This is a genomic window from Microbulbifer sp. A4B17, assembly GCF_003076275.1.
In the GTDB taxonomy this organism is placed as follows: Bacteria; Pseudomonadota; Gammaproteobacteria; order Pseudomonadales; family Cellvibrionaceae; genus Microbulbifer.
In genome coordinates, this window is the sequence record NZ_CP029064.1 from 2,305,757 (window position 1) to 2,536,442 (window position 230,686).

Annotated in this window: 169 protein-coding genes and 4 pseudogenes (1 of these 173 only partly in view); 99 read left to right on the forward strand and 74 right to left on the reverse strand. The window is 47.1% G+C overall.

Features of this window, described 5'->3' with window-relative positions:
- The 4 genes from BTJ40_RS10390 to BTJ40_RS10405 all read left to right on the forward strand — a co-directional run.
- Nucleotides 1-1,886, forward strand: the 3' portion of a protein-coding gene (locus BTJ40_RS10390) for an efflux RND transporter permease subunit (RefSeq protein WP_108733025.1). Its footprint begins 1,270 nt before the window's first position; 1,886 of the gene's 3,156 nt are visible here — the last part of the coding sequence; the start codon falls outside the window, past its left edge; it ends in the stop codon at nucleotides 1,884-1,886.
- Between the two features lie 125 nt (nucleotides 1,887-2,011).
- A complete protein-coding gene (locus tag BTJ40_RS10395) occupies nucleotides 2,012-2,644 on the forward strand; it encodes a HupE/UreJ family protein (RefSeq protein ID WP_020415320.1) in 633 nt (210 codons plus the stop codon).
- A gap of 64 nt (nucleotides 2,645-2,708) precedes the next feature.
- Entirely contained in the window at nucleotides 2,709-3,257 is a 549-nt protein-coding gene (locus tag BTJ40_RS10400) for a hypothetical protein (RefSeq protein ID WP_108733026.1), read from the forward strand.
- A gap of 46 nt (nucleotides 3,258-3,303) precedes the next feature.
- Entirely contained in the window at nucleotides 3,304-3,639 is a 336-nt protein-coding gene (locus BTJ40_RS10405; protein ID WP_108733027.1) for a DUF6488 family protein, read from the forward strand.
- 156 nt (nucleotides 3,640-3,795) lie between these two features.
- On the opposite strand, the gene BTJ40_RS10410 is transcribed toward BTJ40_RS10405, so the two are convergent.
- The 4 genes from BTJ40_RS10410 to BTJ40_RS10425 form a co-directional block, all read right to left on the reverse strand.
- Complete coding sequence (locus BTJ40_RS10410; protein WP_108733028.1) at nucleotides 3,796-4,794, reverse strand: zinc-dependent alcohol dehydrogenase family protein; 999 nt, start codon at nucleotides 4,792-4,794, stop codon at nucleotides 3,796-3,798.
- Between the two features lie 101 nt (nucleotides 4,795-4,895).
- The gene (locus BTJ40_RS10415; protein WP_108733029.1) at nucleotides 4,896-5,741 is read right to left on the reverse strand and encodes an enoyl-CoA hydratase/isomerase family protein; all 846 of its coding nucleotides are present in this window, start codon (nucleotides 5,739-5,741) and stop codon (nucleotides 4,896-4,898) included.
- A gap of 33 nt (nucleotides 5,742-5,774) precedes the next feature.
- A complete protein-coding gene (locus BTJ40_RS10420) occupies nucleotides 5,775-6,593 on the reverse strand; it encodes an SDR family NAD(P)-dependent oxidoreductase (protein WP_108733030.1) in 819 nt (272 codons plus the stop codon).
- A gap of 3 nt (nucleotides 6,594-6,596) precedes the next feature.
- Complete coding sequence (locus BTJ40_RS10425) at nucleotides 6,597-7,565, reverse strand: LLM class oxidoreductase (protein WP_108733031.1); 969 nt, start codon at nucleotides 7,563-7,565, stop codon at nucleotides 6,597-6,599.
- Between the two features lie 258 nt (nucleotides 7,566-7,823).
- Here BTJ40_RS10425 and BTJ40_RS10430 point away from each other — a divergent pair, with 258 nt between their 5' ends.
- On the forward strand, nucleotides 7,824-8,732 hold the full coding sequence (locus tag BTJ40_RS10430) for a LysR family transcriptional regulator (protein ID WP_108733032.1): 909 nt from the start codon (nucleotides 7,824-7,826) through the stop codon (nucleotides 8,730-8,732).
- 110 nt (nucleotides 8,733-8,842) lie between these two features.
- Here BTJ40_RS10430 and BTJ40_RS10435 read toward each other — a convergent pair whose 3' ends face one another.
- Complete coding sequence (locus tag BTJ40_RS10435) at nucleotides 8,843-9,586, reverse strand: glutathione S-transferase family protein (protein WP_192879401.1); 744 nt, start codon at nucleotides 9,584-9,586, stop codon at nucleotides 8,843-8,845.
- A gap of 668 nt (nucleotides 9,587-10,254) precedes the next feature.
- Between BTJ40_RS10435 and BTJ40_RS23170 the strand changes: the two genes are divergently transcribed.
- Together BTJ40_RS23170 and BTJ40_RS10445 are read left to right on the forward strand one after the other, a co-directional pair.
- Nucleotides 10,255-10,473, forward strand: coding sequence for an anthrax toxin-like adenylyl cyclase domain-containing protein (locus BTJ40_RS23170; protein WP_108733034.1), 219 nt, complete (start codon nucleotides 10,255-10,257; stop codon nucleotides 10,471-10,473).
- 51 nt (nucleotides 10,474-10,524) lie between these two features.
- Nucleotides 10,525-11,109 (forward strand): hypothetical protein, encoded by a 585-nt coding sequence (locus tag BTJ40_RS10445; RefSeq protein ID WP_108733035.1) that lies wholly within the window; start codon nucleotides 10,525-10,527, stop codon nucleotides 11,107-11,109.
- 528 nt (nucleotides 11,110-11,637) lie between these two features.
- Here BTJ40_RS10445 and BTJ40_RS10450 read toward each other — a convergent pair.
- Complete coding sequence (locus BTJ40_RS10450; RefSeq protein ID WP_108733036.1) at nucleotides 11,638-12,057, reverse strand: TraR/DksA C4-type zinc finger protein; 420 nt, start codon at nucleotides 12,055-12,057, stop codon at nucleotides 11,638-11,640.
- Nucleotides 12,058-12,180: 123 nt separating this feature from the next.
- Between BTJ40_RS10450 and BTJ40_RS10455 the strand changes: the two genes are divergently transcribed.
- From BTJ40_RS10455 to BTJ40_RS10480, 6 genes are all read left to right on the forward strand, one after another.
- Nucleotides 12,181-12,543 (forward strand): MerC family mercury resistance protein, encoded by a 363-nt coding sequence (locus BTJ40_RS10455; RefSeq protein WP_157953997.1) that lies wholly within the window; start codon nucleotides 12,181-12,183, stop codon nucleotides 12,541-12,543.
- Nucleotides 12,544-12,549: 6 nt separating this feature from the next.
- Nucleotides 12,550-13,062 (forward strand): DUF2796 domain-containing protein, encoded by a 513-nt coding sequence (locus tag BTJ40_RS10460; protein ID WP_108733038.1) that lies wholly within the window; start codon nucleotides 12,550-12,552, stop codon nucleotides 13,060-13,062.
- Between the two features lie 3 nt (nucleotides 13,063-13,065).
- Nucleotides 13,066-13,533 (forward strand): Fur family transcriptional regulator, encoded by a 468-nt coding sequence (locus BTJ40_RS10465; RefSeq protein WP_108733039.1) that lies wholly within the window; start codon nucleotides 13,066-13,068, stop codon nucleotides 13,531-13,533.
- The gene (locus tag BTJ40_RS10470; protein WP_108733040.1) at nucleotides 13,533-14,573 is read left to right on the forward strand and encodes a GTP-binding protein; all 1,041 of its coding nucleotides are present in this window, start codon (nucleotides 13,533-13,535) and stop codon (nucleotides 14,571-14,573) included. Before BTJ40_RS10465 ends, BTJ40_RS10470 begins: the two co-directional genes overlap by 1 nt.
- A 121-nt stretch (nucleotides 14,574-14,694) precedes the next feature.
- Nucleotides 14,695-17,058 carry a M1 family metallopeptidase gene (locus BTJ40_RS10475; protein ID WP_202862880.1) on the forward strand — a complete coding sequence of 788 codons (2,364 nt, stop codon included), beginning with the start codon at nucleotides 14,695-14,697 and terminating at the stop codon, nucleotides 17,056-17,058.
- 108 nt (nucleotides 17,059-17,166) lie between these two features.
- Nucleotides 17,167-17,652, forward strand: coding sequence for a DUF6702 family protein (locus tag BTJ40_RS10480; protein ID WP_108733041.1), 486 nt, complete (start codon nucleotides 17,167-17,169; stop codon nucleotides 17,650-17,652).
- A gap of 159 nt (nucleotides 17,653-17,811) precedes the next feature.
- Here the strand turns inward: BTJ40_RS10480 and BTJ40_RS10485 are convergent, their stop codons facing one another.
- The 4 genes from BTJ40_RS10485 to BTJ40_RS10500 form a co-directional block, all read right to left on the reverse strand.
- A complete protein-coding gene (locus BTJ40_RS10485) occupies nucleotides 17,812-18,369 on the reverse strand; it encodes a hypothetical protein (RefSeq protein WP_157953999.1) in 558 nt (185 codons plus the stop codon).
- A 553-nt stretch (nucleotides 18,370-18,922) separates the two neighbouring features.
- On the reverse strand, nucleotides 18,923-19,138 hold the full coding sequence (locus tag BTJ40_RS10490; RefSeq protein ID WP_108733043.1) for a hypothetical protein: 216 nt from the start codon (nucleotides 19,136-19,138) through the stop codon (nucleotides 18,923-18,925).
- 148 nt (nucleotides 19,139-19,286) lie between these two features.
- Nucleotides 19,287-21,602 carry a TonB-dependent receptor gene (locus BTJ40_RS10495; protein WP_108733044.1) on the reverse strand — a complete coding sequence of 772 codons (2,316 nt, stop codon included), beginning with the start codon at nucleotides 21,600-21,602 and terminating at the stop codon, nucleotides 19,287-19,289.
- Between the two features lie 42 nt (nucleotides 21,603-21,644).
- Nucleotides 21,645-22,367, reverse strand: a complete 723-nt coding sequence (locus tag BTJ40_RS10500) for a DUF1826 domain-containing protein (protein ID WP_108733045.1) — start codon at nucleotides 22,365-22,367, stop codon at nucleotides 21,645-21,647.
- Nucleotides 22,368-22,992: 625 nt separating this feature from the next.
- On the opposite strand from BTJ40_RS10500, the gene BTJ40_RS10510 reads away from it, so the two are divergent.
- The gene (locus BTJ40_RS10510; protein WP_108733047.1) at nucleotides 22,993-25,218 is read left to right on the forward strand and encodes a S46 family peptidase; all 2,226 of its coding nucleotides are present in this window, start codon (nucleotides 22,993-22,995) and stop codon (nucleotides 25,216-25,218) included.
- A gap of 84 nt (nucleotides 25,219-25,302) precedes the next feature.
- Here the strand turns inward: BTJ40_RS10510 and BTJ40_RS10515 are convergent, their stop codons facing one another.
- Nucleotides 25,303-25,842, reverse strand: coding sequence for a DUF3299 domain-containing protein (locus BTJ40_RS10515; protein WP_238152190.1), 540 nt, complete (start codon nucleotides 25,840-25,842; stop codon nucleotides 25,303-25,305).
- Nucleotides 25,843-26,012: 170 nt separating this feature from the next.
- On the opposite strand from BTJ40_RS10515, the gene BTJ40_RS10520 reads away from it, so the two are divergent.
- The 4 genes from BTJ40_RS10520 (at nucleotide 26,013) to BTJ40_RS10535 (ending at nucleotide 30,160) form a co-directional block, all read left to right on the forward strand.
- On the forward strand, nucleotides 26,013-26,750 hold the full coding sequence (locus BTJ40_RS10520; RefSeq protein WP_108733049.1) for an ABC transporter ATP-binding protein: 738 nt from the start codon (nucleotides 26,013-26,015) through the stop codon (nucleotides 26,748-26,750).
- The gene (locus tag BTJ40_RS10525; RefSeq protein WP_108733050.1) at nucleotides 26,740-27,948 is read left to right on the forward strand and encodes an ABC transporter permease; all 1,209 of its coding nucleotides are present in this window, start codon (nucleotides 26,740-26,742) and stop codon (nucleotides 27,946-27,948) included. Before BTJ40_RS10520 ends, BTJ40_RS10525 begins: the two co-directional genes overlap by 11 nt.
- A gap of 265 nt (nucleotides 27,949-28,213) precedes the next feature.
- Nucleotides 28,214-29,518 carry a hypothetical protein gene (locus tag BTJ40_RS10530; RefSeq protein WP_157954000.1) on the forward strand — a complete coding sequence of 435 codons (1,305 nt, stop codon included), beginning with the start codon at nucleotides 28,214-28,216 and terminating at the stop codon, nucleotides 29,516-29,518.
- A 120-nt stretch (nucleotides 29,519-29,638) separates the two neighbouring features.
- The gene (locus tag BTJ40_RS10535) at nucleotides 29,639-30,160 is read left to right on the forward strand and encodes a DUF4166 domain-containing protein (RefSeq protein ID WP_157954001.1); all 522 of its coding nucleotides are present in this window, start codon (nucleotides 29,639-29,641) and stop codon (nucleotides 30,158-30,160) included.
- A gap of 68 nt (nucleotides 30,161-30,228) precedes the next feature.
- Here the strand turns inward: BTJ40_RS10535 and BTJ40_RS10540 are convergent, their stop codons facing one another.
- Entirely contained in the window at nucleotides 30,229-30,951 is a 723-nt protein-coding gene (locus tag BTJ40_RS10540; RefSeq protein WP_202862881.1) for a cysteine hydrolase family protein, read from the reverse strand.
- 603 nt (nucleotides 30,952-31,554) lie between these two features.
- On the opposite strand from BTJ40_RS10540, the gene BTJ40_RS10545 reads away from it, so the two are divergent.
- The 3 genes from BTJ40_RS10545 (at nucleotide 31,555) to BTJ40_RS10555 (ending at nucleotide 34,506) form a co-directional block, all read left to right on the forward strand.
- Nucleotides 31,555-32,457, forward strand: a complete 903-nt coding sequence (locus tag BTJ40_RS10545; protein ID WP_238152191.1) for a prohibitin family protein — start codon at nucleotides 31,555-31,557, stop codon at nucleotides 32,455-32,457.
- A gap of 290 nt (nucleotides 32,458-32,747) precedes the next feature.
- The gene (locus tag BTJ40_RS10550; protein WP_157954002.1) at nucleotides 32,748-33,539 is read left to right on the forward strand and encodes a penicillin-binding transpeptidase domain-containing protein; all 792 of its coding nucleotides are present in this window, start codon (nucleotides 32,748-32,750) and stop codon (nucleotides 33,537-33,539) included.
- Between the two features lie 136 nt (nucleotides 33,540-33,675).
- Nucleotides 33,676-34,506 (forward strand): DUF2059 domain-containing protein, encoded by an 831-nt coding sequence (locus BTJ40_RS10555; RefSeq protein WP_157954003.1) that lies wholly within the window; start codon nucleotides 33,676-33,678, stop codon nucleotides 34,504-34,506.
- A gap of 100 nt (nucleotides 34,507-34,606) precedes the next feature.
- On the opposite strand, the gene BTJ40_RS10560 is transcribed toward BTJ40_RS10555, so the two are convergent.
- Complete coding sequence (locus tag BTJ40_RS10560; protein WP_108733056.1) at nucleotides 34,607-36,496, reverse strand: potassium transporter Kup; 1,890 nt, start codon at nucleotides 36,494-36,496, stop codon at nucleotides 34,607-34,609.
- Nucleotides 36,497-36,802: 306 nt separating this feature from the next.
- On the opposite strand from BTJ40_RS10560, the gene BTJ40_RS10565 reads away from it, so the two are divergent.
- The gene (locus tag BTJ40_RS10565; protein ID WP_108733057.1) at nucleotides 36,803-38,443 is read left to right on the forward strand and encodes an acetolactate synthase large subunit; all 1,641 of its coding nucleotides are present in this window, start codon (nucleotides 36,803-36,805) and stop codon (nucleotides 38,441-38,443) included.
- A 13-nt stretch (nucleotides 38,444-38,456) separates the two neighbouring features.
- Here BTJ40_RS10565 and BTJ40_RS10570 read toward each other — a convergent pair whose 3' ends face one another.
- From BTJ40_RS10570 to BTJ40_RS10585, 4 genes are all read right to left on the reverse strand, one after another.
- The gene (locus BTJ40_RS10570) at nucleotides 38,457-39,788 is read right to left on the reverse strand and encodes a hypothetical protein (protein WP_108733058.1); all 1,332 of its coding nucleotides are present in this window, start codon (nucleotides 39,786-39,788) and stop codon (nucleotides 38,457-38,459) included.
- Nucleotides 39,789-40,174: 386 nt separating this feature from the next.
- A complete protein-coding gene (locus BTJ40_RS10575) occupies nucleotides 40,175-41,200 on the reverse strand; it encodes an HlyD family secretion protein (protein WP_108733059.1) in 1,026 nt (341 codons plus the stop codon).
- 5 nt (nucleotides 41,201-41,205) lie between these two features.
- The gene (locus BTJ40_RS10580) at nucleotides 41,206-42,471 is read right to left on the reverse strand and encodes a glycosyltransferase (protein WP_108733060.1); all 1,266 of its coding nucleotides are present in this window, start codon (nucleotides 42,469-42,471) and stop codon (nucleotides 41,206-41,208) included.
- Between the two features lie 482 nt (nucleotides 42,472-42,953).
- A complete protein-coding gene (locus tag BTJ40_RS10585; protein WP_108733061.1) occupies nucleotides 42,954-43,205 on the reverse strand; it encodes a hypothetical protein in 252 nt (83 codons plus the stop codon).
- Between the two features lie 157 nt (nucleotides 43,206-43,362).
- Here BTJ40_RS10585 and norR point away from each other — a divergent pair, with 157 nt between their 5' ends.
- The 3 genes from norR to BTJ40_RS10600 all read left to right on the forward strand — a co-directional run bounded on the left by norR (nucleotide 43,363) and on the right by BTJ40_RS10600 (nucleotide 46,496).
- A complete protein-coding gene (gene norR / locus BTJ40_RS10590) occupies nucleotides 43,363-44,949 on the forward strand; it encodes a nitric oxide reductase transcriptional regulator NorR (RefSeq protein ID WP_238152192.1) in 1,587 nt (528 codons plus the stop codon).
- A gap of 205 nt (nucleotides 44,950-45,154) precedes the next feature.
- Nucleotides 45,155-45,427 (forward strand): hypothetical protein, encoded by a 273-nt coding sequence (locus BTJ40_RS10595; RefSeq protein ID WP_108733063.1) that lies wholly within the window; start codon nucleotides 45,155-45,157, stop codon nucleotides 45,425-45,427.
- 46 nt (nucleotides 45,428-45,473) lie between these two features.
- Nucleotides 45,474-46,496, forward strand: a complete 1,023-nt coding sequence (locus tag BTJ40_RS10600; RefSeq protein ID WP_108733064.1) for a hypothetical protein — start codon at nucleotides 45,474-45,476, stop codon at nucleotides 46,494-46,496.
- An 8-nt stretch (nucleotides 46,497-46,504) separates the two neighbouring features.
- Here BTJ40_RS10600 and BTJ40_RS10605 read toward each other — a convergent pair whose 3' ends face one another.
- Nucleotides 46,505-48,691: a heavy metal translocating P-type ATPase gene (locus tag BTJ40_RS10605; protein ID WP_108733065.1), complete on the reverse strand. Its 2,187-nt coding sequence runs from the start codon at nucleotides 48,689-48,691 to the stop codon at nucleotides 46,505-46,507.
- A 77-nt stretch (nucleotides 48,692-48,768) separates the two neighbouring features.
- On the opposite strand from BTJ40_RS10605, the gene cadR reads away from it, so the two are divergent.
- The 3 genes from cadR to BTJ40_RS10620 all read left to right on the forward strand — a co-directional run bounded on the left by cadR (nucleotide 48,769) and on the right by BTJ40_RS10620 (nucleotide 50,570).
- A complete protein-coding gene (gene cadR / locus BTJ40_RS10610; RefSeq protein WP_108733066.1) occupies nucleotides 48,769-49,203 on the forward strand; it encodes a Cd(II)/Pb(II)-responsive transcriptional regulator in 435 nt (144 codons plus the stop codon).
- Nucleotides 49,204-49,224: 21 nt separating this feature from the next.
- The gene (locus BTJ40_RS10615) at nucleotides 49,225-50,061 is read left to right on the forward strand and encodes a metallophosphoesterase (protein ID WP_108735242.1); all 837 of its coding nucleotides are present in this window, start codon (nucleotides 49,225-49,227) and stop codon (nucleotides 50,059-50,061) included.
- Nucleotides 50,062-50,165: 104 nt separating this feature from the next.
- A complete protein-coding gene (locus BTJ40_RS10620) occupies nucleotides 50,166-50,570 on the forward strand; it encodes a thioesterase family protein (RefSeq protein ID WP_108733067.1) in 405 nt (134 codons plus the stop codon).
- Between the two features lie 39 nt (nucleotides 50,571-50,609).
- Here the strand turns inward: BTJ40_RS10620 and BTJ40_RS10625 are convergent, their stop codons facing one another.
- Together BTJ40_RS10625 and BTJ40_RS10630 are read right to left on the reverse strand one after the other, a co-directional pair.
- Nucleotides 50,610-51,047, reverse strand: a complete 438-nt coding sequence (locus tag BTJ40_RS10625; RefSeq protein WP_108733068.1) for a cupin domain-containing protein — start codon at nucleotides 51,045-51,047, stop codon at nucleotides 50,610-50,612.
- Nucleotides 51,048-51,058: 11 nt separating this feature from the next.
- Complete coding sequence (locus BTJ40_RS10630) at nucleotides 51,059-52,234, reverse strand: thiolase family protein (protein WP_108733069.1); 1,176 nt, start codon at nucleotides 52,232-52,234, stop codon at nucleotides 51,059-51,061.
- Between the two features lie 924 nt (nucleotides 52,235-53,158).
- On the opposite strand from BTJ40_RS10630, the gene BTJ40_RS10635 reads away from it, so the two are divergent.
- The 6 genes from BTJ40_RS10635 (at nucleotide 53,159) to BTJ40_RS10660 (ending at nucleotide 62,267) form a co-directional block, all read left to right on the forward strand.
- Entirely contained in the window at nucleotides 53,159-59,614 is a 6,456-nt protein-coding gene (locus tag BTJ40_RS10635; RefSeq protein WP_157954004.1) for an RHS repeat-associated core domain-containing protein, read from the forward strand.
- Complete coding sequence (locus tag BTJ40_RS10640) at nucleotides 59,604-59,876, forward strand: hypothetical protein (RefSeq protein ID WP_108733071.1); 273 nt, start codon at nucleotides 59,604-59,606, stop codon at nucleotides 59,874-59,876. The genes BTJ40_RS10635 and BTJ40_RS10640 overlap by 11 nt, the downstream gene beginning before the upstream one ends.
- 605 nt (nucleotides 59,877-60,481) lie before the next feature.
- The gene (locus tag BTJ40_RS10645; RefSeq protein WP_157954005.1) at nucleotides 60,482-60,946 is read left to right on the forward strand and encodes a hypothetical protein; all 465 of its coding nucleotides are present in this window, start codon (nucleotides 60,482-60,484) and stop codon (nucleotides 60,944-60,946) included.
- A gap of 2 nt (nucleotides 60,947-60,948) precedes the next feature.
- Nucleotides 60,949-61,344, forward strand: a complete 396-nt coding sequence (locus BTJ40_RS10650) for a hypothetical protein (RefSeq protein WP_108733073.1) — start codon at nucleotides 60,949-60,951, stop codon at nucleotides 61,342-61,344.
- Between the two features lie 81 nt (nucleotides 61,345-61,425).
- Nucleotides 61,426-61,842, forward strand: coding sequence for a hypothetical protein (locus BTJ40_RS10655; RefSeq protein ID WP_108733074.1), 417 nt, complete (start codon nucleotides 61,426-61,428; stop codon nucleotides 61,840-61,842).
- A gap of 8 nt (nucleotides 61,843-61,850) precedes the next feature.
- Nucleotides 61,851-62,267, forward strand: coding sequence for a hypothetical protein (locus BTJ40_RS10660; RefSeq protein WP_108733075.1), 417 nt, complete (start codon nucleotides 61,851-61,853; stop codon nucleotides 62,265-62,267).
- 69 nt (nucleotides 62,268-62,336) lie between these two features.
- On the opposite strand, the gene BTJ40_RS10665 is transcribed toward BTJ40_RS10660, so the two are convergent.
- Nucleotides 62,337-62,612, reverse strand: a complete 276-nt coding sequence (locus BTJ40_RS10665) for a hypothetical protein (RefSeq protein ID WP_157954006.1) — start codon at nucleotides 62,610-62,612, stop codon at nucleotides 62,337-62,339.
- Between BTJ40_RS10665 and BTJ40_RS10670 the strand changes: the two genes are divergently transcribed.
- The 3 genes from BTJ40_RS10670 to BTJ40_RS10680 all read left to right on the forward strand — a co-directional run bounded on the left by BTJ40_RS10670 (nucleotide 62,592) and on the right by BTJ40_RS10680 (nucleotide 65,875).
- Nucleotides 62,592-63,683 carry an RHS repeat domain-containing protein gene (locus tag BTJ40_RS10670; RefSeq protein ID WP_108733077.1) on the forward strand — a complete coding sequence of 364 codons (1,092 nt, stop codon included), beginning with the start codon at nucleotides 62,592-62,594 and terminating at the stop codon, nucleotides 63,681-63,683. The genes BTJ40_RS10665 and BTJ40_RS10670 overlap by 21 nt on opposite strands.
- Nucleotides 63,674-63,946 (forward strand): hypothetical protein, encoded by a 273-nt coding sequence (locus BTJ40_RS10675; RefSeq protein WP_108733078.1) that lies wholly within the window; start codon nucleotides 63,674-63,676, stop codon nucleotides 63,944-63,946. The genes BTJ40_RS10670 and BTJ40_RS10675 overlap by 10 nt, the downstream gene beginning before the upstream one ends.
- A gap of 591 nt (nucleotides 63,947-64,537) precedes the next feature.
- Nucleotides 64,538-65,875, forward strand: coding sequence for an RHS repeat domain-containing protein (locus tag BTJ40_RS10680; protein WP_202862882.1), 1,338 nt, complete (start codon nucleotides 64,538-64,540; stop codon nucleotides 65,873-65,875).
- A gap of 303 nt (nucleotides 65,876-66,178) precedes the next feature.
- On the opposite strand, the gene BTJ40_RS22280 is transcribed toward BTJ40_RS10680, so the two are convergent.
- Entirely contained in the window at nucleotides 66,179-66,352 is a 174-nt protein-coding gene (locus tag BTJ40_RS22280; RefSeq protein ID WP_157954007.1) for a hypothetical protein, read from the reverse strand.
- A 223-nt stretch (nucleotides 66,353-66,575) separates the two neighbouring features.
- On the reverse strand, nucleotides 66,576-66,746 hold the full coding sequence (gene csrA / locus BTJ40_RS10690; RefSeq protein ID WP_108733080.1) for a carbon storage regulator CsrA: 171 nt from the start codon (nucleotides 66,744-66,746) through the stop codon (nucleotides 66,576-66,578).
- 561 nt (nucleotides 66,747-67,307) lie between these two features.
- Between csrA (BTJ40_RS10690) and BTJ40_RS10695 the strand changes: the two genes are divergently transcribed.
- Nucleotides 67,308-69,347 carry an RHS repeat domain-containing protein gene (locus BTJ40_RS10695; RefSeq protein ID WP_108733081.1) on the forward strand — a complete coding sequence of 680 codons (2,040 nt, stop codon included), beginning with the start codon at nucleotides 67,308-67,310 and terminating at the stop codon, nucleotides 69,345-69,347.
- Complete coding sequence (locus BTJ40_RS10700; RefSeq protein WP_108733082.1) at nucleotides 69,347-69,772, forward strand: hypothetical protein; 426 nt, start codon at nucleotides 69,347-69,349, stop codon at nucleotides 69,770-69,772. Before BTJ40_RS10695 ends, BTJ40_RS10700 begins: the two co-directional genes overlap by 1 nt.
- Before the next feature lie 304 nt (nucleotides 69,773-70,076).
- Here BTJ40_RS10700 and BTJ40_RS22930 read toward each other — a convergent pair whose 3' ends face one another.
- Nucleotides 70,077-70,205 (reverse strand): hypothetical protein, encoded by a 129-nt coding sequence (locus tag BTJ40_RS22930; RefSeq protein WP_255422897.1) that lies wholly within the window; start codon nucleotides 70,203-70,205, stop codon nucleotides 70,077-70,079.
- A 138-nt stretch (nucleotides 70,206-70,343) separates the two neighbouring features.
- Between BTJ40_RS22930 and BTJ40_RS10715 the strand changes: the two genes are divergently transcribed.
- The 4 genes from BTJ40_RS10715 (at nucleotide 70,344) to BTJ40_RS22285 (ending at nucleotide 73,569) form a co-directional block, all read left to right on the forward strand.
- Entirely contained in the window at nucleotides 70,344-70,694 is a 351-nt protein-coding gene (locus tag BTJ40_RS10715) for a hypothetical protein (RefSeq protein WP_108733083.1), read from the forward strand.
- A gap of 741 nt (nucleotides 70,695-71,435) precedes the next feature.
- A complete protein-coding gene (locus tag BTJ40_RS10720; protein ID WP_108733084.1) occupies nucleotides 71,436-72,767 on the forward strand; it encodes an RHS repeat domain-containing protein in 1,332 nt (443 codons plus the stop codon).
- 235 nt (nucleotides 72,768-73,002) lie between these two features.
- Nucleotides 73,003-73,425 carry a hypothetical protein gene (locus BTJ40_RS10725; protein WP_108733085.1) on the forward strand — a complete coding sequence of 141 codons (423 nt, stop codon included), beginning with the start codon at nucleotides 73,003-73,005 and terminating at the stop codon, nucleotides 73,423-73,425.
- On the forward strand, nucleotides 73,426-73,569 hold the full coding sequence (locus tag BTJ40_RS22285; protein ID WP_157954008.1) for a hypothetical protein: 144 nt from the start codon (nucleotides 73,426-73,428) through the stop codon (nucleotides 73,567-73,569).
- A gap of 484 nt (nucleotides 73,570-74,053) precedes the next feature.
- On the opposite strand, the gene BTJ40_RS22290 is transcribed toward BTJ40_RS22285, so the two are convergent.
- Nucleotides 74,054-74,194, reverse strand: coding sequence for a hypothetical protein (locus tag BTJ40_RS22290; protein ID WP_157954009.1), 141 nt, complete (start codon nucleotides 74,192-74,194; stop codon nucleotides 74,054-74,056).
- Between the two features lie 309 nt (nucleotides 74,195-74,503).
- On the opposite strand from BTJ40_RS22290, the gene BTJ40_RS10730 reads away from it, so the two are divergent.
- The 3 genes from BTJ40_RS10730 (at nucleotide 74,504) to BTJ40_RS10740 (ending at nucleotide 75,940) form a co-directional block, all read left to right on the forward strand.
- The gene (locus tag BTJ40_RS10730) at nucleotides 74,504-74,764 is read left to right on the forward strand and encodes a hypothetical protein (protein ID WP_108733086.1); all 261 of its coding nucleotides are present in this window, start codon (nucleotides 74,504-74,506) and stop codon (nucleotides 74,762-74,764) included.
- Nucleotides 74,764-75,249, forward strand: a complete 486-nt coding sequence (locus BTJ40_RS10735; protein ID WP_108733087.1) for a hypothetical protein — start codon at nucleotides 74,764-74,766, stop codon at nucleotides 75,247-75,249. Before BTJ40_RS10730 ends, BTJ40_RS10735 begins: the two co-directional genes overlap by 1 nt.
- Before the next feature lie 502 nt (nucleotides 75,250-75,751).
- Nucleotides 75,752-75,940: a hypothetical protein gene (locus BTJ40_RS10740; protein ID WP_108733088.1), complete on the forward strand. Its 189-nt coding sequence runs from the start codon at nucleotides 75,752-75,754 to the stop codon at nucleotides 75,938-75,940.
- Between the two features lie 666 nt (nucleotides 75,941-76,606).
- Here the strand turns inward: BTJ40_RS10740 and BTJ40_RS10745 are convergent.
- Both BTJ40_RS10745 and csrA (BTJ40_RS10750) read right to left on the reverse strand, forming a co-directional pair.
- On the reverse strand, nucleotides 76,607-76,864 hold the full coding sequence (locus BTJ40_RS10745; protein WP_108733089.1) for a helix-turn-helix domain-containing protein: 258 nt from the start codon (nucleotides 76,862-76,864) through the stop codon (nucleotides 76,607-76,609).
- A 211-nt stretch (nucleotides 76,865-77,075) separates the two neighbouring features.
- Nucleotides 77,076-77,246 carry a carbon storage regulator CsrA gene (gene csrA / locus BTJ40_RS10750; protein WP_108733080.1) on the reverse strand — a complete coding sequence of 57 codons (171 nt, stop codon included), beginning with the start codon at nucleotides 77,244-77,246 and terminating at the stop codon, nucleotides 77,076-77,078.
- A gap of 562 nt (nucleotides 77,247-77,808) precedes the next feature.
- Between csrA (BTJ40_RS10750) and BTJ40_RS10755 the strand changes: the two genes are divergently transcribed.
- From BTJ40_RS10755 to BTJ40_RS10775, 4 genes are all read left to right on the forward strand, one after another.
- Nucleotides 77,809-78,276 (forward strand): hypothetical protein, encoded by a 468-nt coding sequence (locus BTJ40_RS10755; protein WP_108733090.1) that lies wholly within the window; start codon nucleotides 77,809-77,811, stop codon nucleotides 78,274-78,276.
- Nucleotides 78,277-78,772: 496 nt separating this feature from the next.
- Nucleotides 78,773-88,345: an RHS repeat-associated core domain-containing protein gene (locus BTJ40_RS10760; RefSeq protein WP_192879403.1), complete on the forward strand. Its 9,573-nt coding sequence runs from the start codon at nucleotides 78,773-78,775 to the stop codon at nucleotides 88,343-88,345.
- 632 nt (nucleotides 88,346-88,977) lie between these two features.
- Nucleotides 88,978-90,960 (forward strand): RHS repeat-associated core domain-containing protein, encoded by a 1,983-nt coding sequence (locus BTJ40_RS10770; protein ID WP_108733093.1) that lies wholly within the window; start codon nucleotides 88,978-88,980, stop codon nucleotides 90,958-90,960.
- An 11-nt stretch (nucleotides 90,961-90,971) separates the two neighbouring features.
- Nucleotides 90,972-91,283, forward strand: a complete 312-nt coding sequence (locus BTJ40_RS10775) for a hypothetical protein (protein ID WP_157954010.1) — start codon at nucleotides 90,972-90,974, stop codon at nucleotides 91,281-91,283.
- Between the two features lie 93 nt (nucleotides 91,284-91,376).
- Here BTJ40_RS10775 and BTJ40_RS22295 read toward each other — a convergent pair whose 3' ends face one another.
- Nucleotides 91,377-91,520 (reverse strand): hypothetical protein, encoded by a 144-nt coding sequence (locus tag BTJ40_RS22295; RefSeq protein WP_157954011.1) that lies wholly within the window; start codon nucleotides 91,518-91,520, stop codon nucleotides 91,377-91,379.
- A 298-nt stretch (nucleotides 91,521-91,818) separates the two neighbouring features.
- Here BTJ40_RS22295 and BTJ40_RS10780 point away from each other — a divergent pair, with 298 nt between their 5' ends.
- From BTJ40_RS10780 to BTJ40_RS10805, 6 genes are all read left to right on the forward strand, one after another.
- The gene (locus BTJ40_RS10780) at nucleotides 91,819-92,364 is read left to right on the forward strand and encodes a hypothetical protein (RefSeq protein WP_108733095.1); all 546 of its coding nucleotides are present in this window, start codon (nucleotides 91,819-91,821) and stop codon (nucleotides 92,362-92,364) included.
- On the forward strand, nucleotides 92,358-92,687 hold the full coding sequence (locus BTJ40_RS10785) for a hypothetical protein (protein WP_108733096.1): 330 nt from the start codon (nucleotides 92,358-92,360) through the stop codon (nucleotides 92,685-92,687). The genes BTJ40_RS10780 and BTJ40_RS10785 overlap by 7 nt, the downstream gene beginning before the upstream one ends.
- Nucleotides 92,688-92,974: 287 nt before the next feature.
- Nucleotides 92,975-93,247 (forward strand): hypothetical protein, encoded by a 273-nt coding sequence (locus tag BTJ40_RS10790; RefSeq protein ID WP_157954012.1) that lies wholly within the window; start codon nucleotides 92,975-92,977, stop codon nucleotides 93,245-93,247.
- Entirely contained in the window at nucleotides 93,226-93,672 is a 447-nt protein-coding gene (locus BTJ40_RS10795) for a hypothetical protein (RefSeq protein WP_157954013.1), read from the forward strand. The genes BTJ40_RS10790 and BTJ40_RS10795 overlap by 22 nt, the downstream gene beginning before the upstream one ends.
- 419 nt (nucleotides 93,673-94,091) lie before the next feature.
- On the forward strand, nucleotides 94,092-96,047 hold the full coding sequence (locus tag BTJ40_RS10800; protein ID WP_108733099.1) for an RHS repeat-associated core domain-containing protein: 1,956 nt from the start codon (nucleotides 94,092-94,094) through the stop codon (nucleotides 96,045-96,047).
- A complete protein-coding gene (locus BTJ40_RS10805; protein ID WP_108733100.1) occupies nucleotides 96,047-96,505 on the forward strand; it encodes a hypothetical protein in 459 nt (152 codons plus the stop codon). Before BTJ40_RS10800 ends, BTJ40_RS10805 begins: the two co-directional genes overlap by 1 nt.
- Nucleotides 96,506-96,837: 332 nt before the next feature.
- Here the strand turns inward: BTJ40_RS10805 and BTJ40_RS22575 are convergent, their stop codons facing one another.
- Both BTJ40_RS22575 and BTJ40_RS22580 read right to left on the reverse strand, forming a co-directional pair.
- Entirely contained in the window at nucleotides 96,838-97,425 is a 588-nt protein-coding gene (locus BTJ40_RS22575; RefSeq protein ID WP_202862883.1) for a hypothetical protein, read from the reverse strand.
- A 45-nt stretch (nucleotides 97,426-97,470) separates the two neighbouring features.
- Nucleotides 97,471-97,722 carry a hypothetical protein gene (locus BTJ40_RS22580; RefSeq protein ID WP_202862884.1) on the reverse strand — a complete coding sequence of 84 codons (252 nt, stop codon included), beginning with the start codon at nucleotides 97,720-97,722 and terminating at the stop codon, nucleotides 97,471-97,473.
- A 677-nt stretch (nucleotides 97,723-98,399) separates the two neighbouring features.
- Between BTJ40_RS22580 and BTJ40_RS10815 the strand changes: the two genes are divergently transcribed.
- Nucleotides 98,400-98,945 (forward strand): hypothetical protein, encoded by a 546-nt coding sequence (locus BTJ40_RS10815; protein ID WP_108733101.1) that lies wholly within the window; start codon nucleotides 98,400-98,402, stop codon nucleotides 98,943-98,945.
- An 18-nt stretch (nucleotides 98,946-98,963) separates the two neighbouring features.
- Nucleotides 98,964-101,816 carry a DUF3859 domain-containing protein gene (locus BTJ40_RS10820; protein WP_192879404.1) on the forward strand — a complete coding sequence of 951 codons (2,853 nt, stop codon included), beginning with the start codon at nucleotides 98,964-98,966 and terminating at the stop codon, nucleotides 101,814-101,816.
- 463 nt (nucleotides 101,817-102,279) lie between these two features.
- Here the strand turns inward: BTJ40_RS10820 and BTJ40_RS10825 are convergent, their stop codons facing one another.
- On the reverse strand, nucleotides 102,280-102,786 hold the full coding sequence (locus BTJ40_RS10825; RefSeq protein ID WP_108733103.1) for a nitrogen fixation protein NifB: 507 nt from the start codon (nucleotides 102,784-102,786) through the stop codon (nucleotides 102,280-102,282).
- A gap of 284 nt (nucleotides 102,787-103,070) precedes the next feature.
- Nucleotides 103,071-103,544: pseudogene (locus BTJ40_RS10830) on the reverse strand (helix-turn-helix domain-containing protein); the annotation flags it as partial.
- Between the two features lie 198 nt (nucleotides 103,545-103,742).
- Here BTJ40_RS10830 and BTJ40_RS10835 point away from each other — a divergent pair.
- Together BTJ40_RS10835 and BTJ40_RS22780 are read left to right on the forward strand one after the other, a co-directional pair.
- Nucleotides 103,743-104,369, forward strand: coding sequence for a YopT-type cysteine protease domain-containing protein (locus tag BTJ40_RS10835; RefSeq protein ID WP_108733104.1), 627 nt, complete (start codon nucleotides 103,743-103,745; stop codon nucleotides 104,367-104,369).
- A gap of 167 nt (nucleotides 104,370-104,536) precedes the next feature.
- Nucleotides 104,537-104,758 carry a hypothetical protein gene (locus BTJ40_RS22780; RefSeq protein ID WP_108733105.1) on the forward strand — a complete coding sequence of 74 codons (222 nt, stop codon included), beginning with the start codon at nucleotides 104,537-104,539 and terminating at the stop codon, nucleotides 104,756-104,758.
- A gap of 152 nt (nucleotides 104,759-104,910) precedes the next feature.
- Here the strand turns inward: BTJ40_RS22780 and BTJ40_RS10845 are convergent, their stop codons facing one another.
- The gene (locus BTJ40_RS10845; RefSeq protein ID WP_255422898.1) at nucleotides 104,911-105,735 is read right to left on the reverse strand and encodes a sulfite exporter TauE/SafE family protein; all 825 of its coding nucleotides are present in this window, start codon (nucleotides 105,733-105,735) and stop codon (nucleotides 104,911-104,913) included.
- A gap of 796 nt (nucleotides 105,736-106,531) precedes the next feature.
- On the opposite strand from BTJ40_RS10845, the gene BTJ40_RS10850 reads away from it, so the two are divergent.
- The 3 genes from BTJ40_RS10850 to BTJ40_RS10860 all read left to right on the forward strand — a co-directional run bounded on the left by BTJ40_RS10850 (nucleotide 106,532) and on the right by BTJ40_RS10860 (nucleotide 110,606).
- Nucleotides 106,532-107,839 carry a hypothetical protein gene (locus tag BTJ40_RS10850; protein WP_108733107.1) on the forward strand — a complete coding sequence of 436 codons (1,308 nt, stop codon included), beginning with the start codon at nucleotides 106,532-106,534 and terminating at the stop codon, nucleotides 107,837-107,839.
- A 270-nt stretch (nucleotides 107,840-108,109) separates the two neighbouring features.
- Nucleotides 108,110-109,027: a DMT family transporter gene (locus BTJ40_RS10855; RefSeq protein ID WP_108733108.1), complete on the forward strand. Its 918-nt coding sequence runs from the start codon at nucleotides 108,110-108,112 to the stop codon at nucleotides 109,025-109,027.
- 1,027 nt (nucleotides 109,028-110,054) lie between these two features.
- Complete coding sequence (locus BTJ40_RS10860) at nucleotides 110,055-110,606, forward strand: energy transducer TonB (RefSeq protein WP_108733109.1); 552 nt, start codon at nucleotides 110,055-110,057, stop codon at nucleotides 110,604-110,606.
- Between the two features lie 314 nt (nucleotides 110,607-110,920).
- Here BTJ40_RS10860 and BTJ40_RS10865 read toward each other — a convergent pair whose 3' ends face one another.
- Nucleotides 110,921-113,101: a hypothetical protein gene (locus tag BTJ40_RS10865; RefSeq protein WP_108733110.1), complete on the reverse strand. Its 2,181-nt coding sequence runs from the start codon at nucleotides 113,099-113,101 to the stop codon at nucleotides 110,921-110,923.
- Nucleotides 113,102-113,846: 745 nt separating this feature from the next.
- Here BTJ40_RS10865 and BTJ40_RS10870 point away from each other — a divergent pair.
- The 6 genes from BTJ40_RS10870 to BTJ40_RS10900 all read left to right on the forward strand — a co-directional run bounded on the left by BTJ40_RS10870 (nucleotide 113,847) and on the right by BTJ40_RS10900 (nucleotide 121,168).
- Nucleotides 113,847-114,119, forward strand: a complete 273-nt coding sequence (locus BTJ40_RS10870; protein WP_157954015.1) for a LysR family transcriptional regulator — start codon at nucleotides 113,847-113,849, stop codon at nucleotides 114,117-114,119.
- A gap of 685 nt (nucleotides 114,120-114,804) precedes the next feature.
- Nucleotides 114,805-115,650 (forward strand): alpha/beta fold hydrolase, encoded by an 846-nt coding sequence (locus BTJ40_RS10880; protein WP_108733113.1) that lies wholly within the window; start codon nucleotides 114,805-114,807, stop codon nucleotides 115,648-115,650.
- A 122-nt stretch (nucleotides 115,651-115,772) separates the two neighbouring features.
- Nucleotides 115,773-116,675 carry an SMP-30/gluconolactonase/LRE family protein gene (locus tag BTJ40_RS10885; protein WP_157954016.1) on the forward strand — a complete coding sequence of 301 codons (903 nt, stop codon included), beginning with the start codon at nucleotides 115,773-115,775 and terminating at the stop codon, nucleotides 116,673-116,675.
- A 348-nt stretch (nucleotides 116,676-117,023) separates the two neighbouring features.
- On the forward strand, nucleotides 117,024-117,587 hold the full coding sequence (locus BTJ40_RS10890; RefSeq protein WP_238152193.1) for a DUF1993 family protein: 564 nt from the start codon (nucleotides 117,024-117,026) through the stop codon (nucleotides 117,585-117,587).
- Between the two features lie 186 nt (nucleotides 117,588-117,773).
- Complete coding sequence (locus BTJ40_RS10895; protein WP_108733115.1) at nucleotides 117,774-119,483, forward strand: alkaline phosphatase; 1,710 nt, start codon at nucleotides 117,774-117,776, stop codon at nucleotides 119,481-119,483.
- Nucleotides 119,484-119,734: 251 nt separating this feature from the next.
- Nucleotides 119,735-121,168, forward strand: coding sequence for an aldehyde dehydrogenase family protein (locus BTJ40_RS10900; RefSeq protein ID WP_108733116.1), 1,434 nt, complete (start codon nucleotides 119,735-119,737; stop codon nucleotides 121,166-121,168).
- 69 nt (nucleotides 121,169-121,237) lie between these two features.
- On the opposite strand, the pseudogene fghA reads toward BTJ40_RS10900, so the two are convergent.
- From fghA to BTJ40_RS10915, 3 genes and pseudogenes are all read right to left on the reverse strand, one after another.
- Nucleotides 121,238-121,933, reverse strand: a pseudogene (gene fghA, locus BTJ40_RS10905) (S-formylglutathione hydrolase).
- Nucleotides 121,934-122,546: 613 nt separating this feature from the next.
- On the reverse strand, nucleotides 122,547-123,347 hold the full coding sequence (locus BTJ40_RS10910; protein ID WP_157954017.1) for an alpha/beta hydrolase: 801 nt from the start codon (nucleotides 123,345-123,347) through the stop codon (nucleotides 122,547-122,549).
- 28 nt (nucleotides 123,348-123,375) lie between these two features.
- On the reverse strand, nucleotides 123,376-123,678 hold the full coding sequence (locus BTJ40_RS10915) for a putative quinol monooxygenase (RefSeq protein ID WP_108733118.1): 303 nt from the start codon (nucleotides 123,676-123,678) through the stop codon (nucleotides 123,376-123,378).
- Between the two features lie 108 nt (nucleotides 123,679-123,786).
- On the opposite strand from BTJ40_RS10915, the gene BTJ40_RS10920 reads away from it, so the two are divergent.
- Both BTJ40_RS10920 and BTJ40_RS10925 read left to right on the forward strand, forming a co-directional pair.
- The gene (locus BTJ40_RS10920) at nucleotides 123,787-124,785 is read left to right on the forward strand and encodes a GlxA family transcriptional regulator (RefSeq protein ID WP_108733119.1); all 999 of its coding nucleotides are present in this window, start codon (nucleotides 123,787-123,789) and stop codon (nucleotides 124,783-124,785) included.
- A gap of 136 nt (nucleotides 124,786-124,921) precedes the next feature.
- Nucleotides 124,922-125,299 (forward strand): hypothetical protein, encoded by a 378-nt coding sequence (locus tag BTJ40_RS10925; RefSeq protein ID WP_108733120.1) that lies wholly within the window; start codon nucleotides 124,922-124,924, stop codon nucleotides 125,297-125,299.
- A gap of 191 nt (nucleotides 125,300-125,490) precedes the next feature.
- On the opposite strand, the gene BTJ40_RS10930 is transcribed toward BTJ40_RS10925, so the two are convergent.
- From BTJ40_RS10930 to BTJ40_RS10975, 9 genes are all read right to left on the reverse strand, one after another.
- Complete coding sequence (locus BTJ40_RS10930; RefSeq protein ID WP_108733121.1) at nucleotides 125,491-126,060, reverse strand: DJ-1 family glyoxalase III; 570 nt, start codon at nucleotides 126,058-126,060, stop codon at nucleotides 125,491-125,493.
- A gap of 440 nt (nucleotides 126,061-126,500) precedes the next feature.
- Complete coding sequence (locus BTJ40_RS10935; protein WP_108733122.1) at nucleotides 126,501-126,824, reverse strand: hypothetical protein; 324 nt, start codon at nucleotides 126,822-126,824, stop codon at nucleotides 126,501-126,503.
- Nucleotides 126,825-126,917: 93 nt separating this feature from the next.
- Complete coding sequence (locus BTJ40_RS10940; protein ID WP_108733123.1) at nucleotides 126,918-127,199, reverse strand: hypothetical protein; 282 nt, start codon at nucleotides 127,197-127,199, stop codon at nucleotides 126,918-126,920.
- A 315-nt stretch (nucleotides 127,200-127,514) separates the two neighbouring features.
- On the reverse strand, nucleotides 127,515-127,778 hold the full coding sequence (locus tag BTJ40_RS10950; RefSeq protein WP_108733125.1) for a hypothetical protein: 264 nt from the start codon (nucleotides 127,776-127,778) through the stop codon (nucleotides 127,515-127,517).
- An 83-nt stretch (nucleotides 127,779-127,861) separates the two neighbouring features.
- Nucleotides 127,862-128,251, reverse strand: a complete 390-nt coding sequence (locus BTJ40_RS10955; RefSeq protein ID WP_157954018.1) for a hypothetical protein — start codon at nucleotides 128,249-128,251, stop codon at nucleotides 127,862-127,864.
- A gap of 434 nt (nucleotides 128,252-128,685) precedes the next feature.
- Entirely contained in the window at nucleotides 128,686-129,126 is a 441-nt protein-coding gene (locus BTJ40_RS23175) for a GrpB family protein (RefSeq protein ID WP_108733127.1), read from the reverse strand.
- Between the two features lie 183 nt (nucleotides 129,127-129,309).
- A complete protein-coding gene (locus tag BTJ40_RS10965; protein ID WP_108733128.1) occupies nucleotides 129,310-129,675 on the reverse strand; it encodes a cupin domain-containing protein in 366 nt (121 codons plus the stop codon).
- 519 nt (nucleotides 129,676-130,194) lie between these two features.
- Nucleotides 130,195-130,620, reverse strand: coding sequence for a helix-turn-helix domain-containing protein (locus tag BTJ40_RS22585; RefSeq protein ID WP_202862886.1), 426 nt, complete (start codon nucleotides 130,618-130,620; stop codon nucleotides 130,195-130,197).
- 395 nt (nucleotides 130,621-131,015) lie between these two features.
- On the reverse strand, nucleotides 131,016-131,948 hold the full coding sequence (locus BTJ40_RS10975) for a DUF1295 domain-containing protein (RefSeq protein ID WP_238152194.1): 933 nt from the start codon (nucleotides 131,946-131,948) through the stop codon (nucleotides 131,016-131,018).
- A gap of 257 nt (nucleotides 131,949-132,205) precedes the next feature.
- Between BTJ40_RS10975 and BTJ40_RS10980 the strand changes: the two genes are divergently transcribed.
- Both BTJ40_RS10980 and BTJ40_RS10985 read left to right on the forward strand, forming a co-directional pair.
- Nucleotides 132,206-133,174, forward strand: a complete 969-nt coding sequence (locus BTJ40_RS10980; RefSeq protein ID WP_108733129.1) for a GlxA family transcriptional regulator — start codon at nucleotides 132,206-132,208, stop codon at nucleotides 133,172-133,174.
- A 672-nt stretch (nucleotides 133,175-133,846) separates the two neighbouring features.
- Nucleotides 133,847-134,413 carry a hypothetical protein gene (locus tag BTJ40_RS10985; protein WP_157954019.1) on the forward strand — a complete coding sequence of 189 codons (567 nt, stop codon included), beginning with the start codon at nucleotides 133,847-133,849 and terminating at the stop codon, nucleotides 134,411-134,413.
- A gap of 171 nt (nucleotides 134,414-134,584) precedes the next feature.
- Here BTJ40_RS10985 and BTJ40_RS10990 read toward each other — a convergent pair whose 3' ends face one another.
- The 6 genes from BTJ40_RS10990 to BTJ40_RS11015 form a co-directional block, all read right to left on the reverse strand.
- The gene (locus BTJ40_RS10990) at nucleotides 134,585-134,776 is read right to left on the reverse strand and encodes a hypothetical protein (RefSeq protein WP_157954020.1); all 192 of its coding nucleotides are present in this window, start codon (nucleotides 134,774-134,776) and stop codon (nucleotides 134,585-134,587) included.
- A gap of 303 nt (nucleotides 134,777-135,079) precedes the next feature.
- The gene (locus tag BTJ40_RS10995; RefSeq protein ID WP_157954021.1) at nucleotides 135,080-135,334 is read right to left on the reverse strand and encodes a hypothetical protein; all 255 of its coding nucleotides are present in this window, start codon (nucleotides 135,332-135,334) and stop codon (nucleotides 135,080-135,082) included.
- A 445-nt stretch (nucleotides 135,335-135,779) separates the two neighbouring features.
- Nucleotides 135,780-137,168 (reverse strand): ATP-dependent RNA helicase DbpA, encoded by a 1,389-nt coding sequence (gene dbpA, locus BTJ40_RS11000; protein ID WP_108733133.1) that lies wholly within the window; start codon nucleotides 137,166-137,168, stop codon nucleotides 135,780-135,782.
- A gap of 272 nt (nucleotides 137,169-137,440) precedes the next feature.
- Complete coding sequence (locus BTJ40_RS11005) at nucleotides 137,441-140,566, reverse strand: efflux RND transporter permease subunit (RefSeq protein WP_108733134.1); 3,126 nt, start codon at nucleotides 140,564-140,566, stop codon at nucleotides 137,441-137,443.
- Complete coding sequence (locus BTJ40_RS11010) at nucleotides 140,560-142,098, reverse strand: efflux RND transporter periplasmic adaptor subunit (RefSeq protein ID WP_108733135.1); 1,539 nt, start codon at nucleotides 142,096-142,098, stop codon at nucleotides 140,560-140,562. Before BTJ40_RS11010 ends, BTJ40_RS11005 begins: the two co-directional genes overlap by 7 nt.
- Before the next feature lie 184 nt (nucleotides 142,099-142,282).
- Nucleotides 142,283-142,684, reverse strand: coding sequence for a hypothetical protein (locus tag BTJ40_RS11015; RefSeq protein WP_108733136.1), 402 nt, complete (start codon nucleotides 142,682-142,684; stop codon nucleotides 142,283-142,285).
- Between the two features lie 546 nt (nucleotides 142,685-143,230).
- Here BTJ40_RS11015 and BTJ40_RS11020 point away from each other — a divergent pair.
- A complete protein-coding gene (locus BTJ40_RS11020) occupies nucleotides 143,231-143,920 on the forward strand; it encodes an amidohydrolase family protein (RefSeq protein ID WP_157954022.1) in 690 nt (229 codons plus the stop codon).
- Nucleotides 143,921-143,951: 31 nt separating this feature from the next.
- Here BTJ40_RS11020 and BTJ40_RS11025 read toward each other — a convergent pair whose 3' ends face one another.
- On the reverse strand, nucleotides 143,952-144,854 hold the full coding sequence (locus BTJ40_RS11025) for an SDR family oxidoreductase (RefSeq protein WP_108733138.1): 903 nt from the start codon (nucleotides 144,852-144,854) through the stop codon (nucleotides 143,952-143,954).
- Between the two features lie 142 nt (nucleotides 144,855-144,996).
- On the opposite strand from BTJ40_RS11025, the gene BTJ40_RS11030 reads away from it, so the two are divergent.
- Nucleotides 144,997-145,983, forward strand: a complete 987-nt coding sequence (locus BTJ40_RS11030; protein WP_157954023.1) for an AraC family transcriptional regulator — start codon at nucleotides 144,997-144,999, stop codon at nucleotides 145,981-145,983.
- A gap of 220 nt (nucleotides 145,984-146,203) precedes the next feature.
- Here BTJ40_RS11030 and BTJ40_RS11035 read toward each other — a convergent pair whose 3' ends face one another.
- Complete coding sequence (locus tag BTJ40_RS11035; protein ID WP_157954024.1) at nucleotides 146,204-146,458, reverse strand: hypothetical protein; 255 nt, start codon at nucleotides 146,456-146,458, stop codon at nucleotides 146,204-146,206.
- A gap of 106 nt (nucleotides 146,459-146,564) precedes the next feature.
- Nucleotides 146,565-146,933: a hypothetical protein gene (locus BTJ40_RS11040; protein ID WP_157954025.1), complete on the reverse strand. Its 369-nt coding sequence runs from the start codon at nucleotides 146,931-146,933 to the stop codon at nucleotides 146,565-146,567.
- A 649-nt stretch (nucleotides 146,934-147,582) separates the two neighbouring features.
- Here BTJ40_RS11040 and BTJ40_RS11045 point away from each other — a divergent pair.
- The 3 genes from BTJ40_RS11045 to BTJ40_RS11055 all read left to right on the forward strand — a co-directional run bounded on the left by BTJ40_RS11045 (nucleotide 147,583) and on the right by BTJ40_RS11055 (nucleotide 150,753).
- Nucleotides 147,583-148,140, forward strand: coding sequence for a hypothetical protein (locus tag BTJ40_RS11045; protein ID WP_108733142.1), 558 nt, complete (start codon nucleotides 147,583-147,585; stop codon nucleotides 148,138-148,140).
- Between the two features lie 225 nt (nucleotides 148,141-148,365).
- Nucleotides 148,366-149,193: an SDR family NAD(P)-dependent oxidoreductase gene (locus tag BTJ40_RS11050; RefSeq protein ID WP_108733143.1), complete on the forward strand. Its 828-nt coding sequence runs from the start codon at nucleotides 148,366-148,368 to the stop codon at nucleotides 149,191-149,193.
- A gap of 312 nt (nucleotides 149,194-149,505) precedes the next feature.
- Complete coding sequence (locus BTJ40_RS11055) at nucleotides 149,506-150,753, forward strand: DUF418 domain-containing protein (RefSeq protein WP_108733144.1); 1,248 nt, start codon at nucleotides 149,506-149,508, stop codon at nucleotides 150,751-150,753.
- Between the two features lie 272 nt (nucleotides 150,754-151,025).
- On the opposite strand, the gene BTJ40_RS11060 is transcribed toward BTJ40_RS11055, so the two are convergent.
- The 4 genes from BTJ40_RS11060 to BTJ40_RS11075 all read right to left on the reverse strand — a co-directional run bounded on the left by BTJ40_RS11060 (nucleotide 151,026) and on the right by BTJ40_RS11075 (nucleotide 156,387).
- Nucleotides 151,026-152,261 carry a lectin-like protein gene (locus BTJ40_RS11060; RefSeq protein WP_108733145.1) on the reverse strand — a complete coding sequence of 412 codons (1,236 nt, stop codon included), beginning with the start codon at nucleotides 152,259-152,261 and terminating at the stop codon, nucleotides 151,026-151,028.
- Nucleotides 152,262-152,841: 580 nt separating this feature from the next.
- A complete protein-coding gene (locus BTJ40_RS11065) occupies nucleotides 152,842-153,813 on the reverse strand; it encodes a methyltransferase (protein WP_157954026.1) in 972 nt (323 codons plus the stop codon).
- 61 nt (nucleotides 153,814-153,874) lie between these two features.
- The gene (locus BTJ40_RS11070; protein ID WP_157954027.1) at nucleotides 153,875-155,041 is read right to left on the reverse strand and encodes an AMP-binding protein; all 1,167 of its coding nucleotides are present in this window, start codon (nucleotides 155,039-155,041) and stop codon (nucleotides 153,875-153,877) included.
- A gap of 131 nt (nucleotides 155,042-155,172) precedes the next feature.
- Nucleotides 155,173-156,387, reverse strand: a complete 1,215-nt coding sequence (locus tag BTJ40_RS11075; protein WP_108733148.1) for a CaiB/BaiF CoA-transferase family protein — start codon at nucleotides 156,385-156,387, stop codon at nucleotides 155,173-155,175.
- Between the two features lie 500 nt (nucleotides 156,388-156,887).
- Between BTJ40_RS11075 and BTJ40_RS11080 the strand changes: the two genes are divergently transcribed.
- Nucleotides 156,888-157,643, forward strand: coding sequence for an outer membrane beta-barrel protein (locus tag BTJ40_RS11080; protein ID WP_108733149.1), 756 nt, complete (start codon nucleotides 156,888-156,890; stop codon nucleotides 157,641-157,643).
- A gap of 84 nt (nucleotides 157,644-157,727) precedes the next feature.
- On the opposite strand, the gene BTJ40_RS11085 is transcribed toward BTJ40_RS11080, so the two are convergent.
- Nucleotides 157,728-159,332 (reverse strand): (2,3-dihydroxybenzoyl)adenylate synthase, encoded by a 1,605-nt coding sequence (locus tag BTJ40_RS11085; protein ID WP_108733150.1) that lies wholly within the window; start codon nucleotides 159,330-159,332, stop codon nucleotides 157,728-157,730.
- Nucleotides 159,333-159,453: 121 nt separating this feature from the next.
- On the opposite strand from BTJ40_RS11085, the gene BTJ40_RS11090 reads away from it, so the two are divergent.
- The 14 genes from BTJ40_RS11090 to BTJ40_RS11155 all read left to right on the forward strand — a co-directional run bounded on the left by BTJ40_RS11090 (nucleotide 159,454) and on the right by BTJ40_RS11155 (nucleotide 190,201).
- A complete protein-coding gene (locus BTJ40_RS11090; protein ID WP_040629229.1) occupies nucleotides 159,454-160,191 on the forward strand; it encodes a thioesterase II family protein in 738 nt (245 codons plus the stop codon).
- Nucleotides 160,192-160,506: 315 nt separating this feature from the next.
- Entirely contained in the window at nucleotides 160,507-160,836 is a 330-nt protein-coding gene (locus BTJ40_RS11095; RefSeq protein ID WP_108733151.1) for an isochorismate lyase, read from the forward strand.
- Nucleotides 160,833-162,248 carry an isochorismate synthase gene (locus tag BTJ40_RS11100; RefSeq protein ID WP_108733152.1) on the forward strand — a complete coding sequence of 472 codons (1,416 nt, stop codon included), beginning with the start codon at nucleotides 160,833-160,835 and terminating at the stop codon, nucleotides 162,246-162,248. Before BTJ40_RS11095 ends, BTJ40_RS11100 begins: the two co-directional genes overlap by 4 nt.
- Nucleotides 162,226-168,849, forward strand: coding sequence for a non-ribosomal peptide synthetase (locus BTJ40_RS11105; RefSeq protein WP_108733153.1), 6,624 nt, complete (start codon nucleotides 162,226-162,228; stop codon nucleotides 168,847-168,849). Before BTJ40_RS11100 ends, BTJ40_RS11105 begins: the two co-directional genes overlap by 23 nt.
- 48 nt (nucleotides 168,850-168,897) lie before the next feature.
- Nucleotides 168,898-174,483: a non-ribosomal peptide synthetase gene (locus BTJ40_RS11110; protein ID WP_108733154.1), complete on the forward strand. Its 5,586-nt coding sequence runs from the start codon at nucleotides 168,898-168,900 to the stop codon at nucleotides 174,481-174,483.
- Nucleotides 174,484-176,277, forward strand: coding sequence for an ABC transporter ATP-binding protein (locus tag BTJ40_RS11115; protein ID WP_108733155.1), 1,794 nt, complete (start codon nucleotides 174,484-174,486; stop codon nucleotides 176,275-176,277).
- Nucleotides 176,274-178,028 carry an ABC transporter ATP-binding protein gene (locus BTJ40_RS11120; protein ID WP_108733156.1) on the forward strand — a complete coding sequence of 585 codons (1,755 nt, stop codon included), beginning with the start codon at nucleotides 176,274-176,276 and terminating at the stop codon, nucleotides 178,026-178,028. Before BTJ40_RS11115 ends, BTJ40_RS11120 begins: the two co-directional genes overlap by 4 nt.
- Nucleotides 178,025-179,125 (forward strand): saccharopine dehydrogenase NADP-binding domain-containing protein, encoded by a 1,101-nt coding sequence (locus BTJ40_RS11125; RefSeq protein ID WP_108733157.1) that lies wholly within the window; start codon nucleotides 178,025-178,027, stop codon nucleotides 179,123-179,125. Before BTJ40_RS11120 ends, BTJ40_RS11125 begins: the two co-directional genes overlap by 4 nt.
- A complete protein-coding gene (locus BTJ40_RS11130) occupies nucleotides 179,122-180,273 on the forward strand; it encodes a class I SAM-dependent methyltransferase (protein ID WP_108733158.1) in 1,152 nt (383 codons plus the stop codon). The genes BTJ40_RS11125 and BTJ40_RS11130 overlap by 4 nt, the downstream gene beginning before the upstream one ends.
- Nucleotides 180,274-180,282: 9 nt before the next feature.
- Nucleotides 180,283-182,577, forward strand: coding sequence for a class I SAM-dependent methyltransferase (locus BTJ40_RS11135; RefSeq protein ID WP_108733159.1), 2,295 nt, complete (start codon nucleotides 180,283-180,285; stop codon nucleotides 182,575-182,577).
- Nucleotides 182,567-183,673, forward strand: coding sequence for a Gfo/Idh/MocA family oxidoreductase (locus BTJ40_RS11140; RefSeq protein WP_108733160.1), 1,107 nt, complete (start codon nucleotides 182,567-182,569; stop codon nucleotides 183,671-183,673). Before BTJ40_RS11135 ends, BTJ40_RS11140 begins: the two co-directional genes overlap by 11 nt.
- A gap of 67 nt (nucleotides 183,674-183,740) precedes the next feature.
- Nucleotides 183,741-184,628, forward strand: a complete 888-nt coding sequence (locus BTJ40_RS11145) for an ABC transporter ATP-binding protein (protein WP_108733161.1) — start codon at nucleotides 183,741-183,743, stop codon at nucleotides 184,626-184,628.
- A complete protein-coding gene (locus BTJ40_RS11150) occupies nucleotides 184,625-188,041 on the forward strand; it encodes an ABC transporter permease (protein ID WP_108733162.1) in 3,417 nt (1,138 codons plus the stop codon). The genes BTJ40_RS11145 and BTJ40_RS11150 overlap by 4 nt, the downstream gene beginning before the upstream one ends.
- Nucleotides 188,042-188,056: 15 nt before the next feature.
- Nucleotides 188,057-190,201, forward strand: a complete 2,145-nt coding sequence (locus tag BTJ40_RS11155) for a TonB-dependent receptor (RefSeq protein WP_202862887.1) — start codon at nucleotides 188,057-188,059, stop codon at nucleotides 190,199-190,201.
- An 89-nt stretch (nucleotides 190,202-190,290) separates the two neighbouring features.
- Here the strand turns inward: BTJ40_RS11155 and BTJ40_RS11160 are convergent, their stop codons facing one another.
- The 4 genes from BTJ40_RS11160 to BTJ40_RS11175 form a co-directional block, all read right to left on the reverse strand.
- Nucleotides 190,291-190,974: a VOC family protein gene (locus BTJ40_RS11160; RefSeq protein ID WP_108733163.1), complete on the reverse strand. Its 684-nt coding sequence runs from the start codon at nucleotides 190,972-190,974 to the stop codon at nucleotides 190,291-190,293.
- Between the two features lie 292 nt (nucleotides 190,975-191,266).
- Nucleotides 191,267-191,878 (reverse strand): hypothetical protein, encoded by a 612-nt coding sequence (locus tag BTJ40_RS11165; protein ID WP_108733164.1) that lies wholly within the window; start codon nucleotides 191,876-191,878, stop codon nucleotides 191,267-191,269.
- A 565-nt stretch (nucleotides 191,879-192,443) separates the two neighbouring features.
- Nucleotides 192,444-193,742, reverse strand: a complete 1,299-nt coding sequence (locus BTJ40_RS11170; RefSeq protein WP_108733165.1) for a type II toxin-antitoxin system HipA family toxin — start codon at nucleotides 193,740-193,742, stop codon at nucleotides 192,444-192,446.
- Nucleotides 193,736-194,092 carry a helix-turn-helix transcriptional regulator gene (locus BTJ40_RS11175; protein ID WP_108733166.1) on the reverse strand — a complete coding sequence of 119 codons (357 nt, stop codon included), beginning with the start codon at nucleotides 194,090-194,092 and terminating at the stop codon, nucleotides 193,736-193,738. Before BTJ40_RS11175 ends, BTJ40_RS11170 begins: the two co-directional genes overlap by 7 nt.
- A 577-nt stretch (nucleotides 194,093-194,669) precedes the next feature.
- Here BTJ40_RS11175 and BTJ40_RS11180 point away from each other — a divergent pair.
- Nucleotides 194,670-195,134, forward strand: a complete 465-nt coding sequence (locus BTJ40_RS11180) for a GNAT family N-acetyltransferase (protein WP_157954028.1) — start codon at nucleotides 194,670-194,672, stop codon at nucleotides 195,132-195,134.
- 239 nt (nucleotides 195,135-195,373) lie between these two features.
- On the opposite strand, the gene BTJ40_RS11185 is transcribed toward BTJ40_RS11180, so the two are convergent.
- Complete coding sequence (locus tag BTJ40_RS11185) at nucleotides 195,374-195,913, reverse strand: Dps family protein (protein ID WP_108733168.1); 540 nt, start codon at nucleotides 195,911-195,913, stop codon at nucleotides 195,374-195,376.
- A gap of 633 nt (nucleotides 195,914-196,546) precedes the next feature.
- Between BTJ40_RS11185 and BTJ40_RS11190 the strand changes: the two genes are divergently transcribed.
- The gene (locus tag BTJ40_RS11190; RefSeq protein WP_108733169.1) at nucleotides 196,547-198,595 is read left to right on the forward strand and encodes a S8 family peptidase; all 2,049 of its coding nucleotides are present in this window, start codon (nucleotides 196,547-196,549) and stop codon (nucleotides 198,593-198,595) included.
- Between the two features lie 747 nt (nucleotides 198,596-199,342).
- Complete coding sequence (locus BTJ40_RS11195) at nucleotides 199,343-200,569, forward strand: S8 family peptidase (protein WP_238152195.1); 1,227 nt, start codon at nucleotides 199,343-199,345, stop codon at nucleotides 200,567-200,569.
- Between the two features lie 100 nt (nucleotides 200,570-200,669).
- On the opposite strand, the gene zigA is transcribed toward BTJ40_RS11195, so the two are convergent.
- The 5 genes and pseudogenes from zigA to BTJ40_RS11225 form a co-directional block, all read right to left on the reverse strand.
- Entirely contained in the window at nucleotides 200,670-201,875 is a 1,206-nt protein-coding gene (zigA, locus tag BTJ40_RS11200) for a zinc metallochaperone GTPase ZigA (RefSeq protein ID WP_108733171.1), read from the reverse strand.
- Nucleotides 201,876-201,996: 121 nt separating this feature from the next.
- Nucleotides 201,997-203,001, reverse strand: coding sequence for a site-specific integrase (locus BTJ40_RS11205; protein WP_192879405.1), 1,005 nt, complete (start codon nucleotides 202,999-203,001; stop codon nucleotides 201,997-201,999).
- Between the two features lie 545 nt (nucleotides 203,002-203,546).
- Nucleotides 203,547-204,623: pseudogene (locus BTJ40_RS11215) on the reverse strand (IS630 family transposase).
- A 378-nt stretch (nucleotides 204,624-205,001) separates the two neighbouring features.
- Complete coding sequence (locus BTJ40_RS11220; RefSeq protein ID WP_108733173.1) at nucleotides 205,002-214,082, reverse strand: neuraminidase-like domain-containing protein; 9,081 nt, start codon at nucleotides 214,080-214,082, stop codon at nucleotides 205,002-205,004.
- Between the two features lie 25 nt (nucleotides 214,083-214,107).
- On the reverse strand, nucleotides 214,108-221,697 hold the full coding sequence (locus BTJ40_RS11225) for a SpvB/TcaC N-terminal domain-containing protein (protein WP_192879325.1): 7,590 nt from the start codon (nucleotides 221,695-221,697) through the stop codon (nucleotides 214,108-214,110).
- A gap of 310 nt (nucleotides 221,698-222,007) precedes the next feature.
- On the opposite strand from BTJ40_RS11225, the gene BTJ40_RS11230 reads away from it, so the two are divergent.
- Entirely contained in the window at nucleotides 222,008-223,795 is a 1,788-nt protein-coding gene (locus BTJ40_RS11230) for a hypothetical protein (protein ID WP_108733175.1), read from the forward strand.
- A gap of 142 nt (nucleotides 223,796-223,937) precedes the next feature.
- Nucleotides 223,938-224,292: pseudogene (locus BTJ40_RS11235) on the forward strand (transposase); the annotation flags it as partial.
- A gap of 81 nt (nucleotides 224,293-224,373) precedes the next feature.
- On the opposite strand, the gene BTJ40_RS11240 reads toward BTJ40_RS11235, so the two are convergent.
- From BTJ40_RS11240 to BTJ40_RS22300, 3 genes are all read right to left on the reverse strand, one after another.
- Nucleotides 224,374-225,675: a hypothetical protein gene (locus BTJ40_RS11240; RefSeq protein ID WP_108733176.1), complete on the reverse strand. Its 1,302-nt coding sequence runs from the start codon at nucleotides 225,673-225,675 to the stop codon at nucleotides 224,374-224,376.
- A 40-nt stretch (nucleotides 225,676-225,715) separates the two neighbouring features.
- Nucleotides 225,716-226,186, reverse strand: coding sequence for a GNAT family N-acetyltransferase (locus BTJ40_RS11245; protein ID WP_108733177.1), 471 nt, complete (start codon nucleotides 226,184-226,186; stop codon nucleotides 225,716-225,718).
- 243 nt (nucleotides 226,187-226,429) lie between these two features.
- The gene (locus BTJ40_RS22300) at nucleotides 226,430-226,855 is read right to left on the reverse strand and encodes a hypothetical protein (RefSeq protein ID WP_157954030.1); all 426 of its coding nucleotides are present in this window, start codon (nucleotides 226,853-226,855) and stop codon (nucleotides 226,430-226,432) included.
- Nucleotides 226,856-227,179: 324 nt separating this feature from the next.
- Here BTJ40_RS22300 and BTJ40_RS11255 point away from each other — a divergent pair, with 324 nt between their 5' ends.
- On the forward strand, nucleotides 227,180-227,371 hold the full coding sequence (locus BTJ40_RS11255) for a transposase domain-containing protein (protein WP_238151980.1): 192 nt from the start codon (nucleotides 227,180-227,182) through the stop codon (nucleotides 227,369-227,371).
- A 222-nt stretch (nucleotides 227,372-227,593) separates the two neighbouring features.
- Here the strand turns inward: BTJ40_RS11255 and BTJ40_RS11260 are convergent, their stop codons facing one another.
- Entirely contained in the window at nucleotides 227,594-229,837 is a 2,244-nt protein-coding gene (locus BTJ40_RS11260) for a multicopper oxidase family protein (RefSeq protein ID WP_192879326.1), read from the reverse strand.
- Between the last annotated feature and the right edge of the window lie 849 nt (nucleotides 229,838-230,686).

The following is a 230,686-nucleotide window of genomic DNA, read 5'->3' on the forward strand; positions in this document are numbered from 1 at the left end:
CCGCCCGCGAGCGTGGCCAGTTAGATCTAAAAGAACGGCTTACCCTGGTATTCCAATCGACGCGGGAAGTGATTCGCCCAGCCATGTTTGGAGTGTTCATTATCACAGCCGTGTATTTACCCATTTTTGCCCTGACTGGAGTGGAGGGCAAGATGTTCCATCCGATGGCAATTACCGTGGTGATTGCGTTGCTTTCTGCGATGTTTCTTTCCGTCACTTTGGTACCAGCCGGCATAGCGCTGCTATTCCGCAAGCCGGTGATCGAAAAGAAAAACCCTGCACTTGAGAAGCTGAATAGCTTTTATCGCCCGGCCCTGGAGTTTGCACTGCGCCAGCGTTGCACGGTTGTCGTTATTGCTGCGCTATTGGTGTTGGTTTCCGGCTATACGGCAAGCAGAATGGGTAGCGAATTTGTGCCGAATCTGGATGAAGGCGATATTGCCATGCATGCCTTGCGTATTCCCGGCACATCCTTGGAGCAAGCGATTTCACTACAAAAATCCCTGGAGGAGAGGATTAAAGAGTTGCCCGAAGTGGAGCGTATATTCGCCAAAATTGGTACTGCAGAAGTGGCTACCGATGCCGTTCCCCCAAGTGTTGCCGATAACTTTATTATCCTGAAACCCAGGTCTCAGTGGCCAGATCCGGATAAGCCGAAAGAGCAATTGGTAGACGAGCTGGCAAAGCTGGTAGAGCCAATTCCCGGCAACCGCTATGAATTTCTCCAGCCAATCCAGATGCGCTTTAACGAGCTTTTAGCGGGGGTACGCGCGGAATTGGCGATCAAAGTCTTTGGCGATGACTTCGAGCAATTGGAGCGTTTGGGTGGTGAAATTGAAGCGGCTATCGGCAGTGTAGAAGGCGTTGCTGATATACAGATGGAGCAAACCAGCGGTTTACCGGTTCTCGCCATTGTTCCTGACCAGGCCGCGCTAACACAGTATGGGCTGGCCATCAGCCAGATACAGGAGCAGCTGGCAACAGCCCTGGGAGGTACGGTTGCTGGCCGCTTTTATGAGGGAGACCGCCGCACCGATATTGTTGTGCGTTTGCCAGAGGTATTGCGCCAGGATTTGGATGCGCTAAAGAAACTGCCGATTCATCGACCCAATGGCAACTATGTACCCTTGGAGGAAATTGCCAGCTTGGAGCTCACCGCCGGTATCAATCAGGTTTTCCGCGAGAACGGTAAACGCAGGGTAGTGGTAACGGCCAATGTGCGGGGTAGGGACCTGGGTAGCTTTGTTGCTGATGTACAGCAGTCTGTTTCCGATAAAGTGGAAATACCACCCGGTTACTGGGTTGAATATGGCGGAACCTATCAAACGCTACAGTCTGCTACTGAACGTTTATCGATAGTAGTGCCGCTGACCCTTGTGTTGATTATGGGGCTTCTCCTGCTGGCGCTTCGTTCCATAAAAGATGCGGCAATTATCTTTACCGGTATACCCCTCGCATTAACCGGCGGTGTGCTCTCTTTAATGTTGCGGGATATCCCTTTCTCCATTTCCGCAGCCGTTGGTTTTATCGCACTTTCCGGGATTGCCATCCTTAACGGCCTGGTAATGGTTTCCTTTATTCGGGACCTGCGTGACCAAGGTTACAGCATAGAAAAGGCCATTATTGAGGGCGCCCTGATCCGCTTACGTCCGGTCATTAGTACCGCACTGGTTGCCTCACTCGGTTTTGTGCCCATGGCCCTGAATACTGGTATTGGTTCTGAGGTACAGCGCCCACTGGCGACGGTGGTTATTGGCGGTATTGTCTCATCAACAATCCTGACACTTTTAGTATTGCCGGCACTCTACAGAATTTTACATGGCAGGGATTCCAAGTCGGAGAGCTCACAAGATAACCCTGAAGTGGCTCTGGCTGGAGCCAGTTAACCGGGCCTGTGTGCGCTTTGGTTCACAAGAATTTAGAACTTTAATAACGGGAGATAGTAACGTTGCACAATAGTTTAAAAACAGTTTTCGGCTTGATGGCGCTGATAGCAGGTATGGTGATATCTATGCCGCTATTTGCCCATGGAGTGGACGATGCTACTAAGACTTTTCTTGCCGGCAACGAAGGGGTATCTATTATTCCCTTTCTATATATTGGCGCCAAGCATATGGTGACTGGCTATGACCACCTGCTGTTCCTGGTGGGAGTCATTTTCTTTTTATATCGATCAAAAGATGTTCTTATTTATGTAAGCTTCTTTACTCTCGGTCATAGCTTAACCCTTTTATTTGGAGTGCTTAACGACACCCATGTGAATGCCTATTTGATCGATGCCATTATTGGATTATCCATTGTCTATAAAGGCTTCGATAATCTCGGTGGTTTCAAACGGGTTTTTGGCTTCCAGCCTAATACCAAGGCTGCCGTACTGATTTTTGGACTCTTCCACGGTTTTGGTTTGGCAACCAAATTACAGGAATTCAAGCTGTCCAGCGATGGGTTGGTGGAGAATATCCTGGCCTTTAATGTCGGAGTAGAAATTGGTCAGTTTGTTGCGTTGCTGTTTATTCTTCTCGCCATCAATTATTGGCGTCGCTTTGACAGTTTCCTGCGCTTTTCCACTATGACAAATACCCTACTAATGAGTGGTGGACTGATGTTGGTGGGTTACCAGATGACAGGCTACTTCGTAGGTTAGATAGCCAGAAAGTGACTTTACAAAGTTAATTGAACAGAAAGAACACAGATTTAGAGCTTACAGAATGAATACAACTGAAATGCCAGTGCAGACTGCACAAACGCTGATTAAATCCACACTTGCTGCTGGCGTGCTTGCAGCCATTATGTTGACCACAGTAATCCTGCCAGCTGAATACAATATAGATCCTACTGGAATTGGCAGTGCACTGGGGCTGACTGAATTAAACTGTCAAGAACAGGAAATTGCTGCACCAGAAGTAGAGCAGCGTGGCGAGCAGTCCTTTGCTTATCGGACTGACACTACAACTATTGAAGTGCCCGCTGGCCGTGGGATTGAATACAAATTTCAATTGGATAAATACGGTCATTTGGAATACGAGTGGATAACAGAGAGTGGAGAACTTTACTTTGATTTTCACGGCGAACCCGCAGGCGATACAAGCGGCTACTTTGAGAGCTTTGCTATTGCTACCTCAAATAAAATGAGTGGCTCTCTCACAACGCCTTTTGATGGTTCCCATGGCTGGTATTGGAAGAATAACGGTCAGGAATCTGTGAAGATCACTCTAAAAACAAAGGGGTTCTACGAGGTTATTGGACTCAAACAGTAACGCTTTTTTATCAACATTCGCTAAAACCGAGAAGAAAGAGAGTATTATGAACAAACTTATTCGAGTCATCTGTGTATCAGTTACCTTAGGCTTCGCAAATCTTGCTTTCGCCCATGGTGACCATGAGAGAGACAATTTTGCCACTGTATCCATGGTAGAAGCCAAAGGCATCGCCAGCCAGGAAGTAGCTCGCCTAATCAAAGAGGGTAAGCTTAACGAGTCCTGGGCTGACAAGCCGCTCAATGCCGCTATGCAGCGTGTTGACAACCAGCGACAGTGGGTTGTTACAGCGAAAGAGCAGAGTGGTGTTTTGAACCAGCAGTTGCAAGTCTTCCTGAGTACAGAAGGATATTTTCTGTCTTTCGAGGTGGTGAATCGTTAACCGGTAGGCCAGTGTTTAGGCAGCGGCGGAGCCGCCGCTGCCTATTATTTTAATAGCTTGGTACAGGTAAGAGTAATTGTTGTTTCCCTTCGCCTGAGTATGTCGTTTGGATATTAAGTCCAGCTGTTAGAGGGGGAGAGATATCCATTTGGTCAGCTACCCAAATGATTCAATACCCACAACAACTTTACCCATAGCTTTCCCACTTGCCAGCCGTTCATGGGCCTTGCCAATATCAGGCAAACTATAAGAAGTTTCATCAAGTACAGGTTTGAGATTGCCTGCTTCAGTAATGGCTTTTAGTGCTTTTAAAATATGCCCGTGCTCCTCACGGTGGTAATTGTGTAGCATTGGAATTAACATAAATATGACATGCAAAGACAAGCCTTTAAAGTGAGCAGGCGTCAGGTCAAGCTCTACCATGGAAACGGTAGTAGCTACTTGGCCATTGAGTTTTGCTGCCTCAAAAGAGTTCGTTATATTTGCACCACCGACTGAGTCGAATACTATATCGAAGCCTGCTCCGTTGGTGTACTTCAGTACATAAGACTCAACTGATTCAGTCCGGTAGTTAATCGGCGTTGCCCCCAGTTTTTCAATCATTGCCAGTTGAGGATCTCCGGAGCCTGTTGAGTAAACATCAGCACCAAAGTGACGAGCCAGTTGTACAGCTATATGACCCACACCGCGCGAGCCACCGTGAACAAGAACACTTTGTCCAGGCTTAACCCCCGCACGCTGTAACCCTTCGTAGGCGGTTATGCCTACTAAGGGCAAAGCTGCTGCTTCCCGCATGGTCAGGTTCTCGGGTTTCAGGGCAATTAAGTTCGCGTCTGCAACAATATATTCGGCTAATGTTCCCGGTAAGTCAGCCAGTCCACCTGCGCAGCCATAGACTTCATCGCCCACCTGATAATCGGTAACACCTTCGCCAATTTCTTCAACAACACCAGCGAAATCCATACCCAATATTGCCGGGGCTTTCGGTGAAAGGGGTAATGCAGGTCCCATTTGGCGAATCATGGTATCTACGGTATTGACGCTGGTTGCTGATATTTTAATCAGCACATGGCCAGCTTTGGTGGTCGGCTTGGGTACTTCAGCAGCTTCAAATACGTCTGGGCCGCCAAAGGTATTTACAATCATTGCTCTCATTTTGATTCCCAAAAAGTGTACTTTCTGTAGAGTTTTGTCGAAGTATCCGAAGTAAGTAGGGCATCACAGTCTGTAAATCGTCGGATGCCCAATTGCTACTGCTAGTTTATTTTTTGTACATCCATCACCAGTTGGTTCCAGTTCCGCTGATTTTCAATATCGTGTTCCAACCCTTGTTCATCTGCGATAGAGAAGCGTTTTAAGGCAGGTGTTTTACTGGTTGCTTGATACAGCCAATAGGCCTCCGCTTTTAGCGCTTCATTGATAGGCTTATCGACTGACTCATAAACCGCCTGCTTACAGGCATTGATTGATTCTGCTGGAAATTGAGCAATTCTCTTCGCTAGGCTATCGACATACTCGCCAATTTCATCTGGGTCTAGTGCTTTGTTGATTGTGCCGAGCCTTTCCGCTTCGTCAGCATCGAAATCACGGGCGCTGAGAATAATCTCCAGCGCTTTACCCAGTCCTGTCTGGCGAGCCATCCTTGATGCACCTCCCCCACAGGGGAGGATTCCCATACCCACTTCCATTTGCATGAATTTATATTTTCCTCGGGCTGCGAAACGCATATCGAGTGCCAAGGCCAGTTCATGGCCACCACCTCTAGCGAAACCCTCTAGTTTGGCGATCGTTGCTTGAGGTACTTTGCTGATGCGCTCACAGACAGCCTGTAAATCCAACAGTTGGGCTTCTTCTCGAGATACAGCTTCATCAGGCATGTCTTTTAATAACTCAGTATCGTAATGACATACCCAAATCTCCGGATTGGCAGACTGAAACACAACGACTTTGGTTTCTCGATCCCGTTCCAGGCGCATAGCCAGGCTGTTTAAGTCGGCCAGCATTTCCTGCCCTTGGACATTCACGGGACCAAAGTCAAATGTCACAGTTAGGATTCCGTCATCTTGTTTCGCCGTGAATGTGGTAAAACCTTCATATTTCATGGTGAATTCCTTTTAATTGATTGCGTTAACGTCTTAGGTATTTTTAATGCCGAGTTTGTCGAGAGTGTTCTCAATTTCTTCAATAAGTACCTTTCTCTTGTTCTCATCTAGCGCGTCTGGGTGCGGCTGGGACCAATTGCCTATGTCATTGTCAAAGTATTTACCGCTAGCGTTTGAGAACTCATTATCGAGTGCCGCCCGTACCAATATATTGGCGCCGATACTTAAGTCTTTCCCTTGAGTTCCGTAAGCATCTTTCACCATTTTGCTACCCAGAAATGAGGCGGGATTGATTGCGATAAATTGCGGGGCCTTGTCGCCAAGTGAGCGGGCTAGTTGAAAGGTCCACATGGTGAGAGCCAATTTACTTTGGGCATAAGCGTCGCTGTCGGATAGTTGTTGGTGACCTTTGAGCGCTTCGATGTTCACAGTTGCTTGCGCTGCAGAGGATAGATTAATAATGCGGCCATCGGCGCTAAACAGCGGAAATAGCCGTGTCGTTAACAAGTAAGGGGCAATAACGTTTACGATAAAGCGAATATCGTAACCCGTGTCGGTTATTGGATTCTGTACTTTAAATACGCCGGCATTATTGATAAGAACATCAATATTTGAATATTGATCTTTTACCATTGAGGCCAGTGCTAACACATCTGATAAATTGGATAAATCTGCTCGGAATGTATTTATGTGGCCCTTGGGATAGCTTTGCTTTATCGCCTCTTTTGCACTTTCTAGTTTTGTATCGCTACGGCCATGTAAGAGCAAAGTATGATCCTTTGCTGCCAGTAATTTTGCAGTTTCTAACCCGATACCGTCAGTACCGCCTGTCAATAAAATGGTCTTTCGCATTTGTTATTCCTGTTCATTAAAACGTGGGAAAATGACTTCCGAAATTGTTCCAAGTGTTTCTTCAATATTTGCCCGGTTAAATCGGAGGTTCAGAGCAACATGGTTAACCCCGATCTCTTCTCGCGACTTAAGGTATTTGTATAATTGGTTAATACCCAGTCGATATCCCAAGTGTATGGGGTGTGGTAGGGCATCCGGGGTTTCAGTTATATCAATATAGAGTGGTTCCATCACTGGCTTGTTAATGGCAGGGTTATTTCTCAATTGGCCAATAAATTGTTCTTGCGCGGCATGTGGACGAGGATAGGTGATCCAACCATCTCCGTTGTTAGAGAGCCAGTCTGGGGACTGCTGAGAGGAGCCAGTTATCAATAAAGGCAGCTTTGTTTTTTCTGGTTTGGGCAATATGTCCAGATCGCCAGAAATTGCTCCAAAGGAACTCTGAAGTTGGGGGTAGGACTCTGCTACACAGCGAATATATTCGTAGCTCTCCCGGAACAGTTGCCCTCGCTCCAGATATGAAATATTCATCGCAGGATATTCTTCTGGGCGATCTCCACTGGCGATACCGAGAATTAAGCGCCCGCCTGATATCTGATCAACAGAGGCAGCAGCTTTTGCAACATGCGCGGGATGGCGCAAAGGCAGAATAATGCTGGCTACACCAAGGGCAATCTTTGTTGTCTTGCCCGCCAGGAGACCGAGATAGACGAATGGGTCAAAAACTTGACCGGCATCGCCAAATGAAGGGACATTGAAGGGGACATCCCTGAGCCAAATCGCGCTAAATCCCAGTTTTTCCGCAAGCTGAACCCGCTCAACATGATCAATCATGGTTGGAACAGGGTTCGTAGCGTAATTTTCTACGGGAACCACAAGCCCAACAGAAAGTCTGTCTGGTTTAAATACAGCTTTGTAACCCGTATTGATACTGGGGAAGTAGCTAGAACGACCTTTATATCTGGAATCCACGGTGATCTCTCCTAAGCGTCTCGAATAGGAGATAACGGGCTGTCACAGTAGTAACTTGCGACAGAGCAAGAGGTTCGATCTGGGCCACTTTTTACAGTGAAGTTCACAGGTACTCTTACATTCATTTTTGATCTCCCACACAGCCTAGGCGAGCGGCTAAATGGCGCCGCCCCTTTCGATAACTGAAGCCTAATCCATTGGAAAATCCATATAAATGACGTATAAATGAAATCAGAATTCTGATTTTGGAGATAATGGGTGGATACAAATGGGGTCAGGCTATTTGTGCTAGCCGCTGAAATGCTCAATATCAGTTCTGCTGGGAGAAGGCTGGGCTTGGCTCCGTCGGTAGCCAGTGCAAGGCTATCCAAGCTTGAGGTTCAGTTGGGCGCAGATCTTTTTCATCGATCTACCCGGAAGGTTTCACTGTCAATTGAAGGGGAGGAGTTTCTGCCCTTTGCCAGGGAGATTATCGCCCAGGAGAACGCTGCCTATGCAGCCTTGGGGTATGGGAATTCTGTTGTGAGCGGGACTTTGAGGTTTGCGGCTTCGAGCACCTTTGTTCAACGTTTTATAGCGCCTATCCTGCCTGAATTCCTGGAAAGGTACCCTGGCGTCAATGTTGAGCTGAAGCTCTCAGACACACAAGTCAGCCTTATCGAGGGTGGCTTTGATTTGGCGCTTCGCAATTATGCGGTTGAAGATAGCAGTTTAATTGGTAGGAAGCTTGCGGATGACAAGCGAGTTCTATGCGCTTCTCCCAGTTATTTGAAAAAATATGGTGTTCCCGAAAAGCCGGAAGACCTAGTTGCGCATCAGCTTTTGGCCTTTATCAATTCAAAACCCAGGAAACTCATATCTGCGAGCGATCAGACTACTTATCAATTCCCACCTTCAAACAGCAAATCTCGAGTGACTTGTGATGATGGTGCCAGCATGCGTATCGCTGCAAAAGCAGGGGTGGGAATTTGCATGAGTTCTATCTGGAATATCCAGGCAGAAATTTTGCAGGGTTCCCTGGTTAGAGTGCTGCCTGGATATTATATAGATGATCAATCGGCCATTTGGCTCGTATACCCAAAGTCCAATGTTCTGACATCTAAAGTGCGAGTATTTATTGACTACCTGATTGAGAAAATCGGGAGCCCTCCGATCTGGGAGCATTAGATTTTTCGCTTAAAGCAATGAAGCTAATTAATACTCGGCATGATTGCTTGTTCTTCAGCTCTTTTTTCTTGGTGTCATTCGGGTTGAGGGTTAGTGGAATAGATTTAAGACTAGCTTAATAAGTCTTTTCCTATCCTTTCGCAAATTTCTTCCAAGTAAAAATCTCCTTGTTTTTCGAGCCCCCTGGAAAGTTTTAATAGGGAGTCTGGATACTGTTCTATATAGTTTTGCTTAATAATACTGTCTCTTTCCTTAAATCGTTCATACCAGGAATTTAGTTTCTTGAAGCGGCGTGGGAGTCTTACGTCATAAAACTCATCTAGGAACATAATTAACGGGAAGGTGACGCAATCGGCAATGGTGGGGGAGTTTCCATAAATAAATTCATGATTTTCATTGATGGCTGTTTCCAAAACATCCAGTCGTTTGATGAAATGGTAGGCTCCACTATATCCGGCATCTTTAAACTGCAGTTCTCGCTCTTGAAATACCGGGCTGATGTTATGGTTCCAAATTGCCAGAATCGTATTTGCTTCATCTGCCATCGTGGTTAACCTGATAACGTTGGCATAGTCGATCGCATTTTCCCCGATCATGCTTGGATTTGGGAACACTTTCTCCAGGTAGTGGATGATTGCGAGGGATTCTGTAATTGAATTTTCATTATTTATTTTAAGGATTGGAAGTTTGCCATAGGGATTCAGTTCCAGTACCTCCGGCGGGGGCCATTTTTTCTCGACTTTTGGGTCATACTCCCTTGACTTGATATCCAGCTTCTTCTCTGCGAGGTAGATATGTATCCTGCGTGGATAGAGTGCCCAGGAAAAGTTATATATCTCTAAATTGTCTGTCATTTCCATCACCTTTGGTAACGTGAAGGGTCAAAGCCCATCCTTGAAAACCCAACTTATAGGAACATTAAAAGTTACATGAGTTTACACTCTCATGCAACTTTTAATGTTACGTAATGGCATTTGCCTTTACAATGAGAAGAACTACCGGACAGGTGCTCGTGGTTTGGAGTGAGTTCAATGCTAAATCAAGCAATCCAGGCACTTCATTTTTCTAGATTTCTGTAGCTGAATTTAAAAGACCAAAATCTAAAAACCTATGCCCAAATTCTAAAGGCGTGAAGCTGGATTCCATGTAACTTATAGATTGAGCTGACAGGAGAGCCTGGAACCTTGGCCGCATACCTGAACGCACAGGATAGAGCATCTTAAGAGTCAGAAGCTCTAAGCAAGATTGGTTTTTAGCAGCACGTAAGTCTGGTTCAGTTTGAGTTCATGAATATCAATCTATAAACAGATGCGGGTTAAAAAGGTGATCAGGAATTTTAGAGCCTGGGCTTTCAGCAGCGGTAATCAGAGATTAAATATTAAAGTGGTGCCAGATTAAATTCCTGGGATTTTACCCATCTATCCATTAATTAAACACTGGCCCCAAAAGTTTATCCGGCGACTTACGTTTGTGAGACTTAATTAAACACAAGGGTAAGCACCCAAAAACAGGAAGTTGACATATGGATCTTATATTTAACAATGCTGCATTGCGCCAAAACCTTATAGGCTGCCCGGCAACTCATGCTGATGCATTTAAGGCAACGGCTTCCTCTCACCGTTGCGTTATCATCGTTCGCGCAACAGGGCCAACATGCACACAGTTACTTGAGCAGGGATATGACACAAAAGGCTTTAGGATTCATGGGAAGTCCTGTGATTGGGGGCGGTCACCGGCGTAAGTTTATGGGGTTCTATTTTCAATTTTACTCACTGATGGAAGGAAATATCTTATGACTGAGGCAGAAAAAAGACAGAGAGCGAGAAGGCGCTGGGTGCATTTGCGTTCCACATTTAGAACTCTGGGGCTTTTAGGTCGCTCTAAAGGTGCAAAAATGGTGGCTGCTCCCTATTGGCCAGAGGTTCATCACCCCAATCATCAGGCGACACATGGCCGAAATGGTAATGTTCGGTATCTCTCTGCCCGGGATAGACAGAAACATCTGGTCACTTTTACAGGGAACTCACTTGTTATTCCTCAGCAGAGAAGGTTTGAATTGGGCATTCTGCAAAATACTGCAGGAAATATTATTTTTGTGGTGGATACGCAGAGGAATTTTTATGTTGGAAGGAAAAATTTAGGTAGATTCCATCATTCTTCATTTATGGCTGGTCAGCCGGTGCTAGGTGCGGGAACTATTGTACTGGGTGCAGGATATCAAATACTTGAGGTAAACAACCATAGTGGTCACTATCGACCAGGTGCACTGGAAATGAAAAAAGTAGCTCTCGCAATAAGCTCTCTGGGGGGGATCTTAACCAGATACCTTTTCGCGTTTCAGGGGCCGGTCCCGATGTTGTTTACGGTACAGGATTAGCGCTTCTTGACGCAGCAATATAGGTAGCCAAGTTGGTATTTTTGGTAGGGGGGCGTCGAAGTTAGTGAGGACTTGAACAAGCTCGGCATCTCTTACTTGTGATTTTTTGGTGAGTTGAAGGGAAAACTCAAAATGCTTTCAAAGAATGATCTACTTCTGATTGATAGCTACCTTCAAAATTCAGTAGGGGTGACAGGTTGGTGAGAGAGTGCTCATATCCAAAGGTGTAGAAGAGAAGGTATCAATGTCACTCTGGCGGAGGGCTGGGTAATGAACACCCCGCCCATGATAAGCCCGACCGCTTGGGGCAAGGCTACAGTGGGTATGTACCTCGCGACTGGCACTTTGGTCAGTGGATTGTCCCATCTTGGTATAATGCGTAATCAGTGAACTATTTCAAATGACAGTGGCCACTTAAAAGCGGCCACTGTTATCAAAATCACTTAATTGCACCATGGCTGAAAACTTTCTAAATGGCTTATTTGAGCTATATCTATTCATTGACAGAAGGTTGGATTTGAGTGGTTCTTATCTTCGCTTGCTGTAGTTGCGTTCCAATATTTCCTGGCGAGCTTTCTCTTCAAAGGAAAGTTCTGCAGTGGGTCTTATTAGTAGGCGTCGCAGGCCAATAGGGTCACCGCTGATTTCACAGTAACCGTAACTACCATCTTTTATTTTCTCCAGAGCTCGCTGGATCTTTCGCAACAAAAGGTTCTTTCGTCCGGTAAAGCGCAGGCGTTGCTGGTTCTCCTGTTCGGCGGCTGCTCGGTCCAGGTCATCCGCCAAGGCTAGCTTAGTAGTAGCAATTGCTTGTTGCCCTTGTTCGACTTCGGTCAAAAGGTCACTTTTAAGCTCCAAAAGATACTCCTGGAAGAACGATAATTGCTTTTCGTTCATATAGTCTGAGGCGGGCATACCCAGTAGTTCCTGTTCACTGATCTGTGGCATTTCATGAATCCTAGTCGTATTGCTCTAGTTGACTTGAAATCTTATATTTATGATATAACATATCATCATGTTGTTTGAAGCGTGCTTATTTGTCTTGGTTGCTCGAAGATTAAAAGGATTATCGTGAGAGATACTTTAGGAATTTTGGCTTCTGGTCTCTGCCTGCTGCACTGTCTTTTAACCCCCTTACTACCGCTTCTGGGTGGTTTGGGGATATTGGGTGCATTTCAGGAAGACCAGTTTCTCCACTTACTTCTGCTCGTACCGGTTGTGACATTGGCATTGGCCAGTTTCCCAACCTCCTGCCGACGCCATCAACGCTATGCGGTAATGATTGTGGGGTTCTCCGGGGCGCTGCTATTGGTTGGTGCGCTTTACCTTGAAGGGCCTTGGGAGCTGGTTGCCAGTGTTCTTGGTGCTGGCCTATTGATCATCGCCCACTGGGTAAACCAGCGCTTGATGTATCGGGTCGCTCTGGTTGATTAGGTGGGGATGATGAAGTTCACTGGAATTCTGCTGATTGCTTTGTCCCTGGCTTGTCCAGCTGTTGGAGATATGGGAAGTCATGTCCACGGTAAGGCCATGATGTACCTGGTGGCTGACGCAGATAAAATCCGCATCGAGCTGGAGTCACCTTCAGCCAACTTGGTGGGGTTTGAGCATGCGCCACGTACCGGTGTTCAAAAACAACTGTTGGAACAGGTATCGCGCGAACTATCTGAGCCTGAGCTTTTCCTGGAGTTTATCGGTACCCAGTGCCAGCCCCTAAGTGTGGAAGTTGAGGCGCCATATAGCGCAGAAGTTAACAGTGACAGCTCAGTGCACAGCGGTTTCCATGCTAGTTATGAATTCAAGTGTGATAATCTGGCACGCTTCAACAGCGTCATTGTTACCCTGTTTGAGAGGTTTCCCGGTATTCATGGGATTGCAGTGCAATGGATCAGCTCCGGTCGTCAGGGAGCTGAACTGCTCACTGGTAAAGATAACGAACTGCAAATGAAATAGGCTATGAAAGCATCCCAAATCAAACAGACTCTGAGTGTAGCGGAACAAACCTGCCGCAGCTCAGGCGCTCGCCTGACTGAAAAGCGCAAGAACGTGCTTACCGTGTTGTTGCGGTCAAAAACCCCACTCTCTGCCTACGAAATAGCGGAGCATTACAACAGTGACTTCGGCGACTCAATTCCCGCCATGTCAGTGTACCGAATGCTGGACTTCCTGGCTGCAGAGAACCTGGTTCACAAGCTCAATTCAGAAAACAAGTACCTGGCCTGTGCTCATATTGCCTGTGACCACAGCCACCAGACTCCACAGTTTTTAATCTGCAATCGCTGCAGCAAAGTGCGGGAAATCGGTATTAGGCCCGAAGTCATTGATGCATTGCGCGATACGGTTGAAAGTGCTGGATATCATCTCCAGACATCCCAATTGGAGCTGGATTGTGTTTGTGATGAGTGCAGCCGGGATGCAGCTTAGTGGTAGCTAGTCAGTTAATACGCGGGGTACCTGCCAACGTTATCACCGGTTTTCTGGGCGTCGGCAAGACAACAGCCATCCGGCATCTTCTGGAAAGTAAGCCAGCTGATGAGCGCTGGGCTGTTCTGGTCAATGAGTTTGGAGAAGTGGGCGTTGACGGCGCGCTTTTTGAACCGGACCAGGAAGGCAATATTTATATTCGGGAGGTGCCCGGCGGCTGCATGTGCTGTGCGGCAGGCTTGCCGATGCAGGTTGCTTTAAACCAGTTACTGGCTAAGGCCAGGCCCCATCGATTAATAATTGAGCCGACGGGCCTGGGGCACCCTAGAGAGGTGCTGGCGGCTTTGTCTGATGCAGTGCGCGGCGGTGTGTTGGACCTTCGCGGTACGCTAACTTTGGTCGATGCTCGTTGTATTGAAGACGACCGCTACTTACGCAGTGAGACTTTTCGTCAGCAGTTGGAAGTTGCTGACCTTGTCGTTGCCAATAAATCTGATCTATACGGTCCTGAAGACTTGCAGAATCTTCAGCGTTTTCTGTCATTCCTTGGTGAGGGTACGGAAAAACCTCTACAGGTAGTGGAGCAGGGGCGTATCGAACTAGATTGGCTGCAACTCCCCTGTAGTTTCCAGGTCTCTTCGGGGAGTGACCACCATCATGCGGTAATTCAGGCAGTAGATGAAGTTGAGTTATTGCCGGAGTGTGGTTATCTCCGCTCAGAGAATAGCGGAGAGGGATATTACAGTTGTGGCTGGCGTTTTAGCCCTGAATTTGTATTTGACTATGATGCGCTCTTTTCACTATTCAGCGGCACTGACGCTGAGAGAATCAAGGGCGTATTTATTACCGAGCAAGGCGTATTTGGATTTAATAAGGCTGACAAAGTGCTCACAGTACTGGAACTGGATGACACATTGGAAAGCCGGGTGGAGGTGATTAACCAGGTACACTTGGATTGGGGGGCGATGGAGGGCTCCTGGATTGCTGCCCAGGCGGATAATCAGGATACCGAAACAAAAATATTTTATGAATCCAGATAATTATTAGGCCAGATATTCAAATCTGGCCTGGCTTATTAAGAATTTTTGCAAAGACCCGGTCATTTTTTCGAGGCCGTATTCCGTAAAGTTTTAATCTGACGTAAATCTCTGAAGTAAACCAATGAATATAAAACTACTCGGCCGCTTAACAGCGGCATTGCTTGCTATGTCCAGCATTTCGGACAGTTTTGCCGCGGACCCCCTCAATGTCACCGGAGATAAGTTCCGTCAGCTGGAGGAGCTATTGCCGACACCTAACAGCTATCGCACAGCTTCGGGAGCTCCGGGTCATGCCTATTGGCAGCAGCAGGCTGACTACGATATCAAGGTGTCGCTGGACGATGAACAGCAACTGATAACCGCTTCAGAGACCATCACTTATACCAATAATTCGCCGGATACTCTGCGTTATTTGTGGGTGCAATTGGACCAGAACCGTTTTAAGCCGGATTCATCTGGAAACCTGGCGACGCCGGTTGATCTGGAGGCGATTGCACCGGATACCATTCCATTTAAGAGTTTTCGACGTGCTCTAGTATCCGGTGAATTCCCAGGTGGATACCAGATTACTAAAGTGGCTGATGCTCGGGGAAGAGAGCTTCGCCATACTATTGTTGATACTGGCATGCGAATTGACTTGCCCCAGCCTCTGGCCTCAGGTTCCAGCGTGAGTTTCCAGATTGACTGGGCTTATAAGGTTATTGAGCAGAAAGCACTGGGTGGTCGTTCCGGTTATGAATATTTTGAGCGCGACGATAATTACTTATACGAGATAGCCCAATGGTTCCCTCGTATGGCTGCATATAACGATGTTAGCGGCTGGCAAAACAAGCAGTTCCTGGGGCGCGGCGAATTTGCACTGGAGTTTGGGGATTATCGTGTTGCTATCGAGGTGCCGGCGGATCATATCGTTGCTGCAACCGGTGTTCTTCAAAACCCGAAGGATGTGTTGACCTCCAAGCAGCGTGAGCGTTTAAGACGGGCCCGCACTGCGAGTAAGCCAGTGATGATTGTCACTAAGGACGAGGCTCTGGAAAATGAGAAAAGTCGTTCCACCAAGCGCAAAACCTGGGTTTTTGAAGCGGAAAATGTCCGTGACTTTTCCTGGGCATCTTCGCGTAAGTTCTTGTGGGATGCACAGGGTTATAAAAAGGGCGGCACCGACACAATGGCGATGTCCTTTTACCCGGAAGAAGGTACTCCGCTATGGGATAAGTACTCGACAGAGTCCATTATTCATACAATAGATGTCTATAACCGCTACAGTTTTGACTATCCCTACCCGGTATCTATTTCAGTTAACGGCCCTGTGGGGGGAATGGAATACCCCATGATCACCTTTAATGGTCCGCGACCGGAAATAGATGAGGAGGACCGCAGCAAGCGCACTTACTCCCGTCGCACCAAGTATGGGCTTATCTCGGTGATCATTCATGAAGTAGGGCATAACTACTATCCTATGATCATCAATTCTGATGAGCGTCAGTGGACCTGGATGGATGAGGGGCTGAACACTTTCGTACAGTTCCTGGCTGAGCAGGAATGGGAAGAGAAGTACCCATCCCGCCGCGGCGATGCACGAAAAATTGTCGAGTATATGAAGAGTGAGAACCAGGTTCCGATTATGACGAATTCGGAATCAGTGCTTCAGCTTGGCAACAACGCCTACGGCAAGCCGGCGGCCGCACTGAATATCCTGCGTGAATCCATTATGGGGCGTGAGCTTTTTGACTTCGCCTTCCGCGAATACGCTCAGCGCTGGAAATTCAAGCGCCCTATGCCAGCAGATTTTTTCCGCACTATGGAAGATGCATCAGGTATGGATCTGGATTGGTTCTGGCGCGGATGGTTCTACACCACTGATAATGTCGATATCAGCCTTGATGCCGTACGTCATTACACCGTTGGTACACAAAATCCTGAAGTGGAAGGGCCTTGGAAGCGTGCCCAGCATAATCGGGAACCCGAGACTGTTACTGTTGTTGAAAATCGTACGAAGAAGTTGACCCGAATCGTCGATGCTAAGCCGGAGCTGGAAGACTTCTATAACACTCACGATGAGTTTGACGTTTCCAATGCGGATCGCAATAGCTACCAAAGTAAACTAGAAAATCTAGAGGACTGGGAAAAAGACATGCTCAAGGTTGAGAGTAATGTCTACGTGCTGGACTTTAGCAATATTGGTGGCTTGGTGATGCCACTGTTCCTGCGGCTGGAATATGAAGATGGAAGTGTTGAGGATTTGCGTATCCCCGCTGAAATCTGGACTCGCAATGCCAAGAAGACCTCCAAAATGCTGGTGAGGGATAAGAGCAAGGTGCTTAAGTCTGTAGTGCTCGATCCCCATTGGGAAACAGCGGATGTCAATGTGGAGAACAACTTCTATCCACGTCGAATTATCAAGTCACGCCTGGAACTATTTAAGGATGAAAAGCAGCGTAACTTGATGAAAGATTGGGATGAGGAGCTTAAAGAGGAAGATTAGGTCTTGGAAAAAGTGCAGCTCGCAGGCGGTCGGCCTGGAGAGTTGCACTTTTGTCCTTTTTACTAAAAATATCCATCTGAAACATTCATTGTGTAGTGGTAGTAATTGATGAAAGTTTTACTTTCCTTTTTATTGATAGTCACAACCTCGGTATTTTCACTCCAGGCAAGCGCACATCGCTATCATTTTGGTTTGACCAACCTCTCCGTAAACGAGCGCACTCAAACGCTGGAGGTTTCCCATCGTTTTTTTGTTGCTGACATTGAAAAGGCTTTATCAATAAGTGCCAGTAAAGAGTTGAATGAAGCACAAAGACAGATGGAGAGCTATGTCAATTCAAGATTTCAGATTAGCCAGGAAAATGGTGAGGTGGTGAAGCTTAATTGGGTAGGTATGGAAGCTGACGTTCATGACATTTGGATATATCAGGAAGTGCCTATGGTAGATATTTCCAGTAAAAAATTGAACGTTAAACAATCAATGCTGATGGAGATAGAGCGGGACCAGGTGAACACATTGAATGTCAATAATGGCAGGGGAACTCAAAGCTACACCTTAAAGCCCGGTGAGAGTAAGGTAGGGTTCACTTTATGAGCTGGAAACTTGTCAGATAGTATCTAATTCTGTAGTTGATCGTTCAGGATTGACCTGACAGAAGACCTTTTGAAAACCGGTAACTGTCAGATCAAATCTGAACTGATGCAGTCAAAAGCAGAATAGCTCAATAGGCTATACGTCCACTCTTGAGAAAAGTTAAATTACTTGCCCCGTTACCGGCATATATATCATGGTTGTATGGGAATTGCCGTTATGATTACTATCTTTACCAAAAAAATGAGCCATATCTAGTAGCTCCCAACCGCCTGTATTTCCATCAGTAAAAACACAGTCACTTTTATTGCCTGCTCCATGACCATTTGAGGTATGAATCATTACATGTCTCATAACTCCTAAATTTGATAGAAAACCAACGAAGCAGCCCTCCGGCAAGGTCATCAAATCGTGCAGAGTATTAACTGATCGGGTTCTGGGGGTGGCTCCAAAAATTCTATTGTAGTTATTGTTACCAGTAACATTATAGTTTTTGTTGTCCATGGTTACACTTGGGCAGTTTACACCCTTGGCGCTCCAGGCACAGTAGAGCGCAGCGTCCCAGCATTGCAAACTGCTTAGTTTTGTATAAAGGGAAAGCTCTGGTCCTGTCAGAGTGCCGTTCATGAAAGCGGGTTTCGCATTTCCCATCGCCTCAGCTAACAGACGCGTTCTTCTACCCGGTGTTTGCCCTTCAGGGATTAAGGTCATTAGTGGCATTTTTGTTCCTTATTTTTATGCTTAGAAGTTGTTTTCTAAATGTTAATGCACCAAATGAATCGCATTGAACCCATGATAAATGAATGGCGGACCTAACTGTTAGAAAAAAGTGCTATTTGTAATGCTGTGTTTTAGTAGGCTAATGACAATCTATAGATGCGACTCTTTATTTTATTTTTTTTGATTAAAAGGTTGTGCCTTATGGTGGTGTGAGTCGTAAAACCCTACTAGGTAGCAGAAATATAGTTTTTCGCTGCAAGCCTTCAGCTTGAGTGGATGTGTTTCTGATGATACTTCCTATGTGTTATTAACAGCTTGGTATTGCCCCGGGGCTGTGAAAATAGGATCGTTGTAGTTTTCTTAAGTTAAAGTAATAGTTAGCGGTAAACCTTTTCTGTTTTTAATGGCGGTGGGGGTAGTGTTCGGGGTTGTGTGTTTAATCTTTAACCAGGCGCTACATAATGTCAACCTAAGCTTTTATATTACTTGAAGTTTATTGTTGTAATTTTTTTGTGATGCCTTTGGGTTTTGGCAGACGCTGGGTACTTTGGGGTTATATTTCTTTACGCGCTTGCTTAAACCAGCTAAGTACTTTCTGGTGGTGCTCTGTTCCATATAAAAGAATAAAGTTGCGTGTATGGTAGTTACTGTTGTCTTGCAGCGCGCGGATGCGCTCATCAACAAATTCTGGAGTTAGCTCAATACCGCACTCTATTGTAATACAATGCAGCCACGCGTCGAAATTATCGGGTACTACTGACTGGGTCATAATAATTCCTAATTAGATACTTGGTGTCTACAGATCCAGGGGAAGCTCTTGTGAGAATGTAAGGACTTTTTTCAGTTCTTAGTGAGAATTGTTTATACAAGCAGAGGAACCACCGGCAATAATCTTTGCCGGTGGTCTTAGTGACCGACTAGAACATACCCCGCAATCCAATACTAAAGCTCCTCCCCGGCAGTGGAGCAAGTTCTTTTAGGAAGGACGAATGCACATAGGCTAACTCGTCTGTCAGGTTATTAGCCTTAAGGTAAACGGTCAGGTTGTTTTGGTTCCCTAGAAAAGTGTACGCAAGCTCAGTATTCAAAAGTGTGTAAGCAGCGGTGGTGGTTTCCAGTTCCGCTACTTTGGTTTGCTTAAACGCATGCGTAACCTCGATCCCTGCATCCCATCCATTGGAACTATAATTTAGCATGCCGCCCAATCGTATAGGTGGGATGCGAGGCAGATTACCTCCGTCATCCAGCTTTCCTCGAACAGTGTCTCCCCACAGTGTCAGCGTGAGAGGCTTGGATAATTGCCAGGCAAATTCAGCTTCTAGACCGTAGAGTGTCGAATCCGCTTGATCGAAAACATAAACCGGCAGTTCGCCATGATCATGACTCTCTTCTTCCTCTTCGTGATCGTGTTCTTCAAAGTCTTCGCTGGTATAGCCCGTATTGCGTTCGTAGTAGAAATTATCTATCTGGTTGTAGAATAAGTTCAGTACCCAGCCGATATTTCCTGAATGCCTGCGAAAGCTCAGGTCAATGTTGTTGGATACCTCTTCATCAACATTGTTCTCATAGTAAAAATAGGGTTCTTCTGTATCATCATCCAGTTTAAAGAGAGCGCCGACTTCGAAGCTACTGGTGCCGATATGGGGGCCATACGAGAAAAGTTCAGCGGCGCTGGGGGCCCGTTGTGCGTGGGTAAAAGAGATCCCGGCATTGTAATTGGCGGCGATATCCCAGACCAAGCCAGCAGAAACGCTATAGGGCGTAAAAGTCAGTTTATCGAGGTTTTCTCCTTCCCATTCATCGTCGGCAGCTTCAACCGTGACTCTTTCGACACGGGCTCCTAGTTGCCATAGGAATTCACCCGTATGCTTTTCTTGTATCAGCCCAATTGCTGAGCTTTCTGTTGTGCTCGGCGGGGTAAAGGCCTCTTCACCTACCGCTTCAAAATCTGTAGTTTTGCTCTCCAGGGTTATTGCGCCGCGCCATCCGGCCCTTTCTTGCAATAATAGGTTGACCCGAGCTTGAAGTGTCTGATTGCTGAATGTTGTACCGACAGCGTCGTTTTCGATTTCAGAATGTTCGTAGTCTGTGTATCCAATTCTGGTGTCCAGACCACTCAACCATATGTTGTCCAGAGACAGTTCACTGACCAGCTGCCATCGGTCCTGTTTCAAATCAGAAACTACTTCTACTTCTTCTTCATGTTCGTCATGATGCTCTGATTCATCATCTTCGTGTTCATCAGAGTGGCCGTGCCCGGGAATACCATTAATTCGCTCCAGACGTCCATAGGCAAGGCCGATAGATCCATTATCTAAAAACCAGTTTCCACCAATGTTGAACCCTTTACTTTTTGAATCGCTGTTCTCTAATACTTCACTGGAATCTACGTCATGGTCGCTTGAGGAAGGGACTTCATAGTCGTCACCTTTACGCCAGAAACTGTCCACGTGGTATGCCAGCTGATCATTGCCTCCGGTATGTGCCAGCGAGGCCTCACGCTCATTTGCAACGGTATTGCTTCCCAGCGAGAAAGCAGTCCTGTTTTCACTGGAGGTGGGTATTCTCTCGTCTACCACATTGACTACACCACCGATGGCCCCGGACCCATAAAACAGGGTGGCAGGCCCTCGCAGGATTTCTATCTGCTCTGCGGTAATTGTCTCTGTGGCGACGATATGATCTGGGCCAACTCGGGAGGCATCAGCGCTGTCGAGTCCATTTTGGGTAATCAGAACACGGGGGCCGTTGAGCCCCCGGATGATTGGACTACTGGCTACTGGTCCAAAGTAGCTGGAATGAACCCCCACTTCATTCTTGAGAGTTTCCCCCAGAGTGGAAGCTTGTTTTCGACGTAGTTCTTCGCCAGCTACCACGGTTACGGGTTGTGCTGATTCAATGGTGGAAGCATGTAATGGCGTGGCTGTTACGTCGATTTGTTCGATAACGGTGTGTTGCAGGGTAATTGTCAGGGGCTCATCCTGACCGGCTTGTAGAATTATTGTTTTGTGGCTGTGCCCAGGAGCATTGATGTGGATCTCACGGAGTTGTGAAGTATTCACCTCAAGTGTAAATCGGCCTTGGATATCTGTTTGGGATTGTTGTCGACTTCCAGCGACTTCCACACTGGCGCCATAGATGGGCTCTCCAGAAGAATCTAACACCTGGCCGGAAATTCCATGGGCGAGGTTTGAAAGGGTCATCAGTGCGATAAGGTTCGCGGTAAGTTTCATGAGTTATTCCTGATAAGATTTTTACGTCCAAGTAATCGCTCATTACTCGTCGGTGGACCCGAAATCGAAAGTGAGCAGTAGTCGCAGTTGGCCGGGTTCGACACTGGGTGAGCGATGGATCAGGCCGAACCCTTCATTGCCCTCCCAGAGTTCGCCCTTGAGTAGAGCAACTGAGCCGCATGCCAAGTGATTAATGGAAGTTGAGGGGAATTCCTGATTGGCCTTTAAGTCGAGCGTATTTGGGTCAATAGAGTCTGGAGTCAGCCACTCTGTACCGGTACCTAAATAAGTCGTAATCAATCGGCAGGGCACCCGATCTACATGAAACTTGGGGCACATTGCACCGTTCAGGGTTGTTAAACGAATGCCGACTCCGTTTAGCTCAAACAGGTAACTGAACATATCTGCCAGTAGCTGAATATCAGCACACAGATGCGGGTAGGGCTTAAGCTCTGGTAATACTTCAGCGAGGCTGTCGATCTTGGTGGTGGGTAATAGAATTCGGCGATTGGGGTGTACACCATTGTTAAAGAGTGACTGGCAATCACTGGCTATGTCACTGGGCAGTTCTCTTTGCCAGATCGCCATATTAATGTCAGTTTGGAAAATATCTGCCAGAACTTCTCCCGTATCCGCAGATACGGCCCGACGGGTGTCTGGCTCCTTTACCTCAGGTACTCCTTTTTCAAATGGAACCAGCTCCGCATTATTTACCTGTGCAATAAGTGGCTCATGGATTCTGCCGGTAGAGAAAGTCAGGCTCAAGCTAGGCTCCTTTTAAGTAAATTCGACTAGTAACAAATATCTATCGCGTTGTTTATTCGCTTTGCTCTCAATGAGTGAGAGCAAGACGTTAATTTGATTCCCCACTGAGAATGTTAAATCTTCATTGGTGGAGATGATATAACGTATCATATTTGGGTTGGTGAGATTAGGCAAGGTCCTGGCATTGAAGGGGAGGCACAAATTTGGAAGCAGAATGATTGAGCTGACTTCGATAGTTGGAATGAGACTGGCGGGTGCTGTATAGAAGTAGGCTTTCTGGGGTGCGTTGGCCAGCTCCCACACTGTTTATCGCGAATATCTTTCTTATTATCGGCGCAACTTACATCTTATTCAGATCTGGCAGACCTTAAATGATACAATGTATCAAATATATCTTTCTGGTTTATCCAGTTTAGATGGAAGAGCCAGGGAAATAATGGCGATGATGGGCAGGCTACAAGTAGGGTCGCAGATGCGTGTTGGCCTACAGCCGAGGCGGGTATGTTACTCTGTCAGCCTGCCGTGTTTATAGGTGAATTTTCGGTGTATATGCCGCAAAAGGCAGGGTTGGTGTTGGGAAACATCCAAAACCAACTCGTTATTATTTAAATATTGCTGAGTAAATATGAAAATAAATAATTCTATTGTTTACGGGGTTGCAACCGCTGCACTACTCGCTGGTGCCAGTTTCTCCAGTCTTGCTGCTGAGAAAGAGAGCGTTTCGACCGAGGGGATGTGGCAGCCACATCAGTTGCCAGAACTCTCCAAAGAGCTTCGCGGTCATGGACTCGAGCTGGACCCAGCCAGCATGACCAAGCTTACCGAGTTCCCAATGAATGCGGTGATCAGTTTGGGGGGGTGTTCCGCTTCTTTTGTCTCTCCCCAGGGATTGGTGATTACCAACCACCACTGTGCCTACGGCTCAATTTCTTACAATTCAACTGAATCCAAGGATTTATTAGCTGAAGGTTTCCTGGCCGGAGATTTATCTGAAGAGCTGCCTGCTGCACCTGGCTCCCGCGTCTATGTCACCGTTGCAATGAACGAAGTGACGGACAAGGTCAACGAACGCCTGACTGATGAGATGGATGGTGCTGCACGTTTTGCTGCAATCGAAGAAGCGGAGAAGGCGCTGGTTTCCGAGTGTGAAAAAGATCCGGGCCATCGCTGTGAGGTCTACAGCTACTACGGCGGTTTGAATTACTACCTGGTTAAGCAGCTGGAAATCCGCGATGTGCGTTTGGTCCATGCGCCGGCGTCTTCGATCGGCAAATTCGGCGGCGATATCGATAACTGGATGTGGCCTCGCCATACTGGCGATTATGCCTTCTACCGCGCCTATGTTAGCAAAGATGGTAAACCGGCTGACTATTCTAAAGATAATGTTCCTTACAAGCCCAAGCACTATCTGCCCGTAGCGGCAAAAGGGCCTAAAGAAGGTGACTTTGTGATGGTTGCCGGTTATCCGGGTCGTACTAACCGTTATCGCACTGCCCAGGAAGTGGAAAGTAACTTTAACTGGTATTACCCAAACATGCAGCGGGTACTGGGTGAATGGTCGGAAACGATTGGTGCGGCAACTGCCGACAATAAAGATGCAGAGTTAAAGTATGCAAGCCTCGTGGCAGGTTTGAATAATTACTCTAAAAACTTTACCGGCATGATGGAGGGTTACCAGCGCAGCGATCTATTGCAGCGTAAAGAAAAGCTGGAAAAAGCTTTGCAAGCTTGGGTGGATTCAGACAAGGCCCGCGAGAAAAAATACCAGTCGACGATTGATGACCTTAAGGCACTGGTTGTAGAAAAAGAGTCAACCCGTGAACAGGACCTGGCCATTGATTATATGGATCGCTCTGCCATGCTGGGTGCCGCGAGCAAACTGTATCGATTGGCTAAAGAGAACGAAAAGCCTGATGCCGAGCGAAAGCCGGGTTATCAGGAGCGGGATCTGACCCGGTTCACAGAGGGCATGCGTCGTATAGAGCGCAGCTACCATCCGTCAGTCGACAAGCAGATCTGGCTCTACTTCCTGGACCGCTACCAGGCGCTTCCGAAAGAGCAGCGTATAGCCAGTTTTGATCGTTTCTTAAACATCGATAAAGGCAATGCTGATTTAGAGGCAACTCTCGACAAAATGTATAAGGAGACAGAGCTTTCCGATGTTGAGGTACGTGAAGCGTGGATCGGCAAAAAGCCTGAAGACTTCAAAGAGAGCAAAGATCCCTTTATCCAGCTGGCAGTGGCCATGTACGATGACATGCTTTCCCGTGAAGAGCATGAGGAGTCCATGAAAGGGCGCTTTGCCCAGCTGCGCCCACAGTATATGGAGATGCTGATTGATTATTACCACTCATTGGGTAAGCCGGTCTACCCGGATGCAAATAGCTCCCTCCGCGTAACCTATGGCCTGGTCAAAGGCTATGAGCCACCAGCCGGAACGATTAAGGAGGCTGCCGATGGCAATGACGGCAAGCAAGGTTTTGTACCTTTTACAACATTGCGTGGCATAAAGGCCAAGTACACCGGCGAGGACCCGTTTGATGCTCCGAAAGCTCTGATGGAAGCTATAGATAAGAAAAATTTCGGCCGTTACTACGAAAAACAGTTGGACTCCGTACCGGTTAATTTCTTAAGTACCGTAGATATTACGGGAGGTAATTCAGGGTCTCCAACCATGAATGGTCGCGGCGAGCTGGTAGGTGTTGTGTTCGATGGAACCTACGATAGCATCAATGCTGACTGGGACTTCACCGATAGTACCCGGGCAATTCATGTCGATATCGCTTACATTCTCTGGGTAATGGAGAATATCGATGGTGCCGGATATCTGGTTCGGGAGATGGGCCAATAGTCGGCGGCTCCATACGCGAGGAGTTGGCAGTAGCTAAAACCGCGTGATCAAGCGTTCCCGGGTGAGCAGTGCTCCCCGGGGACGTTATTCTTCATAAGGATAAATACTATCCACCTCCATGCTGTAGGCTGCAGTACCGAACTCGCTCTCTTTTTTTAGTGTCCTTAGATTTCCCTCTATAGTGAATGGTTCGTAGAGGGCGTCAACTTTAATCCCCGCTGAAAAACTGCCATGAATAACCTGGTTTGGGGGTGGGGGAGGTAGGTGGATACAGGCTCCGAAGTAGGGCACAAAAAGGAATCTGGAAATAGTCAATTCGTCATTGAATTCGATTGGCACTATAAACCCAGAAACACGTATTCGTTGATTGTCGAACTCTGGTTTTATTCGGGTGGAGGTTAAGGCGGCCTGGTAACGACTATCATCTTCAGTCGTGCCGGAGGTAACTGATGTTGTAGGCATCGAATCGGCAGCTGAGCCTTCAACAATGCTATCGATATACTCTGGCGGATTGAGCAACGCATCCAGATCGTCTTTTGGAATTAACTCCTCCCAACTCACTTCACGATATTTGATTCTAACCAGCTTCACCTTAGCGTGTTCGGCAACTGGCGCTGAAACCATATTTGTTTCCTCTCGACTGTCACAGGCGGTGGTAAGTAGTGTTACAAGAAGGGCAAAAGCCATCGCAAGAGGGTATCTCTTCATAGTTATGGGTTATTTACTAAATAAAATGTTGTGATATATCATTATATATCTGCTAGAAAAAATCTATGCTGGAAATGAGGTACTAGATGAATACCTTCCCCCCAAAGTTGAATCCAGCGGTTGAAGTGGAGCAGCTGCGCTTCGCCTACCGAAAAGGCCCTGCTGTCCTGGAAATCCCTTATTGGTCACTGGCTACTGGTGAACAGGTATTTTTACGCGGCCGCTCCGGTAGTGGAAAGTCAACATTGTTAAACCTGTTGGCAGGTATTCTGTATGCAAAAGTTGGAAGCCTTAAGGTTTTAGGGCAACCGCTTGGGGTAATGAGTGAACGCAAGCGGGATCGCTTTCGGGCGAAAAATATTGGTGTTGTATTTCAGCGCTTCAATCTGATTCCCTACTTGAGTGTGGAGGACAATATTCGTGTCGCCACTCACTTTGCCGGCTTCCGAGGTGATTTTCCGTACAGGGTAAGGGAGCTGTTAGCGGGTCTTTGCTTGGGAGAAGAAGTGCTACCCAAGAAAGTTGCCAATTTGAGTGTTGGGCAGCAGCAAAGAGTGGCAATTGTGAGGGCATTGATCAATGAACCGGAGTTACTTCTGGTTGATGAACCTACATCTGCTTTAGATCCCGAAGCGAGAGATGCTTTTGTCCAGTTATTAATGACAATTTGCAAGCTCAAAAAATGTACGCTGATTTTTGTCAGTCACGACAGCTCTCTGGAGCGGCACTTCCCATTGGTTACGGATATACGCGAGTTGAATATTGCCTGGAAGCTCGGGCCCGAATGGGATACTGCACCGGAGGCATTGGCCGATGTTTATTAAGCTTGCCTGGCATAGCCTGATGCAGCGTAAGGGAAGTGTATCACTGGCAATATTGTCTGTGGCTGTGAGCCTGATATTGGTTTTGGGAATAGAGCAGCTGCGCAGCCATACTCAAAGCAGCTTTGGTCGCACTGTGTCAGGGGTAGATCTAATTGTTGGAGCGCCAGCCGGAGAGTTAAACCTGCTGCTGTACAGCGTATTTCATATCGGAAATGCCAGTAACCTTATTTCATGGGAGAGCTATCAGGAGTTTGCCCAATATCCACAAGTGAATTGGACTGTGCCACTATCACTGGGGGATTCTCATCGTGGTTACAGAGTGGTGGGGACCACCGAGGGCTTTGTCAATCACTATCACTATGGGAAGAAGAGGCCACTGGAATTCTCAAGCGGCCAGAACTTTGTCGATACCTTTAGTGTGATATTGGGTGCAAAGGTTGCCCGGGAGCTCAACTATCAACTTGGTGACACCCTAAAATTATCCCATGGCTTGGTGGGAACCCACTTTACCGAGCATGGTGAAAATCCCTTTATCGTTAGCGGGATACTTAAACCCACAGGCACGCCTGTAGACCGAGCACTCTACGTAAGCTTGGCGGGGCTGGAAGCAGTTCATGGTGCTGATGTAGAGCACGGTGATCTAGTACCTGAAAATATTACTGCTTTTATGTTAGGGCTTAATTCCCCTATAGCTACATTTCAGGTGCAGAGAAAAGTTAACGAGTATTCCAAAGAACCACTTATGGCAATCTTACCGGGCATTGCATTATCGGAACTTTGGAGAATATTGGGCGGCCTGGAAAAGGTATTATTTTTTGTCTCCGCGATGGTGGTTGTGGCAGCTTTGCTAGGCTTATGTATCTTGCTACTTTCTACGATGCGTGAACGTAGATCAGAGATGGCACTGTTGCGGACGGTGGGCTCGGGCCCCGTTTTTCTATTTTTATTGGTCGAAACTGAGGCGCTATTGGTTTTACTTTTAGGTGTGATAATGGCTGTTTCTGGACTGGTTTTAGGAGGCTGGTTGGTTGAACCACTTCTTGCAGATCAACTCGGTATTTATTTGGATGGTATTGCCATAGGTGAACGTACCATTGTGCTTTTAGGCTTAGTGCTAGCATGTACTTTAATAGTGGCTGCTTTTCCCGCTATAAGTGCTTGCCGCCGGTCCCTGGGGGACAATTATCTCCTGCGTTGATTGGAGCTTGGGGAGTTGCAGCAGGGCTAAATCCAGACAGGAATAACTCTTTAGCCCTTGATAAAAAAAATAATCAAATATCTTCTAGTTTATAGGAAATATAAGCTTTGTAATTTCGATACTTATTCGCTTTATTGCCTTTCCAGATAATCCGTGCTCCTATCCCCATGCTGTGACATTTTTCTGTCAGGTGAGCTGTTTTATCCCATCAATTGTAGCAGCTCACAAGCACTATCTAATAATTTGATACAACAAGGAAATAGTTTTGAATAGGATAATATTAACAGTCTTACTGTTGTTGGGTAGCCTTAATATTTTTGCGTCAACTCCAGATGTTGAACAGGCTAAGGATTCTCTGGAGGTTGTGAAAGAGTTAACACCCTGGCCTTGGGAAGAACCGATATCCCCAATCCTTGAAGAATATCTGGCAGCTGAATTCGATCAATACTCGGGAATGGCAAAATCCCACTATATGGTTGAAGAATTACTGATGCATAAGTGGGGTCAGTCAATCACAGAATTTATTGTATTAGCCGAGCTTCTGTACACGTTTCAGCCAGAGGATTACCAGGAGCAATATAGGTCTGAATTTGATGCTGCTATTGCTGATCTGGATCTATTCAGGTTGGCAGTTAATGAGTTACTGCTTCCCTATGTGCCCGGTTATAAACTGAAACAGCAAATTTTGACTAAGCGCTTTGATGGCGAGGGTATGGTAATTGCTGTCTTTGATTTGTTTGATCCGACACGCTTACAAGAGCAGCGCGAACAGTATCCCAATATTGAAGCAGAAGTTGCATTTGGTGATCCCATTACTTTCCTTCATGGTAACACCGTAATTGATATCATTTTGGATATTGCTCCGAAGGCAACTATTGTACCCGTTAGTGCTGAGAGCAAAACTTATAATGATGCAATGGCCTATATGCGGTATCGAGATGACATTAGTGTGATCAATATGAGCCGTGCATTCCATATTACCAATGACCAACTGGACCCAGAGTTTGCAGAGCATCTTTCCGCTATTTTACAAAGTAAGATTTTTACAAAGTCACTGGGAAATACAGGTACGGATCTTGAGCATAACAACACTGATGTGAGAGAGCGCTTGGAGCTACCGCCACTCGGCAGCTTCTTTACCTATGACCTGGATTTAATCAGGGCATTCCTTGCTCAGAATGAAGGGCAGGCCGGTGCTGAGAATTTGTTTTTTGCAATCAACCTCCAGCCATTCTCAAATGAGATCTCACTTACGGCGACGGTTCCGGGTTACAACCCCTTGGCTATTAAGCAGAGCTTTGCTATTGCCGGCGATGCAGTATATTCAGCTTCCAGTCAAAACTTTGAGTCTGGTAGCTCTTTTGCCGCTCCTCAACTAGCGGCTGTCAGCCTATTGCTCCTTGAAATGGCAGACTACTACGGCCTTAGCAAGGTAGAAGCTGCTCAACTAGTGAGCAAGTCATTGAAAGATAATGCTCGCCGTAGTTGGTTAGGTCATCACAACACCGGGCTTGGGTTCGTTGACGCCCACCGGGCTATGAGCGCTATTCTGAGAGCGAATAGCAAATAAGCTTGATTTAGTCATTGAGTTGAATGAGAGTGCGCTGGCAGGTTGAATATTTGCAGCCTGCCAGTTACCTGTATAGATGGTACTGTGGGTAAAGGAAGTGAAGAGGAATAGGAGTGAATATTGAACATACTTTCTGCTCATATGGGGTCCTCATTCAATGAATTATCTCCACTGCTGCAATTTGCACACACTGGGGTGAAGAGGTATGAGGGCTCTGTTGTAGTCAAGCGAGGTGGAGTTATTGCGAATACAATTTGTTCAATATTTCGATTTCCGAAGGCGAGTTCAAGTTCGCAGTTAGTTGTTGATTGTGGGCACTTTTCCGATCGAATGGATTGGGTGAGAGATTTCGATGGGTTCAAGATGAGTTCATCATTTTATTCAGAAAAAAATTACCTGGTGGAAAGGCTCGGCCCTTTGGAAATGCAGTTTACCGCTCATAATGTCAACGGAGCACTTGAATATCAGTTTTCGAAAACGAAGCTATTAGGTATAGCTTTGCCCAAATTTCTTTGGCCCAAAGTCAAGGCATATGAAACAGAAAGTGAAGGGCGGTATCAATTCAGTGTCAGTGTGCACATGTTTTTAGTGGGGTTCATCTTGTCATATGCTGGCGACCTGAAAATTACGGAGCCCGCTTGATTTAAAATGCCATTAGGGAAGAGCGATCTCAGTAACAAGCTCTTCCCCAACTACAATACATTATTTACTTACCTGGTATTAGAGGCTTCCGCTAGTCCCTTCAGGAGTTTCTGGCTATCTGTATGAGCGCCAAAGACACCTCCCTGCATAGTAATCATCTTGAGAGCCGACTCATGATTGCCGATGTCGGTAGCCCCAGTGCAGTCTGATAGAAGCAGGCACTCGAATCCTCGATCATTTGCTTCCCTCATGGTGGTGTGTACGCAGACGTCGGTTGTAACGCCCACGAGAATCAAGTTATCGATCCCTTTAAGCTTGAGTATGAGCCCGAAGTCTGTAGAAAAGAAGGTACCTTTGCCAGGCTTATCAATAATGACCTCACCAGCTTTGGGCGCTAGTTCAGGGATCACGTCCCAACCAGGTTCCCCCCTGACTAAAATACGTCCACATGGTCCCGGGTCGCCGATACCTGCAGCAATTTGTCGTGAGCGCCAGCGTTTGTTTGGAGGGAGGTCAGAAAGGTCGGGGCGATGTCCCTCCCGGGTGTACATAATGTGATAGTTTTCTGCCCGCATCGTATTCAATACTTGCTGGATGGGTTCGATGGGCCTGCGCATTGCCTCCAGATCATATCCCATCTTGTCGACATAGCCGCCGGGGCTGCAAAAGTCCACCTGCATATCAATAACCACGAGAGCGGTGTTTTCTGGCCTGAGATCCCCATTATATGGCCACTTGTATGGATTGGCCTCGACAGGGCCATTTTTGTACGATGTATCTGAAGTGCTCACTGTCAAGGCCTCTACTTATTGATAGAGAAAGTGATTGCTAATGGATAATAGCGTTGATTGAGAGCTTGATTGAATGGCAAGGCTTTATCGGGCGCACAATTCTTGCTTAGGTGAGGCATAGCTGGATTTGCATAAGTAATAAGTGCTCATCTGGTAGTGGGTTTAGGCGTATCTCTCCTATATCTTTTATTCATGAAAGGCCAAAAATACTGTGACATGTATTTTTGTGTATACGGTTCTCTTCAAGTATTTGATCAAATTTAAAAGACGGTTTTTATTCGTATATCTAGCATATGAAATTGCGAATGCGATTTTATTGTGCGCTAAATATCTACAAACAAGATCACGGTTGGATAGTTGAAGCTTACCTCTATATTTCGCTTCAAAGAGTTCGTTCCACTGATATGTGGAAGTGAAACGTTACACTTTTTTTATTGAAAAATTATCTATATTATCCTGCGGGTCATTTTGAGTGAATTTTAGTGGAGCTTATTTGGTACTCCCTTCTGGTTTAGAAATGTAGGGATTAAAGAATGTCCGCTTATGTATTCATCTTTGAAGTTAAGAACCGTTTTTTGGCTGTAAGTAGTTAAAGGAAAGTTTGTGGAAAATCTTAAGAAGGGAATTTTCGCTGGTGTTGCATTACTGATTATCCCTATCACCATGGGGACCGTTTTCACGGTTGACGAGGGTCACGTAGGAATCGTAAAACGATTTGGCAAGGCAGTCTCACAGGTTGATCCCGGAATTCATACGAAGGTCCCACTTATGGATAATGTGGTCGAAATCGAAGTGAGAACCCGGAAAAATGTTGAGACGATGAATGCCGCCACCGCAGAACAAATGCCATTAAAAGCAGTGACTGCGGTGAACTGGACGGTAACTCGCAGTGCGGCCATAGAATTGTATAAGCAATATGGCGGTTTGGAACAATTTGAACAGCGGATTCTTGACCCCAGGCTGAGAAGCGCTAGTAAAGCTGGTTTGGCTGAATTCAAGGCAGAGCAGATTATCCAGAACCGGAATGCAGCAATTCGACGGATTGAGGAACTCTTGGAGGAGGAAACCAAGGGGTTGCCTATGGAATTGGGAGATGTACAGATTGAGAGCATCAGCTTGCCTCCCAAGTACATCCAATCTATTGAAACCAAGCAGACAGAGTTGAACCTGGCGGCTGCCGAAAAGCACAAATTGGAACGTCAAAAGCTGGAAGCGCAACGTGAGGTGAATACTGCTAATGCGCGCCGTGATGCCACCAAAGCTAAAGCAGATGGTGAGGCCCATAAGATTCGTGTAGAAGCCGAGGCGGAAGCTTTTGCGATTCTTGAGAAAGGGGAAGCGGAAGCCGCAGCGATTAAAGCAAAAGCTGATGCGATTGCCAGAAACCATACCTTGGTTGAATATATCCGCGCGCAGCAATGGAATGGTCAGATGCCTTCAACTATTATGGGTGGCGATCAGCCAATTCTGTGGGATATGGGGAATAACTCAGACCGCAGAAATTAAGATAGCCCAAAGCTAGAGCTTTGCTTGCTTTTTACACAAAAGGTTTGGTGCTTATCAATAGGAAGCACCAAGCCAAGTTTGTTCAGTTGGCAGTATTTCCTAAATTCTAAATGATGGTACAGTCATTACTTAATGAGGACTGTTTGTTAGTCTCGTAGTTACTTGACTTGCCAAGTAACTCCTCCCAATATCCGAAAGGTACTTTTCGGTGTGCTTATTACCCGGTATATCCTGATTAATTTTATTGATGTTCCTCGGGTATCACGCACTCTAAATTAAGGAGATTCCGGTTGAAACACTTTATATGGTTTATCACTGCTGCAATATTGGTTTTTGGTGTCAGCAACTCGGTGATTGCAGAAGATGGGGGCTCATGTAGCAAGTTATGTACTTTTGTGCTCAAGAATAGTCGGACCTCAGAATATACGGTAATTAATAGGGAGAGGGCAGCCAAGCAGTTCACACCATTCTCTACTTTTAAGGTTCCCAATACCCTTATTGCCCTTGACTTGGGTTTAGTTGAGAACCTGTTACAAGAGCTAACCTATAATCATGACAAATACCCGGCTAAAGCGTGGTGGCCTACAATCTGGTCAGAAAGACCTTTGACAATTCGCGAAGCATTTCAAAATTCAGCGGTTCCGATCTATCAGCAATTAGCAACGGAGATTGGCGCTAAGAGAATGAATCAGTATTTGGCAGGTTTTAATTATGGTAATCGGGATGCTTCGTCTGGTATTGATACCTTCTGGCTCAATGAGAGTATCAAAATATCAGCGTTGGAGCAGATAGACTTCCTGGAGCGTTTATTTACTGGTCAATTACCTGTATCGCAGTCAGCTATAGATAAATTTAAAGAAGTGATGCTGGTAGAGGAAACTGATACCTATAAGTTATATGCAAAAACAGGAGGAGGGCCATTAGCTAAGAATAAGGCTTTAGGTTGGTATATTGGAGTTGTAGAGTCCAATAACAATATTCATTTTTTTGCGATAAATATGGATGGCAAGAGCTTCCGGGAAATACAAAAGAAAAGAATTGTGTTTGCTAGAAAGAAACTGTCTGAACTGGGAGTTTTATAGAATCTTGGCTTTCCTTCTAAAAATATGGAAGCTGTGTAATGGTACGGCTGTATAGCTAAGGTTGAGCTGTTTTGATTGATTGTTCTGTGCCAATCGGCATAATGGCGACCAAATTCACCTTTAGATGGGGGTTCCTGTGGGAATTCAAGCTGCAAAATTTGTATTTGCTGTATTTATCAGCACATTTTGCTCACTATGCCTTGCTGCCGATAAAGTAGCTGGTCTGGATAAACTTTTGCTTTTATCGGGTTTCACCAAGCAGATTGAAGAGCTTCCGGGAGTAGTGAAATCCGGTTTTGAAGAGGGTGCACAAAAGGGTGCCCCGATTCCTGAGGATGAGCTGAAACGAATCCTTGAAAGTGTAGATAAGACAATCTTGCCATCGGTAATTATGAATGAAGCGCGTTCATCATTGAGTGAATCTTTGACCGAAAAGGATATCGAGGCTTTGCTGGTCTGGTATGAGTCTGATTTGGGTAAGAAAATTACTGCTGCAGAAGAAAAAGCAAGTACTGGTGAGGCCTACCAGGAATTAATGGTTAATGCTCAGCAGTTGATGCTGGATACCAAGCGTATTGAGGTGGCAACACGTATTGATCAGCTTGTTGGTGCTACTGATATGGCAATGGAAATGCAGGCTACTACAGGTATTGCTGTCTATTCTGCAATTATGACAATGATGGCTCCGGGGCAAGACATCAATCTAGATGCTTATAAAGCACAAATGGAGGCAATGAAGCCCCAGATGCGTCAGAGTATTGAACAGCTTGTTGCCGTCTCTTTCGTATATACCTACCAAGGCATCGATGATGCAAGCCTGGCAAAATATGAGGAGTTCTTGAGTAAACCTGAGACCAAAAAGTTCAACTCTTCCGCAATCAAGGGCCTTAATAAAGGGTTTGCAGAAGTAGTAGGCCGTTGGTCTGGTGACTTGGCCTCTATACTTAAGGGCGAAGCTAATATGTAAGCATTTATTTTAGGGAGCTTTGAATATTTCCTGCATATCTTGATAGGAATATTCAGGGCTTCCTTGATCGAAGCCACCAATTAGAATATAGCTCGTTAACTCAAATCATTATATTCTCTTGTACTTCAACCGTCCGATTGGCCGGGATGTGGTAATAATCGATCGCACTGCTTGCATTACGCATCATGGCGGCATAGATACGCTCTCGCCAATTTGCCATTTTACTATAGCCGCCTTTAACTGGAAATACATTGTATCGACAGGTAAAGAATGAGGCTTTATTAGGATCTATATCTAATAAATGCATTTTATTAAGTTTGCTCAGTGTTTTTTCGACATCTGGGCTTTCCATATATCCATATCGTAGAATTAGCCTGAAGCACCCCTCTCTGAGTTTGCTGATAATTACCCGATTCTTGAGCATCACCATGGGCGTATTGGCGGCTGTAACTGTCAGGAAAAGGTTTTTTTCATGTAAGACATGGTTGTGTTTTAAGTTATAAATTAAAGCGTGCGGAACATAGAGCTGGTTGGTGCTTACAAAGATTGCTGTTCCTGGCACTCGCAAGGGAGGGTTTTCAAAAAGCGAGTTGAGGTAGGGTTCTAATTCGTAATTTTTACTTTCTAAATAACAGTTGATTGCTTTCTTCCCATCTCGCCAGGTTATCATAAGCATAGCGATAAAGCCGGCCAGGCTAATAGAAAACCATCCACCATGGCCTATCTTTGCCAGATTTGAGGATACAAAAACAAAGTCAATCAGGGCGAAGAAAGAACCTACGATAAGGCAAAGTGCCAAATTGTATTTAAGGTAATAGCGATATACGACTGTTGCAATACAGGAGGTAATAAGCATAGCGCCACTTACAGAAACACCATAGGCACTGGCTAAATGAATGGAGCTTCCAAACAGAAGTGTCACAATAATTACCGCTGACATTAACAGATAGTTGACCCCGGGCATATAAACTTGTCCCGCCAGTACTGATGATGTGTGGCGAACAGCAAAGCGGGGCATCAGGCCAAGCTGAATTGCTTGTTTGGTCAGTGAGAATGTACCCGAGATACAGGCTTGCGAAGCAATACAGGTTGCCGCAGTTGCAAGAATAATCATCGGGTAGAGAGCCCAGTTGGGGTACATTCGATAAAAGGGGTTGTCTACAGTAGAAATATCACTAATCAGCAGGGCCCCCTGTCCCATATAGTTCAGTACCAGAGCAGGAAACACCAAACCTATCCACACTATTCGTATCGGTGTGCGTCCGAAATGCCCCATGTCAGTGTACAGTGCCTCCCCTCCTGTAAAGACGAGCAATACTGCACCTAAAATCCAAAATGAGGCGAAGCCATGGTTGCTGAGGAAATATACGGCATGGATTGGATTGACTGAGTGAAGAATGATGGGATGCTGTAATACCCAGTAGAGCCCTGCTATGAGCAGAATTAAGAACCAGATGGCGGTAATCGGGCCAAAAAGCTTTCCCACTGCCTCGGTGCCAAAGCGTTGTAAAAAAAACAATCCAAACAGCACTCCGATAGAAATAGGGAGGACAAATGGCTTAAGTGTCCTGTTAACGACTTCCAGGCCCTCCACCGCCGAAAGAACAGAGATGGCCGGTGTAATAACCGCATCGCCAAAGAACAGTGCTGCGCCAGCAATCCCACCGCCGATAATGAGTTTCCTCAATAGTTCTCGTCCCTTGGTGGCTTCCAGAGCCAATGTCATCAGCGCCATGATTCCGCCTTCCCCCCGGTTGTCCAGGCGCATTACCAATATCATGTATTTAATAGTTACTATGAGCGTAAGGGCCCAGAAGACCGCAGAGACTCCACCGATAATCGTTTCGGTATCGTGGGGGATTCCATATCGAGGGTGGAAAATCAGCTTGAAGGCATAGAGTGGGCTGGTGCCGATATCACCAAATACAACCCCGAGGGCGGCAAGTGAAAGAACCCAGTGTTTTCTTGCGCCTTCTGAGTGAGATTCCATTTGCAACTCTTATCATCCGGTGTCATACAGAGGCTGTGATCAAAGACTTCTCAGGGATTTTGCTGTCACCAATGATGAGTGGATAGCCACGCGCAAGAGATTGGTTTTCCCTGAGACTGATCTTAGCAACACATCGCCAGTGCACCATGTGAGCTGTAGTCCAGGGTGCGAACTTATGAGCCTATGAAAGTGTGATGTGAGATAGAGGTATCCGGGTAATTGAGCGATAGTGCAATGGAGTTAGTAGAGCAGCTCTTTTGGCGGTGATCTCAATGTCAGTGACACGGGACTACAGGAGCCTCCCCAATGAAAGCATCGGACCTTTTTATTCGCGCCCTTGAAAGAGAGGGAGCGGAATATATTTTTGCGATTCCTGGAGAGGAAAACCTGGATATGCTGGAGTCTTTGCGAGGCTCTAAGATCAAGCTTATTGTGACCCGCCATGAACAGGGTGCAGGTTTTATGGCGGCAACCTATGGCCGCCTCACGGGAAAGCCAGGTGTCTGTATGTCTACTTTGGGGCCAGGCGCTACGAATCTTGTGACCGCCGCAGCCTATGCCCAACTCGGTGGGATGCCGATGGTGATGGTGACCGGACAAAAGCCAATCAAGAGTTCCAAGCAGGGACAGTTCCAGATTATCGACATCGTTGACATGATGCGTCCACTCACTAAATTCACCAAAACAATAGTCGGTGGTGACTATGTTCCGGCCCATGTCCGCGAGGCATTCCGGCAGTCGGAAGAAGAGCGACCGGGCGCAACTCACTTGGAGTTTCCTGAGGATATTGCACGAGAGCATTCCACCATGCCGGTATTGGAACCCAGTTATATCCGCAGACCTATTGCAGAGGACAAAGCTGTGCGCAAAGCGGCAGAGGCTATTGCCGCCTCTCGCAAACCGCTATTGCTGGTGGGCGCCGGTGCAAATCGTAAGCTGACCGCCAAAATGCTGCGCAAGTTTGTCGATAAGCTCGGTATCCCCGTAGTGACAACCCAGATGGGAAAGGGGGTAATCGATGAGTCAGGCCCGCATTTTATCGGTAATACCGCGCTCTCCGATGGCGACTTCGTTCACCGGGCCATTGAGCAGGCAGACCTGATTATCAATGTGGGCCACGATGTAGTCGAAAAGCCACCTTTCTTTATGCGGCCGGGTGGGCCGGAAGTTGTGCATATCAATTTCAATTCTGCACAGGTAGATCCCGTCTATTTTCCGCAGATTGAAGTGGTAGGTGATATTGCCAACAGCTTATGGCAGCTGGACCAGCACCTGGAGCCGCAAGATCACTGGAGTTTTACTGATGCACATCGTATCCGCGCCGCACTACAGAACCATATACAAGAGGGCTCAAACACTACTACTTTCCCGATTCGCCCACAGCGACTGGTAAAGGATCTCCGTGAGGTGATGCCGGAGAAGGGTATTATTGCTCTCGATAACGGCATGTTCAAAATATGGTTTGCGCGTAATTACCCCGCTTTGGCACCGAATACCGTGTTGCTTGATAACGCTCTGGCGACCATGGGAGCAGGCTTGCCATCAGCAATGGCCGCCAAGCTGGTGTATCCGGATCGCCGTGTTGTCGCCATCTGTGGGGATGGTGGTTTTATGATGAATTCCCAGGAGATCGAAACGGCTGTTCGTTTAAAGCTTGATCTTATCGTTCTTATTTTGCGCGATGACGCCTATGGAATGATCAAATGGAAGCAGGCGATGATGGAGTTTGACGAATTTGGTCTGGATTTCGGCAACCCCGATTTTGTCGACTATGCGAAATCCTATGGCGCCCATGGCCATAGAATAACGGCAACTGATGAATTTAAACCGATGATCGAGAAGTGTTGCAAGGCTGGTGGGGTGCACTTGGTGGATGTGCCTGTGGACTACAGCCATAACGATCGAATTCTGAATCACGAGATTCGGGAACTATCGAGTAAATTATAGTTTTCAGGGCCTCTCAGATAAGCTCCTCTGGGCCGAGGACTTTAAAGTAGGGGCCAATATCCAGCCTGATAGATGACATGGCAATCTTGATCATTTCTTTGTGGTCTTCGAGTATGTCTTCCTTGGTAATACCATGAAGAACCATATAATCCTCATACTTGCCGATAATAAAGTCTTCCTTTCTGACACCTTCGTAAGCCCTGCATAAAACTCCATGAAGGTTTTCAATGAACTGACGTCGGGTTTGCATCATTTGCCGTGGGCCATGTTCGACTTCGAGTTCATGGGCATGCTCGTAATTGATATTTACCATGCAAAAATTTGTTTTGCTTTCTTTCCATAACCTGGCTGCCTGATTGAGTTCCACAATTAAGGTGAAGGGAAGGTTGGCAAACATGGGGTTGTGGTCTGTAAAGTCGAGAAACGCATAGCCGGCTCTTAGGTAACTGCTGGCCCTTTCCGTAAGGTCATAGCTGTGAATATCCCCGGTGCGTATTGATTCGCCATCGGTATCCATTTCGCAGTTGAGGCATAAAAATCCAATTTCAACCTCGGAGCTGGCGTGGCCACAGGAATTGCAAATGAGCAGGGTGCCGGGTTTATCGTAGTCACTGCCAAAATGCAGAAGTTCCTTACGGCATTTAGGGCAAATCAGGTCTTCCCCCTCCCTAAAGTCAGCTTCGCGGCCCAGATAGGCGCAGCTGAAATGGTGGAGATAGAAGTCCTCTGTGAGATTGGAGGATCTGCATACTGCGCACTCCTCGCGGACATTGAACTGGGAGGCGCCGCAGCCATTACAGATATGGCGACGATCGAAAAACTTTCCTTGTAGAAAGCCGGATTCGATCAGTTTTTCACACTCAGTGACCACCGTAGGACTATCGAGGATAATGTTGAAGTCAACAGTGGCTTTGGAATTGGGGCTGTAGTGTGGGGAAAGGCTAACGCCAGATACAAATAGGCGTGCCAGTATTTTGTCACTATCTTTTTGTGTGGTATGAAAGTCCAGGTGGACTTGTGCGCGGCGATAGTGGAAATCATCAATAATCTGGCTCACAACAGATGCATCTTGGGCACTCAGCTTTGAGCAATCCAGGTCCGCTTTTTCCCCTATAGTGCCAGTTAGATCAATCACTGGGAGAAGGTATAGACCGCCCCGTATATGCCATATGTGCGTTAGGTCTTCTACTGTCATCGGTTCTTCTATCAAAATCGCATCTTTGGACTCCCCAGTATGCGATTTTACTTTTGAGTCACCAGGCCAGCGGAAAAAACTATATTCATCACTTAGGAAGGAGATACCAAACCCTCCACGCCAATGGAAAACTACCTGTGTGAGCATCATGGCGTCACACAACTGAAGGTGCCGGTAAAGTTAATTTGAGCGCTTCAACCTATTCCTTGTAAAAAAATGATCACTCCCTGATCAATTAATGCGCCTTTGTTGCAAGTCATTTATGGCAGAAGAGGGCGTGAAGAGGTATTTCGAGCCTTAATAATGTTTTAAAAGCCGGATCAACAATTCCATCGTCATTTTATGGATGTATGGCGTGTCTGTTAAAACATAAAGACCATTAGCTACAAAGAAAAGATAGATGAAGAATATTAAAGGTGCTCAATCTGTGATCTCGCAGCATTTTATGGTGTTTTTCAGGACTTCTGATTAGCATAAAGCTATTGGGATTGAGTGCGTATAGAAGGGATAATTGCAGGTGGTTTAAAGGAGGTCTTCTAGTTTATGAAGCGCTCAACAATTACATCAAACCAATCAATTTTAAGGGTTATGGTGACTTTCTCGTTCACGGGGAACTTGGAAGGGTCCAATAAAATTATTTTGGCCAGCTGATTACGTGAAGTCGGCTTAAATGTATTCTGGAATTCTTGCGGTAATGCAGCGGACAGAGGGATCATTTCTACTAATACCCCTTTATCCTTAAAGCGCCCTCCGGCTACCAGAACCTCCATCCCGGGCTTGATGGCAAATTGATATTGATTGGGGAGATAGGCAAGTACATAAGCTTCCCCGGTATAGATAGACATAAGGGGTTCACCCGCATCATAGACGTTACCGACATGGGGAACTGATGCTCCGACCAGGCCGGAAGTAGGGCTTTGGATAATACCGTTGTTATAGTGCTCTTCCAGTTTTCTGAGTGCCTGCTCGGAGCGATATATAGCCTCTTCTACAGACCTGCGCTTTCCCTCTAAAGTGGCACTTTCAACTTGTAGCTTTACCAGGGTTTCACTGGCTTCGAAGTTATCTTTCAACACATCTTGATAGCCAACTTCACTAACAACCCCTTTGTTTGCAAGTTTATTGATTCTATCTACTATTCTGCCAATTTGTACTTTGCGCTCCTTGGCTGGAGTAAGTAGTTTCTTAGCGGTCTCAGCTAATAATGTAAACTCTGCTGAGATTTGTATCAGGTTGGCTTGACGAGTGGATAGGTCAGCGATACGTTCCAGCAATTCCATTGATTCGATTCTTAAAAGGAGCTCTCCCTCCTGAACTGCCTGTCCCTCATCAGCGGCAACTTCTACTACTTTTACCAGATAGCCCATTTCGATAACGCTTTGATCGCGGAGTACCAATCCATCGCTGCGCAGTAAAAACCAATCCCCCCAAATGTAGCGAATAACACCAATGGCAAATAAAATTAATATTGCCAGGTAGATGCGACGACTGGCAGAACCTCGTGTTTTGCGCTGCTCGCTTTCGAAGCTATCGGGGCGTAATCGCTTTCGCAGAGCCTTCATTGAAACTACTCACGAACACGATGTACTTTTAGTGGGGCGAAGGAGTCCTTATAGGATGTTCTAAATATCCATTCCTGGACATAAGCATAGAGTCTTACTACCCGCATAAAGTTGACATAAAAAATGCTATAAGCGGGGATATATGGCCAGAGCGGAAGTGATTTAACTTTTGGGGTCGCGTAGGAGGCTAAAGCAAAAGTAATAGTATCGAGTGCAATCAGTATGACCTGGGCTCCTGCCAAAATAAACCAGGAATTATTACCATAACGGACGAATAGCCAAATCATGTAAATTGGCAGAGCGATTGCGGCAATAACATTGAAAACCAAGAATTCATATTGGTGGAAGAACTCTTTAAATTGCATTCCCTCTCTGAATGGATTAATAAAATGTAGGTACTTTCGGTAGCGAAGACGGATAGCATCCCGTTCCCATCTAAAGCGTTGTCGCATCAGTACGCTAATACTGGTAGGGACATCGGTGTAACAAATTGCCTCTGGAGCAAACTCGACTTTCCAGCCGTAATCTCTCAGGCGGAAAGTAATATCTAAGTCTTCACCCCCGCCAGCATCAAAGCCACCAATTTGCTCCATTGCAGACACTCTAAAGGCGCTGAAGGCACCGGAGGCGCAGCACATCTGGTCGAGCATCGCCAGAGAGTGTCGACCCAAGCAGATACTGATTACATATTCAATAGCCTGGAAAGAGCTGAGTATATTTTCCGTTGAGTTCCGAACAATCACATTGCCCGAAACCACGCCAACCCTGGGATCGGCAAAGCCCTGCATCACATATTTCATTGCGTGGCGATCAAAGGTGCAATCACAGTCGATCGAAGCAATAAAATCGCCGCTTGAAAACCGCTGCCCTAAATTGAGCGCAGATGCTTTGCCACCACGCAACTCTGTTGCGTGCGCGCCATCAAGACGGCCTTTGTTTTGTAAGTAGTGGATGTCATCCCGGGTTTTATCTGTGGAGCCATCGCTGATGGCAATCACCTCATAGGGGATGTAACTCTGTTCCTGCAAGCGCTCTCCACACTTTTCAATTGAATTCTCTTCATTGTGCCCAGCGATAACGGCTGTAAGTCTACCTAGTGATTCAATATCTTCTTCGTATTCAGGTTTTGTGGCGAAAAAAAATACTGAGGTAAAGAATGACATTAAATATCTTGGGAGCTCCAAAACCACAACGATCCAAAACATGGTAAAGAGGGTGGCGTAGCTTTGGGTTGCAAAGAAAGTTATTCCATCGTCAATCATTTCCCACATTTAGGTGCGCTCTCTAACAAGACTCAACGATAGATGCTTGCGTAGAGCATGGCCCACGTAATTTGTATTTAAACAAGTAGGGGGCGAGGGTGGTGAAACGCTGGTTTCTTGCCGCGAACCACCTGAGTCGGATGGGGTTGCAGTATGAAGAGGTGGTCTTACTCTTGGCTTCCATTCATTGGTAAGGGCTTTAAATTCACTGCTTTTTAGGGTTAAGCCCAATGTTTATACCCCCTGATCTTGGCCTTTGTTTCTGGATGAAGCAGCGCTCAACAGGCCTAGTACGTATGAACCTGTGTAAGGAGGCACAGCTTCAATTACGGAGCAGCCATAAATCTCTCCACGAGGAAAAAACGATCTCTGAGATTGTCAGTATAGTCCACGGTGGTTTCGGGTGCCGAGCGCTGCTGGAGCCGGGGGCTCCAGGCAGTTTTGCATCTTGTAGAAAGAGGATATTTAGGGGTGAAATGACTGGTTAACTGCTAACGAACCTCAAGGTTAAGGTTGTATTGGGCGACCACGCGACCTATATAGCCCAACTTTAGAAATGTCGCACTAATCACCATAATGATATGGCCGGCAACCTGTGCGGGAATTGAAAACAGGTGTGATAGGGGGTAGCAAATCACAATAGTCATAATCAGCAGAGGAACTGATAGTAGAAGGGTAAAGTTACCTGCTTTGAGGAGTAGCTTGAATCGCTCGCGCAGCAAAGGATTTTCTGTGTTCAGCATATCGGCCTCTAGTATCGAACGGCGTCAAACTATCTGGAGCAACTGTTATGCCAACCATAAAAACTAATAAAAACAACAGGTTATTGGTTTTCTTATCTCTAAATGTGTCAAATTGACCTGATTTGAAAGTGTGTCATAATGACTTAAATAGATCTTTTTGACTGATGCAGCTATGGTAGATACCAACGCGACCCTGTTACTTGAAGTAGCTTTGGACTTGGCCAATAGCCTCAACAACAGCGATCGGTTTGAGCGCTTACTGTCCACCATTCGCAAGGCGATCAAGTGCGATGCGGTTGCCCTGCTCGGTCTCAATGGGGACACTCTCACTCCCCTTGCAGTACAGGGCCTTGCCCGGCGAACGCTGGGGCGGCGCTTTATGATCGATGAGCATCCACGGCTGGCGCAGATCTGCGCTTCGGAACACCCGATGCGATTCCCGTCAGACTGCAAGCTGCCTGACCCTTTTGACGGTTTGCTTTTAGACCGGGAAGGAGATCTCCCCGTGCACTCATGTATGGGGCTGCCCCTTTATTCGGACAATCACTTAATTGGCCTGGTGACAGTGGATAGTATGTCAGCAGATGCCTATGCCCGAATCAGCGATCGCACTCTCGAGTTGATCGCCGCTTTGTCTGCGGCCACCTTGCGCACAGCCCTTGAGCTCAAAGCCCTATCGCACTCCGCCGAGCACGCCGAACAACTGGTGAAAGACCTCACTCAACAAGCACTGGAGAGGGATGGCGGTGAATTAATCGGTGAGAGCGCGGAAATGCAGGCCCTGCGCAGTGAGATAGAACTGGTCTCAGGATCTGACTATAACGTGTTGATTCTCGGAGAAACTGGCGTGGGGAAGGAGCTGGTGGCCCGCACGGTTCACAGGTTATCGGCTCGCAAAGACAAGCCCCTGGTTTATTTAAACTGCGCCTCTTTAACTGAAACTCTGGCGGAAGCTGAGCTCTTCGGTCATTCAAAGGGAGCTTTCACTGGAGCTGACCGCGAAAGGCCCGGTAAGTTTTTGCTGGCGAATGGGGGGACCATCTTCCTCGATGAAGTTGGAGAGCTTCCACTTGTGGTACAGAGCAAGTTACTGCGGGTGTTGCAGAGTGGTGAGATTCAGCCAGTAGGCAAGGATACAGTGCAGCATGTAGATGTGCGTATTGTTGCGGCGACCAACCGGGATTTACAAAAAGGGATTGAAAACGGCACCTTCCGTGCGGATCTTTACCACCGTCTTTCCGTGTACCCCCTTGAAGTCCCACCCCTGTGCCGAAGAGGCAATGATGTTCTGCTGCTGGCCGATTACTTTTTAGAGCGATCTCGAAGGAAGCTGGGTTTCCGTCAGCTGCGGCTCAGCACAGAAGCCTCCAATAAGCTAAAGCGTTACGCTTGGCCGGGCAATGTTCGCGAGCTGGAGCATATTATCAGTCGCGCTGCTCTCAGGGCTCGCAAAGGTAGCTCTCCCGAAGCCATTGTTGCGATTACAGCGACACAAATTGAAATTCCGGACGACCAGGTTGTTCAACTTGCTGAACAAAAACCGGTGGAACCACTATCCGAACCGCTTGATCTTAGGAGAGAAACTGAGAACTACCAGCGCGAACTTATCGGGTGCGCCCTGATGGAGACAGGTGGCAACTGGAGCAAAGCAGCAAAATTACTATCGGTAGATCGGGGGAACCTGGTGCGCCTTGCCAAAAGGCTGGGTATTTATATTAAGAAAGATATTGTTTGCGGGAAGTAATTTACTTAAGGAGCCTCTGAATGATTCCGTAAATCGCTCTTAAAGCCCCCTTGGGTGAGCCTTGAAGGCCACACAGCAACTGCTTGCGGGCCTTACAAAGGACTTTTGTGGATATTCGCGGCAAGCTAAGCCTAACATCTTCAGCCTTGGAGGCCGGCAGAGATATTACGGAATTATTCAGGGTCTACCTAAATAAGGAATAGCGATGAAAATTTCAGATAAAGGGTTGCGGCTTTCTGCGATAGCAGGACTAATTTTCCTGGCAATCGGCTTGTTGGCATTTGTATATAACTGGAAAGTTGTCGGTGGGGGTTGGCCGTACTTTAGTACCTTTTTGTTTCCTGGAAATCTAGTATTGGCTTTATTCTCTGAAGAAATTGACTTTTGGCCAAAGTTTGCGCTTCAGATGAGTGGTCAGTTTTTGCTCCCCTTCTTGGCTATGATGGGCATTATCAGCTTCAAAGATTGGTTAAAGTGATAGTATTGTGATTTGACTCACTGTACCTCTATTTACAGGGCAGGCAATGAATACCACCCTAAAAAAGAAATTCCCACTTTTATTTTTTGTCTGCATTTCTGTTTTTTGGGGGTTTTACTATAGCTCTAGTAGCCCATTAAATGACTACAATCGAGCGAATTACGAGTGGTTGTTGTTAATTGATGGACTGATTGTCTTACCGATACTGTGCTTGATTTGTTCCGAAAACAAGCAAGAGGCATTGCTGAAAACACTGGTTTTAGGCAGCTTGGTGGTATTAGTGGGTAGCTATATTATTCCTGATGAAAATAAAGTCCTGTGGCCATACCTGGAAATGGGCCAATACCTATTGTTGGCAGGCCTGGTTTTAGTCGAAGTGATGGCCGTAGCTACTATGTGTTTGGCTATTGGGGCGGCACTCGTCAACCGGGAAGATCCTGATATCGCAATACAGTCTTCAGTTGAGAAGTATACAGGTGGGGAAATGTTGGCGAAAATACTGGAGTTTGAAGCTCGGATTTGGATGTTCGCGCTCTTTGGCCACCGTATTGACTTCTGCCAGTATCAGGGTGATAGACATTTTAGTTATCATCTGAAGGACGGTGCTAAAACAACTGCACTTGGTTTTATTTTTATTATTTTATTTGAACTGCCAATAGTGCATATCTTTTTACATTTTCTTTGGTCGCCTTTGGCGGCGAATATTGTCAGTTTTTTAACCCTTTTGGGGCTCTTATTTTTAGTTGCGGAATATAAAACCCTGGGGCGAAGGCCGATATCACTTGATAATGGCTATCTTGTGATTAGATTTGGCCTAATGAATCGAAGGAGTATAGCTTTGGATGATATACAATCTATAACTCAAAACTCGGTATACATCCCAAGATCGAAAACTGTAAAGCGTTATAACTTTTCCGGTAACCCAAATGTTGTTATCGAGCTTAAGAATCGGGCAGGGCAGGTGAGATATATTTATATCGGGGTCGATCAACCCACAGAATTAATTAGTGCTGTGAACGATGCCATGGTTGGATTGACAGCATCGTATCGCAGCACTCAATCAATTTAATAGAAAACCTATTTCCGCATCACCCGGAGACCATTAAAGACCACGATCAGGCTGGTGCCCATATCGGCAAACACTGCCATCCACATGGTTGCTTCCCCAGCGAAGGCCAATGCCAGAAAGACCGCTTTAATACCCAGTGCCAGGATAATATTTTGCCAAAGGATATGGGCTGTCGAACGAGACAACTGGATAAAAGTCGCGATCTTGCCCAGATTGTCATCCATCAGGGCGACATCGGCGGTTTCTATCGCGGTGTCGGTTCCCGTTGCTCCCATTGCAAACCCGATATCCGCGCGGGCGAGGGCCGGAGCATCGTTAATACCATCGCCAACCATCCCAACATGGCCCCTCCCAGCTAAAGCCTCCACCTCGCGCAGCTTATCCTCCGGTAACAGGTTGCCTTGAGCCCGGTCGATACCGACTTGTCCGGCAATAGCATCTGCGGTGTGCTGGTTGTCGCCAGAAAGCATCAATGTTTTTACGCCCTGCTTATGAAGGCTCTCAATGGCGTGCCGGCTCGATTCCTTCACGGTATCGGCAACGGCAAACATCGCCAGTACGGAGTTTTCGCGGATCAGCAGCACAACAGTTTTCCCTTCTGCTTCAAGGGCTCCCAACTGCTGCTCCAGTTCGGTTGAACAAATGCCCAGCTCTTCTAAAAGCCGGTGGTTTCCCAGGTAGCATTGATCCCCGTGAATTCTGCCCCGGACACCGCGCCCGACCAGGGCTTCGAAAGCATCCACGCCCTGCAGGCGATCGTGTGAAATCTGGGCAAAATCCAGTACCGCTTTAGATACCGGATGATCAGAGTGTTCGGCAAGGCTGGCGGCCAATATTTGAGCCTCCTCTGCAGCCATTGGCGCAATAACTTTGAAATCTGTAACGGTAGGCAGGCCGTGGGTGATGGTGCCGGTCTTATCCAGTGCCAGCCAGCGAAGGTGGCGCCCCTGCTCCAGGTAGGCCCCACCTTTAATCAGGATGCCGTGGCGGGTGGCTGAAGCCAAACCACTAACGATGGTGACGGGAGTCGCGATTACCAATGCGCAGGGACAGGCGATAACCAGTAAAACGAGAGCGCGATAGATCCATTCCATCCAGCTGCCGGCTAAAAACAAGGGTGGTATGACAGCGGTTGCCAGAGCAACAGCAAATACCAGGGGCGTATACCAACGGGCGAATTGATCGACAAAGCGCTGGGTAGGTGCGCGACTGCCTTGTGCGGCTTCCACCGCATGAATGATTCGGGCGAGCAGGTTATCGTTGGCGGCGGCTGTCGATTGGTATTCCAGTGCTCCAGATTCGTTAATACTGCCGGCGAAGAGCTCATCCCCGGGACCTTTGTCGATGGGAAGGCTCTCTCCGGTAATTGGGGCCTGGTTTACCGCTGAATTACCGCGCACCACTTGTCCATCAAGGGCGATACGCTCCCCCGGGCGCACCCGGATGATTGTACCCAGTGGAACAGATTTGGCTGACATGGAAATCCACTCGCCATCCGGCCCCTGTACCGTGGCGGTTTCTGGGGCGAGGTTCATCAACTCCCGAATCGCGTTGCGGGCGCGATCCAGTGATTTGGCCTCAATTAGTTCCGCCAAGGTGAAAAGTACCATCACCATTGCCGCCTCGGGCCAGTGACCGATAAGCAGGGCGCCGGTGACTGCGATGGACATCAGCGCGTTCATATTCAGATTGCGGTTACTGAGCGCAATCCAACCTTTCTTATAGGTCGTGAGTCCACCGCCAGCGATTGCGGCCAGTGCCAGTATCATCACCAGCCAGTTGTTGCCACCCTGAAGCCAATATACGACCTCAGATGCGATCGCTGCCAAACCGGCAGCACCCAACAACCACCAGTTCGCCTGGGCGGTCGGTGGCGCGGAATCGATGTCATCTTCCGTGGCCAGGCGTGCGTCCAAGTCAAGAGGAGTAAGAGTGTTGAGGATCTTGCCCTCCATACCCGGCGCGTGGCGCACCTGTAGGATTCGCTGTACCAGATTAAAGTCCAGCTGGTAAATGCCCTGCATGCCGGATAGCTTGGCGCGTATCAGCCCCTCTTCAGTGGGGCAGTCCATCTTACTGATAGCGAATAGGGACAGATCCCCTTTGTCGCTGTTGTTATTGATGTTTTCAATCGGTGCTGTGGCTGCGGCCTGGGTAGCTCCGCTGCAACCGCAACTGGAATCGCGCTTGACCATTATTCACTCTCGGATAGATCAGTCGGTGAGCCAGTATTACAATCCCTCTAGTAACTATAGAGTCAAGAGGGAATGGCATGGCCTACAAAATTGGCGAAGCTGCCAAGCGTGTTGGCTGCAAAGTAGAAACGGTGCGCTACTACGAGCAGGCGGGGTTACTGCCCGAGCCCGCGCGCTCAGAGGGTAATTTCCGGCTCTACTCAGAGTCACACCTGGAACAACTCCGCTTTATTCGCCACTGCCGCTCACTGGATATTCCTCTTGAGGATATTCGCAACCTGTTGAGATTGAAAGAGACCCCGTCGCAAAGCTGTACTGATATTGATAGTGTGATTGATGAGCAAATTCAGAGAGTGGAGTTGCAACTGGAATCGCTAAAACAGCTGAGACATAACTTAATGGCTTTACGCAACCAATGTGGGGGTGGTCAGGTGATAAATGCCTGTGACATTATGCGTGAGCTTGAGGATTGCAGCTGCCATGGTTATCCGGCAAGTAACAAAAAATGTTAGTCGTAAATTTTGGGTTTCGTTTTGAGTAAGTGGCGGATAACTTTTATCCTATTATTTTGTATTGGCTTGCTATTGGCTGCGTGGGCATTTTTCGTTGAACCGGCAAGCTTCCGAATTAATGAAGATAAAATTGTCGTTGATACCTGGCCATCGGAATGTAATGGTTTAAGGGTCGCGATACTTGCTGACCTGCATGTAGGTTCCCCCTACAAGGGGCTGAAGAGCTTACGAAACCTGGTTGAGGCCGTAAATAAAAGTCAACCCGACCTTATTCTCCTACCCGGTGATTTTGTTATTCAGGGGGTTATTGGGGGTAAATTCGTTCCGCCGGAAGATGCAGCGAGAATTCTTAAAGAACTCAAGGCTCCGATGGGGGTGTTTGCGGTATTGGGAAATCATGACTGGTGGCTGGATGCTGCACGGGTTGAGCAAGCCCTTGCAAGCCAAGGGATTGCAGTGCTTGAGGATAAGTCGGCGAGGCTGGTCAGTAATGAGTGCGAATTGCGGCTAGTGGGGATCAGTGATTTTTGGGAAGGTCCTCACGATGTTGATCAAGCGATGCAGGGTATAGGTATTGATGAAACTATATTGGCCTTCACACACAACCCGGATATTTTCCCCGAGTTGCCAAGTGAGCTATCAGTAACTATTGCAGGGCATACTCATGGGGGGCAGGTCTATCTGCCACTGATTGGGCGGCCCATAGTGCCTTCAAGTTACGGCCAGCGTTATGCTATTGGGCATATTATTGAAGATGATAAGCACCTGTATGTAAGCCCAGGCGTGGGCACCAGTATTTTACCAGTGCGCTTCCTGGTCCCACCGGAAGTGACCGTATTATCCATATTTGGTGGCTGAGGCTTGTTTCCTTGATGATGGGTTTGGTTAGGTAGTTTGGCAGGAATGGAGCGGGAACCCTCACATATAATTCCAACCCAGATTAGGAAAAACGGGTTGGTACGATGATAACCGTCAAACGAAAAGTACTGTTCGGGGATTGCGACCCAGAGGGAATTGTATATACCCCAAGGTTTTCATCTTTTGCACTTGAGGCAACCCATGATGCAATGGCTGTTTTACTTGAGGGGCCTGCTATTGCCAGAATGAAGCAACTGGGCTTCCTTACACCCGTAAGAGCATTTAACCTGGAGTTTCTCTCGCCGGTAACCTGGGATCAAGAATTAAGTATCCATGTTTCTGTTGCGGATATTGGTAATCACTCTTTTACGTTTCAAACGAAAGGCTTTTTGGAGAATGGGATACTAGCGTTCACCGCCAATATTACCTATGTCACCCTGTCATCCCCTGAAAAGTTAAAGACCCCATTACCTGGCTATCTTAGAGAGGCCCTGCTGCGCGTCAGTTAGCTGCCAATTCATTGGCAAGTTATTAGGGTAGGGTGCTTCCTAATTATCTTTTTGAAAGACCGTTGTCGGAATTCCCTTAGCACCAGCGTAAAAAATGATGAGTGTCGCCGGCTTGTCGCCTTCATTGCGCCCAAAATGCCACATATCGGTGACTTCAACGTAGGCTTTCCCCTCATCCAAAGTTAGGCTTTTATCCTGGTCAACGAGGGTAACTTTTAAAGTGCCTTCGGCAACATAGACGCTATTAGGTACGGGGTGTTTGTGCACTGGTAGCCGTACGCCGGGCTCGATTGTCACACGCACTACAGAGAGCTCTGGCTGCCCCTCTGGATATTGGGGCAGGGTATCTCCGGCCCAATCCTTGGTCGATGCTACCAGTGTGTCAAATTTTACCCCCTGCATATCTTCTTGTAGATAACCCGCCAAGGGGAGCAGTAGCAGTAATACTAGGGCAGCTATAGGCTTCCAGGTGTTCATGGGGCGACTCCTTATCGCTCTAAGTAAGCAGCCGTCGCCATACCGCCGGCAGTGCAGACACCAATGATTGCCCTCTGGGCATCGCGCCTGCCCAGCTCCAACAATGTTGAACCCAGGTAGCGAATTCCCGACATTCCGTAAGGGTGGCCAAGGGCAATGGCACCTCCATTTACATTGGTAATATCCCAAGGCGTATCGAGTTCTGCCTGGTTGTAGAGCGTGGTCACTGCAAAAGCTTCGTGAAGCTCCCAAAGATCAATCATGTCTTTTGTCAGCTGATAGCGTTTCATTAGCCGGCTGACGGCTGGGGCCACGGCAATACTCATCTCTTTTGGCGCTACTGCAGCGAGTTGCATACCGCGAAAAAGCCCAAGAATCGGCAGGTTTCTTTGCGCCGCCAGCTCTGCATCCATCATTACTACGGCGGCGGCGCCATCGGATAACTGGGAAGCATTGCCGGCGGTCACCGTTCCCCCGGTGTTTACAGACTCCAGGGCTGATAGCGCTTCTATGGTTGTGCCGGGACGGGGGCCCTCATCTTCTGCCAGGGTAACTTTAAGGTGATTGGTCTCGCCGCTCTCCTTATCTTTAACCGCCATTACAGTGTCAAATGGCGTGATTTCCTCCGCGAACTTGCCTACTTTATGGGCCTCTGCAACGCGCTTTTGCGATTCAACTACATAGCGGTCCTGATCTTCACGGCTGATATTGTATTGATCGGCGACGTAGTCCGCCGTTTGAATCATGGTCCACCAAACTGCCGGTACTTTCTTTTGTAGGGGTTCATAGACAAAGTGATTCAGGTTCAAATTGAACTGTACCAGGCTGATACTCTCGACGCCGCCAGCCACCCCTATTTGCATTTCACCAGCGGCAATACGATTGGCGACAATGGAAGCCGCGTTTAGTCCTGAGCCGCAGTAGCGATTAACAGTAAAGCCCGGCACCTGTGACCCAAACCCCGCAAAGAGCGCGGCATTGCGGGCGATATTGTGCCCGGTAGCCCCCTCGGGTAAGCCGCAGCCCAGTACAACATCCTCTACCTCCTGTGGCGTTAACCCCGCCTTGTAGACAACCTCTCTCAAGACATGGGCAGCCATAGAGATACCGTGAGTTTCGTTCAGAGCACCCCGCCTGGCTTTGGCGATGGCAGTTCGGCAATAGGCAACAACGGCGACATCTCTCATGGGGTTGACTCACTCGATCGGGGAGGGGATGTGTTTACATTAGATCAGATAGAGGGGCTTGCAGCGGGGAGGGCAGAAGGCGCTTTTGATATGGGGGAAATGGCGCTTAATTTTCCAGATGTGGAGGTAGAGTGTGTTTAGCTCCCACTCTATGGAGAATGGTCATAGATTGGAGGAGCATAAAATGCAACCACTAAGGTAAATGGTAATTTCTAATCGAATAGTTTTATTCGTAGTACAGATATAGTAGCGGGGGGATATTGAACCCAAGCTTATTTCGAGTCCTATCTGATAGTCAGGGATGACTGTGATAAATCTAGACAAGAAACCTGTGGGATGGGCTAAAAAACGAAAGATCAGTGAAAGGGGTTATTTTGTTAATGGTTCTCACGTCTTAGTCTTGCAGTTGTTTCAGTAGGGGTAGCTTAACCGTGTTGGTAGGGCAATTTACGAGCAGTTAAAGGGGGTTGATACCATGTGGCCAGAAAGGTGCCCGAAGAATTAGTAGGTTTTTTTATCCTTGCGAGAGGAAAATTGTATGCAGCTTCATTGCTGTCACCCCATAAAATGAAGGTATATTTATTTATAGTTGTGTAGGAGCATTTTTGTGTTGTCAGCTCAAGTTATCGCCCGGCATATGTGGTGCTATATATGGGTTTTAAGTGTTATTTTAATTCGAGGGTAATTGGATGCTGGTGATTTTGCTTGGTATGAATTGGTACTTTTGATTCATTTGATTTCAGTTGTTCGATAAAAGTTACAGCCTGTCTTTTCAAGTTCCCGGAAATAATCAGTAATGGCTCCTGGCTGGCGTAAAAATTGTCATGTTTGGCAAGAGTGGCTAGTTAGGAGGGATACTTTAATTTGATCTGGAAAATTATCCTGATAACCTGCGCGGCTCTTTATCGCTGCGGTTTTTTGGGAATGCGTTATCTTCAATTATTTTTACTTGTTTTATTCGTTTTGCAGGTTGGGAATGTCCTGGCGGACATTAATGTTCCTGCAACAAGTAATACAGGGTCGTATACGCTTACCTATTCCCACAGCGTTCCAGATATGTATCATATTTCTTCGCTTGAAGTAGTAGAAAAGAAAAATGGTACTGTTAGTCGTACCTTTGACGGGTTAAGTACAATTAATCCGTCGGGTAGTCTTTCAATTACAGTGAGTACTACAGCTCAGTATGAATACCAGCTGAAGGCTATGGTTTCACGTTGTACCTTTATCATAGATATTGATTCTGGATCTTGTGGGCGATGGGCGACCCCTTACGAAGAAGATGGAGGCTCAGATTCGATTAATGTGGCCTTTAAACCCAATACTCCACCCAATATAAATTACACCGCGGAAACTATTGAGGACGGTAGTACTACTGACACTAACGGTGAATTTGAAATTTATTGGGGAGCCTCAACTGAAGGGCCTGTAGTTTCTGGATATCAATGGTGCCAGAGAACCAACGGAAGTTGGCAGTCAACAAGCAGTTGTCAAAAAGTCGGCAAGACTACCCGCACACGAACCTTACCAACCTCCATTGCCACCGGCACTATGCCCAGTGGTACTTACGCTTATAGGGTACGAGCTTATGCAACCGCTGGTGGTTACTATCAGTATAGTGGTTGGCGTACATCATCTACATTAAATGTTAAACACTATCCCGATGCGGTGGGTGCTTGGTTGGAGCCAGGCGGAAGCACAATTCCTGGGAGCAGTTTTCAACTAAAGTGGCAGTCTGTTGATGATCCTGACCTTTCTGACCCCATTGCCAGCTATGACTTGGAGTGGGATGTTGATGGGAAAGGCTACACTGATGTCTTCGATAGCGGCTTGGGAAATACCACCACGGCAACTATTAACGAGGCCACAACGGGTGAAGAAATTACCTCTGTTATCTATAAGTTCCGCGTCCGTGCGTGCAATGAATCTAATGATTGCGGTCCTTGGTCACCTATAAAGCAGCTTAATCCGCCGACGCCTCCCGAGCCAGAATTTCACGAAGATTTAGAGACACAGTTTTTTAAACTGGATCAAAATATAATTTGGAAGGATGTGGGTGCCAGTAGCTATCAGCTGAAGCGCACTCGCAAAGGTGAGGATGAAAGTGGCTGTGCAGAAGAATCCGATGGTTATTGCTGGTTGACAGTAGTAGCAACTACCACCGGCACCAGTTATTTTGATGGTGGTAGTTCGCCGGGAACCTACCTTTATAAATTGGACGCCTGCAATGATTTAGGAAATTGTGCATCGGTATTAAGTCCATGGATTAAGGTACATAGTTTGGCGAATGCCAATGAAGCCCCGGCAGTGACTACAGAAAGCCCGGATACACCAGGGACATTGCCCTACAGCTCAGATGTGAGTGCGTCGGGGAATGCGGTTATCAATGTACCACTGCAACCTGCTCCAGGGGTGAATGGCCTGATACCGGCTATTTCTCTTTATTACAATAGCGCCAGATTCCAGAAGCGTATGAATGAAGCCCTACCTGAAGATATTTTGGGGTATGGCTGGAGCTTAAGCGGGTTGAGTTATATTCGTCGCTGCGTTATTAACCGCCCGGAAACCGACAGCGTTCAGCTAGATGACTCGGATTCACTGTGCCTGGATGGTGAGCCTTTGGTATTGGTATCAGGTGTTCACTGGGAAGCGGGAGCACAATATCGCACGCTTCGCGATAGCTTTAAGCTAATTGAATTACAGGAAAACAATGAGGGAAAACCCTGGTTTAGAGTAAAATCTCCCAATGGCTCAATCTATGACTATGGCTCTACTGCAGATAGCCGTTTAAGAGCAGAAGAGTCGCCCCACTTTGCCTGGAGCCTAAATAAAATAACGGATGCCTTTGGTAACGTGATGGAATACAAATACCATCGCGATACTGTCGAAGGAATTAATTACCCCCTGGAAATCACTTACGGTAACCAGGGAGATGCAAAAGTTGAATTCCAGTATGGCACCCGTACTGATGCGCCCCCCGTGCCTTTACAGGAAATTCAGCAGGAGCAGCTGGTATTGCTGCATCATATCCGTGTATACCTGGATGACGTAGTGCAGCGGGAATATAAATTGATTTCTGAAGAGGAGCCCACCGATCCTGATCAAGAGCACTATCGTCGCCTTAAGCAAGTGCAGCTTTGTGCCTACGGTGAAGATGGCAGTGGTCGCCAATGCCTGAATCCCCTTGAGTTTGATTGGGAGCTTACTAGTTCCGGCAATGATGGTGACTTTGAAACAGGTATTGAAACGATTACCAATGGCCTTGGAGCCCAAACCAGGTTCACTTTGGAGCGCATCTCCGATAACGATGGAGAGACAGAGGTAGGTCGCTTTAGCGAGGATATTTTTGGTACCGCTGACGCTATTCCTGATACCCGCCTGGAGGAATCCCAGAATGGTGATTACCGCACTGTAGTAACCAAAGTGGAACGTTCCAATGGCTATAGCCAGGGTTGGCACTCTACGGAATACGCCTATCAAGGGGTTGGGTTAACAAGTACTAAAAATTGGGGCTTCCTCGGTTATACGGCACAGCGTATCTACGACACTGAAGCGGAAATCGTTACCTATCGACAGTACCGAAAAGACTTCCCCTATTTGGGGAAAATGGCCCGGCAGGTCCAATACCATATCAACTACTTTGGCGAATTGTTGACCAGTCAACGGTTCAGCCATGATGCACTGGAATTGGCTGCTGGCAGCAGTACCACTTATGTCCCTTATGTTGCTCAGAGCCTGAGCACAATTGTAGAGGGGGGCGAGAATATCGGATATACCTTGACCGATAGTGTTCCGCAGACAACCTCTTATGGAGATCTCGGAGACTTGGTAAGTGGCAACCTGAGTACTACCCGTATTGTGGGTGGTGTCCAGTTCAGTGATGCACAGAGTGTTTGGGGTGAGGTTTTACCGGTAACGAGCTATAGCGACACCCAGCGGAGTGTGGAAAGTGCAACCCTGTTAGAGAATCGTGTCAGCGGTCAATGGCTAATAGGGTTTGCCAGCGCTCAGGAACAGCGTCACTTCAGTGGTGATGTCGCCGGAAAGGCGGATCAGGAAGTCAGCAGCACCATGACGCCTTACGCCAATACCAACCGAGTTGAGACCATTACACGCTACCCCGGTGATGCTCAATACCAGATGGTGGTTTCCTATAGTTACGATGCCTACGGCAATGTGACAAATGAAACTGCCACAGGAAAAATCGATTCCACAATTAATGGCAGTGGAACCCAGACCCGCAGTACTACGGTAGAGGGTGCCTTTGATGATGCTCGCTATCCAACCAGTCTCAGTAACAGCCTTAGCCACAACATAACCTTGGGATATGACAATCGCTTCGGCAGCGTTACCCGAGTTACGGATGCGAATAATCAATCTACGAGTATTCAGTACGATCCTTTCGGTAGGGAAGTGGAGCGTACTAATGCCGATAATGTAATGTTTAGCACCAGTTACAATTTCTGCCATAGTCTCTGCCCCACGGTCGGGGGGATTGAAGTGCCTTATTGGGTGCAAACTGACTCGCCAATTACCCCAGTGTCAGAGTACTACTACGATCAACTGGGCCGATTGGTACAGCAAGATATTCAGGCTTTCTCAGGCTATAACGTGTCTCGTCGCGAGCTCAAGTATGATACCCAGGGCCGCCTTGTTTCGGAGACTGCACCTTTCTTCGCACAGGATTTAGTGGCTGTCGATGGTGAAAAACCGCTAGTCGGTTATGAGTATGATCTGCGTAATCGCTTGGATCGAGTTGAAAGGGCGGATGGCAGCACCGTAGAAATTGACTACGCAGTGAATTTTGGCAGTACCAAGCAGGTAAAAGTCAGTGTGACGGAGTCTGTGCTGGGCAGCACTGCTACCACGAGCCAGGTTCGGGAGAATTACTATAACCTAAATGGCGAACTGGCCCGTACCATCGACGATGCCACTGGCGAAGCAGTAGTCACTGACTATACCTACTACGCCACGGGCCTCCCAAAAACCGTTAAGGTCACCGGTGACAGTCGCAATATTGAATCCAGCTTTGTATTTGACTACGCCGGCTTCCGCACCAGCCTCCAGGACCCGAATTTAGGCACCGTCAGCAGCAGTTACAATGCCTTTGGTGAGCTGGATAGGCAGACCGATAATAAAGGTCAGAGTATTACTTTCCTGTACGACCAGCTGGGCCGCTTGCTGGAGCAGCAGGATAACGATGGGCTTGCGAAGTGGTATTATGACGCCGCCAATGCCAAGGGTGGCCTGCAAAGTCGTGCCTACACTGAAAACGGGTCACAGGTTTTTTACGAGGAGTATAGCTACCAGTCTGATAGCAAGTTAGATGGTATAAGCACCCAGTTATTGGCCGGTGGTGTCAGCCGTAATTATCAGCACCAGTATGGTTATGATAACTATGGCCGTACAAACAAAGTAACTTACCCCAATAGCGTTGAGGCCCATTATCACTATAGTGATCGGGGTTATATGCAAAGTCTCAGCAGCGACGCTGCCGGCAATAACTCCCTGCAGACGTTTGACAACATGAACGCCTGGGGGCAAGTAGAGCAGGAGACCTATGGTAACGGTCTTGTAACCACTCGCACCTATAACCCTGATACCGGGCGCCTGGAAACCATTAAAACCGGTGGGGGAGCAATTCAAAACAATGAATACCAATGGCGCTCTAACGGAACCCTGGAAAGTCGCCTTAGTTACAGCAGTGTTGATGTGCTGCAAAAACAGGAAGACTTTACTTATGACGGCCTCAACCGCCTAACCAGCGCCTCCCTGGTTGTAGGCGGAGACAGGGTACTGAGTACTCAGTACGACAAGCTGGGTAATATCCTCTCCAAAAGCTCAAGTGTCGCCACGGATGCCCAGGTAGCGGACTACCAGTATGGGGAGTTTGGAAATGCCGGTCCCAACGCCGTGAGTAATGTAAAGATCAATGGTATTTCACAAAGCCTCTACTACGATGCGAACGGTGCGATTGAGCACTATGATGCTGCCACCGGTGACGACAAATGGATCAGCTGGAACGCGCGGCAACTACCCACTGAAATTGTGCTGGGCGGCAGCCAAAGTGACGCAACTCCCACCGCCAGGGATCGCTTCCAGTATGGCCCAAATGGCCAGCGCTTCTACCGGGAAAGCAGCTGGATGGAAGATGGCCAGCTCAAAACAGAGAAGGCCTTTATCGTGGGCAGCTACGAGGAGCAGATTCCCGCAGATGCCAGTATTCTCACGATTGAAAAAACCCAATTGGCCGGCAATGTACAGCATATCGCCATTACCGACCTTATTGGAACCAGTGGCGAGTACCAGTATCTGCACCGGGATCACCTGGGTTCCATTGAGAAAATAACAGATGAAGCGGGATTGGAGATTCTGGATCTTTCATTTAACCCGGATGGTAGCCGTCGCCAGACAGACTGGGGTGCGGATCTGGATCAACAGGGTTTGCAGGAGTTACTCGCAGTACAAGGGCTAACTACCAAGCGCGGTTACACGGGCCATGAGCATCTGGACAGGACTGGCCTGATCCATATGAATGGCCGCATCTACGACCCCACCCTGGGCCGCTTCCTCAGCCCAGACCCGATAGTCCAGGCACCGACTTATAGTCAAAACTGGAATCGGTATAGCTATGTGTTTAATAATCCGTTGAGCTTTACTGATCCTAGTGGTTTTTCTGCGAAGGACAAGAAAGAGGATACGACCAAGCCAAAAAATGAGGGGCAGACTTCTGATGGTGGAAACGGTTCCTCTGATGGAGATAACGGTTCTTCTGATGGTTGGGATATTGTTGTAACTGGCAACTCATATGGGCCGGGTATCTACACAGGCAGTGTCACGTTCGGTGGAAATACTTATTATATGGCAGCCCATAATCTGATATCGACATGGAGTGCTGATCGGGAAAAAAGATACAAAGAACAGCTGGAATCTGAGATGATAGCATCGACTATTGCAGACTTCCGAGCGCCTGAGTTTTCATTGGATGGTGTTCAGGTGCAGATAGATCTGTCTGCACAAAAGAGCTTGAATCCGTTTAAAATTATAGGAAATGAATTTCCTCAGTGGTGGAGCAGCGAAGAGACTAAAGATTTAAGAGTAGGAATGCAGGCGAGTGCTGACATTGCAAGTATTCCTTTTAAGGGACTGGCAGTTGCTTTAGATGTAAAAACAGCAATTTCTATCATAGATAGCTTGAGTCAGGGTGATTATGGACAAGTTGGTGTTGATACCGCCTCATTGTTGGCGGGGAAAGGTACGGTAACATTATTAACTGATCTGACCAAAAGCCCTAAGATGCTACAAAGTGCCGTCGGTGTTGGAGTAGATAAAAGCACTAATTATATTTTGCAGCAGGATTGTTTGAGTTGTAATGAAAAATAAAGTTTACTTTTGGATGGCTTCTATAGTGGTTTTTCTGCTTGGGAGGATATTATTCTCAGATCTCTGGAGCCTAGGTACTTTCGTTGGTGGAATAGTATATGGTCTAGTGATGGCTGGATTTATAATTCCGTACATATTTGGGGCAAACATACAGATACCCTCTTATACCCACATATTAGTTAAGGGTAAGGATGATTTGTATAGATTTATATATTTCCTGCTGAGCATATTTATTTGTATATTTACCTTGCTTGCTCCTTAAGAAGATTTTTTGTTTTTACCGTGTAGTCATTTCTAGGCATCCATTAAAACCCCCGCTAGTAACCCCAGCGGGGGTTTTTAATTTGACTGATCTGCCGCTTGGTATCCCAGCACCGGGATTGATACTTGATGATTATCGATGTTAGTAGTTAGGATGTATTAATAATAACTGTAATTTATCTTTTGGCTGGATATATGAGATTTTTTATTTCAATTTCTCCAACTGCTCAGGGAAGTAGGTATTGAACATGTATGATATTTTGGCCTGGGTTGGGTCATTGAAGTTTACACACTTTCTATATTATTGGGCCTTACTATTAGTAATTGATTTCTTGGCTTGTTTTATGTTAGGGAGGGTGCGGTTTTCTTCGAATAGGTGTTTATATAATCTTTGGCTACCTTTTGGTGTCTTTATTCCTATATTCTGGATTCTTAGATTGAGTGATCCATTAGTAATTGATGTGTTAGTTGTTTGCTCAATGGTGATCTTTTACAGTTTGATTAGACCGAGTATAAAATCGAAAGTTATGTAAATAGCATTCTGCACAAAAGCTAGGTGGATCTTTTAGCGATCATTGGCGTGGCCTGACTGATGGATTGAGTAACTTGATAAGTTCAGGTGGAGCAGTCCAATTAGGGTTGCTAAGTGGTTCTCTAATTGGTTGCGATATTCTTTTTTGCCTGGAAGGTAGTGGTGCAATTGGTTTATCCATTGATCCAAATGATTTACTTAACTCAAAAGCCTATTTTCAGCTTTCTGGTGCATTTGCTGCAGCAATAGGGATTGGTGGTGTTGCTACTAGTGGAAGAAGCTTTGGCAAATCCCCTACTCAGTTGGAGTCTGGGTTTTCTACATCCTCAAGTCGTACAGTCATTGGATTTGTGGCAATTCCGTGGGATGTTGGTGGGCCAGCAGGATCATATGCCGTAGATTACGCGAATGGTGCGATTTCTGCTGGTGGATTTCTGGGGGCTGGTCTAGGGGTCGGGGGAGGAGTGGCCATGGGTGAACGAGGAGCTTTAAACTTTGTTACGCCATCTTTGAGAGACTTTATAGCGTTGGAGTTATAAAAATGAGATTAATTTTAGTTTTAATTATATCTGTTAGCTTGGGAAAATTAGCCTATATTTATAACCCTACATGGGGAACTAATCTGATTTTATTTTTATTTGTAACGTTTGGGGCACTTCCGTATATAGCATTGTTAATAAGGTCTAATTACTTTAGAAAAGAAATTAAGTCTTGGGCGGAAAATAATAATATAAAGGTTTTAGATATACAAAATAATAATCTATTTAAAGGTAAGTTACGTTGGAAAGTGTCAGATATTCAAGATGTATTCCTTTTGAAGGGATGTGATGCTGAATATTGGATTGCCTGTGGGACATGGTTTTTAGGTTCATTCAAGTGCGGATTAAAGATTTATAAAGAATCTAACGGGCACTTAAAGATAGTGGCTTCCTTATAAATCACGACATTTGCACAAAAGGGCGGTGGTTGTACTGTACCAATGGCTTGTGCAGGTTTGCCTGTAAGCTCTTCTCCCAATATGAATAATCCTATTTATCCGCAACCTCATGAAGATCCACTTACTGTTGGGTCGACTCTATCTACCGTGGCTGGTGTCACTCTTGCAGGGAATAAAACTTTTATGGCTAGCTGGAACCAAAGGCTTCCGCTCACACCAATAAAATATGAATATATAGGGATGTATAGCTATGGGACTAAACTCCAAGGTGCGAAGTATCTAAAATATGGTGGGAATGCATTGGGAGCGGCGGGTTATAGAGTCTCGGCTTACTCTTACTATGGATCAATGAGTTTTGGCAATTATCGAGATGCCAGAAAGTATGCCGTTGATGGATTTATGGGAGCGTTGATGTTTGCGTGGTCTGTTGGAACTGCTGTAGGCGGGATTGGGTTTTATGTTAATCAGGACTACCACTCCAATCCGCATAACCCATAGGGCGTAAAATGAAAGAAGTCTCTAGTGTATTTTTTGTTTTATTTGGAAATATCCACCATGAGTATTTGAAAAAAGGAGAGGGTCAGGACGCATCAAAAGTGCTAGCTGCAATCCAGATATCGACGTTAATAGGGCTTAACTTGATGTCTGCGAGCTTTTTGCTTTCCTCATTGGTTAATTCTGGGATGATGCAAATATTTGAAGCTTCACGAATTAAAGTTTTCTTGATAATGATAACTTTTATAGGGTTGAATACTTTTTTAATTATTAAGTTTTACCGGTGGGACGAGGTTCAACAAGAGAGATATTTTAAAGTCCTGAGATCTGATGATTCTAAATGGATTAAATTGTTGGCTCGAATAATACCGTATATCACAATGGGGTTGTTTGTTGCGGCTATGGCTCTTGGTATAGCACTGAATTGATTTGAACAAGCAAACACACCATCAAAGCCCCGGCAGAGCGATCTGCCGGGGCTTTGTCACTATGGTCTATCAAGCCTGCTTCTTCAGTTTGGCATTCTCGATAAACGTATGGATCACCTGAATCACCTGCCGCTTGGTGGCGGTGTCCAGCTTCTCAATCTGCTGCATCCGTCGCAGCAATCTGGAATCCGGCTGCTTGATCTTCTTCACCGGCTTAACACCGAGTAGCTCGTCCGTACTGACCTTGAGGGCCTGCGCCAGGTCTACCAACAGGTTGGCCGGTGGGTGTTCGCTCTCGGTCTTTCTCACGATTGAAAAACCCAATTGGCCGGCAATGTACAGCATATCGCCATTACCGACCTTATTGGAACCAGTGGCGAGTACCAGTATCTGCACCGGGATCACCTGGGTTCCATTGAGAAAATAACAGATGAAGCGGGATTGGAGATTCTGGATCTTTCATTTAACCCGGATGGCAGCCGTCGCCAGACAGACTGGGGTGCGGATCTGGATCAACAGGGTTTGCAGGAGTTACTCGCAGTACAAGGGCTAACTACCAAGCGCGGTTACACGGGCCATGAGCATCTAGACAGGACTGGCCTGATCCATATGAATGGCCGCATCTACGACCCCACCCTGGGCCGCTTCCTCAGCCCAGACCCGATAGTCCAGGCACCGACTTATAGTCAAAACTGGAATCGGTATAGCTATGTGTTTAATAATCCGTTGAGTTTTACTGATCCTAGTGGGTTTGAGGTGGCTGACGAGGATGAGGACGTAGATCCTATTGATGAAGGACAGGATTCTAGCGGCAATATGGAAGAGGTGACAGTCGTAGGGGAGCCACTTAGCAGTCCTACGATCCTTGTTACAACGTACGTAATTGATAATAATGGAAAGATGGTGCTGGCTAATCCACTTGATATTTTCCTTCCGGAGCTTTCCTGGACTTCTACGAATGAAGAAGATGAGAAAGATGAGGAGGAGGAAAAGGAGGAGTGCACCCAAAATGGTGGTTGTGTTTCAATTACAGTGGATGCGAATGGTAATGATGCACAAAAGAGCTTGAATCCGTTTAAAATTATAGGAAATGAATTTCCTCAGTGGTGGAACAGCGAAGAAACTCAAGATTTAAGGCAAGGCATAAATCTGTCCCTTGACGGACTGTCAATTCCATACAAGATGTTGCGTGCTCCTCTTGACTATAAAGATTATGGTCAACTTATTTATCAGTCGATAAATGGCGATTTTGGTGAGGCAGGCATAACCCTAACAGGCATACTCGCAGGTAAAACAACGGTTAGATTTATGGAGGAGTCGTTCAAGATGCAGGATAGCGTCATTAACGCAGCCGGAGTTATTACTTCAAATTCTTCCAAGTATGTTGTTGAGCAGGATTGTTTTTCATGCAAATAAAAAGAACGACCTGGGTTGTTATTATTGCTTGTTTTATAGGTTTCAGAACTTTTCGATTTGAAAATGGAGGAGCTGAGGCTTTTTTAGTGGCCCTTTTTATTGTATTAACGAGCACCTATTGGTTTGTGGTTCCCTATTTAACAGGAGATGTGATCAAGCTGCCAACCTATACAGATGAGTTGATAAAAGGAACCCATGATATCCAGAGAACTCTCTTTTTTATTCTTGGCTTGGTGGGCGTGATCGCTTCAATGTTTATTTGAAGGGCACCTCTAAAAATTACTTTTTTGGTGCTCATAAGCACCGAATAACAGGGGTTCCAAAGCGATAAAATCAAGGGAAGCTCAATTTATAGAAAAGATGCTCATAAATAAGTAATGCCTAATACATATCCAACGCCCCAGTCTTCAAGCTGGGGCTTTTTTGCTGTTGGCCTGACGTACCCTTCGCCTTAGTCATATTAACTTCGGTGCAGATTGATATGATTAGCTGAAAAGTTTTCAGGACATCCAGTGCGCCGAGCTAAATCGGCAAAAGATTGGAGGTGAAAGCCCTCTGCCCGATAAGGTCTAGCACGCGAATTGTCAGGACACTCATAGATTGAAGTGAGGCTCCAACAATATTACAGCTGCCTGCACTAGCGGATAAACTCTACCAATTTAGATTTAAGCCACGGTAAAACACTGAAAAGCTGTGCTTGGGGGCCGAATCCCATGAATTTTGGACTCGCCAGTTTTCAGGACACCCATGAATCTGGGATCAGGTCGGAGGGAGAAGTACTAACTGATTGGCTGGGAATTAGCTGGGTGGATAGCCCCAGTGTTTAGTGAAATACCCAGCCGTTCGAGGATAGTGTGCTGGGCGGGAGCCAAAGTGACGCAACTCCCACCGCCAGGGATCGCTTCCAATATGGCCCAGATGGCCAGCGCTTCTACCGGGAAAGCAGTTGGATGGAAGATGGCCAGCTCCAAACCGAGAAGGCCTTTATCGTGGGCAGCTACCAGGAGCAGATTCCCGCAGATGCCAGTCTTCTCACGATTGAAAAAACCAGGCTGGCCGGCAATGTACAGCATATCGCCATTACTGACCTTATTGGAACCAGTGGCGAGTACCAGTATCTGCACCGGGATCACCTGGGTTCCATTGAGAAAATAACAGATGAAGCGGGATTGGAGATTCTGGATCTTTCATTTAACCCGGATGGCAGCCGTCGCCAGACAGACTGGGGTGCTGACCTGGATCAACAGGGCTTGCAGGAGTTGCTTGCAGTACAAGGGCTAACTACCAAGCGCGGTTACACGGGCCATGAGCATCTGGACAGGACTGGCCTGATCCATATGAATGGCCGCATCTACGACCCCACCCTGGGCCGCTTCCTCAGCCCAGACCCGATAGTCCAGGCACCGACTTATAGTCAAAACTGGAATCGGTATAGCTATGTGTTTAATAATCCGTTGAGCTTTACTGATCCTAGTGGGTTTGCGGTGGCTGACGAGGATGAGGACGTAGATCCTATTGATGAAGGACAGGATTCTAGCGGCAATATGGAAGAGGTGACAGTCGTAGGGGAGCCACTTAGCAGTCCTACGATCCTTGTTACAACGTACGTAATTGATAATAATGGAAAGATGGTGCTGGCTAATCCACTTGATATTTTCCTTCCGGAGCTTTCCTGGACTTCTACGAATGAAGAAGATGAGAAAGATGAGGAGGAGGAAAAGGAGGAGTGCACCCAAAATGGTGGTTGTGTTTCAATTACAGTGGATGCGAATGGTAATAATGCACAAAAGGTGAATACTGTTGGTGGCTACTTTGAGAAACTGAAATGTAATTCTGATTTGTGCGTAATTCGCTCACAAACATTCACATCTCGAGAGGAAATAGCAGATCACCAGTCACAGAACAATATGCGCACCGCAGTGAAGACGACTGCATTAAGTTTGCTTGGTGGTGCTATAGGAGGGCTTGGGGGTACAGCACTAGCGGGTGGCGCTACAGTTAAAGGGATCTTTGTTGATACTCAGGTTGGTTATGCTTTACAGGTAGGAGACACGATTATCCAGGAAATTAGGGCTGATTTCGTAACAGCGTTCCACAATGATAGCGGCCTTGATAACCTTATTATTACGCAAACTATTGTTAATAGTGAGGGAATTATTGTCGAAAGGCAGCAAGGTTCACCAGGGTTTTGATAATCATGAAATCTATATTAGTTTTTTTGAGAGAGCTTTTTTCCTTTAGGTTTTTCTTAAGCGGCTTTTTTGGGTTGGTAACCTATTCAGTCTATTTTTTTAGGGTGGAATTGGGGAGGTTCGGTTGGATTCCTCTCATAATTTTGGTGTTGTGGGTGATCTCTAGCATAATTTTCTTTGTAGCAAAAAAAACAAAGTTTATGTGATGCCTTGATTAGGGTGCCGGTCATATCTGCTGACAATTGGCCCTTAAAACCATCAAAGCCCCGGCAGAGTAATCTGCCAGGGCTTTGTCGTTATAGCCTACCAAGCTTGTTTCTTCAGTTTGGCATTCTCGATAAACGTATCGAGCACCTGAATTACCTGCCGCTTGGTGACGGCGTCCAACTTCTCAATCTTTTGCACCCGTCGTAGCAATCTGGAATCCGGTTGCTTGATCTTCTTCACCGGCTTAGAAAAAGTTTTCAGGATACCCATGAATCTGGAATCAGGTCGGAGGGAGGAGTATTAACTGATTGACTGGGAATTAGCTGGGTGGACAGCCCCAGTGTTTAGTGAAATACCCAGCCGTTCGAGGATAGGAGGCATGTATTAGGCAATACAGCCCCACTTTCTAGGGGCTAAATGTCGACCACTCCAATCCACTAGCTCTAAATAGTGATCCAGCCGAAAGGGCAGCCCTTTTGGCATGTTCAGTTTCTCACTTTCTGCTCCTCTTGATACGCACATAAATTTCTTCGCGGTAAACGGATAGGGATTTGGGAGCATTAATCCCAATCTTCACTTGATTGCCTTTAACCTCCAATACGGTAACTGAGATATTGGTTCCAATTCTCAAGTTCTCGCCAGTTCGGCGCTTTAAAATCAACATGGACATTTCCTACAGGTACTAAAACTATGTGCGGATCTTCCGCATGGAGAATGCTTGGTAAGTAATGTGTATCGTAGGAAGGGCGGTGCACGAGAGCGGTAGGGGTAGAAGAAGAAAAGACGGACGCAACGCTGCCAGAGCTTGAAGAATCTCTTCAAGCTGCTGAATCTGCTCCACTTTATTGAAGACGAGCGGGTTTCTAGCGTATTATCCACTGAGCCACTTTGATAGGTTCGATATCAATTTGGTTAGCTGGCCCCTGGTGTTGGTCCACCTTGGGTCAGCGCCTTTTACTTACTCTTACGTCACGCTACCGTTCTCCTTTGAGAGATGGGTTTTTAGAAAGCTCTTGGGTCTCTTGATCTTTTGGTCGCTAGCCTATACAGACTGCCTCAATCACGGCCAAAATATCGAAAAATATCTGTCAATTCTACGCAGCTTTGACACTAAAACAAACTGAATAAAATCCAATAAGATTATTTTCGTGCCTATATTTTTATAGTCTTCTTTCCATAAGAATCTCGATTTTCTATTAACAATTCCCTGCAGACGTTTGACAACATGAATACCTGGGGGCAGGTAGAGCAGGAGACCTATGGTAACGGTCTTGTAACCACTCGCACCTATAACCCTGATACCGGGCGCCTGGAAACCATTAAAACCGGTGGGGGAGCAATTCAAAACAATGAATACCAATGGCGCTCTAACGGAACCCTGGAAAGTCGCCTTAGCTACAGCAGTGTTGATGTGCTGCAAAAACAGGAAGACTTTACTTATGACGGCCTCAACCGCCTAACCAGCGCCTCCCTGGCTGTAGGGGGAGACAGGGTACTGAGCACTCAGTACGATAAGCTGGGTAATATTCTCTCCAAAAGCTCTAGCGTCGCCACGGATGCCCAGGTAGCGGACTACCAGTATGGGGAGTTTGGAAATGCCGGTCCCAACGCCGTGAGTAATGTCACGATCAATGGTATTTCACAAAGCCTCTACTACGATGCGAACGGTGCGATTGAGCACTATGATGCTGCCACCGGTGACGATAAATGGATCAGCTGGAACGCGCGGCAACTACCCACTGAAATTGTGCTGGGCGGGAGCCAAAGTGACGCAACTCCCACCGCCAGGGATCGCTTCCAATATGGCCCAAATGGCCAGCGCTTCTACCGGGAAAGCAGCTGGATGGAAGATGGCCAGCTCAAAACAGAGAAGGCCTTTATCGTGGGCAGCTACGAGGAGCAGATTCCCGCAGATGCCAGTCTTCTCACGATTGAAAAAACCCAATTGGCCGGCAATGTACAGCATATTGCCATTACCGACCTTATTGGAACCAGTGGCGAGTACCAGTATCTGCACCGGGATCACCTGGGTTCCATTGAGAAAATAACAGATGAAGCGGGATTGGAGATTCTGGATCTTTCATTTAACCCGGATGGCAGCCGTCGCCAGGCAGACTGGGGTGCTGACTTGGATCAACAGGGTTTGCAGGAGTTGCTTGCAGTACAAGGGCTAACTACCAAGCGCGGTTACACGGGCCATGAGCATCTGGACAGGACTGGCCTGATCCATATGAATGGCCGCATCTACGACCCCACCCTGGGCCGCTTCCTCAGTCCAGACCCGATAGTCCAGGCACCGACTTATAGTCAAAACTGGAATCGGTATAGCTATGTGTTTAATAATCCGTTGAGTTTTACTGATCCTAGTGGTTTTTCTGCGAAGGACAAGAAAGAGGATACGACCAAGCCAAAAAATGAGGGGCGGACGGCTGACGGGGGAAGTGAATCATCAGATGGCTGGGATGTCTCAGTGACTGGTAATGCGTATGGGCCAGGCACAGTTGTTGGTAGTGTCACGATCAATGGAAGCACTTACGTTATGGCAGCCCATAATTTGATATCGTTATGGGATTCTGAGATGGAAAAGAACTATAAGGAACAGCTTAAGTCCGAGATTACGGCATCAACTATTGCGGGCTTCCAGGCGCCTGAGTTTTCATTGGATGAGGTTCAGGTGCAGAGTAATCTGTCTGGCATCCCGGCATCAATGGCATTGGGGGTTTTAGGAGGAGGTGGACAATTCGGAGGTGGTGCACAAAAGGGGCCGACCGGTAATTTTTCTCCAGTGCCAGGAACCTATTTTGATGAAAATGGTATTCCGGTTACCGTTGAGGTCGGACCGTTTGGTAACACAGTTAGCGCAGATGGTACGACAGCCTATAGTTTTGATTCTAATACTGGGACGTTAATTAATCCTTTAGCTACAGGTATGGCTAAGCCTAGTGCTCCTGAATTAATGTTCTTAGGTGGCGTTCGTGTGGGTGTCTCTGCTGGCTATTCAATGTTTAGTCTTGCGGCAAGAGCGGGGCCAAGTACTTATACCAATTTCGCAATCAACTCTATAGGTAGGGATACCTTAAAAGTTATGAGTTTTGGCTTTCTATATCGTGTACCTAAATTTAACCCCTCATATTATTGGGCTAGGGCTGGTGGTAATTACTCTTTAGCAGTCTCAAAACTTGGCCGCTCTAATCCTGGGTATGATGCAGTTTTTGGCGGTCTTGGAGTGATTGGAACTTTGGGTACAGCTCCGGTGGGTGATTAATGTCTGACTTATATCTAATTAAAAATGCTCACTGCCCTTGTATCTCTTTTGAGGTTAGTAAGGGTGCGGAAAGTGTGAAAAGAAGATTTTTTTCTTTAAAGAAGAAGGATGGATATGGAATAAAACTGAATGGAAGGCTGTTTGCGTTAATTGTGATAAAAAATAAGCTTTTTTTATTATTTAAAAATTGCTGGTACGATGTAAGCGAGCCCTCCTTTAGTGCTAAGGTGGAACAGAAGTCTAAAGCTGAGAAGAGCTTTAGCCTGCTGGATGGGGAAAAACTTATTTTCTCCTTTGATTTTTCTGACCGAGAGTTAAACAGGAAGGACATCACACCAGAGCCGCATTTTGTTGATGATGTTGTAGATTGGTTGAAGGATGATGCGTCAAGAAAATGGTATAAGAGTCTTTTTGAGAAGGCTTGAACTCAATATATAGAAATTGTAAAACGCCCGGGCAAGCTTACTTTTTATACTTGGGGAATTGATTTTTGCCCCCCCAAAAAATAAGAAACCTAGAGCGCTAACTACCAGTAGTTAGCGCTCCAATGGCCGCATGGCATGTTCGACCTGACGCTGAGCGATAATCGCATCAATCACCCGAATCACCGTATCCTTAAATACGGTTGCTGATTTTGTGAAGTTCGAGAATTTTATCTATCAGTATAAATCAAGCCATAAATCTGGCTTCTCTGCCCAGTAGGAAAATTGGAGTGCTAACTATCAGTAGTTAGCGCTCCAATGGCCGCATGGCATGTTCCACCTGGCGATGGGCGATAATCGCATCGATCACCCGAATCACCGTGTCCTTGTCTTGATCATCAAAAGTCTCCAGCAGCTTGAAGCGCTTAAATAGCACTTCATTGACAACACACCTAACGCCTAATGCTCCATTTGCCGGAAGAACAACCATTGGTGGCGTATTGGTAGAGTATAGAGCTATGATGTTACCAAATGGCTCTGTAAATGTTGGGACTATCTTTCCTGTAAAATAAATATGAACTTTTTACTTTCTGACAATGAAAAGAATTTAATACTGGCGATCTCTAGTCAACTTAATCGAAAAAATGGAGACCAATTGCGTGCTGATTTAAAAAATGCCCGTGTGGAATCCCGGACTTCTGATGGGTCTAGAGTTAGTTTCGACATACTTGGTTATGAGAGGCCTCAATATAGAGGTCAGCATCCATATGAAGTTGAAGGTAAGCTGACTGATGAAGATGGCGGAGAGTTGTCTGTTTTGCTCTATGCCGATGAGAATGATCGACTTTTAGAGTTGGAAATTATCCGCTGGGATGGAAATGATTTAATTAACCCAAATTGGGGGGCATTGAGCCTGTATAAATAATATGTAGTGGTCTAATACTTCCGGACACTTCGTTAAGATGGTAAAACTACCAAGTGAAGTATGACAAAAAAGGTACACGCCGGAAATTCAAGCCGGAGTTCAAGAAAGATGCCGTAGCTCTTGTCTCGGAGCAAGGTATTCGATTTCCAAGGCTGCAGGAACCACGGCTAACAATCTGCGACGCTGGATTAAGGAGCTGGAGCAGGAAGAGAGCGGAGTAAGATTGGATACGGACGAGCGAGCTGAACTGGACCTGCTGCGACGTGAAGTAAAGCAGTTGCGGATGGAGAAGGAAATCCTAAAAAAGGCTAGCGCCTTCTTTGCGAAAGAAGTGAAATAAAGTACGAATTTATCAAGAAGCAGAAAAGGCAGCTTTCCAGTTAGGTTGCTCTGCCGGGTGATGCAGGTAAATAAGAGTAGCTATTACGAGTGGTGTCGCCGAAGTGATAGCCCAATAAATGTCCAGATTTAGCAACTATGCCGTGAGCATTTTTTCCATTTTTCAGGATGGAACATTTTTCAGGACACCCATAGATTGGAATGAAGCTCCAACGACAATATTGCAGTTGCCTGCACTGGCGGATAATCTCTACCAATTTAGAGTTAAGCCACGGTAAAACTTTTCAGGGAGCCGATGAATTTGGGATCAGGTCGGAGGGAGGAGTATTAACTGATTGGCTGGGAATTAGCTGGGTGGATAGCCCCAGTGTTTAGTGAAATACCCAGCCGTTCGAGGATAGTGTGCTGGGCGGGAGCCAAAGTGACGCAACTCCCACTGCCAGGGATCGCTTCCAATATGGCCCAGATGGCCAGCGCTTCTACCGGGAAAGCAGCTGGATGGAAGATGGCCAGCTCCAAACAGAGAAGGCCTTTATCGTGGGCAGCTACCAGGAGCAGATTCCCGCAGATGCCAGTCTTCTCACGATTGAAAAAACCCAATTGGCCGGCAATGTGCAGCATATTGCCATTACCGACCTTATTGGAACCAGTGGCGAGTACCAGTATCTGCACCGGGATCACCTGGGTTCCATTGAGAAAATAACAGATGAAGCGGGATTGGAGATTCTGGATCTTTCATTTAACCCGGATGGCAGCCGTCGCCAGACAGACTGGAGTACTGACCTGGATCAACAGGGTTTGCAGGAGTTGCTTGCAGTACAAGGGCTAACTACCAAGCGCGGTTACACGGGCCATGAGCATCTGGACAGGACTGGCCTGATCCATATGAATGGCCGCATCTACGACCCCACCCTGGGCCGCTTCCTCAGCCCAGACCCGATAGTCAAGGCACCGACTTATAGTCAAAACTGGAATCGGTATAGCTATGTGTTTAATAATCCGTTGAGTTTTACTGATCCTAGTGGGTTTGCGGTGGCTGACGAGGATGAGGACGTAGATCCTATTGATGAAGGACAGGATTCTGGCGATGGCGATGGCGATGGCGATGGCGATGGCGGCACGGAAAGTGAAGTCTCTGTTACAGGAACTCAGGTCACAGGTGCTAAAACAGTAAAAAGTTTATCAGCAATTGATGCAATAAGTGGGGGGACGGCCCCCCCTTTATCGGGGAATGCTATTGTCACGATGCTGAAGGAAAAGCAAGAGAATGAGCCGAGTGAATTTGATTGTGAAAAGGAAGATAAGGGGTCGGGTTGTGTTTCGGTTACGGTTGATAAGGACGGGAATAATGCACAAAAGAGCCAGAGTAAACTTCCTCAGCAATGTGGAGCAGGGGTTGTCACCTGCAAAGCAAATGGAACAGGAGGGGCAACAGCTCCTTCCGATCACCCTAAATGGCCGGGGAAAGGGTATACGGATGATGGGCGCAAAATAGCTCTGTATAGTTGTTCAAATAGTGAAGGAAGCTGTTCTTTTTATGCACCGAGTAATAGTAAAAATGTGTATGGTGCAGTTTTGAAAACAACGGTTACATCAAGCGGAGAACTGTCTACTCATGCAGATAGGATAGAGTCATTTACAGTGGATCCTTCACCAGGTTTGTTAGAGAGGTATTTTGGGATAGGGCCTTCTGATTTTGTTACAGAGTTAAGGGCAAATCAGGGAAATCAATAGAGGGACTTATGTGGTATTTATTGGAAAAAATTAGCTTTATTTCACACTTTTTAACGGCGTTAATAATTTTAGCTGGAGGTATCTATTGGGTGCGTACATCTAGAAGTTATTTTTCTATCTTTGGCTTGCTCGGCTCTGTTTTGTTGTTCGCCTCTGTTATCTTAAGGTTTTACCTCCCTGAAGTTGAATCCATAGATTTAGGGTATAAGAAGCCAATATCTGACAATGCCATTTTATGGGTGGTATATATGTATGGTTTCAATATTGGGTTGTTCATATTTTCTGTATCTATGTTTTGGAATGCAATAAAAAGGTTGTAAAAAATTCCTTAAAAATGTATGCACAAAAGAGAAATATGATTGAAAACTTTTTCAGGGGGGCGAAGTCTCTAGTGTGTGATATAGGGCATGTTGCCGGATATGGTGTGGTTTATTGGTATTCAAAAGCGTGTGCAGCAGCTGGATCTTCCGAGTGTGCAATGGTCCACCAACTGGCACATGATGATGCTGGCCGGATGGGAACAGCTCTTTATGACTATATTCACGATCCCAATGTAAGGGCTGATGTAAATTATGCGATTAGCGCAGCCTACCACGCCCAGGTGAACAGTGATTCTGTTCAATCTTATTTGGCAGGGAGAATTGGCCTAGGAGTATGAATGTCATATCACACATCGCCTTATGGAATTGGTTTGACAATCATGGGGTATAGTGGTGGTGCATTGCGAGCCTCACAAGTCTACGGCTCTGGAGTACAGTTGAATCATTTAGTGGAAGGTGCACTTTTTGGTGAGGATCCGTAAAATGAGTGTTATTACTTCTCAATGTGGTAATTGTGGCTCAAGTATGGGAGTAAAGGCTGCTTTAATAAGAGCGGGCTTTGAGTGTCAGTGTAGGAGTTGCCAAGCATACTGTCAGACTCCACATAAATTTTCTTATCTGTATTTATGTCTTTGTATAGCTGCTCTTCCACTTGTTTTTATGTTTTGGATTTCTACGGTATCAGGAAACCTACCCCTATTTACACTAATCTTGGGTGGAAGCTGGTTACTGATCTACTTTATGGAATTCTTTCTGCTTTCTCCTGTTTGCAAAACAGTGGAAGAATATAAGGCTACCAAAAAGGTAAAAAACTATAAAATTTTAGGGTTCCTTCTTTTATTTTTTGTTATTTGGCTTATCGTAAGGTAGATCGTTAGGTTGTTGGCATTAAGCCTCATGGCTTAGTAAGCAAAACCATCAAAGCCCCGGCAGAGCAAGCGGTCGGGGCTTTGTCGTTATGGCCTATCAAGCCTGTTTCTTCAGCTTGGCATTCTCGATAAACGTATCGATTACCTGAATCACCTGCCGCTTGGTGGCGGCGTCCAGCTTCTCAATCTGCTGCATTCGCCACAGTAATCTGGAATCCGGCTGCTTGATCTTCTTCACCGGCTTTACGCCGAGTAGCTCGTCCGTGCTGACCTTGAGGGCCTGCGCCAGGTCAACGGTAAAACCCGTGTCGGGGTAAAATGGTGAAGAGCCAGTGGCGCCGGGAAAAATGGTTGTTAACTCGCTGATGGCTCTAGGGAAAATGGAAAATTAAGGTACGACTGGCCTCGGGGTGATGTCTTTGCACATAAGGGAAATGACAACACAATAATACTTCATGAACAAGAATATGACATAGCCTGGGGTGTTGGGCCGCCCCTAAGCCCTACTGCAGTCAGAGCGCTTTTCACAAAGCAATTTTGGAAAAGAATGATTGGAAAGGAGTTTCCTGTTAAAAAGGGAGCTGGAGGAAAGCCACAACCTTATAACCCCAAAACAGGTCAGTATTTATCAACCGAAGCAAATCCAGGTGCTGCCATATCGCCTATAGGGCGATTTACAAATGGGTTTTCTCAAGAATTTGCTGAAGGTTCGGCAACAGGAGTAACGGGGGCCACTCCTGTTGGCAGGGCGGGAGATGTTGGTCACGCATTAGGTAATTTGATTGGCACAATTGGGGGATGGTTTTAATGATGGTTACTATAATATCGATCATAATTATAGTGCTTGTAATAACTGTAATCTGGTTTCTAAAGGAAGCCTTGAAGGGGGCTAAAAGGACGTTAGGGCAACTCCATAGGCCAATTTCTGATTTGCTTTCAAGAGGATTCGATGGAGGGGTTTTAATAATAGAGCATTCGAAAACAGGCCGGTTTATCCAGTTTAGCAAATACATAAAAAGTAAGGAAGATTTTGGAATTGAGTTGGCTTTTCCTAAGGCAGGTTGGAGTAAATACTATTACTCCAGAGTGAAAGATGTCTGTAAAAATTTTGATCTTAACATTAGAGAAGATTTTTCTTGTGGTGAGGGTGAGCTAACGTTTCTGTTCGCGGATTTTGATAAGGATGTTGATTCGGCATTTAAATTCAGTAAAGCTGTTTTCAAGGACGTTTTTAAAGTAAACACAGCTGACAAAGTGCACGTCAGGTTGCGTAACGCTTCGGCAACAGCGTAGGGCGTTCACGATCTGTTTTTGAACACCCAAACAAAGCCCTGTCGGTGATCCCAAAAGTTTTCAGGACACCCATGAATCTGGGATCAGGTCGGGGGGAGAGGTATTAACTGATTGGCTGGGAATTAGCCGGGTGGGTATCCCCAGTGTTTAGTGAAATACCCAGCCGTTAGAGGATAGGAGGCGTGCAGGCAATACAACCCCACTTTCTAGGGGCTAAATGTCGACCACTCCAGCCTACTAGCTCCAAATGAATAATTTTGAAAGTAGTTTACCGTTTTGCCTTAGTTGTTATGGTTGTGGAGATCAAGCCCTATACTTAATCGATCAACTTTATGATTCAGATTTCTACAATAGTTTAAATGAGTACTGGCGGTTTGAAATTATTTATGAGGTTGGAACCACTAATCGTATATTTTCTTACCAATGGGTTGAGGTGTATCCTTGGGGTATGAATTTACCCGTATGTTACTTGATTCTTGGAATAATAACAGGGGAGGACTAAATGAATAGACTTTTTCTTAAAAGGCTACTTTTTTGGTGCAGTCTATTAGGATTTATCGGTTTTGCTTTGGGGCAGAAAGGGACCGTTGATTCTAGTTTAATGGTGTGGGCGGGAGGAGGTGTTATTGTTGGATCTATATTGACAGTAATTTTCTTTTTTTTAGAAAAAAGGAAATCTAAGAAACTCTGAAAAAATATTAATTTCTAAAACAAGCACATTTCAGGGCGCCCATAGATTAGAGCGATGCTCCAGTAATGTTACAAGTTCCTGTACTGGCGGATATTTCTTGTCAATTTAGAGTTAAGCCACGGTAAGACACTGAAAAGCTGCGCTTGGGGGGCGAATCCCATGAATTTTGGACTCGCCAGAGGGAGAAGTATTGAGGGATTGGCTGGGAATTAGCCGGGTGGATAGCCCCAATGTTTAGTGAAATACCCAGCCGTTACTGTAACGAATAGCGAGGGAGTGGTCATTTCTCATCAGGAGGGTGGCCCAACATTTTGGTAGATGAAAACTGTATTCTATTTTGTTCGGGACTTATTTAAGAGTGGGCTTTTCTTAACTGGTTTTTGGGGTCTGGTGACTTATTCCTCTTTCTTCTTTAAACGTGATTTGGGGGAGCTTGGCTGGATACCACTAATTATCTTGGTTCTCTACGTATTATGTGCATTAGGTTTATTTATCGTAAGACGAAGAGGGGGTGATTAAAATGGTTGGAGGGTTGACAATATGCTAGCTCCTATAAGGCCTATTGAGTCTCGTAATCGCAGTCGATAGTCTTCTTTCCTAGAATGGAAATTATCAAAGCCTCGGCAGAGCAATCTGCCGAGGCTTTGTCATATCTGACGGAGTGTGTCAGTGACTAGCCTGCTGAATCACAGTCTCCAACATCTCACTGACAAACTTCTGCTTGGCCTTGGGCAGCAGGGCCACCTGCTCAACCTGCCGCAGTAGCTTCGGCAGCATGGAAGCGGACACCTTGCGCCGCCCGGCCTCGAAGGATTGCATGTGCTGTTGGGAAATCCCTAAGTACTCTGCCAGCCGCACCTGGGTCATGCGCAGTTCTTTGCGCAGGCCGGCGATACGCTGGCCATATAAATTCAGGACACCCATAGATTAGAGAGATGCGCTATCATTGTAGCTGGAAAGTTTTCAGGACACCCATGAATCTGGGATCAGGTCGGAGGGAGAAGTACTAACTGTAGGAGGCGTGCATTAGGCAATACAGCCCCACTTTCTGGGAGCTAAATGTCGACCACTCCAATCCACTAGTTCTAAATAGTGATCCAGCCGAAAGGGCAGCCCTTCCGGCATGTTCAGTTTCTCACTTTCTGCTCCTCTTGATACGCACATAAATTTCTTCGCGATAAACTGACAGGGATTTGGGAGCATTAATTCCAATCTTCACTTGATTGCCTTTAACCTCCAATACGGTAACTGAGATATTGGTTCCAATTCTCAAATTCTCGCCAGTTCGGCGCTTTAAAATCAACATGGACATTTCCTACAGGGACTAAAACTATGTGCGGATCTTCCGCATGGGGAATGCTTGGTAATTAATGTGTATCGTAGGAAGGGCGGTGCACGAGAGCGGTAGGGGTAGAAGAAGAAAAGACGGGCGCAACGCTGCCAGAGCTTGAGGGCACACCGCAAGCTGCTGAATCTACTCCACTTTATTGAAGACGAGCGGGTTTCTAGCGTATTATCCACTGAGCCACTTTGATAGGTTGCTTATCAATTTGGTTAGCTGGCCCCGGGTGTTGGTAGCACCTTGGGTCAGCGCCTTTTACTTACTCTTACGTCACGCTACCGTTCTCCTTTGAGAGATGGGTTTTTAGAAAGCTCTTGGGTATCTTGATCTTTTGGTCGCTAGCCTATACAGGCTGCCTCAATCACGGCCAAAATGTCGATAAATATCTGTCAATTCTACGCAGCTTTGACACTAAAACAAACTGAATAAAATCCAATAAGATTATTTTCGTGCCTATATTTTTATGGCCTTTTATCCGTAAAAATCCTGACTTTCTATTAACAATTCCCTGCAGACGTTTGACAACATGAACGCCTGGGGGCAAGTAGAGCAGGAGACCTATGGTAACGGTCTTGTAACCACCCGCACCTATAACCCTGATACCGGGCGCCTGGAAACCATTAAAACCGGTGGGGGAGCAATTCAAAACAATGAATACCAATGGCGCTCTAACGGAACCCTGGAAGGTCGCCTTAGCTACAGCAGTGTTGACGTGCTGCAAAAGCAGGAAGACTTTAGTTATGACGGCCTCAACCGCCTAACCAGCGCCTCCCTGGTTGTAGGGGGAGACAGGGTACTGAGTACTCAGTACGATAAGCTGGGTAATATCCTCTCCAAAAGCTCTAGTGTCGCCACGGATGCCCAGGTAGCGGACTACCAGTATGGGGAGTTTGGAAATGCCGGCCCCGTAATCCCTCCATATAGATATCCATACAGATGGAAAATGACAATAGTTCCAGAAACTACCGACCAGTATGAGAGGGAAAATTCCTAACCTGATAATGAGTGGGTTAACTAGGTAGGTCTAGGGAGCCTCTGAATAACTCCGTGATGCCTCTGGCTTGCAGAGCGGTTCACAATCAAGGCGCGGCTTCGCAGGAATGTCTAGACCTTTCAAGAAGTCGCAACGCGGAGTGTGAATCGCTCTGCAAGCCCCGAAGGGCGGGTCTTGAAGGCTGCATCTGCTGCGTTGCAGCTCTTGCCAAGGGCTACGGCCATTCGCGGCGAGCTGCGCCTAACATCTACAGCCTTCAAGACCCGCAGAGGCATTACGGAGTTATTCAGAGGCTCCCTAGGGCGATAGTTTTAAGAAACAATACCATTGCATGTCAATATTTTTTCGATTGCAGGGTTGGCTGTTTCTACCCAGAAATCAATATTTTTGTGATGTGTGTCACATTTTTAGGTTCTCGAAATCTTTTCCAATAAGAAAAGTGAGCTCAGGTTGGGTATATTGCGCGCCGAAATGGAATTCCTTGGGTTGGGTATCTGTGCGTCAACTATTTAACTGTTTTGTCTTGTTTCTCACATTTGCCACGGCCGGAGCTTATGGGGCTAGTTTTACGTCAATTCCGCCATCACCTGATGCAGATGGCAATTACACAGTTGAATGGACCACATCGGGACTGTTTGGGATTCGCCCAATAGTCACTATTAAGGAAAATGGGTCCTCAATTTACTCAGGTACTAGCACCTCTACGACCGTTTCAGGAAGATCAAGCGGTACGTACACATACCAGCTCTGGGGCACACGCAATGCCTCTGAACCGGGGCCGGAAGTTCTTATTGATTCAATGACCGTTAAGGTTTCGATTTTGCCTATTCCTGGCGTCATGTCGAAGCCGAATGCTCCCTCTACAGATACAGATGGTGCATACAATATCTCTTGGACAAAACCATCTGGCACGGTAACCAGCTATATTTTACAAGAGAGAAAAAACAGTGGGGGCTGGGTCAAAATACACGACGGTAGTGCCACCTCTAAATCCGTATCAAACAGAGGTGAAGGTACCTATCAATATAGGGTAAAAGCCTGTAACAGCAGTGGCTGCTCGGAGGCATGGAGTTCAGTCGACACTACCGAGAACTGGTTCAAACCAGGAGTGCCAGGAAGTATTTCTGGCCCGGCAAGTGTTTCGGGAAAATACGACGTCCCCACCTCTCTAAACTGGTCGCAAGCTTCTGGAACTATCACAAAATATGAAGTGTATAGTCGTCCTCTAAATGGTAATTGGGCTCTATACGGCACATCTAATTCAACTTCACGAACTGTTTTTCCCCCATTTGGGCAAACTACGCAGTATCGGGTTCGAGCATGCAATAAGGCGGCATGTGGAGACTATACGAGTGTTAAATCTGTTACGGCAATCCAAATAGCAACCATTTCTGGGCCGTCCAATGCGAATGACGTTTTCGTACTAAATTGGACTGCGCAATCAGGCTACATGGAAACTGAGGTCGAGCGAAAGCTGGATGGTGGCTCATACGGAAAAGTATGGTCTGGACAAAGCGCTTCGACCTCTTTTGATTACGATATAGGAAAATACCATTTTAGAATTCGAGAGTGTCTCAGAGCACATCAGCCACCCGGTGGTGATCCCTATATTGAACGGAGCTGTGGGTCTTGGGGGCTTGTCCATACGGTTGTCGTCAAAAAGACGCCAGCCTCCATTACTGTCCCGACAACTAATACATTGGGTAATTTTACGGTTAGTTGGTCTTCCGTAAACGATAGCGGCACTACCTATATTCTTCAGCAGAAGAAAGGTGACGGCAGTTGGGTTCAGTCTTACTCTGGCACTGAAACTTCACAAGCTGTATCGGGATTAGCGACAGATAGTTATCAATTTCGGGTGGCGGCCCAAAAAAATAATGTCCAAGGAGAGTTTAAAACCTCCTCTTCCACAATTGTGGTGCGAACCCCTCAGTCACTTAGTGTGCCGTCTGGGAAAAACACTAGCGGCTCCGTAAGCGTATCTTGGGGGAGTGTAAGCGGATCAACGTCATACCTACTCCAAAAGCAAAAGGGAAACACAGGATGGAGTGATATAGAGACAACAACTGCTACATCTAAAAGTTTTTCTGACCTATCAACCGACTCATATAAGTTTCGTGTTGCAGCTAAATTTGGCACAACAGTTGGGGAATTCAAAGAATCTAGTAACCTAGTGGATGTAGTGCGGACTCCATCAAGTATTTCCGCTCCTTCCGGTGTTAGTAATGCACATGAACATAAGGTTTCTTGGAGCAGTGTTACTGGCGCAACAGGTTATCGTCTACAGCAACAGAAAAACTCTGGGGATTGGGTTACTGTAGCTAATGTCACTGAAACCTTTAAAACTATACAAGTGGATGCTTCGGGAGAATATAAGTATAGAGTCGCTGCCAAATTAAACTCTTATGTAGGATTGTATAAAACATCTCCGAGTCTACTCACTGTAGAACTGCCACCGTCTAAGCCTATTTTATCTTCATCCGTAAATTTTAGTTATGGAGATTACGCCCTTACATGGGCGAATTCAGAGGGAAGTTATACTCATTTTAATTTTCAAGAAAAAATTGAAAGTTCAGGCAGTTGGATAGATTTGGAACCATCAAGTACAAATGAACATTCGGTGGTCAATCAGCCCAAAGGCGAGTATTTTTATCGTGTGCAGTCATGCTATTTCTCTGGCTGCAGCGATTGGTCGAATGTTGCGGGGGTGACGGTCTTAGTCCCCGCTTCGGATACCAGTAATTTATCTGGCAGTGTGGTTGATGGGAAGTATTTATTAAGCTGGAGTCCGGCTACAGGCTCTGTTTCGAAGTATGAAATTGAGAAAAAAATGGGGTCTGGAACTTGGAGTCTTCTAAGTTCACAATCCGAAACCAATTTAGATATTACTCAGAGCAAAGGTGAATCCACTAGTTATAGAGTTAGGGCCTGTAATGAGCTTGGTTGTGGAGGATATTCCAACACTTTCTCTATTTTAGTGGAAGGGGTATTCGCATCTCCTGAGCAATCTACGGGGGAATATCAACTGGCATGGCTTGAACAAAATAAGTATGCGCAGGAATACAGAGTCAATGAATCTTTTGACGGTGTTACCACTACGACGAACGTAGGTATTTCGTTTAACAAGAACTACTCAAAATTAAAAAACGGAACTTATGTCTATTCTGTAGAGCATAAAATAGACGTATATAACCCTGACGATGGTGAGTATGAATCAAGATGGTATGGACTTGGTTATGCTAGTGTGGAAGTTAATATTCCACTTCCTCTGAAGCCAGCTCTCTCATCATCAATTTCTAATCTATGGATTGGGGAGTCTACCGATATCGATTGGGAAGAGATTTCCTCTATCGTTGATTATTATGAGTTCCAGGAAAAGCTCCCTGGTGGTATATGGGCAAACAGAGAAAATGAGTCCTTAACATTTTCTAGTTCTGGTGATTATCAGTATAGAGTTAGAGCTGTAAATGTTACGGGACCTGGACCTTGGTCGAATACGGTTACTATCAGCGTATATCAAAGGCCTACAAGGCCCCATCTGATCTTGGATCATATTGGTATAAATGGAACTGTAAAAATAAGCTGGGAAGAAACAGGTGGTGATGCGGACTACTTCCTTCTGCGTAGCCCAACAGATACAGATTTTAACCCTGGAAGAATCAAAGGTGATAATTATACCGTTGATAGTGCAGATGTTGGAAAACAACAGTACCAGGTACAAGCGTGTTTGGAGCCGATGGAGTATTGCTCAGGGTGGTCAGATCCCAAAGAGACAAGAGTAATTGACGTTGCAGGGGGGGAGCCAGATTTGGGAGGAATGGCTGCACCTAATGAAGTAATTAGTTATCCACTACCAATAGATGAAAATCCTGTGATTTGGAGTGGTGATGTCTCTGTTAGTGGTGGTGCCCTCAATTATAGCTTTCCAATTGCCTTGCCACCGGGAAGAAATGATGTGCAACCGCAGTTAAGTATAGGTTACAGTAGCCAAGCAGGCTATGGGCTGTTAGGACAAGGATGGAACATCCCTACTGGAGGTGCTGTAGAGCGCTGTCCAAAGATATTTGCGATTGACGGTGTTGCCCGTCCAGTTCAGCTCGATATGCAAGACAGGTTGTGTCTAAGCGGCCAGAGACTGATTTTGCAGTCTGGTGTTCATGGCCAAGTGAATGCGATTTACGCCCCAGAAATATACGATGGGAGCCAGGTTACCCTGAAAGGTGGAGCTATTAGTTCTCCTTCTTCGTATTTTGAAGTTAAAACAAAGTCCAATCAAACCCTGACTTTTGGTAAAAAGAACTCGTCAACATTTGTTCCAAATGGAGTTTCCGAGCCATTGAGCTGGCACCTGGAAAAACAACAAGATTCATTTGGAAACAATATAAACTGGGAATATGAGCGAGTTTCGGACGAATTTAGGCTCAATAAAATCTATTACACCGGTTATCAGGATAATTTTGGGAGTCGAGTTATTGATTTTGAATATGAGGCGGCAAATAGGCAAAGAATAAAGTATAACCATGGCGCTCGTTTAATAGAAAATAGCCGGTTGCAAAAACTTAAAATATCAATCGATGGTGGCGCTGGTCATGAGTATAGGTTCTCTTACCTAAATGACGAAGATGTTGATAGGTTGGAAACTGTTAGCTTTTGCCCCTCAAGCAATATTTGTACTTCTAATCGTGTCGAGTGGGGTAAGGTAGAGGGAGTTACTGGTTCAGATATCCCCGAAGTTACATTGCAACCTCATCCTGGAGGGGGGCTCTATACGAGAGCGGAAGGTGGTCGAGATTTTGATGGTGATGGCCGGTTTGATATTTGGGCGCGAGGCCAGGGCTTTTATTTGTCGTCACTTCAAGCCTGGGTCGACGATGATGAAGTCCGTGATTTAACGAGCTTATCTAACCAGTTCGATAGTTCACGTGTAGATATCAACCTAGATGGTAAAGATGACCTGCTCTTTACTACTGAGGATAGAAAGCTGAAGTTTGCTACATGGAATAGCAATAAACAGTCTTTCGACAAGATAGATACCGGGGTTCAATCACAATGTGAATTTGCAATTGCGCTAGCAATTAGTCCGTCAGCGAAAGATCTGGCAAATTTTTGTGAAAGCGCCACTTCAGATATTGATGGTGATGGCGCGACAGATGTTTTGATGCCGTACCAAAAATTGAGCAATTTTGTCTATTCCTATCGTCTATACCGAAATGAGGGTGGCAGTTTAGTTTATAAAGCTGAATTTACGGCAGGTGCCTATGGCGCTATCAGTATGCGCGATATCGACGGTGATGGCATACAAGATGTGTTAATTAATGCAGCAACGCTTCAGTCGGATAAGGTGCGTTGGTTCAAGGTGTCTCGCAACGGTAATTCTTGGAGTGTTGGTTCTGAAAATACTATTAGCTTTTCCGGGCTGCACAGCAGCAGATCTTCCCATGGTAGAGCGGTAACAAAGTGGGCCGATATTAATGGAGATGGTTTACAGGATTTGCTGACCCTAAATTCTGAAAATGGCATAAATTACAATTGGTACTATGCGTTAAACAAAGGGAATGGGACATTTACCAGTTTTGCTAATAGCGGACAGGAAGAATTTGCATTAAGAAAGACCCAAATGGTTGCCGGTGGCAGTGTTCGGGCTTCTGATGCAATTTGGACGCTAAATGGATTTGCCTTCGCCGCCGATATTAATCAGGATGGGATTGAGGATCTGGTTGCGCCTACAACTCGGGCCTATCAGGCGCTCTGCGATAATAAAGGACACACTGGTAACCCCTGTAACATTGATACCAGCTTGGAAGATCAGCCGGTTCAATATGATGTTTATAGCTGGTCGGCATTTATTGCGAGATTTGATAAGAATGGGCTCAGCTTTGAAGAGATTGATCTAGGGGTTTTATCTCACAAGGAAACTTTGTTTCAGGCTGACCTTAATGGCGATGGTGTTATGGATTACGGGTCATTTCTTGGAGCCAGTGGCCTGACCTACTCATATAAAGGCCCATCGCCAGGTATTTATACTACTTCGGGAAATAGAAGTAGCCACGACCTGGTTAAAGCTATTCATCTTTCCGGTGATCGAATCGAAAAGCACCGCTTTGAATATGCCGGACTTTCGGCATTACACGATGATGGCTCTCGGCTATATGTGCCAAATGAGCAACCCCAAAATTACCCGTATACAAACTTCATTAATGGTATGCGCCTTATCAAGTCGGTGAAGACTGATAATGGGTTAAGTGCGTTTAACACTGAGTTGTATAGCTATAAGGGCGCGGTAGCCAATCTTAAGGGGCGCGGATTTGCAGGGTTTAGAGAGATAACGCGGACTGAGCTTAGTACTGGGAATCGTGACGTTTCAACTTTCCTTCAAGCGTTTCCTTACGGAGGTGTTGTAGAAAGTCGTAAACAGTATACGTCGGAGGGCGAATTATTTTTTGAACATCGCCTGGTGGATAAAACGCACGACTTTGGTCAGCCATCTGGAACTTATCTTCCGCGTGTAATTAGTGAATTACAAAAAGACTATGAAATCGCCGATGGCACATTGGTATCCACCGTTACGCGAAATTCGAATTTCGATGCAATGGGAAATACGATTCTCGCAACAGCGATCGAAGTTGATCAATATGGTTCAAGTTATAAGTCTAGCTTTGCAGAATTTGAAACTGTAAGTGGCTGCCGCAATCGACAAAAATTTTCTGAAGAAAAGAGTTCCAGAGATAATTTTGATCATGGTGCCGGTGCGTTAAATGTACCCGAACAGTGGGTGCGTACCGACTTGTCTAACTATGAAAGCTGCGTTGCACGCCAAATAGATATGACAGCCAGTCAGAGTCCTAATACTAAATCCACAAAGCTGACTTTTGATCAGTACGGGAATGTTCTTACCACCACGAAAGTAGGGATTACAGAAGAAAACAGGGTTTCCACTGCTGTTTATGATATTGATGGGTACTTTATTGAGTCAACCTTTAATAGCTTGTGGGGAGGTACAGTTAGGGCCTATCAAATAACAAATCCCTGGTTCGGTAAAGTAACGAGAGTGACGGATGTCAATAATCGCGTTACAAAGAATACCCTAGGCGATTTTGGTCAAGTTCTGAAAGTGGATTCAGATATTGCGCCGACCAGCTACAGCCGCCAAGTATGGTGTGATGGAAGTTGTCCAGGAAATGCGATTATTAAGTCCGTCACTTTAACAGAAGGGGGGGCTCCCGGTACCTCTTATCAAGATACTTTGGGGCGTGTCATTAAAGTTGAAAGCCAGGGTTTTGATGGCAGGGCAGTGGTGGCCACTAAGTCCTTCGATTCTAGTGGCCGCTTAATCAGGAGTGAAGAGCCGCACTTTGAAGGCCAGCTGGCAACTTTTGAAAGTTGGGATGAGTTCGATGCAATGAATCGTGCTGGTCGCCATGAACGGTTTAACAACCCTTTAGGCTTTGTGACAACGTATGCATACTCTGGCGCTGGAGTCGGTGTAGCCGTGAAAAACAGCGATGGTGCTACGTTAAGCATGGAAAAGGCCTATGGTGCGAGTAAACAATTGGCTTTCACCATTGATGCTATGGGCGGGAAAACTTTCTATCGTTACGATGGTGCAGGACGTCTTGTGTCGCTGGTTGATAGCGCAGGCAATGATACCACTTATGAATACAATGGGTTTGGTGAGGTTACATCAATTGATGATCCTAATTCCGGGCGTACTACTTTCTTTTACAATGAATTTGGTGAGCGTACGGATAGTATTGATGCAAACAATCAAACGACTAGCACATTTTATGATGAGCTAGGCCGTGTTACTGGTATTGTGAACGGTGATGATGCAACGGCAAAAATATACGACCAGAATGGACTCTATGGATTGCTGACAACTGAAGCTCGTAACGAGGAATACATTCGCCTATTCGACTATTTGCCGGGCACTTTACATCCTAGTGCTACTTACACCCTGATTGAAGATCAGATCTTTACTGAAAGTGTTGCATGGGATACGAGCTTGCATCGTATCACTGTAGTGCAAACTGCCATGGGTGAAATTTTCCGTAATCGTTTCAATGAGCGTGGATTCCACTATATCGATGAGCGGTATATCGGTGGATCTAACTGGGAAGTGTTGCGGGAGCTTCAGGAAGCTACTGCAACTGGAGCGACAGTCGCACAGCAATTTATGTCGGGTATTGAGCAGCGTACAAATCGTTACTCTGGTAGTGATATTATTGATGGTATTTGTGCTGGTGGTATGAATTGCCTGGGGTCGGAAACTATTCAGGCGATTGATTATCGGCATAATGCCTGGGGTAATGTCATTGGGGAAGAACACCTGCATAATGGATTGAATTATGAGTATGTTTACGATGACTTGCATCGTTTAACGTTTCAAACCGTGTCGTCTAGTGATTTCCCCACATATGATCGTGATATAGATTACGATTATGATGCAGTGGGTAATCTGTTGTTCAAGACGGATTACGCCGATACCATATACTATGGCAACTCTTCTAAATCTCTAGGTGGCAATGCCGGGCCACATGCGGTTAGATCTCTAATTACCGTTGATGGAAATACTCATACGCTGGTATATGACAATGCAGGTAACCTGTTGACCGGTATTGGGATGAAAGTTGAGTACGATGGCTACAACCAGGCCAACAAAGTTGAGCGGAATGGGGTTGTTAGTGAGTACTGGTACAATACTGAAGGTAAACCATACAAAAAGATTACTACGCGGGAACATGAAAGTGAGACAACCCTTTATATAGGTGGTTCTTACGAATTGATCACCACAGATGATGGTTCGTCTGTCACAGAAAGCGAACGGCTAAATTACGGTGGTTACTTCGTTGTCAATAAATCAGAGGAAAATACCGAGCGCAGGATTCTTTTAACAGATCGTCTTGGCAGTGTTACAACAATTGTAGATGCTGACAAGCAGCCCGGTGAAAGTGGTTTTATAAAACAATATCGAAGCTATGACCCATTTGGACAAGTTAGAAACTTCCAAGGGGCTGATGATCTTTCGGAGTTTGAGATCACCGATCAAGGTTTTACCGGTCACCGTCATTTGAACGACCAAGAGCTTATTCATATGAATGGACGGGTCTATGACTATCAGTTGGGTCGCTTCTTGTCACCAGACCCGATTATTCTTGATCCTAAAAATAGCCAAAGCCTGAATGCCTATAGTTATATAATGAATAACCCTCTTTGGGGAACTGATCCCACGGGGTATTATCCTGATAAGGGGGATACTGGGCAGGGGGTAAATACCCGTTCTAAATCGGAGGCTAGTCCAACTGATGAAGAGGGTATAGCTAGCAAAAGGTCTGTTTCTAAGGGGGATACGGGACGTACTTATAAGCCTGTTGGCAGTAGAATTCACAGAAAAGTTACAGCGACAGCGAAAGTTGACGGCAATGGTAATGGTACCCTTTCATACAGTGCCGGAACTACAAAGCTGGGTAGTTATAAAATTTCTGGGTTGATGTCTAATTCAGTTTCTGGTAATTCTGTTTCAGAGATGACAGGTGTGGGTTCTGGGCAGAGTAGCGGGGAGGATGTAACTACTGCTAGTCAGTCTCAGCCTGAAGGAGATGCAGTTGTTGGTTCAGATGATGATGTACAAAAGGGGCACGGCTTATCGCTGGGAGATAACCCGCTAAGTGATAAATTGGTGGCTAACCATGCAGCGGAGGATTATGCAAAGGCAAGCCAGGAGTGTTCTAAGCATGAAACTTGTCGAGTAAGGCAATACATTCGGCACTATTCGTCAGACGATGTTAAGCGAATGAATAATTCAATGGTTTTTTATGAGACCGTTATTGTGGCATTTCCTACAGGCGTTGGGGTTGGTTTTGCAAGCATTAGATTAGGGTTTAATGTAGTTAAAAGTGCGGGGGTTGGATCTGTTGTTGGTGCTGCAGAGGTATATGGTGGGTTAGGTTTTACAAGATATAACCCAGGAGATATAGATATATTGACCTCTGCACAATATCACGATCGCAGTGGGGGAAGTAAAAGTCTTCGTGCCTGGACAACGACAACAAGAATAAATAGAGCGGATTGATATTTATGAACCTTAATAGGTCGTTATTATTTGTCTATTGGTTGGTCATATTTTTACTGGTTGTACTGATTGATTTAACGAATGTCATAGCTTATGTATATTCACTTTTTTCTAATTCAGAGAATCAAAAGCTAATCAGCTCAATTCAGATGGGCTTTAAAGTTGGATTTATAGTTGTTGCTTATCATTTATATGTTTTTATTAAACGAAAAATATTGAAAAATTTTGATAAAAAGCAATAGTTAAATTTGTATGTTTATCCAATAAAAAACAAAAGGCTAACCGTTAACTGCTAGTGCTCCAACGGTCGTATGGTTTGTTCCACCTAGTACTGTAAGAAGCCTGTACCTGGGCCCCTACAAAAGCTCCGCTGGTGATCCCGGCGGGGCTTTTTATTTAACTGATCTGCCGCTTGGTATCCCAGCGCCGGGATTGATACTTTAGGAATCAGCAGGATGCTGCAGAAAGGAAGCGCCGACAGTCGTCTATACCGTGCATCCAGCGTTTATTGAGCTGGATACAGGCTTGCTGTACTGTCTCCACTGATCCCACCAAACCTTTAAAGCGACTTTCAAAGTTTCTGTTGAGGTATAGCCAGTGTTTTGGTGAGATGCCTAGTCGTTTGAGGATGGGTGGCGTGCTTTCAGCAATATAACCTCGTTTTCTGGGGTCTAGATGTCGACCACTCCAGTCCACTAGCTCTAAATAGTGATCCAACTGAAAGGGCGATTGATTATCGGCATAATGCCTGGGGTAATGTCATTGGGGAAGAACACCTGCATAATGGATTGAATTATGACTATGTTTACGATGACTTGCATCGTTTAACGTTTCAAACCGTGTCGTCTAGTGATTTCCCCACATATGATCGTGATATAGATTACGATTATGATGCAGTGGGTAATCTGTTGTTCAAGACGGATTACGCCGATACTATATACTATGGCAACTCTTCTAAATCTCTAGGTGGCAATGCCGGGCCACATGCGGTTAGATCTCTAATTACCGTTGATGGAAATACTCATACGCTGGTATATGACAATGCAGGTAACCTGTTGACCGGTATTGGGATGAAAGTTGAGTACGATGGCTACAACCAGGCCAACAAAGTTGAGCGGAATGGGGTTGTTAGTGAGTACTGGTACAATACTGAAGGTAAACCATATAAAAAGATTACTACGCGGGAACATGAAAGTGAGACAACCCTTTATATAGGTGGTTCTTACGAATTGATCACCACAGATGATGGTTCGTCTGTCACAGAAAGCGAACGGCTAAATTACGGTGGTTACTTCGTTGTCAATAAATCAGAGGAAAATACCGAGCGCAGGATTCTTTTAACAGATCGTCTTGGCAGTGTTACAACAATTGTAGATGCTGACAAGCAGCCCGGTGAAAGTGGTTTTATAAAACAATATCGAAGCTACGACCCATTTGGACAAGTTAGAAACTTCCAAGGGGCTGATGATCTTTCGGAGTTTGAGATCACCGATCAAGGTTTTACCGGTCACCGTCATTTGAACGACCAAGAGCTTATTCATATGAATGGACGGGTCTATGACTATCAGTTGGGTCGCTTCTTGTCACCAGACCCGATTATTCTTGATCCTAAAAATAGCCAAAGCCTGAATGCCTATAGTTATATAATGAATAACCCTCTTTGGGGAACTGATCCCACGGGGTATTATCCTGATAAGGGGGATACTGGGCAGGGGGTAAATACCCGTTCTAAATCGGAGGCTAGTCCAACTGATGAAGAGGGTATAGCTAGCAAAAGGTCTGTTTCTAAGGGGGATACGGGACGTACTTATAAGCCTGTTGGCAGTAGAATTCACAGAAAAGTTACAGCGACAGCGAAAGTTGACGGCAATGGTAATGGTACCCTTTCATACAGTGCCGGAACTACAAAGCTGGGTAGTTATAAAATTTCTGGGTTGATGTCTAATTCAGTTTCTGGTAATTCTGTTTCAGAGATGACAGGTGTGGGTTCTGGGCAGAGTAATAATTCAAATGATTCTGCTACCGCGGAGCTATTGATTGGTGGGCCATATGGCAAGAATGCTTATGGACATGTAGCTTTGCGAGTCCAAGGTGAAAACGATGATGGCGCTTATGATTTTGTTTATGACTTTGGCCGTTATGGAAAAACTTGGGGGATAGGAAATAGTGAAGGCGAAGGAATGCTTAGAATCTGGACAAGTTTTGACGATTACATAAAAGGAGAAAATGCGACTGGCCGAACGACAACCGGCTATGTATTTGCAATTTCTAATGAAGAGGCCGGAAGAATTAATAGCCACTTTAGATCTATTACTGAAGGGATACAGCCAAGTAAAGTTAGGGGCTCCATGCAGCAATTCAGGTTGGCTACGGATTATCATGCGGCGAACTGCAATTGTACGACGGTGGCCTTGGATGGCCTTAGAGCCGGCAGGCCGTCTTTGTATAACGCATTAAACCAAAATAGATTTGATCGAGGTCGAGGTTTGAGCTGGCTTGAAAATAAGTCTTATGGTTTATCGAAACAAGGTAATGGAGTAAGACTTCCATTGGATTTGCAAAGTGCGGCCGATAGTTACGGTAAAGCAATTGAAGTCAATACGTACAAATGGTGACGGAATTTCTCATGGCGAAATATATTATGAGTATCTTATTCGGATTGTTATTGGCTGGAGTGGCTTTCTATGCTGGAGCGAAAGTGAAGGAGAGGTGCCTTCTGCAGCTTCCAATGTATAAGCTCAACGAGAGCGTAAAGCTTCAACTTGACCCCGATAATATTGGGGAGTTGCCTGCGGGATCAACTGTCTATGAGTTCGATGAGAAAGGTGAGACGACCACTTACATCGTCGTATTTAATTTAAAAAATAGGATGATATTGGAGCCATTCAAAAGCGAAAAGAAAAACCTCGTTGACCCTTTGGACGCATATGTGGAGTGAATGGTGCTGGGGGTAAGTCTTTAAGTTGACATTGAGTCAAAATTATCAAATCCCCGGCAGAGAAGTCTGCCGGGGATTTGTCGTTATGGACCTTCAAGCCTGCTTCTTCAGTTTGGCGTTCTCGATAAACGTATCGATCACCTGCCGCTTGGTGGCGGCGTCCAGCTTCTCAATTTTCTGCATTCGCCGCAGCAGCCGGGAATACGGCTGCCGGACCTTCTTCACCCCGAGCAGCACATCCGTGCTGACCTTGAGGGCCTGCGCCAGGTCTACCAGCAGACCGCCGTTCTAGCCGGCAATCAGGAGGGGCAAACGCCCCTCGGCTTTAGCCGCTTGCAGCGGCCGGTAACGTCGGCGGTGCGGCAAAGTTAAGCGAAAAAGTGCCTTGGGGGTTGTGACCTGATAATCTGGGGTTCGCCTTGGCGCGAGTGCTCTTTAAGTCCTTGATTGCATTGGGGTTGTAGCGGAAATAGCGGCGGGTTCGCGCCGGAACAACTCTTCTGGGCAGAGTGAATCTTTAGCTGGAAATGCGGAGTTGTTGGCTATTGAAGGCCGATACAAGGCGATGATTCAGGGGGCCAAAAACAAAGATTGGAATGTCGCGGCTGGTACGTTAGAAAACTTCATGAGCCAAGAAAAGGACCCCTTGGAAATATCGTCAGATTGGCTTCTTCAGCAGCCATCTATATTGGCAGCGGTAGAAAAGAACAAAGGGCGCTTTTATGATTCTTTAATGGGTATAGCAAATTCAATGAAGCCAGGAGAGTCAAGGAGCTTCAGTGATTATTGGGATGTTCTGGTCGAGGCAGAAGTATTTACTGAGTTCTATTATGCCAGTGGGAAGTCTACGCTCACGTCAACTGGAAATTTCAATCTTAATGCTGCAGGAAATGGATTAATAACAATCAGAGGCAGTATTCAACACTCTTGGTATGACCGTTATGATTGGCATGATGGGTTGAGCGTGACGGTTCCAATATTTGGAACCATTAGCGATAGTGACGGAAATAAAATGATAGAAGCTGGAAGGGCGAAGGAATTTGATATGCGCTCTACCTGGTTGGAGAACGTCGAATGGTAAATTCAATTATAAAGTGCCTTTTTTTCTGCATTTTCTTTGTGACTGGATACAAGGCAAACGCAAATGAGCTCGGATGCGAATTTCGTCCAATTTATTTGAACGTAAAGCCAGGGAAGCATCCCTATGAGCTTGGCTCTGCAAGCATGAATTCAGAACTTCGGGACAGATTGCTAATGATTCTTAGATATTATGGAAAAGATGCAAAGGCACTAGGTCGCTCAAAGTTGGGAATTTCTTGTGATTTGTATGCTGATTTAGACTTTCTTGTAAGTGTCACAAAAAAATCTTTAGACAAGAAATGGTTGGAAGAGCATAAAAATTAGGCTTTCAGTTTGGGCAGAGTAGCGGGGAGGATGTAACTACTGCTAGTCAGTCTCAGCCTCAGGGGGGGGCTTCTGCTGCTGTCAGTTCAGATGATGGTGCACAAAAGAGCAGATCTCCGCTAGATGAGGCTATTGGTAACGCTCATTCGCGACTTGATGCTCTTAGGCGTGGCCTTGAAGATGCAAACTCAATTTGGGAAGGTCAACACTTAGGAATGTATGTATATGAGGTCGATGGAAAGTATATTCTGTCACAACCCTTTCCAGCAGACGTGGAGGGTGGTTATTTGGTTAACCCAGATAATCAAGGGTTTGCGGGCACCTCATTTTCTGTTGATCTTGACGAAGTAAATATAGCTGCTGTAGCTATTAATGATGTAGCTGGGACATGGCGGTCTCCAGAGCAATGGAGTAAAGGGGTTTATCTAAACTGGTCTAGTCAAATTGATGGGCCTGTTTCTGTGACTATTAATAATAATAGTTATCCTTGGTATAAAACTAGCTGGAGATTTCAACAGGATCAATGTATGAGAACTGGATGGAAAGATGGGCCATGTTGACAAAAACGATTGCTAAAATTATCTATGTAGGGCTAGTTAGTTTACTTGCTTGTAATGTACAGGGGGGTGAATTAGCGAAGCATGTATCAATTTATAAGCTCATAGTCGAGCCCGAAAAATATGACGGCCAGCTTGTGATGGTGTCCGGTTATATTGGTGGAAGGAATGGTCCTAGTAGAGGCTTATTCGTTAGGAAAATTGACGCATTAATTACTAACACGGTGAACAAAATAAATTTTGATAGATCTTCTGCATCTGAAGCCGTATTCGAAAAATGTCCATGGTCTTATGTGACTGTCGTGGGGAATTTTTCAGTTTCACCTGCCGCTGGTAAATTAACATTAAGAAATATTCGATCTGTTAGCTCCTTTGATATCTCTAATGAGGAGCAAGGGGTTAAACGCCTACCTTGCTATCATGAATAGTCGGAATCAGCATTGACCCGGAGCAATTTTCATGCTGCACAAAGAATAGAAATCCTAGACACCCAAAGATTGGAGAGGGGTGCTAACGGTGTTGCTGATACCTGCTCTAACGACTATTTCTTACCGGTTTAGAGCTCAGGCGCGGCGGAACCCTAAAAAATTATATTTTGGGGTTCGAAAGCCGTGGTTTTGGAGAAAAGCGGGGAGGAGTAGTACCGATAAATTGAGTAGGAATCAGCAGGATGCTGCAGAAAGGAAGCGCCGACAGTCGTCTATACCGTGCATCCAGCGTTTATTGAGCTGGATACAGGCTTGCTGTACTGTCTCCACTGATCCCACCAAACCTTTAAAGCGACTTTCAAAGTTTCTGTTGAGGTATAGCCAGTGTTTTGGTGAGATGCCTAGTCGTTTGAGGATGGGTGGCGTGCTTTCAGCAATATAACCTCGTTTTCTGGGGTCTAAATGTCGACCACTCCAGTCCACTAGCTCTAAATAGTGATCCAACTGAAAGGGCGATTGATTATCGGCATAATGCTTGGGGTAATGTCATTGGGGAAGAACACCTGCATAATGGATTGAATTATGACTATGTTTACGATGACTTGCATCGTTTAACGTTTCAAACCGTGTCGTCTAGTGATTTCCCCACATATGATCGTGATATAGATTACGATTATGATGCAGTGGGTAATCCGTTGTTCAAGACGGATTACGCCGATACTATATACTATGGCAACTCTTCTAAATCTCTAGGTGGCAATGCCGGGCCACATGCGGTTAGATCTCTAATTACCGTTGATGGAAATACTCATACGCTGGTATATGACAATGCAGGTAACCTGTTGACCGGTATTGGGATGAAAGTTGAGTATGATGGCTACAACCAGGCCAACAAAGTTGAGCGGAATGGGGTTGTTAGTGAGTACTGGTACAATACTGAAGGTAAACCATACAAAAAGATTACTACGCGGGAACATGAAAGTGAGACAACCCTTTATATAGGTGGTTCTTACGAATTGATCACCACAGATGATGGTTCGTCTGCCACAGAAAGCGAACGGCTAAATTACGGTGGTTACTTCGTTGTCAATAAATCAGAGGAAAATACCGAGCGCAGGATTCTTTTAACAGATCGTCTTGGCAGTGTTACAACAATTGTAGATGCTGACAAGCAGCCCGGTGAAAGTGGTTTTATAAAACAATATCGAAGCTACGACCCATTTGGACAAGTTAGAAACTTCCAAGGGGCTGATGATCTTTCGGAGTTTGAGATCACCGATCAAGGTTTTACCGGTCACCGTCATTTGAACGACCAAGAGCTTATTCATATGAATGGTCGGGTCTATGACTATCAGTTGGGTCGCTTCTTGTCACCAGACCCGATTATTCTTGATCCTAAAAATAGCCAAAGCCTGAATGCCTATAATTATATAATGAATAACCCTCTTTGGGGAACTGATCCCACGGGGTATTATCCTGATAAGGGGGATACTGGGCAGGGGGTAAATACCCGTTCTAAATCGGAGGCTAGTCCAACTGATGAAGAGGGTATAGCTAGCAAAAGGTCTGTTTCTAAGGGGGATACGGGACGTACTTATAAGCCTGTTGGCAGTAGAATTCAAAGAAAAGTTACAGCGACAGCGAAAGTTGACGGCAATGGTAATGTTACCCTTTCATACAGTGCCGGAACTACAAAGCTGGGTAGTTATAAAATTTCTGGGTTGATGTCTAATTCAGTTTCTGGTAATTCTGTTTCAGAGATGACAGGTGTGGGTTCTGGGCAGAGTGTTAATGCTGCATCAACGGGAGCATTACCTTTGGGTGTGGTAGGAAGTCTGCTTAATGCTGGTGCCCGTTTTCTGACAAGCCTTATTGGCATGAGCACGCTATTAACTTCAAGTAGCTACGATAATCCAGATGATTACATCACTGTTTACAGAGGCACCGATTTAAGATCTGAAATAGAAATTCAAAAAGAAACAGGCCTGATAATGAGTGATGCAGCTCGAAATTATTATCAGGAAAAGATCGGTGAAAAAGTTTGGTCTGGTGAAGAAGTTACCTCTCGTATGAGAATGGAAACTGCTGCAAAAGCTGGGGTTGTTGCTGTGAGACGCCACGCTGAGCTTGTAGCTATGTATGGTGGAGAGGAAAATTTAGCACGTATTCAAACAGGTGAGGGTACGGAATTTCCAAGCCCACCAAGAAGTATGTTCTCTGTGACTACAGACTTGAGTGTTGCGAGGAGATTTGCAAGAGGAGGCGCCGTTTATATGCAAAGGGTAAATAGAAACAAGTTGATAGAGACTCCAGTGAATGGAAGCGAGTCAGAATATTTTATTCGGGCTCAAACGATGATGGAGAGGATTGAGTAATGGGTAACCTGAACTCTGCTTCCTTACATTCAATCGTTGTAGATGAGGAGGAAATTTATGTTCTTTCTAGTAGTGAGTCTATAGCGGTTTTGGAGGGGGCTAATATAGATGGAGTGCCGCTTTCAGAAATTGGCATCCCGCAGTTTTGGTGGAAAATAATTTCTGGCTCCGATAATTTGGCTCTTGCATTACATAGAGGGCCTGAGACATTTGGGCAGTGGTGGTTCTTGGTCCTTTGTTTAATTGGAGATGAGTACAAGCGAGTAGAGCTTCTGCAAGGCGAGTGTGAGTCATGTGATTGGACGGGGTGGATTGCTACTCCGCTATCAAATGAAATTTACACTGGAAGTCCTGATCGAATTGCGGCGTTTAATCGCGCAAAAACACTTCCTGTAGTTGGTTGCCCGGAGTGTGGAGGAAGGCTAAACAAGCATGCTGTCTGGGCTGCTCGTAGTTAATTTAGCTTTTTGATTTAAGAAAAAATACCAAGCCCCGGCAGTGAAGAAATCCTAGACACCCAAAGATTGGAGAGGGGTTCTAACGGTGTTGCTGGTACCTGCTCTAACGACTATCTATTGCCGGTTTAGAGCTAAGGCGCGGCGGGTAGAAATCCTAGACACCCAAAGATTAGAGAGAGGTGCGAGCCGTGTTGTTAGTACCAGCTCTAGCGACTATTTCTTTCTGGTTTAGCGTTAAGGCGCGGTGAAAGACTGAGAAAATGTACTTGGGGCTGGAAAATCGTAGTTTGGATGCAAGCCGGGAGGAGAAGTATCGATAGATTGGATGGTAATTAGCAGGATGCTGCAGAAAGGAAGCGCCGACAGTCGCCTATACCGTGTACCCAGCGTTTATTGAGCTGGAAACAGGCTTGCTGTACTGTCTCCACTGATCCCACCAAACCTTTAAAGCGACTTTCAAAGTTTCTGTTGAGGTATAGCCAGTGTTTTGGTGAGATGCCTAGTCGTTTGAGGATGGGTGGCGTGCTTTCAGCAATATAACCTCGTTTTCTGGGGGCTAGATGTCGACCACTCCAGTCCACTAGCTCTAAATAGTGATCCAACTGAAAGGGCAGCCCTTTAGGCCTATTCAGGCGCTCGCCACCTACAAGTGGTAGAAGTTCTTTGGGTTGCTCACCTGAGATTGCTGCACGAATGCGTTGTTGGATCGAGGTATGATTAGAGTCTTCTGGTGTTTTTGCCATATTGGCACGGATAGGATTGAGATCAACATAGGCCATACAGGCGGCAAGGGCTCTTTCATCCAGTAAAGCTTGGGACTTGAAACGACCTTCCCAAAAGCGGCCTATACAATTATCTTCGGCATTGGCCTGGCGGGCGATAGAATCGTTTAAGCAGCGTATAAACCAGCTAAGATCCATCAAGCGATCTCGCCATAGAGCGACGATTCCTTTAGTTTTCTCATCTCACAGTGATCGAGAGTGTCCCCTTGAAGGTAGCGACGGGCCAAATTGGAAGCTTTGAATAGTTTCTGCCAACGGAGAATGACCTCGGTATCCGGCCAATTCAGCACTCTCATTGTCGATATAAAGTACGACATGGTAGTGGTTACTCATAACTGCATAGGCAGCGATATCAAGGGCAAAGATTGAAGCCAGATTATGCATTCTGAATTCAATCCACTCGCGGCGATGCTCATAGCCATTACCAGACCCCATATCTCTACCACACAGAAACGCCCTTCGCACGCAGCGGGAGACGCAATGGTAGTAGGGCGTGGTGTCTAGCGAGACTAGAGCGCTACGTGGCAAGGGCATTGATCTTAAGGGTTGTGTATATTTGTACAGTATTTGATTCTGCAGTCCTTGCTGTGTCAATATTCCTGTCGCTTAAAGTTACGACTTTTGTGGGTGTGTGACGGAATTTTGAGAATTTCTGAATGGGGGCTCTAAGAGTGAGGATGATCCTGCAACTGAGAGCGGGCAGAAGGCGCCGAAGGATAAGAAAAAGAGAGGAGGTCCTCTGAGCGATAATACTGCGCCAAGCCGGCTTGATCGCAATTAAGGACATAGTGCTCCTGTATTGGGCGGTTGGGGTAGCTTATTGGGTGCCTCAGGAATGGTAAGGCAAGGGGCGATTGCTGGTGCTGGGAAAAGTAGTCGCAGTGGGCAGAGTGTTGAACCCAACGATATTTCCAAGCAGCCTTTAAACAATAATGTGATCCTTAAAACAGAGTTTCCAGGTAAGGTGCTTCACAACTCGACTACGACTGAAGCACCATTGCCTGACTCTCTGAGATAGGCTTTATATGCGTTTGGCGATCCTGACATAAACCGATTTGCTGAAAAATTATTCAGAGGTGGAGAATAAAGGTGGGTATAGAAATAGGTTTTGTATGGAAATAAATAATTTTAGATTGATTATGTGTATATGGTTACTCTTTCAACTTAGTGGCTGCATTAATCCAGTAAAGCCTATTGTTGATGGTCAGAACAGTAACCTGGATATTGATGAAGGTTTTCTTTTAGTTGCGATAGATACCAATTTTAGTTTAGATAAGATAAAAATAAAGGGAGCTAAATATTTTTTTCTCTCCAGAGAGAATCTTCATCCGGGTGGTAATTATATTCTATTTAAAGCCCCGGCTGGCGAATACAGATTTGATAAAGTCTATCTGAATTATATTTATGCGTATGAATTGGAGGAGGAATATTGGTCTTTTCAGATCAACCCAGAGGTTATTAGCTATGTTGGTCATTTAACAGTGGATCAAAATCTTTTCAAGTTACTAGCTCGCATAGAGCTTGAAAATCGTTCCACCGAAGCATTGGAATTTCTCGAAGAGAATTTCTCAGAACTTATAGAAACTAAAAATATTCAGTATGCTGGCCCAGGAAAAGATGATTTCTTTAATATTGTCGCACAAACACAAGGGAAGTAGTAGATTATGAGGGTGTGCTTGCTTCTATTAGTATTCCTAGTCGGATTTTCTTCTATCAACATTGCAGAAACTTTGCCTGCTAATTTGTTTTTCCGCAACCCAGAAGTGTTTTCCTTAAAATTAGGGCCTAATGCGCGATACCTTATGGGTCATATGAATGAGGCCAAGAATTATCTGGCACTGGTGGATACAGAGGGAAATGTAGAATATCCAATATTGCTATTTAATACCGATCAGATAGATCTTAGTGAGTACTATTGGATTGATGAGTCAACAGTATACTTTAAATATTTTAATAAGCTCATAAAAGAGTCGAAACATGGATTTGTTTATTTTGATTTTTCAGGTGGAAAGCCCGACTTTAATATTCTATATATTAAAGAAAGGGGGGCGCTGGTTGACCCTCTTGAAAAACAAAAGAATAAGTTGCTTTTCTCCAAGAAAGTGGGTGATTATTACCAGGTGCATATTGCATCGACTCAACAGCTTGTGTATGGAAAGTTATCTAAAGCTACATTGTTTAAGAAGCCTTTAAAAAATGTAATTAACTATTCGTGGGATACAGCTAGAAATGCTTTGATAGCTACAACTCTAGAGGATGAGTCAATGATAGTTTGGCATCTTCCAGAGGGCGAAAAGAAATGGGAAAAACTATACTCTTCCATCAACTTATCTGAAACGTTCCTGCCAGTGGGTTATTTTGGCGAAGAGATATTGGCTGTATTAAGTAATGCAGTTTCGGATAAAGTATCCCTATATAAGTATAACATAAAGGATAATGAATTTTCAGATGTGCTATATCAGCATCCAAAGTATGATCTCGTTAATGCTTTATTTGATCTAGATAACAATTTATCGTCAGTATCATTTTTTGACCATGGAAGACTGGTGACCGAATATTTTCAGTCTGCGCACAAGGGTGTACAAAATAAATTTCATAAGGCACTTCCCGGGAAGCAAATTGCAGTTATTGATAGAGATCTGGAGCACAATAAAAGCTTAGCTTATGTGTTTGCTTCTGATGACCCAGGATCTTACTATCTGTTTGATACTGAAAATTTGGAAGCAAGGCATCTTTATCAATTGTATCCAGAATTTAATGGTAAGGACTTAGCACCTTCTTTTTCATTGGTATCGCACTCAAGTGATGGCAAAATAATAGAGTCTATTATCACGACCCCGAAACATAGTAATGGTGTTTTATTGGTGTACCCTCATGGGGGGCCAATTGGTGTTCGAGAATATCAATTTTATAATCCAGAAGTTCAGTTTCTCGCTAACCGCGGCTACACAATTCTTCAAGTAAATTTCCGTGGATCTATTGGGTTTGGAAAGACATTCAATGAAGAAGCCGTTGGTCAGTGGGGGAAGCTGATCGAAGATGACGTTATATCTGCTGTTGCGAAAGTTAAGCAGGAATATAGTTTTCAAAAAATCTGTACTATTGGCGCAAGTTACGGCGGTTATTCTTCGATGATGTTGGCGATCAGGCAGCCTGAGGAATATGACTGTGTTATTTCTATGTATGGTGTTTATGATCTACCTCTACTTTTTAATACCAGTAACTTGAAAATGCAGGAAGGCTATCTGGAATCAGTTTCCAGAACTGTTGGAGAGATGGATGAATCCTTAGCCAGGAACTCACCATTTCGTCTGGCTGACCGTATAAGCGTTCCTGCTTTGATTATTGCAGGTAAAGAAGACGATATATCAGGTTTTGAACAAGCCAATAGAATGCGTTACTTAATGCAAAAATTGAAATCTGACATTGAATTTATTGCCTATGATGGCGTAGGGCATGGACACTCTACTTGGAACGGAGAATATCACCAATATGCCTATATTGATGATTTTCTTCGCCGGAAACTCTCCATTAAAGATAAGAAAGTCAATAATATTCTAGCAGATGATTTGTTGTTTTTAAGTAATTCATATCGTCAGGGCATCTGGACATCTCCAGATAGCAATAAGTCCTTGGTTTATCTTAATAAATCGGCTCAGCTAGGACACGATGAGGCTCAGTATAGGCTTGGGAATTATTATTTGAGTGCTAAGCCAGATTCTGAAAAAGCCAACTTTTGGTATCAAAAAGCGGCTAGGCAAGGAAATGAAAAGGCCACTTATGCTTTAGCAAGGCTTTATGATGAAGAAATCGTTTCAGGAAAAAGTAAGGAAGAAGTTTACGAGCTGTTTGAGAAGGCAGAAGTATCAGGCTCGTATCTGGCCTATTTGGATATGGCCAAATATCAATGTTTAGGTGAGGGGGTAAAAAAGAATCTAGATGCCTGTATTGAAAAAATATTTTTCGAAAAAGACTTGAGCAATAAAAGCTTATCTAAAAATCAGATTGAATTTCTTGAAGAAGAAATTTGGAACAAGCAGATAGAAATTATGGCAGAGGTTATGGATAGAGTTTCTTTTTCAAAAGATCAGCTTGAAAGGATAGGTCAATACTACAAGAGCATCGGTTTTGATCAACTATATCCAGAGGTTGCATCAATTGAGTTTGGTGAATTTTATGAAGGTGAGTATCCATACCCCATAAAGAAGTCTACGAATCGTATTCCAATTCGAAAAAATATGCGTTTCGGTGTAAATTATATCCTTCGGTCGAGTTCGAAAGAGGATCAAAATGCATATACTGTTGCCCGGATAAAATGGACTACTCCTAAGTTGTCTACACCAGTCGGTAAGATAATTAACTCGGCGCAAAGTATGTCCTTTCCTAAGCTAAACCGCAAATCAGGTCAGTATTATAAGCTGGAGCATGATTACGAGATGGTCGAGGGGGAGTGGATAATCGAGGCGTTTAATATTGACGGAAAAAAATTATTTGAAAAGAGTTTTCAAACTTATTTTCCTGAACACTAAAATACCCCGTCCGATACGCGATTAGAAAAGGGGAGGGTGTTCAAAACTCTGTGCCAGCCAAATAGCTTCACAGGCGAGAAATCCTAGACACCCAAAGATTGGAGAGGGGTGCTAACGGTGTTGCTGGTACCTGCTCTAACGACTATCTCTTACCGGTTTAGAGCTAAGGCGCGGCGGAACCCTAAAAAATTATATTTTGGGGTTCGAAAGCCGTGGTTCTGGAGAAAAGCGGGGAGGAGTAGTACCGATAAATTGAGTAGGAATCAGCAGGATGCTGCAGAAAGGAAGCGCCGACAGTCGCCTATACCGTGCACCCAGTGTTTTGGTGAGATGCCTAGTCGTTTGAGGATGGGTGGCGTGCTTTCAGCAATCTAACCTCGTTTTCTGGGGTCTAGATGTCGACCACTCCAGTCCACTAGCTCTAAATAGTGATCCAACTGAAAGGGCAGCCCTTTAGGCCTATTCAGGCGCTCTCCACTGGTGTTTTTGCCATATTGGCACGGATAGGATTGAGATCAACATAGGCCATACAAGCGGCAAGGGCTCTTTCATCCAGTAAAGCTTGGGACTTGAAACGGCCTTCCCAAAAGCGGCCTGTACAATTATCTTCGGCATTGGCCTGGCGAGCGATAGACTCGTTTAAGCAGCGCATAAACCAGCTAAGATCCACCAAGCGACCTCGCCATAGAGCGATGATTTCCTTTAGTTTTCTCATCTCACAGTGATCGAGAGTGTCCCTTTGAAGGTAGCGACGGACCAAATTGGAAGCTTTGAATCGTTTCTGCCAACGGAGAATGACCTCGGTATCCGGCCAATTCGGCGCTTTCTCTTTGTCGATATAAAGTACGATATGGTAGTGGTTACTCATAACTGCATAGGCAGCGATATCAAGGGCAAAGATTGAAGCCAGATTATGCATTTTGAATTCAATCCACTCGCGGCGATGCTCATAGTCATTACCAGATCCCATATCTCTACCACACAGAAACGCCCTTCGCACGCAGCGGGAGACGCAATGGTAGTAGGGAGTAGTGTCTAGCGAGACTTGTGCGCTACGAGGTAAGGGCATCAATCTTTGTTGGTGTGTATATTTATACAGTATTTGATCCTGTAGTCCCTGCTATGTCAATATTTTTGGCATTTAAAGCGACAACTTTTATTGATGTCCAGAAGCTTGAAGTTTGATGACTTTTATGGATGTCCAGAATTTTCAATTCTGGCATTACAAGGGTGTTGTTCGTTAGCCGCTTATCCAATTTCACCACAGGCTTCATCATCATGCCGTTTTCTCTCCAAAGCCTGAATCTGTGACTCTGTGAGGATCAGTCCCTCCTCAGCTACCTTGGCCTCAAGTGCCTTTAATCGCAATTTGAAGTTGGCTAGGTCATGTCGTAACCAGATACTCCGAACGCCACTGGGGGACACAAATACACTACGTTTACGCAGTTCATTGGATACTCGAACCTGCCCATGGGCAGGCTCTTGAAGGGGATAGCCCAACACTGCCTCTTCAATGACCGTGTCAACACGGTTCTTGTGGTTGGGCACGCGCCGGTTCTTCTCAAGAAGGGTGTTCACGCTGCCACTTGAAACGGCATTCTTGTAGCGATAGAAAGTGTCTCTCGATACACGCAGCATCTTGCAAACTTTGGAGATATTGCCGAGTTCTTCTGCCAGATTTAGCAATCCGGTCTTGTGTTTGATGATGCGATCATTAGTATGGATCATGGGGTTTATCCTTGGTTTTGCTTTTAGGTTTAGGCACCTTCATCAAAACTGGTAAACCTCTCTTTTTCAAGAGGATGTGTCAGATTTGGTCTGAACTAATCCATTTAAAGTTATGTAGTCTAAGAAATCTGTCATTAAGCCGCTTAGGCAGGTACCACTTTTTTCTACTTCACCTCAATCAAAGAAGAGTAATATAGAATGAATTTTTTCACAGCAACTAATAAGCCGGGAAGACGATTTTTTAAGTTTGCAGACCAAAATAATGTTGCAGTGAGCCATGGTCATAAGTCTGGCATTTGTTTTGGGCTGTGTGTTGAGTGGATTTTAGAGCAGGCTGCCGAATATTACAGTCAGCAATACATAAAATCAGCGGAACGAACTGCAGCAAGAATGGCTTCAAATTATAGCAGTTTTAAGGATATTGCTGTGCAAATAACAAATGCACAGGAAGCAAGTAAAGAAGCTTTTGAAAATTTGGTGAGTGCAACATTCCGTAAATTTAGTTTGACGCCTCATGCAGATTTAGAGGTGTGTTTCACGAGTAACCAAATAGCAAGTGCAGTATGTAATCACTCCAAAAAAGGCTATTTTATTATTGGCCTGTACGACAAGGTAAATAGTGCTGATGATTTTGGCTCTGGCCATGCTATTGCTGTGGATGCTTACGAGTACAGTATATTTGATCCAAACGTTGGAGAGGCTTATTTCGAAGATCTAGAGACTTTATGGAATGTCGTGAATACTTGGATATCAGAGGAATATAGCCAATACAAGCTCCCGTATCCCACTAGCATTACCCGTGTGACATCACCTAATAATTGGTAGGCTTGACTAATTATTTTCTGGACACCCATCGATAGATTTTCGGGAGTAGTGTTACCGGTGAAGCCCACCAGCACAGCGGCCTGGATTATGCCTACAGCTACGACGACCTGCACCGGCTGGAAAGCTAGACTGTCACCTCCAGTGACTACCCCCAGTACGACCGCAATGTGAGTTACGCCTACGACGCTGTGGGTAATCTCACCGCAAAGAGCGACTACGCCATCAGCCTGAGCTACGGCAACAGCAGCAGAAGTGCCGGCGGCAACGCCGGTCCCCGCGCCGTGCGTCAAGTCACCACCACCGATGGTCAAAGCCATAACCTGGTCTATGACAACGCCGGCAACCTGACCACCGGCATCGGCGGCCTCAGTGTGGGATACGATAGCTAAAACCAAGCCAACCGTATCGAGCGCAACGGCATAATGACTGAATACTTCTACGGCACCGGTATCGATGCCTATAAGAAACACTTTTGATTATTAAAGTTTAGAGCGAATAGTATACTTACTTCTGATCGATAGTAACTATTCAATGATTGGAGCTAGCTAAGCCCCGCAAGCAGATTAAAGTTTTGCCAGATAAAACGAATCCCGATGATACAAAGCAATATGGCAAAACACAGCTTTAAGCGTTTAGCAGATATTTTGTGGGCCACACTTGCGCCAAGTCTGGCAAACAGCACGCTGGTAAGCACGATTCCCAGAAATGCCGGCCAGTAGATATAGCCACTGCTCCAGTTTGGCAGCAACTGGTTGCCCCATCCTTGTACAACAAAACTGAGTGAACCAGAAATTGCGATGGGCAGACCAAAAGCAGCTGAGGTACCGACTGCATGTTGCATTTTTGTACCGAAATGCGATAGGTAAGGGACGACCAGCGCCCCTCCACCAATGCCGAAGATCGCTGCGAGCCAGCCAATTACCCCACCGGAGCAGATCAAGGGAAATGCCCCCGGTAAGTGAACTCCACCTTCCTGTGAGACCGCCGAGGGTAATCCGCTTAAGCCCATACGCACGGCCATGACTATAGCAAATATGCCAATCAACAGCTGCAACCAGGCACCTGGCAACAAATCCGCTGTTACGCCACCCAGCCAAGATCCTACAAGTATCCCTGGGGTCATAAGCCAGAATAGGTGCCAGTCCACTGCACCTTTCGCATTATGTGCCCAGACTGAGCTTATTGACGTTACGACAATGGTTGCCAGCGAGGTGCCCACAGCCATATGGGTCAGCACCTGAGGAGAGATGTCTGTCACAGAAAAAATCAATACCAAAGCCGGGACGATGATCAGGCCTCCACCGATCCCCAAAAGGCCCGCCGCTGTACCCGCAATGGCGCCGAGCAACATGTAAATAAACAACATTTCCATATTTCGATAGTTTAGCTATTTCAGAGGGGGGGCGTGATAGGTTGCGTTAGTTGATAGAATGAGTGGTTTCTTCAATTTGTCGGACAGCATGCAACTGCTTTGCAATACAGCTTGTATTCGCCCCCCTTAGGTTGAGCTCAAAACCATCTCAGTGACCATCATATCGGGACAGAAAACAGGATTTATATCGCGTCTTACTTAGATTTTAGATGTATATTGTATTTAGAGAATCTCGATGTAGCCCCTGATCTCTCTGGATTACAGAGTAGATCACTGTCTAGAGTGTGCAGGAAAATAATAAAACATCCATAGCTTAGAGAGATGTGTAAACAAGGCTAATCGCCGCTTCTCTAGCGACTATTACAATCTGGTTTAGCGTTAAAGAGCAGAGAAAAGATCAAAAGCATAAATAGGGTTAATAATACGGAGGGATCAAGTGTAGAGATTCAGGCTGGTTTATATATTCGAGACTCAATTCGCTTGAGGAGATGCTCATGATCATTACCAGGTTCTATATCTCTATCGCACAGAACGTCCTTCGCATAAAGAGAAAACTAGGCGCATTCCTTTAGATGTCTTGGCACTACGCTGCTGGAGTAAAGGCTTTGCCTCCTCTGTATGCTTGTATAATGTTGGATTCCTTAATGTTAACTCCTTCAAACACATATAGCTATGTGTTCAGTGCAGGCCCTGTAGTTATCCAGAAACCGTTGTTATAAACGTTATATGAGCTTAGTGCTTTACTTTCTATACTAATAGGCAATGACCTCCCCACTGGGACGAGCCTGCAATGAAAAAAGCAAAACCTTTTCGTAAGCTTGGGGCTCAGGAAGCACTCTTTGTAGAGTTGACCGAAAGGTCAAACGGTGCGGTACAACTGGCTGTCTTCTTTAGAGCATGTAAGTCATTGGGTGTTGAAGAGTTAATGAAGGGAATGGAATATCTACATAACCTGCACCCTATGCTCCGTTCTCGGGTAGAGAAAAATCACGATGCTTATTGGTTCTGTGACGTAGGGTTTGAAGCTATTCCTATTGAGATTAAGCACGGTGCATTGCCTTTAAATTATCAGGAGGAGTTCAGGCGCTTGGGAAGTAAAATTCTTGAGTTGGATAAATATGTATATCGGTTTACGGTTTACGTGAATGAACATGGAAATGTAAAGTGGATTGCCTTTATGGTATGCCATGCTGCCATGGATGGACGCTCATTATTACTCTTGGTCCGAGATTTGGATCAATACTTGAGAGGAGACTCAAGGAATAAACCTACTGCTTCGGCAATGCAAAAATCGGTGGTGGATTATGTTAGTTCAATAAAATATTTTAAAAAAACACAACCGGCAATTAGTGGCGGCGACTATAGCCCTCCAATGTGGTCAGTAGAGCAGGCAGTAAAAGCTTCCCTTCGAAAAGGATGCTCAATTTACCGGGTCCTCCCTAAAAAATTATGTGCGCATTTGTACTTAATTTCAAAGCGTGAGAATGTTCAGATTACCTCTATCTACAATGCTGCTGCTATTATCGCTGCCCAGTCATTACCAGGTTTCAGATCCGCGACAGAGTTAATGTTACCTATAAATGCACAATACCTTTGTAAACGTCAGATAGATCGGGATGTTATAGGAGAGTGCACAACTACATTAACAATACCCTTGACATCAAATGAAACCAGTCTTGATTTGTTAAGTCTTGCCCATTTAATTCAAAAAAAAGTCTATTTGCAATTGAGAAGTGGACGTTTCTTTGAACCTCCACTTGAGCCTGATTATAGTCTCGTTGAAATTGAAAATATGGCTGAAGATTTTGATACTGCAAAAGATTACTTTCCCTCTGGAATTTGTGTATCCAATGTGGGAGATATAAAGGAGTATACGGGCCCTTTGACGTTCTTTGACTTTGGTGTGGTTATGACCGTTCAAACACATGGAGCACACCCCATAATGTTAGTGACCTGCACAATAAATGGGGAGGGAGTCTTTGTTTTTGGATATTGTGAGCCGCTTGTTAGCAAAGAGAGTGCTTTAAAGTATATAGAAAAATATATGAAGGTATTAAGAGGGTTTTCCGAGGATAATGATTTATATATGGATCATTAACCTGGCGTATATAATGAGAGTATTATAAAGAGAGGGTAGTTACTTTTTGTGTTGTTATCAGAGCAAGTCAATTCATGAGTATTACCAACAGTCGTAGCTTTTTCATCAACTTGATGGTATACAATTTCTAAATAACTCGGGATACCCAAAGATTGGGAGATTCAGGGCAATCATAGACTTGGTTATAATAACAAAACCGGTAACATTCGGTGCGACAAAAATTGTGATACCCTTCAATCTGATGGAGTGAAGGCATCATAATTGTCTTTCATGCAGGTTAAACCCATATTTGATGAAGGTAGTGACACCTTGCCCTCTACTTATCAAAACCATTCTCTGGGTGTTGGACTGGCCCTCTTCGGCGGAGTGTTAATGGGCTGTATTGGCATTGCTGGTAAGCTTGGTGCCGGTGTAGGTTTAAGCCCTTTTCTGCTTTTGGCAGCACAGGTAGTATTACTCGCGCCATTAGCGGGGATATTTCTCCTGGTACGGCAAGGGGTGGCGGGGTTAAAGCCGGTTAGCCCGTGGATCCTAGTGGTTCGTTCAGTATCAGGGTTTATCTATTTCGCTGCCTTCTACGGGGCGCTAAAAGGAATACCGATCGCAGACGCTCTGGTACTGGAAAGTACGAATCCATTCTTTGCGATGTTGATGGCCAAGGTATTCCTCGGCCACAGGGTGAGTAAGGGAACAATCTGTCTGGCGGTATTGGCGTTTCTTGGTGTATGCCTCATCTTGCTTCAACACAGTTCCCAGGGAATTCTGAACCCTTACTCACTTCTCGCGCTTTTGGCGGGAGTAGCGCGTGCCGCTGGAAGTGTCGCAACAGGTGTCGCAGGCCGGACTGAACCGCCTGAACGCATCATGTTCTATTACGCCCTTGGGATGTTGGCCTTTAGTGCGTCTATTGTGGCTTGGGAAGGCGCGTCGTTTGAAGCATCATCGCTATGGATTCTCGCGATTCCCGCGCTGCTGTTCGTTCCACAGAATCTCGCTTACACGATTTCTAATCATATCATTCCTGCCTACCTTGTGGGGGCACTCTTTTACAGTGCGATTCTCGTCGGTGTGCTAGCTGATCGATTTATGTTTGGTACTGAATTCGGCATCCGTGGTGTGATCGGTATGATAATTACGGTTGCAGCCGGGCTCGGGCTGGCCTGGCTGCGGTCAAAAGAGTCCGAATAATAACTAGACGTTATAAGTACCTCAGGCCGGTCAAGTGTCTTATTGCCTAAGGTTAGTCTCAGGCACTCGCGAGTGCCTCCAGTATCACGCGAGGAATCTCTGGTTAGGGTGCTGTTCCAAGTTGAGCACTCAAAGGTTATAGGGGGCTGGCAGGGTTGCTGGTGCTGGTGGATCTTTCTTTCCGGATTAAAGAAAAACCACAGTAAAACCCTGAAGGAAATTTGTATGGGGCTGAAATCTTTGCTTCAAAGTAAAAGACAGAAAGGGAAGTATCGATAGACTGGATGGTAATTAGCAGGTTACGGCAGAAAGGAAGTGCCTACAGTCGTCTTTGCTGTGTACCTTTCGGATATTGAGTTAGATACAGGCTCGCTGTGAGGCCTCCACTGATCCTGCCAAGCCTTTAAAGCAAATATTCGCTTAAGTTGTTGATGAGAGCCTATCTAAAATCTTAAAGCCGTCGTACTACCCAATGGTTTTGATGTCGGTATTTATTCAGCTTCTTGCATTTAACTTGAATGGGTGAGTACTTAAAAATCAATCATTATTCATAATGCCTACCCCTCATCATATATTTCTAACAGGAGGATATTATGATGAGCTGTACAAAGGAAAATTAAAGCAAGAATTTGCAGGGTATGAAAGTAATACTGACTTATACTAACGGCTCAATCCTAGCGTGCTGAAGTATAGAAATGACATTCTATGTATAGTGGCTTCATATTTTGAATATTTTAGTGCTGATCAATCAAGTCCTTTAGCTCCAAGTAATGATCTGATTGGTAAAGCCACACTAGTACCAATTTGAATCGAGATTATTTATGAATCTTCTGGGGTTTCGTAATGATTGACACCGGAGTCTTTTAAGGTATACCTACTATTTAGGTGTTGATATATGCAATTTCAATCGTTGTGCTGTCCGTATCCGATACGATCGTAACATTTGCCAGTTACGTTGTATCAATCAATGGGTTGATATGATTTAATTATGTAGAATGAGATAAAATTAATTAATCTGGAGAATGTAATGAGACTTTTGTTCCTGATATTTTCTGCTTCATTTATTTCTGCTTGCGCATCAAATACCGTTTCATTTAGAGGTTGTGAATCTTATGAGCAATGTCCTGAAATGCTCTATTCGCTAAAGGCCTCAGAAGATTCACGTGAGGCCGCCAAGCAAAAAGGTGAACCAATCCCACTAACTACAACTCCTCCCATTTATCCAGTTGAAGCTTTCGAGGAAAAGCTAGAAGGCTATGTTATTGTTGAATTTAACGTAGATATGGATGGGCAGGTTATAGATCCGAAAGTGCAAGAGTCCACCCCTGCAGGTGTTTTTGATGAGTCGGCATTGGCAGCTGTAATGCATACCAGATATGAGCCATCCGATAGTCAGTATCAAGGGTATAGTATGAAGTACAATTTTAAATATCCAGAAGAGAATAGAGCTAAAAACGATAAGGTTGTATGTAGGACCGAAAGAGTAGTGGGCAGTATGCTCAAGAAAGCTGAGGTTTGTGTTGACAAGAGAGAGCCGAATCCACTTATTGAAAGAATTCAGAGTGGGTCTAATTACTAAATTTTATAGGGTATCACGCTAAAATGAATATGAGAAAGGTGATTGGCCAAGTATAATATTCAGTCAACTTGACGGTCGTAGTTGGGGAAATTGCCTTAATTTATTCGAAATGGGGTATATAGCCGTGGTACCCATATATTCAGTTTTTAATAACTTGAACATTGTGGACTGCTTTTAAAATCTGATACGAATGAGAATCGGGGGTCGTGTTTCTGTTGCTTTGGAGCTTCCAGAGGCTCATAAAGTTTAGTGATATGAAATGGAGAGCATAACTCTCCATTTCATCACAGGTAGTTTTAATTTTTGTAAGCTGATCAATTAACACTATTTGAGTGATAAATCATCGCTTGCCAAACATTTTGTTGGCCACCGCCGTAGTTATCAATTGTGGGATTCTTGATATATGACCAAGCGACTTTGCCGTTGCCCAGGAAGACAGGTTCGTCAAGCCCGCCCCAGCCAAATTTCGTCAGCTTTACAGGGCCTTGTAATATATTCAGGTCTGCATCAATTTCCATAACATAGTACGCTTTGGGAACAAGCATCCGCATTGCTCCATTTTTAGCGGAACTGCGATTATAAGAAAGGTTGTCAGAAATACACTGAAATTGGGCATAGCCAAACAGGTAATGCCCATTTCTCAAATCGATAAGTTGTGGATCACTGATTTGGCAATCGGGCTCTTCTACCAGCCATTTAAAGCCTTGCCCCTCGATACTCCCATCACCATCGACTCTGGCAATACCAATACGAGTCAAGGACGAAGACTCCAGAGCATCCCCACTGCGTAGTCCTTGCCTGGCAATAGTTGGATTATCGCTGTTTGACATATAGGAAAAGAAACAGTTCGTATTATCAGAGCATTGCTCGTCAAAAGGGCCTTCATTAGTGGTATCAATGCCGTATTCGCTTTGCAGGAAGCGATTCATTTCCTCGTCATCAATATATTTGGGGGAGACAATGAGAGACAGGTTTGTATCTTTATCGACAGGGACTACGGTATGCCCACCTCCGTTAGAGAAAAACGCATTATCGGAGGGGATCAGGTAATTATAGTAGCCTTCAAAACTACTATATGAAGAAATATCCTCCATCTTGATAGCAATAGTGTTTAACCCGCGCGATTGATAATATTTACCACCATCACTAGTGCAAATTGCTCCGTATTTTTCGTTGCCAGGGTTATAAAATGCCCGGATATTCAAAACGTGACCATATCCACAAAGCCAATACCAACCCCTATTATTACTGCCGCTCATATTCAGGGACCAGTTATCGCGATCAATAACAGTCATTCCTGCAGAATAGTGGGAGCCGCCATAGCTGCTGTCAAAAACTCGAGCAGTTACTGAGAATGCGTAGCTGGTGCGGCCTTGGCTATCATTCTCGACATAGATAAGCTCTTGGGCTCCGGCGTGGCCACCACCGTGCATCTTGTTTACAACGTAGGCCGCAGGCTTTTCACTAAGTGCTAAATTGTCCCACTCCATTAACCAGATTTGATCATTATATTTATAGCCATTCGCACGAATATATTCGACCATTGCGTTATAGTCGTCTTCAGAGAGTTGTTCGACAATATAAGCCATCTCCTCTTGCATCTCATTACCTTTAATTGTCTTAAAGGTTGGGGAGTCGCCGAAATCGGTCTCGGGGAAGTTTTCCTTAAGTCCAGGTAGGAAGTCCTCAAACTTCAGGGTGGGGTGGTCAGTAAAATAGCCAATGTATTGACTATGATTGGTAGATATCATCAGGCCGATATCCCTTTCAATACGTCCGTCAATAGCGCTGATATTATTTTCCATCTTCATCCAGTCGCTACCGTACTGTTCAACCAGATCCCCTTGTACGTCATAACGCTCGTTAGCCTGGTATTCAGTGTTGCATAAGACCGCAACCCGTGAGCAATCAGCGCTAGCTGCTATACCATGGGACTCGTAACATTGTTTTAGTATTGTGGTATTACCGGTTTGGTCGAAGCTTGAGGTTTCAGGGTTATATTGCAGCTCATAAACGGTGCCATAAGTGACTTCATCCTCTCCGCTACCTTCGCTAAGCGTCTTGGAAACAAACATCCGGGGCTTATCGGTGTCGGTTGCACAAGCTGCGGTATAACTTCGCATGGGTACGGACTCTAGATTGTCATCCTGAGTACTATCTGTTCTGGCTATATAGTGTGGGAGTCCATGCACTTCTCGGGCATTGGTTTGGCCATTAGGTAGTGTGATATCCCGGGAAGTAATTTGGGCAAAACCCAGATCTGCCGTTTCTATATCGCCAACAGTCACAGTGCCAGGTTCGTTGTCTGGAAGGGTCCCCGATCCGTTATCCCCAGAACCGTTACCGCTTCCATCTCCAGAGCCTTGGCCTCCACCACTGTCGCCAGATGATTGGGCTGGGTCCGAATCCGAAGATGAGCCTCCACCACCTCCACATGAAGCCAGTATGACGGTAAATGCCACTGCCAAAGTTTTTTTGCTGAATAGCTTACTCATAAGTTTGCCCGTAAATGTGCGATTGGAATCGATTGTTATTTGTGAAATTGTCGACAAAGTCTCATTTTTGAGTCATTAGAATTTGGAGCGCCATTCTAATTTTATTGATCTACCTTTCTGTGGAGTACTTAATAATTTCTCTACCGGGGCATTATTTTGATAGGAAATCTGGTGAGGGCCTTCTTCTTGAGCAGCCGAGAAAGCTCTAAATGAAATCACTAGAATTTTTGTCGAAGGCTTAGGGTAACTATTGATCACTGGATACGAATAAGTTTTCAAAAATGAATACGGTGAGAGTTTTGGTAAGTCTTCAAAGTAGAAAAGGGAATGGTAATCCAATATTTGAACCATTTTGATTAATATGGGTTTGTTTGCTGCTAAATACAGTTAGGAGCTTGAGCCGAGTTTTCAGCTGGCTGAGGAAGATACGTTTACCGGGTAAGATTTACCTGGTTGTTTAGAAATATGCGAATTCGGGGGTGCGGCTTAATCTTTGTGCCCGATCTTTCTGTAGACTCAAACACTATTTATGCATTCTTACTTAATGCTTTCCTTACTGTGATCTAAAAAATTATCTATAGATGACGTTAAGCTGATAATGAAAATATGTTTATTAATATAAAGAGCTATCGTCTTGATGGCGCGAATGTACACTTAATTTAGAGCGTGCCCACAGAGCGGATACAGACTAGGAATGATACCCTCAGATTTCCAATTAGGACCTCTTAGTGCTTTCGTATCTCCAATGCGCAAACTACCTTTTGCCAACCTGCTAGTGACATTTGATGCGGCTGCTCGCCATTTGAGTTTTAAAGAGGCTGCTGAAGAGCTCTTCATTACCCCTTCAGCAGTGGGACATCAAGTTCGAGCACTGGAAAAAGAACACCAGACAAAGCTTTTTGTTCGCCTTAATCGGTATCTAGAGCTAACAACGATAGGTAAGCAATACCACCGAAAAATTGCGGGTGCACTACAGTCCCTACGCCGTGTAACTTCTGAATTACTGGATAGGAGCTAGCACTCCCTTCTAATTCATAATATTCCTTTTCTCTCCAATATCTTATTGGCTCCGAAGATAAAGTCATTCAAAGAACTGTATCCCCAATTAAAAATCAGTATTGAGTCAAAAGTACGTCGGGCTGGTTTGAAACGAGGACTGTTGCAGGTTGCTATCCGTCATGATCGGCAGTTAGGGGATAGGTTATGCTATGAAGAAATTAGTATGGTGCATGTGCCCCCAGTGTGTGCTTCTGGATATATCGTAACTGGGGAATCTAACCAAACTTAGTCGATTATCGATAAGTTCATTGAATTACCTCCGCTATACCTTGCTTTTAGTGAGGAGTATTAAGGAGCCGAAATCATCGATGATTTTGTCGAGTGGTATAGAGTTGTGGTCCTGTCACTGGAAGTCAACTCCTAATGAAACTTCTCCTTGATTCTGAGTGGCTTAAAGATTTTGAAAGCTTTCACTTCCCGGTCGAGCGAGGTTTTCTTGTCTGAGGTGCAGTAAAAAACCATTTTTCGCTGTCAACTTGCATCTTTATGGTTATCCACTTGCAGTGCATTATAAATAGGCTATCAGGGTATGATTTTAGGCATTAATGAAAGATTGATTCCAAGTTGAAGAAGGCAGTAGATAATAGGCGGCTAATCCGAACATTTGTGAAACAGGGTTCGGTTTTGTAGAAAGGATTGAACCAATGGGTATTGAACAACAGATTCCAACTGAAGACGGGCTAGCACTCGGTGCCACACTATTTTCTACCAGGGAGCATCCCAAAGCCGGAATCATTATCAATTCAGCTACTGCGGTAAAGCAGGGTTACTACGCGGACTTTGCGAACTTTTTGGCGCGTAATGGGTACTTGGTTGTGACCTATGATTACCGAGGGATAGGGAAATCTGCTGTCTCCAATCAAAGAGACAAGCGGTTGACTATGAGTGCCTGGGGGGAGCGTGATTTTGCAGCGGTGATTGATTGGTGTACCGGGCGGTATAAAGAGTTGGCCTGGCATTGCGTTGGTCATAGTGTCGGTGGCCAAATTATTGGCCTAGCGCCTAACAATACGAAGCTCACAAGCGTTTACTGCGTATCCTCACAAAGCGGATTCTGGGGCCATTGGGAACCGAAGCAGCAGCCTAAAATGTTGCTGACATGGTTCGTGATGATTCCACTCTTATCTGGGATCTTTGGCAGGGTGCCTGGTTCAGTGTTGGGCGGGGAGAGCTTGCCCGCTGGCATTGCCAGGCAGTGGGCATATTGGGGGCGTCACAAAGATTATATTGTCGATCGGAGTGGCAGGCCTATTCGGGATGGCTTTGAGCGCTTGCAATGCGATATGAAGTTTCTTTCCATAAATGACGATACAGATTTTGCCCCGCCTCGAGCAGTTAATGCATTGAGGGATTACTATTGCAATGCCAAAACGGCTATTGAAGTTATAAAAGCCGAAACTATTACAGACAAGACGATAGGTCATTTTGGCTTCTTCAGGAAGAGGTATGAGCAAAGCCTTTGGGGAGGTGTTTTGGACTGGTTGGGATAGCTCGGCCAGAGGTCAAGTTATGTTGCAGTATTTATGGCTCCTTTTAGCCTGGCTAGTGGCCGTCAATCTCAGATCAAAGCTACCCTTTTAGTTTGACGCTTTTTGAATGGACAGAATACGCCGTGAGTGATCTCAAAAGACGCGTACTATGTAATGACTTGCTGGAGCCGGAAGGACCAGTCTGTCTGCCCGATGGCCAGATTTACACTGTTGAAATGGCCAATGGCAGGCACTGTGTGAGCCGCATTGATAGTCATGGGCGGCGTCACTTGGCAGGGTATCCAGGTGGACGTCCAAATGGGCTGGCGCTTGATGGCGATTGTAACTTATGGATAGCGGGTGGAGAGGGTCGGCGGCTGGTTTGTATGAGGCCGAATGGAACCATTTTCAATTCAATTGGGGGGCCGGACGGCCAACCGTTTCTATGGCCAAATGATTTGGTCTTTACTGAAGATGGTTTGCTCTATATGACCGACTCCGGTATTAACCCGGATACCTTTGTAGATGGTCAGAAAATTCGGACTGATTGCCGAGAATGCAAATATGATGGCCGGGTATTTGAGATCGATTCGCGCACTGGTTGTGTGTTGCGGATGCTGGATTCTGGGTTGCGCTTCCCTAATGGTATTGTGGTTGATGATGATGGTTTCCTTTATGTGTCTGAAACTCTAACCGGTAATATCTATCGTTACGATCTCAATTCATCTGTTCCCCTCGATCGTGAGATATATGGCAATGTCACGGTAGGATCGCCAGAGGGTTTTGTCGGGCCGGATGGGATGGCTTTCGGTGATGATGGTCGACTTTACTGTGCAGTCTTTGGCCAGGGTAATATAACTGTATTAGATCATGAGGGTAAAGTTGCTGAGCGTATATCCACTTGCGGGTCACGTCCAACGAATATTGCATTCTGTGAGGACTCCAGGGGTGGAGCGGTTGTAACTATTTTGGATGTTGGTTGTCTGGAGTGGCTGGAGTTGTCCTGCCGTGGTAAACCGTTGCATCGCCCTAGGTTGTTGACATAATTACATATAAGCGCTCAAGAAGGGACTTTATACCAGCTAGCGTATAGCAATTTCTAAAATATCTCTTTGTAGGCGTAGAAATATTCAGAAAAATACGTAGAACCAGTAATTTTTTAGTCAAAATGGCTTTGTTTAGGGTGGGTGAGGGTGCATGGTTTAATTTTTACCTTTTTAAGGTATTAATTTGATAATTGACCCGAAATGAATGACTTAACTTTTAAAAAGTTATGCTTATCGTTTAGGGATGAACCTGCTTGTATTAATAGATAGCTATCTAATATGTATTGGGTTGTCAGTTATCCCCTTATTCCATTCTCTAAGGATACTTCCCTATTCTAGAGGAAATAAATGATGAATCAGATTAATACTCTGCTGCCCACTTATCAGCAAATGCTGCAAGCCTTATCGAATTGGTTGAAAAAGGCGGAGTTAACGTTAGAGAAAACAGAAGCTGAAGAGCTATTGTCTGCTCGACTTACTCCCGATATGCTCCCACTATCTTCCCAGGTTCGTTTTAGTTGTCTTCAAGCCTATGAGGGTATATTTCGCCTCAGAGGTGTGACTTTGCCGGAGTTCTTATCTGAACTGGCTCAGGAGGGCCGTAATTGTGATAGTTATAGAGACTCTTTTTCTTTGGCGCAAGCTAGAATTGGGCAAGTTCTTTCATTTTTAAGCGAGGTAGAGCCTGAATCTTTTGTTGAACCCAGTGATGGAGTTGTGACCATAGAGGTCCCTGGAGGAATGATTTTTGATATGACTTGTGATCAATATATAAGGGATTGGGCCATCCCCCAGTTTTATTTCCATATTAATACTGCTTACGCTATTTTGAGGAGTCATAGAATTGACTTAGGTAAGGCTGATTATGTTAGACATGCATTTTCCTATCTGAGACACGGAGCCGTGTCATAATTTTTACAAAATTACAGTAATGTAAAAATCAAAAAATACTTATGCTGACTTTAATGTATTAAGTTAAATTAAGTCATATTCACCCTAATGTCTTTTAAAAAATTAAACTTCTTTGTTGGTACGTTCTTCTATAGAATCCGGCCCCTTGCCGATTCTTATAGATTTTTAACGACAGGAAGTTGATTTATGACCATCTCCCGCCGCACTTTTGTCCAGGCTATGGGTGTTGCACTTTTGACCCCCTTCACGGTTCGTTCTCTCGCGGACACTGATAGCGAAACCTATGCACGTTTTGTACTGGGCGGCACCACATTTGCCGATCAAATTGACAATGATGGGATTGTTTTTGATTTATCAGTGGCTTCGGGAGACCCGAGCCAAACCGGGATGGTTCTATGGACACATATTAACCCCGACTCCTATGTAGCTGGTCAATCTTTATTTGTGGATGTGGCGCTGGATGAGGAATTTGCCCAGCCAATACTAAGCGCTGAAATTAATGCTAGCGACATTACGGCGGACCGCGACTACACCGTTAACATCGACGTGGAAGGCTATTTATCTCCTGATCAGCGTTATTATTACCGCTTCAAATATGGATCCCTCAGTAGCCGTACTGGCCGTTGCCATACACTGCCTAGCGGTAGCTTGGAAAATATCAAGATGGCAGTGGTTACCTGCCAGGATTACACCACCGGTTATTACAACGCTTACAACCATATTGCGGATGAAGATGTCCATTGTGTACTGCATTTGGGGGATTTCATCTATGAATATGCCCAGTATGAAGGTTTTGAAAGCTCAGTAGTACATCCTCTGTCGCTGCCTTCTGGCGGTTCGGTTGCGATGGACCTAGAAGATTATCGCCATATCTATAAGGAGTACCGCAAGGATAAGAACCTCCAGCGGGCGATGGAAATGCATTCATTTATCATCACCTGGGATGATCATGAAACCGCAGATAATGCTTACTGGGATTACGAGCGGGATACTCTGGGTGTTCCATCTCACCCCTACCAGACTGGCGATAATAACCCTGACGTGCTGCGCCAGTTGCGTCGTGATGCCCAGCAGGCCTGGATTGAGTATGTTCCTGCACGAGTAAAAGTCGATGAATCCGCAAGCCATGCTTTTGATTACTTGCAGATTTATCGGTCTTTCCAGTTTGGAGACTTGGTTGATCTGTATATGACAGACAGCCGCACCTATAGAACCAAGGAGCCGTGTACAGATGGAACTGCTTGGGAAAATTATTGGTGTACAGATTACGAAAAAGATACCCAGACCATGTTAGGTAAAACCCAGCGGGATTGGCTGATTGATGGAGTTGTGAATTCCAACGCGCGCTGGAAAGTGTGGGGGAACCAAACCTTACTGGCCCAATTAGCTGGGACGATTTTGGGACGTTCACTTGTCTACGCCAACTATGATGCCTGGGATGGCTATCAGTGGGAGCGAGAGCAGATCCTTTCATCGGTTAAGGACAGCAATGTTGACAACTTTGTGGTGCTGACAGGGGACCTGCATTCCAGCATTGCTTCTTATCTGAAAGTAGATTTCAGTAAAATCAGTAACTGGGACTATGACAATCTGGTTGGTGTTGAGTTGATGACACCGTCAATATCTTCTCCGAATCTCAACGATACAGTGGAGAAGGGTATTGATGTTGGCAGTGTGTTTACTTCACTGCTCAATGGCGGGGTTCAGGTAAACAATCCACATGTCAAAGATTTTGTTAGTGACATTTATGGGTATGCAGTGATTGAGTTCAATGTTGATGAATTGAACTGGACTGTATACAGCATTGATAAGAAGAGCGACAACCCGGATATCGAAAAGACCGTATATAAGAAGTTTAACTATGAGCCTGTTGGTATGTGGTTAACTGAAAAATAGCCGATTGCCACTTAATATCGAAGTCGTGGGGCCTTAGCCCCCGGCTTCACAAAATCCCACTATACCTATCTCTTCTTCCTACCTGGTCAGTACGGTCAAACCAATTCTACTTTTGCGGTAGGATTGGTGCGCCAGTAACCACACAGTTGATATATGCCTGTGGGTCATCTATACCCGACGATGGGCGCAAAGCAGTATCTGGCGTCAGGGCACTCTTGATAGCCCAAGACATCAAGTAAAAGGATATTACTGTGCTGCAAAAAGCTTACCCTTACTACCTGGCTAATGAAGCTGTACATGCCAATACCGATCTCGAGGTCACCGATAAGTACTCGGGCAAGGTAGCTACCCGTGTCGCCATGGCTGATGTGAAGGTTATTGATAGTGCAATCGACTGGGCACTATTGGCAGAAAAACCAATGGCCAACTTGCCATCCTACACCCGGCAGGAAGTTTTGCAGCACTGTGTTGTGCGCTTTCGCGAAAGGTTTGAAGAGCTGGCCGAAGCTCTGTGTATTGAAGCAGGTAAGCCTATTCACGATTCAAGGGGCGAAGTACTGCGTTTAATCGATACATTTCATGTGGCTGCTGAAGAGGCAGTGCGTATCAACGGTGAGATTATCAACCTTGAGATATCCAAGCGTTCGCGGGGCTATCGCGGGTATATCAGGAGAGTACCGGTGGGTGCCTGTTCATTTATATCGCCGTTTAATTTCCCTTTGAACCTTGCCGCTCACAAGGTAGCACCTGCCATTGCTGCTGGATGCCCCTTTGTACTAAAACCTGCAAGCCGGACGCCCATAGGGGCATTGATCATTGCTGAAGTACTGGCTGAAACACAGCTGCCCAAAGGTGCTTTTTCTGTATTACCTTGCCACCGGGAAGGGGCAGACCTTTTTACCGTTGACGACCGGTTCAAGCTGCTGAGCTTTACCGGTTCACCCTCGGTAGGCTGGGATCTAAAGGCCAGGGCGGGGCGCAAGAAAGTAGTTTTAGAGTTGGGAGGCAACGCAGCATGCGTTATCGATCGAGATACAGATCTCGATGATGCTGTAGAGCGTCTGATTTTTGGGGCTTTCTACCAGTCCGGCCAAAGTTGCATTGGCGTTCAGAGAATCTACGGACACTGTAGTTTATATGAAGACCTAAAGCGACGCTTGATTGAGCGAACTAAAAAGCTTAACAAAGGCGACCCACGTTCAGAAGATACGTTTATTGGCCCAATGATTTCTGAGGGAGAGGCAACACGTTTACACACCTGGGTGGAAGAGGGGGTTAAGGCTGGAGGGACCCTGCTTTGTGGAGGCACCCGAGATGGCGCCATGCTTGATCCAACACTATTGGAAAACGTTCCCCATGATTGCTCTATTGTGCAGCAGGAAGCTTTTGGGCCGGTTGCAATTTTGGAGCCCTTCGATAGTTTTGATGATGTTTTAGAAAAGGTAAATGACAGCGCCTTTGGCCTTCAGGCTGGCATATTTACTCGCGACCTTTACAAAGCCCAGCAAGCCTGGGATACCTTGGAAGTTGGCGGAGTGGTTATTGGTGATGTACCTAGCTGGCGGGTCGATAACATGCCTTACGGTGGAGTCAAGGATTCAGGCCTTGGTCGAGAGGGAGTACGTTGGGCGATTGCGGATATGACCGAGGAGCGGTTGATGGTAGTGCGGGAGTTAAATAGCTAAAAAATTAAAAGATTATCAGGCCTCCAACTCTTGCAATTGAGGCCTTGGATTTAAGATTCACCTTATTTATTAGTTTGGGTATATCTGGCAGAGGTACTTGGCATGAAACCGAACATGACCCTCAATAAAGCTGGCGATAAAGTAATAGTTGTGGTCATAACCGGAATAGCGGCGAAGTTGGAGCGGGTAGTTACTTGCTTTAGCTGCCGCTTCGAGTGCCTCGGGTTTTAGCTGTTCAACTAGAAAGCTGTCGGCTTCCCCCTGATCCATCAACATCAACATCGGTACAGGCTTTTCAGCATTTTTGAGCAGTTCACTGCTATCGTAGCTGCGCCAACTATCCCGATCTCTACCCAAATAGGTTTCAAAGGCTTTTTGCCCCCATGGACACTGAGTGGGATTACTAATGGGGCTGAAGGCCGATACGGAAACATAACTTGTCGGATTGTTCAGGGCGATCATCAGTGCACCATGGCTACCCATTGAATGTCCTGCAATGGCCTGCTGTGTTGTCACAGGGAAGGTGGTCTCGATAAGTGCCGGCAGTTCTTCCACCACATAATCATACATGTGGTAGTGGCGAATTCAGGGCGCTTAGGAGGCATTGATATAGAATCCAGCACCTTGCCCCAGGTCATAGGCTTCATCATCGGCAACAATTTCACCACGGGGACTGGTGTCGGGAGCCACAATGGCTATCCCCAGCTCGGAGGCAATGCAGTGGGTTCCTGCCTTTTGCATAAAATTCTCGTCGGTGCAGGTCAGACCCGACGGTCAGGAGAGCACCGGAACCTTGTTTATTTGTGAAGCTTGCGGTGGCAAATAAATAGCAAAACGCATCTCGCAGTTTAATGACTGAGAGTAGTGAAGGTACTGCTTGTGCCAGCCGCGAAAACTCCGGTTGGCACTGATATTTTTAATAGACATGCTGGATAGCCCTAATAGGACCACCTCCAAGAGATGGCCCAATTGATCATTGCTGGTTATTGATCGAAGTGAATTACGGTGCGGATACTTTTTGCCGGAATTGAACAAGCACAACTGCCTGCTGGGTACACTGGATTACTGGCGATTCAATACCAGGGAAGGGAAAAAACCTTAGGGTAAAAGGTAGCCTTCGCTACAATAATGGCGGGGCGCTTTTAGATGCTGCGCTTAGAGGCCTGGGGGTTGTGCAGTTGCCAGATTACTAAATCGAGCAACATATCGCTGAAGGAAAGTTAATCACCCTTTTAAGTGATCTCGAAGATAGGGATGAAGGGGTATCCCGGCAATCGATATATCGCGCCGAAAGTAAGGCTGCTGATCGATTATCTCGCTAAGCATCTAACTTGAGAAAAGGGAGGAGGTAGATTTAGGGTATGGTGTAGCAAAGGGTTCACAATAGTTTATTACCAGTAGAGGTGGTTTTTTCAAGTTGTTGGCTTACCCACTTACTACAGAATGCCGCAATCCGCTTCCACTTCGGTTCCAGCATTAAATAGTGACCATAACCTTCCGCTCGGAAGAAGGTGGTATTTTTACCTTGTTGCTCAGCGATTAACTGTGCCGTGGAAGGGGGGACTGCCAGATCATCGGTTCCCGAAACCATTAAAGTGGGGCAATTGATTTTTTGATAGTCAATCCTGGTTGTTTTATTGTTGTCAAAAATCCAGAAGAACAATTCAAATAGTACTTGCCCAGATTCAGGACCTAATCGATCAAAGACCTTGTGCTGGTCGTCTGGATTAAGTTTATTCAACCCGAATTTCGCCATTGTCGCGAAATCCGGTAGCATGACTTCATCCCAAAATTCACCCGCAGCCATGAACAACTTGCCCAGCGCACGCTCTTCTTCTGTGGTGGGCAGTATTCCCCAGTTTACGCTTCCGTTAAGCAACACGATTGCCCGTGCCAAATCCATAGTCGCCAATTTCTGTGCAATAACACCGCCCAGGGAGTGGCCGACCAGTACAGGTTTTTGATTTAAAGATTGTACAAATGCCCTGATGTCAGCAACGTAGTCGGTGATACTCAGTCCTTTAAGGTGCTGCTGTTTTTGTTCTGACTTTAGATTTTCATGGTAGCGGTAGCTTGGGCTGTGACAACGGAATCCTTCCTCTTCAAAATGCTGGTGAAAGTTCTCCATTGTCCAGGGGCCGGCATTGGTCCCGTGGATAAAGACGATAGGGGTTTCCAAAGTCGGCTCCTGGTTTTTCAAGGCTTCCTTAGACTTTAGATGCGAGGATATCCGCAGTCATAATTTGTGGTTCTGATGCGAGCAGTTCATCAGCTTTGCCAAGCAATGCTGCTGCGATCTTGCCGTTAAGGTGCGCAGTCAAGCCGTCTTCATTGCCAAACGTGTCGAAAATAGCAAATCGCGTAGCGTTGATTTGTACGGCATACCAGCTCAGGGTTCCTTGCTCTTCCACAGCGAGCGGTTGGGCTGAGGTGAGCAGCGTCTTTACCTCATCAGCCTTATCCGCTTTGGCGTCAATCAGTGCCACGATGGCCAGTTTAGCTTCAGTCATTGTTTTCTCTCACGTTGTTTGGTGATGAGTATCCTAAGAGAAGCTTAGACTTGACTATCAGTGTCCAAAAAGACAATGATCAGACAAAATTCGCCACTTTGAGGATTTATGGCCCAGATAGTCATCTTGTCTATGTCAGGAGTTTTGTCGTCGGCCCTGGCTGGCGTTCAGGATATGTTTGCCCTGGGTGGCCTCCGCTTATCCGAAAGCCAGCACTCACTGGACCCTGCCTATCAACAATCCTGGTCCCCCGAAATCGTAGTCGCCAGTGCTGATGGCGCCGACATTATAGACGGGCAGGGCAGGCACTTTGCTGTAAGCCATGGGATATCACAGATATCCAGTTGCGAAGCCGTGATAGTCCCCGGATTTATGCCCAACCACTTTGGCGTGCCTCCTGAAAAGTTACTGGACCAATCGACCTGCGAATGGTTGCGAACCCAATATCGGCGTGGGGCGATCATCGCGGGTTCTTGTAGTGGCGTCTTGGCACTGGGTGAAGCGGGTCTGTTAAATGGACGACAATGCACAACTACCTGGTGGTTACACAATGAGTTGAAATCCCGCTTTAGCAATGCCTGCCCGCTATGGGCCAGTGGACTATTGGTAGATCAGAGAATTGTGACAGCGGGTGGCCCTTTATCTTGGGTAGATGTGACGCTACAAGTGATTAAGATGCTAGCTGGCGATGAAGTCGCAACCAAAGTTGCTGATCTCGCCGTTGTGGATTCCCACCCACGCTCGCAAACTTTGCATGTACCAAAAGGCTATCAGGTATCAAAAGAGCAGTTTCTGGTGGATGCAGAAAATGTGGTTCGCCAATATTTCGGTCAACAGTTAAGCAGTCAGTTACTGGCAAAAGAACTGTCGATATCCGAGCGAACATTACACCGACGGCTAAAACAGTTAACAGGCCAAGCACCCAAACAATTCATTGATAGCGTCCGTATGGAATACGCTCGCAGCCTTTTACTTAATTCGGCCAATAAAATTGCCAGTGTTGCGCACGAATTAGGCTATTCCGATGATGCGGTATTCCGACGTGTATTTAAATTGCATGTGGGGATGAGTCCCAGTCAATTTAGGCAGAAAAATCAGAAGAGCTGATTCTTGGATGATAACGCCCCTAAACTCTAAACAACCCAATTATTTAGTTTGGTGTTAAACTATTTCATCTGCAAGGTTGAGGGCAGAAAATATTAAATGTAGACTGTTTTTTTCATAATAAGAGAAAATTGATCTTTTGGGTGCTAAGTTCAGTGTTATAAAAAAACTAAAAGCTCTATTCATATTTGCGTGTGTCATGGGATTATATTTGATTGTTGTTGAATATATTTATAAAGGCAATAATCCACCTTTAGAATCATTTTCATATGATAAGGATGATGCGAAAAAATTGCAGAGGCTGTGTTTATCTTTGGATTCAACATACCATGAAAATTACATAGATAACTCTACTGATTTGAGTGTTAGGCAGATTTCATTTGAGTCAGAAGCCGGGAGAAGACTTTATTATTGGGTTCCTAAAGTCCCGGATGACTTGGCGGTACCTAGGAAAAATTATTGTCAGGTAATCCTTGATGGCAGAGGATATGTTTTGAAGGCTGAGTTCATCAAATGAGTGATTATATTGATAACCTGGCCAGCCAAGCAATCTAGCTAGTTCTTCTTTAAAAGGTAGGTCAACCTAGGTATCCAAAGATAAGATTTTACTGCCTTTCATTGATCAAGTGCTGCTCTGAGTAAAGCCTTGGGGCTGTGTTCATATATTTAAAATTCTAACCTGCTTAGTAAAACAGGAAGAATATCAGGTTATTCAGGTGGTAGATAAACATTCACCGTCTGTGCAATCTCCTTCGATAGATCTTTCCCAAATAAGCAGGTGACGAGTTCAAAAGCGAACTCGATAGAGGTCCCGGGTGATTGGCTGGTCACCAAATTCCGGTCGACCACCACTCTCTGATCACTGGTTTCCTTCACATATTGACTAAGTTCGCTGCGAAAAGTCTTGTAGCAAGTGGCCTTAAAATTGGTTATTAACCCCTGCCGGCCAAGAACGATCACCGGAGCGGTGCAAATTGCCCCTAGCCAGCGACCCGATTCCAGTTGCTCCCGGATAAGCTTTATTAGGGGGGCTGAGTTATGCATTTGCTCGGCACCTTCCTTGCCGCCTGGCAGAGCTATAAGATCCCACGTAGAGTCCAAACAATCCTCTATGGAGCAGGGGGCTTCAATAACAAGGTTACGCAGGGTAGTTATACGCCTACTCGGCATAATTGATGCCAAGGCCAGCTCTGCCTCCGTTCGGCTCAAAATATCGTAGATGGCAATGGTTTCGATATCCTCGTTACCATCGGCGACGGGAATCAGTATTTTAGGCACGGTCGCAGCTCCAAAACGATGGGGTTAACCTATTTATAGGCTTTCCAGGCTCATCCTACATCTTTGAGTTGGTAGAATCCCTAACGGGCTAAGATCATTCCTCTAAAAGACCTACCGTAGGGTGCATCGCACTCGAAATTTACGTTCTTCCAATTTTATTAAGTGCACGTGATGCTACATTTAGCTTGATCGCCGCCGGTTATGGCAATCAGGATATCGCCGGGACAGGCCTTTTACTTGTTGCCGCGATCGATTTGTGTGGTAGCCATCGGCGCCAGGAAAGGAGGTTCGCTCAATTTGCTCGCTACTAGCGGTGTATCTTGATTAGATAGTGGGTCTTGGGGTCAGGTTTATACGAAGCAAATTGTGGGCTTCCTCTCGGTAAAAGAGAGGAGGCCCATAGGGTTGAAGCGAATTTGATTGACTTGTTGTGAATTTTATCATTCATGTATTTTGCGTCGACCCTGCTGATACTTTATATGCTCTTTCAGAGACTGGTCAGGTTCTTTTTTAAAGCTTTTGAGTCTGCTGATTTTTTCGTTGACTTTAACTTCTGACTCTATTTCCTGAGAGAACGTTTCGTCTATCTCGTGATTTGTTAGCCATGCGAGATTGGAAGCAGCTCTACGAAATAATTGCGAGCTTTGTTTTTTCCTCTTACGGATATTTTTACGGCTGCTCTTATCATTCTCACCATAGAAGTTTCTTCTATCTTTTTCATAGCTAAGATTTTTCTTTTCTTGTGGATTCTTAACTTTACTCATTTTCACTTATAACGATGTATTAACGGGCGCACGTATTTCAGTGTATCCCGATGAGCGATAGTGAATGAATTGAACACTTGGTTATGCGCTTTTTTATATGAGACATATAACAAGTATTGCTATTAGCCAAAAACACATGCCTAGAATACAAACAGGCATAGCGCCTAGGTATACTTGGCCTGACCTCTCGATAAATGTAAAGCCTGTCTGGTGCTTTCTTTTCTTGCCGGTTCCCTTGTCCTTTATAATTTTATCAGCTCTCCACTTGCCAAATGACACTATAGGTGTCAACAAGTAACCAGTACTATACGATATTCCCCAGTATATAACTTCGACAAACAGAAAAATAAATATGATTCCAATAAAGTCTTCCATAGATACTTCCGTTGTAGGCTACACATAGTCCTTCAATAATAGTTTTTAGCTCCCATACTCATAACGCTTTGGTAAGCTGTACCGTCAGGCGCCCACTTAATTAACTTGTTATATGATTACGCCATGCTCATAATCACAAATGAAATCATATTGCTCCTGAGTATCGGGAATAGGAATACCTCTAGTAGCAGATACCATGTCAATGGCCTCCTGTGAGGACATATTATCCTTAATAAGCAGACAGGATGCAGTGATACCTTTGCGGCCAATGCCGGCTCTGCAATGGATTGCGATATCTATACCACTTAAAAGCTCTTAGTGTAGATTATTGATTAGCTCACTAAAGGCTTGTGGCTTTGGTAAGCCTCTATCCTTGATTTGAAAGCTCTGGAATTCGATATTATGGGCTTTCATCTCCTGGCGTTCTTTAGCTGATCCAAGCTCATATTCTTCGCTATTTTCTAACAGGGATACAACTTTAGAAATTCCTATCTTAGAAAAATATTTGACGTCTTCAGCTAACCATTCCGCAGAGGGTTTAGGCATTACATAAAGCGTACCGTTACCAATCTTTGTCACTTCAAAACTGAAGGGATCATAAAACTCCTTCTCACATAATACTTATAGATGCTCCAAGGGCCGGAGTATCCTGTCTGCGATTGTTAATGTTTATGGAATTCTGGGCATACTTCACGAAGTTGATTGCTTGCCAATTGCACCATACTCCTGTTGAAATTTTGAGCAAAGCTTCTGGCCTGGGCTATAAGATCTTCATGGTTAACACAATACTGCGAATCAGCTCCAACCCAAAGTATCTCCCACTTAGTATTTTTAAAAATACATGAAGTAAATGGAATATCGAAGCCTGGGCGAGAAGGGCCAATTCCATCCGCTACTACGATGAAGTAAACATTATCCTCTTTAAACGCTTTCTCTGCCAAGATCGCTGCAATTTCAGGTTTGTAACTATCCTTTTGCGATTCAAAAGAGCAATCAGAAAGTGCCTTGCCAGAAATCAAACATATTAGAGCTAAAGCCAGTATTTTTTTCATGTCTATACTAACGTCGCGAATAAGAGTAGCCGAAGTAGAGTATAAGCAGCCAAACCCAGCCACCGAGTGGGTGATCTTGCCGGGCTTGGTTATACTGGCACACCCAGAAGAACCTACTAGTTCTCTGCCGGATAAATTTGCTGTGAAAAATACCATATTTTCCCTACCAGTTAACTGGCTGATTGACATTCCGCAATGGAGTAGTCGGTTTGTAGGGCTTGTTGAGTTAAAACGAAGCCATAGTGCCAGATTGTAGGAAAACTCTCAGGAGACGTATGCTCAGGTAGAGGTTAATTCTTGCAGAAAATACAAGCCACCTAAAAATTGACTGCCAGAATAACGCTTAACCGGTTGAAACGGAGTTGTTTTTTCACGCTAGCGTAGTATTAAAGAGTGAACGAATCAACGCAGTGGAAGTCGGGTTAACTATTTTTTTAGCTGCGTATCCTGCCCGATAGTACAGCCTTGACAAATGGCCATTTGTTTTGAGTGTAGACTTCACGGTCTTGAGGGTTATCTTGGGCAAGCTTTTGTTTTAATGCTGCGTATTTCTGAGCGATGGTACGGTTATTACGCAATATGTCGCGAAATTTAAGGCGCTCTTGCCAAAGATTACTTTTGAATGGGATGAGGTGAAGATGATGCGTGCGGTATTCAGGCTTAGGTTTACAAAACCAATGTATAATATCATCTCTGTATGAATAATAGCAATAATCAATCACCGATAAAGCTTCAATAGCAGGTTTAGAGCTAGGTAAGTCATTTACCCCAAACATTATGTCGATGATGGGTTTTGCAGATAGACCAGGAACTGAAGTGCTACCAACGTGCTCGACAGCTCTGCACAGCCATTCGCTTGCTACATTAAGAAGAATTCCTTTCTCCTTCTAAAATGCATCAGGCCAAGCACTATTGTAGTTTTCTATTTCAATTTTCATTTCAAAGAAGAAAGGCTGTCGGCGCTAAATTAACTGGTAGGCCGATATTGCCCCAAGCTGATACGTAGCGGAAACGCCGCAATATTGGCTTATCCATTTTAGTTGTTTGCTAGCAGTAAACTAAATCCACACATCATTTTTTGCCGTTAACCTGTTTTCAGTGCCGCCAGTGTTAACAACGCCTTTAGGCTCAACAAGCATGATTTGGCATTCATCTCTTGCAGATGGTTTATGTTCAACACCCTTTGGGATAACAAACATTTCACCTGAGTTAATTTCAACCTTGCCATCACGGAATTCAATAAGTAGTGAGCCTTCAATTACAATAAACACTTCATCTGTATCAGGGTGATTATGCCAAACAAAGTCACCTTCAACTTTAACTAGCTTGAATTGATAATCATTCATCTCTGCGATTACACGCGGAGACCAATGCTCAGTAAATTTTGTGTACTTCTCTTTGAGATTAATTGCATTAAAATCCATTCAGAATCCCTTCTGTTACTAAAAAGGGAGTAGGAAAGAATATACCGCACTCGGGACCCTATGAGGCATGGATGCCGATTAGGAGCTTACAGGGATGTATTTACAGCGTGTCTCGAGTACGGTATATCCTTTCCTTCCACCCCAGTAGTAAGTACTGCTAACGTCGGGAACTAAGCTGAGCGTTAGCTTGTCCAGGTCGCGCCTGTTAGGTTCCGCAATCCCTATATCAATAAACCAATGAATTGTAGTGGAGAAGTAGTCAGCTTTAAAATTATAATGAGGTCGGTATCCATTCTTTACGGTGATATTTTTACCAGAAAAACAAATCTGTACAAGGGTATCAGGCTCCCAGTCCTCGTTTTCATTTCTATTGAATTTATCAGAAATTACATTTGTTTCTTACAGAAGTTAGCGCCTCAGCAACCCGTAGCTACCACGCAGAGAAGCGGAGTGTAAGCTATCGGGCGCCGAAGGCGCGAAGTATATTGACTTATTAAAACTTTTCATCGATTCTTTTGTTTAAATTTTTTCCCAATTTTTTGCTCCTTTTAGCTTTTTTAGAGCTTCTTCTGAAACAAAATTTCTCAAGTAACCGCAATCACCGCATATTACAGGAACAGTTTTGGCGGAAGAGAACATGCTTGATGATAATTTAGGTAATAATTCTCCACCAATTGTTGTAGTGTCGACGTATTCTTTGCACTTATAAACGTTTTCTGATTTACACTCTGGGCATGGTTTCATTTGTTTTTCCTCATAATCGAGGTCTTGAACGTCAATGTCTAGTGCTGAAGCTAAAGCTTTTCTTGACTGCAATGAAGCTGATGCCTCCTTTTCAATTCGTTGTATAGTCCTCAAGTTAAGTCCAGAAGCTATGGCTAGCTCTTCTTGAGACCAAGATTTGCCTTTTCTTAACTTTGCAATTAGCTCAGCATTAACTTTCATCTACTATTCTCGACCTAAGTTTTGGAGACATGTTTAGTCTCTGGCGTATCAGAGGAAATTCATACGGCTTATTTGCGAATGAGACCCGCTAACTATACGTCACTTTTGCGACAGTAAGTAGATTCGGTGAAATTCTAACGCCTTGCACGCGGGTCAATATGGAGTAGCGAAGCGGCGGAGTGTAAACGAAAAATTTTCCGCAGCGGCTTAGGTGTGGCACTAATACTACGTAGCACCACTCCACCGATCTCCATTTCATCCTTAGGCTTCGAGGAGGCATCTTTCGCCACAAAGATAACAAGACCTGCTCTGTGCATAATCGCCTTGCGGTAAAGCGTGTGGGCTCTCTACAGTATTGATAGCATTTAGCTCTATGATGCCCGCTGTCCGCACGGCTACAATCGTTTAACGGGCCCAGGAAAAAATCGGTTCGTTTGGCTCTGGTATGTCTTATAGTCAGGCCGCTTCTTCACAGAATAGTATTCAGCGGGTACGGCACCCGTGTAGTAGACCAGGGTCGTATACATAATTCTGGAGGCAAACAGTAGCCCCCCACCGAGTAATAGCCAAATGGTAACTTGCCCCATCGTATCGTACAGAGCAATCCATGACGGGATCGATGCGATGACGAGGCCGTTCCAAACCATCCATTCAGCAAAGTAATTGGGGTGTCGGCTGTAACGCCAAAGCCCCACATTACAAACCATATTTTTTTTACCTTCTTGACGCATTTTCTTCAGGAATGCTGACTTTTGAATATCCGCAACTGACTCCACTGCGAATGCGGCAAGCCAAATCATCAAGCCGGCAATTTCAAGAGGCGAAATAGACTGTACGGGGTTCATTCCGATTATAAAGGCAGGAAAAGCCAGGAAAGATGCATTGGCTAAACCCTGGACCAATACCTCAACCTGAATTAGCATGGGAATATTTTTCCGGCCTGATCTCTTCCAGCGCAGCCGCTGGTATTCATAACGAGGAAATTCGCGGTTGAGATGACCATTCTTCCACAAGCTGATAGCAGCGATTCCCATTCGCAAACCAACAAATAGATACACGGCACTGACTATAGCCTTCCGCAACCAGTAACCATCCGTGTACATCAAGGTGAGTACACCAATTACCGCCAACCCCATGGGCCATCCGATGTCGACATAAGACATTCGCTCGGTTTTCCAGGCAGGCACGCAAACGACAAACGTAAACAACACTAATTGCGCAATGCCATTAAGCAGACTGATCTCCCTAAATTCACTACTCAATAGGAGTAGGCCCCAGCCAAGTAGAAATGGCAACATCGGCTTAACGTAACCCATAGTCTCTTTCATTCAAATCGCTCCCTAACGCCCTGAATCTAGGGGGGTAGATTGATTGGAACCCAGTACTGTCAATTGGCCAGTCCACACGGGATTCCATCTATCAATGTGCTCCCATTGCTTTGCACCTGCGTTCATAGAGGTATTCGGGCAATGGTCAGAGAAGTCTGTCACTTGAGTTGATCAGCCGTAAGTGTAATGATCGACATATTTTTGGTGATATCCGCCACTTTTGGCAGCCCAATGCTCGAGAGATAGAGTGATTTGAGATGATTGTCGCAACCGTCCTGGCGTTTGATTTAGCCTTAACCAGTTCGATTTCGGGTATCAACGATCTGTTGTACTTCGCCAGCAAGTTAAACGCACAGTCTGCAGGCGATACTGACTTTCGCATTCAAATAGCGAGCCCAGGCGGCAAGCCGGTGAGAACATTAAACAATCTGGTGTTCCCCGTTCACTGTGCCATTGAGGAAGTGGAACATAGCGATGTTTATTTGGTACCGACGATTACCGGCAATGTGGAACAAGTGTTGGATAAAAACCCTTTAGTCGTTGAGACTTTAAGGCATGCTGGTGCAACGAACAGTCTCATTGGTGGCAACAGCTCTGGAGTGTTCTTCCTTGCGGAGGCAGGACTGCTGGATCACAAGAGCGCGACAACACATTGGACGATGGTGGATTTGTTTCGTCATCTGTACCCACTGGTAGATCTCAAGCCAGACCAGCCAATTACGCAAGACGGCAATATTCTGTGCGATTGTGGCGGTCAAGCCTGGTTTGATCTTGGGCTATATTTGGTTGAACTCTTCTTTGGACACGATATCGCAATGAACCTTGCAAAGTTCTTTGTGATCGATATAGGCCGCTCTACACAACTGACTTACTCCCCACTCATCAGTAAAAAATACCATAAAGATAAGGGCATAATGGCGATACAGAACTGGCTGGAAGAGCATTACTGTTCCACCATCATGATCGACCAAATTGGCGAACAATTTGGATTCTCCAACCGGACAATGTTGCGCCGGTTCAAGCAAGCTACGGGAGCTACACCTTCTCAGTACTTACAGGAAATCCGTCTTGATGCCGCAACAAAATTGCTCGTACAGTCGAATAAATCCATACAGGAAATTACGCACGCCATAGGCTATGAAGACATCAGCTCATTCACACGCCTTTTTAAGCGGAAGAGTGGGCTGTCTCCAAGCCATTATCGCGCGCGATTCAAGCCGATTTAGTGATTCCTGAAGGGGTAGGGGGGTAGATTAAAAAATAGCGGGCGGCACTCCAGATTAAAAGTGAACAATCATTGCTTCGTGATTGCGCCGAAGGCTGGATTTGAGTGAATCTATTCACCACCTTTTGTTAAAAGCTGCTTCATAACTTCTTTAACGTAATCAACATGCAGCCAATATAGAAAAATGCTCTGTAAGAAGATAAATAGCGATCCCACCTGACAACCAAGTGACGGTAGTTTTCTATCTATTTAGTATGACGGCGCCTGAATTTTGGGGAGAAGTTCAGACGAGAGAGAGGTCTTGGAGTTTGCAGGTTACTAATTTACAGGTCTTACTGAATTATATTCAACTGTATACAGATTTAGCCAGTTGATTATTTAATATAGAAATAGGCCATGACCCTTATTGAGAATGATTACTAACTCGCGGGTGTAGGTCTTCACCTGAATATTTTCCTTGATGTTTTATCACGAATACAAAATCTGAATCTGCTCGCTGATAAAAAATATATATTTTAGGCGTCATCTAGCACTTAACTCTACTGTAGGTCATCTGTCTGTAGTGAATTGGCCGCCAATTAAGTCCTGCGGACTAATTTAGCTAAATAGATGATCTCTCCTGAGCTATAACTACCTGAAAATTTCATCCAGCCGATATATCGGGAGGCATAGTATGACGGATTCATCAGGTGATAGGTTAACAAGAAAGGTTATTGAGCGTTACAGCCCTAAAGACGATTACTATTTTCCAGTGCATGACGAAAAGCTGCATTGCCCTATTTCAGACACTCAATGGGTTCCGTGGACTTTTGAACACACATGGTTTTACCCTTGCTACTTAAACTGCCATGGAAACGACATGGTTATTTTGTTTAAGTTGAAAAAGGGGCTTGGTTTACACTCCCACTATCATAGTGGATTCACCACTGCTCACACAATTCAGGGAAAGTGGATCTACAAAGAAAAGCCTGAGAATGTATTTATTCCCGGAAGTTTTGATCTTGAATACCCTGGAACTATGCATACAGTAGAAATTTTAAGTGAAGAACCTGTGTTGATGTTTGCCAGAATTCAGGGTGGCTTTCTATTTGTTGATGATATGGAGAATGGTAATATTGAAATGTATCAAGACGCGTTTTATTTTTACTCTGAGGCAAAGGAATACTATGAAAAAAGTAATCGGGAAATGTTGAGCCATCTTCATAAAATTAGTATTGCTTCTGAAAAATCTCTTACTTAAAGGGTATGCCTGGTGGTTTTAATCAGTAATTTCCATTGGTGTTCGTAATACCTCAATAGGGGGCGGTTTCTCTGAGCCCGAAGGGCAGTCGTAGATTGAATTGTTATGTTGCTACTTGCCAGTTGACGAAAAGCCAATAGCAAAGCAAATAAACATAGCGCCCCCATCCAATTAACCATAGGGCTCTTCGTTCAAAGTTGGAAATTTATCTAAATAAACACCATTTTCTGCTTCTTTAGTACAGAAGAGCGGGTATTCGGACAGAAGCTCCCCTGGGTTGCTTGCGGTAAGAAGTCTTTCGGCAGCGTCAATATCACTGAATAAATTAGCTTTTTGATAGACCCTATGATGATCTGCTGCCATAAAGTGATGACCTTTGTATTCATAAGGCGAGTCATACTACTGGCTAAAGCAGCTCTTTGAGACTCCATTCTCAGGTTTCTTGTGCCCCTAGAAAAACACGTGCTTCACTTTGTTTCCGTGATTTACGTAATCAGCTAATTCTTTTCTACTTCTAACGTTCAAGCTAAATCCGTTTTCTATGGTTTTGACGCTTGACGCTTGACGCTTGACGCTTAACGCTTAACGCTTAACGCTTAACGCAGGGCGCGCGGGCCATAGTGCAGGCCGCCCAGCACGCCGTTTGTGTTTTGTTATAACCGTCTTCTAGATAGGGAGAAGCTCTTTAACCAATTTATCAATTTTCCCAGAAACCCTGCCGTGTTTGGAAAGGTCTGCTCTAGGAGCTCTATATTCGGCTCTACCAACAAGCTTGTTATTTTTGAATACATTCAAATCTGCGGTTGCAAGATATACACCCCAATGCATTCCATAAGTTGCAGTGTATGTTGAGGTGACATCACAGTCGTGGCCTGTGGGTTTTTTAATAGTAGCCTTGTAACCGAGTTGTTCCACACTCATTTTATAGGCATCCAAAAATGCTCTTCGAACACTTGGTTTTCAATGATGCAAATTTCGTCTCCTTTGGAGACGCTAACAGCCCTTGATACTGTTTGAGAGACACAAGCTGTCAATAACAGTACGAGGGCTCCACCAAATATGATGGTTTTCAATATACTCTCCGTAGCTTCTTGTTATAGCTATTTATATAATAATCATACTGATCGCTATTATCCTGATTACTATTTCAGAATCAATTTCTTCGCTAAAACGAAAATACTATTAAAAATCATTGGGTGAAACTTAGTTGTCACGGCCGTGCAAACTGTGAAAACGATCACTTTGACCACAATCCCATTTTTCTATAACTCTTGCCAGCTCTCGAAATAACGGTCAGGAAAACCATAAACTCGAAGCGGGTGCAAAAGGTCGATCCCCCGGCGTTGCCAGGGGATATTCACACGACTTATCCTCGAATACGCCGCACCCGAAATTTGCGCCCTTTCAACTTTCCGTTCTCAATTTTCTTAAGTGCTTGTGATGCCACATTGCGCTTAATCGCAACATAGGCGGTCATGTCCAGTACGTTGATCTTGCCAACATCTTTACCGTTAATCGGGCGATCGCCGCCGGTTAGGGCACCCAGGATATCGCCGGGGCGGACCTTTTGCTTCTTGCCGCCATCGATTTGCAGGGTAGCCATCGGTGCCTGGAAAGGAGGTTCACTTAGTATGCTGGCTGGTGGCGGTGTATCTGGATCGGATAGTGGGTCCTGGGTTAGATCCATACGAACCAGTTTGTGGCCTTCCTTCTCGGCAAAAAAGGAGTAAGCGCAACCGCGCTCACCGGCGCGGCCTGTCCGCCCTATACGATGGGTATGAACTTCCGGATCTTTGGCGATATGGAAGTTGATAACCGCATCCAGCTTGTCGATATCAAGACCGCGTGCCGCTACATCGGTGGCCACCAGAATTGAAGCGCTGCCATTGGCAAATCGAATCAGGGTTTCATTGCGCTGGCGCTGCTCCATATCACCATGCAGGGCGAGGACATTGAAGCCAGCCTGTTTCAGATCATCGGCTACTTCATCGGTTTCGCGTTTGGTGTTGCAGAAAATCAGGGTATTGACGGGTTTATCATTGAGCAGAACACGCCGTGTCATCTCCAGGCGATCCTCGAAACTCTCAGTTCTGTAAAAGCGTTGTTCGATCACCTCGTCACTATGGGCAGAGTCAATTTTAACTATCACCGGTTTTTGCATCACTCGGGCGCTGAGCTTTTCAATTTCATCGGGATAGGTAGCGCTGAATAGTAACGACTGTCGCCCAGTTGGCACCTGCGCCAGAATAGTGTCGATAACGTCCTGGAATCCCATATCGAGCATTCGGTCGGCTTCGTCAAAGACCAGCGTATCGACATGCTCTAAGGAGAGTGTTCCTTTGCGCAGGTGTTCTTCGATGCGTCCTGGAGTACCAACGATGATATGGGCACCATGGGCCAGGGAGCCGATCTGCGGGCCGAAAGGCATGCCGCCGCAGAGAGTCAGAATCTTTATGTTGTGAATTGCCCGTGCCAGTCGGCGCAGTTCCTGCGCAACCTGGTCTGCCAATTCCCGTGTTGGGCACAGAATCAGCGATTGAATCCGAAACCGGCTGACATTGAGCCGATGCAGCACTCCCAAACCGAAAGCAGCAGTTTTACCGGAACCGGTTTTTGCCTGGGCTATCACGTCCTTGCCGTCAAGAATGATCGGAAGCGTTTTGGCCTGAACCTCGGTCATGGACTTGTAGTTGAGTGACGCCAGGTTTTTCAGCAGGGCGGGGTTTAGGGGGAGATCGGAAAAAGGTGCAGTCAAGGTGAATCCTGGAGTCGTTAAATATCAAATACACGTATTACACAAGCAGTAGGGAAAGTGATCGTCACCTACTTAGCCTTTGTTATCACCGCAATTTTGCAGTTTGTGTAATACAAAATTTGTATGGAATTTTAACAGTTAACCCTGAAGAAACCTATGAATCACCTTGTTCCCGTCAAAGCCTCTTCTATCCAAATTATCTTCTCGTGAGAAGAGAACTGGGGCACTGGGTAGCATAAACCCGGGGCCCCAATTTACTAACGTCAGCTTTGCTATCCTTCGCGGGCCTTCCACTGATAGAAAACCCCGGGCATCACTAACAACACAAACAGCAGTGTGGTTATGGTGCCGCCCACCATTGGTGCTGCAATTCGTTTCATAACATCTGCGCCGGTGCCATCGGAAACCATGACTGGTATCAATGAAATTAACAGTGTCAGGCTGGTCATTAGCATCGGACGTATGCGGCCAGCTGCCGCTTGGGCAACAGTCGCAGTATTGCTACACTCCGAGTTATTTCCGGCGGCAGATAAGTAGTGCAACATCAATAATCCCATCTCAGCGGCGAGACCAGCCATGGCAATCATGCCGACCCATACAGCAACGCTCAGTTTGTAGTCGAGCAGGTACAGCAGCCAGAAGGCGCCGATCAGTGCCATTGGCATGGCGGTGAGTACAAACAGGGTGTCGGATAGCCTGCCTCGATGCAGATACAGCAGGAAACACACAGCCAACAAGGTCAGGGGCACTAACCATTGCAGGCGGGACTTGGCGCGCTCCAGGTATTGGTATTGGCCGGCCCAGGCGATACGTTGCCCGGGAATCAGATTAACCTGATCGGCAACAACCTGCTTTGCGCGATTAACATAATCTGCAACGCCGATATCGCCCTTCAAGTCGACAAATACCAAGCCCACCAACTGCCCATCCTCATTGCGGATCATGGGCGGGCCAGTGCGGAAGTCCAGATCAGCCAGCTGGTTCAGGGGCACTTGGGAACCATCAGAGGAGGGGACCAGGATTTGTTCAAGCTGTTCAGGGGTATCCCGGTAGTCGCGGGCATAGCGCACTAACACATCGTAACGTTCTCGGCCTTCGATGGTCTGGGTTGCGGCCAGGCCACCAGCCGCTGCGGCGATCACATCTTCGATATCCTGAACATTCAAGCCGTGGCGAGAGGCCCGTGCGCGATCGATATCAAAGTCCAGGAAGTAACCGCCGGTTAAGCGCTCGGCGAAGACACTTCGGGTTTGTTCCGCAGTGCGCTGGTCACTGCGCAGTGCTTCTTCGATGGCCAAAGCGGTCTGTTCGATCTCCTCCAGGTTATCTCCAAACACTTTGATGCCGAGCTGGCTGCGAATGCCGGTGGCGAGCATCTCAGTGCGGGTTTGGATGGGCATCCACCAGATATTGGGCATGCCCGGATAGCGCAGCTTTTCATCCATTTCCGCCAGCAGGTTGTCCCAAGTCATGCCGGGGCGCCACTCACTTTTAGGTTTCAGGGTGATAACGGTTTCTACCATTGAGAGTGGTGCAGGATCGGTGGCGCTATTGGAGCGGCCAATCTTGCCAAAGACATGCTCTACTTCTGGGAAAGCTTTCAGTTCCTCGTCCATTTGTTGCAGTACCCTGCCCGCTTCGGTGACCGACATGCCGGGTAGGGCGGTAGGCATATACAGGATGCTGCCCTCATTGAGCGGCGGCATAAATTCACCACCTAGCTTGCTAATGGGGTAGGCCACAGAAACCAGAGCTAATACCGCGAGAGTGGCTACAACTTTGCGTTGACGCACGCAGAAGTGAATCACTGGCTGTAGTGTATGAACTAAAACGCGGGAAATCGGGTTTTCCCTGGTGCGAATTTTTCCACGCATTAGCAGTACCGCGAGCGCTGGAATCAAGGTGATTGCCAATAGGGCGGCGAAAGCCATGCTGTAGGTTTTGGTGTAGGCGAGGGGTTTGAATAATCGGCCCTCGGTAGCTTCCAGCGCGAATACCGGCAGAAATGAAACCGTGATAATAATCAGGGAGAAGAAAATACTCGGTCCGACTTCCTGCATTGCCCGAACGATTAGCGTTCTTTTCTCACCCGGAGACAATTCCTTATCGCCGTCGATTGCCAGCTTTTTGTGGATGTTATCCACCATTACCACTGCCGCATCCACCATGGCACCGATGGCTACGGCAATACCTCCCAGTGACATAATGTTGGCGGTAAGCCCTTGTATGGACAGTGGAATAAAGGCCAGTAAAACAGCAATCGGTAGAGTGATTACAGCTACCAATGCGGAGCGGGCGTGGAGCAGGAAAATAGCGATCACAGCGGCGACCACCAGCATCTCTTCAATCAGGGTGTTCTTGAGATTGTCGATCGCGCTATTAATTAATTGTGAGCGATCATAAGTTACTACCAGCTCAACGCCTTCCGGTAAGCCCGCACGGATTTGCTCGATACGCTCTTTAACTCTCTCAATAACCGTGAGGGCATTTTCACCGTAGCGCATTACTACGATGCCACCTACGGTCTGGCCCTCGCCATCCAGTTCGGCAATACCGCGCTGCATTGCGGGCCCCAGGGTAATATCCGCTACCTGATCCAGAGTCACCGGAATCTTTGCTGCATTGACCCCGATTACCACCTCTTCGAGATCGTCAACGCTGCGGATATAACCCCGGCCACGCACCATATGTTCGTGGCCTGCGATCTCCAGTACCCTTCCTCCGGTGTCGTTGTTACTGCGGCGAATGGCCTCGACCACTTTGCCAAGCGGAACCTTAAACATCTGCAAGCGATGGGGGTCGATTTGGACCTGGTACTCCTTTTCGTAGCCGCCAATGGAGGCGACTTCGGCCACGCCCTCAACAGAAGTGAGCCAATAGCGCAACTTGAAATCCTGTAGCGCGCGCAGTTCCTGCAGGTCGTTATTACCGCTTCGATCAACCAACGCGTACTGGAATACCCAGCCCACTCCAGTGGCATCCGGACCAAGCTTTGGCTGAACACCTTCCGGGAGCTGGTCGGCAACCTGGTTGAGGTACTCCAGAACCCGTGAGCGGGCCCAGTAAATATCGGTGTCGTCTTCAAAGATGGCGTAGACAAAGCTGAGTCCGAAAAAGCTCTGGCCCCGCACATATTTGACATTGGGCAGCCCTAACATTGCGGTGGAAAGTGGGTAGGTGATTTGATCCTCGACCAGGTCAGGGCTGCGCCCCGGCCAGTCTGTCATCACAATCACCTGGGCGTCAGACAGGTCCGGAATCGCATCCAGGGGGACACTGGTTAGCGCCCGGTATCCCGCCAGGGCTGCGATCGCTACAAGAATCAAAGTGATCCCCGGCTTACCGGCACAGGCCCCAATAATTTGGGCAATCAGCCCTTTGGGTTCGGAATTTACCACTGCTGCACCCCCGACTTCAGGCGGCTTTCCGCCGCGATCAGGAATACTCCAGAGGTGACAATTTTATCTCCAGCCTGGAGGCCAGAGCGGATAACAATCCTGTCGCTGTCGCCATATCCGGTGCGTACCTGCACCGGCTCCAGACGACCCTGGCCCAAGTCGCGGAAAACAATGCGTTTCTTGCCGGAGATCAGAACTGAATCCCTGGGTACCACCAGGAGATTTCCCAGTTCGGCGGTTAACATGATGTCCGCAAACAGTCCCGGGCGCAGTTCACCATCGGTATTGGGCAGGGTGACACGCAGCCGTGCACTGCGGTTATTGTGATTAAGGAAGGGATCAATCTGGGTGAGGGTGGCTGGGATTTCCTCGTGGTAGACGTTGGTTAAACGCACCTTGGCCGGCATGCCTTTTTCTATCAGCGGTAACTGATCTTCGTAGGCGTGGGCTTCAATCCAAACCTGGCTGAGGTCGGCTATACGCAGCAGGTTGTCGCCCTTCTCAAACGCAGAGCCCGCGACAATATTCTTCTCAATAATCACACCACTGGCGGGTGCAAAAATCGGGATATAGTCCTGCGCTTTTTGCTGTTCAACCAGCCAGTCGATTTGCTCTTCAGAGAGACCCCACAACAGTAGACGCCTACGTGCAGCTTTCTCCAGGGCATCGCCACGGCGGCGGGCCTTTAGATATTCGTCCTGGACTGCGAGCAACTCGGGGCTGTAAACAGAAAACAGTACTTCGCCGCGTTTAACCTGCTTGCCTTCAAAATCTGCATCTAACTCACCAATCCAGCCGTCGAAGCGCAGGCTGATATCCCGCAAGCGGGTTTCGTCATAGGTAACCTGACCGTGCAGGTGTATGGGGAGAGCGAAAGGTTGCCGCTCGACGATACCGGTTTTGATACCAATGGCCTGGCGTCGGCCGCTATCCACCACAATGCTGCCACTTTTCAGTTCATCGTGGCTCACAGGTTGCAGGTTCATACCGCAAATAGGGCAGCTACCGGCTTCGGCAGCTCTCACCGATGGGTGCATTGAGCAGGTGTAGTATGCGGTATCCGAAGCCTCAGGCGCAGATTTCAGGCGCAGGCCTTTGCGATTGGTGCTCATATCAAAGGCCAGATCAACATGCTTATCGTGGCCTGTCGCTACATCTACCACCATGGGCCAGGAGCCCACCATGGCCAGCTCAATTTCACCGGTGAAGATGCCGGGGCTGGATTCACTGATATCCGCGACGGCACGCATAGCTGGCATGGCGCCCATGGCAGGCATCTCGGCTACCGCGCGAACTTCGGCTCCAGATACCGGCTCATTGTCAGCATTGCGAACTTCAATTCGAATTTGGTTTTTACCAGCTTGGGGTTGCAGCGGGTCGACAGACACGGCGATCTGGAAGGGGCCAGCTTGCACAAAATCGGCATTTGGGGCTTCGGCTTGTGCAGAAATCTTCTTCCAATAAAAGGCCGCGCCGGCAGCGGTTAAGAGCAGGGTAAGGGCGATTAAGCTCAATGTTTTTTGCTGGCTCATAGGGCACCCTCCTGATTGAAGGAAAGGGGCATCTGCGCGCAAAGCACGTTATCAATGAGCAGGCCACCAATGGCCGCTATAGCTTGTTGGGAAATCAAAAGGTTCACTCCTAGAACAATCTTTCTGAAGCCGCCAGCAAACATGGGCTGGGGCATATTTCGCTAATCAGAGAGAAAGGGAGTGATCAAATACGCAGGCGTAAAGTGGCAAGCCAGGTTCGGTTGCCGGGGTGGGATTCTGTCGCTGTAGGAGATAATTCAGGCGCACTGAAAGGCGGAGCCAGAATTTGGGGCCATTGGTAAGTTGGCGGTGGCGCCAACTGGGGAAGCTCCAGATTCAAGTGTACGGCGGTGAGGGCAACTTGATGGTCATCAAGTGAAGTCTTCAGGGAGACCTGGGCATCATAGCCACAACAGTCATCATCTGAGTCTGACCCCTTGGCCATATCATCGCAGCAACATTCAGCTGATGGCTTGGGGTCCTCCATCATTTCGCAGGCGAGCACGGTCTGCACCTGCAGCATCAGCAGGAGCAGGGCCGCCATGGCAATCAGCTTGGCGCGAAATGTGGATGAGTAGTTTTTCATTACTGATAAATCATACAACAGAGATTGCGGATTCGACAAAGGTTGCCGTCACGGAATGACCCATTGGTACTTTCAAGTTTTTCCTTTGCGCCGAAGTTATAGCTCACGAGGCATCCCAGAACTCCATCTTTTTTTGGTCCTAATTTCGGCATCAGTTAACGCTTCGGCGGATATTTCTTAACGATAGTGAATAAGTTCCCGGCGTTAAGTGTGACGACTAAAGCACCAAAAGGTGTCCTTTATTTAGTCTAACTCAAAGCTTCTTGGCTGATACCACCGAAAAATAGCCGAGTGCTTGGTACGATTGAGGATCTACAAATCCGGCTTTATCGAGCACCTTGTTTGAGTGTTTTCAAAAATGCCACGGGAGGCCGCCTCAACTGCAGAGGCGAATCCTTGCGAATGCATTAGATGAGTGAAAGCTGTTGCTGAATCAGAATCCATTTCATTGTTTTGCCACATATCGGTTATGGAGCGGCCCTTGCATTCCAGCTCATACTCTCGTTGTAAGCTGGTGAGTATTTTCTTATGTACGACGAGTACAACATGTTGGGGAAGGGGCTGAACTTTGCCCACTTTATTAACACCACGGATGAGATTCTCGAAGAAACCGGCGCCAGTGGTACAGGTATGATTTGGAATCCGCTTTCCAATGGGCGACTCGCGTCCGGCTTAGCTGATGTGCCCAAATATCTGGAATACGATATCCCGATTGGTATGGGTATTGATGGTCAGGCCAGTGCGGATGACAGCGACCCATTTGAGAACATGCGCCTGGGTATGTACGCGGTGCGTATGAAATATCGGGATGCGAAAGCCATGATGCCGATAGATGTGTTGCGCATGCACACCATTGAGACCGCCAAAGTCTTTGGTATCGAAGACCAGATGGGTAGTTTGGAAGTTGGCAAGTTTGGCGGCTTTATTATTCTGGATCCGCGACAAATGGAGACTAGTCCGGTCATTCATCCCATTGAGCATGTGGTGTTAACCCAAAGCATTGCGAACCTGGAGGCGGTGATTGTTGGCGGTGAAATCAGTGTTCAACGCGGTGACTTTCTCCACGTGGATTATGACGAGGTCAAAAATCAGGTGACCGAGCGCGTCGCGCGAGTTCGCGAAAAGCTCGAAGCAGTGAAGGCCGAGGGGTTTCGGCCTGGTGGTTTGTGGTCGTTGCAGGATTATATGTTCGAACTGGAAGAGCAGAGGCACGGGAAGGAAAGGGCTAGTCAATAGGTATTTCTTTAGATCATCCAGAGGTTTCTATTTACCCGTCGGTCTCGCGGTAAAATCCCGAATCGATATCTGCGATCAGACTCGGTTCTTTCGGACTCCAGCAAAGAACCTCACGTGTCCAGGCGCTGGATGCAGGGCTGTCCGAAACCGCCATAAAATGGAGCCAGTCGAAGTACATCTCAGCGTCGTCGCTGGATTTGGCTGAAACGGGTAGGTCGAGGCTGCGGCCAAGCGCTTCGGCGATATCTATGAAGGGTACTGATTCTTCGGCAACGCCGTGATAGTGCACGCCGCCTTCATTCCGTTCCAGGGCCAGGCGATAAAGTCGCGCAGCATCCAATCGATGGACTGCACACCAGCGGTTCTGCCCCTCATCCACATAGACGGCTTCACCCTTCTGTATTGCAAGGTCAGCGAGCATGCGCACAAAGCCTTGATCGCCCGGACCATGCACTGAAGGGGCGAGGCGAACAGCGGCAATTTTCACGCCCTTCTGGGCCATTTCACCACCTGCGTATTCTGACGCAACACGCGGGTTTACCATGTCGCCGCTGGGAGCTAGGTCTGTTTCTTTCGAGATTTTACCCGGCGTCAGGATCGCAGTTCCGGAGGTGGTGAGAAAGAGGCGATCTGATCCGGCCAGTTCATTTCCAATAGCGCGAATAACCTCGCCGTCATATGCGCAGTTTTCAAAGAACTTTGAAAAGTCATGGTTGAAGCCAAGATGGATCGTGGCGTCGGCCTGGGCCGCGCCTTTGCGCAGGCTGTCTAGGTCTTCAAGGCTGCCGTTATGCGGCTTGGCACCAGCATTTTTCAGAGCCTCAGCGGACTTTTCCGAACGGGCTAACCCGATGACGGAGTGGCCATGATCTAATAGTTCGCGAACGACCGCCGACCCGACATAGCCCGTTGCTCCGGTGACAAAAACACGCATTGATAGCTCCTTTGGGTTACAACCTAGCTAAGAATTTTCGAGATAAGATTAAGTATTAGCCTGGAGATGATCAATAAGTTAAAATCTTAATTTTCTTCGCAATCGTCCCAATTTGTTAATGATGAAAGCCTAAGATGCTAAGGTGCGGATCGTTCATAACCCATTATCTCCTTTATTCATGGACCCTCTTTCTGACATTCTCTCTATCCTGAAACCGCAGAGCCATCTCGTAGGGCTAATCGACCTTGGGCATCCATCAGCGATTGGTTTTCCGGACCAGGCCGGGGCCCTGAAATGCAACACCATGATTTCTGGCGAAGCCTGGGTGTCGGTGGACGGAAGAGAAACGCCCGTTCATTTGAGTGCAGGGGATTTTTTTGTCCTGCCGACAGGTCGTCCCTTCTCGATCAAGACAGATGTCATTCTCGAACCAGAACCTGTAGAACAGCATATTTCAGCGCCCCTTTTAGAGCAGCCGTTGGTCGTCAATGGTGGCGGAGATGCGGTCATCGCAAGCTGCCGGTTTACTGTCTCACAAGCTCATGTATTCAGGTTGATATCTATGCTGCCCCCAATTATCGTCATTCCTGCCCGGGAGGAGGTGGCGGCCGACCTGCAGCAGTCAGTGGAGCTTATTCTTAACGAGTTGGTAAAGGCACGCCCGGGTTGTGCTTTGGTCGCGCAACATCTTTCACATGTTGTTCTGATCCAAACCCTGCGCCATCACCATGCATCAAAAGATGGCAAGCTAAGCTGGTTAAATGCGTTGGTAGATAAGCGCCTCATACAGGCTCTTACGGCAATGCATAATGAACCTGGCCAGAAATGGACGCTCAGTTCTTTGGCAGAGTGCGCTGGAATGTCCAGATCCGTCTTTGCGAGGCGATTTCAACAAGCAGTCGGCCAAAGCCCAATGGAATATCTCTCTTTACTAAGAATGGTCAAAGCCAGTGATCAACTCATGTCATCGGACTGTACCATCGCCGCGGTAGCGGAGAATTTCGGCTATCAGTCCGAAAATGCATTCAACACAGCGTTCAAGCGAATCATGGGAAGTCCACCACGCCAATACGTTAAGGAACGAAAAGGTCTTACTTCGGACACTTTTTCCGCTGGCTTTGAAGCATGAATATAGGTAAAACGAGCGATGTCTATTGAAGTAATAAATTGTAGTGCCTAAAAGGATATTTTCTAAAGCCTTCTGTTGAGATTCCGGCGTTGCCCGTTGTACAGGCACGGGTGTGGTGATGAAAGGCCTAGCTCTAGATCTAATCACATATAACACCTGACTTTATCGCAGGTGTTATTTTACTGATATCGACACTGGTCTTTGTTTGGAGAAAGGCATTCTAGCGAGCTTTAACTGAATAAGTCGTTTTTACCTCTTTATCGACTGTGTAGCACGCGGGGGAGCCATCAAGACAGGTGAGATCCTGAACAGATTTTCGATATTCAACCTTGGCTATTTGTACTCCGTCCTCAACCCCTGCATTTACAGTGACCAAAACAACACCTGAACTTGAATCAATAGCGGTTTCAACCTCAGGTACTGCACCGTTGAGGTCGTAATTGTAACCGGCTGCACGGCCAACGGCATTTGCCACGGAGTCACCTGAATCGCTGGGTTTTGGCACTTCGTTGTATACAATGCCGTTGGGTGAAGCTCTGATACATCATGGCCGTGGATAACAATCTGAACGCCTGCTTCGATCAGCATATCCTGGATTGGGCCGTGAACAAAATCAGGACGGTATTGATCAAACTCGTACGTACAGTTCTTGCCATCTTCTCCAGGTGATTGATGTCATAGATATGAAAAGGATCGAGTAATACTTCCCCCCAGTAGTAGGGGCTATCTTTGGAAAGGTAGGTTTTGCCAAACTCCGTATTTTTAACTTGTTGGTTATCGAGGTAGATGTAGCCAAGATGACTTAAGACCAACAAAAAGAAACCCATTCCTTTATTGCTGAGTTGCAACTCTTTACTTAATGCCGCACTGGAGTCGTAACCGCGCTCAATGTGTCCCGTGATATCCAGGTGTACAGAAACCATCAGGCAGGCAAAGTTATAGTTTCCCATTAACCGATCCCACATAGGGCCATCGGATACGCTCGGGGGTTCTATTCTTGGAGTTTTATTACTGCTGCCCATCGTCTGTGCTCCAAATAACTTGGGGAACTTTGTTCGTGCGCGAAATATGCTAGGTTGGTGGGCATACCAGCTAATGAATCCACGCCAATGTCGTCTAGGAGTTCCATTCACTCTTTCAACAAGCTTTAAATTGGTTGGTGATAAGGCGTATAAGTCAGCTTTGGCCTCCCAGTAGTACCATCGTTGGATATTGTGATGGCCCCGTGTTCCTACGCGGTTTTGCGGCCAATGAGATTTAGTTCAGTGGGACCACTACTGCGAATATCGTCGAGGCGACCGATGGAAGCAAGTGCATCAGGCCCGCCAGTGAGCGCGAGTTTTCATTCGTGAGCCAGTATGGCATTCCTATCCAGGTGGCCGAGAGTCATAGAAATAAGGTAACTCCCGATCTGTTCCGTCCTATCAGGGATTGTGAATTGGCGAGAAACAGGAGAAATTGTAGTAGCAGTGCGCTAAATGATTACAGCTGTCCCCTCAACAAATGTCGGTATAAGAATTCTTGATTATACTTATTAATAATTGATTTCCCGTCATATTCGACCGCGTGGCATGGTCTTCACTTTAAGTGGTAGTTGTAATGGCTGTAAGAAGGATCTGTTTTTGGCTTGTCGCGCTTTTCTATTCCTTATCTCCCTTTGCAGATGAATACATAGTTCAGAGCGAGGACTACGACCCGTTTACCCAGATGACGGAACTCTGGCTAAAGGGTGAGATTTCTAATCGTCAGATAAGGGATTTGGCACTTAGAGGCCGCTATCAAAACAGCTCTGCCGCTAATAGTGCCCATGTCTCCTTCTTTCTTGATGAAATGCAGGTAATTGCGCGGGGGAATTCTGTATCGGGTCGCTCTGCCCAAGTATCCGTCCAAGTTGATGAGTCAATTTTTGATCTGGATTATGACCTGGTATCCATGCATATGATGATCAATGGTCATGGAAATGGGTTGTCGAGTAAGCAGAAGTTCCTTTTGGTTACCTTTATGTACCGGTTAGCAGCAGAGGGCTGGAGCACGTCTTCTGGAGTCGATGAAATGGAGAAACATCTTATTTATCGAACTCTCGATTACTTATCTGAAATGCCTGCGGATCATAAAATGTGGGTAATTGCCAAAGAAATACAATACCCGGTTCATTAGAGTATTAATTCATTCCTACATTTAAGTTTAAGCGGCTTAAATAGCCACAACAAATTTTAACTTAAGCACTAAAAGTTTGGTTTCCTGGCAGTTGTTGAGGTTGATATTGATAGATCTTCAAATTGTTTAATCTTTGCCAGTGTGAATGGCTAGATATCAACTATAAAAGGATTTGTTAAATCTAAAGTTCCTATTGACGCTTAACGTATTGTAAAAAGGAAATTTATGGATTTGTCTGGAAAAGTTGCTGTTGTTACAGGTGCAGGAAGTGGGCTAGGTCGGGCTTTAGCAATACGTTTAGCCGAAAAAGGAATGAAGTTGGTATTAGCCGGATACACCTTATGTCATCTTGAATCAACAGCCAAGTTGATAACACGAGAAGACGCTGAGTGTATTTGTGTACAAGCAGATGTATCTAAACTTGGGGATGTGCAAAACATCGCCGATAGAACTTTAAAGCATTTTGATAAGGTGCACCTGCTCTGTAATGTGGCCGGAATAGGTCCTTTGGGGGCTATAGCAGAAACCTCTATCGATGAGTGGGAATGGATATTATCGGTAAATTTGTGGGGGCCTATTTACGGCATTCATGTATTCCTCCCTCATATCGAACAGAATGACGAGGGCCATATATTGTCTGTAGCATCGGAATCTGGCCTATATGGTATAGGATACGTTGGGGCCTACAATGTTTCAAAATTTGGTGTTGTAGGTTTAATGCAAAGTTTAGAGCGGGATCTTCGTTTAGCTAACTCGCCTATAAAAACTTCTGTGTTTTGTCCTGGTGCTATGAAAACTAATATTCTCGACTCTTCACGTAATAGACCTGCAAGTGTAGCGGTAATTCACCCTGAGTCTGAAGTCGAGAAAAAAGTTAAAACCAAAGTTGTCAAGGTGATTTCCGAAGGTATGAAGCCAGAAAAAGCTGCTGATATAATTACTAGTAGTATAGAAAGTGGGCAGTTTTGGATTTTCTCCCATCCTTATGTACCTGAAACTGCATTTCGGCAGGCGAAGGCTATGCTGGACAGTAATACGTTAATTGATATTTAGCTTAGTTAGGGAACCTCTGATTAATTCCGAGCCAATTTGGTAGTATTCAGCTATCCATCAAGATCTTGTACCTAGCCACCTTTGCCGAAGCAGCATATAATCTGAAGCGCCATGGAACTCTCCGCGAGAAGTTTCTTTCTCAGATGCATACTCTCATCCCATGGGGGCGACTAGAAGCCCATTTATCAGAGCTTCCTTAGAAAGGTCCTAGTTGGTACCTGCGATCAGAAAAAATATAGCGATTTCTTCCTCTTTTCCTGTAATCTCCATCTCTTTACATCTGTATCGTATTTTAGTTTTAAAAGGACTTATATGCAGGATCGAATTTCACAGTTGGATTTGTTAAGGGGAGTCGCTTTGTTAGGGCTTCCTTTAATGAATATGATAAATTTCTCTATGCCTATGGCGGCTTATTTGAATCCAAAGGCCTATTTGCCAAATGGCCCTTTGAATGATTTTCTCTTTAGCTTTTTCCATTTGTTTGCTGATCAAAAGTTCATGGGGCTTTTTGCCATGCTGTTCGGCGCGGGGATCATACTATTAGCTGAGAAACGCGAGCAGCAGAATAAGTCTGCTGCAAAAATTCATTACAGTCGAAATTTCTGGCTGTTATTGATAGGCCTTTGTCATGGCATCTTCATTTGGGATGGCGATATCCTGATGATCTATGCCTTTATAGCCATGTTTGTCTATTTGTTTCGCAAGCTACGCGGAAGTTGGCTGGTTGCACTGGGGGTGATCACTCTTGCCCTGTCTGCGTATAGCTCTTATCTGGCAGGAGTTTATGTGGAATCACTGTCAGGAGAAGCCAGACATGCAACTGCAGTCATTTTTGCTCCTGATACAGCGCAGATCCAGCAAGATATAGAAATATATCGAGAAGGGTTCTGGGCTCTGGTAGAGAGTCGTCTCCTTGGTGGCAATTTAGCCTCTGGTCCGGAATCGGCAATCGTCATCTCCTACTTTAGTCTCTCCATTATTTTAAAAGCTGCCGCTATGATGTTGCTGGGAATGGGCCTGTTTAAGTTGGATATCTTACGTGGCAAAGCCAGTTCGTCTGCCTACAAAAAACTAGCTATTGCTGGGGTGGCTATTGGTGTGATATTGACCGGTACAGGGCTTATCTGGAACTATAGTCATGACTGGAGTATGGATGATTACTTCACCTATGGTGCCATTTTTAATTTGGTAGGGTCTACATTTACCAGTATTGGTTATATCGGCTTGATCTGTCTTTGGTTCAAGTTAGGTAGGCACCTATGGATTAAAGGCAAGATCCAAAGTGTTGGGCGGATGGCATTTACCAATTACTTGGCTCAATCATTTATTTGCACTTATATTTTTTATGGCTTTGGATTGGGTTTATATGGTGAGCTGACACGTATAGAAGTACTTGGGGTCTGTGTGCTGCTGGGTCTGTTTCAGCTGGCCTATTCGGATCTTTGGCTTAAGGCATTTCGTATGGGGCCGCTAGAGTGGTTTTGGCGAACGTTAACATATTTCAGGTTTGCACCGTTGATAAAGGAAAGGGTTGTACCGGCTACTGAACAGCGCTTGTAGAGTTTATATCTAAAATTAGACGAGCTGCTGTTAGACTTGAGAATAGGAGTCATCGGTAGCTTGTTACCTGTACCATAGACTTTTTATTGCAGAGTGCTTTTAAATATTTTTATGGATTGATTGGCCGTAAAGATAAGATGGTGTCACATTAAAAAGAGGCATGATTGAACTTGACCTGACAGAGCTTCTTCTAAGAAGCGGGTAACTGTCAGATCAAGTTGAAGCTAGTAGACCTTTAATTACCTTAAGACAAAGAATCCTAAAATATCTTTTCAGTAATCTACAGTTGTTATTATAAAGTCACCTTCAATTGCACCTTCACTATCCTGGTCAGTATAAGCAATCCAGGCTGCTGTTTCACTGGCAGCTGCCAGCTTACTTTTCAATGCGAGAGCTTCCATCATATTGCGAGGCACATCGAAGTGCCATTGAGCACCCAGTGCTTGACATTCACTCTCTCCATTCGACCAGGTAGACTTCCTTGTAGTCAGTGACCACATAACAGGGTAATCGATAGCGCCATCATCTTTTAAGTCGTTTACATGCAGTTCACCATTTAACCGTCTTTTGCAGGCAAATGAATAGGAGCGATCACATTGGCGGTCATTAAAGCGCCCGTCGCTTCTGATAACAGCGCAGTCCTCTCCGTTACCATGATCATTGGGTTCTCCCTCTCCCCAAGACCATAGTCCTTTATTTTGAAATCTGCTGTCTGTAGCACTGACATCATAGTGTTCTACGGTGTTGATACCGTCATCCCAGTTATCCAGGGAATCGTCATCGCCACTCTTCCAATGCCGGTCCAATCCACCCCATCCATCGAATATTACATCGAATGACTCATTATCATCCCCAATATTGCTGTCATTTTTTGTCCAGAAAAATACGAATCTCTTTTTTCCATTTACACCATCATGTTTACGGACTGTCTCCCGTGATAACTCTCGAGAGGGAAGTGAGGTTCGTTTATAGTTCGTGACTTCAACCCCGTTGGGAAAGTCCTCTCTATAGTCTTGGGGTGTGTAAATGTATTCCAGGCCTATCTGATCTATAAGATGATTTTTAAAAGTTACCTGGGCACCGGACGATACCGCATTTTCGATATGTACGATTACTGTGCGGTTAGTGCCATATTGATCCTGCTTGTAAGCCCAATCCCTCAAATCTCCCAATACGGTAGCGATAGGAACGCGCTGAGGATCAAGCCAGAAATTACAATAGAATGAACCATGACAAAAATATTGGTCACCGCTGAACTGATGCAGATCCAGCTCAATGATCTCAGCGCCAATATCAATTTGGTCTTTAACCCTGACAGACTGTTCAGAGCCTAACCAGATAGCACCATAGGCATCGGAGTTATAACTGTTGTGTGTTGCAAGGACTTGTGTGTAACGAATTGGTGTTGAGTAAGTCAGGCGCCGTTGTAGCTCCAGTGCATATTTAGCGTGGTCATTGGTACCTTGTTCTGTCTCGTAATCGTAATAAAGGTTGAATTGAACCAACATCGAATAAGGATCCGTCTCCGCAAAGAGAGGCGTGCTCATCATCGTTATATAGCTAAATAAAGCGATGCAAATCTTCTTTAGCCTTTTCGAGAGTGGCCATGAATAGTTTTTTTTCATTATTATTCCTACTGTTCGTCTGAGTTTATTATTTTTTAAACAGCTTTAATTGCGCTCCCTATTATGACTGTCGAGATAAAAGTAATCGTATGCAGAAATACTTGCATCCCTAAACATATGAAATTTATTTTTACCCAGATTCCTTGTGAGGTTGGATATCGGGAACTTCAATAATCTTCAAATGTTTTAAGCATAATCCCCTGAAGGGCAGTAGAGTGCGAAACCAATGATATCGAAAAGACATACCCCGTTAGCTATTTTAAATGCATTAACGAGAAGCACCTCACAAAATTATAGTTTTATAATGCTTAAGTCGAAAACTATTTGCTATTATTTTAAGGTTTAACACTCTCTATCGTATACCCTAAAAATCAATCGGTGACGAAATGGTAATCAAAAAATGAACTGCTCATGGAAGTAGTGATAGATAGCACATAAGTAAAGCAGGGTAATAAGGGTAGGACTAGGGTTTTCTGGCTGATAATACCGAGAAATAACCGAGTGCCTGGTATGATTGAGGATTTACAAATCCTGCTGTCTCAAGCATCCGATAAAGCTCTTTGACTGAGTATAGTTGGGAGCCGTGGTTCATAAACAAATGAAAGCAAAACAAGCTTGGTGTTAAACGAGTATCATCGAAGAGCATATCGTGAATAAATACCTGCCCACCTTTTGGTAAAAGTGCGAAGGCTCTGTCGATCAAGATTTGGCATGTAGCATGCTGCCAATCATGCAACACATTGCTAAAGCAAATGCTATCGAACCCCTCAGGCCATGGGTCTCTAAAGAAATCCCCCTTAACTATCTGGATTTGCTTATTTTTCTTGAACTTATTTATATAAATTGCTGCTATATCGCAAACCGGCGGCAGGTCGAAGAGCAGCGCACTGCGTTCAGGATAGGTATCGCAGAAGGCGAGAGCAATGGTTCCAGAGCCTCCACCGGCATCGAGTAAGGTTTGAGCATTTTCAAAAATACCGCAGGAAGCTGCCTCAATTGCGGAGGCAAACCCCTGCGAATGCATCAGATGAGTAAAAGCTGCTGCCGAGTCATTGTCCATATCATTTTTTTGCCACATGTCGGTTACAGAACGACCTTTACATTCCAGCTCATATTCCCTTTGTAAGCTGGTGAGTATCTTTTTATCCAGGTGATTGATGTCATAGATTTGAAAAGGATCAAGTAGGACTTCCCCCCAATAGTAGTGGCTATTTTTGGAGAGGTAGCACTTCCCGAGCTCTGTATTTTTGACTTGTTGTTTATCGAAGCAGATATACCCCAAATGACTCAGGATCAGCAGAAAGAAGCCCATTCCTTTATTGCTGAGCTGCAACTCTTCACTGAGTGATTCACAGGAATCATAACCGCGTTCAATTAGCCCAGTGATATCCAACCTTGCAGAAACCATCAGGCAGGCAAAATTATAGTTTCCCATAAGACGGTCCCACATAGGACCATCGGAAGCGCTAGGGGGAGTTATGCTTTGGGTTCTACCGCTATTTCCCATCGTTCGTTCTCCAAATAACCCGGGGAACTTTGTTTGTGCGTGAGATACGCTTAAGTCGCTCGGCTTTTTGTACTGTGAAGGATTGAGGGTACTGCCTGACAACAGAGGCGAGGTTGTGAATGTTGTTCAAAATATGCTCATAGATGCTGTTGGCACTTGCCGTGCCGGTGAACTGAACGACTATTGAATCGGCAGACTTTTTTGTTTGGGTGTCGCTGCTGAGAAGCAGCTGAACTTCTTCAACGCCTTCACATTCATAGGTGAGCTCTATGATCTTATTGAGGTCCAGAAGGGCGCTGCATAAACCGACATTGTCATCTGCTCTCCCCAGAATAGATAGGCCATTAGGACGGCCACAGGGGCAAGTTGCTTTTTGGATCAGGTCACCTAACCGGTAACGCACAATCGGTACCGTCCACCCTGCACCTATACGGGTAAGCAGGGCGCCTTGATTGTCAGGTTCTATCAACTGGTCCGCTAAAAGGTGATAGATGTTCAAGTCACACTCAGGGGAATTGACAGCAATACTATTGGTTTCTACCGATCCATAGTCGCACCACAGTCCAGCATTAGGGAAAGCCTTATGTATGACCTTCAGTTTTGCTTTGGTCCAAGGTTCCCCCATCCAGATGATGGTCTTTATCGGGAGTTGGCTGCCTGAACCTAGTACACCTTCGGCAAAATCTGCCAGTCCAGTGGGTGCGCCAGCAAGTGAGTCCACATCAATGTTATGTAGAAGTGCCAGCCAATCTTCCACCTCACCAGGTATAAAGGGGCCCGTAGGTGCAATGGTGCACTTGGAAGCTTCTGCCAGTGTTTGAATGAAGTAGTGTGCACCCCATAGCCGCCCAGGATTGAATAGATTAAGAAGAACACTTTGGGAGCTGAGCGGGCGCCACTCCTCCAGTAGTCTTTGAATTGCCTGGTGGAAGGGTGTGTAAGCCAGCTTTGGCTTCCCAGTGGTGCCGCCGCTGGACATGATAATGCCTCCATGTTCCTGCGCGGCCTTTCGGCTGATATGCTTAAGTTCAGCAGGGCCACTAATGGGGATGTCATCGAGACAGACGGCAGAATCAGGTATATCTGGTCCACCGCTGAGTGAGAGAGTACGGGCGTGGGCGAGAATGGCATTCCAATCCAGGTGGCCGATGTTCATAGAGTTAGGGTAGCTCCCGTCTTCCTGAGGTTGTGAGGTATCAGGGGGACTGAGGAAATTGTAGTAACAGGGCATTCAGGTAGAGGGCAGTCTGGCCATTTGGAAGTTCTTGCCAGCAATACTGATGCATTTTAGCAACAATAGATCACGCCAGCTTTTGTCAGGGATTCAACTTCATCTTGTGGGATACCCAAGTCACCGAGGATCTCCCGAGTGTTCTCTCCGTAAAGTGGTGCTTGCTGAAAAGGCATTGGAGGAGTGTCGGGAATAGAAAAGGGGGCGTTTATATATTGTATTGAGTCACGGCTCTTACTGCGTGTATAAGGAATTGATACCGTCTTGTTATTATCTCGGACATAGGGGTTGTTAAGCGCCTCGGCGATATCATAGACCGGAGCACAGGGGATTTTACCCTCCATTTGAGCGCACCATTCTTTTGTTGTTCTCTTCTGGAAGTGCTGGTCTAGAGCTTCTGTCAGTAGCTCCCTGTTTTGCATCCTGCTTTCATTGGTCAAAAAGCGGGTATCAGTTTGTAATATATCGGAGCCTAACTCGTGACAAAGCAATTCCCAGAATTTCTGGGTTAAGCAGGCCACATAAAACCAGCCATCTGCTGTCTTTACTAATTGGCAAGGTGCTTGGGATGCGTGGGCTGAGCGTGGCTGCTTTCCTGGGACAATGCCTTCATTGAGAAACCAAAGCCCTTGGTAGCATAAACAGTTCAGTGCAATATCGAATAAGTTAGTATCAAAGTCACCACCCTTACCAGTTATTTCGGTGCGTAATAAACCGGAAACAGTGCAGAGTGCTGAGTAGACACTACCGAGGAGATCAACCACGGACACACCAACCTTTGTAGGGATGGAGCCAGGTTCACCGGTCACTGACATCCATCCAGTTTCTGCCTGCATGAGGAAATCGTAGCCCGGCCAACTTTTTCTATTGTTATCTCTGCCGTATCCTGAGAGATGGGTGCAAACAATTTTGGAATTTGCAGCCTTCAGATCGGCATAGGTAATGCCTAACTCTTCAGGCAAAGAACCTCTAAAGTTGTCGATAACTGCGTGTGACTCCTCAACTAAGGACAAGAAAACTTTTCTGCCAGCTGGTGCTCTGATATCTAGCGCCAGGCTTTTTTTATTGTGAAGAGTGGATTCTCCGCATTCGTTGTCTTTATGGTTGTCATCTAAATATAGAGAGCCCATCCTCCTTAAAGGATTTCCATTTTGTTTGGGGTCCTCAATATTGATAACTTCAGCGCCTAGCATGCTCAGTAGGGTGCCATGAAATGAGCCGGCGCCCCAAGTTTCAAATGAGAGAATTCGCTTATTTTGAAGGGGGAGCATGATGGTATTCCTGAGGTTTAAATCCGCTGAATACGCCCGTAATACATCCTTGGATTTTGTGGGTTAGCGAGTGAGATGGATAATTTATAGGTTGCGCGCAGTATCCTATGTTCCGAGGTGCGCTATTTTTTTCATTATGCGACTTCATCTCAGTGGTTTAATGGTCCTTTGATACCCCGGCAGCCAATTGAACTCTATAGGCTTTGTATGGCTGCTATTTTTAAGTTTATACAAGAAGATGTTTTTTTAAATTCTATAATTTTTTGTGATGCAATGATGTAGCTATTTCATTTGTCGTATAAATATGGGGTTCTGGCAAAAGATACTTATTGTTTATTGAGGTCGAGCGATTATAAGTCTTAACTTGGTGGTGGCGCAGTATTTTGCGTGACTTTAGTTGGCCGGCGCTTGTTTGTTTTATGGCTTACAGGTTCTCCATAAATCGCTGTATTTGATATTGGGTGGGTTTCGGTCTGTGTAGATAGGGAAAGGAGGTTACTATGCGCCTGCACTCAGCTGTCATTTTTGGAACACTTATTTTTTCCATGGAGGCCATAGCTGCTGACTATGACAGTCTAGAAAACCCATGGGGGTTTCGTCCATATGTTTCACTGAATGCTGGGGTTAATAGGCTGGAGGTTAAGCAGGATTATCGTACTGTAGGGGTACTTTATGACCCATATTTCTACGATTATTTTTACGAATATAGTTACTATAAAACCTCCAATTCAGGAAGTGAGCCTTGGGGCAGCGTTGATGTCGGGATCGACTTCAATGACTACCCGTTTGAGCTTCGCTTTAGCTATGGCAGAACAAATTTAGGGCGATCGACATCGGTAGAAAACATCGATTATATCGATGATGAAATTACAGTTATTGAGCGATACCAGATCAATCAGAAACATCGCCTGGATGTGTTTTCAATTACAGGAACTCTGGATTTATCTTGGTATTGCGACAGATCCTGTATGTACTTGTTGATCGGCTATAGTTTTGCGCAGTTAGACTGGTCATATACTATGGCTGAATTTTACGCGGGTGGTAACTATTATGGATCAAAAGAGTTCAGCAAAAGCTATTTTCATGTAGGTATAGGTGCGCGATATAACTTTAATAACTCTTTACGTATAAGTGCCGAATACGTGCTGCACAATATTGGTAAGGTGGGGGAGTATTATATAAATGACTTTGACCATATAGAATTTGACTTAAGGAATCTTAATGTGTTTCAAGCCGGTATATCCTTTATATTCTGATTTATACTTCTTGCTCGTTAAAAATGAAAGTATGGGTTAAAGCCATACTTTCATGAATATGGGAACTCAAGCCCTCAAATAGTACTAATCGATATGGTCTAAAAGCTTTCTCTTATCAACTTTACCGACTGCGGTAACCGGCAGACGAGATAACACTTTGAGCTGCTCAGGTAGCTTAAAGCTGGCCAGGCCCCTTTCGGTTAAGAAGTCGCGCAACGTTTGCAGGCTTGGTGTTTTATCTGCACATACGATAGCCGCTCCAACTTGCTCTCCCATCTCTTGGTCTGGCAAGGGAATGATAGCTGCTTGTTGAATGCTGGGATGGGCGAGTAGATGCTCTTCAATTTCGTCACATGCAAAAGTTTCCCCGCCCCGATTCACAACATCTTTGAGTCGTCCGGTAACTACAATATTGCCATTGTCCAGAATGCGTACACGATCGCCGCTGCGATAGAAGCCATCTGGGGTAAAAGCGCGTCGGTTGTGTTCTTCTGCACGGTAATAGCCTCTTAGTGTATAGGGGCCGCGAGTGAGCAGCTCTCCTTCTTCTCCGGCTTTCACTTCCTGTCCGTACTCATCGACCACTTTTAGAGTATCGAGGGAACTCATAGGTCTGCCTTGAGTATTGGTGATGGTTTCATCGTTATCTTCGTGATAGGTGTAACAAATCAACCCTTCTGCCATACCGAATACCTGCTGTAGTGCACCGGGAAAAGCATCTATCGCAGCCTTGGCGTCGGTTGGACTCAGCTTTGATCCACCGACTTGCAGCAAGCGGAGAGAGCTTAAATCAGCATCTTCCCATTCTGTCGCTGCAGTCCAGACCTGAGCCAGTGCTGGGACCAGGGCTGTGGCGGTTACGCCGTAGCGCTCTATCAGCTCGAAGCAGTAGTCCGGGCTTGCATCTTTGGTGAATATTACTTGCCCACCCATGGATAGCGTGCCCAGAATGCCGGGGCAACCCAGTGGAAAATTATGGGCGGCGGGGAGTACTGCCAGGTAGATTCCATCTTTTCCTAAATTACAAGCAGTCGTAGCACAGGTAATGTTGTAACGATAGTCATTGTGGGTGCGTGGAATAAGTTTCGGAAGTCCTGTAGTGCCACCCGAAACGAGGAATAGAGCTGGGGCCTTGGGGTCTACGGGAACTGGGGTGAAGCCTTGGCACTCTCTTCTGGGCAGGGGAGGGAATGAGTCACTTTCATCAGAGCTGTATACGCCTCGCAAGGTCGGAGATTGCGAAGCAATTTGTTCTATCATACTGCGGCGGCTTTCATCACCTTCAACTCCTGAAGTGATATAAATACTGGCACCCGAGACCTGTGCAAAATGGCATATTTCATTTTGGCGATGCGCAGGCAAAGCTAATACAGGAACCATTCCCGCTCGAAATAAACCGAGTAGGGCTGTGATGAAACTGACTTGATTGCTCCACTGGAGTATTGCCCGCTCCCCAGCTTTGTAGCCTTGTTCCACCAGGCCTGCGGCAATACTGTCGGCTTCGTTAACCAGTTCAGCGTAAGTTAATTGATCTGATAGATCCCGAACTGCGCATCGGTTGGGAGAATTTTTTGCATTACGTGTGATCAGCTCCCAAATAGGTTGGTTATCCCAAATTCCTTGTTGCTGATAGAAAGCCTCTAGTTCCTTGGGATGAGGCGTGTAACCATTAAGTAAATTATTTTCCATGCTGGTCTCCTGAAATTTTTGAGTGGAGCAGGCGAGTGATTTTTTGAATCTTCTTTGGATTTCTAAATTAAGAATTAACAGTTAGTATTCACGGCTTCAAATTTCTTATTGAGATAAATTTATGTCCGGCGCTTGGCTACAGATTCCTCGCCCTAAACCTAAAGCGGCCATCCGACTTTTGTGCTTGCCTCATGCTGGTGGTACAGCATCACTTTACCGGCCCTGGGCGAAATTATTGCCTGATTCCATAGAATTGGTTCTCGTGTGTTTACCGGGTAGGGAACAACGCTGTAATGAAGCCATGCCCGCAGATATGCAAACTTTAATTGCTTTGTTAAGTAGGGCTATCAAACCTGTCATCGATAAACCCTGGGCTGTATTTGGGCACAGTATGGGGGCTACAGTTGCTCATGAGTTGGCTCTCTCCTTGTATCGCGAAAAATTGCGCGGTCCTGAACACATATTTGTCTCTGCGCGCGAAGCGCCACAATTTCAAAAGAGTGGAAACGTACACCAGTTGAGTGATGAATCTCTGTGCCAACAACTTATTGAACTTGGTGGTACCGCCCCTGAATTATTAGAGATTCCTGAGTTAAGAGCCCTGCTGCTTCCCGCTATACGCCAAGACTATCGCTTGATCGAAACCAGCAAGATGTCCTCGGATCAACTTTTAAACTGCCCGATTACCGCGATGGTAGGGCGAGATGACCCTGAGTTGAGCACCGATGAGGCTCGAGGCTGGCAGCAATGGACAAATTGTGAGTTTCAACTTAACGAATATGCAGGCAATCACTTTTACTTGTCAGACTGTCCTGATCTGGTAGTTGGCCATATTGTTCGCAAACTCCACCTGGCCTAACTTCATGTGAAGTTAAGTTGGCTGTATAAAATTTTTCTGTTTCGTGTAACGCTGTCGAAATCAATTGGTGGGGGAATAGGGCTGTTGAGCGGCTCTATATTCTCCATCGTTCGATAGATTGCGAATCTGTACCTCGCTTAATCCAAGATTGTTACTTTTGATGATGCTCGAATTATTTCATCTTAGTAACAAGTAGCACTCTCTCTCCACTCTGGCGCAAAAATCCAAAAGAAACATCCCGTTGATTTCGTAAATGATATGTTATAACGTTTCTTAATTGATGGGAAGATGAACTGCTTAGGTGATGGAGTTTCTATGCAAGCAACGAAGCTGCCAGTGGAGTGTAAAAATCTGAATGAGATCCGCCAGGGTATCGATTCTATAGATCGCGAGATCATCAGGCTGTTGCAGCAGCGTATGGGTTATGTCTTGTCCGCAGCTCAATTTAAACCGGATGAAACCAGTATTCCTGCTCCAGATCGGGTTGCGGCTATGTTGATTGACCGCCGTCGTTGGGCTGAGAAAGAACAACTTTCCGCAGATTATATAGAGCAGCTTTTTACCGGGATTATTCACTGGTTTATCAATCAGCAAAAGCTGCATTGGCGCGCTGAGCGAGGCTTGCCCGTTGAGGAAGATGTATGAAGGGCCGCTCTAAATATGCTGGCCTGGAAGCCTGTTTACATGAAGCCAAGTCCAGGGTAAGCGAGGGACAGCCAGAGGTTCTGGCATCGTTTTCATCTCCATGTCATAGACGCAACCCAATAGGTTTGTTTGCCACCGGTTATCAGCATGAAAGGCTCGCATCCCTATGGGGTGTGCCCTCTAGAGATGAATATTCTGTGAGCTTTGGCTCTGCCTGTGAATTTAGTTGTGCCCCTGGCGAATCTTGGTCTGAAATCCAAGCCAATTGGCAAAAATTACTGTCCTCCGCTGTGGTAAGCGGGGGGCATCGGCCGGTTTTGTGCGGTGGGTTTGCTTTTGATTGCCAAAAAGATTCCTCATCGCTGTGGCAAGACTTTCCCTCAGGGGTGCTTACGTTGCCCGAGTTGGCCCTTTACTGTGAAGGGGATCGCAGTTATCTGGTAATGAATTTTATCGTTACCGATCAAACAGACTGCAATCAGACTGCGGAGCGGGTGAAGGCGCGGTGGCAGCATATTTTGTCCCGTAGCTCTGACGTTTCAGCGAATGACAATTTGTTTTCGGTGGAGTCTGATTTTAGCCAAAACTATGCAGGCCAGATGGCTTGGCAGCAGCGTGTAGTTGGTGCGGTCGAATCAATCAAGCGCAACGAGTTTCAAAAAGTAGTTCTCGCTCGCTCTGAATCACTGAGCGCGGATTGCTGCCCGGGAAGTATTCTCGGATATTTGCAAGAATCTTACCCCGATGCCTATTTGTTTGCCTTTTCCCGCGGAAAAAGTTGCTTTCTTGGGGCTTCGCCTGAGCGCTTAGCGGCTGGTAAAGGCGGGCGTATTAGCACAGTTGCTTTGGCCGGTAGCGCACCTCGGGGAAAAGACCCGGCAACTGATTATAAATTGGGGATATCTCTGCTTGACAGCGAGAAGGACCGATTTGAACACGACCTGGTTGTCCAACATCTCCTTTCTATCTTACGCAAATACTGCCACAACGTAGCGGAACCAGAACCGCCCCAACTCTGTAAATTAAAGCAAATTCAGCATTTGCTGACGCCTCTAGAGGGATTGGTGAAAGATGGCGTAAATCTGTTGGATATCTTATCGGATTTACACCCAAGTGCTGCGGTGGGAGGCCTGCCGAGGAAAAAAGCACTGAAGTATATCCGTGAAAATGAAGACCTGGATCGCGGTTGGTATGCCGGACCTGTTGGTTGGCTCAATGCCGAGGGGGAAGGGGAGTTTGCTGTTGCGCTGCGTTCTGCACTTTTTACCCCGGGCAGGGTGACACTATTTGCCGGTTGCGGCCTGGTTGAGGATTCCCTTCCTACCCACGAATATCGTGAAAGTTGCATCAAAATGCGTGTTATCCGAGACGCAATAAGGAGCGTATCTCTTGTCGCCGAAGCCGCAGAATAAATCAGAGCCAATCAGCCCGGCCAGTTTGTTAAAGGATTTAGTTTGTCAGGCTATTGATGCCGATATTAATGACATTAATCCGCAGGATGACTTAATTGCGCTGGGGCTCAACTCAGTGCAAATCATGAGGATTGTTGGCCAATTAAGGCAGAAAAAGATCAAGGTAAAATTTGCTGATCTTATCGCGGTGCCTCGATTGGAAGCCTGGCTTTTTCTACCTCAGTTGGCTATTGGAACTGAAGAAAGTACCAGTGAACATTTATCTGTGCCGGGCGCTTTTGATGAAGGTGCTCCCTTTGATTTGGCACCGATGCAACATGCCTATTGGATTGGGCGAGACCCGAATCAATATTTAGGAGGTGTTGCCGCACACTTTTATCATGAGTTTGATGGCCAGGATGTAGTACCTGATCGATTGGAACAGGCTGTGTGTTCCCTGTTCGAGCGACATGGGATGCTGCGTGTTCAAATCCACGATGATGGTCGACAGCAGATTCCTGCTGAAGTGAGCTGGCCCGGTTTAAAGGTTCATGATTTCAGGCATCAGGCTGCCGCAGAAGCGGAGCAGAGTCTTATCGCTGTTAGGGAGCAACTCTCCCATCGGCAGCTGAATATATCGCAGGGCGAGGTTTTTGATGTTCAGCTCTCATTGTTACCTGCGGAATTAAAAGCTGGCGGCACACGCCTGCATATTAATCTGGATATGGTAGCCGCAGATGCCTTTAGCCTGCGCGTGTTACTGAATGACCTGGCCAAGCTCTACCTGGAACCAGAGCAGTCTCTGGTTCCGTTGAATTACAGTTATCCGCGCTACCAGGCTGACCGCAGCGCTCTTCACTCAAAGGAAGAGCGCCGAGCTGAGAAGCAGCAGGCCAAAGAACACTGGCAGGATCGCCTGGCAGATTTACCCGGCGCTCCTCAATTACCCACTGCGATAGGTACTGAGTCTAAAGACACTCGTCGAGTTGTTCGTCGCCACTATAGTCTGTCTGCTGACCAGAAAAACCAGCTAGCGGAATTTGCGAGCCGTCACGGTATTACTTTGTCCATGACCCTGGCAGCGGCGCTTGCCGAAGTGCTTACGGTCTATAGCGAAGAGTCAGATTTCCTGCTGAATCTCCCCCTGTTCGACCGGGAATCCCTGCACCGGGATGTCAACTCCCTGGTAGGAGACTTTACTTCTTCGATCTTGCTTGCCTGGCAGGGCAGCCAGAGTGGAACCTTTGTTGAGCGTGCACAGCGTTTACAACACAACTTCCGTCAGGATGTAGCGCACGGGAGTTATTCCGGCGTAGAGGTGCTGCGTGACCTCAGCAGGCAACAGGGACAAACGGTGTTTGCGCCGGTTGTCTTTACCAGTGCGCTTGGGTTGGGAGAATTATTTGGCGAGTCAGTTCGCAGTGCCTTTGGAGATGTCAATTGGATTATCTCCCAGGGGCCACAAGTGTGGCTGGACGTACAGGTTATGGAACTCAAAGGTGGCTTGTCCGTAAACTGGGATGCGCGGGAAGCTGCTTTTGCTCCCGGCGTCCTGGATGGCATGTTTGCCGCCTTTACGCAGTTACTGGAATGCCTGATCGGCAGCCCGGAATTCTGGGCCCAGCCGATACCATCGCTGCTGCCAGCGGAGCAAAAGCAGCAGCGCCAGCAGGTTAATTCCACAGCCAAGCCATACCAGCCTCACCAATTACATGAACATTTTTTTAGCAATGCTAAAAACTGCCCTGGAGCAGTGGCTCTCTATTGGAACGGTGATCAAATCCGTTACGGTGAGTTGGCCCACAGTGCTTTGGCGATGGCCGCGTATTTACAGCTTCAAGGTGTTGAGCCCGGTGATTTGGTCGGTATTTTATTACCCAAGGGGCCGGAGCAGATTATTGCAGCCTTGGGCGTATTGGCAGCAGGAGCCGCTTATCTGCCGCTGGGTATAGACCAGCCACCGCTGCGTAGAGAGCGCGTACTCAAACTTGCCGGAGCCAAACTGGTTATAGATAACTTGTCTGTGCTCTCCGGTATCGCGCCTTTATCCCGGCCTGTTGTGGGAGAGGCCAAAGATCTCGCCTATACCATTTTCACCTCTGGCTCTACCGGTGAACCCAAGGGCGTCGAAATAAGTCACGGGAGTGCCTGGAACACCATAGCAGACATTAACGCGCGCTTTTCGGTTAACGAAAATGATCGCGTGCTCGCCGTATCAGCACTGGATTTCGACCTTTCCGTTTACGATATTTTTGGGCTCCTGTCCGCGGGCGGTGCACTGGTATTGGTTGAAGAGGAATCCCGGCGGGATGCTGAGCGCTGGCATCAGCTGGTGTGCCAGCATGGCGTAACAGTTTGGAATACGGTGCCGGCGCTGTTGGATATGCTGCTGACCACGGGTGGTAATACCCCAGCTGGAGAGCTGCGCCTGGTATTAAATTCTGGCGACTGGATCAGCCTCGACCTGCCGGAACGGTTAAAACGAGTAAACCCCGGTTGCCGCTTTATCGCTTTGGGTGGCGCCACTGAAGCTTCTATCTGGTCGAACAATTTTGAAGTCAAAGAAGTTGATTCCTCTTGGCGATCTATTCCCTATGGTTACCCCTTAGCCAACCAGCAATTCAGAGTGGTGGATGCCTTGGGGCGCGATTGCCCCAACTGGGTGACAGGGGAATTGTGGATCGGTGGTGCTGGCGTTGCTTTGGGGTATCGCGGTGCTCCCGGTATCACCTCAGCCCGTTTTGTGACAGACGAAGGCGAGCGCTGGTACCGCACCGGAGACTTGGGTCGCTACTGGCTGAACGGGTGCCTGGAGTTTTTGGGCCGCGCCGATAACCAGGTCAAGGTGCGCGGACACCGCATTGAACTCGGCGAGATTGAAGCGGCACTAACCGCGCACAAAGGGATTGCGCAGGCGGTGGCACTGCTGACTCAGCGAGGTGTGGTTGCGGTTGTCGTTCTGGAATCCAAATTATCGCAAGGGAATATCAATCCAGAAAAGTGCTTTGTTGATTTGCAGCAGTTGCAGGCACCCTTGAACGACCTGCGGGAGTTCCTGACCCAACGATTGACCAGCGCCATGCTGCCCAGTGAGCTTTGCTGTCTCGCTGAAATACCTCTTACCGCCAATGGCAAAATTGATCGCGGCGGTTTACAGCAGTTTGCCGATGAATCCATAGCGCAACACCAGGCAAAGCAGAACCCACCGCAAGGTAAATTGGAGCAGCAGGTGGCTGCCGTCTGGCGCAAATTCCTAGATGTTGCTGATATAGCACGGGACGATAATTTCTTCGCACTCGGTGGTGACTCCCTGTTAGCAACCCGTGTTGTGCGAGACCTGCGGGAGTCGGGCTTTGAGGGTGTCACACTGTCGAAATTGTTTAGCCAGCCCAGCCTGGCCGACTTTGCTGCGACATTAGTTCAAGACCCACCTGAGAACCTACAGCCAAATAAAGGCACTACCGAAATTGCTGCTACACCCTGGCAATCGGATAAGGCCAATCGGTACGCCACTTTTGAACCTACCGATGTCCAACGGGCCTATTGGCTGGGAAGGGACCCAGAATTTGTTTTGGGTGGTATTGGTTGTCATTTTTATCGTGAATATGACGTTGTTGATCTCGATCTGGAGCGCTTGGAATCTGCGCTAAATGCGATGATTGACCGCCATGAAATGCTGCGGGCTGTATTCGATAGTGAAGGTCGACAGCGCATCCTTGCTGATGTGCCGAGATTTTCCATCGATGTTACAGAGGTAGACCGCGATCCAGCTTCTGCTTTTGCGCAACTGCGACAGGAGTGCGCGGAGCAGGTGTTTGAGCCCAGCCGGTGGCCACTGTTTGATGTCCGTGCGGTGCGCTGTGGCCGCAATACCCGGTTGGCTATCGGTTTGGATAATTTGATTCTCGATGCCTTCAGTATTCTGCTGTTTTATCGTGAGTTAAATATTCTTTATCAGAGCCCTGAAACTCATCTACCTTCTATCGAACTCTCTTTCCGCGATTATGTGCGTAATGTATTGCCGCAAACTACCGCAGTATTTGATAGTGATCTTGCCGAAGGTCCCCTGGCTGCCGCAAAAACTTTTTGGCAGCACAAATTACCGGAGCTGCCTCCCGCGCCTCAGCTGCCCATTGTGCGGGAGCCGGCATCCATTGAGCGCCCGCACTTTGTGCGTCATCAACAGCATATTGAAAAGGGGACCTGGCAAAACCTGGTTGCGCGCGCGGCTGAGCAGGGAATTACGCCTTCGAGCCTCCTTCTAACCGCTTTTGCCGAAGTGCTTAGCCGTTGGAGCAGTCGCCCCGACCTGAGCTTGAACCTTACCCTGTTTGATCGCCGTGAAGTTCACCCGGATATCTATCGAGTGATGGGGGATTTCACCTCCCTGACCCTGGTGGGTTACCGGCCAGAGGCCGGTGACAGCTGGTTGGTGCGAGCGAAAAAAATACAAGGGGAAGTTGGCGCGGCCCTGGAACATCGCGATATTTCCAGTGTTAGCCTGATGCGGGAATTAGCCCGCCGGCAGAGCGACGCGGAAGCCACAATGCCCGTGGTCTTCACCAGCGCACTGGGTATTCCCGGTGGCACAGCGGCACCGGAAAATGGGCCTCTGCGAGAACCTATCTGGGCCCTGACACAAACACCGCAAGTCTGGCTGGATCACCAGGTGGTCGAAGTCGAGGGTGGCGTTTTCTTAAATTGGGATGTTGTCGAAGCGCTTTTCCCAGAGGGGATGTGCGCGGAAATGTTCCAGGCCTATATCGGCTTGCTCCAATGGGCGGGTGACGCTGAATGGGATTCCACACCGCCTGATTTATTACCCAGTGCTCAACGGGAGCTTAGAACTCAGCTTGAAAAGCGTATCGCAATTGACCCAACGGATAATTTGTCACAGCGATTTTTCCAACAGGCAAAAGCGAATCCCGACAATATTGCCTTATATTGGGGAGGTGATAATTCCCTGAGTTATGGTGTCCTGGCAGAGCGTGCTTTGCGCATCGCTGCCTGGTTATTGGAAAGCCAGGTTTCACCTGCCGAGGTGGTGGCCGTCAACCTGCCGAAAGGGCCCGGCCAGATTGCCGCTGTTTTGGGGGTACTCGCAGCGGGAGCTGCTTATTTACCTGTTGGTATCGATCAACCGCAGGCAAGGCGTGGGTCAATGTTGCGCCGTGCCGAGGTAAAAGTGGTACTCGACCAAAGTGCAATTCAACAGGCCGAACAGTTCGCTCCTATAGATGAGCCTATTGCAACAGAACCCGAGCAACTGGCTTATATCATTTTCACTTCCGGCTCCACGGGCGAACCCAAGGGCGTCGAGATCAGTCACGGTGCCGCCTGGAATACCATTGCGGATATCAACGAACGTTTCTCTGTTGATGAAAATGATCGTGTACTGGCCATTTCAGCCCTGGATTTTGACCTCTCTGTTTACGATATTTTCGGACTGCTATCGGTCGGTGGTGCGCTGGTATTGATTGATGAGGAGGACCGGCGGGATGCTGAGCGCTGGTATCAATGGGTATGTCACTACGGCATCACCATCTGGAATACGGTACCAGCACTACTGGATATGTTACTCACTGTCGGTGCCGGCACACCGCCTGGTGAATTGCGTTTGGTGTTGAATTCGGGGGACTGGATTGGCCTGGATTTACCCCAGCGATTAAAACAAGTACAGCCCGATTGCCGTTTTATCGCACTGGGTGGCGCCACTGAAGCTTCTATTTGGTCTAACAGTTTTGAAGTTGTAGAAGTCGATCCAAGCTGGCACTCGATCCCGTACGGATACCCCCTGGCCAACCAGAAATTCAGGGTGATGGATACCCAAGGGCGCGACTGCCCTGACTGGACAACGGGAGAGCTGTGGATCGGTGGTGATGGTGTCGCCATGGGCTATCGCGGGGCGCCCGAATTGACCGAAGCGCGCTTTGTTACGGTCGATGGTGAGCGCTGGTATCGCACAGGGGATCTTGGACGCTACTGGCCCAATGGATGCCTGGAATTTTTGGGGCGCGCCGATAGCCAGGTCAAGGTCCGTGGCCATCGCATAGAGCTGGGTGAAATCGAAACCGTATTTAATCGTCAGATGTTTGTGCAGCGCGCACTGGTGCTGGCCACAGAACAACAGCTGGTCGCAGCTGTTGTGCTCGCACCCGAATGCCCACCAACGTTTAATACTGATGAATTGCGCGAGTACCTTCGCCACCACCTGCCGTCTTATATGATCCCGGACTTCATTGTGGCTTTGCCGGAAATGCCCTTGAGTGCAAACGGCAAATTGGATCGCGCTTCAGTATTAAAACTCGTGAATGCGGTGGAAAAACCGCAACAGGATAAAGTGGGCGAGCTGGCGACAGATAACGAGCGCCTGGTAGCCCAGATTTGGCAGGAACTTCTCAACCTGCCAGTGATAAACCGCGATCAAAATTTCTTTGAGTTGGGCGGCGATAGTTTATTGGCAACCCGGTTTATCGACCGCCTAAAACAGCAACACCGTTTGCTGCTTCCCCTCAGACGTTTATTTGCCTCTCCGAGACTGGCAGATGTTGCCGGTGCCCTAAGTGCAATGGAACCGCTAGTGGATTTTGATCCCGATATGGTGGAAGTGGGCGTGATATGAGCTTGTTGGCAATTTTATTTTTCAGCGATTGGACGGAGTTTTAACCCCATGACGGCTATGGAACTGATCGACGAATTACAAGGGCTTGGGGTGGAACTCTGGACCGAGTCTGAACAACTGCGCTTTCGCGCGGCCAAAGGCCTGCTGTCGGAGCAGCACAAGCAGAGGCTGCGGGAACACAAGTTACAAATTATCGAAATACTGAGCGCTGCTCAAACAGCCGCTGGCAACGACCAGGACCTGGGAGTAGTGGTTGAGGCCGATAAAGATAATCGGCATGAACCTTTCCCTTTAAGCGATGTGCAGACCGCCTACCTGTTGGGTCGACAAAATGCATTTGGCTACGGCGGCGTTGCTTGTCACGGTTACCTGGAGCTGGAATACCCGGGATTAAATCCAAAAGGTTTACAGGAAGCCTGGAACCAACTCATTGAACGTCACCCGATGTTGCGGGCGGTTATCGAGCAGGAGGGATACCAGCGGGTTCTCCCCCAAGTGCCGTACTACGAAATGAAAAGCCAGGACCTCACGGGTTTGGACGAGGACGCCCTGGAGCTTGCCCTGGAATCGGTGAGAGATGAACTGGGCCACCGCAACTACACCATTGGTGAGTGGCCCATGTTCGAGCTGCGCCATAGCCGCACAGATAAGGGCCATATAGTGCATTTCTCTATGGATGCACTGATCGCAGACTGGGCCAGTGCAGGCATTTTATTTAATGAGCTCGATCTCCTGCTGTCTCACCCCGGTGCAGCCCTGCCGCCAATGGAAATTGATTTTCGTGATTACCTACTGGCCGAACGAAGTTTATTGGATAGCCAGGGTTACCAAAATGATCGTCGCTATTGGTTGGATCGCCTTGAGCAATTGCCCCCCGCACCTGAGTTACCGGTTTTGCCGCCTGCTTCAGAGGCGGAATCTGTACGTTTTAATCGCCACCACTACCGCATGGACACGGCGCATTGGCAGACACTGAAGCAGCGAGCCGGTACTGCCGGCTTAACCGCGTCGGTTGCCGTGCTGGCTGCCTACGGGGCGGTATTGCAGCGGTGGAGCCGCCAGCCATGCTTTAGCCTAAGTCTCACCTTATTGAATCGACTGCCCTTACACCCTCAGGTTAACCAGCTGATTGGTGATTTTACTTCGGTCAGTGTATTGGCGATTGGTGATTCCAATGGAAAAACCTTTCGCGATTGGGCGGCTGGCATTGGCGAGCAGCTGTTCAGTGATATTGATCACCGCTTGTTCTCCGGTGTGGAAGTACTGCGGGAAATGTCCCGTGCGCGAGGACCCGAGGCCGCATTGATGCCGGTGGTATTTACAAGCGCTATTGGCCTGGGAGATACCGAAAAACCCGCTAGCGGTAGAAAGTCCGGCAGAGGAATTACCCAGACACCGCAAGTCACCCTGGATTGCCAGGTGAGAGATGATGCCGAAGGTCTGGAAATTAACTGGGACGTGCGCCAGGGCGTTTTTCCATCGGGCTTGGTAGAGGATATGTTCGCGGCCTTTACCGGCTTGTTGAATGAGCTTGCCGCTGGCGGCGACGGGCAATGGCTTGGCAAGTCTCCGGTTTCTTTACCCGAGTGGCAGCAACAGGAAAGGCATCAGGTTAATCAAACCGATGGGCCTGTTCCTTCAGAGCTATTGCATCAGGGGGTATTTGCCCAGGCAGCGGCAACGCCGGAGGCTACTGCCATTATTGATAGCAATGGCAGTGTGAGCTATAGCGACCTGGCGAAAAAAGCGGCGGGTATCGCCAAATCGCTGAGGAAAGAAGGTTTCCAACTGGGTGGCCGCGTGGCCATTGCAATGCCGAAAGGTCGAGAGCAAATAGCGGCGACCCTCGGTGTGCTCCTGGCTGGTGGTATCTATTTGCCACTGGACGCGGCACAACCGGAAATACGGCTCAATAAATTGTTGCTGAGTGCAGAGGCGGAATACGTCCTGACACTCAGCGACCTCGCCAGCCAAATTAAGTGGCCATCAGAAGTGCAGGTGATCAGTGTTGATACCCTGGCACCTGAAACTGAGATTCCGGTAGCCAGTAACGGTGACCCGGAGCAACTGGCTTATGTTATCTACACCTCCGGTTCTACCGGCGAGCCCAAAGGCGTAATGATTAATCATCGGGCCGCTTTAAATACGGTGATGGATATTAATCGCCGCTTCGAAGTGGGCACGGGCGATCGTATTTTGGGCTTGGCCCAACTCAGTTTTGATTTGTCGGTCTACGATATTTTTGGCCCCTTGGCAGCCGGTGCGATTTTGGTGCTGCCCGATCCGGCCCGCGGTTCAGACCCTTCACATTGGGCGGAGGTCATGGATGAGCACCGGGTGACATTGTGGAACTCTGTCCCCGCGCAGTTGCAAATGCTGGCCACCTATTTGGATACAGAGCCTCGGCCGTTGTCTGAATGGCGATTGGCAATGCTATCGGGAGACTGGATTCCGGTTACTTTACCGGAACATATCAGGCGCCATGTGCCCGCACTCGACTTGATCGGCATGGGTGGGGCTACAGAAGCTGCAATCTGGTCCAACTACCACCGTATTGAGCGAGTCGACCCTGCCTGGAGCAGTATTCCCTATGGCGTGCCGCTGACGAACCAGGGCTTCCGGGTGCTGGATAGCCAATTGCGCGATGCCCCTGTATGGGTGGCGGGTGAGCTGATGATTACTGGCCTGGGATTGGCCGATGGTTATCTCGGTGATGTGGCCCTCTCTGAACAGAAGTTCTTCTCTCATCCGGTGGATGGTCAGCGCCTCTACCGCACTGGCGATTTGGGCCGCTATTTGCCCGGTGGTCAACTCGAATTCCTGGGCCGTGAAGACGGGCAGGTAAAAATTCGCGGACACCGTATCGAACTGGGAGAAGTGGAGTCTGCATTATTGGCCCACCCCTCAGTATCAACATCAGCGGCGGTGATTGAGAAGAAAGAGGGAGGCTCGCGAGCGGATTTAAATCTGTTGGGCTTTGTAGAAAGTCGTCGCATGGATGATACCGAGCCGGCGGTTATCGATCCCGAGCTGGTAAATTCAGTGCGTCAGTTTGCGCACTACCAGGCCGGTGAGCCGGAATCTGTCAGTGTCGGCGACTATGTGCAGGCGCTTGAAGAAGCGGCCCTGTTGTCGATGCTTCACGGCTTGATGGGCCTGGGGGCATTTGCAGATTGCGAGCAGGGATACAGTGCAGAAGAAATTCTTTCACTAGCGGAAGTCCACGATAAGCATCACTGGCTGGTGCGTCGTTGGTTGGACCTTCTTGTTAATGCAAAGCTGCTCAGCTTATCCACTATCAGCGCCGCTGCTGAGGAAAAATATACGCGTACCCAGGCAGTCGATATCTCTACTGTTGATGAAGCGTGGAAGCGCGTTGAGCAGGGAATTGAAAGCGGTTTTTGTAATCGGGAATTCCTGCAATATCACCGGGATCATGTCGAGTTATTACCCCAGTTACTAGCAAATCAACAAAACCCGTTTGAATTGTTGTTCCCCCAGGGCGACCAGCAGGTGGCTTTGTCCCTTTATCGGGATGACCTTATCGCCCGCTATAACAATGCTGCCGTTGCCGCATTAATTAACCGCATTGCCGCCCAGAGCGATAGAGGGTTAACGGTTCTTGAGTTGGGCGCTGGCACAGGGGCTACCAGTGCGTCGGTTATTCCCATGTTGGATGGATATGACGTTGACTATCTATTTACCGACATGACTGCATTTTTCCTGACTGAGGCTCGCCGTCAATTTAAAGAATGGCCTTGGGTGCGGTTTGGATTAATGGATCTCAATACAGACTATCGCGCCCAGGGTTTGGCACCCAATAGTGCAGATGTCATTTTATGTGCTGGGATGCTCAATAGTACCCGAGATCCAGAGGCGGCTATTGCCAGTGCTGTCGAATTGCTGGCGCCCGGGGGCTGGTTAATCCTGACTGAGCCAACGGTGGATCACGCCCATATCTTACTCACTCAGGGTTTTATGATGGACCCCGCTGGTGATGATCGCGCTTGTGGTGTGACCAAGTTCCTGTCTATCGAAAAATGGCAATCGCTGTTAAAAGCCCATGGTGCCGGCCAAGTGCTCTGCCTGCCGGAAGATGAGCATCCTTTGTCGGCTTTTGGTATGAACTTATTGGCCGCGCAGATGAAAACTGATCGGCAATATTTGAGTGCCGGGAAACTGCGGGACTTTTTAGCGAATAGATTGCCCGCGCATATGGTACCCACCCATTTACAAGTTCTCGACCAGCTGCCGCTCACCGCCAATGGCAAAGTCGATCGCAAAATGCTGGCCAGTTGGCGTCCTGCGAACGGAGACGCTCAAGAGGCTGCGCACTCAGAACAGATGGACCCTCTGGAAACGGCGCTTTGCAAACTCTGGGCTAATGCACTGGGCCTCGATAATGTGGGCCGACAGGACAGCTTTTTTGATCTCGGTGGTGACTCGCTGATTATGGCGCGGGTTGCAGGGCGCTTGTTGGAAGAGATTCCCGAGGCAAAATCGTTCACTTACGACGCCTTGTTGCGTCACATGCTCAATGGACCAACGGTTGCTGCATTGGCCAGAGCACTGAGAGTTGAGCCGGGTGCCGTTGCCGACGAGCAGGCAGACGCTGATAGCGACAACCTGGTGGCAACTACCCGCGAGGGCAGCAACTCCTTGATGGTGCCTTTCAGCTATAAAAGCGAGGGTAAAAGGGCATCTAAAGAAGAGGCGCCGGTGCGGATTATGTTCCATGCGGCCCTGGGTACCCTGGATTATTTCCAGCACCTGGGCAAAGCGCTTGCAGCCCAGGATCTGGGCCCGGTCATTGGAATTGCTGTCGCCAATACAGAAACGTATCTGTCCATTGATGCCAAAGAATTAATCGAGCGCACCGCCGATGATTACGCCCAAAGAATCATCGATGAGGGCTATCAGCGTTGCCAGTTAATTGGCTACTGCCTGGGCGGTCTGCTGGCAACGGAAGTTTCGCGGAGATTGCTGGAGCGCGGTGTCGATGTGATTGACCTGAGCCTGATCGACAGTATCCCAATGTTTGTGGATACCGATGAAGAGCTGGCTTTCGAAGCGATTTTTGCCCCCAACCTGAATCTCGACCCGGTAAAAGCGGTATTTGGTGAGCATATCGAGAGCGAAGATATTTCCCGCGCGATCGAGACCTTAATGCAGAAACACAACGGTCGTGTTCCTGCCGGTGCAATGGCAGAACTCGATGGTGATGCCGGGCTTAAAGCGGTCGCCGAAGCCGTGCGGCAACGCTCACAACTCACCCAGGAACAGCGCCTGGCCGGTTATACCGAGATGGCCTCTGCCCAGGCGGGTGTGCCGGTTGAAGCAGCGATGATACCAGGGCTTTTCCGGGTGTGCCGACACAGTATGCGCGCCGCCTGTTTTGATCTGCCCCCCTATATTGGCGATATGACCTACTTGCGCTGCCAGGAAGAGCAATCCTTCGGTGTCACTGCCGGCGTAGGGCATATGGCTGCGCCTTATTGGCAGGATGTTTGTCTGGGTGATTTTGAATTAATCGATGTTCCGGGCAATCACTTCAGCGTGATGGAGCCGCCGCAGGTTGCCACTGTCGTTGAGCACTTGGCAAAACCCTTACAGCGCGGTAAAGCGGGCAAATAGATGGCTGAGCACATTTCGCCAAAGTCCAACCTGCGGGAACTGATGCGTCCATTTCGTGGCCTCGTGTGGCTGGGGGTGGCGCTCGGTGCCTGTGGCGCGCTCACTTCACTGATTCCTTTTATCGGTATTGTTGAGCTGGCTCGCCTGTTCCTGGCGCCCGATATCAGTGATATCGCCGATGCGATTATTCCCGTTGTATTCGCGATAGTTGCCGGGCTGGCGATGGGGTGGATCTGCACCGTGATCGGTTTGTGGTTAACCCATATTGCGGACCAGCGTATGCAGGCGGAATTGCGACGGGCCCTGGTGCGAAAATTGGGACAGGTGCCCCTGGGTTGGTACAGCGAACACACCTCCGGCGCGGTGCGCAAAGCGGTGCAAGACGACCTCGATGATCTTCACCATATGGTTGCGCATCACCAGGTGGAGTTGGCTGCAGCGTTTGTCCTGCCACTGGCGGGCCTGGGTTATTTAACCTGGCTCGACTGGCGCTTGGCCCTGTTGGCAGTACTGACCCTGCCAATTTATCTGCTGTCCTACGCCTGGATGATGCGTGGTTTCGGGGGAAAAATGCAGCAGCTGGATAAGGACTTTGCTCGGGTCAGTGCTGCGATTGTTGAATTTGTTCACGGTATTGCGGTGGTCAAGGTTTTCTCGCAAACCGGCCGTGCCCACAAAAATTACCAACAGGCCGTCGAGGATTTCAGTCGCCGTTACACGGGCTGGGTGACACCGCTTGTCCGTTTGGAGGCTGTGACCTCTCTGGCCCTGTCTGTGCCAGTCATTATGTTGGTGAGTCTGGCCGGAGGCGCTTGGCTGGTGGTGCATACAGGCATTCAGCCGATTGATGTTCTCGCAACAACGCTGATCGCCGTGATGATTCCCCAGACTATCCTGACCTTGAGCCAGGGGCTGACGGCCCAGCAAAAAGCCAAAGCGGCCGCAGGCAGGATCGATCAATTATTGGAGGTTGCGCCCCTGGCTGTTACCTCTAAACCCAAAGAGCCCAAAGATGCAGGGCTGCTCTTTAAGCAGGTCAGCTTTGCCTATACCCAGGATCGGCCGGTATTAAGCGATATTACTTTGCGCTGTCACCCCGGCTCGATCACGGCTTTGGTGGGGAGTTCCGGTGTCGGGAAATCCACACTGGCCAAGCTGGTGCCCCGTTTTTATGACGTGACTCAGGGTGCTGTACTCCTGGGGGGCGTCGATGTCCGTGATATTGCTCCAGACAATTTATATCGACATGTGGGTTTTGTACTTCAGGAGACCCAACTGTTGGCCGGCACTGTGGCAGATAACCTGCGCCTTGGGCGCCCGGATGCCAGTGACCAGGATTTGGAGGATGCGGCGCGCAGTGCCTGCATTCATGAACATATTTTAAGTTTCCCCCAAGGATACCAGGCGGTTATTGGCAAGGATGCCTTTTTTTCTGGTGGAGAAGCGCAGCGCCTAAGTATCGCGCGTACGCTTTTAGCAGATGCCCCTGTGTTGATTTTGGATGAAGCCACTGCCCATGCCGATCCGGAGTCCGAAGCGCAAATTCAGCAGGCGTTATCCTGCCTGGTGCGCAATCGCACGGTACTGGTGATTGCCCATAAGCTGCACACCATCACCGGAGTCGACCAGATTGCGGTCCTGGACGGCGGCCGCTTGGTTGAATGCGGGAGTCACCGGCAATTGTTGGCTGAGGGCAAGCACTACGCGGAATTATGGCGTTTGTACAACAGTGCCGAACAGAGTGAAAAAGCAACGAGTGATGAGGCTCACGTTACTAGCGGGGTCTCATCATGATTCGCAGTTTGCTTGCCATTCTCGGACCTGCGCATCGCCGTGAAGTTGGCATTTATGCGGTATGGCTTCTCGCCTATGGGGTTTTGCAGGGAATCGCGGTGACACTTCTGGTGCCTCTGCTCAGTGCACTGTTGGCCTCTGAGATGCAGGCGGTTGGGTTCTGGCTGATTGCGCTGTTTTCGGTTGTCGCAATTGCCTGTATAGCCCGCTACCAGCAAACCGTTAAAGGAGCGGCGCTGGCCATTCTGGTATTGAAAACCCTGCACAATCGACTGGGTGAACACCTTTCTCAACTTCCCCTTGGTTGGTTCAATTCCGAAAAAGTGGGTCGTGTATCCCGCAGTGCAACCGTGGGCACCTTGATGGTGACCAATATCTTTGCACATCTGCTACCCCCTGTTGTCAGCGGTGTTGTCACTCCGCTTACCGTGGGGGTGGCGATGCTTTGGTTTGACTGGCGCTTGGGGCTGACCGCTTTGTTGTTTGTGCCCTTGATTTATATCGGCCACCGCTGGTCCGCCCAGTGGATAGGCGCCATGGAAACGGAAGTGGATGCTGCCGGAGCCCGCGCCAGTAGCCGGGTGGTGGAGTTTGCCCGCAATCAAGCGGTACTCAGGTCTTTTGGCAAAAATGTCAGCGGTTATCCCCCACTGGAAGAGGCGATTGCCGGGCAAAACAGAGCGGCGGGTTCCATGTTGCGGCAGACCTTCCCCCGCTTGTTTGCCGGTGGATTTATGGTGCAACTCGCCTTTGCCGCAGTGATTGCCGTGGGTATTTGGCTCACGCTCAATCAACAACTTCCCCCTATTGAATTGGTGGCTTTGCTAGCTTTGGCGGCCCGATTTACCGGTCCTCTGGCGGAACTCGCCGGGCGCAGTGGTCTGCTGCGCATGGCCGGTAATGATTTACGCAGACTGGCCGCTATCTTTTTTGAGCAACCGCTACCAGAACCACCGAGATCTCAGCCTTTTACCGAGCAGGGTGGGTTGGTTGAATTTTCAAATGTGAATTTTAGCTATGAGCCGGGGCAACCGGTATTGAAGGATCTTTCCTTTAGGGTTTCTCCGGGTACAACTACAGCGATAGTCGGTGCATCAGGTTCGGGTAAAACCACCATCACCCGTTTGTTGCTGCGTTTTTTTGATACCGATCAGGGCCAGGTAAAAGTGGGCGGGGTGGATGTGCGGCAACTACGCACAGAAGACCTGATGCGGCAGATCTCTATCGTTATGCAGGATGTGTATCTGTTCAGCGACACCCTGGAAGCGAATATTCGTTTGAGCTGTCCCGAAGCCAGTCAGGAAGAACTGGAACGTGTGGCGAAACTGGCTGGAGTGGATGAGATTATCGAGCGCTTGCCACAGGGATGGCAGACCCAGGTAGGAGAAGGGGGCGCTGCACTTTCCGGTGGTGAACGCCAGCGGGTCTCTATCGCCCGCGCCCTATTAAAAGCCGCACCGATCGTTGTGCTGGATGAAGCGACAGCGGCGCTGGACCCGCGCAATGAAAAATATTTGAACAGCTCCCTGGGGCAGCTACAACAGGGTTCCACTCTTATTGTGATTGCCCATCAATTGTCCACCGTGATGAATGCGGACCAAATTATCGTACTTGATGCAGGTACTGTGGCCGAGACTGGAAATCACCGGGAACTATTATCCCTGCAAGGCCTTTACGCACATTTTTGGCGCCAGCGCAGCCGTGCAACTGGCTGGCAACTGGTTGAGACCGATACGGAGGTAAGCTTGTGACAATTGCGATTTTAGGTGGCTACGGCGATGTGGGCGCAGCCGTGACCGGTTATTTACAGTCACTGGAATTGGGCCCTTTGCGTATCGGTGGTCGCAATGCACATAAACAGCCGCTACCCAGTAATTCAGTTATTTCATATCAGACCGTGGACTACCTGGATGCAGCCTCACTGGATCAGTTTGTGTCCGGTTGTAATGTTCTGATTAATTGCGCAGGACCTTCACATTTAATTGGCGACAGGGTTGCCAGGGCTGCGGCACAAGTGGGGGCAGCCTATATCGATGTTGCTGGCGATGAGGCTCTCTATGAGCAACTCGATTCATCCTATTACCAGAGCCGTGGATTAATCGCAGTCTTATCTGCTGGCTTACAGCCAGGACTCAGTAGCTTGCTGCCGCGCTGGCTGGCAGAGCAGGAATTCTCACAGGTAGAGAGCCTGACCAGTTATTTTGGCCTGCGCGATCGGTTTACCGATGTCGCCGCCGATGATTATTTGCAAGGTGCCAACGAACAGCACAGCAAGCCCTTAGCGGCCTGGCGTAAAGGTCGCAGGGTGAATGGTTTGCTGAAGCGCCGCTCCGATGTGGAGCTGCCGTTTTTCCCAGACACAGCCACTGTTCTCCCTTATTTAAACAGTGAAAGCGAGCGTTTGGCCCGGGACTTATCCCTCTCTGAAGGCGATTGGTATAACGCGATTACCGGCTCTCATATCTTGTCGGCATTTAATAGCGCCCATGGTTTGAGCCGCGACGAAGCGCGGGCAGCGCTGTGTCGGGCCAGTGCGCTGGATCTGGCGGGGCGCCACCCTTATGTGGTCATGCTTTTGCAGCTTAACGGTAAATACAACGGGCAAGAGCGCACTCGCACGGCGGCGTTGCGGGGCACTGGCAATGCAGATCTAACAGCAGCGGTAGCCGCGGTTACCACTATGGCTGTACTTCGCGATGAAATCCCAGCGGGTTGTCACTACTGTGCCCAAGTATTGCCGCCGGCATCAGCGATGGAGCGAATGTCGGAGATTGGGGCATTGAGTTTTTTAACCAACCTGGAAACAAGTATTGAAGATATGGTGTGCCTTGAGGAGGGAGCCATTTGAAAAACCTAACACCTCCAACTGCCAATACCGCCCATGAGGCTGGGCTGGCAGCTCTGCCCGCTGAGCTGACGGTAGACAGTGGTTTGGCGCAACTGCCTGCTGCAATGCAGAGGCTGGAATTCGTCAGCCTACGGGCGATTATGGAGTTGCTTTCTTCCAGCGGTGCATTGACCGCCGAAAATGCCGGGCGCAGCAGTGACGAAATTATTGATACGCTGGGTGCCGCCTGCCGACACCACTGGCTGGTTCGCCGCTGGCTGGTGGCCCTGGTTGAGCGAGAGTTCTTGAAGCTCAGTAATGGCTACTACTCCTGGGAGCAAATTCCCGAGAGTGCAGCTGGGGCAGATAAATTACCAGAGGCCTACGATGCGCTGGGATTTCCCCCGGAAATGGCTCAGTCTCATCAAAAGCTCCTCACGCATTTGGCTGAACTGGTGCGGGATCAGGTCTCCATTAATCAACTGCTATTCGAGAATGGAGAAATACTAACCGCATTGGCCGCCTACCAGAACAACTGGTTTACGACTTATCTCAATTATGCGGCGGCGAGCATTGTCAAACAGGCCGTAAAACCCGGTCCTATGTTAAGAGTGCTCGAATTAGGCGGTGGAGCGGGTCTAACCACTGCTGCAATCTTAGATACTCTGGCTGGCAGGCCGATTAATTATCGCTTTACGGATATATCGCCTCTATTCACCACCGCTGCCCAGAAGAAATTCCGCAATCACATCGGTTTGCGCTGCAGCCTGCTCGATATCAATGCGGATTTCACCGCGCAGTCAATCCCAGCAGCCAGCACCGACATTGTTGTGGCTGGCAATGTTTTGCACAACGCCGCTCATATTGGTCAGACCCTACAGCGTATTCGTCGTTCTCTGGTCAATGGTGGCTGGCTGTTGTTTAGCGAATCCACTCGGGAAAACCATGCCATGTTAACGGCAATGCAGTTTCTTCTTTCCCCCGCAGAATCGGAGTCGTTGCTGGGGAGTGAAGACCGGAGAGGAGGAACCGACCAGGTGTTTATCGACAACACAGCATGGCAGGAAGAACTGGTTGTGGCCGGCTTTGAAGTTAAGTGCTTCTTACCTTCATCGACATCGCCATTATCGGTCGCGGGTCAGACTCTATTTTTTGCAAAAGCTGTTTAAGGGGCTGTGATGAAAATCGAGGTAATAACAGCAGAAATCTTAAGTGGGTTAGAGCAGTTGGGGGAAGCACCGGCACTATCCTTTGATGGCCATAAGTGGAGTGGTAACCAGGTACTGGCCTGGACAAAAGCTGTGGCAGAAAACCTGAGTGAGCAGCTGGATATTTTGCAAGGTAAAGCACTGCTGTTACCTGCCAATAGTTGCGAAGAAGCAGTTCGACTGCTTTTGCACTTGGTGGCGCTAAGGTTGGGGATCGGGTTTGAAACTGAAGCCCCGACTAATGCAGAGGGTAAGCCCCTGGCAATTAAAGTACAAACCCCAGATTTATTGGGAGTCGTTCAAGAAGAACTTTCCCTGTTGTTAACAGACAAGGGGATGATAGAGGCTGACACCGCTGAAGCAAATTTCACACTGTATAAATCCCAACAAGAGTCGCTAAGGGCTCTTCAGGGCAGGGTAGGGGTATTTTCCCCTCTCAATAAATTTGCCCGATTTGCCATTTTTGCGGCATGGAGTTGTGGGCTTGCTGTCTACTTGCAGTCGCCTGAAATCAATCCCGCAAAAGCACTGGTTATTTTGGAGCGCTCGGGGTGTAGCGGAGTAATACTGCTGGCAACCTTATTAAAGGGGTTGGTAGCACATCCCGCAATTGCCCTGACAAACCTGAAAAATCTGCAATGTCTGCTCTATGAAACTGAAGTATTGCTGCCACAACCCCTGTTGCAGAATGCTCGGCGCCTATTAGCCAGTGAGATAGCAGGTTGGGTCTGTAGCGAGACGAGTATAGAACCTGTTGCAAAGGCGGAGCAGGCGTTAACCCAAAAGCTTGAGGCCATCACTGAGAGCGTTGCGAAACACCCCGCCGTTGCCAACTCTTTCACTGTGCCCCTAACCGGGGGCGACCGCTGGGCTGTGTTTGCACAAGCTAAGGTACAGGAGAAGATACAGGACAAGCCTGGCATGCCCGATATGGCTGGGTTATTTGAAGGAATTAATACCGAGCTGGATACAGAATTTGCCCATATTGACTTGGAACATGCGGTAAAGGTTACCGAACAGCTTAACGCTACCGCTTTGCTATCTATGCTGAATGCCTTTAGTCACCTGGGACTGTTTTGTGATCAGCACTCAGTACACAGTTTGGCAGATATACTCGAAATCCCACCGGTTGCTCAACAGCACCGAGCCTTGATTAAACGTTGGGTTAGGGTTTTGCAGGAGCAACAGTTACTTAGTGCTGACGGTGACAGCTGGCGTGTCGAGGTTGATCCTGATAACTACAGTGATACCGCTCTTGCTCAGGCCTGGGGTCAATTGGAACAGGATTGGCGAGCACTCTCTGGAGCAAGCAAAACGATCGATTACGCCCGCGCTAATGCGGAGCAATTACCAGATTTGATTCGAGGCAAAGTCCAGGCTGTGCACCTGCTGTTCCCCCGTGGTAGCACTGAGTTGGCGAGTGCGCTCTACCGGGAGGGTATCGCTGCCAGGTACCAACAGCGTGCAGTCAGTGCTTTATTGAAGTCCATTTTAAATAACCGGGAAGGGCATCCACAGCCCCTGAAAATTTTAGAGGTTGGTGCAGGCACCGGTGCGACAACCCAGGCCCTCTTGCCCGTGTTGGACGGTGCCAGTGGTCATACCCAGTTTGATTACCAGTTCACGGATATCTCTGCGGCTTTTCTCGACAGCTTTTTCGCACAACATGGTGATCAGGAGCAACGCCCCTGGTTGCGCCGTGGTTTGTTTGATATTGATCGTTCGTTGCGCAGCCAGGGATTTTCTCCCAATAGCTTCGACGTAATTATTGCCGGTGGTGTTTTTAATGCCGCTCATAACACAGATGCCTCACTGCGAAGAGTGGCTGAGTTATTGCGCCCGGGAGGTTGGTTCATTATGACCGAGCCAACCAGTGAGGAGTTCTGGGTGATGGCATCACAGGCATTTATGTTGGTTGATGCCGTCGACGAGCGCACGGATTCCGGTGCAACATTTCTGTCACTTTCCCAGTGGCACAATGCCCTGGAGGCTGCCGGATTACAGTTGGCTATGGATTTGCCAGTATCTGAACACCCCCTATCCAGACAGGGGCATCGCTTCTTTGCCTGTAGAGCCAAACAACATCAAATGCGCCTGACGGCAGATTGCCTGACCGAATATATCGATCATTTTGATTCAGAAATTTTTATCCAGGTTTTGGACCAGTTGCCTCTGACGATTGACGGTGAGGTAGACAATGTTCAGTTGCAGGAATGGGCTCAGTCCATGGGCAGTCATCAGGGAGATTCGTCCTATGGGAATTGATAAGCGCAAGCGAGTTGTCGTTGCAGGGACAGGCTTTGGCCGTATTTATCTCGAAGCCCTGACTTCCTCCAGATTACTCGGTCGGGATTATTTTGAATTGGCCGGTTTATTGGCTCGGGGTAGTGATTATTCCAGAAGTTGTGCCGAGCAATATGGGGTGCCGCTTTATACCGAGGCCGAGCAAATTCCCGATGATATCGACATAGTGTGTGTTGTTGTTCGTTCTGGGGCAACGGGGGGCGAGGGTTCTGAATTGGCCCAATCGCTACTCAAGCGGGGTATTCATGTATTGCAGGAGCACCCGGTCCACACCAAGGAAATTACTGCAAACCTGCTGGCTGCAAAACAGGGAAATGCGGCTTATGCCGTTAATACGCTATATCCGAATTTGCGTCCCACCAGGCAATTTTTGGCGGCGGCCGAATATTTACGTCGCCACCAGCGCCTGGAAATGATCGATGCTATCTGCAACAGCCAAATGGCCTATCCGCTGCTGGATGTAATTGGCCGCGCGGTAGGTGGCCTTCGCCCCTGGTCTTTTAGCGAGCCGGTGCAAGCGGAAGGGCACCCTTTTCAAAGTTTATCGGCCACTCTTGGTGGAGTGCCTTTGACGTTGCGCATACAAAATCAGGTGCACCCACAAGACCCGGACAATCACTCCCTGTTACTGCATCGACTTGCCATAGGTAGTGAGGGGGGTGTTCTAACTTTGGCCGATACCCACGGCCCCGTGCTGTGGAATCCAAGGCTGCATTCACCACGGGATCAAACAGGCAGGCTGATACTTAGCGGTGAGGGTACCGAGCGATTGGCGGTTCCCAGCATGGTAACCCTGGGTGATACGGACATGCGCAGTTACCACGATATTTTTGCCCTCACTTGGCCTGAGGCCGTTATCCAGGCTCTGCATTCCCTTTGCGCCGATATCGCGCAACCCGAAAGACGCAAGCAGAGCGGCCAGTGGGCTTTGAGTGTGTCGATGGTATGGAGTGATTTAACTGCGCGTATCGGTATGCCCGCATTAATCCAGCCCGGGGAACCGGAGCCAGTATCAGTGCAGGCGCTTACCGATATTGTTAGCCAGGCTTGCGACTAAAAGAATACGCAAATAGCACAAAAAGTGATTACGGAATTTTTACTTATAAACGGGGTTAGGAGGAGAGATGCAAAAGCAATCAGGGTTGATCGTTGAAGGGCTCTTTAAGACTTATAAAAACGGGGTGAAAGCGCTAAACGGTGTTGATTTGGAAGTTGGCCCCGGAATGTATGGGTTGCTCGGGCCGAATGGCGCGGGGAAAAGTAGTTTGATGCGCACTTTGGCAACCCTGCAAACGCCAGATAGTGGCCGGATTATTCTCGATGGTGTGGATGTTCTGGCAAATCCGGATTTTATGCGCAGTAAATTGGGTTATTTACCGCAACATATTGGTGCTTACCCCGGGATTGCCGCGCGGACATTACTGGATCGTTTCGCCTGGCTTAAAGGTTTTACCCAAACGAGTGCAAGGCGCCGCGAAGTGGACAGGCTTTTGGAGCAGGTCAATTTGGCCGATGTGGCCGATCGAGCTGTATCAACTTATTCCGGCGGCATGTTGCGCCGCTTTGGTATTGCCATTGCACTTATCGGTGAGCCGCGCCTAATTATTGTCGACGAACCCACAGCAGGCCTGGACCCCGCTGAGCGCAACCGCTTTCACTGTGTTTTGGCGGATGTCGCGGCGGATGCCATTGTATTGCTCTCCACCCATATCGTTGAAGATATCGAAAACCTGTGTCAGCGCCTGGCGATATTGGCCTCAGGGCGCATTGTCGTTGAGGGGACAGCCCCGGACGTGACTGCGCCCCATAAAGACAAGATGTGGCAAGCACTGATTCCTCGCGGCGAGCAGTTACCGGAATCCCTGCACAATATCGCCAAGCCCGATGGCACCCAGGTAATTGTGCACGGTGAGAAACCCGAAGACCCCCGCTTTACGGCCCATTCCCCGCGCCTGGAAGATATCTATCACCTGGCGATTGAGCAGGTAAAAGACCAGCGGGAGGCAGCATGAATAAGCTGGCGCTTATTGCCCACGAGGCAAAGCTGGAGATAAGGGCCGGTTTTAGTAGCGGCATTGTGGCATTGGCCTTTTGGGGGCTGGTGATCTACCTGCTTTTGAATTTGGTAAACGCAGACTATATGCAAAAAATGGGGGCTACGGATATCCCCCGGAACTCGCCATCGCTTATTTACTTGATGGGTGCTGGGTGTATGTTCTTCCAGTTTTTTGCCTGGGCCTGGGTATTCTCACAACCGATTCTGCGCGATCGCAAAGCCAGTTTGCACGAAGTTATTTATACAACCCCGAATTCCCTGAGCGTAATGCTTTGGGGACGGTTTATCGGTGCAGCGGTGATTGGAGCCATATTAAGTGCATCGGCACTGGTGGGCTTTTTATTCTCGCCGGTATTGGTTTGGATGGGCTTATTGCCTGAAGCGGCGATTGGCCCAGCCCCCTGGAAAGCCCTCGGCTTTGCATGGATCTGGCTACAGATTCCTGCCAGTGTCGGTATCGGTGCTCTGTATTTTATTATGACGCTGCGCACTCGAAGCCTGGCGGGTCCTTTTGGGCTCGCTGCGGCTTTGATGATGTTGTGGATGTTTGCTGTAATCGTGCTTCAGGGTGCAAGTATTAATCCGCAGCTGGCTGCGGTCATGGACCCTTCGCTGTTTACTTTTGTTTATACAGAAGTCACCTCCTGGACACCTTTGCAAAAATCCTCTTCTTTATTGCCCTTTACCCTGGGCTCGGTATTAAACCGGATTTTTTGGTGTCTCCTACCACTGCTCGCTTTAGCTGTCTACTTGAAATACCTGCGAAGGGAGTCCTTGGTTCTCGAAGGGGCTGCCAAACCTTCTCGCGCTAAAGACAGCAAAAACAAATCCGCCAGTAAAGTAGTAGATCTCTCTCCATCCAAGCCGGATAGCGCATCATTTGGCCGCAGCCTGCGTCAATTAATACTGGAAGCCCGTTGGAGACTACTCCATGTATGGACTAGTCGGGCCTGGTGGGTTGGTGTGGCGATACTGGTTGTAATGGGAGTCGTCAGTTCTTTTACCCAGATTATCTGGCATGCGGAAGGGCCCATGGCACCGCGTTTGGAGATGCTGTTGCCGCTCCTCAAGGATGTTATTTTCCTTGTGATTGCATTTGTGATCGCGGCGCTGACTGGCTTGGTATGCCGCAGGGATCAGGTGCCAGGGTTTGAGGATATGCTGGCTGCTACTCCAGCGCCGGATTATATGCGCCTGTTTGGTGTCGCTCTTACCGTATTTGCTATGACGGTGCTGTTGGCACTGCTACCGGGGTTATCGGGCATCTTTGCCGTGCTTCTTTCTGCTCCGGCCTCTGTCGATATTGGCCAGGCATTTACTTACCAGTTGTTGATAGTGACAGCACCGTTATTGGAATTGTCGATGATGGTGCTCCTGGTGCATGCGCTATTCCGTCATGCGGGCTTTGCCTACTCCATGTCAATGTTCGTGACCTTTATTTTGGTACTGAATCATGAATTGGAGCTGGTGCATTATCCTCCTTATGAAGTAGGTATCACTGCACATATTCAACTGTCGGCCCTCAGTGGTTGGGAACCTTGGATCGGTTATTTGTTAGCCCTGGATGGATTCAAAGTTGCACTCGCCGTATTGATGGTCGGCCTGGCTGCTCTATGGGTTCCAAGGGGATTGGATAGCCGCATGTCTCGGGGTTTTGCCCTGATTCGCTCTCGCCTTATAGCTCCTCAGGGTGCCTTGGTGGCTTGTTCCGCTCTATTTCTCCTTGGTCTGGGTTCTGTACTGGAAGACAAGTTGGTAGTGCAGGGAGGTTATCAATCACCGGATCAACTGAAGCGGGAAGATGCAGCCTGGGAAGCATACTGGTTGCCGAAAGCCAGTGAGTTTCAAGTATCTGGCGGTAATCTGAATATCAGCATCAACCCGGATAATCAGACAGTGGAAGCTGAGTGGCAATTGCACCAGGTCCAGGTTGATGGACAGGGCCTGCATTTTGAACTGCCTCAGGGATTTGTCCTGGTGAGCGCTTTGGTGAATGGGCGTGAAGTAACGCATGAACAGCGTTACGACCATATGTCCCTGCCAATCTCAGGCTGCCCTGAGCCAGGTTGTAATATCAAACTATCGTGGCAACTGACTGCTCCCGGCTGGTCTGCTGAGGGAGAGCCCTCGGGGCTGACACCCAGCGGAGTCTGGTTACAAGCCAGTGATATTGTTCCGCGTCTGGGCATTGATCCCGAGCGTATTTTGCGGGTGCCAGCAGAGCGCGAAGCTCTGGGTTTAAGCCGTGAGTTTACGCTGCCAACCGCACAGCTGGCTGCAACCCTTGAGGGCGCGGCCCCTTCAGGGGACTGGCGTTGGCAAGTTCGTATTAGAAGCGCTGACAAGCCTGTGTTCAGCGAGCAGGGGAGTACTAATGGTCCCTTGGATTTCGCCATTCAATGGGCACCTGATAAGGAACTTGCAGTATTCGATGGTTTTGAAATTCCCCATGATTCCAACCGCTCTACTATGGTTTCCGCCATTGCAAAAGATGTGGGCCAGATGCAGGCCTGCGTTAATGATCGGCTGGGTACTGATATCGAAATTAAACGGATCGCCCAGTGGCCAAGAGGGCTCGGCGAGACTCGCGCCAGCGGTACTTTGTTGCAATTGTCCGAAGGGCCTCACTGGGATATCGCTGATGAGGGAACAGGGCGCTGGCTGAGGCGGGTTGATATTGCCCGAGCCTTGGCCAGGCAGCATCTAGTTACCAAGTCGGATTTACGACGTATTGCCGGTTCTGCATGGTTAAGCGATGGGGTTTCGGGAGCGATTGGCCTGCTGTGTGTTGCAGAAATGGACGGTATCGAAGTGCTCGATGATGTACTGGTCCGCTACTCCGACAAGACGACTAGAGACTTGGCTGGCAGCGAGGTTCCTGTTGAAAGCTTAAGTACAGCGCCGATTTCTGGTTGGGCTCGCTATTACGCGCCGGTAGCCGCACTGGATTGGACACTTCACCAAACCCCGGAATCCCTGTCTGCATTACTCGATGATATTCAGCAGCAGAAAAGTATCGAGAGTGTGCTGAACGCCTATGTGGGCGTGACCCGTACACAAAATATGCTCGGGGCTCCTCTTTCATCAGCTTTAACAGTCGAGTATTTGGAAACAGGCCAGATACGCCTGGATGGGCAGCGTTGGCGCTGGGAGAAAGGCGGGTGGCAGCCGGTTACCGAAACTGCCAATTACCGTTTGTTAGCCGATATCAACGAGTTGGATGCAAAGGTCATCAATGGAAATGCACTGATCGATCGCTTGCCCTCCGAAAAAGTATTGGCGCTGGATATCTGGCCATCCTATCAGCGGGACCCTGCTCAGAATTTACTGGCTGAGAGTTCTGAAGTTTTGAATAAAGATTATAGGTAGAAAGGAAATTAATTAATGCTCAGCTTAATCCGAGATAAAAAAGAACTCAGCAAACAGATTTCATTGCTGTCCGCAACTTTAATGTACGCTTCTGGAGCCTATTCAGCTGCGGAAAACACAGATAAAGAGACTGCTTCTGAGAGCTCGATGGAAGTTGTCGAAGTCACTGCACGGCATACGAAAGAGAAAGCCAAAGATATACCCTTCAGTTTAAGTGTTATTGGTGAAGAGGAGTTAAAAAACCGACTGCATCTTAACGTTGAGGATGCTTTGCGCAGTGCACCTGGAGTGGATGTCTACTCTTCCAGTGGTGCGGTGGATGCGAATATCCGCATCCGTGGTGTTGGCTCCCTCAACCAGGTCAACAAAGATGATGGCTCTGTGGTGGTTAACCTTGACGGTGTTTCTATGCCGGCAGGGAATGTATCCCTCGGGACCCTGGATATTGAACGCCTGGAAATTTTAAAAGGCCCGCAAGGGACTTTGTTTGGGCGTAACAGTGAAGCTGGAGCCATCAATATTACCACCCAGAAACCGACTGAAGAGTTTGAAGCTTATGGGCGCATTGAGCTGGGTGAAGACAACCAGAGCCTCTATGAAACTGTAATCAGTGGCCCGTTTTCTGAATCACTCCGAGGTCGCTTGGCAGTGCGTCATACCAGTGAGGATCATTGGGTTGAAAATACCACTAACGGTGAGCCAATGACCGAGCCTGAAGATCTGGCTTTCCGGGGGAGCTTGCTATGGGATTTGGGCCCGGAGACCTCTGCTTTATTTATCGCAGAGAGGCAGCACCAGGAAGGCTTCCTGAACTTGCAGTTGTTGCAACCTTTTGGCGATGATCCGAGCAGTGAACATACCTTGGGGGCATTTGACGATAACGAGAAAACAGTTGAGCGTTTTTCCACAGAAATCAACCATCAACTGGGTAATAGTCAATTGACCTCAATCACCGCATTGGTCGACACAGGTTTTAGTTACCTAACCGGATTTGATCAGGAGACAGCCGCAGCTGTTTTTAATTTCCCTGTGGAGTATCTTCGTGGTGACAGTCAGGATGAACAAACTATCAGCCAGGATCTGCGCCTGTCTTCACTGCCTGATGCATCTACTTTCTGGGTAGTTGGGCTTAACTTGCAGGATAGTGAAAGAAGTTTCGATTCGATTGATTTGGTGTCCTACGCCAACCAATACCGGGATTATGAAACTGATAGCCAGGCTATTTATGGTGAGACTACGGTTCCTTTAACTGAAGCCATAAAATTTACAGCTGGACTGCGCTATACCCAAGAGAGTAAGGACTACGCCGGTGAGTACGCCAGCTATGGCACGGATGGGAATTTTTATGTCACCCAAGATCAAAGAACTTTGAATGATAACTATACAACTGGGCGATTGGCTCTCAGCTACTCCCTGACGGAGTACACTAACCTATACACAATGGCCGCACGAGGCCATAAATCCGGTGGCTTCAATGACTTTGCGTTACAGTCCGCTGATAGCGTGGCGTACAAACCGGCAACCGTTGATAGTATCGAAGTTGGTTTCAAGAGAGAATCAGACAACTTGAATATCAGCGGTGCGATCTTCTTTAACTCTGTGGAAGATGATCATTTGCTCGGCTTTGATTTCGCTTCCTATTCATCGGCTGCGGTGAATGCGGATACGGAAACCTTTGGAGCGGAGTTTGAAGCCGATTGGTTTATTACTGAGAGATTCAGTATTGCCGGAGGCTTGAGCTTCCTCGATACGGAAATTACCAAAGATGTGTACGGTGTTTCCGGTGGTGATGTTATGGCAGGTAATGAGGTACCTGATGTACCCAGCTGGAGTGCAAGTTTGGCATTGAACTACTATCAGCCGTTACCAGACTTTATGGGTTTAAGTGCACCAGCTCTCAATACCAATTTGACTGTTCGCCACGTGGATGAGCGCCCGGCAGATGCGCAAAATCACTTCGAGCTGGATGCTTATAGTAAAGTGGACCTGCGCCTAGCACTGCAAACTGATTCAATGGAACTCTACTTGTTTGCCGATAATCTGCTGGATGAGCAGTATCAGCTATATGGCTACACTAATGCGATATTTGCCCCTGATGCCAGAATAGGCGCACCGGCAAAAGGGCGTCGCGCGGGAATTGGAGCACTTTATCGTCTGTAATGAGGTTATGACAGCTTAGTTAATAGCTGTTTTGTATAGTTCGATGGTTAGTGGATCAATCTCTTTACAAGATTGAACCACTAATTTGTTTAATTTGCAGGGTTGATTTTACTTCCATGCAATAGAGTAGGGTCCAAATTTTCTTTCAGCCCGCTAACTTCTATGCCTGTAACTTTGGTTGTGGGACCAGGCTTGATATTAAATATGGAATCTTGATTGGTTAAACGTTGCACAGATTTCCAGTCCTGCTCACTGACTTCCATATGCACTTTACTCAGACCAGAAGCACCATTTTTATGATTTGTTTTTTGGGGGTATTGAGGTGGGTTGTACGGGCTCACTAAGAATGGCAGTCTCTCAGAACGAGGATAGACAAAGCGGAAACTGGTTTTTTCTCCGTTTGGCTTGGTGCGTTGCCAGGGAATTACTCGCCCGGTTTGAACCCCCTCACGCTTCATTACTGAAAGATCATTATCAAAATCGTCACTGACTAAGGCAACATCACAAAAGCCTTCTCCTTCTTGTGACCAACGTATCATCCTACGTCCCGCGCCTCGGCCGGCAAAGATATCAATTAGCCATTTGAAATAGTGGGCATTGGATGGAGATGTCAATAATTCAATAATAGCCCCTTCACTAAACCAAATATGGGCGTGCTGGGCGTTCTTTTCTTTTGTGGCGTAATCCACGGAAAAACCGAGCTGACGGAAATCTTGTACAGCTTGATGAATATCCTTCACCCAGAGTAAAACGTGGCTACAGCGTGTTCTCATAAGAGTGCCTTTTGTCTAAAAATAGTGTTGTTTGTTTGGTTTTTATTTTTGAGGCGGCAGTTGTTAGTTAATCATTTTTTGTAGTTGATTTAACCATACCAGAAATTACGATAAGGGTAATTTAACTTTTGCCGCAATTTTAATAGTTATGAAAGTAATAAAATCTACTTGGTGATTCTTTCAGGGACTGTATAGGCCGCTAAACAGTGTAGGGGTCAACGGTTTGAACTGCGAATCGGGTATCTATTTCTAAAAAATACAATAGCTTGATGCGACTTGAATCGAACAGAAATCACTCTGAAACCTCAGGCTTCATCCCCACACAATATTTGGCAGGAACTTCATCTAAGCTAAATGCCTTCATAAGCTGTCTGCTTGCTCCCACATAAGACCCTGCCGTTGCACCTGACCAGTAGCCCGTATCACAACTGAGGGAAACACAGTCCCCCCCAAAAGTTACAAAAGGCTTATCACGTACAATCTTGCATGTGCATATGGCTTTGAGTGGATTCATCGGGTCGACGATGCAGGGTTGATCCAGGCAATCCGTCCACGGTTTACCCTCGGGGCAGGAAAGCACTGGCTTTGTAGGAGCCTGTGCGAAAGAAAATGTCGATAAGGCTTTTTTAACGCCGTTTGAGTCAGTCACAGGAGTCCGGGTTTTACATTCGGATAACCCGAAGTTCAATCCTTTATTAACGTCACACCTGCAAATTGCATTTGAATCTGGATTGCTGGGGTCTGGGATGCAAGGGGCTGATGTGCATAAGACATATTCATTACTGCAAATAATGCCCTTGCCTCTTTTGATAGAGCTATGATCGCTTTCTTCACCTGCCGTCTCAAGTCCCATAAAGGCAAGAGCAATCATAATTATTGTGAATAGAAATGACTGTTTCTTCATGAGCGGCTCTGTTATGAGTTAAAGATCAAATAGAATAAAAGCTGATATTTTCCAATTGAAGCTCATTGAAGTGTCCGTTTTTGATAGGTTGGATCAGATTTCATCCCGCTTGATACTTTATAGACTATCAACCAGCCAACAGCCCTACCCATAGAGCTGGAATGTATTCGCGATGGGGCGACAAGCGATTAGACTTACTTTGATGGCCACAGTGAATTTGTGGCCATTCTCATAGGCAGGGATATCAACCTATCTAAGGAAAGTAGCGTGTTTGTCCACACCGGGGCCATAGTCACTGCATATGGTAAATCTGCGCCTATGGGGATCTCATTTGCAGGCAGGCTGATTAGTGTAGGTAACCCCTGGAATAAAAATATTTTTGGAGAATCGTTTTTATAATTAATAACGAGATATTGAGTGTTAACTTAAAACGGGCCGATATGGACCAGTTTACTGTGTTAACTACTTGTGAAGGGTTTGAGCAAACAGAGATATATTGAGCGTTGTCCTAGCAAAATTAGAGGCCGAATTCTGACTCGACCCCTTAATTACATACTGTTGAGGCTCAGTAGAGTCTGCGGTGATTTCGGCCAATTTCAATAATCCAGCTTTCAGAAACACCTGTAGTTTTTGCGATCTCCTCCCACCTTGCTACAGCATTTGCCACTTGATCAATTATCTCCATTGGGTGCTTAATACTGATGGATTTCCCTACGGTTATTAAATCATCCAAAACGAAGTGATCACGTTTTCCGTTAATACTCATCTGGTGTTGACTCGTCCAAGCGCCCCCGGGATTATGTGCATAAGTCACGTCAAAGGCTGGTGAAAGAGACCATTCGCCGGTTGGGTCCATTAGAAATGCAGTGTTCTTCGTATGGTCATCTTGGTTCCGGGCTAATACATTGAACACCATACGGCGATATTGCTGTACCGCTTCATTTTTAGGCAAATACAATTCACGCATAATACTGAATAATTGCTCATAAGAGTGCGCACCTGCCATATTGAAATCCAAATGTGCAATACCACAAAGGGATTGCAAATGGAGCTTCTTGCCATTCACCCGATCAAAACGCCGTGTCATAAAGTGCGCTCGACCACTTTCCTCCAACAGCTTGCACTCAGCCATATTGATACCCGCTTCGCGGGCCATAAGATAATAGGCATACTCAACTCGTCCGTAGCCATCAGTTGCTCCGAGTTCAAGGTCTCCAGCACCGTCAAATTTCAATAGCCAGTAGTCATAGCCATCAGGGGCGGGAACCTGGCCGGAGCGAATATCCCCTTTCTCGTTTATTGCAATAACTGCTTTTGCCCGCGCGCCCCCAGCACTGGTACCTACACGCAATATATCCAGTAGAGAGCCCGACTTCTCAGTGTCACTGTCGCCAAGTTGGGTGCTGAGATTGGATTGACTGTGTGTAATGGCAGCGGCTAATTTGACCAGCTCTTCGACATTCAGGTCGACGGAATCTTTAAAAGTGCCGTCTACAGCCGGCTGGAACTCCAGCGCCCCCATGCCACGAATACCGGTGTAACAGAGTCGCTCAATAGGGTTGAAGCTTTCTGGTGTTCGCCCCTGGCGTGCGAGCCAGGCATCAATCACCGCATTGCCAAACTTGTCGGGCAGGCAATCGGCGAGGAGTCCCGGTAACCCTTTAAATGTTTCCCGACCAAGGCCGCGGAATGTATATGGTTCTTGTGAAGTTTCAATGGGCATGGTTATCGGAGCAATATCCAGCCCCCGGCGCAAGAACTCTGGTGCATACTCGAATGAACCATAACCACTATCATCCCAATGAACAGCGCCTACCAATTCGTCCCATAAGTGAACTGTTGCAGCATTTGTCTGGTTTACCATTCCGGCTTGCTCCTTTTCTTATTCTTGTCCAGGGGCAGAGCGTCGTGCTGACTCTGTGAGCTACGGCTGGCTCTTTGCCGCTGTTTGCCTTGAGTAGCAATTTGCATCGGGCTCACTAACGGCTCAGATAAAAAAGTATCCAGTGAGTCAAGTCTGCGAAGGACTCGTAGGGCGGCCACAAGACTATCAAGCCTGCCACGACCCGCTTCTAAACCCTTAATGGTGGAAGTCGATAAGCCTGCTCGTTTAGCCATATCATCCTGCGTCAGATTCATCCGCAAACGGTACTCCCTGAGGCGGCTACCCAGCGTCTCAAGTATCTGCTTATCCGATTGACCGTAAAATCCCATAATAGCCGCCTTATCATCCTTTAAGTATCGATTTTAGTATTAGAAGTTGCTTTTGCAGCTATTATATTTAAATAAATCAAACCTGTTAACAGGTTAAAAAGCATCCTTTAAATAATTTATTTGGTATTTATGGTTGCTATTTCAGCTATTGTTGGACTTTGTGCATTTTGACCTAAGAGTACGATCTTTTCTGGATCATCGGCCATGGGGTGTCGATTCGCTATAGATGCTCAATTCTGGAAGCCCTGGAAATTAGCGATCAAATTCGATCTCCATGATTAGATGAAGAGCTTGAATTCTCTGCATTGGATTTTCTAGGCAGCTGTGAAGTAAGGCGCTGTGATGTGTCTTTGAGTCCAGTGAGTAGCTGGCTGAAAAGTGTAATTTAGGTTTGTGCTAACAGTGCGACGAACAAAATTTGATCGAATTCGTGTGTTGTTTTCACCTCCTTGATATCCAACAACTCATGACTTGCCGAAAATATAAACTATTGATAGATTTAAAATGTGATCACATTTTAAATCTCTATAGAGTTTGGACTCAGCGGGTACGTTGATATCAGAGGAGGGAGATGCTTATGGACGATAAGATCGTACTAGCAACAAAGGAACAGGGCTGCGAAGTGGCTGCCCTGGTGTCGAAATTACTCCTGGCTCTAGTGGGCCATAAGCGTCATGTAGATCCGGCCAAGTTGGCAGTAACAGCAGAGAAATTACTATCTGAGGATTTTGGATTCCATGCTTTCTTATATCGTATCAACGGTGTCGCTGTAGGGGTTATAACCGTGTCCAGATCTGCCGCTATTTATGCCGGTGGTAACTACGGGGTGATTGAAGAACTTTATGTTGAACCTGAGTTTCGCTCAAAACTGATTGGCAAGGCGCTGCTGGATAAGGTAATCAGCTTTGCGAGGGAGGAGGGCTGGCCACGATTGGAAGTTAGTACTCCAGAAAAAGAAAACTGGCAAAGAACGATTGATTTTTATCGGAGAGAAGGATTCCTGGAAAACTCAGTAGGAGAGAGGCTGAAGCTCGAGTTGTAAAGTGCAATTGATTTATGCAATTTTACAGAATAGAAAAGAGGCATGGGAAAAACTGGGGAAGAAGGGTAATTCAATTATTGGAAAAGAGAATGGATTGGTGGAAAGGAATGTTGCACCAAATTCGGGAACAACCGTTGAGCAACATATGTAGTGATTTGGACTGAGCAGCTATAGATAATCGGATTCAGCCCAAATCAAAACTATAGTATTTGACCTGTTGATTTTATCGAAAGCCGCATCTAATGATGAGTCAATCCAGGGCCTCGACTAGCCTCAAACAAGAACCATGACCGCTTTTCAGCCTGGTCAATATACTCCTCCAGTAAGCTTGCGGTAGCAACATCGCGGTGCTCATCACAGAGCTCATGGACCTTACGCATATTGGCGATTAGGTGCCGATTATCTTCGCCCAGTTCAGATAACATATCTTGAGGATCTACATATTCTGCGTCGTTATCTGAGGAACGCTGTAGTTTGGCGATATGGCCAATAGAGCGAAGCGTAGTTCCCCCCAGTTTGCGAACGCGCTCTGCCAGGGCATCAGTCATCCCGAAAACTTCATCGGCTTGAGTGTCAAAAAGCAAATGGTAGTCCCTGAAGTGGGGGCCGCTGACATGCCAGTGAAAATTCTTGGTCTTCACATATAGGCTGAAGGTATCAGCGAGCAGAGTATTTACTGCGGTAGTGATACTGGCCCGTGCGCTCTCGCCCAGATCAGTCGGGGCGGCGAGCCTGGATTGACCCTTCGCGCCTACTGTATCTCCAGTTGCTTTTCTCATACCAAGCCTCACAAAGTTATGCCAAAAAGAGATTAGGTGTGGGAGTAGATGCCACCTTGGCACAAGATTAGATACTTATATTGTGACTTGCTATTCAAAAAGGGGGGAAGTCTTAAAATAATCAGTGCACCGCGTTTTCTCCTCAATAGCTACAAAATGGAATCTATTACCCCGCGGAGGTGTTCAATCAACTATCGACAGCTCTAATTAAAAAAAATAATTTTGATATGATATAGCGTTGTTTCCTGTCTATATAAGAAAATCATTATTTTTTTCATAAGACGAAAATTAACCTTCTACCACAGCACCTCCCATGAACCAAACCACACTTTTATTTCGTAAAAATCATCATTACCTGATTTTTTAATAAAAATTATAAGTTTGGCACCATAACCAACCTGACTCTCAGGGGCTCCACTGAGGACAATTATTGCTTAGTCGTTATACACGCGTACCAGATTGAAGCTCTGGTACCAATTTTATCCACGCTGACTAAATGTTTCTAAATTCAGCAGTTTTTTGGGCTTTCCATTTATCGAATTTATTTAGCCAAAACAGGGTAATTCAGGAGTAACCGCCTATTAAAATATATTTTTATAGGCGGCCAAATATAACTTCGGAGAAACCACAATAATGAAATCATCTTTGAAAATTCTTTTGCAAAAAACAGCTCTTGCAAGTGCCTTGTCGCTGCTATGTGCAATGCCCTTTGCTGCCCATGCGGAAGAGGCGGACAAGACACTGCTGACTGATCGCATCATTGTGAAGTACAAGGAAAGCGCTAAAGTTGGACTGGCCTCCACTATGGCCAATGAGACGGTGGAAAAAGCCTCGCTCCGCGCTGGCCACAAAATGCGTCACTTGCGCCGTATGGCTACTGGTGCTCAGGTAATGCGCCTGGAGGGGAAAAAAAATAGAGCTGAAGTAAATGCAATTATTGATCGTCTGAAACAGGATCCGGATGTGGAGTACGCAGAACCGGATCTTATCTTGCAAGCGGTGGCTGTGCCCAATGACCCAAGTTATCTCAACCAGTGGCACTACTACGAGTCTACCGGTGGCTTGAACCTTCCGTCAGCTTGGGATACCACTGCGGGGAATGGAGCAGTGGTCGCAGTGCTCGATACCGGTTATCGTCCCCATGCAGACCTTGCAGCCAATATTTTGCCGGGCTACGACATGATCGATGATACCTTCGTGTCTGTTGATGGTGACGGCCGCGATAGCGATGCCACCGATCCGGGTGATTGGTATAGCTCTGGTACTTGTGGAGATAGCTCCTCAAGCAACAGTAGCTGGCACGGTACCCATGTTGCCGGCACTATCGCGGGCGTTACCAACAATAATCTTGGCATCGCTGGTGTTGCCTACGAGGCCAAGATTGTTCCTGTACGGGTGCTCGGCCGTTGCGGTGGTTATACGTCAGATATTGCTGACGGCATCATTTGGGGGGCTGGCGGTTCTGTCAGTGGCCTGCCAGCCAATGCGAATCCCGCCGACGTACTCAATCTCAGTCTTGGCGGCAGCGGAAGCTGTGGTACTACCACACAAAATGCCATCGATACTGCTCGCAGTCTCGGTGCGACGGTTGTTGTAGCTGCTGGCAATAGCAATGCAAACGCAAGCCAATTTACTCCTGCCAGTTGTGATGGGGTGATCTCAGTGGCTGCGACTAATCGCAGTGGCGGTCGTGCTTACTACTCTAACTACGGCAATGTAGTAGATGTTGCAGCGCCGGGTGGAGCACAGAGCTTCGCCAATGACTCCGACGGCGTCCTCTCTACCTATAACAATGGTGCTACTGACCCCGGCAGTGATAGTTACTATTACATCCAGGGCACCAGTATGGCTGCACCTCATGTGGCCGGTGCCGCAGCATTGCTCTACTCCGTAGACCCTACATTGACCCCAGATGAAGTTGAATCAATCCTCACCAGTACCGCACGGAGCTTCCCGGCTTCTTGCAGCAGCTGTGGCTCAGGTATTGTCGATGCAGCAGCGGCCGTAGCCTTGGCCAATGGTGGCGGCGGTGGTGGTGGCGGTAACGACGGCGGTGAACTTGAAAATGGTGTTGCTGAGACTGGTATCGAGGGTAACAGTGGTGATGAAATTAACTTCACCCTAGAAGTGCCTAACAACGCTACAGACTTGTCTTTTGTAATGTCCGGTGGAAGCGGCGATGCTGATCTCTACGTTCGCCATGGCAGCGCTCCGACAACCAGCACCTATGACTGCCGCCCCTACACGTCAGGCAATAATGAAACTTGTGATATCGATAACGTACAGGGAGGGACCTATCACGTCATGGTACGTGGATATAGCTCCTTCTCTAACGTTAGCCTCGTGGGCAGCTACACCGCAGGTGGTGGTGGCGGTGGCGGTAGCGACAGTTGGGAAGAGACAAATCTTAGTGGTTCCCGCAACGGCTGGCAGCATTTCACTATTGAGGTTGATAGCGGAGCTTCAACGCTGAGCGCCATAATGTCTGGTGGCAGTGGGGATGCAGATCTCTACGTCCGTTTCGGCCAAGAACCCACCCGCACAGTGTATGACTGCCGTCCTTACGAGTGGGGTAATGATGAAAGCTGCAGCATCAGCAATCCAGACGCAGGTACCTGGTATATCAGTATCCGTGGTTACTCTGACTACTCTGGCGTTTCTCTGAGTGCTAGTACTGAGTAAATGGGCTAACTCCCACTCGACAGGTTCCTGTGGGGTGGGTAGATAGCTGTTCTACTAAAGTAATGCCAGTCAGTTAAGCTGACTGGCATTTTCATTTAACACGTTGATCTCCGCAGAATCCTTTCCCAGTTATAATGCCGGCAATATCACCAATTCTGTGATAATCATTTCCATTGCTCGATTAAAGCTCGTTTTATCAGAGTGAATTAACTTCAAGCTCCAGCCTTTTCTTTAAAGTTGATAAATTTTCGAAAAGTATTTTGCAGCCTTTCTGTGCACAGTGATTGGAAAGCCCTTAGTTATCTCTATATCGGTGCAAAGACAGATAAATAAGTTTGTTTAGGTGGAGGCTGTCACAAGAATAGAAAGAAGCCGGCAATCACCCAAGAAGGATACATCGGTTGCCACTACTATCCCTGTGGGCAAAATTGAAACACTGGTACTAATTTTATCTCAATATCCAGCCATGACTTGCTCAGGCATATATCTTGCGTAAACCCTTGAGTGCCCTGTCACAACAGGGACATTGGTACTAATGGTTAGGATGTCACACCCCGTCAGCTAAATCATCATGGAGAGATAACAATAATGAAGTCACTGTTGAAAAAATCCACTCTAGCAGGTGTGTTTTCACTTCTATGTACAGGCTCCTTCGCCACCCAAATGGATAATATAAGTAGTGCCCCAACAACTGACCGGATCATTGTGAAATACAAGCAGGATTCCACGATCGGACGGTCAGCGAGCATGACTCAGGAAACTGTGGAGAAAGCCTCTCGCCGTGCGGGCCACAACTTGCGCCACTTGCGGCGCATGGCGACGGGTGCACAAGTCATGCACCTGGGGAGCCGAAAAAGCCAAGCCGAGATCAACCTGATAATCAACCGCCTAAAACAAGACCCCAATATTGAGTACGCTGAGCCCGACTTGATGATGCACCCTATGGCGGTCCCAAATGACCCCAGCTATTACGACCAGTGGCACTACTTTGAAGCTGATGGCGGACTGAATTTGCCCGGAGCCTGGGATATAACTCAGGGGGAGGGCGTGGTAGTAGCAGTTATTGATACCGGTTATCTCGCTCACTCAGACCTCGTGAACAACTTGCTGCCTGGTTACGACATGATTTCAGATTCTGATATCGCTGTAGATGGGGATGGTCGTGATAGTGATGCCAGTGATCCCGGGGATTGGTATACCGATAGTTACTGCGGAAACCCACTGTATCCGGAGTTTGATAGCAGCTGGCATGGCACTCATGTGGCCGGCACCATTGCTGCCGTCACCAACAACAATATGGGTATCGCTGGGATAGCCCATAAAGCAAAAGTGCTCCCCGTTCGCGTGCTCGGCCGATGCGGCGGTTACACTTCTGATATTGCCGACGGCATTGTCTGGAGCGCTGGCGGCTCGGTTAGTGGAGCACCAGCCAATGAAACACCGGCCCAAGTGTTGAACTTAAGCCTGGGGGGCTTTGGCCTCTGTGGAAGCACAACTCAAAGTGCCATTAATACGGCCCGTAGCCTGGGCGCTACCGTTGTTGTTGCTGCGGGTAACTCTGGGCGGAATGCCTTTTGGTTTTCGCCAGCTAACTGTTCAGGAGTCATTACAGTATCCGCAACCAATCGCTCCGGTGGGCTTGCTTACTACTCCAACTACGGCAATGTGGTCGATGTCGCCGCCCCTGGAGGTGAAACTAACTCGGTGGAATCCGATGGCGTTCTCTCTACATTAAACAGCGGTGCGCGAACTCCCGGTAGTGATAGCTTCGCATACTACGCCGGCACCAGCATGGCCGCTCCACATGTTGCCGGTACAGCGGCACTTATATATTCAGTCAAGCCTGATGTTACACCAGATGAGGTTGAATCCATTCTCACCAGTACAGCCCGAAGCTTTACAGGCTCATGTCGGCGCTGTGGATCAGGTATTGTTGATGCGGCGGCAGCCGTTGAGGCCGCTATAGAGGATTGAATTGTCGAAAGGAGTTAGTTTGATAAAAGACCGGCACTTCGTCGGTCTTTTACACTTTTCCACCAAATGATCTAGCCGGGTACAGGGGTGAGGTTAATATTCATGTTTGTTCCCATGCGGGAAATGGATCATTCAATGTCGCCCAGTATTCTTTGCCTCGTAGCACTTCGTCCTCGCTTAGCAGGCAATCATCAAGCGCTTTTGTCATGCTGGTTTGATTCAAACTCTGGCCAATAAAGACTAGTTCTTGCCGCATATCACCAAAGGGTTCTACCCATTGCTTTTTAATGGAGCTGCGATAGTTCTCGTCAGTGGGCCAGTTTTCCTTGGGCACAGCTTTCCAGAACATCCCAGCGAACCCGTAGTGGGCAATGCCTCCCGCCTGACTCCATTCGCCTGCAAACTCAGGGCGGGACGCCAGCCAAAAATACCCTTTGGAGCGAATTAACTTGCCGTGCCTTTCAGTATTGTGCAGAAATTGATGAAATTTTTCTGGATGGAAGGGTCTACGTGCTTCGTAGCTGAAACTGCTGATGCCATACTCTTCAGTTTCAGGAACATGCTCACCTCGCATCTCTTTAAGCCAACCAGGTGCTTGCTGCGCGCGCTCGAAGTCAAATAAGCCGGTACTTAGAACCTCGTCAATATTGACTTGCCCTTGAGAGATCAGAACTATTTTTGCCTGCGTATTTAGAGTTCGCAGAATGGCCTCTAGGCGCTCAACATCAGAAGGACCAGCTAAATCCGTTTTACTGATCAGAATGACATCTGCGAACTCGACTTGGTCGATCAGCAAATCAGTTACACTGCGTTCGTCGTCTTCGCCTAATGATTCACCAGCATCCTGTAGAAATACTGCCTCGTCATAGTCCTTTAAAAAATTGACTGCATCAACCACCGTCACCATTGTGTCCAAACTGGCAACATCAGAGAGAGAAACACCATTTTCGTCGGCAAAAGTGAAGGTTTCTGCAACGGGTAAGGGTTCAGAAATCCCTGTTGATTCAATAACGAGATAATCAAACCGTCCTTCCTGCGCAAGCTTAGTGACTTCCTCCAGAAGGTCTTCCCGCAGAGTGCAGCAAATACAGCCATTACTCATTTCAACAAGCTTCTCCTCACTACGGTTAAGAGAAACTTCGCTCTGTACTTTCGTCGAATCAATATTGATTTCACTCATGTCATTGACGATTACAGCAACTTTTTTGCCTTTGCGATTGTTCAGTATGTGGCTAAGTACGGTAGTTTTACCGGCACCTAGAAAACCTGAAAGGACGGTGACTGGGAGTTTGTTTGTATGTGCCATGAGCCTCTCCGCACTCTGAGTATTCATCCATGTGTACTAGGTTAATTAGATGGTGTGCAATGATATATCGTATCCTTTTCGGGTCAAGCTATTTCATTTATATGAGAGCAGGGCGGCAGTATTACCGCTCCTGCTTTACCCGCTTACTCCGCCCACTTTCATGCCGCTCCCGCATGTCGGAATCAATGTAGCGATCGGTCGTAGCCATACTTACATGGCCCGCATCATCGCGCACATGCTCGCGGGGGCGGTACTTCACATCTTCAGAAATACCCGTATGGCGGAGCCAGTGCACTGTAGCAGCCTTAAGATCTTCAGCATCTTCCCCTAAGCCTTCTTCAACCATCCGTTGGTGAGCAGCATCAAAGCAGTTTTGAACAATCAGGCGAACCTGTCGGGTACTGGTAACCGGTCCCTTGCCACGGGACTTGTGCACCAGAGGTGTCTGCTCATTAATGCTGGGCAGAGCAGGGAGCTGCAAATAATTTCTGTAGCGCTTCAAGGCCTTCAACATTTGGTCGCAAACAGTGATCGCCCGGCCTTTGCTACCTTTACCCGTAACATGAAACCACCAGTTTCCGTCGCGATCTTTCTTGAAATCACCCATAACTGGTGCCGATCTTTCATCTGCAACCAACTCAGAGATTCGCAAATACATAGCGAATAGGGCGTTCATAATGAATAAAGTTCGCTCGTGATCTGTTGGTGATGTCTCGCCCATGATCTCAGCAGTCTCCAGGACATAATCCCACTGCAAGTTGCTGATTCGACGTACAACCTGGCTTTGTTGCTCACGTCGAACAAACTTACTTTTCTGGCGAATCAGTGCCACAGGATTGGCTGGAACCAAGCCTTCTTGATAGAGAAAATCGAAGAAGGATGACAATGCAGTAAAGATGTATTTGATCGCTGCCTGGGATGGCCGAAACTCCTTGGGGGAAGCCGTCTTGCCAGCACGAAACTCAACTTTGGACACACTGACTACGAATGGCCGCCAATCGGCATTCACAACACGCTCGCCATTTTGTGTTTTGAATCTGGCAACATTCTTAGTTCCGATCCAGGCAATTGGCGGCTCAATGCAAAACTGCACAAACTCCTCAATGTGTTCGCGCTTCAGAGTCATTATTGAAACTTCTTCAATGCGCCACGCCCATTGCAGCAATCGCTCAAGTTCACGGCGGTAGCTGGGTGTTTGACTGTTATTGGGTAAACCAGCTGCATTTTTACACCTAACCTTTTGATTTTATTGGTTAATAATAATTGATCTCTTATATGCGATCTTGGTTTTTACCTTTTCATTCATGTCGGCTCAGAAGGAGCGACTTCAGGAGGGAGAGTTAAATTAAAATAATCGAGCATATTAGGGGGGCTCTAAATAAACATTTAATTATCCTTGTGGTAGAGAATTATTATCCTCACTTTACAAAAAAATATAACAATTTGTTTCTTGCTATATTTTGATGCCTTGATATTTTCGAGCTGATTGAGGGGGAGGGGAAAGCTATATTTTTTTCTGCTTTTAAGGGAGTCAAGCAGTATATCTAACCCCTCATGGGGGTCGGCATTCATGATGGCACAATATTCGACGAATTCAAGGATAGCGATCTTGTTACGCTCCTGCTCAATCTTGCCTACGATCGAATGGTGGCGCGCTAGCGGTCTATGCGGTTAATTCTGTAACGATTGTTTTGCACGCTCTACTGAAGCCAGGATTTGGCCGGCAGACTTTGTCCATTTAAATGGCTTTGCAGCTTCAGCATTGTGAGCCTTGATGAAGTGCTCCAGTTCTGATTTTAGCTCCGCAACACTCGTGTACACTCCCCTGTATAGCGCTCTACGCTCTAGTTGGGCAAACCATCCCTCTACTGCATTCAACCATGATGAACTGGTAGGCGTAAAATGAAGGTGAATGCGAGGACGTGATTTCGCCCAATCTCGAACCTCTTTCGTTTTGTGTGCGTTGAGGTTATCCAAAATTATGTGCAGATCTTTATTTGAATCCGTACGTCGATCGACCAACTTCAAAAATGATAGGAATTCCTTGCTGGTAGTTCTATTCGCAACCTTTCCAATCACTTTTCCAGTCAGCGTATTGAAGGTGGCAAACAAGCTAGCAGTACCATGCCTCTTGTAACCATGAGTTCGACTGCCTATGCGACTTGGGTTTAGAGGGAGGCCTGGCTGTGTTCTATCCAAGGCTTGAATTTGTGTCTTCTCATCAACGCTTAGAACAACAGCGTTTTCTGGTGGGTTCATATATAGACCCACAATGTCGATAACCTTTTCAGAAAATTCAGGGTCACTGCTGGTCTTGAATGTTTTTAGGCGATGGGGTCGTAAGTCAGCTGCTTTCCATATCTGCCGAACCTGCCATGGTGTTACTTCCGCGTATTTCGCCATTAACTCGATACTCCAGTGTGTCGCTTCTTCGGGTATACGCTTTGTTGTCAAAAACAATACACGATCTACAACGTCCTTTCCGATAACAGTTGGCCGCCCACTACGAGCACGCTCTCGCAACCCTTCAATACCTTCTTGTTCGAAACGGCTTCGCCATCAATGAACAGTCTTCGGTGACGTTCTCTGCGCGGTAGCTACATCTGTAGGAGTCATGCCTTCACTGAGCTGAAGAATAATCTTCGCTCGCATAATTTGTCCATGTGGAAGTGTTGTTGACCGGCACCACTCGTTCAGAGTAGCCGCATCACTGTCAGAAACTTGAAAAGGTTTAGGTGTACGCATAATAGATACATTATACGGACAATCCTTCATTGGTTACATTAATTTCCGCATGGACCACTAGAAACTCAGTCTAGGCGTTATCGTTGTCATTGAAGCCACCGCTTTTCAGGTTTTGGCTTCATTACAATTACCGACTGAAAAGCTATAAAACCCTCTTAGGGCAGTCTAATGTAGACCCTGTACACTATGGCACATCTAGCCGATTGTTTATGAATACAAATCATGTCGATATACCATTCTTTTCTAATCTTAGAGTACCTTATCCGATCCATCCCCTCCTAAGGGAAAAACAACGATTAGATAAATCATGCCTAACTAGAGGCACAACACTGTGGCTTTCTGAAGTTTGGCAAGGCATACCCATCTAAAAATAACGCCGAACTAACCGGCAAATGTGTATTTCACTATCAGCAATAATTTATCCAGCTTATCCTGATCAACTTCTGCTACCCCAAGCTCGAATGGAGTATCCAGGGCGATAGTATTTACTTCACCTTTACATAACTTCCATTCATCAATTCTGGCTAGGTTGACTGGTGCATCATCAATATCCAAGGAGAATGCGGCGGGGTTATCGGATACTTGGGCGAGTAATACTATGTTAGAAATACTCGCTTCCAGTGATTGGGCCAGGTAGGGCAGTCGGGTTCGGTCGAGGGTAATTTGCGTAGTGCCTTGTCCTTTCAGTAAGTGCCACTCATTTGGAAGTTCATGCTTCAGATCAATTGCTGTATGCAATCCCGCCTGGCTCAATTCCTGATTGATCAGTTGCAGCCGCTCAGTCATTGTGGATTCGGCCAAGGTGCGAAGTCCCGATCCTCCATCGCGGGCGGTATAGCTTAAGTGGAGTACCACATCGGCAATGGTATCGTAGTTGAATTGGGCCAGCGCTTTGCTGGGGAATTCGAGACGCCAGCTACTGATAGCGCCAGTTCCTTCGAAGGGCAGATAGCGATCATCGCGGAAATTCAGCTCAAACATACCGCTGTCCTGCTGGGCCGCGGACGTGGCAATAGATTGGATGGCACCGACGTTGTAGACAAAGCGTTCATCGTTGCCGGGATCTTCGGCGTAACCGGTTCCAGCGAGGTTATCCGGATGTAAGTTTCTGCGGTATTTATTGGACACCAATGAGAGTTTGGCACCGACTGACGTCTGCGGGCCAGCCACGCAGGGCAGACTTAAGCTCACAGCCCGGATGCGGCGGAAATAATGGCCGGGGTGATCCAGGTCCAAGATGGCTTCCGGCACTTCAAAATCACAACTGCCGGTAGCTCTCAATCTTGCCAAGGCAAGAGGATCGAGTTGGGCCAGGGAGATGTGTTTGGTAACTTCGTACACACGCTTATTGTTGTCGAGGTAGGCCGCACTCATGCGGTTAATGTCATAAATTAGTTTATCCGCGCACTGCAGGCCTTTCTTCAAGCTGTCCCAATAGCCAAAGGCGATAAAGCTATCCTGGCGGCCCAGTTCAAACTGGTAGTTGCGCTCAGCTTTTTTCGCCAGATCATGGGCCAGTTTATAGGCACTAAAATAGACCGAGCTAATTTTTCCCAGCATCCACTGGTACAGTTCCTGGTTGGTATATTTGGTGTGCATGTACTCGTCGGTCTGGTGAGCATTATCAATTTGCCGCTGGTGATTTTTCAGATCCTCTTCAGCCATGGTCTTGCGGATTTCTGCTGCGGTAATCTGCTGATCGATTGAATCCATTTCCAGCAGTGCCTGGTTTTCCTGCAGTTTCCAATCCTCAAAGCGGCGATTGTAGCCACCGGTAATCGAAGCTCTATTGGCTTCATAGGCGGCCACGCCAGCCAGGATATCCAATACATCTGCGGCAGAATTGGCGGCGGCGGCCAGGTTTTTTCCACCCCATTCCAGTGTAATATGAGGGCTACCGCCAAAGCCGGAGGCTCCACCCAATAGGGAGGGAGCCATAGCCATGACCCCTGCAAGGGTACGGCTAATCTGTGAGCCCAGCTGCATATCCTGGCTTTTGGCCAGCTTATCCAGATTGAGCTGCTCTTTCTCATTGATCTTCTCAATAGTGGCGTAGAACTGGTGCCGTTCTGCGGTAACTTTGCGGGTTCGGTGGAGGACCTTGATTTGTTCGGTGCTTTCCTCAATCGCCAGCTCTTTTTGGTGGGTAGCGGCTTCAAGTAGCTTGATCTCCAGCTCACTGCGCAATAAGGCCAGCTCTTCCGCATCTTTCTTTTCCAGTGCTTGCAATAGTGAGTTTCCAAGACTGCGGACTTCACCGGCGAATTCGCTGGCTTTTTGGGAAAGAGCGCTGAAGCGGTAATAGGGCAAGGGGGCATTGAGTCCGGCAATCACAGAAGAAATATCCAACCCCGAGGCCGCAGCTTTGACCAACATGGCCGGATCGATGGGCGGTGCAAACAGGGCTAGACTTCTTTCAACACCATCAATATTCTGGCAGTGACGAATTTTAAACAGCCGATCGGCGATCCGGTCCCAGTAGGCCACCATCTGCTCGTTTTGCGGAATACAAAAGTACAGCATGGATAAAGTCACTGGCGCTGGGGGCAGCTCTGCGCCTCCTTCGGGGAGGGCAGCTAAGTCGGGTAGGATATTTTCCAGGTCAACCAGCGCATTGCCGAGGGCTCCGAGCTTGCCCTGCAATTGATTGTAAGTTTGTGGCGGCGGCTCTACGGCAGGGGGGACAACGCGGGGTTTGGGCCCTAGCAATTTATCCGCAAGGATATACATTTGCGTAGCCTGGGCGATGGACTCCATGGTGTCCTGACTGAACAGATAATCTCCCCACTCAACCAAATTGTCGATGTACTTCATCAGGATCGCCTTTTGGTAGGCGACGGTACGGAATCGCGCAACCACATGGGGGCTGAATGGCTTGTCCCGCCATTGTCTAATGGCAAATTCCAGCTCTTTGATTTCTGGGGTATTTGGATCTGCAACCCGGTATAGCAATTGATCAATACGCTGTTCGATATAGTCGTCTTCACTGCGGAGGAAGAAAGGCTTGGTAACCCAGTACTTGTTGGGGGCTTCACCCGGCAGAGCCCCCGTTGGGTTGAAGACAAAATGTAACCAGTCCATTGCTTCTTCAAATCGCTGATTGCGTGTTAATTGTGTGGCAATCAGCATTGGCAGGTGGAAGAATATTTCCCAGTTATAACCGCTGTAGCTACCATCCGAAGCGAAATCAACATCCTCGACCGGGTACTCCTTTGGCACTACTGGGGCAGGGTCATAATAATTGGCAAAGTTGAACGCCGTTTGCTGCATTTGGGTACTGCGCCGCATTAATGCGGGAATGCCTTCCTGATACAGGATTTTGCGGAAGGCGCACATGAGCGGGTGATACATATTGGCGAAACGTTCGCCGTATTGAAGTTCCGTATAGGCTTGGAATTCTGACAACAACTTTTGATAGTCATCATCATTGGGCAAGTCCTGCAATACATCAGCAAAGCTTTCCCCGGCCTGTACCCGGGCAACCACTTTCAGATAGAGTTTCAGAACATCTTCTATCAGCTGGATGACATCAGAAGCTGTGCGGCGAACTTCAGTACTGGAAGAGCTTGTGCTTGTCAGCTCGCCAGTGGGGTCCCCAGATGCTCTGGCGTAAAAGCCGGGGATGATCACATAGCCCTGCTCGCTGTCCTCCATAAAATAGGGCAGCAGTGTGCCAAAGGGGAACTTCAATACTTTGTCATACTTGGCTGCTGTGCTATTGCTGTTACTGTAAGCCAGAATAAACAGGTATTGGATTAGGATCATTGCCCAATCAATAATGGTCATCTGATGGGGATAAGTGACGCGAAAATTGCCTGGGGTACGATTTAAAATATCATAAAAACCAAAGGGCGCTAAAGCGGTACGCGCAGCCATTTGGTCGGCGGGATCCCAATTCCACTCTTTATAGCGCTGCACAGTGAGAAGGGTATCTTTGAAATCAGGAAAGAAATCCGGGAAGGGGACTTTCCCCTGGGTGGCCAGCTCCGGATAGCCTTTACATCCGGTCAGTAAAAAAGAGCCTCGCAACTCAGTGGCGTCCTGACCCAATGCTTTGAGCAACAATATCTGGTCAATGGCTTGTAAATAGATAAGGTTGTAGCGGTCCTGTTGCAAGTTGGCGGTTGTGTAGGAGGATGGCGTCAATACCGCATCTTTCGATACCCGTTTAGGTTGCCAACGTCCGTCGGCAAACTCACTGACTGCCAACTGGATTTTTAATTTGCGCTTGGGCTTGTCAGTGGCGGTAACGGTTCCCGGTGTGGAATCCGGTACGGTGGATTCGGGGTTTGGGTCGGGTTCCTCACTAAAAATGGGCCAGGCGAGGGTAAGCCGGTTATTGCGCTCCAGCGCTAACAGCTGGTCACTGGTAATATCCAGATCCACTAACTCCCATGGGGTCCAGTAGCGCTCCTGCTCAAACCGGCGGTAATAGTAAGTGGCGGGGTCACCGGATTTGGTGCGGGCAAACACATGCATAATGCGAGTAGAGGTTTGATACCAAGTCGCCACCACTTCCAGGAATGCCAAATCGTCCAGCCGCTGCATATAGCCGATAAAAGCCTGCTCGGCAGTAAATTCAGTAAGCTCGTTTTGCTGTAGTTCGTCCTCAAGTTCTACAAAAATGGAAGACTTGTCGTCGCGCAGCTCAGCTTCGATCCAATTCTCCGGATAGAGGAAAATCTTGTAATTGACCTCCCGAAGGCGATAGAGCTTGAGCCATTTCCAATGCTCCCAACCACTGTCATTTTCCTTATCCGCAGCAGCTCTGGGCTCTAAACCTAATAGGCATCTTTGCACGAATAGCTGGATAGCATTGTGTGCCTGCACAATCCGTGAACTCGGCATGCAGGCTTCCATCTCTACATCGATTAACAGGTAATCGTAGAGATCATTGGTATGATTAAATTCCGGCTTCGTTGCGAGTAGATAGGCAATCAGTGCATCCCGCTTTTGTGGACGGATAGCATCCATCACTTCCTTGAGGGTGCCCAGCCAGGTGGACTCGTCGTAGCGGGACTTCAGCGCCTGGCGCAGTTGCTGCGTGTCATTACTGTTGAGTGCGGGTTTTATGAATTCATTGATCTGCGCCACAGAACTGGACAGCTGCCGAGCAAGCTCGGCACTTTCCAAGATGCGGCTCCAAGTTGCCGGCTTGCGATATTCGCCGAGATCAAATGCGGGGAAAAAGTGGGTATCGAGGGCATCCAACAGCGAGAGGTCATGCGCTGTTAGCAGTGCCATCTTTTCCAGGAAGTCATCCCGGCTTGTTGTGCTATCCGGGAGTGTCATTTCTAGCACAGACCAGAAGCTAATCGCGCTGCCCGCATCTGCGGGGTCCGCTACTGCAGGCAGTTCCTCTGCCAACTGCAAGGCCAGGATAATATCCAGGTAAGCGTCCAGACGCTGCTCCTGCTGTCCACTGACATAGGGAATCTTGTCAATTTCAAGCCAACCCAGCGCCTCGCTATGTTGCAGCAACCAATTGAGTAGAGCCGCATCTATTTGCAGGGACAGCGCCAGCGGCACCAGTTTGTGTAAAAATCGCAAAGCGGCAAAGTGCAGAGGAAAGTTACCCTCTGAAATTGCGGGTGGTACGGGGGGGTGATTCAGAGTATCAATCAGGTCATCTGTCAGGAGCAATTCACCTAAAACGCCATCGCCCGGCAGCGGTTGCTTTAGTTCTGCCACCTTAAGTAGTGTTTCGATGACATCCGAGTCGGCTTTAAATGAAGATGCGATACTGGAAGTCAGTATCTCCTGTTTTGCTATAAGAAATTGATGGGATGACAATGCATCCATCAGCGCTTGTAGCAGATCCTTACTGGCCTGGCTGATGTCCGCATCAGGCGCGAGCAAGTCGAGGGTATCAATCGCGCTGTTGATGGATGTTGTATTGAAAGCTGTTGCAAACAAGGTATCAATCAACCCCTTTGCGGCTGCAGCAGAATCCCAGTCCCTTTCCAGGAAGCCCAGGATTGTTTTGCAGTCCGCTTCGCTAACCTGATTGAACTGACCCAATAGCTTTAGTAGGGCCTCTTGTTGTTCAACGGACTCCAGATTTGGATCAAAAGGAGAGGAGTTATCGATCCACGCCTGCTGGTAAGCACTTTGGAGCAGGGCAAGGATTTCCTCGATTGATGCCGTTTTAAGCTCCAGTACCTCAAGGTCGTCTGCCTGGTGGTACAACATAAATCGCAATGTGGACAGCCCAATAGGAAATGAGTTTGTCAGCTGGGCATAGTGAACAAATTCGAGTGTGTCCAAGGGAGACAGCAAAGGGTCAACTGCGGTGAGATCGATCAGGAGATCGATATCTTCTGCGGTCAATTTCTGTTGATGCATCAAATGGGTCAGCAGAAGCAGTGAACTGAGATTGTCGATACTGAGAATATTGTCTGCCAGTAAGGTCAGCAAACGGCTAAATGACTCACTGTCGATTTGCAGGCAGGTGGCAAGGCTGGCGGCAACATCGGCGAGGAAGCCTGTTCCGTCAATACTTTCCTGCGCCAGTGCTTCATCGATAACCCCGTTCTTGGCCTTGTTTTGAAAGATCAACGAATAGTTTTCTGAGGGAATTTCGCCATAACAGGCAATGAGGTCATCAACCTCTATTCCACTGAGCCGGCTTAGCTCGGAAAGATCGCCAAGCAGGCTTATCGTTTCATTATTCAGTTGGCCCCCACCTAGCGCGGGCTGGCTAACAACGGCGTCCAGGGTTTCCAGCTTCCAGCCAGTTACTTGCTGTAGTCGCAGGAAGCGATGGATTCTGTCCAAAGCACTGTTGTCGAGGTTGGCAACCTCCTTTTGGTCCAGGTTACACGTTAAATCCAGGTGCCGGATAAATAGGTTGTTATTGGGATCGATAAAGTCCAGTGCTAACAGTCGATTGAGTTCAAGATACGTCAGCGCAGTTTTATCCAGAAGAGTACTGACAATAGCCAAGTCCGGTAGGGAAGCATTCCAGTAGTCATTTTGCCCGGCAATATCAGACTGGGTGATCAGCTGCCGTTCGCTATCATTGAGCCCCAGGAGTTCTGCAGCGATCACATGTTCTTGCGGGCTGCTACCTACCTGAAACCTGCGCATTAGCTCTGCGCGGTCGACATCAAAGCGATTGAAATAGGCAATTGCCTCTGTGTGGTGAAGGTCAAATGGCAGAGTGAAGGCAAAATTGCTTGAGGCCAGCTCGGAATAGGCAGTTTGGTTAACATATTCCGGGGCTGCCGCCAGTTCTTCTGCAGGGGAAAGCGTTTGTCGCAACCGAAACAGCGTGTAGTTGTTGCCGCCCTGATGAACCGCCTTAATGACGGCCTGGGTATCGCGGATATAGTGGGGCAGGGTCGCTGATGCTCCCAGGGTTTCTGAAGGAAAGACCTGAGCATTTTCACTGATAGGAATGTCATTATTCGCAAGAGTTGTAAGTAAATTGGGCGATATACTCCCAACCAGGGGATCACTACCGGTGGCAAGATCGCCGCTATAGGGAATCCCCATATCCGGCGCAATCAATTCCTCCAGTTGTTCACAGACCAGGTCGATATAGGGAACCGGAGTGATGGCGTTGGCACAATTGAGATCGATTTCCCCCAGGTCTGGCCGGCGCTCGAACAGTAGATCGCGAGCGTGATTCGTTGTTACCGGCGGGGCAACTGTCAGGTCTGTGACGTTGCGGCTATCAACAAATTCGAGCAGCTCAACCAAATAGGCTGCGGGCCCATAAACAGAGCGACAGTGCTCACAGGCACAGGTATCTGTGCCCTTAAACAGGGACTTCAAATTTGGATAGTCCTGGGCGACTTGTTGTGCCGTGGCAGTGAGTTTTTTTGTATTAATTGCGGGAATAGCATTTGCAGCGGCCAGATCCTGCAAATCTCCAGCGACCATCAGTGCAGCGCTGGATAGGCTCTCTGCTTTTGCGTATATCAGGCTCGCTTCTTCAGCTTTGATTCCAGCCGCAGGGGCGATTTCTTTAAGGAAGTGGGACTTTCCTTTGGCAACAATGTCCCGCGATGAGGTGATACCCCGGTCCAAAAGCCCGGTAACCTTGTTATATTGCGGCGCCAAGCGAAACACACGTTGTATTTTTTTTAATTCCTCGCGGGAAACCTGGTACTCCTTATCTGTCAACTGCTTTTCCTCAAAGAACCGATCAATATTTGTGCTCTTGAGATCAAATTCTGTCGCTTCATTGAGAATGGAGGTGATTTCGGACTGATTTTTTATGTGTGGTTGTTTATCTCTTTCCAGTTGAGCAAGAAATGCCTCTGATGGATAAGCATTTTCCAATCTGAGTGTCAGTGACTTTGCATAGGTCTCAATGACACCGCTCTGTAACGGTTTGTTACCAAGCGTGATTTCACTTCCAGCTTGTTTGAGATGGGTGGCCCACTCCTCCTTAGTCAGTCTCGCCAGCCGCCCGATTTCATTTGAACTTGAGATCTTTTCACGTTTGGCCACCTGATCAATCAATGCTTTGTCAAAGCCAAGAATTTCGCCCAGAATCAGATCAGTTTTTAACTTTGGTGCACTGCCGGCATCCACTAAAAATGCTTTGTTGGCTATTTTCTCCAGAGCACTATGAAGGTTACCAGGGTTTTCATTAAGCAGAGTCGTGGCTTCATTGAGCTTATCTTTAGTCACAAACTCCGAGATAACCCCTAGAATGCGCTCTTGCCGCTCAGTGTCTGCGAACGCTTGTGCATCATCTTTATAAGCGGATAGGGTTTTCAGATGCTTTGCAATATTATTTGCCGTATCTGGGCCGATAATTTTTTGTGCTGCAGCTTGCTGAATGTCTTGCTCAATCACAGCACTGTCGGTCAGTGCTGCTTCATATAGCAACGTTATGGTATCGGTATCTGTATCAACAGAAAGCCGCAACTGAGCAGGCTGCCTAAAATCATTTCTGAGTAGTGTGCCCTGGTGTAAAAGCGCATAAAAGAAGGGCGCCTCAATACCGGATACTTCCTCCAGGCGGTCGGCCAATGCCAGGTAAGTGATATTATTGCGTAGCTGGCCGGTGCGCTTTGTTAGGAGCGATACATCCCCATTTTCACTGGTCTCTTCCAGTTCTCCAGTTCTGAGGTTACCCATTAGCGGTTGGATATTTTGCCTCAGTACATCGTATTCGATGGTCTCCCGCGCAATACGCTGTTTAATAGTGACATTAATTACCTCCCGGTCGCCTGCGGGAAACAAGCTATCGTCCGGTGCTGTACTGAAGAGCAGCGTTTTACTAACGGGCATCAGTATTTCCAAGCCCAGGGCAACGCTATCTCCACCTCCCGCCTGACTTTCGGGGGTCCACTGGAGCAGGTACTTTCCATCAGTACCGACACTCGTCTCTCCCAGGGGGCGTAAAGAACGAAGCCCCATATCGTAAGCTCTAACCAGCAGCCCTTCGGTAGAATCACCATAACTGCTGGTGACTGCTCCCATGATGATATTGTTCTGTGCCATGGTCGCGTCCTATTTGTCCTTTTGATTATTCTTCCAGGTTGTTAATAAACTCTAGAATGGCTTGTTGCTCTGCTTCCGTAAGTGCATTTGTTGCCGGTTCAGTATTCTGAAGTAGTTGTGCGTTAACCCTTTGCTGTTCGCGATAGGATTCACTGCCGGGACCCCGCGGGTCATGGCATACCGCACAGAAGGGATTGCGCCCTTCTTCAACCATCCGTTCGGTAAATCCTTCAGGGACAGGGAAGTGGGAGGCATCCATCGCCGCTTGGTTAAGATCCCAGGCCATTTGTGCGGTACCTACGACCCAACCCGGCGGAGTCCAATAGAAGATATCGGAGGCAACACCTTCACCCACATCCCCGCTATCTCCGCCCTCGACTAAGGCATCTGTTGTCCCTGCTGCAGGATTCACTGCTTGGGCAGCAGCATAGGCGTCCCCACCGGCGAGCAATGTCCCACCAGCTACCAGCCCACCAATGAGTAAACCGAGCGGGCCTTTCCCTCTCACCCTTGGTCCTTTAGCTTTTGCGCGAGTTCTTGCTTTGGGCTTTGCGTCAGTAGGCTTTGAACGGGTTCCCTCCCGGGTATGGGGCTTGGAGGATGTCTCTAGTACTTTGCCATCTTTGTCTTTAGTAACTGTAATTTTTTCTCCTTTAGAGGCATCGCCTCCAGGCCTCTTAATCACAGAGGAGGTAAAAAGTTTCTGGAACTGATACTTGCCGGCAGCAACGGTATGTACATTAAAGACCTTACCGCCACCGGAGCCCGTCATTTTTGTTTTGAATTTTCCAGTACCGATCGTTTCCCACTTGGCACCGGATTGTAGGGCTGGTAAGTACTTTTTCTGTGCCTTGGTCCAGGGAGAACTCGCCTTACCCTTCATTTCCACGGGTTCCCAGCCGGCAGAGGTTTCGACAAAGAAATCCGCCCGTCCATTGACCCACTTACCGTTGACTTCTACCCGAAAGGGTACCTCCTTGCGATATTTCACTCCCTGATCAATCAGGAACTCCTCAAACATTCGTGATGCTTTTTGTTCATCGCTTTCGTGGCCATTGGTATCAGTGAGTGAGACAGGGTTATTTTTTGAGTATTGATAAACATTCAAAGCATCTTCAATACCGCTGGGGTCTGCACTTAGCCATCGCCCGAGCCAGGTAATGTAATAACGGGCAGAGTGGTAAGAGAGACCCGTCTCATCATCTCGCTCCATCCCCACATAGCGATAGCGTTTGGCTGCAGCCTGGATGCTGTTGTTGATTGCCTGATAGGCGGTTGTTCCGAAAGGGTGGTACTCCTCGTAGGAAATCGTCTGCGCATTTTCATCAACTTCCAGGCAGGCGCTATTTAAGTGATTGCTGATTTGATAGCGAATCAGACTGGGAAGGGTGCCGTCATCAATGTGGTTACGTCGGTCAATCTGCGCGATTCGGCCCTGCTCATCAGTCACCGAAAGACTGTGCCTGACCAAGCCACTATTTTGCCCGGACAGCTTTTCATAGCGCTCGTAGTTGCCCAGATATACCCGCTGCTCTTTTTGTTGAGCTTGCTGGCCAGGGGCCGCTGCAAGCTCAGTCACCTTTCGGATACGTTCCCCATCAGCGGTATACTGATAATAAGTTGTCTCGGGCGTACCGTTGAGCACCTTTTGGCGAATGGAGAGCACCAGCTTTTCTTTAAAGTTCCAGCCAAGCTCCTCCAAATGTGGCATGGAGTTGATATAGCCGTGACTCGCGTGATAACCGTAAAGATAGTTTTCACCGGCGACGCTGGTTGAGGTCATCCGGTTATTTGTCGCTTGGTAAGCGTAATCCCGCGTCCAGTTGTTTCCTGAGGCCTGGTGCTGAAGCTGTTGCAGATTGCCGGCGATGTCGTAGTTATACAGCTGGCTATAATTTCTTGTCGCCGCGGGATCACCGTTATTAAGCGCATGCCGAAAAGATTGATCATTCCAATTATCGTTGGCAGCGAATGCCAGCGCCGCATTATTTTCCCGGCCGGTAGCACTGCGCAGACGGTAGGCGGCATCGTAGGTGTAGGTGGACAGTCCGCTGGTAACTTGGTTATTGAAGAACTGCACTGGCACTGCGTCATCCAGGGTATGGCTGATATTGCCAGTGGCATCGTAGGTAAATCTCAGGTCCTGAAGTACCTGATTACCCCCCGCTGTAGAACTGACTCGCAAAAGATTAAAGTTCTTGCTGTCGTATTGATACTCAGTAACAACCCCATTACCCAGCTCCAGCCGAATTCTTTGCCCTTTCTCGTTGTAATCGACATTATTGATGATGGTTTGGAGTGAACCTCCATCAGGTTGGAACTGTTTCTGCTGTAGCAATCCCGCTTCATTATAAAAACTCAGCTCCACAGAGCCATCGGGTGCAGTCGATTGGGTTGGCCTGCCCAAGGCATCCCGCTCTGTGGTGGAAATAAAGACTTCAGCTTCCAGATCTGCTATCAGATTAGGATCGGTCCAGTTGGGTATTCCTTTATAGTCGGTAAATAATTGCCTATGGTTGTCGAGGGGTTTACCCCTAAAATTATAAGCCTGCACCAGAGAGAGGCCACCGGTGTCATAGTATCGAACCACCCGGCCGCGCAAATTATTATTTTCTGGCAGTGGTTCAGTTTCGCCGTAAAAGATACGCTCGAAGAGATGATCCAGCGGTTGCAGGCCATCGCCGCCGATCACTCGCGACTCTGTGGGTCTGCCAAGCAAGTCGTATTGATATTGGAACTCATGGTTGCGCTCATCCCAAGTGCGTAGAGGTTTGCCATCCACATCTTCGAGCACCCATCGTTGCCCTGACTCCGATAGATGCTGATAAGCATCAACGCCAAGTAAACTGTACTGATAGCTGGCTACCTGATTACCCCGGGGGTCAGTCACTGATAGTAAATTACCTTCAATATCCAGTGCCCCAATCGCTAACATAAATTCATCACTGCCGTTAAACCGGTTGTGCTGAACCTGTAAGACAGGACGCCCAAGAGGATCGAGATGTTTTACCGAGGGTGTGTCGTGATAGATTTCTGAGATTGTAGCCGCTTCGGCTTCTTTCAATGGATCTTTGCCTTCAGCACTCAGTTCTTCATTGATCAGGTGGTTGACCCTATTGTGGTGCCAGGAGGAATCCAGCACCGTATCGCCTGGGTCATAAGTGGTATGATGCCAGGAAGTAAACTCGGTTTTACTGAAGGTGCCGTCCGGGAGCTCCATCCGTTGCTCACGCCCCAGCGGGTCGTAATAAAAGATTGCGGTAACCCCGGATTCCACCAATTCACGCCGGTCTTCATAAAAATGACTGGTCGAGAAGTAGGGCTCATACCGTTTGACGGGGTTGCCCTTATTATTAACCGCTATCCGGCCAGTACCCACCCAACGTAAATTCGGTGATGTATCTACCTCTTCAATAACAACACTATTATCCGGGCCAAGGGTCAGACGCTTGGCCAGACCCGGTTCGGCTTGGTTCTTCTTCATGACGACGTCGCCAAGGCCGCCGTGATATTGAAAGCTGATTTGTAGGGGCGAGTTATTATTTTGCTGAAAGTGCTGTTCCCGAACGATGGTGGCGACCGCAATCGGTGTGCCCGATGTTTGAAAGGCATCCAAGTCGTAGACATAACGGGTAGTGGCATGGCCCAGTAGGGTCTGCCCCAAACTGATCAGCTCAGTGGAATCGGTGGCCGCAAAAAAATCATCGATGTGGTCAATCTCACTTTCACTGGTCTGGGGTTCGTGACCACTTAAATCATCAGCTTCTCCCCCTTTACCCAGCACAGCTTTTACTTTTACAAACCCCAATTCATCTGAAAGGGATTCGGAGAGATTGTTATTGGGATCGCGAAGGCGGCGCGGAGTCAGTGTGCGGAAATCAAACTGTTCAACAAGGGTGCGATTGCTCAGGGCATCCTCAACGGATTCGACAAAGGTAAATGCGGCTAAGTAGCCCACCTTTGTCTGAACGCCCAAAGGGTTTGTATAACTCACCGGCGTAAAGAATCGGGACTGTGCGTCACTGGCAATTTCGCCTTGCAGAAGATAATCCGCGTGCCCAGAGCGTATCCACCAGTTATTGTCGCCCTCGCTGTGCACATAGGATCCCGCAAGCATGGTTGCACCGTTAACCTTCCCCGCAAAGATCTCAGTCAGCAGTGTTGGTGTGTAGGCCAACTGATAGGTCTCAAAGGGTAGAGCCCGCGATTCCAGTTGGTGCAACGGTAGAGGCCCACTTAAATCGTCGCGATAATAGGTAGAGCGCAGATGCTCTATCAGACGCCGTTCCGGCGCACCGGGCAAGGGATTGTTATGTTTTTGATGGTAGGGCACTTCCGCAGCCAAGGATACAGCGTAAAAATCTTCGGGAACAAAGTAGTCACCTGAAGCGGCTATGCCACGTAACTCATAGGTTCGCTCTTCTGAGGGCAGTGGTAGCTGCCTGATATCTTCAGTTTCGACAGCATTGGTAAAGTCCATGACTTTGTAGCTGATGGAAGTACGCCCCTGGACTTCCTGAGTGACAAGCGGTAGATCAGTATCGACCACCTTTCGCCCATACATCACGCTCACGGATTCCAGCAAATTACCGTATTGATCAAAATTAAGATTAATGGTGTGTGCGATACGGGGATCGTCAATATCCCGTTCATAGGCGTAACTGATCGATTCACTTCTGCGCACAGTAAAGACCGCAAAGGGGTTTTGCCCCTTGGGTTGAAGTAGCTCAATTTGACAATTAGAGGTTTCTACGGCGAAGGGGGTTAATTGTAGCCGCAGCGATTCGGGACTCGGATCGGTAGCGGGTGCATCCAGCGCAAATACCTCGGAGCGCAAAGGCATACTCTTACAGGCACGAGCGGCTTGGCGGTGCTCAAGAGCAGTAAGCTGGGCGAGTAGGGAACTCGGCAGACCATCGGCCACAGAAATTGTGGCATCGGGCAAATTGTGTTCAGAATGCTCCGCACTGAACCCCTGTCGTTCAAGCTCCGCATACCAATAAGAGTTTTCAAATTGAGAGAGAATTTCACTCTCCTGAATAAATGCACCGGTATGAAACCACTGACGGGTTAGCACTGGCGCCTGGTGCAAGGGTTGTTCCACAACATTACTGGACTCCCCCATAACCCAATGATCAAACTGCTCTGAATCGCTCTGTTCAACCATTCCAAACCCGCGAAACTCTCGCTCTGCGTGATCGAAGTAACCGTGGGCATAGCGGTAGTGGCTTACAAAACGATGCCCGGTAACCCGGTCCAGAGTTTCAACCGCTGAGAGGCACTGCACTGGGAAATGCAGTTTCGTCACCCAGGGCCGGCCTGCCTGCTCATCTTCGATATAGAACTGTGTGGAGGGGGTGAATGTGAGGTTTACCTCCTTACCCATATTGTTGCTATAACCGGTCATCAAGTGGGGTTTGTGGCTGCCCATCAGATCGATATAGCGAAGGGGAGCCGCTGAATCCTTGTTCAGCGAGCTTGACCATACCAAGCACTGAGTTCCGGTTCCCAATAAATCGGCCAAAGTGACATTGGCCAAATTGTGAATTTCCGGAAAGAAATTAACTTCAAAGGGATCAGCAGAAACACGGTTGCCGCTCATATTGAGCCAGCAGCAAGCCTTCTGCTTACTCAAATAAACAATATCTGTCGTTCCGGAACCGCTGATATCTCCCAGACGTAAATGCGCTGGATTAAACGCATCTGGAGCGTCAAATACTGGGGGATTATCCATTGCCACCTTTCGGCCAAATCGGCCATAGCCCAGGTTGGGCCAGTAGCACACCTCAGAAGCACGGATGCGGACAATATCATTCAACCCATCGCCGCTCATATCCGCAATAAAGATACTCTCTTTACTATCGGCGAATACAATGGCTGGACCGGACTCCTCATCAAATAACTTCGAAACCTGGCGGGCGCCGGTATAGCCATCCCGACCCTTGGATTCATACCAGGTAAAAGTGTGATCTTCAGAAACCAGGATATCTGCTTTGCCATCTCCGGTGAGGTCCAGCAGTTTTACGTGGGCGCTGCGTTGATCTACTTTGGCAAGCTGTCGGAAATTTCGAAAGTGCGGCTCATCACCCATTGCGCCAAACTCAAAGTAGCCCTGGGGACTGGAGTGAAAATTAACCAGTTGTTTAGCTCCATCTGCATCCAGATCCATCAGTTTCCAGTGGCCGCTGGTATTTTGCACCGCTGGTTGGGGGGCAACGGCTTTGGCTACCTCAAAATTACCTTTGCCCAGGTTGCGTTTGTAATACCAGCTGCCAGCACGCTCCACCAGAATGCCGGACAGCCCCTCACTGTAGAGATCAGTGAGTTGATAATTGGTCGCGAGTCCTACCGGTGCATTAACAATATTATCGGTATCGATGACCTGGACTTCGCGGCTCCAAATATGCTGCTGATAGTTAAATACCATAGGTGGCAACTGCTTACTCGAGTAGGTGCCATTGGAATCCTTGATATATCCCCGTGAGGTGATGGATCGCAGAAAAGTAAATCCCTGCTGATCATTATCGTCGTGCTCAAAATCCAGGGAACGAACCAGGGCGACTCCGCCGGGTAATTCTTGAAACCGATGGAACAGTAAAACCCGCCGACATAGCCGATTGGTTCGCAATTCGAACCCCGGTTTATAATTGGAAAAGGGGTCTTGCCGCTGTATCCAATCCCCCACCTTGGCGTAGGGCGAGTTGAGGTCATACTCGCCGTAGTCAAACGCGGTATGAAACATGTAGTCCAGCTGTTCAGGAAAAGGATTGCCAAAAGCAGAGTAGGGGGTGCGGTTTCCGTAATAAATATCCGTTAAGTAACAGTTGGTATACTGAAGTTGATCGCCTTGGGAGCGGTTACTATTGTTGGGCAAATTATTATTCAGCCCGATACTGTCTTCTTTTTTATAGGCGTAGTGACAGCAGTTACCCATGTCGTCAAAAATAAATTCGGGCAACCACTCAAACACCTTTCTACTGTCATCAGGATCAGAGATCCTGCTGGCTGAACTCCAACCCAGAAGAATAGTGATGTTATCCCTTGTGATTACCCTCCAGCGCACCTCAAGGCTGCTTTTATGTAACCATCGTTCGATGCGGCTGTAAAGACCTTCAACTCTCGGTCGGTAACAGCGTATTTGAAACTGACCATCACCGGAATCCCTTTCCCGTAATTCGTAGCTTCCATCAGAATTTTGTAAGAAGTTACCTCCTGGACCTCGGGCAAACTCGGGCACCAGATCCTCAGCGCTGGCATATAAATATGTATCTGAATCTTCCAGGTCATTGTATTGTGGTAACTGACGATTGGTTTTACGCGTAATCGATTCCAGATTAATAGTCCAGCCCAAACCGAAGATCCCATTTCCTGAGCCAGAACTGTAATTCAATTGAACCTGTGGAGATACGCCACGAGCCGGTGCAACAGGTAGGGGAATTGAAAATGAGGCGGTCCCATTTGATCCATTCACAGAAAGTTTTTCATCAATACCACGAATGGCACCGCCAGCTTGAGGCAATTCAATTTTGGGGACTTCAACGGTTTTCAGCTCAGAAAGACCGCCTTGCAGATTGAAGGGGCCGGACTTAGGGGGCTCTGCGCTATCGTCTTGCATACCGGTATCCATTAGGGCTAAGGCCGTGTTGATAACTCAGTTGACGTAAGACTACTTTTATTTTTCTGACTGGTGCACAAACAACCCAGTGACAGGGAGTTCCAACTATAACGACTCGCAAGACATCATCAAGCCTTTGTGATCAAACAATATTTGGCGGGTGGTTCCTAGTAAAAATTATTTCCTTTGTCCCGCTGCATCCTACTCTCTACTTAGTCTTGAATTTTGTTAGCGCATCAAGCTAGCAATAATTAAAGCCAAAAACGTGAACCTTCCGCAGTAGCGGTCATGAGTAGGGCAGGGGACACCTATGAGAACCACGGCATATATTGCACTTTCATTACTTTTAACCTCCACAATTCCAATTTCTGTCAACGCCCAGTGGGCTATTCCAGAAATAGGGCCGCCGGATTATCCTGATACACTATGCAAGCAGGTCAAACCCGATTTTGACAAGCTATCTAAAGCGCCAGTTGATGAATGCTTTAATGGCATTGGCCAACCCTATCCAGAGTTAGTGGATGGCGTCTGTTCGGCGGGACAACCTAAACGCAACGGTACGCGGATTTGGGGGATGGCTGAATCTCCCCAATATTTATACTGGGGAACCGGCAGCAATTTTCTCTGTACCGCACAAGCATCTCCAACCGCAGTATTGACTCCGCTATTCGCCCCAACCCAGGGTTGGGTATGCGAGTTTGCCGACGGGATACTCGCTCAGGAAAACCCAAACCTTAAGAACCTTGGGGACTGGCGGGCACCCTCTGCCTACCGTATGGATACCTGTACACTTGAGGTCACAGAAATTACTCCCACTTACGATCCGCTTCTACAGGACACCCTTGGATTACGCTCGGGTGGCTACGCGGACGACGTGATTTTTCTTGCAGGGCCGGGTGGCATCCAGGAGGGAATTGCCGGCGTGGGCAGCGGTACCAGCATTATCATGATGGCCTGGCAGGCCAGTACCGGACAGTATCTGGGTTCAAAGAAATTTCCTGAATATTCGAATATCCGCGAGTTTCTCAACTACGAGGGCGTTTTATATACTGGCGTGCGATTGCAAGAGGATCTTGGCGGATCGGGCCGGGTTCTGCGTTGGATGGGCGATCTCGATGATCCATTCAATTTTGAAGTCATCGGCACTATGGAAAGTACTCCAGCAGACATGACGATACACAACGGGCGTATATTTGCGTCTACCTGGCCGAACGGTGATATTGAAACAGGAGAGGTGCAAGCCTACGCCGGGATAGTGATGAGTCCCCAAATACCTTCAGGTGGGTTCATGCCCGATGATGTTGAAGAGTGGGAGGAAGTCTGGAATATTACCGAGTATGAACCAGACCCTGTCAGCGCTCGGGCCTATGCCGGTGGAGATATTACTTCATGGCGTGGGAATCTCTACTGGGGTACGATCAACTTTCCGTTCGGTGGATTCAGGAGCCATGTTCTCGCCTATGGTGAAACATGGGATACTCCTGTTGGACAGCTGGACACCATTACGGCAACCCATAGAGCAACCACCGTATTCCGCGGGGACAGCTTTGACGGAGAAGGGCAGCCAAATGTTGAAGTTCTCTATGGGTATGAAACGGTTCAGGCTTGGGACCCGGATCTCAACGAGTTTGTGGAAACACAAACCTTGGCCGGGCCTCCAAAGTTAGGTGGAGCCGGATTGGGCTGGCCATTTAATGTATACACCTGGCGCCTGGGAGTGACTGGAGACAATCTGTATCTGGCTACACTGGACATCAGTTCACTTATACCGAGTGTCGTTGATCTTGCGGATGAGCTTCCCGCGGAATTGCTGATGCTCCTTAAGGATGCGTTATCCAACCCAACAATCTCTGGTGCAAAACTTTATCGTTTTTTCTCTCCAGATATACAGGCAATCCCTACCACTATAAATGGTGCAGGCAATTCGGCCAATTTCGGTTTCCGTACGATGATCAACCACCCAACTTTTATGTGGCTGGGCACCGCAAACCCCTTCCACCTAAACCCCGAAGGGGGTTGGGAATTGTATCGGTATGCACCGATTGGACCGATTCCAGCGAATCAGTCGACATGGGTGGATGGGGCGAAGTCTGATTAATTCAACGTCTTCACTGTAGCCCAAACCCGCTCTCACGGACACGGAGAGCGGGTTTCTGCGGATCGTAGGCTACCTGTAGTGGTCTACTAAACCCGGACACCAATTTAGGTGGTAAAGTTGCCATCGAAAATAGAGGTGTTCAATGAGTAGACAACGTCGATCCTTTTCTCCTGAATTTAAATTAGAGGCTGCCCGCTTGGTAGTAGATCAGGGCTATTCAATTGCTGAAGCAGCACGGTCGCTGGATGTTGGTACAACGGCTATCCGCCGTTGGGTGAAGCAACTAGAGGCAGAGCGAGGTGGAGAGACGCCTGCAAGTAAAGCGCTTACCACTGAGCAACAGAAAATTCAGGAGCTTGAAGCCCGTATCAATCGCCTGGAAAGGGAGAAAGAGATACTAAAAAAGGCTACCGCTCTCTTGATGTCCGACGAGATGAATCGTACGCGCTGATGACCGATTGAGTGAGCAGGTGCCCGTGGAACTGGTCTGCAGGGCTAAATCCCAGCTTGGTCATCAAGCTGGGGATATTCAAACAAGCTTACATTGGCCAAAGAAAAAATTCTGAGTAAATTTATCTCTAATTACTGCTTGGGGAACTGACTAATATATGCCCCTGCTTAACACCGATATAAATCTTATCGAGAAACCCAAGATCCTCCAGAGGGTTACCCTCTAATATTAAGAAACTGCCCTCCGCACCTTCAGAAAACGAGCCCAAGTGACGCTCTGGGAACATCCACTTTGGAGTATCCATAGTTAGGGACTTAAGCAATACTTCTCTCGGCGCAATATCCAGAGTATCCAGGTAACGAATTTCACGAAGCACCGTACCGGAGAAGTTGTCACTCCCCATTAATAAGGGTACGCCCGCATTGCGTAAACGAGAAAGATTATCTTTTTGAACCGCCTGGATTTCCTTCAATTCATCTTCAGGATAGCTATGCTCAGAAGGCACACTGGCAGTAGCAATCAGCTTGGTACCTTGCTTAGCAGCCGCAGCAATAACAGCATCGCTTAACACATAATCCTGTCTATCAAACCCTTCGTTTCTTGCGATTCGATACCCGGGCAAATGACCCAAGATATCTACACCCGCTTTTATAGCTACCATGGCATCATGAGCGGTATCCACATGAGCCACCACCGGAATCCCCAATTTATGCGCACGCTCGACAATAACCGGCACCAGCTTAGGATTTAGGCCATTAACTCCAAGGTATTTCTTATCACCATGGCGCTCCTCAAACTTTTCACTGCCAACAAGCATAAGTTTAATAAAAGAGGGATGGTTAGCTTTAACTTTCTCCCATATTTGATCTAGATCCCCTTTATCCTCTGCCACCATAACCATTTCCTGGGCGATTTTTAATTCATCATCAGAGACATTTTTTTTGCCATTTAAAATCAGTCTTAGGGGATGACCATCAGAAGCTGTTATACAGTCTGAGGCATACAAAACATCCATTGTATCTTTGCTGCTGAACTGCGCCTTGACTTCCTCACCAAAACTGCACATCTGCACACTGTAAAACACCCCAGAGTTAACCTGTAGAGGTCCAAAATTCTTAATAGCCCAAGGGTTCTGCAAGTTGTGATTGTGCCCCTCCCCATAAGGAGGCACCACAAATTTTCCACTAGCATCAATGGTATAATCAACTTTTTGTGGTCGGGTCTTAGTTAAAAAGCCATCTTCATCAACAAACCAAGTAGCTTGCTTAAAGTTCGCTCCATCAAACCATTTAGCACCTTCAATAGCGAAGGAGTCTGCACAATATGCATGAGGAACAGCCATCGTAGACAATACCCCGACAAGTCCTAGTGCAAAAAAATTCCCTCTCCAAGGATCACCAATATTCTTTTTCAGCTTTTTTTTAAGCATCGTAAAATACCTCGAAACAACTAGTTGTGAAATGCGAAATCTATTGGAGACTTATTCTCATAACATGCTGAGGTCCCGCAGCCCCACCAAAATATAGGTCTCCTGTATCCAGAAAACCGCACTTTTTATAGCAACGAATAGCTTTTAAATTATTGCAATTTACAGTCAAATACACGCCAGAGTAGTATCTATACTCTTTCGTCAAATATTCTACGATTGACTGAACCGACAAAACTCCAAGCCCTCTCCCCTGACAACTCTTATCAATCGCAAAAGCGCGCATACCGAGCCCATCTTCCGGACAAAAAGAATAGGATTTAAAATAAGCCAGGTCTGCCTTAAAATATCCGATGACAACTCCCTCCAATTTAATCAGATAGAGGTGCGTTGTCTCACAACGATCAGCTATAAAGCTTTTTGGGGTACATACATATCTCAGTTGATCTGGAGGAAGGGAAATTTGTAAAACATCAGAAGAATTTATTTTAGAAAAACGCTCTACTTTAATCATATACCTTAGCTATCGTACTCACTGAATGGTAATAGAGAACAAACTATCCTCTATTACTCCGATTGCACTAATTTCAAGTCTTGCTCAGCCTTATCAGCATATTCTTTGCAGTCGATGACTGAATCTCGCTCAATATTACCTTAAATACCCAACCACTTGCACCTGCATGAGGTGTAATGAGCAAATCACAAGGTAGGTTACGCACTCGGGTGTTTGACTGTTTTATCTTTCCCGGCCAAGCTTCTACTTGCTTTGGCTCCCTTTCCTAGGAATAAGGATGTAGCTAGCTGCTAGATCGATGCCTATTCCCAAAAAGGCAAGAAAGAATGCGGTAAGTGTGCCAATATTTCCACCTTCGACATTTTCTCCAGCAGGAGGCCAATAGACAATTGATAAGATCATCGTCCATATGCCTAGGCCGTAAAGGATCCAAGTTCGGTTAAAGTGCAGTCTAAAACCCCGCCGGTAAGATGTCAGTTTCTGTACGATGTAAGCTGCAGAAAAGAATATAATACATCCCACAACTGCAAGGTTGCTGAAGAATACAAAAGAAGGATAAGCAAAACGCCTAAATTCTAAGTGAAATTCATTCCATATAGTCAAGCTGGATACCAATGAAACAGACCAGGCAATGAGATAGGTTAGCCCACAGATTACTAACGGCTTCATAGTTACATTCCACAAAAGTTGCAACTTACTCAGGTTTCCAAGTTCGCGTGAGCTATTCCCCATTAATTTTCTACTCAGCTTAAGATTCTTTCCTTTTCTAGTAGTAATAAAATTCTTTAAAAGAAAGAATATTACAATTATTAAGAACCCAATAGAAAATGGACCGAAAGAACTGTGAACGGCTCTTTCGACGGGAAAAAAATCCGGGTAGCCTGTTTGCCAGTAGCGCGCTCCCCGTAATAACAACGGTAAGCTGCTGAACAGCTGAGAAGTAACGAATGTAAGCGGTACACAAACTATATACTTTAATGAATTACGTGGTTCATGTACCATTTACGGGCACTGTGTCTGCACTTTAGTTTGATTCGCACAGCCAGGCTCCACGGCCTTAACCCCTACAGGTATTACGTGAAGGTACTTGAAGCAATTCCTTCCTGCCAATGTGTTGAAGATTATGAGGCACTGCTACCCTGGAATATCCAGCTTGAGAGAGTTGGGATGGTCGCAGCAGCGTAATTGGGAGCGCGGCGGGAAAGCGCTGCACAACTCCATATTTGTCGATTAGCAACACTCCTTTTTGGGCTTTTCTGGCTGGCCATTCAACGACCCAACTTGAATGCCTCAAATAGAATCCTCACTCACTACTTGGTAAGATCGCTTACCAAGAAGCGCTTCAGAAGTTTGCGAAAGGACCGCCCCCCAAAGCGCTCTTTGCGGTACTCGCCTATCGCCTTTCTCTTACATCTTCCTCTTAGTTAGTTTGCAGGTAAGGTGGCTGCCAGCGTCCCCAGCTTTTAGGCTCTGGTTGAAATTAGTGGTATCGAAAGGCCTACCTATCTCATTATTTTGGCCCAACCAAGCCTCAAGATAACTGGAATTAGAGTCACGATCATCCGCATTCAATCGATAGGGAGCTGGCTTTTCGTTGTTACTCAAGTTTCTTCCATATATCTTCATTGGACGCATCATGTCGTAGTCCTCATGGGACAGTAGGTGACAGTGCCATACATACTCTCCATTAGTGCAATCGATCCCCGTACAATCAAAATTCGCTTTGATCCGAGTGACATAACCGGGGAGGGTGATTACTGTATCTTTGCGCCCGGCCTCACTGGGCTGGGGACGAATCTTACGTCCTGTCAGCTTGAATTCTTTTGGGTTAATTTTTGCGCCAATAATCAATTCGCCAAACGGGTCAGAGGGATTCACTTGAGGCTTTAAGATTGGGGCACCGTAAAAAGCCTGTTGACGGTTCAGGATACTGAACTCTACGAGGTGCACATGAATCGGGTGTGCGGAGGCGGTGGTATTGTGAAATTCCCAAATCTCTGTTGATCCTACCTCAACAATCTCTGTAGGTCTGTCCTGAAAAAACAAACTGCCAATATCAAAGGTGCCCAACATGAGAAGACTGCGGCCGTGCTCTAGGTTATCACCTTCATTATCCGATACTCGATGTAGTGATAATCTCCGGCGCTTGTCGATTGATTTAGGCAAGGTTGGTAGGTCACGTAGGTGAGTATCAGTGGATAGATTCAAATTTCCGATACAATAAGGCTCACAATCCTTTTTAAAATAGCTGTTCGATTGATAGGACCCCCGCCCTATATCAAAGCGCATAATCTCTCTGGCAACCTTTGTCGGGGCCGCTTTCTCACCGACAGGTGACCCGCTCAAGAACCAGTTGTCGTTCTTCTTGAATACCAGCCGTTTGATCTGATCATGTGGCGCTGGGAGCTTGGGGTTGAAATAGCCTCTGAACACCTCATCAGCGCCTTCATTACGCAGGAAGATCTGTTTGCCTTCATAGGGTGTAAAATCTACCAGAATGTCATACCGCTCGGCTGGAGACATTACCAACTGTTTAACCTTAGTGGGATGATTCAAAAATCCTCCATCGGAGCCAATCACATAGAATTCCAGCTTGGATTCGGACTCGGTCTCAAATTTGAACACATAGGATCGCGTGTCTGATGCATTAAGCAGACGAAGTCGGTACACACTCGGGCTCACCTTGTGCCGCGGCCATACTTTTCCGTTTACCAAAATAACATTGCCAAAGAACTCATCGAGAATAGTTGGGTCGGGCCATTCAGGCCGTATTTCCACATTCGCAAAGGGCGACAAAGGTTCACCATGGACCCCTGGGTAGTAGAGTTGTCCGTTTGCACTGAACAGTTTGTCCTGCACCATAATTGGGATAGTTCGCTTACTCTTGGGAAGCCTTCCTTCGTCAATCAACTCCTGTTCGTTGTCATCTGTGATCAGGTAAAAGCCGGCTGTACCTGCATAATTGTTGAGCCGGGTAAGCCCAACGGTATGATCGTGATACCACAGTGTCGTGGCATCCTGAGTATTCGAGTAGTTGTAACGGTAGTTATCGAGGTTGAATTTTTCCCCCGTAGACGCAAAATTCTTCGTATACCAAGCTTCCGGATGACCATCGCTGCGAGGTTCCGTATGCCCGCCATGCAAATGAATTACGACGGGGCGAGCATTAGGATCCTTCCGCACTACGTATGGAACATGTATTGAGGTATCGACCGGAAATAGGTGGGGTCCCTGCAGTTTATTGTCGAAGGCCACAGAAATGGGGTGGTCTTCCTTCACTAGGAAGGTCGGACCTGGAGAGTGCACCTCATTTTCTCCCTCCAGCCTGAAACCATAGACCTTTGCCTTGGGAAACACCCTATTAGAGCCATCACAATACTTTAGTCCTAGATCAGCCCGCGTCTTTTCGATGGTAAGGTTGACTCTATTGTAAGGTGGCACCACATCCCGCACATCAATTGTGGATGGAATAGGAAGATCGTTCTTAAATTTACAAACCTTATTGGGATCTACCAGCTTCGTTGGTTGCGATGTTACTTCCCAACTCGCTTCGCTGTCGTTTGCATACAGACTAGTTGAGCCAAAGCTGCTGAATAAGAGTGAACAGGCTCCAGTAGCCAGTATCAACATGCGTGTGTTTTCTCGCCTCATAGATTTTCTCCCGATGTCCTTGTTCACAGGAAAAAGCAAGCGCCTGCGCCTAGCACGCACCATTATTGTCTTCCCGTATCCTTACTTCATCAGATCTTCTAATACTGACGTGTCCAGTCGAATCAACTTCATCTATATTCCGGGTTTGTTGAAGCCATAATGCAATTTAAGGATCAATACGGCTCCCTGGTGTATGAACAACACTAGTAGTAGAAATAAATAACCTACATTTTTTTGAAAAATATCCGTGGTTACTAGCTCTATACAATTACGTTCAATTATCAACCCATCTATTGAACTATGAAATAAACTTCGCCTCGGAAACTAATTGTTTAAATTTGATCAATTAAATTTCCTGCAGTATACAAGCTTATGTTTTACCTCTTAGTTTATTTCTATGCCATCAAGCCAACTTCTTTGAATAAAATTATAGAGATTTATATTTTACGATTTTTCTGCTGAATCACTATATTTTTTTGGTTTCCGTCATAGTTTTCTTCGTGTCTTGAAATTTATTGGGAAAATAGGGAAGGCAAGGTGTTTTTTTCACTCAATACAAGGCAGTAATTCAGGAAGTTAGAAGCCAGCATGCTCTTCATGTTCATTACATTCACTGTCCGCCTATTCCTTCACTTGTAGAAGAGCGATCTCCTGGGCACGTAGTCCCAGTTTAAAGCTTACCTGCATGATGGCCGTGTTCTTTTCTGGGTGGCGGCGACCCTGGATCACTTGGAAGAGGTGATTTTGTTGTTCTCGTGTAGGGACGCGAGCTTGGCCGAATACCTCAGAGTAGGGGCAAAATATAATCCGTAATAATGTTATTTTAACGGATTATGGCAGGGTATCTAG

Coding starts and splice junctions, on each gene's coding strand:
- BTJ40_RS10395 (WP_020415320.1), top strand. CDS start 2,012: ATGCCGCTATTTGCCCATGGAGTGGACGATGCTACTAAGACTTTTCTT.
- BTJ40_RS10400 (WP_108733026.1), top strand. CDS start 2,709: ATGAATACAACTGAAATGCCAGTGCAGACTGCACAAACGCTGATTAAA.
- BTJ40_RS10405 (WP_108733027.1), top strand. CDS start 3,304: ATGAACAAACTTATTCGAGTCATCTGTGTATCAGTTACCTTAGGCTTC.
- BTJ40_RS10410 (WP_108733028.1), bottom strand. CDS start 4,794: ATGAGAGCAATGATTGTAAATACCTTTGGCGGCCCAGACGTATTTGAA.
- BTJ40_RS10415 (WP_108733029.1), bottom strand. CDS start 5,741: ATGAAATATGAAGGTTTTACCACATTCACGGCGAAACAAGATGACGGA.
- BTJ40_RS10420 (WP_108733030.1), bottom strand. CDS start 6,593: ATGCGAAAGACCATTTTATTGACAGGCGGTACTGACGGTATCGGGTTA.
- BTJ40_RS10435 (WP_192879401.1), bottom strand. CDS start 9,586: ATGACAGACAATTTAGAGATATATAACTTTTCCTGGGCACTCTATCCA.
- BTJ40_RS23170 (WP_108733034.1), top strand. CDS start 10,255: ATGGATCTTATATTTAACAATGCTGCATTGCGCCAAAACCTTATAGGC.
- BTJ40_RS10445 (WP_108733035.1), top strand. CDS start 10,525: ATGACTGAGGCAGAAAAAAGACAGAGAGCGAGAAGGCGCTGGGTGCAT.
- BTJ40_RS10450 (WP_108733036.1), bottom strand. CDS start 12,057: ATGCCACAGATCAGTGAACAGGAACTACTGGGTATGCCCGCCTCAGAC.
- BTJ40_RS10460 (WP_108733038.1), top strand. CDS start 12,550: ATGATGAAGTTCACTGGAATTCTGCTGATTGCTTTGTCCCTGGCTTGT.
- BTJ40_RS10465 (WP_108733039.1), top strand. CDS start 13,066: ATGAAAGCATCCCAAATCAAACAGACTCTGAGTGTAGCGGAACAAACC.
- BTJ40_RS10475 (WP_202862880.1), top strand. CDS start 14,695: ATGAATATAAAACTACTCGGCCGCTTAACAGCGGCATTGCTTGCTATG.
- BTJ40_RS10480 (WP_108733041.1), top strand. CDS start 17,167: ATGAAAGTTTTACTTTCCTTTTTATTGATAGTCACAACCTCGGTATTT.
- BTJ40_RS10485 (WP_157953999.1), bottom strand. CDS start 18,369: ATGCCACTAATGACCTTAATCCCTGAAGGGCAAACACCGGGTAGAAGA.
- BTJ40_RS10490 (WP_108733043.1), bottom strand. CDS start 19,138: ATGACCCAGTCAGTAGTACCCGATAATTTCGACGCGTGGCTGCATTGT.
- BTJ40_RS10495 (WP_108733044.1), bottom strand. CDS start 21,602: ATGAAACTTACCGCGAACCTTATCGCACTGATGACCCTTTCAAACCTC.
- BTJ40_RS10510 (WP_108733047.1), top strand. CDS start 22,993: ATGAAAATAAATAATTCTATTGTTTACGGGGTTGCAACCGCTGCACTA.
- BTJ40_RS10515 (WP_238152190.1), bottom strand. CDS start 25,842: ATGGTTTCAGCGCCAGTTGCCGAACACGCTAAGGTGAAGCTGGTTAGA.
- BTJ40_RS10520 (WP_108733049.1), top strand. CDS start 26,013: ATGAATACCTTCCCCCCAAAGTTGAATCCAGCGGTTGAAGTGGAGCAG.
- BTJ40_RS10525 (WP_108733050.1), top strand. CDS start 26,740: ATGTTTATTAAGCTTGCCTGGCATAGCCTGATGCAGCGTAAGGGAAGT.
- BTJ40_RS10560 (WP_108733056.1), bottom strand. CDS start 36,496: ATGGAATCTCACTCAGAAGGCGCAAGAAAACACTGGGTTCTTTCACTT.
- BTJ40_RS10565 (WP_108733057.1), top strand. CDS start 36,803: ATGAAAGCATCGGACCTTTTTATTCGCGCCCTTGAAAGAGAGGGAGCG.
- BTJ40_RS10570 (WP_108733058.1), bottom strand. CDS start 39,788: ATGATGCTCACACAGGTAGTTTTCCATTGGCGTGGAGGGTTTGGTATC.
- BTJ40_RS10575 (WP_108733059.1), bottom strand. CDS start 41,200: ATGAAGGCTCTGCGAAAGCGATTACGCCCCGATAGCTTCGAAAGCGAG.
- BTJ40_RS10580 (WP_108733060.1), bottom strand. CDS start 42,471: ATGTGGGAAATGATTGACGATGGAATAACTTTCTTTGCAACCCAAAGC.
- BTJ40_RS10585 (WP_108733061.1), bottom strand. CDS start 43,205: ATGCTGAACACAGAAAATCCTTTGCTGCGCGAGCGATTCAAGCTACTC.
- BTJ40_RS10595 (WP_108733063.1), top strand. CDS start 45,155: ATGAAAATTTCAGATAAAGGGTTGCGGCTTTCTGCGATAGCAGGACTA.
- BTJ40_RS10600 (WP_108733064.1), top strand. CDS start 45,474: ATGAATACCACCCTAAAAAAGAAATTCCCACTTTTATTTTTTGTCTGC.
- BTJ40_RS10605 (WP_108733065.1), bottom strand. CDS start 48,691: ATGGTCAAGCGCGATTCCAGTTGCGGTTGCAGCGGAGCTACCCAGGCC.
- cadR (WP_108733066.1), top strand. CDS start 48,769: ATGGCCTACAAAATTGGCGAAGCTGCCAAGCGTGTTGGCTGCAAAGTA.
- BTJ40_RS10620 (WP_108733067.1), top strand. CDS start 50,166: ATGATAACCGTCAAACGAAAAGTACTGTTCGGGGATTGCGACCCAGAG.
- BTJ40_RS10625 (WP_108733068.1), bottom strand. CDS start 51,047: ATGAACACCTGGAAGCCTATAGCTGCCCTAGTATTACTGCTACTGCTC.
- BTJ40_RS10630 (WP_108733069.1), bottom strand. CDS start 52,234: ATGAGAGATGTCGCCGTTGTTGCCTATTGCCGAACTGCCATCGCCAAA.
- BTJ40_RS10635 (WP_157954004.1), top strand. CDS start 53,159: ATGCGTTATCTTCAATTATTTTTACTTGTTTTATTCGTTTTGCAGGTT.
- BTJ40_RS10640 (WP_108733071.1), top strand. CDS start 59,604: ATGAAAAATAAAGTTTACTTTTGGATGGCTTCTATAGTGGTTTTTCTG.
- BTJ40_RS10650 (WP_108733073.1), top strand. CDS start 60,949: ATGAGATTAATTTTAGTTTTAATTATATCTGTTAGCTTGGGAAAATTA.
- BTJ40_RS10655 (WP_108733074.1), top strand. CDS start 61,426: ATGAATAATCCTATTTATCCGCAACCTCATGAAGATCCACTTACTGTT.
- BTJ40_RS10660 (WP_108733075.1), top strand. CDS start 61,851: ATGAAAGAAGTCTCTAGTGTATTTTTTGTTTTATTTGGAAATATCCAC.
- BTJ40_RS10665 (WP_157954006.1), bottom strand. CDS start 62,612: ATGCTGTACATTGCCGGCCAATTGGGTTTTTCAATCGTGAGAAAGACC.
- BTJ40_RS10675 (WP_108733078.1), top strand. CDS start 63,674: ATGCAAATAAAAAGAACGACCTGGGTTGTTATTATTGCTTGTTTTATA.
- BTJ40_RS22280 (WP_157954007.1), bottom strand. CDS start 66,352: ATGGGTATCCTGAAAACTTTTTCTAAGCCGGTGAAGAAGATCAAGCAA.
- csrA (WP_108733080.1), bottom strand. CDS start 66,746: ATGTTGATTTTAAAGCGCCGAACTGGCGAGAACTTGAGAATTGGAACC.
- BTJ40_RS10695 (WP_108733081.1), top strand. CDS start 67,308: ATGAATACCTGGGGGCAGGTAGAGCAGGAGACCTATGGTAACGGTCTT.
- BTJ40_RS10700 (WP_108733082.1), top strand. CDS start 69,347: ATGTCTGACTTATATCTAATTAAAAATGCTCACTGCCCTTGTATCTCT.
- BTJ40_RS10715 (WP_108733083.1), top strand. CDS start 70,344: ATGAACTTTTTACTTTCTGACAATGAAAAGAATTTAATACTGGCGATC.
- BTJ40_RS10725 (WP_108733085.1), top strand. CDS start 73,003: ATGGGTGGTATATATGTATGGTTTCAATATTGGGTTGTTCATATTTTC.
- BTJ40_RS22285 (WP_157954008.1), top strand. CDS start 73,426: ATGTCATATCACACATCGCCTTATGGAATTGGTTTGACAATCATGGGG.
- BTJ40_RS10730 (WP_108733086.1), top strand. CDS start 74,504: ATGATTGGAAAGGAGTTTCCTGTTAAAAAGGGAGCTGGAGGAAAGCCA.
- BTJ40_RS10735 (WP_108733087.1), top strand. CDS start 74,764: ATGATGGTTACTATAATATCGATCATAATTATAGTGCTTGTAATAACT.
- BTJ40_RS10740 (WP_108733088.1), top strand. CDS start 75,752: ATGAATAGACTTTTTCTTAAAAGGCTACTTTTTTGGTGCAGTCTATTA.
- BTJ40_RS10745 (WP_108733089.1), bottom strand. CDS start 76,864: ATGGGTGTCCTGAATTTATATGGCCAGCGTATCGCCGGCCTGCGCAAA.
- csrA (WP_108733080.1), bottom strand. CDS start 77,246: ATGTTGATTTTAAAGCGCCGAACTGGCGAGAATTTGAGAATTGGAACC.
- BTJ40_RS10755 (WP_108733090.1), top strand. CDS start 77,809: ATGAACGCCTGGGGGCAAGTAGAGCAGGAGACCTATGGTAACGGTCTT.
- BTJ40_RS10775 (WP_157954010.1), top strand. CDS start 90,972: ATGGCGAAATATATTATGAGTATCTTATTCGGATTGTTATTGGCTGGA.
- BTJ40_RS10785 (WP_108733096.1), top strand. CDS start 92,358: ATGGTAAATTCAATTATAAAGTGCCTTTTTTTCTGCATTTTCTTTGTG.
- BTJ40_RS10795 (WP_157954013.1), top strand. CDS start 93,226: ATGGAAAGATGGGCCATGTTGACAAAAACGATTGCTAAAATTATCTAT.
- BTJ40_RS10805 (WP_108733100.1), top strand. CDS start 96,047: ATGGGTAACCTGAACTCTGCTTCCTTACATTCAATCGTTGTAGATGAG.
- BTJ40_RS22575 (WP_202862883.1), bottom strand. CDS start 97,425: ATGGATCTTAGCTGGTTTATACGCTGCTTAAACGATTCTATCGCCCGC.
- BTJ40_RS22580 (WP_202862884.1), bottom strand. CDS start 97,722: ATGGGGTCTGGTAATGGCTATGAGCATCGCCGCGAGTGGATTGAATTC.
- BTJ40_RS10815 (WP_108733101.1), top strand. CDS start 98,400: ATGGAAATAAATAATTTTAGATTGATTATGTGTATATGGTTACTCTTT.
- BTJ40_RS10825 (WP_108733103.1), bottom strand. CDS start 102,786: ATGGGATCTGGTAATGACTATGAGCATCGCCGCGAGTGGATTGAATTC.
- BTJ40_RS10835 (WP_108733104.1), top strand. CDS start 103,743: ATGAATTTTTTCACAGCAACTAATAAGCCGGGAAGACGATTTTTTAAG.
- BTJ40_RS10845 (WP_255422898.1), bottom strand. CDS start 105,735: ATGTTGTTTATTTACATGTTGCTCGGCGCCATTGCGGGTACAGCGGCG.
- BTJ40_RS10850 (WP_108733107.1), top strand. CDS start 106,532: ATGAAAAAAGCAAAACCTTTTCGTAAGCTTGGGGCTCAGGAAGCACTC.
- BTJ40_RS10855 (WP_108733108.1), top strand. CDS start 108,110: ATGCAGGTTAAACCCATATTTGATGAAGGTAGTGACACCTTGCCCTCT.
- BTJ40_RS10860 (WP_108733109.1), top strand. CDS start 110,055: ATGAGACTTTTGTTCCTGATATTTTCTGCTTCATTTATTTCTGCTTGC.
- BTJ40_RS10865 (WP_108733110.1), bottom strand. CDS start 113,101: ATGAGTAAGCTATTCAGCAAAAAAACTTTGGCAGTGGCATTTACCGTC.
- BTJ40_RS10870 (WP_157954015.1), top strand. CDS start 113,847: ATGCGCAAACTACCTTTTGCCAACCTGCTAGTGACATTTGATGCGGCT.
- BTJ40_RS10880 (WP_108733113.1), top strand. CDS start 114,805: ATGGGTATTGAACAACAGATTCCAACTGAAGACGGGCTAGCACTCGGT.
- BTJ40_RS10890 (WP_238152193.1), top strand. CDS start 117,024: ATGATGAATCAGATTAATACTCTGCTGCCCACTTATCAGCAAATGCTG.
- BTJ40_RS10895 (WP_108733115.1), top strand. CDS start 117,774: ATGACCATCTCCCGCCGCACTTTTGTCCAGGCTATGGGTGTTGCACTT.
- BTJ40_RS10915 (WP_108733118.1), bottom strand. CDS start 123,678: ATGACTGAAGCTAAACTGGCCATCGTGGCACTGATTGACGCCAAAGCG.
- BTJ40_RS10920 (WP_108733119.1), top strand. CDS start 123,787: ATGGCCCAGATAGTCATCTTGTCTATGTCAGGAGTTTTGTCGTCGGCC.
- BTJ40_RS10935 (WP_108733122.1), bottom strand. CDS start 126,824: ATGAGTAAAGTTAAGAATCCACAAGAAAAGAAAAATCTTAGCTATGAA.
- BTJ40_RS10940 (WP_108733123.1), bottom strand. CDS start 127,199: ATGGAAGACTTTATTGGAATCATATTTATTTTTCTGTTTGTCGAAGTT.
- BTJ40_RS10955 (WP_157954018.1), bottom strand. CDS start 128,251: ATGAAAAAAATACTGGCTTTAGCTCTAATATGTTTGATTTCTGGCAAG.
- BTJ40_RS10965 (WP_108733128.1), bottom strand. CDS start 129,675: ATGGATTTTAATGCAATTAATCTCAAAGAGAAGTACACAAAATTTACT.
- BTJ40_RS22585 (WP_202862886.1), bottom strand. CDS start 130,620: ATGAAAGTTAATGCTGAGCTAATTGCAAAGTTAAGAAAAGGCAAATCT.
- BTJ40_RS10975 (WP_238152194.1), bottom strand. CDS start 131,948: ATGAAAGAGACTATGGGTTACGTTAAGCCGATGTTGCCATTTCTACTT.
- BTJ40_RS10980 (WP_108733129.1), top strand. CDS start 132,206: ATGATTGTCGCAACCGTCCTGGCGTTTGATTTAGCCTTAACCAGTTCG.
- BTJ40_RS10985 (WP_157954019.1), top strand. CDS start 133,847: ATGACGGATTCATCAGGTGATAGGTTAACAAGAAAGGTTATTGAGCGT.
- BTJ40_RS10990 (WP_157954020.1), bottom strand. CDS start 134,776: ATGGCAGCAGATCATCATAGGGTCTATCAAAAAGCTAATTTATTCAGT.
- BTJ40_RS10995 (WP_157954021.1), bottom strand. CDS start 135,334: ATGAGTGTGGAACAACTCGGTTACAAGGCTACTATTAAAAAACCCACA.
- BTJ40_RS11010 (WP_108733135.1), bottom strand. CDS start 142,098: ATGAGCCAGCAAAAAACATTGAGCTTAATCGCCCTTACCCTGCTCTTA.
- BTJ40_RS11015 (WP_108733136.1), bottom strand. CDS start 142,684: ATGAAAAACTACTCATCCACATTTCGCGCCAAGCTGATTGCCATGGCG.
- BTJ40_RS11020 (WP_157954022.1), top strand. CDS start 143,231: ATGTTGGGGAAGGGGCTGAACTTTGCCCACTTTATTAACACCACGGAT.
- BTJ40_RS11025 (WP_108733138.1), bottom strand. CDS start 144,854: ATGCGTGTTTTTGTCACCGGAGCAACGGGCTATGTCGGGTCGGCGGTC.
- BTJ40_RS11040 (WP_157954025.1), bottom strand. CDS start 146,933: ATGGGAAACTATAACTTTGCCTGCCTGATGGTTTCTGTACACCTGGAT.
- BTJ40_RS11045 (WP_108733142.1), top strand. CDS start 147,583: ATGGCTGTAAGAAGGATCTGTTTTTGGCTTGTCGCGCTTTTCTATTCC.
- BTJ40_RS11050 (WP_108733143.1), top strand. CDS start 148,366: ATGGATTTGTCTGGAAAAGTTGCTGTTGTTACAGGTGCAGGAAGTGGG.
- BTJ40_RS11055 (WP_108733144.1), top strand. CDS start 149,506: ATGCAGGATCGAATTTCACAGTTGGATTTGTTAAGGGGAGTCGCTTTG.
- BTJ40_RS11060 (WP_108733145.1), bottom strand. CDS start 152,261: ATGTTGGTTCAATTCAACCTTTATTACGATTACGAGACAGAACAAGGT.
- BTJ40_RS11065 (WP_157954026.1), bottom strand. CDS start 153,813: ATGGGAAACTATAATTTTGCCTGCCTGATGGTTTCTGCAAGGTTGGAT.
- BTJ40_RS11070 (WP_157954027.1), bottom strand. CDS start 155,041: ATGAACATCGGCCACCTGGATTGGAATGCCATTCTCGCCCACGCCCGT.
- BTJ40_RS11075 (WP_108733148.1), bottom strand. CDS start 156,387: ATGCTCCCCCTTCAAAATAAGCGAATTCTCTCATTTGAAACTTGGGGC.
- BTJ40_RS11080 (WP_108733149.1), top strand. CDS start 156,888: ATGCGCCTGCACTCAGCTGTCATTTTTGGAACACTTATTTTTTCCATG.
- BTJ40_RS11085 (WP_108733150.1), bottom strand. CDS start 159,332: ATGGAAAATAATTTACTTAATGGTTACACGCCTCATCCCAAGGAACTA.
- BTJ40_RS11090 (WP_040629229.1), top strand. CDS start 159,454: ATGTCCGGCGCTTGGCTACAGATTCCTCGCCCTAAACCTAAAGCGGCC.
- BTJ40_RS11095 (WP_108733151.1), top strand. CDS start 160,507: ATGCAAGCAACGAAGCTGCCAGTGGAGTGTAAAAATCTGAATGAGATC.
- BTJ40_RS11100 (WP_108733152.1), top strand. CDS start 160,833: ATGAAGGGCCGCTCTAAATATGCTGGCCTGGAAGCCTGTTTACATGAA.
- BTJ40_RS11110 (WP_108733154.1), top strand. CDS start 168,898: ATGACGGCTATGGAACTGATCGACGAATTACAAGGGCTTGGGGTGGAA.
- BTJ40_RS11115 (WP_108733155.1), top strand. CDS start 174,484: ATGGCTGAGCACATTTCGCCAAAGTCCAACCTGCGGGAACTGATGCGT.
- BTJ40_RS11120 (WP_108733156.1), top strand. CDS start 176,274: ATGATTCGCAGTTTGCTTGCCATTCTCGGACCTGCGCATCGCCGTGAA.
- BTJ40_RS11135 (WP_108733159.1), top strand. CDS start 180,283: ATGAAAATCGAGGTAATAACAGCAGAAATCTTAAGTGGGTTAGAGCAG.
- BTJ40_RS11140 (WP_108733160.1), top strand. CDS start 182,567: ATGGGAATTGATAAGCGCAAGCGAGTTGTCGTTGCAGGGACAGGCTTT.
- BTJ40_RS11145 (WP_108733161.1), top strand. CDS start 183,741: ATGCAAAAGCAATCAGGGTTGATCGTTGAAGGGCTCTTTAAGACTTAT.
- BTJ40_RS11150 (WP_108733162.1), top strand. CDS start 184,625: ATGAATAAGCTGGCGCTTATTGCCCACGAGGCAAAGCTGGAGATAAGG.
- BTJ40_RS11155 (WP_202862887.1), top strand. CDS start 188,057: ATGCTCAGCTTAATCCGAGATAAAAAAGAACTCAGCAAACAGATTTCA.
- BTJ40_RS11160 (WP_108733163.1), bottom strand. CDS start 190,974: ATGAGAACACGCTGTAGCCACGTTTTACTCTGGGTGAAGGATATTCAT.
- BTJ40_RS11165 (WP_108733164.1), bottom strand. CDS start 191,878: ATGAAGAAACAGTCATTTCTATTCACAATAATTATGATTGCTCTTGCC.
- BTJ40_RS11170 (WP_108733165.1), bottom strand. CDS start 193,742: ATGGTAAACCAGACAAATGCTGCAACAGTTCACTTATGGGACGAATTG.
- BTJ40_RS11175 (WP_108733166.1), bottom strand. CDS start 194,092: ATGGGATTTTACGGTCAATCGGATAAGCAGATACTTGAGACGCTGGGT.
- BTJ40_RS11180 (WP_157954028.1), top strand. CDS start 194,670: ATGGACGATAAGATCGTACTAGCAACAAAGGAACAGGGCTGCGAAGTG.
- BTJ40_RS11185 (WP_108733168.1), bottom strand. CDS start 195,913: ATGAGAAAAGCAACTGGAGATACAGTAGGCGCGAAGGGTCAATCCAGG.
- BTJ40_RS11190 (WP_108733169.1), top strand. CDS start 196,547: ATGAAATCATCTTTGAAAATTCTTTTGCAAAAAACAGCTCTTGCAAGT.
- BTJ40_RS11195 (WP_238152195.1), top strand. CDS start 199,343: ATGACTCAGGAAACTGTGGAGAAAGCCTCTCGCCGTGCGGGCCACAAC.
- zigA (WP_108733171.1), bottom strand. CDS start 201,875: ATGGCACATACAAACAAACTCCCAGTCACCGTCCTTTCAGGTTTTCTA.
- BTJ40_RS11205 (WP_192879405.1), bottom strand. CDS start 203,001: ATGACTCTGAAGCGCGAACACATTGAGGAGTTTGTGCAGTTTTGCATT.
- BTJ40_RS11220 (WP_108733173.1), bottom strand. CDS start 214,082: ATGGCACAGAACAATATCATCATGGGAGCAGTCACCAGCAGTTATGGT.
- BTJ40_RS11225 (WP_192879325.1), bottom strand. CDS start 221,697: ATGCAAGACGATAGCGCAGAGCCCCCTAAGTCCGGCCCCTTCAATCTG.
- BTJ40_RS11230 (WP_108733175.1), top strand. CDS start 222,008: ATGAGAACCACGGCATATATTGCACTTTCATTACTTTTAACCTCCACA.
- BTJ40_RS11240 (WP_108733176.1), bottom strand. CDS start 225,675: ATGCTTAAAAAAAAGCTGAAAAAGAATATTGGTGATCCTTGGAGAGGG.
- BTJ40_RS11245 (WP_108733177.1), bottom strand. CDS start 226,186: ATGATTAAAGTAGAGCGTTTTTCTAAAATAAATTCTTCTGATGTTTTA.
- BTJ40_RS22300 (WP_157954030.1), bottom strand. CDS start 226,855: ATGAAGCCGTTAGTAATCTGTGGGCTAACCTATCTCATTGCCTGGTCT.
- BTJ40_RS11255 (WP_238151980.1), top strand. CDS start 227,180: ATGTACCATTTACGGGCACTGTGTCTGCACTTTAGTTTGATTCGCACA.
- BTJ40_RS11260 (WP_192879326.1), bottom strand. CDS start 229,837: ATGAGGCGAGAAAACACACGCATGTTGATACTGGCTACTGGAGCCTGT.